The 226,861-nt window shown below is 69.6% G+C and carries 217 protein-coding genes, 1 tRNA gene, 14 pseudogenes and 1 riboswitch (2 of these 233 cut by a window edge); of the genes and pseudogenes, 106 read left to right on the plus strand and 126 right to left on the minus strand.

All coding sequences use genetic code 11. The features are described 5' to 3' along the window. Together GBA65_RS19435 and GBA65_RS19440 are read left to right on the plus strand one after the other, a co-directional pair. Window positions 1-1,101: the 3' end of a universal stress protein gene (locus tag GBA65_RS19435; protein WP_166397957.1), read on the plus strand. It extends 1,224 nt beyond the left edge of the window; 1,101 of the gene's 2,325 nt are visible here — the last part of the coding sequence; its start codon lies off the left edge, out of view; the stop codon is at window positions 1,099-1,101. A gap of 72 nt (window positions 1,102-1,173) precedes the next feature. Continuing rightward, a complete protein-coding gene (locus GBA65_RS19440) occupies window positions 1,174-1,443 on the plus strand; it encodes a 2Fe-2S iron-sulfur cluster-binding protein (RefSeq protein WP_166397958.1) in 270 nt (89 codons plus the stop codon). Window positions 1,444-1,511: 68 nt separating this feature from the next. On the opposite strand, the gene GBA65_RS19445 is transcribed toward GBA65_RS19440, so the two are convergent. The 3 genes from GBA65_RS19445 to GBA65_RS25585 are packed head-to-tail and all read right to left on the minus strand — an operon-like array spanning window position 1,512 to window position 6,486. Continuing rightward, entirely contained in the window at window positions 1,512-3,152 is a 1,641-nt protein-coding gene (locus GBA65_RS19445; protein WP_166397959.1) for a response regulator, read from the minus strand. Window positions 3,153-3,157: 5 nt separating this feature from the next. Beyond that, window positions 3,158-4,327, minus strand: coding sequence for a GAF domain-containing protein (locus GBA65_RS25580; RefSeq protein WP_166397960.1), 1,170 nt, complete (start codon window positions 4,325-4,327; stop codon window positions 3,158-3,160). After that, window positions 4,324-6,486, minus strand: coding sequence for a PAS domain-containing protein (locus GBA65_RS25585; RefSeq protein WP_166397961.1), 2,163 nt, complete (start codon window positions 6,484-6,486; stop codon window positions 4,324-4,326). The genes GBA65_RS25580 and GBA65_RS25585 overlap by 4 nt, the downstream gene beginning before the upstream one ends. Window positions 6,487-6,764: 278 nt before the next feature. Here GBA65_RS25585 and GBA65_RS19460 point away from each other — a divergent pair, with 278 nt between their 5' ends. From GBA65_RS19460 to GBA65_RS19500, 10 genes and pseudogenes are all read left to right on the plus strand, one after another. Beyond that, on the plus strand, window positions 6,765-7,508 hold the full coding sequence (locus GBA65_RS19460) for a hypothetical protein (RefSeq protein WP_166397962.1): 744 nt from the start codon (window positions 6,765-6,767) through the stop codon (window positions 7,506-7,508). Beyond that, window positions 7,493-8,341 carry a CapA family protein gene (locus GBA65_RS19465; protein WP_166397963.1) on the plus strand — a complete coding sequence of 283 codons (849 nt, stop codon included), beginning with the start codon at window positions 7,493-7,495 and terminating at the stop codon, window positions 8,339-8,341. The genes GBA65_RS19460 and GBA65_RS19465 overlap by 16 nt, the downstream gene beginning before the upstream one ends. A 158-nt stretch (window positions 8,342-8,499) precedes the next feature. Then, on the plus strand, window positions 8,500-9,864 hold the full coding sequence (locus GBA65_RS19470; RefSeq protein WP_207955942.1) for a cytochrome P450: 1,365 nt from the start codon (window positions 8,500-8,502) through the stop codon (window positions 9,862-9,864). 296 nt (window positions 9,865-10,160) lie between these two features. Continuing rightward, the gene (locus GBA65_RS19475; RefSeq protein ID WP_166397964.1) at window positions 10,161-10,415 is read left to right on the plus strand and encodes a hypothetical protein; all 255 of its coding nucleotides are present in this window, start codon (window positions 10,161-10,163) and stop codon (window positions 10,413-10,415) included. Between the two features lie 131 nt (window positions 10,416-10,546). Then, on the plus strand, window positions 10,547-11,299 hold the full coding sequence (locus GBA65_RS23675; protein ID WP_207955943.1) for a glutamate-cysteine ligase family protein: 753 nt from the start codon (window positions 10,547-10,549) through the stop codon (window positions 11,297-11,299). Continuing rightward, window positions 11,296-11,847, plus strand: a complete 552-nt coding sequence (locus tag GBA65_RS23680; protein ID WP_207955944.1) for a hypothetical protein — start codon at window positions 11,296-11,298, stop codon at window positions 11,845-11,847. Before GBA65_RS23675 ends, GBA65_RS23680 begins: the two co-directional genes overlap by 4 nt. Continuing rightward, window positions 11,837-12,907 (plus strand): circularly permuted type 2 ATP-grasp protein, encoded by a 1,071-nt coding sequence (locus tag GBA65_RS19485; RefSeq protein WP_166397965.1) that lies wholly within the window; start codon window positions 11,837-11,839, stop codon window positions 12,905-12,907. Before GBA65_RS23680 ends, GBA65_RS19485 begins: the two co-directional genes overlap by 11 nt. A gap of 34 nt (window positions 12,908-12,941) precedes the next feature. Further along, a complete protein-coding gene (locus tag GBA65_RS25590; protein WP_166397966.1) occupies window positions 12,942-13,226 on the plus strand; it encodes a circularly permuted type 2 ATP-grasp protein in 285 nt (94 codons plus the stop codon). A 33-nt stretch (window positions 13,227-13,259) separates the two neighbouring features. Continuing rightward, window positions 13,260-15,041 (plus strand): N-acetylglutaminylglutamine amidotransferase, encoded by a 1,782-nt coding sequence (locus GBA65_RS19495; protein ID WP_166397967.1) that lies wholly within the window; start codon window positions 13,260-13,262, stop codon window positions 15,039-15,041. Between the two features lie 64 nt (window positions 15,042-15,105). Then, window positions 15,106-15,761, plus strand: a pseudogene (locus GBA65_RS19500) (DUF1028 domain-containing protein). 5 nt (window positions 15,762-15,766) lie between these two features. Here the strand turns inward: GBA65_RS19500 and GBA65_RS19505 are convergent. Then, the gene (locus tag GBA65_RS19505; RefSeq protein ID WP_166397968.1) at window positions 15,767-16,639 is read right to left on the minus strand and encodes an NAD(P)-dependent oxidoreductase; all 873 of its coding nucleotides are present in this window, start codon (window positions 16,637-16,639) and stop codon (window positions 15,767-15,769) included. Window positions 16,640-16,866: 227 nt separating this feature from the next. Here GBA65_RS19505 and GBA65_RS19510 point away from each other — a divergent pair, with 227 nt between their 5' ends. Further along, a complete protein-coding gene (locus tag GBA65_RS19510) occupies window positions 16,867-17,352 on the plus strand; it encodes a calcium-binding protein (protein WP_166397969.1) in 486 nt (161 codons plus the stop codon). 64 nt (window positions 17,353-17,416) lie between these two features. Here GBA65_RS19510 and GBA65_RS19515 read toward each other — a convergent pair whose 3' ends face one another. Then, window positions 17,417-17,917: a mismatch-specific DNA-glycosylase gene (locus tag GBA65_RS19515; RefSeq protein WP_166397970.1), complete on the minus strand. Its 501-nt coding sequence runs from the start codon at window positions 17,915-17,917 to the stop codon at window positions 17,417-17,419. A 49-nt stretch (window positions 17,918-17,966) separates the two neighbouring features. Further along, a complete protein-coding gene (locus tag GBA65_RS19520; protein WP_166397971.1) occupies window positions 17,967-18,623 on the minus strand; it encodes an Asp23/Gls24 family envelope stress response protein in 657 nt (218 codons plus the stop codon). 299 nt (window positions 18,624-18,922) lie between these two features. Between GBA65_RS19520 and GBA65_RS19525 the strand changes: the two genes are divergently transcribed. The 6 genes from GBA65_RS19525 (at window position 18,923) to GBA65_RS19550 (ending at window position 23,302) form a co-directional block, all read left to right on the plus strand. Next, window positions 18,923-19,618 (plus strand): hypothetical protein, encoded by a 696-nt coding sequence (locus GBA65_RS19525; RefSeq protein ID WP_166397972.1) that lies wholly within the window; start codon window positions 18,923-18,925, stop codon window positions 19,616-19,618. Between the two features lie 116 nt (window positions 19,619-19,734). Beyond that, window positions 19,735-20,046, plus strand: a complete 312-nt coding sequence (locus GBA65_RS19530) for an MTH1187 family thiamine-binding protein (protein ID WP_166397973.1) — start codon at window positions 19,735-19,737, stop codon at window positions 20,044-20,046. Window positions 20,047-20,448: 402 nt separating this feature from the next. Further along, window positions 20,449-21,150 carry a glycosyltransferase family 9 protein gene (locus tag GBA65_RS26865; protein WP_207955946.1) on the plus strand — a complete coding sequence of 234 codons (702 nt, stop codon included), beginning with the start codon at window positions 20,449-20,451 and terminating at the stop codon, window positions 21,148-21,150. Further along, entirely contained in the window at window positions 21,147-22,220 is a 1,074-nt protein-coding gene (locus tag GBA65_RS19540; RefSeq protein WP_207955947.1) for a glycosyltransferase family 9 protein, read from the plus strand. Before GBA65_RS26865 ends, GBA65_RS19540 begins: the two co-directional genes overlap by 4 nt. 168 nt (window positions 22,221-22,388) lie before the next feature. Further along, entirely contained in the window at window positions 22,389-22,979 is a 591-nt protein-coding gene (locus tag GBA65_RS19545) for a hypothetical protein (protein ID WP_166397974.1), read from the plus strand. Beyond that, window positions 22,976-23,302: a transcriptional regulator gene (locus GBA65_RS19550; RefSeq protein ID WP_166397975.1), complete on the plus strand. Its 327-nt coding sequence runs from the start codon at window positions 22,976-22,978 to the stop codon at window positions 23,300-23,302. Before GBA65_RS19545 ends, GBA65_RS19550 begins: the two co-directional genes overlap by 4 nt. 53 nt (window positions 23,303-23,355) lie before the next feature. On the opposite strand, the gene GBA65_RS19555 is transcribed toward GBA65_RS19550, so the two are convergent. Beyond that, on the minus strand, window positions 23,356-25,251 hold the full coding sequence (locus tag GBA65_RS19555) for a glycosyltransferase (protein ID WP_166397976.1): 1,896 nt from the start codon (window positions 25,249-25,251) through the stop codon (window positions 23,356-23,358). A 254-nt stretch (window positions 25,252-25,505) separates the two neighbouring features. Here GBA65_RS19555 and GBA65_RS23690 point away from each other — a divergent pair, with 254 nt between their 5' ends. The 3 genes from GBA65_RS23690 (at window position 25,506) to GBA65_RS19565 (ending at window position 27,596) form a co-directional block, all read left to right on the plus strand. Then, complete coding sequence (locus GBA65_RS23690; protein WP_207955948.1) at window positions 25,506-26,201, plus strand: glycosyltransferase family protein; 696 nt, start codon at window positions 25,506-25,508, stop codon at window positions 26,199-26,201. Between the two features lie 166 nt (window positions 26,202-26,367). Continuing rightward, window positions 26,368-26,754 carry a glycosyltransferase family protein gene (locus GBA65_RS26870; protein WP_207955949.1) on the plus strand — a complete coding sequence of 129 codons (387 nt, stop codon included), beginning with the start codon at window positions 26,368-26,370 and terminating at the stop codon, window positions 26,752-26,754. Beyond that, window positions 26,754-27,596 carry a glycosyltransferase family 2 protein gene (locus GBA65_RS19565; protein WP_166397977.1) on the plus strand — a complete coding sequence of 281 codons (843 nt, stop codon included), beginning with the start codon at window positions 26,754-26,756 and terminating at the stop codon, window positions 27,594-27,596. The genes GBA65_RS26870 and GBA65_RS19565 overlap by 1 nt, the downstream gene beginning before the upstream one ends. Here GBA65_RS19565 and GBA65_RS19570 read toward each other — a convergent pair. From GBA65_RS19570 to GBA65_RS19580, 3 genes are all read right to left on the minus strand, one after another. Next, entirely contained in the window at window positions 27,589-27,777 is a 189-nt protein-coding gene (locus GBA65_RS19570; protein WP_166397978.1) for a PCP reductase family protein, read from the minus strand. The genes GBA65_RS19565 and GBA65_RS19570 overlap by 8 nt on opposite strands. 102 nt (window positions 27,778-27,879) lie before the next feature. Then, the gene (locus tag GBA65_RS19575; RefSeq protein ID WP_166397979.1) at window positions 27,880-28,299 is read right to left on the minus strand and encodes a type II toxin-antitoxin system VapC family toxin; all 420 of its coding nucleotides are present in this window, start codon (window positions 28,297-28,299) and stop codon (window positions 27,880-27,882) included. Further along, entirely contained in the window at window positions 28,296-28,583 is a 288-nt protein-coding gene (locus tag GBA65_RS19580; RefSeq protein WP_166397980.1) for a type II toxin-antitoxin system prevent-host-death family antitoxin, read from the minus strand. The genes GBA65_RS19575 and GBA65_RS19580 overlap by 4 nt, the downstream gene beginning before the upstream one ends. Window positions 28,584-28,710: 127 nt before the next feature. Between GBA65_RS19580 and GBA65_RS19585 the strand changes: the two genes are divergently transcribed. The 6 genes from GBA65_RS19585 (at window position 28,711) to GBA65_RS19610 (ending at window position 33,955) form a co-directional block, all read left to right on the plus strand. Next, window positions 28,711-29,589 (plus strand): ABC transporter ATP-binding protein, encoded by an 879-nt coding sequence (locus tag GBA65_RS19585; RefSeq protein WP_166397981.1) that lies wholly within the window; start codon window positions 28,711-28,713, stop codon window positions 29,587-29,589. A gap of 38 nt (window positions 29,590-29,627) precedes the next feature. Further along, the gene (locus GBA65_RS19590; RefSeq protein ID WP_166397982.1) at window positions 29,628-30,353 is read left to right on the plus strand and encodes an ABC transporter permease; all 726 of its coding nucleotides are present in this window, start codon (window positions 29,628-29,630) and stop codon (window positions 30,351-30,353) included. Window positions 30,354-30,437: 84 nt separating this feature from the next. Continuing rightward, window positions 30,438-30,647, plus strand: a complete 210-nt coding sequence (locus GBA65_RS19595; RefSeq protein WP_166397983.1) for a hypothetical protein — start codon at window positions 30,438-30,440, stop codon at window positions 30,645-30,647. Window positions 30,648-30,947: 300 nt separating this feature from the next. Beyond that, a complete protein-coding gene (locus tag GBA65_RS19600) occupies window positions 30,948-33,086 on the plus strand; it encodes a carbon starvation CstA family protein (RefSeq protein WP_166397984.1) in 2,139 nt (712 codons plus the stop codon). Continuing rightward, window positions 33,079-33,276, plus strand: a complete 198-nt coding sequence (locus tag GBA65_RS19605) for a YbdD/YjiX family protein (protein WP_166397985.1) — start codon at window positions 33,079-33,081, stop codon at window positions 33,274-33,276. Before GBA65_RS19600 ends, GBA65_RS19605 begins: the two co-directional genes overlap by 8 nt. Window positions 33,277-33,451: 175 nt before the next feature. After that, entirely contained in the window at window positions 33,452-33,955 is a 504-nt protein-coding gene (locus tag GBA65_RS19610; RefSeq protein WP_207955950.1) for a Uma2 family endonuclease, read from the plus strand. Window positions 33,956-33,965: 10 nt separating this feature from the next. Here the strand turns inward: GBA65_RS19610 and GBA65_RS19615 are convergent, their stop codons facing one another. From GBA65_RS19615 to GBA65_RS19625, 4 genes are all read right to left on the minus strand, one after another. Further along, window positions 33,966-34,811, minus strand: coding sequence for an ABC transporter permease (locus tag GBA65_RS19615; protein WP_166397987.1), 846 nt, complete (start codon window positions 34,809-34,811; stop codon window positions 33,966-33,968). 4 nt (window positions 34,812-34,815) lie between these two features. Continuing rightward, window positions 34,816-35,664, minus strand: coding sequence for an ABC transporter ATP-binding protein (locus tag GBA65_RS19620; protein WP_228281490.1), 849 nt, complete (start codon window positions 35,662-35,664; stop codon window positions 34,816-34,818). After that, window positions 35,661-35,927, minus strand: coding sequence for a hypothetical protein (locus tag GBA65_RS24715; RefSeq protein ID WP_228281492.1), 267 nt, complete (start codon window positions 35,925-35,927; stop codon window positions 35,661-35,663). Before GBA65_RS24715 ends, GBA65_RS19620 begins: the two co-directional genes overlap by 4 nt. Before the next feature lie 302 nt (window positions 35,928-36,229). Beyond that, entirely contained in the window at window positions 36,230-36,871 is a 642-nt protein-coding gene (locus GBA65_RS19625) for a DsbA family oxidoreductase (RefSeq protein WP_166397989.1), read from the minus strand. A 908-nt stretch (window positions 36,872-37,779) separates the two neighbouring features. On the opposite strand from GBA65_RS19625, the gene GBA65_RS19630 reads away from it, so the two are divergent. From GBA65_RS19630 to GBA65_RS19640, 3 genes are read left to right on the plus strand one after another with little or no spacing between them, the layout of a single operon-like run. After that, window positions 37,780-38,625 (plus strand): HEAT repeat domain-containing protein, encoded by an 846-nt coding sequence (locus tag GBA65_RS19630; RefSeq protein WP_228282015.1) that lies wholly within the window; start codon window positions 37,780-37,782, stop codon window positions 38,623-38,625. 11 nt (window positions 38,626-38,636) lie between these two features. Beyond that, the gene (locus GBA65_RS19635) at window positions 38,637-38,822 is read left to right on the plus strand and encodes a hypothetical protein (protein WP_166397991.1); all 186 of its coding nucleotides are present in this window, start codon (window positions 38,637-38,639) and stop codon (window positions 38,820-38,822) included. Beyond that, window positions 38,819-40,246: a glycosyltransferase family 2 protein gene (locus GBA65_RS19640; RefSeq protein WP_166397992.1), complete on the plus strand. Its 1,428-nt coding sequence runs from the start codon at window positions 38,819-38,821 to the stop codon at window positions 40,244-40,246. The genes GBA65_RS19635 and GBA65_RS19640 overlap by 4 nt, the downstream gene beginning before the upstream one ends. Window positions 40,247-40,250: 4 nt before the next feature. On the opposite strand, the gene GBA65_RS19645 is transcribed toward GBA65_RS19640, so the two are convergent. From GBA65_RS19645 to GBA65_RS19655, 3 genes are all read right to left on the minus strand, one after another. Then, window positions 40,251-41,240: an aldo/keto reductase gene (locus tag GBA65_RS19645; RefSeq protein ID WP_166397993.1), complete on the minus strand. Its 990-nt coding sequence runs from the start codon at window positions 41,238-41,240 to the stop codon at window positions 40,251-40,253. Window positions 41,241-41,304: 64 nt separating this feature from the next. Then, window positions 41,305-41,658 carry a hypothetical protein gene (locus GBA65_RS19650; RefSeq protein WP_166397994.1) on the minus strand — a complete coding sequence of 118 codons (354 nt, stop codon included), beginning with the start codon at window positions 41,656-41,658 and terminating at the stop codon, window positions 41,305-41,307. A gap of 12 nt (window positions 41,659-41,670) precedes the next feature. Next, window positions 41,671-42,669, minus strand: coding sequence for an aldo/keto reductase (locus GBA65_RS19655; protein ID WP_166397995.1), 999 nt, complete (start codon window positions 42,667-42,669; stop codon window positions 41,671-41,673). A gap of 267 nt (window positions 42,670-42,936) precedes the next feature. Here GBA65_RS19655 and GBA65_RS19660 point away from each other — a divergent pair, with 267 nt between their 5' ends. Together GBA65_RS19660 and GBA65_RS19665 are read left to right on the plus strand one after the other, a co-directional pair. Then, complete coding sequence (locus GBA65_RS19660; protein ID WP_207955951.1) at window positions 42,937-43,884, plus strand: ABC transporter ATP-binding protein; 948 nt, start codon at window positions 42,937-42,939, stop codon at window positions 43,882-43,884. Window positions 43,885-44,033: 149 nt separating this feature from the next. Continuing rightward, entirely contained in the window at window positions 44,034-44,750 is a 717-nt protein-coding gene (locus GBA65_RS19665; RefSeq protein WP_166397996.1) for an ABC transporter permease subunit, read from the plus strand. A 24-nt stretch (window positions 44,751-44,774) separates the two neighbouring features. On the opposite strand, the gene GBA65_RS19670 is transcribed toward GBA65_RS19665, so the two are convergent. From GBA65_RS19670 to GBA65_RS26875, 3 genes and pseudogenes are all read right to left on the minus strand, one after another. Next, on the minus strand, window positions 44,775-45,068 hold the full coding sequence (locus GBA65_RS19670) for a DMT family transporter (RefSeq protein WP_166397997.1): 294 nt from the start codon (window positions 45,066-45,068) through the stop codon (window positions 44,775-44,777). 123 nt (window positions 45,069-45,191) lie between these two features. Then, window positions 45,192-46,915 (minus strand): annotated as a pseudogene (locus tag GBA65_RS27035) (NAD+ synthase). Window positions 46,916-47,693: 778 nt separating this feature from the next. Beyond that, window positions 47,694-48,092 (minus strand): annotated as a pseudogene (locus GBA65_RS26875) (NUDIX hydrolase); the annotation flags it as partial. Window positions 48,093-48,581: 489 nt separating this feature from the next. Between GBA65_RS26875 and GBA65_RS19690 the strand changes: the two are divergent. From GBA65_RS19690 to GBA65_RS19700, 4 genes and pseudogenes are all read left to right on the plus strand, one after another. Beyond that, window positions 48,582-49,045: pseudogene (locus GBA65_RS19690) on the plus strand (NAD(P)-dependent oxidoreductase); the annotation flags it as partial. A gap of 21 nt (window positions 49,046-49,066) precedes the next feature. Then, window positions 49,067-49,195, plus strand: coding sequence for a hypothetical protein (locus GBA65_RS25595; protein WP_266096523.1), 129 nt, complete (start codon window positions 49,067-49,069; stop codon window positions 49,193-49,195). 331 nt (window positions 49,196-49,526) lie between these two features. Continuing rightward, window positions 49,527-50,857 (plus strand): annotated as a pseudogene (locus GBA65_RS19695) (hemolysin family protein). Next, window positions 50,844-51,446: a YqhA family protein gene (locus tag GBA65_RS19700; protein WP_207955955.1), complete on the plus strand. Its 603-nt coding sequence runs from the start codon at window positions 50,844-50,846 to the stop codon at window positions 51,444-51,446. Before GBA65_RS19695 ends, GBA65_RS19700 begins: the two are co-directional and overlap by 14 nt. Window positions 51,447-51,539: 93 nt before the next feature. Here GBA65_RS19700 and GBA65_RS19705 read toward each other — a convergent pair whose 3' ends face one another. After that, on the minus strand, window positions 51,540-53,321 hold the full coding sequence (locus GBA65_RS19705; protein WP_166398000.1) for an ABC transporter ATP-binding protein: 1,782 nt from the start codon (window positions 53,319-53,321) through the stop codon (window positions 51,540-51,542). Window positions 53,322-53,440: 119 nt separating this feature from the next. Between GBA65_RS19705 and GBA65_RS19710 the strand changes: the two genes are divergently transcribed. From GBA65_RS19710 to GBA65_RS19725, 4 genes are all read left to right on the plus strand, one after another. Beyond that, window positions 53,441-53,860 carry a PleD family two-component system response regulator gene (locus GBA65_RS19710; RefSeq protein WP_166398001.1) on the plus strand — a complete coding sequence of 140 codons (420 nt, stop codon included), beginning with the start codon at window positions 53,441-53,443 and terminating at the stop codon, window positions 53,858-53,860. An 88-nt stretch (window positions 53,861-53,948) separates the two neighbouring features. Continuing rightward, window positions 53,949-54,410, plus strand: a complete 462-nt coding sequence (locus GBA65_RS19715; protein WP_166398002.1) for an NUDIX hydrolase — start codon at window positions 53,949-53,951, stop codon at window positions 54,408-54,410. 67 nt (window positions 54,411-54,477) lie between these two features. Then, window positions 54,478-54,729 (plus strand): hypothetical protein, encoded by a 252-nt coding sequence (locus GBA65_RS19720; protein ID WP_166398003.1) that lies wholly within the window; start codon window positions 54,478-54,480, stop codon window positions 54,727-54,729. Window positions 54,730-54,864: 135 nt separating this feature from the next. Beyond that, window positions 54,865-55,020, plus strand: coding sequence for a hypothetical protein (locus GBA65_RS19725; protein ID WP_166398004.1), 156 nt, complete (start codon window positions 54,865-54,867; stop codon window positions 55,018-55,020). On the opposite strand, the gene GBA65_RS19730 is transcribed toward GBA65_RS19725, so the two are convergent. Further along, window positions 55,017-55,970, minus strand: a complete 954-nt coding sequence (locus GBA65_RS19730; RefSeq protein WP_166398005.1) for an alpha/beta fold hydrolase — start codon at window positions 55,968-55,970, stop codon at window positions 55,017-55,019. The two genes, GBA65_RS19725 and GBA65_RS19730, sit on opposite strands and share 4 nt — an antisense overlap. A 109-nt stretch (window positions 55,971-56,079) precedes the next feature. Between GBA65_RS19730 and GBA65_RS19735 the strand changes: the two genes are divergently transcribed. Beyond that, on the plus strand, window positions 56,080-57,540 hold the full coding sequence (locus tag GBA65_RS19735; RefSeq protein ID WP_166398006.1) for a phospholipase D-like domain-containing protein: 1,461 nt from the start codon (window positions 56,080-56,082) through the stop codon (window positions 57,538-57,540). Window positions 57,541-58,051: 511 nt separating this feature from the next. Here GBA65_RS19735 and GBA65_RS19740 read toward each other — a convergent pair. From GBA65_RS19740 to GBA65_RS19750, 3 genes are all read right to left on the minus strand, one after another. Further along, entirely contained in the window at window positions 58,052-58,468 is a 417-nt protein-coding gene (locus tag GBA65_RS19740; protein WP_207955956.1) for an excalibur calcium-binding domain-containing protein, read from the minus strand. Between the two features lie 149 nt (window positions 58,469-58,617). Further along, window positions 58,618-58,872 carry a type II toxin-antitoxin system RelE family toxin gene (locus tag GBA65_RS26880; protein ID WP_166398007.1) on the minus strand — a complete coding sequence of 85 codons (255 nt, stop codon included), beginning with the start codon at window positions 58,870-58,872 and terminating at the stop codon, window positions 58,618-58,620. Next, window positions 58,862-59,257: a hypothetical protein gene (locus GBA65_RS19750; RefSeq protein WP_166398008.1), complete on the minus strand. Its 396-nt coding sequence runs from the start codon at window positions 59,255-59,257 to the stop codon at window positions 58,862-58,864. The genes GBA65_RS26880 and GBA65_RS19750 overlap by 11 nt, the downstream gene beginning before the upstream one ends. Window positions 59,258-59,931: 674 nt before the next feature. Here GBA65_RS19750 and egtD point away from each other — a divergent pair. From egtD to GBA65_RS19765, 3 genes are all read left to right on the plus strand, one after another. Continuing rightward, a complete protein-coding gene (egtD, locus tag GBA65_RS19755) occupies window positions 59,932-60,867 on the plus strand; it encodes an L-histidine N(alpha)-methyltransferase (protein ID WP_166398618.1) in 936 nt (311 codons plus the stop codon). An 87-nt stretch (window positions 60,868-60,954) separates the two neighbouring features. Next, window positions 60,955-61,473, plus strand: a complete 519-nt coding sequence (locus GBA65_RS19760; protein WP_166398009.1) for an OsmC family protein — start codon at window positions 60,955-60,957, stop codon at window positions 61,471-61,473. A gap of 165 nt (window positions 61,474-61,638) precedes the next feature. Beyond that, complete coding sequence (locus GBA65_RS19765) at window positions 61,639-62,247, plus strand: excalibur calcium-binding domain-containing protein (RefSeq protein ID WP_166394819.1); 609 nt, start codon at window positions 61,639-61,641, stop codon at window positions 62,245-62,247. A gap of 288 nt (window positions 62,248-62,535) precedes the next feature. Here GBA65_RS19765 and GBA65_RS19770 read toward each other — a convergent pair whose 3' ends face one another. Genes GBA65_RS19770 through arsM form a run of 4 tightly spaced genes read right to left on the minus strand, consistent with a single transcriptional unit; the run spans window position 62,536 to window position 64,567 of the window. After that, the gene (locus GBA65_RS19770) at window positions 62,536-62,946 is read right to left on the minus strand and encodes an arsenate reductase ArsC (RefSeq protein ID WP_166398010.1); all 411 of its coding nucleotides are present in this window, start codon (window positions 62,944-62,946) and stop codon (window positions 62,536-62,538) included. Further along, window positions 62,943-63,386, minus strand: a complete 444-nt coding sequence (arsN2, locus tag GBA65_RS19775; RefSeq protein ID WP_166398011.1) for an arsenic resistance N-acetyltransferase ArsN2 — start codon at window positions 63,384-63,386, stop codon at window positions 62,943-62,945. Before arsN2 ends, GBA65_RS19770 begins: the two co-directional genes overlap by 4 nt. Next, window positions 63,383-63,802: an ArsR/SmtB family transcription factor gene (locus tag GBA65_RS19780; protein WP_207955958.1), complete on the minus strand. Its 420-nt coding sequence runs from the start codon at window positions 63,800-63,802 to the stop codon at window positions 63,383-63,385. The genes arsN2 and GBA65_RS19780 overlap by 4 nt, the downstream gene beginning before the upstream one ends. Then, window positions 63,803-64,567 carry an arsenite methyltransferase gene (gene arsM / locus GBA65_RS19785; protein WP_207955959.1) on the minus strand — a complete coding sequence of 255 codons (765 nt, stop codon included), beginning with the start codon at window positions 64,565-64,567 and terminating at the stop codon, window positions 63,803-63,805. It lies immediately after the preceding gene. Window positions 64,568-64,730: 163 nt separating this feature from the next. Here arsM and GBA65_RS19790 point away from each other — a divergent pair, with 163 nt between their 5' ends. The 3 genes from GBA65_RS19790 (at window position 64,731) to GBA65_RS25600 (ending at window position 66,094) form a co-directional block, all read left to right on the plus strand. Beyond that, on the plus strand, window positions 64,731-65,207 hold the full coding sequence (locus tag GBA65_RS19790) for a hypothetical protein (RefSeq protein WP_166398012.1): 477 nt from the start codon (window positions 64,731-64,733) through the stop codon (window positions 65,205-65,207). A gap of 137 nt (window positions 65,208-65,344) precedes the next feature. Next, complete coding sequence (locus GBA65_RS19795; RefSeq protein ID WP_207955960.1) at window positions 65,345-65,845, plus strand: DinB family protein; 501 nt, start codon at window positions 65,345-65,347, stop codon at window positions 65,843-65,845. 114 nt (window positions 65,846-65,959) lie between these two features. Beyond that, window positions 65,960-66,094, plus strand: coding sequence for a hypothetical protein (locus GBA65_RS25600; protein ID WP_266096524.1), 135 nt, complete (start codon window positions 65,960-65,962; stop codon window positions 66,092-66,094). 245 nt (window positions 66,095-66,339) lie between these two features. Here GBA65_RS25600 and GBA65_RS23715 read toward each other — a convergent pair whose 3' ends face one another. The 11 genes from GBA65_RS23715 to GBA65_RS19845 all read right to left on the minus strand — a co-directional run bounded on the left by GBA65_RS23715 (window position 66,340) and on the right by GBA65_RS19845 (window position 76,499). Beyond that, on the minus strand, window positions 66,340-66,729 hold the full coding sequence (locus tag GBA65_RS23715) for a PIG-L deacetylase family protein (protein WP_207955961.1): 390 nt from the start codon (window positions 66,727-66,729) through the stop codon (window positions 66,340-66,342). A 38-nt stretch (window positions 66,730-66,767) separates the two neighbouring features. Continuing rightward, window positions 66,768-67,997, minus strand: coding sequence for a glycosyltransferase family 4 protein (locus GBA65_RS19805; RefSeq protein ID WP_166398013.1), 1,230 nt, complete (start codon window positions 67,995-67,997; stop codon window positions 66,768-66,770). Then, window positions 67,994-68,836, minus strand: a complete 843-nt coding sequence (locus GBA65_RS19810; protein WP_166398014.1) for a sugar phosphate isomerase/epimerase family protein — start codon at window positions 68,834-68,836, stop codon at window positions 67,994-67,996. The genes GBA65_RS19805 and GBA65_RS19810 overlap by 4 nt, the downstream gene beginning before the upstream one ends. After that, window positions 68,833-70,272, minus strand: a complete 1,440-nt coding sequence (locus tag GBA65_RS19815; RefSeq protein ID WP_207955962.1) for a YcaO-like family protein — start codon at window positions 70,270-70,272, stop codon at window positions 68,833-68,835. The genes GBA65_RS19810 and GBA65_RS19815 overlap by 4 nt, the downstream gene beginning before the upstream one ends. A 116-nt stretch (window positions 70,273-70,388) precedes the next feature. Next, entirely contained in the window at window positions 70,389-71,270 is an 882-nt protein-coding gene (locus tag GBA65_RS19820) for an MBL fold metallo-hydrolase (protein WP_207955963.1), read from the minus strand. Continuing rightward, window positions 71,267-71,758 (minus strand): Gfo/Idh/MocA family protein, encoded by a 492-nt coding sequence (locus GBA65_RS23720; protein ID WP_207955964.1) that lies wholly within the window; start codon window positions 71,756-71,758, stop codon window positions 71,267-71,269. Before GBA65_RS23720 ends, GBA65_RS19820 begins: the two co-directional genes overlap by 4 nt. Then, the gene (locus tag GBA65_RS25605; RefSeq protein ID WP_207955965.1) at window positions 71,725-72,294 is read right to left on the minus strand and encodes a Gfo/Idh/MocA family protein; all 570 of its coding nucleotides are present in this window, start codon (window positions 72,292-72,294) and stop codon (window positions 71,725-71,727) included. The genes GBA65_RS23720 and GBA65_RS25605 overlap by 34 nt, the downstream gene beginning before the upstream one ends. Next, complete coding sequence (locus GBA65_RS19830) at window positions 72,291-73,454, minus strand: class I SAM-dependent methyltransferase (RefSeq protein ID WP_166398016.1); 1,164 nt, start codon at window positions 73,452-73,454, stop codon at window positions 72,291-72,293. The genes GBA65_RS25605 and GBA65_RS19830 overlap by 4 nt, the downstream gene beginning before the upstream one ends. Window positions 73,455-73,495: 41 nt before the next feature. Next, window positions 73,496-74,422, minus strand: a complete 927-nt coding sequence (locus GBA65_RS19835) for a hypothetical protein (protein WP_166398017.1) — start codon at window positions 74,420-74,422, stop codon at window positions 73,496-73,498. Between the two features lie 17 nt (window positions 74,423-74,439). Next, window positions 74,440-75,681: an inositol-3-phosphate synthase gene (locus tag GBA65_RS19840; protein ID WP_166398018.1), complete on the minus strand. Its 1,242-nt coding sequence runs from the start codon at window positions 75,679-75,681 to the stop codon at window positions 74,440-74,442. 293 nt (window positions 75,682-75,974) lie between these two features. Next, on the minus strand, window positions 75,975-76,499 hold the full coding sequence (locus tag GBA65_RS19845) for a hypothetical protein (RefSeq protein ID WP_166398019.1): 525 nt from the start codon (window positions 76,497-76,499) through the stop codon (window positions 75,975-75,977). Between the two features lie 82 nt (window positions 76,500-76,581). On the opposite strand from GBA65_RS19845, the gene GBA65_RS19850 reads away from it, so the two are divergent. After that, complete coding sequence (locus GBA65_RS19850) at window positions 76,582-78,195, plus strand: type II secretion system F family protein (RefSeq protein WP_166398020.1); 1,614 nt, start codon at window positions 76,582-76,584, stop codon at window positions 78,193-78,195. A 9-nt stretch (window positions 78,196-78,204) separates the two neighbouring features. On the opposite strand, the gene GBA65_RS19855 is transcribed toward GBA65_RS19850, so the two are convergent. The 4 genes from GBA65_RS19855 to GBA65_RS19870 form a co-directional block, all read right to left on the minus strand. Then, window positions 78,205-79,320 (minus strand): spore photoproduct lyase family protein, encoded by a 1,116-nt coding sequence (locus tag GBA65_RS19855; protein WP_166398021.1) that lies wholly within the window; start codon window positions 79,318-79,320, stop codon window positions 78,205-78,207. A gap of 110 nt (window positions 79,321-79,430) precedes the next feature. Beyond that, complete coding sequence (locus tag GBA65_RS19860; protein WP_166398022.1) at window positions 79,431-79,937, minus strand: DUF5946 family protein; 507 nt, start codon at window positions 79,935-79,937, stop codon at window positions 79,431-79,433. Window positions 79,938-80,024: 87 nt separating this feature from the next. Beyond that, entirely contained in the window at window positions 80,025-80,927 is a 903-nt protein-coding gene (locus GBA65_RS19865; RefSeq protein WP_166398023.1) for a DUF2268 domain-containing protein, read from the minus strand. Between the two features lie 375 nt (window positions 80,928-81,302). Continuing rightward, window positions 81,303-82,208 (minus strand): NAD-dependent epimerase/dehydratase family protein, encoded by a 906-nt coding sequence (locus GBA65_RS19870; protein WP_207955966.1) that lies wholly within the window; start codon window positions 82,206-82,208, stop codon window positions 81,303-81,305. Between the two features lie 151 nt (window positions 82,209-82,359). Between GBA65_RS19870 and GBA65_RS19875 the strand changes: the two genes are divergently transcribed. Together GBA65_RS19875 and GBA65_RS19880 are read left to right on the plus strand one after the other, a co-directional pair. Then, window positions 82,360-84,117, plus strand: a complete 1,758-nt coding sequence (locus GBA65_RS19875) for an ABC transporter ATP-binding protein (protein WP_166398024.1) — start codon at window positions 82,360-82,362, stop codon at window positions 84,115-84,117. Next, the gene (locus GBA65_RS19880) at window positions 84,114-85,859 is read left to right on the plus strand and encodes an ABC transporter ATP-binding protein (protein ID WP_166398025.1); all 1,746 of its coding nucleotides are present in this window, start codon (window positions 84,114-84,116) and stop codon (window positions 85,857-85,859) included. Before GBA65_RS19875 ends, GBA65_RS19880 begins: the two co-directional genes overlap by 4 nt. 60 nt (window positions 85,860-85,919) lie before the next feature. On the opposite strand, the gene GBA65_RS19885 is transcribed toward GBA65_RS19880, so the two are convergent. The 5 genes from GBA65_RS19885 to GBA65_RS19905 all read right to left on the minus strand — a co-directional run bounded on the left by GBA65_RS19885 (window position 85,920) and on the right by GBA65_RS19905 (window position 90,491). Next, complete coding sequence (locus tag GBA65_RS19885; protein WP_166398026.1) at window positions 85,920-86,336, minus strand: DUF350 domain-containing protein; 417 nt, start codon at window positions 86,334-86,336, stop codon at window positions 85,920-85,922. Further along, a complete protein-coding gene (locus GBA65_RS19890) occupies window positions 86,333-87,586 on the minus strand; it encodes a glutathionylspermidine synthase family protein (protein ID WP_166398027.1) in 1,254 nt (417 codons plus the stop codon). The genes GBA65_RS19885 and GBA65_RS19890 overlap by 4 nt, the downstream gene beginning before the upstream one ends. 7 nt (window positions 87,587-87,593) lie before the next feature. After that, on the minus strand, window positions 87,594-88,040 hold the full coding sequence (locus GBA65_RS19895; RefSeq protein ID WP_166398028.1) for a hypothetical protein: 447 nt from the start codon (window positions 88,038-88,040) through the stop codon (window positions 87,594-87,596). Window positions 88,041-88,344: 304 nt separating this feature from the next. After that, the gene (locus GBA65_RS19900; protein WP_166398029.1) at window positions 88,345-89,541 is read right to left on the minus strand and encodes a serine hydrolase domain-containing protein; all 1,197 of its coding nucleotides are present in this window, start codon (window positions 89,539-89,541) and stop codon (window positions 88,345-88,347) included. Between the two features lie 110 nt (window positions 89,542-89,651). After that, on the minus strand, window positions 89,652-90,491 hold the full coding sequence (locus GBA65_RS19905; RefSeq protein ID WP_166398030.1) for an LLM class flavin-dependent oxidoreductase: 840 nt from the start codon (window positions 90,489-90,491) through the stop codon (window positions 89,652-89,654). A 115-nt stretch (window positions 90,492-90,606) separates the two neighbouring features. Between GBA65_RS19905 and GBA65_RS19910 the strand changes: the two genes are divergently transcribed. After that, window positions 90,607-91,815 (plus strand): D-alanyl-D-alanine carboxypeptidase family protein, encoded by a 1,209-nt coding sequence (locus tag GBA65_RS19910; RefSeq protein ID WP_166398031.1) that lies wholly within the window; start codon window positions 90,607-90,609, stop codon window positions 91,813-91,815. A gap of 95 nt (window positions 91,816-91,910) precedes the next feature. Here GBA65_RS19910 and GBA65_RS19915 read toward each other — a convergent pair whose 3' ends face one another. The 3 genes from GBA65_RS19915 to GBA65_RS19925 form a co-directional block, all read right to left on the minus strand. Then, entirely contained in the window at window positions 91,911-92,249 is a 339-nt protein-coding gene (locus GBA65_RS19915) for a cupin domain-containing protein (RefSeq protein ID WP_166398032.1), read from the minus strand. Between the two features lie 91 nt (window positions 92,250-92,340). Beyond that, complete coding sequence (locus tag GBA65_RS19920) at window positions 92,341-92,781, minus strand: flavin reductase family protein (protein WP_207956381.1); 441 nt, start codon at window positions 92,779-92,781, stop codon at window positions 92,341-92,343. Window positions 92,782-92,999: 218 nt separating this feature from the next. After that, complete coding sequence (locus GBA65_RS19925; RefSeq protein WP_166398033.1) at window positions 93,000-93,599, minus strand: helix-turn-helix domain-containing protein; 600 nt, start codon at window positions 93,597-93,599, stop codon at window positions 93,000-93,002. A 269-nt stretch (window positions 93,600-93,868) separates the two neighbouring features. Between GBA65_RS19925 and GBA65_RS19930 the strand changes: the two genes are divergently transcribed. Further along, window positions 93,869-94,747 (plus strand): manganese catalase family protein, encoded by an 879-nt coding sequence (locus GBA65_RS19930; protein WP_166398034.1) that lies wholly within the window; start codon window positions 93,869-93,871, stop codon window positions 94,745-94,747. 66 nt (window positions 94,748-94,813) lie between these two features. Here GBA65_RS19930 and GBA65_RS19935 read toward each other — a convergent pair whose 3' ends face one another. Then, complete coding sequence (locus tag GBA65_RS19935; protein ID WP_166398035.1) at window positions 94,814-95,305, minus strand: CBS domain-containing protein; 492 nt, start codon at window positions 95,303-95,305, stop codon at window positions 94,814-94,816. Between the two features lie 55 nt (window positions 95,306-95,360). Between GBA65_RS19935 and GBA65_RS19940 the strand changes: the two genes are divergently transcribed. Continuing rightward, window positions 95,361-96,653, plus strand: coding sequence for an ArsB/NhaD family transporter (locus GBA65_RS19940; RefSeq protein ID WP_228281497.1), 1,293 nt, complete (start codon window positions 95,361-95,363; stop codon window positions 96,651-96,653). A 14-nt stretch (window positions 96,654-96,667) separates the two neighbouring features. On the opposite strand, the gene GBA65_RS19945 is transcribed toward GBA65_RS19940, so the two are convergent. Then, window positions 96,668-97,954 (minus strand): ArsB/NhaD family transporter, encoded by a 1,287-nt coding sequence (locus GBA65_RS19945; RefSeq protein ID WP_166398036.1) that lies wholly within the window; start codon window positions 97,952-97,954, stop codon window positions 96,668-96,670. Window positions 97,955-98,057: 103 nt separating this feature from the next. Then, a pseudogene (gene pckA, locus GBA65_RS26885) lies at window positions 98,058-99,654 on the minus strand (phosphoenolpyruvate carboxykinase (ATP)). Window positions 99,655-99,854: 200 nt separating this feature from the next. On the opposite strand from pckA, the gene GBA65_RS19955 reads away from it, so the two are divergent. Continuing rightward, a complete protein-coding gene (locus tag GBA65_RS19955; RefSeq protein WP_166398037.1) occupies window positions 99,855-100,943 on the plus strand; it encodes a tartrate dehydrogenase in 1,089 nt (362 codons plus the stop codon). Window positions 100,944-101,006: 63 nt separating this feature from the next. Here the strand turns inward: GBA65_RS19955 and GBA65_RS19960 are convergent, their stop codons facing one another. The 4 genes from GBA65_RS19960 to GBA65_RS19975 all read right to left on the minus strand — a co-directional run bounded on the left by GBA65_RS19960 (window position 101,007) and on the right by GBA65_RS19975 (window position 104,906). Beyond that, complete coding sequence (locus GBA65_RS19960) at window positions 101,007-102,266, minus strand: PASTA domain-containing protein (RefSeq protein WP_166398038.1); 1,260 nt, start codon at window positions 102,264-102,266, stop codon at window positions 101,007-101,009. Beyond that, window positions 102,182-102,841 (minus strand): protein kinase domain-containing protein, encoded by a 660-nt coding sequence (locus tag GBA65_RS19965; protein ID WP_166398039.1) that lies wholly within the window; start codon window positions 102,839-102,841, stop codon window positions 102,182-102,184. Before GBA65_RS19965 ends, GBA65_RS19960 begins: the two co-directional genes overlap by 85 nt. Before the next feature lie 96 nt (window positions 102,842-102,937). Beyond that, window positions 102,938-104,506 (minus strand): ABC1 kinase family protein, encoded by a 1,569-nt coding sequence (locus GBA65_RS19970; RefSeq protein ID WP_166398040.1) that lies wholly within the window; start codon window positions 104,504-104,506, stop codon window positions 102,938-102,940. Between the two features lie 46 nt (window positions 104,507-104,552). Next, window positions 104,553-104,906, minus strand: a complete 354-nt coding sequence (locus GBA65_RS19975) for a hypothetical protein (protein ID WP_166398041.1) — start codon at window positions 104,904-104,906, stop codon at window positions 104,553-104,555. 372 nt (window positions 104,907-105,278) lie between these two features. Between GBA65_RS19975 and GBA65_RS19980 the strand changes: the two genes are divergently transcribed. From GBA65_RS19980 to GBA65_RS20015, 9 genes are all read left to right on the plus strand, one after another. Next, a complete protein-coding gene (locus tag GBA65_RS19980) occupies window positions 105,279-106,439 on the plus strand; it encodes an HAD-IIIA family hydrolase (protein ID WP_166398042.1) in 1,161 nt (386 codons plus the stop codon). Next, window positions 106,436-107,872: a PfkB family carbohydrate kinase gene (locus tag GBA65_RS19985; RefSeq protein WP_166398043.1), complete on the plus strand. Its 1,437-nt coding sequence runs from the start codon at window positions 106,436-106,438 to the stop codon at window positions 107,870-107,872. Before GBA65_RS19980 ends, GBA65_RS19985 begins: the two co-directional genes overlap by 4 nt. Window positions 107,873-107,924: 52 nt before the next feature. Beyond that, window positions 107,925-108,068, plus strand: a complete 144-nt coding sequence (locus GBA65_RS23730; RefSeq protein ID WP_207955967.1) for a glycosyltransferase family 9 protein — start codon at window positions 107,925-107,927, stop codon at window positions 108,066-108,068. 83 nt (window positions 108,069-108,151) lie between these two features. Continuing rightward, window positions 108,152-109,003, plus strand: coding sequence for a glycosyltransferase family 9 protein (locus GBA65_RS19990; RefSeq protein WP_207955968.1), 852 nt, complete (start codon window positions 108,152-108,154; stop codon window positions 109,001-109,003). Next, the gene (locus GBA65_RS19995; protein WP_166398044.1) at window positions 108,997-109,986 is read left to right on the plus strand and encodes a glycosyltransferase family 9 protein; all 990 of its coding nucleotides are present in this window, start codon (window positions 108,997-108,999) and stop codon (window positions 109,984-109,986) included. Before GBA65_RS19990 ends, GBA65_RS19995 begins: the two co-directional genes overlap by 7 nt. A 4-nt stretch (window positions 109,987-109,990) precedes the next feature. Then, window positions 109,991-110,965 (plus strand): glycosyltransferase, encoded by a 975-nt coding sequence (locus tag GBA65_RS20000; protein WP_166398045.1) that lies wholly within the window; start codon window positions 109,991-109,993, stop codon window positions 110,963-110,965. Continuing rightward, window positions 110,950-112,188, plus strand: coding sequence for a glycosyltransferase (locus GBA65_RS20005; RefSeq protein WP_207955969.1), 1,239 nt, complete (start codon window positions 110,950-110,952; stop codon window positions 112,186-112,188). The genes GBA65_RS20000 and GBA65_RS20005 overlap by 16 nt, the downstream gene beginning before the upstream one ends. A 49-nt stretch (window positions 112,189-112,237) precedes the next feature. Continuing rightward, complete coding sequence (locus tag GBA65_RS20010; RefSeq protein WP_166398046.1) at window positions 112,238-112,966, plus strand: SDR family oxidoreductase; 729 nt, start codon at window positions 112,238-112,240, stop codon at window positions 112,964-112,966. A 40-nt stretch (window positions 112,967-113,006) separates the two neighbouring features. Then, a complete protein-coding gene (locus tag GBA65_RS20015) occupies window positions 113,007-114,446 on the plus strand; it encodes an aldehyde dehydrogenase family protein (RefSeq protein WP_207955970.1) in 1,440 nt (479 codons plus the stop codon). Between the two features lie 337 nt (window positions 114,447-114,783). On the opposite strand, the gene GBA65_RS20020 is transcribed toward GBA65_RS20015, so the two are convergent. Beyond that, window positions 114,784-115,512, minus strand: a complete 729-nt coding sequence (locus tag GBA65_RS20020) for an endonuclease/exonuclease/phosphatase family protein (RefSeq protein WP_166398047.1) — start codon at window positions 115,510-115,512, stop codon at window positions 114,784-114,786. A 657-nt stretch (window positions 115,513-116,169) separates the two neighbouring features. Continuing rightward, window positions 116,170-116,364 (minus strand): DUF2795 domain-containing protein, encoded by a 195-nt coding sequence (locus GBA65_RS20025; protein WP_166398048.1) that lies wholly within the window; start codon window positions 116,362-116,364, stop codon window positions 116,170-116,172. A 185-nt stretch (window positions 116,365-116,549) separates the two neighbouring features. Between GBA65_RS20025 and GBA65_RS20030 the strand changes: the two genes are divergently transcribed. Beyond that, window positions 116,550-118,046 (plus strand): amino acid permease, encoded by a 1,497-nt coding sequence (locus GBA65_RS20030; RefSeq protein WP_166398049.1) that lies wholly within the window; start codon window positions 116,550-116,552, stop codon window positions 118,044-118,046. After that, window positions 118,046-118,483, plus strand: coding sequence for a universal stress protein (locus tag GBA65_RS20035; RefSeq protein WP_166398050.1), 438 nt, complete (start codon window positions 118,046-118,048; stop codon window positions 118,481-118,483). Before GBA65_RS20030 ends, GBA65_RS20035 begins: the two co-directional genes overlap by 1 nt. Here GBA65_RS20035 and nagA read toward each other — a convergent pair. Continuing rightward, window positions 118,480-119,622, minus strand: a complete 1,143-nt coding sequence (gene nagA, locus GBA65_RS20040) for an N-acetylglucosamine-6-phosphate deacetylase (RefSeq protein ID WP_166398051.1) — start codon at window positions 119,620-119,622, stop codon at window positions 118,480-118,482. The two genes, GBA65_RS20035 and nagA, sit on opposite strands and share 4 nt — an antisense overlap. Before the next feature lie 127 nt (window positions 119,623-119,749). Beyond that, a complete protein-coding gene (locus GBA65_RS20045; protein ID WP_166398052.1) occupies window positions 119,750-120,751 on the minus strand; it encodes an MFS transporter in 1,002 nt (333 codons plus the stop codon). A 676-nt stretch (window positions 120,752-121,427) separates the two neighbouring features. On the opposite strand from GBA65_RS20045, the gene GBA65_RS20050 reads away from it, so the two are divergent. Next, a complete protein-coding gene (locus tag GBA65_RS20050) occupies window positions 121,428-122,402 on the plus strand; it encodes a BKACE family enzyme (RefSeq protein ID WP_166398053.1) in 975 nt (324 codons plus the stop codon). 121 nt (window positions 122,403-122,523) lie between these two features. Here GBA65_RS20050 and GBA65_RS20055 read toward each other — a convergent pair whose 3' ends face one another. The 3 genes and pseudogenes from GBA65_RS20055 to GBA65_RS20065 all read right to left on the minus strand — a co-directional run bounded on the left by GBA65_RS20055 (window position 122,524) and on the right by GBA65_RS20065 (window position 124,469). After that, a complete protein-coding gene (locus GBA65_RS20055; protein ID WP_166398054.1) occupies window positions 122,524-122,727 on the minus strand; it encodes a DUF1059 domain-containing protein in 204 nt (67 codons plus the stop codon). A gap of 120 nt (window positions 122,728-122,847) precedes the next feature. Beyond that, window positions 122,848-123,655 (minus strand): annotated as a pseudogene (locus GBA65_RS20060) (ZIP family metal transporter). Window positions 123,656-123,767: 112 nt separating this feature from the next. Beyond that, window positions 123,768-124,469 (minus strand): metal-dependent transcriptional regulator, encoded by a 702-nt coding sequence (locus tag GBA65_RS20065; RefSeq protein WP_166398055.1) that lies wholly within the window; start codon window positions 124,467-124,469, stop codon window positions 123,768-123,770. A 116-nt stretch (window positions 124,470-124,585) separates the two neighbouring features. On the opposite strand from GBA65_RS20065, the gene GBA65_RS23735 reads away from it, so the two are divergent. From GBA65_RS23735 to GBA65_RS26890, 4 genes are all read left to right on the plus strand, one after another. Next, complete coding sequence (locus GBA65_RS23735) at window positions 124,586-125,272, plus strand: hypothetical protein (protein WP_207955971.1); 687 nt, start codon at window positions 124,586-124,588, stop codon at window positions 125,270-125,272. A 10-nt stretch (window positions 125,273-125,282) separates the two neighbouring features. Then, window positions 125,283-126,068, plus strand: a complete 786-nt coding sequence (locus GBA65_RS23740; protein WP_207955972.1) for a multicopper oxidase domain-containing protein — start codon at window positions 125,283-125,285, stop codon at window positions 126,066-126,068. Between the two features lie 52 nt (window positions 126,069-126,120). Beyond that, window positions 126,121-127,272, plus strand: coding sequence for a ZIP family metal transporter (locus GBA65_RS20075; RefSeq protein ID WP_228281506.1), 1,152 nt, complete (start codon window positions 126,121-126,123; stop codon window positions 127,270-127,272). A gap of 191 nt (window positions 127,273-127,463) precedes the next feature. Then, complete coding sequence (locus GBA65_RS26890) at window positions 127,464-127,589, plus strand: hypothetical protein (protein ID WP_407691025.1); 126 nt, start codon at window positions 127,464-127,466, stop codon at window positions 127,587-127,589. A gap of 43 nt (window positions 127,590-127,632) precedes the next feature. On the opposite strand, the gene GBA65_RS20085 is transcribed toward GBA65_RS26890, so the two are convergent. Further along, window positions 127,633-128,016 carry an NUDIX domain-containing protein gene (locus tag GBA65_RS20085; RefSeq protein ID WP_166398628.1) on the minus strand — a complete coding sequence of 128 codons (384 nt, stop codon included), beginning with the start codon at window positions 128,014-128,016 and terminating at the stop codon, window positions 127,633-127,635. A gap of 145 nt (window positions 128,017-128,161) precedes the next feature. On the opposite strand from GBA65_RS20085, the gene GBA65_RS20090 reads away from it, so the two are divergent. The 7 genes from GBA65_RS20090 (at window position 128,162) to GBA65_RS20125 (ending at window position 134,693) form a co-directional block, all read left to right on the plus strand. Continuing rightward, the gene (locus tag GBA65_RS20090; protein ID WP_166398057.1) at window positions 128,162-128,815 is read left to right on the plus strand and encodes a metallophosphoesterase family protein; all 654 of its coding nucleotides are present in this window, start codon (window positions 128,162-128,164) and stop codon (window positions 128,813-128,815) included. A gap of 7 nt (window positions 128,816-128,822) precedes the next feature. Then, on the plus strand, window positions 128,823-129,722 hold the full coding sequence (locus tag GBA65_RS20095) for a transcriptional regulator (RefSeq protein WP_166398058.1): 900 nt from the start codon (window positions 128,823-128,825) through the stop codon (window positions 129,720-129,722). A 73-nt stretch (window positions 129,723-129,795) separates the two neighbouring features. Next, window positions 129,796-130,464: a YIP1 family protein gene (locus GBA65_RS20100; protein ID WP_166398059.1), complete on the plus strand. Its 669-nt coding sequence runs from the start codon at window positions 129,796-129,798 to the stop codon at window positions 130,462-130,464. A 38-nt stretch (window positions 130,465-130,502) separates the two neighbouring features. After that, window positions 130,503-131,624 (plus strand): signal peptide peptidase SppA, encoded by a 1,122-nt coding sequence (sppA, locus tag GBA65_RS20105; protein ID WP_166398060.1) that lies wholly within the window; start codon window positions 130,503-130,505, stop codon window positions 131,622-131,624. A 239-nt stretch (window positions 131,625-131,863) separates the two neighbouring features. Then, window positions 131,864-133,732, plus strand: coding sequence for a putative bifunctional diguanylate cyclase/phosphodiesterase (locus tag GBA65_RS20110; RefSeq protein ID WP_166398061.1), 1,869 nt, complete (start codon window positions 131,864-131,866; stop codon window positions 133,730-133,732). Between the two features lie 275 nt (window positions 133,733-134,007). Continuing rightward, window positions 134,008-134,241, plus strand: a complete 234-nt coding sequence (locus tag GBA65_RS26895; protein WP_166394820.1) for a hypothetical protein — start codon at window positions 134,008-134,010, stop codon at window positions 134,239-134,241. A gap of 179 nt (window positions 134,242-134,420) precedes the next feature. Then, the gene (locus tag GBA65_RS20125; RefSeq protein WP_166398062.1) at window positions 134,421-134,693 is read left to right on the plus strand and encodes a response regulator transcription factor; all 273 of its coding nucleotides are present in this window, start codon (window positions 134,421-134,423) and stop codon (window positions 134,691-134,693) included. A gap of 319 nt (window positions 134,694-135,012) precedes the next feature. Here the strand turns inward: GBA65_RS20125 and GBA65_RS20130 are convergent, their stop codons facing one another. Beyond that, complete coding sequence (locus GBA65_RS20130) at window positions 135,013-135,981, minus strand: golvesin C-terminal-like domain-containing protein (RefSeq protein WP_166398063.1); 969 nt, start codon at window positions 135,979-135,981, stop codon at window positions 135,013-135,015. A gap of 196 nt (window positions 135,982-136,177) precedes the next feature. On the opposite strand from GBA65_RS20130, the gene GBA65_RS20135 reads away from it, so the two are divergent. Beyond that, window positions 136,178-136,615, plus strand: a complete 438-nt coding sequence (locus GBA65_RS20135; protein WP_166398064.1) for an OsmC family peroxiredoxin — start codon at window positions 136,178-136,180, stop codon at window positions 136,613-136,615. Window positions 136,616-136,635: 20 nt separating this feature from the next. Here GBA65_RS20135 and GBA65_RS20140 read toward each other — a convergent pair whose 3' ends face one another. From GBA65_RS20140 to GBA65_RS20150, 3 genes are all read right to left on the minus strand, one after another. Next, window positions 136,636-136,968: a hypothetical protein gene (locus tag GBA65_RS20140; RefSeq protein ID WP_166398065.1), complete on the minus strand. Its 333-nt coding sequence runs from the start codon at window positions 136,966-136,968 to the stop codon at window positions 136,636-136,638. A 191-nt stretch (window positions 136,969-137,159) separates the two neighbouring features. Further along, the gene (locus GBA65_RS20145) at window positions 137,160-137,861 is read right to left on the minus strand and encodes a response regulator transcription factor (protein ID WP_228281510.1); all 702 of its coding nucleotides are present in this window, start codon (window positions 137,859-137,861) and stop codon (window positions 137,160-137,162) included. Between the two features lie 13 nt (window positions 137,862-137,874). After that, window positions 137,875-139,416, minus strand: a complete 1,542-nt coding sequence (locus GBA65_RS20150; protein ID WP_166398066.1) for a sensor histidine kinase — start codon at window positions 139,414-139,416, stop codon at window positions 137,875-137,877. A 372-nt stretch (window positions 139,417-139,788) separates the two neighbouring features. Continuing rightward, window positions 139,789-139,876: riboswitch (cyclic di-GMP riboswitch) on the minus strand. 240 nt (window positions 139,877-140,116) lie between these two features. Here GBA65_RS20150 and GBA65_RS20155 point away from each other — a divergent pair. After that, window positions 140,117-140,876: pseudogene (locus tag GBA65_RS20155) on the plus strand (SDR family oxidoreductase). Between the two features lie 62 nt (window positions 140,877-140,938). Here the strand turns inward: GBA65_RS20155 and GBA65_RS20160 are convergent. The 3 genes from GBA65_RS20160 to GBA65_RS20170 all read right to left on the minus strand — a co-directional run bounded on the left by GBA65_RS20160 (window position 140,939) and on the right by GBA65_RS20170 (window position 142,081). Continuing rightward, entirely contained in the window at window positions 140,939-141,112 is a 174-nt protein-coding gene (locus GBA65_RS20160; protein WP_166398067.1) for a hypothetical protein, read from the minus strand. Between the two features lie 8 nt (window positions 141,113-141,120). Then, window positions 141,121-141,351, minus strand: a complete 231-nt coding sequence (locus GBA65_RS20165) for a hypothetical protein (protein ID WP_166398068.1) — start codon at window positions 141,349-141,351, stop codon at window positions 141,121-141,123. Window positions 141,352-141,430: 79 nt separating this feature from the next. After that, complete coding sequence (locus tag GBA65_RS20170) at window positions 141,431-142,081, minus strand: potassium channel family protein (protein ID WP_166398069.1); 651 nt, start codon at window positions 142,079-142,081, stop codon at window positions 141,431-141,433. Between the two features lie 202 nt (window positions 142,082-142,283). Here GBA65_RS20170 and GBA65_RS20175 point away from each other — a divergent pair, with 202 nt between their 5' ends. The 3 genes from GBA65_RS20175 (at window position 142,284) to GBA65_RS20185 (ending at window position 146,183) form a co-directional block, all read left to right on the plus strand. Beyond that, window positions 142,284-142,589 (plus strand): DUF2267 domain-containing protein, encoded by a 306-nt coding sequence (locus tag GBA65_RS20175; protein WP_207955973.1) that lies wholly within the window; start codon window positions 142,284-142,286, stop codon window positions 142,587-142,589. Between the two features lie 305 nt (window positions 142,590-142,894). Next, window positions 142,895-144,724: a PAS domain S-box protein gene (locus GBA65_RS20180; protein ID WP_166398070.1), complete on the plus strand. Its 1,830-nt coding sequence runs from the start codon at window positions 142,895-142,897 to the stop codon at window positions 144,722-144,724. A gap of 22 nt (window positions 144,725-144,746) precedes the next feature. Further along, the gene (locus tag GBA65_RS20185) at window positions 144,747-146,183 is read left to right on the plus strand and encodes a putative bifunctional diguanylate cyclase/phosphodiesterase (RefSeq protein WP_166398071.1); all 1,437 of its coding nucleotides are present in this window, start codon (window positions 144,747-144,749) and stop codon (window positions 146,181-146,183) included. 28 nt (window positions 146,184-146,211) lie between these two features. Here the strand turns inward: GBA65_RS20185 and GBA65_RS20190 are convergent, their stop codons facing one another. Together GBA65_RS20190 and GBA65_RS20195 are read right to left on the minus strand one after the other, a co-directional pair. Continuing rightward, on the minus strand, window positions 146,212-148,206 hold the full coding sequence (locus GBA65_RS20190; protein ID WP_228281512.1) for an acetyl/propionyl/methylcrotonyl-CoA carboxylase subunit alpha: 1,995 nt from the start codon (window positions 148,204-148,206) through the stop codon (window positions 146,212-146,214). A gap of 49 nt (window positions 148,207-148,255) precedes the next feature. Further along, window positions 148,256-149,863 carry a carboxyl transferase domain-containing protein gene (locus GBA65_RS20195; RefSeq protein ID WP_166398072.1) on the minus strand — a complete coding sequence of 536 codons (1,608 nt, stop codon included), beginning with the start codon at window positions 149,861-149,863 and terminating at the stop codon, window positions 148,256-148,258. Between the two features lie 129 nt (window positions 149,864-149,992). Here GBA65_RS20195 and GBA65_RS20200 point away from each other — a divergent pair, with 129 nt between their 5' ends. Beyond that, a complete protein-coding gene (locus tag GBA65_RS20200; protein WP_166398073.1) occupies window positions 149,993-150,175 on the plus strand; it encodes a DUF2007 domain-containing protein in 183 nt (60 codons plus the stop codon). A 1-nt stretch (window position 150,176) separates the two neighbouring features. Here the strand turns inward: GBA65_RS20200 and GBA65_RS20205 are convergent, their stop codons facing one another. Together GBA65_RS20205 and GBA65_RS20210 are read right to left on the minus strand one after the other, a co-directional pair. Next, window positions 150,177-150,551, minus strand: a complete 375-nt coding sequence (locus GBA65_RS20205) for a DUF1330 domain-containing protein (protein ID WP_166398074.1) — start codon at window positions 150,549-150,551, stop codon at window positions 150,177-150,179. Window position 150,552: 1 nt separating this feature from the next. Next, complete coding sequence (locus tag GBA65_RS20210; RefSeq protein WP_166398075.1) at window positions 150,553-151,746, minus strand: acyl-CoA dehydrogenase family protein; 1,194 nt, start codon at window positions 151,744-151,746, stop codon at window positions 150,553-150,555. 132 nt (window positions 151,747-151,878) lie between these two features. Here GBA65_RS20210 and GBA65_RS25620 point away from each other — a divergent pair. Then, window positions 151,879-152,137: pseudogene (locus GBA65_RS25620) on the plus strand (GlsB/YeaQ/YmgE family stress response membrane protein). A gap of 48 nt (window positions 152,138-152,185) precedes the next feature. Here the strand turns inward: GBA65_RS25620 and GBA65_RS20220 are convergent. From GBA65_RS20220 to GBA65_RS20230, 3 genes and pseudogenes are all read right to left on the minus strand, one after another. Further along, window positions 152,186-153,804, minus strand: a pseudogene (locus GBA65_RS20220) (AMP-binding protein). A 160-nt stretch (window positions 153,805-153,964) separates the two neighbouring features. Beyond that, entirely contained in the window at window positions 153,965-155,284 is a 1,320-nt protein-coding gene (locus tag GBA65_RS20225; protein WP_166398076.1) for an MFS transporter, read from the minus strand. Between the two features lie 181 nt (window positions 155,285-155,465). Further along, window positions 155,466-156,968, minus strand: a complete 1,503-nt coding sequence (locus GBA65_RS20230) for a CoA-acylating methylmalonate-semialdehyde dehydrogenase (protein WP_166398077.1) — start codon at window positions 156,966-156,968, stop codon at window positions 155,466-155,468. 165 nt (window positions 156,969-157,133) lie between these two features. Here GBA65_RS20230 and GBA65_RS20235 point away from each other — a divergent pair, with 165 nt between their 5' ends. The 3 genes from GBA65_RS20235 to egtC all read left to right on the plus strand — a co-directional run bounded on the left by GBA65_RS20235 (window position 157,134) and on the right by egtC (window position 160,371). Beyond that, window positions 157,134-158,093, plus strand: a complete 960-nt coding sequence (locus tag GBA65_RS20235; protein ID WP_166398078.1) for a zinc-dependent alcohol dehydrogenase family protein — start codon at window positions 157,134-157,136, stop codon at window positions 158,091-158,093. A gap of 105 nt (window positions 158,094-158,198) precedes the next feature. Next, the gene (gene egtB, locus GBA65_RS20240; RefSeq protein WP_166398079.1) at window positions 158,199-159,515 is read left to right on the plus strand and encodes an ergothioneine biosynthesis protein EgtB; all 1,317 of its coding nucleotides are present in this window, start codon (window positions 158,199-158,201) and stop codon (window positions 159,513-159,515) included. Window positions 159,516-159,564: 49 nt separating this feature from the next. Further along, the gene (gene egtC, locus GBA65_RS20245) at window positions 159,565-160,371 is read left to right on the plus strand and encodes an ergothioneine biosynthesis protein EgtC (RefSeq protein WP_166398080.1); all 807 of its coding nucleotides are present in this window, start codon (window positions 159,565-159,567) and stop codon (window positions 160,369-160,371) included. Window positions 160,372-160,458: 87 nt separating this feature from the next. On the opposite strand, the gene GBA65_RS20250 is transcribed toward egtC, so the two are convergent. The 5 genes from GBA65_RS20250 to GBA65_RS20270 all read right to left on the minus strand — a co-directional run bounded on the left by GBA65_RS20250 (window position 160,459) and on the right by GBA65_RS20270 (window position 162,565). Continuing rightward, a complete protein-coding gene (locus GBA65_RS20250) occupies window positions 160,459-160,722 on the minus strand; it encodes a hypothetical protein (RefSeq protein ID WP_166398081.1) in 264 nt (87 codons plus the stop codon). A 383-nt stretch (window positions 160,723-161,105) separates the two neighbouring features. Beyond that, window positions 161,106-161,366, minus strand: coding sequence for a hypothetical protein (locus GBA65_RS20255; protein ID WP_166398082.1), 261 nt, complete (start codon window positions 161,364-161,366; stop codon window positions 161,106-161,108). 111 nt (window positions 161,367-161,477) lie between these two features. Then, a complete protein-coding gene (locus GBA65_RS20260; protein WP_228281524.1) occupies window positions 161,478-161,660 on the minus strand; it encodes a CsbD family protein in 183 nt (60 codons plus the stop codon). 238 nt (window positions 161,661-161,898) lie between these two features. After that, window positions 161,899-162,108: a hypothetical protein gene (locus GBA65_RS20265; RefSeq protein WP_166398083.1), complete on the minus strand. Its 210-nt coding sequence runs from the start codon at window positions 162,106-162,108 to the stop codon at window positions 161,899-161,901. A 386-nt stretch (window positions 162,109-162,494) separates the two neighbouring features. Further along, window positions 162,495-162,565 (minus strand) — tRNA-Gln (locus GBA65_RS20270). Between the two features lie 149 nt (window positions 162,566-162,714). Here GBA65_RS20270 and GBA65_RS20275 point away from each other — a divergent pair. Then, window positions 162,715-163,464 carry a class I SAM-dependent DNA methyltransferase gene (locus GBA65_RS20275; protein WP_166398084.1) on the plus strand — a complete coding sequence of 250 codons (750 nt, stop codon included), beginning with the start codon at window positions 162,715-162,717 and terminating at the stop codon, window positions 163,462-163,464. A 6-nt stretch (window positions 163,465-163,470) separates the two neighbouring features. Here GBA65_RS20275 and coaA read toward each other — a convergent pair whose 3' ends face one another. From coaA to GBA65_RS20300, 5 genes are all read right to left on the minus strand, one after another. Then, on the minus strand, window positions 163,471-164,445 hold the full coding sequence (gene coaA / locus GBA65_RS20280) for a type I pantothenate kinase (RefSeq protein WP_166398085.1): 975 nt from the start codon (window positions 164,443-164,445) through the stop codon (window positions 163,471-163,473). After that, window positions 164,446-165,873 (minus strand): glutamate synthase subunit beta, encoded by a 1,428-nt coding sequence (locus tag GBA65_RS20285; RefSeq protein ID WP_166398086.1) that lies wholly within the window; start codon window positions 165,871-165,873, stop codon window positions 164,446-164,448. Then, complete coding sequence (gene gltB / locus GBA65_RS20290) at window positions 165,873-170,366, minus strand: glutamate synthase large subunit (protein ID WP_166398087.1); 4,494 nt, start codon at window positions 170,364-170,366, stop codon at window positions 165,873-165,875. The genes GBA65_RS20285 and gltB overlap by 1 nt, the downstream gene beginning before the upstream one ends. A gap of 145 nt (window positions 170,367-170,511) precedes the next feature. Then, complete coding sequence (locus GBA65_RS20295; protein ID WP_166398088.1) at window positions 170,512-170,850, minus strand: hypothetical protein; 339 nt, start codon at window positions 170,848-170,850, stop codon at window positions 170,512-170,514. A gap of 34 nt (window positions 170,851-170,884) precedes the next feature. After that, window positions 170,885-171,718, minus strand: coding sequence for a tyrosine-type recombinase/integrase (locus GBA65_RS20300; RefSeq protein ID WP_166398089.1), 834 nt, complete (start codon window positions 171,716-171,718; stop codon window positions 170,885-170,887). Between the two features lie 69 nt (window positions 171,719-171,787). Here GBA65_RS20300 and GBA65_RS20305 point away from each other — a divergent pair, with 69 nt between their 5' ends. Together GBA65_RS20305 and GBA65_RS20310 are read left to right on the plus strand one after the other, a co-directional pair. Continuing rightward, window positions 171,788-172,459: a class E sortase gene (locus tag GBA65_RS20305; RefSeq protein WP_166398090.1), complete on the plus strand. Its 672-nt coding sequence runs from the start codon at window positions 171,788-171,790 to the stop codon at window positions 172,457-172,459. A 64-nt stretch (window positions 172,460-172,523) separates the two neighbouring features. Further along, the gene (locus GBA65_RS20310; protein ID WP_166398091.1) at window positions 172,524-173,150 is read left to right on the plus strand and encodes a sortase; all 627 of its coding nucleotides are present in this window, start codon (window positions 172,524-172,526) and stop codon (window positions 173,148-173,150) included. Window positions 173,151-173,345: 195 nt separating this feature from the next. Here the strand turns inward: GBA65_RS20310 and GBA65_RS20315 are convergent, their stop codons facing one another. The 6 genes from GBA65_RS20315 to GBA65_RS20340 all read right to left on the minus strand — a co-directional run bounded on the left by GBA65_RS20315 (window position 173,346) and on the right by GBA65_RS20340 (window position 177,672). Continuing rightward, window positions 173,346-173,870: a J domain-containing protein gene (locus tag GBA65_RS20315; RefSeq protein ID WP_166398092.1), complete on the minus strand. Its 525-nt coding sequence runs from the start codon at window positions 173,868-173,870 to the stop codon at window positions 173,346-173,348. Next, window positions 173,867-174,541 (minus strand): hypothetical protein, encoded by a 675-nt coding sequence (locus GBA65_RS20320; RefSeq protein ID WP_166398093.1) that lies wholly within the window; start codon window positions 174,539-174,541, stop codon window positions 173,867-173,869. Before GBA65_RS20320 ends, GBA65_RS20315 begins: the two co-directional genes overlap by 4 nt. After that, on the minus strand, window positions 174,538-175,113 hold the full coding sequence (locus tag GBA65_RS20325; RefSeq protein ID WP_166398094.1) for a hypothetical protein: 576 nt from the start codon (window positions 175,111-175,113) through the stop codon (window positions 174,538-174,540). Before GBA65_RS20325 ends, GBA65_RS20320 begins: the two co-directional genes overlap by 4 nt. A 216-nt stretch (window positions 175,114-175,329) precedes the next feature. Beyond that, the gene (locus GBA65_RS20330; protein ID WP_166398095.1) at window positions 175,330-176,070 is read right to left on the minus strand and encodes a PspA/IM30 family protein; all 741 of its coding nucleotides are present in this window, start codon (window positions 176,068-176,070) and stop codon (window positions 175,330-175,332) included. Between the two features lie 137 nt (window positions 176,071-176,207). Next, window positions 176,208-177,200: a hypothetical protein gene (locus tag GBA65_RS20335; RefSeq protein WP_166398096.1), complete on the minus strand. Its 993-nt coding sequence runs from the start codon at window positions 177,198-177,200 to the stop codon at window positions 176,208-176,210. A 103-nt stretch (window positions 177,201-177,303) separates the two neighbouring features. Beyond that, window positions 177,304-177,672: a diguanylate cyclase domain-containing protein gene (locus tag GBA65_RS20340; RefSeq protein ID WP_166398097.1), complete on the minus strand. Its 369-nt coding sequence runs from the start codon at window positions 177,670-177,672 to the stop codon at window positions 177,304-177,306. 79 nt (window positions 177,673-177,751) lie between these two features. Between GBA65_RS20340 and ligA the strand changes: the two genes are divergently transcribed. Continuing rightward, on the plus strand, window positions 177,752-179,755 hold the full coding sequence (ligA, locus tag GBA65_RS20345) for an NAD-dependent DNA ligase LigA (protein WP_166398098.1): 2,004 nt from the start codon (window positions 177,752-177,754) through the stop codon (window positions 179,753-179,755). Here ligA and GBA65_RS20350 read toward each other — a convergent pair. From GBA65_RS20350 to GBA65_RS20375, 6 genes and pseudogenes are all read right to left on the minus strand, one after another. Beyond that, window positions 179,752-179,895, minus strand: a complete 144-nt coding sequence (locus GBA65_RS20350; protein WP_166398099.1) for a hypothetical protein — start codon at window positions 179,893-179,895, stop codon at window positions 179,752-179,754. The two genes, ligA and GBA65_RS20350, sit on opposite strands and share 4 nt — an antisense overlap. A gap of 261 nt (window positions 179,896-180,156) precedes the next feature. Beyond that, the gene (locus GBA65_RS20355; RefSeq protein ID WP_166398100.1) at window positions 180,157-180,354 is read right to left on the minus strand and encodes a hypothetical protein; all 198 of its coding nucleotides are present in this window, start codon (window positions 180,352-180,354) and stop codon (window positions 180,157-180,159) included. 106 nt (window positions 180,355-180,460) lie between these two features. Beyond that, a complete protein-coding gene (locus tag GBA65_RS20360; RefSeq protein WP_207955976.1) occupies window positions 180,461-181,687 on the minus strand; it encodes an MFS transporter in 1,227 nt (408 codons plus the stop codon). A 26-nt stretch (window positions 181,688-181,713) separates the two neighbouring features. Next, window positions 181,714-182,124 carry a hypothetical protein gene (locus tag GBA65_RS20365; RefSeq protein WP_166398101.1) on the minus strand — a complete coding sequence of 137 codons (411 nt, stop codon included), beginning with the start codon at window positions 182,122-182,124 and terminating at the stop codon, window positions 181,714-181,716. A 17-nt stretch (window positions 182,125-182,141) separates the two neighbouring features. Continuing rightward, window positions 182,142-182,605, minus strand: a pseudogene (locus tag GBA65_RS26900) (cupin domain-containing protein). Between the two features lie 42 nt (window positions 182,606-182,647). Next, window positions 182,648-183,277 carry an ATP-dependent Clp protease proteolytic subunit gene (locus GBA65_RS20375; protein ID WP_266096526.1) on the minus strand — a complete coding sequence of 210 codons (630 nt, stop codon included), beginning with the start codon at window positions 183,275-183,277 and terminating at the stop codon, window positions 182,648-182,650. A 103-nt stretch (window positions 183,278-183,380) separates the two neighbouring features. On the opposite strand from GBA65_RS20375, the gene GBA65_RS20380 reads away from it, so the two are divergent. Next, entirely contained in the window at window positions 183,381-183,662 is a 282-nt protein-coding gene (locus GBA65_RS20380) for a helix-turn-helix domain-containing protein (protein ID WP_207955979.1), read from the plus strand. Window positions 183,663-183,692: 30 nt separating this feature from the next. Here the strand turns inward: GBA65_RS20380 and GBA65_RS20385 are convergent, their stop codons facing one another. From GBA65_RS20385 to GBA65_RS20405, 5 genes and pseudogenes are all read right to left on the minus strand, one after another. Then, entirely contained in the window at window positions 183,693-184,616 is a 924-nt protein-coding gene (locus tag GBA65_RS20385) for an ABC transporter permease (RefSeq protein WP_166398102.1), read from the minus strand. 2 nt (window positions 184,617-184,618) lie between these two features. Further along, on the minus strand, window positions 184,619-185,614 hold the full coding sequence (locus GBA65_RS26905) for an ABC transporter permease (RefSeq protein WP_407691121.1): 996 nt from the start codon (window positions 185,612-185,614) through the stop codon (window positions 184,619-184,621). A gap of 80 nt (window positions 185,615-185,694) precedes the next feature. After that, a pseudogene (locus GBA65_RS26910) lies at window positions 185,695-187,252 on the minus strand (ABC transporter ATP-binding protein). 27 nt (window positions 187,253-187,279) lie between these two features. After that, window positions 187,280-188,338 carry a BMP family lipoprotein gene (locus GBA65_RS20400; RefSeq protein WP_166398104.1) on the minus strand — a complete coding sequence of 353 codons (1,059 nt, stop codon included), beginning with the start codon at window positions 188,336-188,338 and terminating at the stop codon, window positions 187,280-187,282. 96 nt (window positions 188,339-188,434) lie between these two features. Continuing rightward, window positions 188,435-188,635: a hypothetical protein gene (locus GBA65_RS20405; RefSeq protein ID WP_166398105.1), complete on the minus strand. Its 201-nt coding sequence runs from the start codon at window positions 188,633-188,635 to the stop codon at window positions 188,435-188,437. Window positions 188,636-188,784: 149 nt separating this feature from the next. Between GBA65_RS20405 and GBA65_RS20410 the strand changes: the two genes are divergently transcribed. After that, window positions 188,785-189,453, plus strand: a complete 669-nt coding sequence (locus GBA65_RS20410) for a DUF2225 domain-containing protein (RefSeq protein ID WP_166398106.1) — start codon at window positions 188,785-188,787, stop codon at window positions 189,451-189,453. 55 nt (window positions 189,454-189,508) lie between these two features. Here GBA65_RS20410 and GBA65_RS20415 read toward each other — a convergent pair whose 3' ends face one another. Next, window positions 189,509-189,697, minus strand: a complete 189-nt coding sequence (locus GBA65_RS20415) for a hypothetical protein (protein ID WP_166398107.1) — start codon at window positions 189,695-189,697, stop codon at window positions 189,509-189,511. Window positions 189,698-189,828: 131 nt separating this feature from the next. Here GBA65_RS20415 and GBA65_RS20420 point away from each other — a divergent pair, with 131 nt between their 5' ends. The 5 genes and pseudogenes from GBA65_RS20420 to GBA65_RS20445 all read left to right on the plus strand — a co-directional run bounded on the left by GBA65_RS20420 (window position 189,829) and on the right by GBA65_RS20445 (window position 195,788). Next, the gene (locus GBA65_RS20420) at window positions 189,829-190,662 is read left to right on the plus strand and encodes a hypothetical protein (RefSeq protein WP_166398108.1); all 834 of its coding nucleotides are present in this window, start codon (window positions 189,829-189,831) and stop codon (window positions 190,660-190,662) included. A 156-nt stretch (window positions 190,663-190,818) separates the two neighbouring features. Next, window positions 190,819-191,914: pseudogene (locus GBA65_RS24770) on the plus strand (glutamate--cysteine ligase). Between the two features lie 84 nt (window positions 191,915-191,998). Next, window positions 191,999-193,573, plus strand: a complete 1,575-nt coding sequence (locus GBA65_RS20435) for an SLC13 family permease (RefSeq protein WP_166398110.1) — start codon at window positions 191,999-192,001, stop codon at window positions 193,571-193,573. 27 nt (window positions 193,574-193,600) lie between these two features. Then, a complete protein-coding gene (locus tag GBA65_RS20440) occupies window positions 193,601-195,274 on the plus strand; it encodes an alkaline phosphatase D family protein (protein ID WP_166398111.1) in 1,674 nt (557 codons plus the stop codon). Between the two features lie 112 nt (window positions 195,275-195,386). Next, complete coding sequence (locus tag GBA65_RS20445) at window positions 195,387-195,788, plus strand: (R)-mandelonitrile lyase (RefSeq protein WP_166398112.1); 402 nt, start codon at window positions 195,387-195,389, stop codon at window positions 195,786-195,788. A gap of 273 nt (window positions 195,789-196,061) precedes the next feature. Here the strand turns inward: GBA65_RS20445 and nrfD are convergent, their stop codons facing one another. The 4 genes from nrfD to fdh are packed head-to-tail and all read right to left on the minus strand — an operon-like array spanning window position 196,062 to window position 201,299. After that, on the minus strand, window positions 196,062-197,114 hold the full coding sequence (gene nrfD, locus GBA65_RS20450) for an NrfD/PsrC family molybdoenzyme membrane anchor subunit (RefSeq protein WP_166398113.1): 1,053 nt from the start codon (window positions 197,112-197,114) through the stop codon (window positions 196,062-196,064). 10 nt (window positions 197,115-197,124) lie between these two features. After that, window positions 197,125-197,964, minus strand: coding sequence for a 4Fe-4S dicluster domain-containing protein (locus GBA65_RS20455; RefSeq protein WP_166398114.1), 840 nt, complete (start codon window positions 197,962-197,964; stop codon window positions 197,125-197,127). Between the two features lie 3 nt (window positions 197,965-197,967). Next, window positions 197,968-198,252 carry a hypothetical protein gene (locus GBA65_RS20460; RefSeq protein WP_166398115.1) on the minus strand — a complete coding sequence of 95 codons (285 nt, stop codon included), beginning with the start codon at window positions 198,250-198,252 and terminating at the stop codon, window positions 197,968-197,970. Next, the gene (gene fdh / locus GBA65_RS20465; RefSeq protein ID WP_407691122.1) at window positions 198,252-201,299 is read right to left on the minus strand and encodes a formate dehydrogenase; all 3,048 of its coding nucleotides are present in this window, start codon (window positions 201,297-201,299) and stop codon (window positions 198,252-198,254) included. The genes GBA65_RS20460 and fdh overlap by 1 nt, the downstream gene beginning before the upstream one ends. Window positions 201,300-201,699: 400 nt before the next feature. Between fdh and fdhA the strand changes: the two genes are divergently transcribed. The 6 genes from fdhA to GBA65_RS20500 all read left to right on the plus strand — a co-directional run bounded on the left by fdhA (window position 201,700) and on the right by GBA65_RS20500 (window position 209,025). After that, window positions 201,700-202,914, plus strand: coding sequence for a formaldehyde dehydrogenase, glutathione-independent (fdhA, locus tag GBA65_RS20475; RefSeq protein ID WP_166398118.1), 1,215 nt, complete (start codon window positions 201,700-201,702; stop codon window positions 202,912-202,914). A 191-nt stretch (window positions 202,915-203,105) separates the two neighbouring features. Then, on the plus strand, window positions 203,106-203,963 hold the full coding sequence (gene fdhD / locus GBA65_RS20480; RefSeq protein WP_166398119.1) for a formate dehydrogenase accessory sulfurtransferase FdhD: 858 nt from the start codon (window positions 203,106-203,108) through the stop codon (window positions 203,961-203,963). 39 nt (window positions 203,964-204,002) lie between these two features. After that, on the plus strand, window positions 204,003-205,268 hold the full coding sequence (locus GBA65_RS20485; RefSeq protein WP_166398120.1) for an L-lactate MFS transporter: 1,266 nt from the start codon (window positions 204,003-204,005) through the stop codon (window positions 205,266-205,268). A gap of 309 nt (window positions 205,269-205,577) precedes the next feature. After that, window positions 205,578-206,843: an L-lactate MFS transporter gene (locus tag GBA65_RS20490; RefSeq protein WP_207955980.1), complete on the plus strand. Its 1,266-nt coding sequence runs from the start codon at window positions 205,578-205,580 to the stop codon at window positions 206,841-206,843. A 258-nt stretch (window positions 206,844-207,101) separates the two neighbouring features. Next, entirely contained in the window at window positions 207,102-207,416 is a 315-nt protein-coding gene (locus tag GBA65_RS20495; protein WP_166398121.1) for a DUF485 domain-containing protein, read from the plus strand. 1 nt (window position 207,417) lies between these two features. After that, window positions 207,418-209,025: a solute symporter family protein gene (locus tag GBA65_RS20500; RefSeq protein WP_166398122.1), complete on the plus strand. Its 1,608-nt coding sequence runs from the start codon at window positions 207,418-207,420 to the stop codon at window positions 209,023-209,025. Window positions 209,026-209,213: 188 nt separating this feature from the next. On the opposite strand, the gene GBA65_RS20505 is transcribed toward GBA65_RS20500, so the two are convergent. The 13 genes and pseudogenes from GBA65_RS20505 to GBA65_RS20565 form a co-directional block, all read right to left on the minus strand. Further along, the gene (locus tag GBA65_RS20505; protein ID WP_228282019.1) at window positions 209,214-211,073 is read right to left on the minus strand and encodes a sensor histidine kinase; all 1,860 of its coding nucleotides are present in this window, start codon (window positions 211,071-211,073) and stop codon (window positions 209,214-209,216) included. Further along, complete coding sequence (locus tag GBA65_RS24775) at window positions 210,965-213,127, minus strand: CHASE domain-containing protein (protein WP_228281529.1); 2,163 nt, start codon at window positions 213,125-213,127, stop codon at window positions 210,965-210,967. Before GBA65_RS24775 ends, GBA65_RS20505 begins: the two co-directional genes overlap by 109 nt. A 6-nt stretch (window positions 213,128-213,133) precedes the next feature. Next, window positions 213,134-213,574 (minus strand): response regulator, encoded by a 441-nt coding sequence (locus GBA65_RS20520; RefSeq protein WP_207955981.1) that lies wholly within the window; start codon window positions 213,572-213,574, stop codon window positions 213,134-213,136. Window positions 213,575-213,783: 209 nt separating this feature from the next. Beyond that, window positions 213,784-214,959 (minus strand): sensor histidine kinase, encoded by a 1,176-nt coding sequence (locus GBA65_RS20525; protein ID WP_228281530.1) that lies wholly within the window; start codon window positions 214,957-214,959, stop codon window positions 213,784-213,786. Between the two features lie 77 nt (window positions 214,960-215,036). Further along, window positions 215,037-215,405, minus strand: a pseudogene (locus GBA65_RS26915) (histidine kinase); the annotation flags it as partial. Window positions 215,406-215,420: 15 nt separating this feature from the next. Continuing rightward, a complete protein-coding gene (locus GBA65_RS20530; RefSeq protein ID WP_407691026.1) occupies window positions 215,421-216,854 on the minus strand; it encodes an SLC13 family permease in 1,434 nt (477 codons plus the stop codon). Window positions 216,855-216,903: 49 nt separating this feature from the next. Then, window positions 216,904-218,121 carry a glycerate kinase family protein gene (locus GBA65_RS20535; RefSeq protein WP_166398125.1) on the minus strand — a complete coding sequence of 406 codons (1,218 nt, stop codon included), beginning with the start codon at window positions 218,119-218,121 and terminating at the stop codon, window positions 216,904-216,906. A 646-nt stretch (window positions 218,122-218,767) separates the two neighbouring features. After that, complete coding sequence (locus GBA65_RS20540) at window positions 218,768-219,313, minus strand: hypothetical protein (protein ID WP_207955983.1); 546 nt, start codon at window positions 219,311-219,313, stop codon at window positions 218,768-218,770. A 425-nt stretch (window positions 219,314-219,738) separates the two neighbouring features. Next, window positions 219,739-220,011 carry a hypothetical protein gene (locus GBA65_RS20545; RefSeq protein ID WP_166398127.1) on the minus strand — a complete coding sequence of 91 codons (273 nt, stop codon included), beginning with the start codon at window positions 220,009-220,011 and terminating at the stop codon, window positions 219,739-219,741. Continuing rightward, on the minus strand, window positions 219,963-221,402 hold the full coding sequence (locus GBA65_RS20550) for a S8 family serine peptidase (RefSeq protein WP_166398128.1): 1,440 nt from the start codon (window positions 221,400-221,402) through the stop codon (window positions 219,963-219,965). The genes GBA65_RS20545 and GBA65_RS20550 overlap by 49 nt, the downstream gene beginning before the upstream one ends. Window positions 221,403-221,712: 310 nt before the next feature. Beyond that, entirely contained in the window at window positions 221,713-224,604 is a 2,892-nt protein-coding gene (locus GBA65_RS20555) for a CHAT domain-containing protein (protein ID WP_166398129.1), read from the minus strand. Window positions 224,605-224,607: 3 nt separating this feature from the next. Continuing rightward, window positions 224,608-225,231, minus strand: a complete 624-nt coding sequence (locus GBA65_RS20560) for a carboxypeptidase-like regulatory domain-containing protein (protein ID WP_166398130.1) — start codon at window positions 225,229-225,231, stop codon at window positions 224,608-224,610. A gap of 122 nt (window positions 225,232-225,353) precedes the next feature. Continuing rightward, window positions 225,354-225,926 carry an RNA polymerase sigma factor gene (locus GBA65_RS20565; protein WP_166398131.1) on the minus strand — a complete coding sequence of 191 codons (573 nt, stop codon included), beginning with the start codon at window positions 225,924-225,926 and terminating at the stop codon, window positions 225,354-225,356. Window positions 225,927-226,313: 387 nt separating this feature from the next. Between GBA65_RS20565 and GBA65_RS20570 the strand changes: the two genes are divergently transcribed. Beyond that, window positions 226,314-226,861, plus strand: partial view of a hypothetical protein gene (locus GBA65_RS20570; RefSeq protein ID WP_166398132.1) — the 5' portion only. The gene runs 58 nt beyond the window's last position; 548 of the gene's 606 nt are visible here — the first part of the coding sequence; the start codon lies at window positions 226,314-226,316; the stop codon falls past the right edge of the window.

Consider the following 226,861-nt stretch of genomic DNA (forward strand, 5'->3'; position numbering starts at 1 on the left):
CGCGCCGCCGAGGCCGCGGGCGAGGAGAAGCCCATCGACTCCCTCTTCAAGGACTTCGACGAGCGGAGCGCCGACAAGGCCAAGGCGAACGGGAACGGCTCCAACGGCCACTCCGAGAAGGACGAGATCCTGCAGGGCGGACGCGGCGGCTTCGGCAAGTCCGAGGACGAGGGCGACGTCGTCGGGGTCTCCGAGGAGGTGCAGGCGGAGATCCGTCGGGCCGCCCAGGGCAAGGACCGCTACGAGTGCGACGTCTGCCGCTACGTGGCGAAGGGGATGCCCGCCCGCTGCCCGGTCTGCGGCTCCGACCCCACCCACTTCCACGCCGTCGACGCCGAGATAGCGACGACGAACGAGGGCGACAACCTGAACCTCGCCGAGGTCTACGACGGCCGCGAGCTCCACTGGACGGACGACGCGAAGGCCCTCCTCGACTCCCTCGACGAGTGGCAGGAGAAGCGCCGCGTCCGGGCCCGCGTCGAGAAGAGCGCCCTCAAGAAGGGCTACTCGACGATCACCCTGGAGTACGTCGAGCAGCAGTACCGTGAGGAGACCGGCCGCGAGGCTCCGAAGGTCGAGAAGGCCGAGGCCCCGAAGGCAGGCGGCTGCCCCGTGAGCCACGCCAAGGCGAAGGTCCAGGAGACGACGGGCGGTACCTGCCCCATCGACCACTCGGCGTTCCAGAAGGCCGGGGCCCTCGTCCCCGAGGGTGGCTCCAGGGACTTCGCGTGGACGCAGGAGGCCATCGACCGGCTCGAGCGCGCGCCGAAGGGTTTCATGAGGAACATCTCGCGCAACATGACCGAGAACCTCGCCCGCGAGCGCGGCGTCAAGGAGATCGACTTCGCCCTCGTCGAGGACTCGCTCTCCGGGGCGCGGACCACGATGGAGGACGTCATCACCGGCAAGGTCTCCATAGCGGAGCTTGCGACGTCCACCGGCGAGAAGATCGAGGCCGAGGACGGCGGCGCCCCGCACCCGCCGATGACCGTCACGATGGTCTGCACGGTCTGCAACGAGACCATGCAGGGCATACAGCCCCCCGACGAGTGCCCCATCTGCGGCGCCCCGCCGGAGGACTTCGAGGCCAAGGATCTGTAGACGCTAGGAGAAGCTTTTCGAGGCCCCGATCCCTAAAGAGGGGTCGGGGCCTCTTTCCCTTGAGGAGAGAAGATGGCGAAGACCCACAAGGTGACCTTTCAGCGCAGGGGCGTGACGATAGAGTGCGCCGAGGACGAGTACATCCTGGAGAAGGCCGAGGAGGCCGGGCTCAACCTCCCCTACGACTGCCGCAGCGGCACCTGCGTCACGTGCAAGTGCCGCCAGATCGACGGCGAGATGGACCAGGACATGGCCTTCGCCCTCGACGACGACGAGCTCGAGCGCGGCTGGCGCCTCATCTGCATCGGCAGCCCCCTCTCCGACTGCACCCTAGACGCCTAACCACACAGGACGCCAGCTATAAACAAGCGGGGGGCGAGACGGACGCCTAGGCTCGCGGTGCTACGCGCTTACCCCGAGCTGTCGGGATGAGGCGCGGCTCTCTCCTCGTCCAGTTCTGCCTTCACTAGCTCGAACTCGGCCGAGAGCAGGTCCATAAGCTCCGGTGCGCGGGAGAGGTCGTCCGCGCGGCCGGCCTCTTGTAGCTCGGCGCAGAGGGCGGCCATGCGCGTGGCCCCCATGTTCTGGGAGCTGCCCTTGAGGGTGTGAGCGTTCCTCTCCAGGGAGTGCGCGTCGCCCTTCGCGGCGGCCTCGCGTATGCCCTCCAACCGGGCGAGGGCGTCGTCGAGGTAGAGATCTATAAGCTCGACGAGGATGTCCGGCTCGCCCTCCTCCTGAAGGTCGCGCAGGCTCCCGAGGACGGAGCGGTCCACGGAGCCTTTCGGAGGGTCCGGTGCCGGTCCGGTCGCGGCGTCCGGCCGATCGTCCGTCGCGGCTTCTCCGGCGATCCAGCGTTGCAGGACCTCGTCGAGCTCGGCGGGCTTCACGGGCTTGGCGACGTAGTCGTCCATCCCGGCCCTCAGGCAGGTCTCGCGGTCGCCCTCCAGGGCGTTGGCGGTCATCGCGATCACGGGCGTCCTCCTCGCCCCGGCCGCCTCCTCGCGCCGGCGGAGCTCGCGGGTGGCTTCCAGGCCGTCCATCTCCGGCATCTGCACGTCCATGAGCACGGCCGGGTACGGGAAGCGAGAGATCGCGTCGAGGGCCTCGCGGCCGTTGTCGGCGAGGTCGACGCGGTAGCCGAGCCTCTCCAGCATCGCCGCCGCCACCCTCTGGTTCACCGGGTTGTCCTCGACGAGGAGGATGCGGCCCTCGGGGACGCTCTTCTCCTCCTTCAAGCTGTAGCGGGTGATGAAGGAGGGCGAGTCGTGGGGCTCGACGGCCCTCCCGAGACCCACCACGGCGGTGAGGCAGTCGCGCAGCTCGGACTGGCGGACGGGCTTGGTGAGGTAGGCGGAGATGCCCACGGCCCTCGCCTTGTCCCCGTCGCCGCGCTGGCCCATGGAGGTGAGCATCACCAGGGGGGTGGCCGAGAGCTCGGGGTCGCCCTTGGCCAGGCGGGCGAGCTCCAGGCCGTCCATCCCCGGCATCTGCATGTCGATGATCGCCAACTTGTAGGGCTCGCCCCCGTCCGCGGCGCGGCGCATCTCCTCCAGGGCTTCCGCACCGCTCTCGACGCTCTTGCCCCGCGCGCCCCAGGAGACGAGCTGTCTCTCCAGCACCCTGCGGTTGGTCTCGTTGTCGTCGACCACGAGGACGCGCAGGCCCCTGAGGTCGGCGCGGGGCGCGGTGGCCGTCCTCGCGGTCTCGCTCTCCGGCTGCCTCTTCAGGGGCACGGTGAAGGAGAAGGTGCTCCCCTCGCCGGGGGCGCTCTCGACCCAGATCTCGCCTCCCATCAGCCCGACGAGCTGCTTGCAGATGGCGAGCCCGAGGCCGGTGCCGCCGTACTTGCGCGTCGTCGAGGTATCCGCCTGGGAGAACGAGCGGAACAGCTTCTCCCGCTGTTCGTCCGTCAGGCCGATGCCGGTGTCGGAGACGTCGAAGCGCACGGTGGCCCGTCCGTCGCCGTTCGCTCCTCCGACGAGGCTGGCTCGCAGGACCACCTCGCCCCTCTCGGTGAACTTGATGGCGTTGCCCAGCAGGTTCGTCAGCACCTGCCTCAGGCGGAACGGGTCGCCGACGAGGTCCGTGGGTACGTCTTGTTCGACGGCGCCGACAAGCTCCAGGCCCTGGCGTGGGCGCGCTCGGCGAGCAGGCCGGTGAGGTCCTCGACGACGGCCGTGAGGTCGAAGCTTATCTCCTCGAGGCGCACCTTCCCGGCCTCTATCTTGGAGAAGTCGAGGATGTCGTTGATGATGTGCAGCAGGTTCTCCCCCGAGGAGCGCACGGTCTCTGCGAACTCGCGCTGCTCGGGGTCCAGAGGGGTGTCCATGAGCAGCTCGGTCATGCCGATGACGCCGTTCATGGGGGTGCGGATCTCGTGGGACATGTTGGCCAAAAAGTCCGACTTCGCCCTGTTCGCCGCCTCCGCCGCCTCGCGGGCCTCCTGCATCGCCCCTTTGGCGCGCTCGCGCTCGACCACGAGCCCGAGCTGCTTTCCGGCCTCGGTCATGACGGCGAGCAGCGCCTCGTCGGGCTCGGCGGCCTCCGTGGAGAAGAACTCCAGGACGGCCACGACCTCGCCGCCGGCGCGTATCGGGAAGGCGAAGGCCGCCTTGAGCCCGTGCTCCCGCGCCATGACGGCCCTCGGGAAGTTCTCGGCCTCGGTCACGTCCGGCAGCCAGACGGCCTCCCCGCCGGCGAGGACCCGGCCCGGAAGCCCGACCCCTGTCGGGAAGCGGATCTCCCGCATCGCCCGCATGAAAGGCGCGAAGCCCTCGGGGTCGTCGGCGTGCCAGATCCCCGTGGAGACCAGGGCCTCTTCGAGGCCGTCCTCGCCCGGGGGGCGCATGTAGCCGAGGCCGAGGGGCCAGCCGGTGTAGGAGCAGACCTCGTCCAGGCAGGTCTGGACCGCCTCCTCGATCGTGGCCGCCTCATTGGAGGAGGTCGCCACGGTGCGGATCAGCTGTATGAGCGCGTTGTTCTTGCGGAGCGTCTCCTCGACGTGCCTGCGGCTCGTTATGTCCTGGATCTGGGAGATAAAGTACAGGGGCTCGCCCGAGGCGCCGTGCACCAGCGAGACGTTCAGCAGGATCCAGACCTCGTGCCCGTCCTTGTGCCGGTAGCGCTTCTCCAGCCCGTACGTCGCGATCTCGCCGTCGACCAGGCGCCGCACGAGGTCGAGGTCGGCCTCCAGGTCCTCGGGGTGGGTGATGTCCTGGAAGGTCATCCCGAGCAGCTCCTCCTCCCGTAGCCCACGATCTCAGAGAGCGCGCGGTTGACCCGCAGCCAGCGCCCGTCGAGGCCGACGAGGGCCATGCCTATGGAGGCGTCCCAGAACGAGCTCCTGAACCGTTGCTCGCTCTCGCGCAGGGCCTCCTCCGTCTTCTTGCGCTCGGTGACGTCCTGCACGGTCCCCTCGAAACCCGCGTGACGCCCGTGATCGTCGTAGACGGCGCGCGCGTTCAAGGAGATCCAGATGAGGCTCCCGTCCTTGCGGCGGACGTGAGCTTCGAAGTTGGAGACGAAGCCGTCCCTACGCACCGCCCGCACGAACTCTTCCCTCTCCCCGGGGTTGGCGTAGAGCTGCTTGCCTATATCCCAGATGTCCTCGACCATCTCCTCTGGGGAGCCGTACCCGAAGATGCGCGCCATCATCGGGTTCGCCGTCGTCAGCGACCCCTCGGCGGTCGTCTGCCAGATGCCCTCGACCGCGTTCTCGAAGATGGAGCGGTACCGGGCCTCCGCCTCCTTGCGCTCGGTGACGTCCTGCACGGTCCCCTCGGAGCCCACCGGCTCCCCACACTCCCCGCGCAGGACGCGCGCGTTCATCGAGATCCAGATGGTCCCCCCGCCCCTGCGGCGGAACCGGGTCTCGAAGTTGGAGACGAAGCCGTCGCGCCTCACGAGCCGGACGAACTCGGACCTGTCTTCGGGGTCCGCGTAGAGCTGACGCCCGAGGTCGGTGATGCTCGACACCATCTCCTCCGGCGAGCCGTAGCCGGTCATGCGCGCGAGCGCGGGGTTGGCCGTCAGCAGGCGGCCGTCGAGGGTGGTCTGGAAGATGCCCTCGGCGGCGTTCTCGTAGATGGAGCGGTACCGGGCCTCGGCCTCCCGGAGCTTCTCCTCGGCCTCCCTGCGTTCGGAGAAGTCTCGGGCGATCGTCGAGATGCCGACCACGCGCCCTGACGGGTCCTTTATCGGGGAGATCGTCAGGGAGACGTCTACGAGGGTTCCGTCCTTTCTCACGCGCACGGTCTCGCGGCGCTCGACGGCCCCGCCGCGCCGCAACCTCTCCAGAATCTCGGAGACGGCGCGGTGCCGGTCGGGCGGGACGGTTACGGCGATGTGCCTCCCCACGATCTCCTCGGCGGCGTAGCCGTAGAGCTTCTCGGCCCCGCCGTTCCAGCTTCTCACGATGCCGTCGAGGTCCAGGCCGATCACGGCGTCGTCGGAGGACTCGACGATGGCCGCGAGCCGCGAGCCCGCGCTCTCCCCGAGCCGGCGCTCCGCGTCGAGCCGCCCGACGAGCCAGGCGCTCCACCAGACCGTGGCGGCGAGGACGGCCATGCTCGACGCCACGAGCAGCAAGGCCCCGAGCTCGGTCCCGTACATCCCCGACCGCTGCCCCTCCAGCCTCAGCCAGCCGAGCACCGACGGGACGAGGACGACGGCGGGCAACAGCCTCCGCGCCATGGCGCCGCCCGCGCCCCCGCTGTTCACCACCTCCATCACCCCGCGATCCGGCGTCGCGCAGAGCACGCCCACCGCGAGCACGGCGAAGGCGAGGGCGGAGTGCAGGGCTATCGAGGTCTGCGAGGCGGCGTACACGGCGCTGGCGCCGAACGCGTAGGCGATCAGGGCCAAGAGCGCGATCCCCATGGCCGCCAGCGCGAGAACCTGCGAGGGCCACGCGCGGCGTATCCGCAGGTCCGGTAGCAGAAGGGCCGCCCCGAGGAGGGCGAAGCAGAACGCCGAGGTCGTCGCCATCCCGCCGGACTCCCCTCCCGCGATCTCGCTCCCGAACAGCGAGAGACCCCCGAAGATCGGACCCCGTATCGCCTCGACGAGCCCGAGCAGCCCGAGGAGGACCACGATCAGGGCGAACGCCCGCGAGGGCGCCCGGCGGCGGCCCTCCACGGACAGGGAGAGCGCCGCGCCGGAGAGCACGAAGGCGACGGCGACCGTCGGGTTCATCGCGACGAAATCGGGGGAGACGCGCTTCAAAACCTCGGCGTCCAGGGCCCACCCCGCGAGCACGAGCACCCCGATCGCGGCCACCACGCCCCCCGCGACGCGCGAGACGCTCCTGGAGACGGCCACGATCTCGGGCAGCGCCCCGCTCCGGGGCCCGGCCTTCGCGCCCTCCCTAAGGACGGGTTCCGCCATCAGACCTCACCCGCTCCCAGCTTCGCGGAGGAAGCTGGTCCTGATGCCCTCCGTACGCGAAACAGCAAAGAAACCTTCACACCGCATGCCTTCCTGAAACCGCCGTTCCAAAGATTATCGTCTGGTGAGCGCCGAAGCTTTAGCCCGAGAAGCGAACATACCCTCCCGTCACGCGGCTCATCTATGGGCCGCTGCCGAGAATACACCGGAACCGCCGATGGGCGGTGGTAGGATCCGGGGTGCGCAGGAGGCAAGGTCCAGATGGGAGGGTATCCCCTATGAAGGCGCTCCGGGTAGCAGCGGCGCTCGTCGCCCTGGTCTCCCTCGCGCTGCTGTCGCTCCTGTACTCGGCCGAGGAGGCCGGGGACCCGCCCCGCGAGCCTCGCCCCCCGGTGGCCCGTACGGAGGAGCCCCGAACCACCGCCGCGCGGCCGCCCCCGGAGGAGCCGGTAGCACCGGAGCCGGAGGGCGCCCTCGTCCCGATCGCGCACATCACCTCGCCCCGCGAGGACGTGAGCATGGAGGAGCTGTCGCGCACGAGGGACCTCGCGGTCCCGCGGGAGCTCCGGGAGGCGGCGAGCGGCCTGCTCGGCCCCTCCGACCTCGAAGGCATGGAGTCCGTCGGGGCGGTGCTGGACCGCGTGAGCCGGGACCCGGCGGCGCTCGGGCTCGTGCCGTGGGAGGAGGTCGGTCCCCGGGTGAAGGCGCTGTCGGTGGACGGCCAGGCCCTGCTGCGGCCGGACGCGGCGGCCGGGGAGGGCTACCCCCTGAGGCCCGCGGGCGCGACCGTCCCGGACGCCGGGGAGTTGCGGCGGGTCGTGGTGGGCGGCGACATCGTGCTGGACCGCGGCCAGAGCTACGCGGTCATCCAGCAGGGCAGGGGGCTCGGCTTCCCCTCGACGGCGGCTACGCGGCCGTCACCGGGCGCACGCCCGAGGAGAGCCCCTACTCGGAGTTCGGCGTCGTCCACCAGTTCACCGCCGAGCGCCGGGGCGAGAGCGGCGCGATGCGGGAGTACCTGAGGGGCGCCGACCTCACGCTCGCCAACCTCGAGAACCCGGTCGTGCGCGGCGCGACCTGGCACCCGGACGCGACGACCTTCACCGGGGACCCACGCCTGCTGCCCATCCTGGAAGCGGCGGGGATCGATGGCGTAACCCTGGGCAACAACCACATCCTCGACGCCGGCGCCCCCGGCCTCTCGGAGACGATAGGGTACCTGCGGGAGGCCGGCATCTCGCACACCGGGGCCGGCACCGACCTCGCCTCCGCCCGCGAGCCCATGATCTTCGACCTCGGCGGGACGAGGATCGGCGTCCTCAACTACCAGGGCGTCCCCTCCTACGAGTGGGCCTGGGCCACGGAGACCGCCCCCGGCACCGCGCCCCTCAGCGAGGACGTCATGGTGGAGGACGTACGCAGGCTCCGGCCCAGGGTCGACCTCCTCGTCGTCATGCCGCACTGGGGCAACGAGTACCTCGCGACCCCCGAGCCGGGCCAGGTCGAGCTCGCGCACGCGGTGATGGACGCCGGCGCGGACCTCCTCGTGGGCGACCACGCCCACTGGCCCAAGGGGATGGAGGTGTACCGGGGCAAGCCCGTCTTCTACGGCACCGGCAACTTCCTCTTCGACCAGTCCTGGTCCGAGGAGACCTCGACCGGCATCTTCGCGGAGATCACGCTGTACAGAGGCCGCGTGGTACAGGCCCGCCCCGTCCCCTTCGTCCTCCTCGACTACGCCCAGCCGAACTTCCTCGTGCCGGAGGCCGGCGGCGACCGGGCCCTGGACACGATCTACAAGACCTCCTTGGGCCCCGAGTTCGAGGCGTACGGGCGGGGCAACCCCGCCCCCTAGCCCGGAGCGAGCCGCCAGGAGGCGCGTCCCTCCAATTCGAACGGTCCACGCCGTCGTGGAGATCGCGGTCACATCCTGCCCGGGGCTTCGCCCCCGAGCCCGGCGAACTTTGCTATGTTCCTGTCATACACGTCCGTGAGCCCCGGGAGAAGAAGATCTTGCAGCAGACCGTCCCCCGTCTCCGAGCCGGCGCCGAAGTCCCCGCCTCGGGGCCTCCCGCTCGTCGGCAACCTGGCGCAGTTTCAGAGGCGCCCGCTCGCCACGCTGCTCCGGGCCGCGCGCGAGGGGGCGACGTCGCCCGCATAGACCTCGCGTCGCAGCGGTGCTACCTCCTGAGCCGTCCCGAGCACGTCCGGCACGTGCTACAGGAGAACCCGAAAAACTACGTGAAGGGCTACGATAAGGTCGCGGTGCTGCTGGGGAACGGGCTCGTGATGAGCGAGGGCTCCTTCTGGCGAAAGCAGCGGCGTCTCATGCAGCCGGCCTTCCATCGGAAGCGCCTGGCGGGGTTCGCGGGGGTGATGGTCGAGGAGACCGCGGCGATGCTCGACGCGTGGGAGGCGCGCGCCTCCGCGGGCGGCGCTCTCGACGTCGCGTCGGAGATGACGCTGCTCACGCAGCGCATCATCGTGAAGACCATGTTCGGCACGGAGGTCGGGGAGGACGGGACGAGGATCTCCCACGCCTTCGACGCGGCGCTCAAGGGGATCGACACTCGGTTCGTGATCCCGCTGTGGATGACGCGCCTGCCCCTGCCGGCGAACCGCCGCTTCGAGCGGGCGCTCTCGATCATAGACGAGGCGGTCCACCGCATCGTCCGCGAGCGCCGCCGGAGGGGAGAGGAGGACGGGGACGACCTCCTCGGCATGCTCATGGGGGCGCGCGACGAGGAGACCGGGGAGGGGATGTCGGACCGGCAGATCCGGGACGAGGTCACCACGATGTACCTCGCCGGGCACGAGACGACGGCGGTGACGCTGGCGTGGGCCTGGTACCTGCTCTCCAAGAACCCGGAGGCCGCCCGCGGGATGCGCGAGGAGGTCGGGCGCGTCCTCGGCGGGAGGCCGCCCGGGGTCGAGGACCTGAAGGAGCTCCTCCGCACGAGGGCGGTGGTGGACGAGACGCTCAGGCTCTACCCCCCAGCCTGGGTCGTCTCCAGAAAGGCCGTCGGGGAGGACGAGATCGGGGGCTACCCCATCCCGGCCGGCCAGATCGTCTTCCTGAGCCCCTACGTAACCCACCGCAGGGAGGACCTGTGGCCGAACCCGGAGGGCTTCGACCCAAACCGCTTCGCCCCCGCCAACGGCGAGGGCCGCCCGAGGTTCGCCTACTTCCCGTTCGGGGGCGGCCCCCGCGTGTGCATCGGGAACAACTTCGCTCTCATGGAGGCGACCCTCGTCCTAGCGATGGTGACGCAGCGCTTCCGGCTCGACCTCGTGCCCGGGCGCACGGTGGAACCGACGCCCAGGGGGACGCTGAGGCCCCGTCCGGGCGTGTGGATGAAGCCCGTAGCCGTCCCCTGACCCGAAGTACGGGACCGCGCGAGAAGATCCAGGGCGCCGCATCGCCACGCGACGGAGCCCCCGCCCGCTTCCCGCGGCCTGCGAGGAGGCGAAGGTAGGGCCGCGGGCGACCAGCGGCCTCCGATCTTCTGGAAGGAACCGTTCCCGTGCGCGTCCGAACGGCCCCGTACGGTTGGCCCAGCGACGCGCCGCTCCCCGCCGCGGTTTCCCTCCATCGGGCCAAAGACGTCCGCGGGGCCGTCCAGCAAGATGGCCGTGTTGAATCGGCGGTTTTGGAGAGCTCAGGAGGCTTCACCTTGGAAGACACGGCGCGCACGCATGAGGGTTGGGTGGGGTACAAGGAGTACGACCTCGTCTCCATCCCCGCGGACATCCCGGCCATCGGGGTGAAGATCGGGGAGACGGGGCTCGTGAGGGACCTCGACCTGCGGCTCGGGGGCGACGTGATCGCCACGCTGCAGCTGATCTCCCCCACCGGGCAAACGAAGGGCTGGGTGGAGATGGAGGTACGGCCCTCGGAGAGGGTGTTGTCGTACTCCGCCGCCGGTTGACGCACGGGCCCGCTCGGCTTGGGTGTGGCGCAGCCCCCGCACCGGAGGAGATCGGCCGCCCGGTCAGCCCGTTCGCCGCGCTTTGTGATTAGATTCCGGTCTGGTTGCCGGCGATGCGGGGTGGGTGCGTTTTGAGCTTCGGGGTGCGTCGCGTAGGGCTTGAGCAGGAGTTTTTCCTCGTGGACGAGGCCGGGGTCCTCTCGGACCGCGCCGACGACCTCCTTGCGCTCTGCCGCGAGAGGGCCGAGGACGCCGGAGGCAAGGGCTCGAACTTCCTCCCGGAGTGTGCCAGGCACATGGTCGAGGTCAACACCTCCCCGGCGCGCTCGCTGGGAGAGCTCTCGGAGGAGTACGTCGGCAACCTCGGCCTGGCGATCGGGGCGGGGCGGGAGCTCGGGCTCCGGCTGTACCCGCTCGCCACCTACCCCCTGCGCGTGGAGCCCTCGATGCGCGACGAGCGCCGCTACGAGATCCAGGCGCGGGCCGTCGGGCGGGAGCGGTTCCTGCACGCCGGGCGCTGCGCGGGCGTCCACCTGCACCTCGAGGTGGAGCCGGAGACGGTGGAGGGTACGGTCGGCGTGGCCTACGGGTCCACGCCGGAGGCGAGGGAGGAGTTGCTGAACGCGTACAACCTCGGCATCTCCCTCGACGCGGCCCTCCTGGCGCTCTCGCGCTCGTGCCCCTTCTACGAGGGGCTCGGCACGGGCCTCGCCAACCGGACCTGCTTCTACCGGGGCGACGGGGTGCTCGCCCCCGCGGGCGTCTACGCGCTCCTGGAGCCCGTCGGCGGCCTCCGTCCCTACGCCGGGAGCACGGAGGAGCTCGTGGCGCAGCAGTTCGACCGGCTCCACGCCTGGCTCGGGGCGCTCGAGGGGGCGGGGTGAGCCGCGAGCTCTTCTTCGAGGAGGGGGGCGGCCTCCTCGCCTCGTCCGCCTGGAACCCCGTGCGCCTCAACGCCCACGGCACCGTCGAGCTGCGCGGCATAGACAGCACCTACCCGCGGACGGTGCTCGCGATCTCGGCGCTCGCGAAGGGCGTCGCCGACCGGGTGCGCCGCGAGGGCCTCGCGGTCGTGCCGGAGGAGGGGCGGCGCGTCTTCGAGGTCGTCGACGGGGCGCTCCTCGTCCCCGATCACGCGTACATGAAGGGCGAGCTCTTCCGCGCGGCGGCGACGGGGGGCGTGGAGAGCCCGGCGGTCGCAGCGTACCTCGACTCCGTGCTCGGCTTCTGCGGAGATCCCGCCGCCGCCGAGGCCCTCAAGGAGGGCGACCGTTACCGGAGCGTGGAGCGGGATCTTTTGAGAAACTTCTCGTCCACGCCCTCCGAGGAGGAGGGGTTGGAGCTCGTGCGCGAGGCCTGCGACCGGCTGGAGAGGGACGTCGCGGCGCTCGGACGGGCGCGGACGGGGGAGGCGGTGACCGATGGAAGCTGAGAAGGTCGGGAAGCGCTACTACAACGAGGCGTTCGGGCAGGACGGCGAGGCCCGGGAGCTCTACCGGCCGCTCCTGGAGGCCCTGGAGGGGCTGGGGCCCGAGGAGGTCGCCGAGAGGCACGGCCGGGCGAACGCGAAGCTGCGCGAGCTCGGCGCCACCTTCAACCTGCCCGACGAGGGGGACGAGCCGGACGGGGACCGCATCCTCCCGGCGGACTGGACGCCGCGGCTGATCCCGAAGGACCACTGGGAGGGGCTCTCGGCCGGTCTCTTGCAGAGGGGGCGGGCCATCAACGCCTGGCTCGCGGACCTCCACGAGGGCCGGGGGGACGCGGTCCCCGACGAGGTGATCGGGAGCAGCGCCTTCTACGCCCAAGGGGGCGGGCCGTCCTTCGGGACCTCGCTGCCCTGTCCCGTCCGCGTCTACGGGCCTGACGTGGTGCACCTCGGCGGCGGGGAGTACGTCGTCCTGGAAGACAACGCGCGGTTGCCGAGCGGGGTCGCCTACTCCGAAGCCGTGCGCAGGGCCGGGCTCGCGGCGTTCCCGGAGCTCTTCGAGCCCTACCGCGTCTATGGCATGTACGAGTACTACCGGGCGCTCCGCTCCGCCCTGGAGGCCGCGGCGGCGCCGGGGATCGAGGAGCCGGGGCTCGCGGTCGTCAGCGGGGGACGCGACGACCCCGCGTTCTTCGAGCACGAGCGGATAGCCGCCACCTGCGGCCTCAAGCTTCTGACGCTCGGGGAGCTCGGCCTCCGCGGCGGCGAGGTGTTCTCCCGGACCGACGGGTCGAGGGTAGACGTGATCTACCGCCGCTTCGACGACGGGCTGCTCCCCAACGACCTGCCGGAGCTCGCCGAGGCGTACATGAGGGGCCGGGTCGACATCGTGAACTCCCCGGGGGTGGGCATCGCCGACGACAAGGGCGTCTTCCCGTACGTGCCGGCGATGATCGAGCACTACCTCGGCGAGGCCCCGATCCTCCCCAACGCCCCACCCTCTCCCTCCTCGACCCCGAACAGCGGGAGGAGGCCCTGGAACGCCTGCCGGAGCTCGTCCTGAAGCCGCGCGAGGGCTTCGGGCGAAGGGCCTCGTCATGGGCCCGGAGGCGGACGCGGAGACCATAAGGCAGGCCAGGCAGGCCGTAGAGGCCGACCCCACCGCCTGGGTGGCCCAGGAGTTTCTGGACTTCTCGACCCACGTCCTCGACGGCTCCTCGGAGGCGCAGGAGGCGTTCGTGGACCTCCGGGCCTTCGTGCTCCCGAGGGGGCTACGTGATGCCCGGCGGCCTGACGAGGGTGGCCAGGCCCGGCACCCGCGTCGTCAACTCCTCGGCGGGCGGCAGCTTCAAGGACACCTGGGTGCTGGAGGACTGAGGTAGGCGTGGCTCTTATCTTCGAAGGGGAGGATCTTAATGTGCGGGATCTGCGGCGAGGTACGCCCGTCGGGTAGGTCGGCGGACCTTGGCGCCGTCGCCCGGATGAGCGAGACGATGTGCGACCGCGGCCCGGACGGCGGCGGGGCGTGGGCGCAAGGGCCCGTGGCGCTCGGGCACCGGCGGCTCAAGATCATCGACCTCTCCGAGTCCGGCTCCCAGCCGATGACCGACCCCGAGCTCGGCCTGACGATCGTCTTCAACGGCATCATCTACAACTATCCCGAGCTGCGCAAGGAGCTCGAAGGCAAGGGCTACCGCTTCTTCTCGACCTCGGACACCGAAGTTCTGCTGAAGGCGTACCACCGCTGGGGGACGGGCTTCGTGGACCGCCTCAAGGGCATGTTCGCCTTCGCCATCGTCGAGCGGGACACCGGGAGGGTGGTGCTGGGGCGCGACCGGCTCGGTATCAAGCCGCTCTACCTCGCGGAGACTCCGGACGGCGCCCTGCGCTTCGCCTCGACCCTGCCGGCGCTCCTCGCGGGGGGCGGCGTCGACGCCTCGATAGACCCGGCGGCGCTCCACCACTACATGATGTTCCACTCCGTCGTGCCCACGCCGCGCACCATCCTCAAGGGCGTGAGGCGCCTGCCGCCGGCGACCCTGCTCGTCCTGGAGCCGGACGGCTCCCGCGGCGAGAAGCGCTACTGGTCCCCCCCGTACGACCGCGACCCCGCCCACGAGGGCATGACCGCCCGCGACTGGGAGGACGCCGTCCTGGAGACCCTGCGCGTCGCCGTCGAGCGGCGCATGGTCTCGGACGTGCCGGTGGGCGTTCTGCTCTCCGGCGGCCTCGACTCCAGCATCATCGTCGGGCTCCTCGCCGAGATGGGCCAGAAGGACCTCCAGACCTTCAGCGTCGGCTTCGAGGCGGTCGGGGGCATCGAGGGGGACGAGTTCGAGTTCTCCGACCTCGTCGCGGAGCACTACGGCACCGACCACCACAAGATGCTGATCTCCGGTGGGGAGATGCTGCCCGCCCTCCACGGCGCCATCCGCGCCATGAGCGAGCCGATGGTCAGCCACGACGTCGTCGGCTTCTACCTCCTCTCCAAGGAGGTCGCGAGGCACGTCAAGGTCGTCCAATCCGGCCAGGGGGCCGACGAGGTCTTCGCCGGCTACGACTGGTACCCGCCGATGGAGGACGCCAGGGGGACGGGCCTCGACACCTACGAGGCCCACTTCTTCGACCGGCCGCGCTCGGAGATGGAGGAGGCCCTCAGCCCGGAGTACCTGGCCGAGGAGGACGTGAGCCGGGCGTTCGCGGCGGAGCACTTCGCCCGCCCCGGCGCGGGCGCCCCGCTCGATCGCGCCCTCCGGCTCGACAGCCAGGTCATGCTCGTCGACGACCCGGTAAAGCGCGTGGACAACATGACGATGGCCTGGGGCTTGGAAGCGCGCGTCCCCTTCCTCGACCACGACCTCGTCGAGCTCGCCGCCGCCTGCCCCCCGGAGCTCAAGCTCGCCCAGGGGGGCAAGGGCGTCCTGAAGGAGGCCTCCCGGCGCGTCATCCCCGGCGAGGTCATAGACCGGGAGAAGGGATACTTCCCGGTCCCAGCACTCAAGCACCTCGAAGGGCCGTTCCTGGAGATGGTCCGGGAGGCGCTCCACGCCCCCGCCGCCCGCGAGAGGGGCATCTTCAAGGAGGACTACGTCGAACGGCTCCTCGCGGCCCCCAACGCCGAGAAGACCCGGCTCGGGAGCAACAAGCTCTGGCAGATAGGGCTGCTCGAGCTGTGGCTTCAGACGCGGGGTATATAAGGCTTTCGAGCGGAAGGGGGATGGGTTGACCTTCTCCATAGCGGCGTGCGACCCGGAGACGGGCATGTTCGGCGCCTGTGTGAGCACGAAGTTCCCGGCGGTAGGCGCGATCACGACCTTCGCCCGCGCGGGGGTGGGCATCGTCGTGACCCAGGCCCGCGCCAACCCCCTCCTCGCGGTGGACGGCCTGGACTTCCTCGAGCGCGGCTACGGCGCGGAGGAGACCCTGCGCCGCATGATCGCCCTCGACCGCGACCCCCGAAAGCGCCAGCTTATCGTCCTCGACTCCGTGTGCGGCGTCGCGGTCCACACCGGCGCCGAGGCAGACGACTACCGGGGCCACTTCTCGGGGACCGTCTCGCGGTGGCGGGCAACCTCCTCGTGGGCGAGGAGACCCTCACCTCGATGCTCGAAGCCTACGAGGGGGCGCGCGGCGAGAAGCTCCCCGAACGGCTCGTGCGCGCCCTCGAGGCCGGGCAGGCGGCGGGCGGGGACAAACGGGGCCGCCAGAGCGCGGCGCTGCGCGTCGTCGGCACCGAGCCCTACCCCTACCTCGACCTGCGCGTCGACGACCACGCCGACCCCGTGGCGGAGCTCAGGCGCGTCTACGAGGTGGCGAAGGTCGAGCTCCTGCCGTTCGTCGAGGCGCTGCCGACCCGCGAGGAACCCGAGGAGGAGATGGGAGAGGAGATCCGGGGCACCCTCATCCCGGAGGGCTAGGTCCCCTAGCGGAGCTTGACGGCCTCGAAGATGGCGGCCATGTCCTCCTCGCCGTGCCCGGCCCCTATCGCCTCGTCGAAACGCCTCGCCACGGCCTCGGCGATGAGGGGGCGCAGCCCGCGCTCCGACGCGGCCTCGAGGACGAGGCCGGTATCCTTGCGGGCGAGCTTCGCCGAGAAGCTCGTCGGGAAGTCCTCCTCGATCATCATCTTGCCCTTGATCTGCGCGTAGGGGACGCCCAACGGGCCGCCCTCGATGACCTCGAGGAAGCGCGCGGGGTCGACGTCGAGGGCCTCGGCGAGGGCGACGGTCTCGGCCAGGACTCCGAGGAGGCCCGTGATCCAGTTGTTCACCACGAGCTTGAGGCGGCTCCCCGCCCCCGCCTCCCCGAGCCAGACGACCCGGCTCGCCATCGGCTCGAAGACGGGCTCGCAGCGCGGGCGCACCTCCTCCGGTCCCGAGGCGAGCACGATAAGCTGCCCGCCCTCGGCCGGCGCCTTCGTCCCGAGCACGGGGGCGTCGACGTAGGTAACGCCCGCCTCCGACGCCAGCGCGGCGAGCTTCTCGCTCCCCCCTTCGCCCACGGTGCTCATCTGCAGCCAGACCGCGTCCTCGGCGAGCCCGGAGAGGGTCCCCCCGCCGAGCACCTCCGCGATGACGTTCGCGTCGGCGAGCATCGTGACGACGAAGCCGGCGCCGTCTACGGCCTCCTCCGGGCTGTCGGCGACGGTGGCGCCGCTCTCGGCGAGCCCTTCGGCCTTCTCGCGCGAGCGATTCCAGGCTCGCACCTCCATACCCGCCCCGAGCAGGTTCCGGGCCATCGCAGCGCCCATGATCCCGGTCCCCAGCACGGCCACCACGTTCTCGCTCCCCGACATCTCCTCCGGCCCTCCCTCGTCGACACTCCAGGCAGCGAGCCTAGCACGGTAACGGGTGGAGCATTTTCATGCAATACGCCAAATCAGATAATTTGATCTGTTATTTAAACGTAGCCGAACCGTACTCCGATCGTTGCGCTTTTGTAGACGTGACGTAACTCACGGTCCTTATTCTTCTCGTCACCAGCAACCGGACGAACCGGAAGCGACGACGAAGGGAGAAGGGCATGACGAAGAAGATGGTTCTGGTTCTGACGGTGGCGGCCCTCACGCTGGCGCTCTCGGGTACGGCGATAGCGGCGACGCTCACGGGCACGGCGGGTAGCGACACGCTCCGGGGCACCTCCGCAGCGGACGTGCTCTACGGCAAGGAGGGCAACGACAACCTCTACGGCTACGGCGGCGACGACAAGCTCTACGGCGACGCCGGCAACGACGGCCTCTACGGGGGTCCGGGGAACGACCAGATCCACGGCGGCTCCGGCGACGACAGGGTCGAGGAGCGCACCGTGCAGGGCGGCTCCGGGCACGACACGATCTGGGGCGACTCCGGCGCGGACGCCCTCTACGGGGGCCCCGGGGACGACACCTTCTACACCGCCGGTGACTACGCGGGCGACGTGGTGGACTGCGGCTCGGGCATCGACACGGTCAAGAAGGGCTCGGACTCCTCCTACGACAGCTTCGTCAACTGCGAGAAGTTCGTCTCCTAGGCATCACCAGCCGAAGAGGGGAGGGGCGAGATCTCGCCCCTCCCCTCTTCGCGTCTTCGCTGGCCTACCCGATGAGTGGGACGATCCGGCGGTAGTGCTCCACAAGCTCGTCGAAGCTCATGCGGTTGAGGCCGGAGGGGGACGGCAGGACGACGTCGGTGACGCCGGGGACGGCCGGCTCGGGCTGCACGCCCCACGAGACCTTCCCCTTCGCGCGGAACCAGCGGTACACGCCGATCCCGGCGTAGGCGACCACGCGGGGCCGGAACTTCTCCAGCTTCCGCTCGAGCTCCAGGGCGCCGGCCCGGATCTCCTCGCGCGAGAGCTCGTCGGCGCGGCGCGTCGGACGCGGACAGAGGTTGGTGAAGCCGATGCCCAGGGAGCCCGGCAGGGCCTCGTCCTCCTCCGGACGGTAGAGGCGGTCGGTGATGCCGGAGGCGTGGAGGACGCGCCAGAAGCGGTTGCCGGGGTGCGCGTAGTGGTGCCCGCTCTTCCCGGAGGTGAGCGAGGGGTTGTAGCCGCAGACCACGAGCCGGAGGCCGGGCCTGAGCAAGTCCCCGGCCACGAACGCCTAACTTCTCGGGGGTCGCTCGGTCGCGACGGGGTCGGGGGGCTTACCTGTCCCGCCGCCCCTCGCCCCCGCGCTCCCCGCGGCCCTCGCCGCGCTCCCCGGAGGAGCGCTTGCGGACGTCCTCGCCCAGCCTGAGCTCGGCGGTCTCGCCCTCGTCGACCGGGGTGCCCTCCACGTGCACGTCCTCGCGGCCGGTGCGCTCGCGGCTGACGGGCTCGCGGGGCCGGACGGGGGCCGTGTCGTCCTCGGAGTCGTCGTCCGAGGAACCTCCGGCGGCGAGCTCGCCCCTTCGCCCGGATTGTCCGCCGCCGCCGTCCGGGAAGAGGATGTCGCTGACGGTCACGTTAAGCTCGGTGATGCGGAGCCCCGTGAGGCTCCGGATGCGCTCCTCGACCTTCTCGCGGACCCTGCCGACGACCTGGAGGATGTTCCTGTCGTAGTCCACGGCCATCGTCAGGTCGACGGCGGTCTCGATCCTGCCGACCTCGACGGAGACGCCGCGCGTCTCGTCGCCCGAGGAGCCGGTCGCCCTGCCCAGCAGCCCACCCGCGCCGCGAGCGGCGTTGCCGCCCATGTGGATGCCCTCGACCTCGTTCGCGGCCCGGCCCGCGATCCTCTTGACGACGGCGTCCTCGATGGTAGTGGTGCCGCGCTCGCTGTCCAGCGGGCTCCCCTGCCGCTGCTCTGCTCGTTCGCTCATCTTCTGTTCCATCCTCCCGTCTCTACGGCCTCGCATATGATGGTTCCCCGGATAGGCGTCGCGCAACCCTTGCGCCCCCGTACGATCTCACACGAACGCACACCGGACGCGGCCTTTGAATACGTCCGAAGACTGAGAGCCGCTTCCGGAGGCAACCCTCGAACCACTCCGCAGAGGCACTCGGTGCGACACGCGGACGCGACGATCGCCGGTGCTGCGGGACCAACTCCGAGCTTCGGATGGGAGCCGGAGGGCGCCGGGGGGTAAGAACCCCACAACTACACAGAGGAGGGCGAAGAGTGGAAGGTCAAGGTCTGGTCGGGCTGGAGGCCCGGGCGCCGGACGGGACGGGGATGGGGCGCATCCAGGAGGTCATCACCGGGGACGCCGGGGACGGGGAGGTCGTGGTGACCCACGTCGTCGTGGAGACGGAGGATGGGCAGTACCAGGAGCTTCCTATCGGCTCGATCTCGGTCGACGCGGAGGCCGACTTCGGCGTCTATCGCCCCGACGGCTCGGACGACGAGCCCGGCGAGCACGCGGGCGAGGAGGTAACGCCGGAGGGGTACTCCCCCTCCAGGCCGCTTTACGGCTACGAGGACAGCGCGCACGACGGCCAGTTCGTCACCTCGCCGAGAGACCCGGACGAGGCCGCACCCCCCGCGGACATAGAGCGCGAGGGCGACGAGGCGGGGGGCTGGCAGGACGAGGGCTCCAACACGGTAGAGTCCGGCTACCCGCGCAACGACGTCTACATCGACCCGGACACCGGCGAAGAGGTCCAGGAGCCGCTCCTCAAGGAGAACGACGGGCTCGCGGACGACATCGCCGACCTGATCTCGGAGACGAGCGTCGAGGTGGTCGGGGAGGTCGAAGGCGTGGTGCAGCTCTCCGGGTCGGTCGCGTCGCAGGAGGACCTGGAGGAGATCGTGACGGAGATCATGGCCCAGACGGACGTGCTGGGCGTGGACACCGGCGACGTCGAGACCGGATGACCCCCGCGCGGCCGGGCGAGGTTGGCCCGCCGCCCCCGGCGGGTAGTAGCATCCGGCCGGAGGCGACCCGAGACGCGGACGCCGGGCTCGAACCGTAGACGAGTGGAGGAGGAACCGTGGTAGTAGCGGAGGTAAGCATCTTTCCCCTTGGGACGGAGACCACGAGCGTCAGCGACTACGTGGCGGCGGCGGTCAGGGCGATCGAGGGCTCGGGGCTGAAGTGCACCCTGGGAGCGATGGGGACGACGATAGAGGCCGAGACCCCGGAGGAGGCCTACGCCGCCGTCGCGAGGGCGCACGCCGCCGTCTTCGAGCTCGGCGCGGGGAGGGCCTACGCGGTGGTGAAGGTGGACGACCGGCGAGACGCCGAGCCGCGCTCCGGCGAGGAGAGGCTGCGCTCGACCCGCGAGAAGCTGAACGCTGGCTAGCCCGGGGGGACAACCGATGGAAGCCGCCCCCTCCTCCCCGGCGGCGCGGCGGCCGAGGTCGTCCGGCGAGACGCTCCCCGGAGGGGTCCGCCGGATACTCTTCGTCGAGCTTCTGGGGGGGCTCGGGGACGTCCTGATCTCGCTGGGCGCCATCCAGGCCCTCTCGCGCTCGTACCCCGAAGCCCGCCTCACCGTCCTCACCTTCCCGCCCGGCGGCGAGCTTCTGGAGGGGAACGACCACGTCGACGAGGTCGTCCACGCCGAGCCCGGCCGCGCCCGCGGGGCGGTGGAGGAGCAGTTGGCGCGCGGGGTCTGGGACCTCGTCGTCTCGGACACCTCCTACGACGGGATAGACGACCTCATCCGCGGCTCCGGCGTCCCACGACGCGCCGCGACGAACCTGTGGCGCTCCCCCCCGCCGGACGAGCGGGTCGGGGAGCGCTTCCTGAACCTTCTGCGGTCGGACGGCCTGATCTCCGACGGCTCCGTCGCCCCGCCCGGCTCCGGCTCACGCCCGAAGAGCGCGCCTCCGCCGCCCCGGTCTCTCGGGGCTCGGCCGGCCGCTCGTCTTCCTCCTCCCGACGCCGGCATGGAGGTCAAGCGCTGGCCGGAGGGGAACTGGGGCGCGCTGGGCGCCTCCCTGCGCGAGCGCCTCGGCGCGGGCATCGTCGTACCCGTGGGCTCGGACGAGGGCCAGGCCGGGCGCGTGGCCGGTCTCGCCGGGGGGAGATCCTGCCCCGCGGCACGCTCCGCGAGCTCGCCGCCGCCCTCTCCCACGCGGACCTCGCCGTCGGCGCGGACACCGGCCCGGCGCGCGTCGCCGCGGCCCTCGGCGTCCCGACCGTCACGCTCTTCGGCCCCTCCTGGCACGGCCGCTACGGCCAGCCCCCGCCCCACGCCAACCTGCAGGGCCACCCCGCCTGCCCCCAGCGCGACGTCTCGGACTTCACCCGGCAGCCGTGCTGGTACGCCGGCGCCTGCACCCTGGAGGAGGAGGCCTGGAGCACCTGCCTGGAGGACCTACCGGTGGAGAGCGTCCTCTCGACGGCCCTCGCGCTCCTGAACGCCGAGCGCCCCGCCGGGCGGGAGGCGGCCGGCCGTTGAACGGCCGGTGGGCGGAGGCGCGCCGTCTCCTGGTGATACGCCTCGACAACATCGGGGACGTGGTGATGACGGGTCCCGCGCTGCGCGCGCTCAAGGAGAACCTGCCGGGGTCACACCTCACGCTCATGGCGAGCCCGGGCGGGAGCCTGGCCGCCCCGCTCCTGCCGTGGGTGGACGACGTGCTCGAGTGGCGCGTCGTCTGGCAGGACCTCGGCCGCCTCCCCCTCGACCCGGCCCGGGAGCTGCAGATGATCGAGGCTCTGGGGGCCGGCGGGTACGACGCCGCGGTCGTGCTGACCTCCTTCAAGCAGACGCCCCACCCGGCGGGCTACGCCTGCTACCTCGCGGGCATCCCCCTGAGGCTCGGCGAGTCCAAGGAGTGGGGCGGCGGCGTCCTGACGGACGAGGTGCCCGCCGCCCCGGACGGTCTTCACCAGGCGGAGAGGAACCTCCGCCTCGTCGAGCACGCGGGCTTCGGGGTCCGGGACCGCTCCCTCGGCCTCCGGGTGCCCGAGGAGGCCCGAGGCGCCGTCGCGTCCCTCCTGGAGGGACGCGGCGTCGGGCCGGGCTCGCCGTACCTCCTGCTCAACCCGTGGACGAGCGCCCGGTCGCGCAACTACCCCACGGACCGCTTCGCCCTCGCCGCCCGCCGCGTCTCGGACGAGATGGGTTGGCCGGTCGTGGTGAGCGGCACGGAAGGGGACCGCGAACGCGGCGGGGCCCTGCTCGGCCCTCTCGGAGACCGCGGAGTAGACCTGATCGGGCAGACCGACCTCGCGGGCCTCGCGGCGCTCGTCGAGGGCGCCGCGCTCCTGCTGACGAGCAACACCTCCACCATGCACATCGCCGACGCCCTCGGGACCCCTCAGGTAGTCCTCTTCGCCGGGACGGAGCTGGAAGGGCAGTGGCGCCCGCGCGACACGCCACACCGCCTGCTCCGCCGCGAGACGTCGTGCAGCCCCTGCTACGCCTTCACCTGCCCGTACACCCAGGAGTGCCTGGACATCCCACCGGGCGAGGTCGCAGACGCCTGCCTCTCGCTGCTCTCCGAGGTCAGGGCACACGCGTAGGGGCTAGGCCCTCCCGGCGCCCACTCGAACGAACCCACATGGGGAGACCGAGCAGGACGGGCGCGGGAGGCAAGAGAACAACGCGCCTTCTACGCTTGACAGAGCTCGCCCTCCGCAATATAGTTTGCACTACAAACCGAATTGCGGTGCTAACGGGGGTACGAGCTGATGGAGGGAAGCGCGCAACGGGCGAGGTTCTTCGCCAGGTACTATGCCGACCTGCAGGGGCTCAAGAAGGTTCCGATCGGGCTTGTCTTCCTGGCGATAGCGACGGGTAATGCGGGGCTGTGGCCCTGGTTTGAGCTCTGGGAGCCGATCTCCGGCGCGTTGGTTCTCGGGGCCGGGTTCGCTCTCTCCTGGGCGATCGGCCGCTACTACTACGGGCGCGCCTTCGGCCGAGTTCGCCGTCGGCCGGGGATCGTGCGCCACGGCGCGGCCGTTACGGTCGCAGGGTTGGCGGTGCTCGTGCTCATGTTCGTGGATGCCGCCCTCCTGCCGCCCGTAAGCACTATGGGGCTCGCGATAGCGGCTTGGCTGTTCGCCTGGTGTCACGAGGGCGGGCGACGCATGGCTCACTACGGCGTGGCCGGCGCGCTGTTCGCGTTGGCGAGCTTTCTGCCGCTCACGGGATGGGTCTCACCGGACGATTTTTTCGCGGTGGTCTTGCCCGCGCTGTTCGGGCTAGTGGTTCTCGCCGGCGGGTTCTACGATCATAGGATGCTCGCGCAGGCGATGCGTCCGACCGTCGACGAGTGGTGAAGGAGAACGCCGAGAACCCCGCAGGCCTAGACCGGCTGGTCCACGAGCCGGCGCGCCTGATCATACTCACCGCGCTCTCGGAGCTTGAGAGCGCAGACTTCCTGTTCTTGCTCCGGCTCGCGGGCCTCACCAAGGGCAACCTCTCCAGTCACCTGGACAAGCTCGAGGCGGCCGGGCTCGTGGAGGTGGAGAAGAGGTTCGTCGGCAAAAAGACCAACACCTTGATCCGCATCACCGGGAGCGGACGGGCGGCCGTCGAGGAGCACTGGAGGCGGCTCGACGACCTGCGTCACAGGAGCCTGCAGGGCAACCCGCGCCCCTGAGGGCGCGAGTATTCTAGACCCCTCCTACGCGCTCGGATCGCAGTCGTCCGGAACTATTCCCGGGCGAGCTCGTCCAGGTCCCCGACGAGCTGGGCCGCGACCCGGTCCCACGTCCAGTCCCTGCGCACCCTGTCGGCGGCGGCGCGGCCCTTCGCCTCGCCTTCCTCCGGGTGCTCGTAGAGGTGCCTCATCAGGGCCCGGAGGTGCTCGCGGTCCGGCTCGGCCCAGAGTCCGTGGTAGCGGACGTTCCCGCTCGGGGCGCCGCCCGCGTCCGCGAGCCCGTAGCGGAGCCCGAAGCCGTCGGCGGGGTCCAGGTACTCGGAGGGGCCGCTCCAGTTCGTGGCGATCAGGGGCAGCCCGGTGGACATCGCCTCGATCCCGCAGAGACCGAAGCCCTCGCCGCGCGAGGGGAGGACGAAGGCGTCCATCTCACGGAGGGTCTCCAGCAGGGCCTCCCCTTCGAGGTACCCCCCGACGGTCTCGACGCGCGGGTCTTCGGCGCCGTAGGCGCTCGCCTTCGCGGTGCTCTTGAGGAGGAGCCGGACGGGCTCGTGCGGGCCGAACTCGTCGAGGAAAGCGCGCACGAGGACGTCTATCCCCTTGCGCGGGGAGAGGTCGCCGAAGGTGCCGAAGGTGTACGGGCGGCCCTCGCGGTCCCGCTCGAGGTACGGGAAGCGGCCGGTGTCGACCCCGTGGTGCAGGACCTTTATGGGGACGCGGACGCCGCACGCGCGGAAGCTCTCGACGTTCTGGCGGCACGGCACGAAGTGGAGGGAGGAGGCGCGGTTGATCTCCTCGACGTGGTCGCGGGGGACGAGGGTGCTCTCCCACATGGAGAGGGTCGCCAGCTTCTCGCAGCGCACGGTGCTCGGGCGCATCTTGTAGCTGTAGTAGAAGCCGATCCTCTCCCGGCGCTCCCCGCCCTCGAACAGGCGCTCCAGCCCGCGCGGCACCGCGTTCCCGTCCGGCGGAACGGCGGAGACCGCCGCCACGTCCACCCCCCGGCGCTCCAGCGCGAGCAGGAGGCTCCGCCCCGCCGTCCCGTAGCCCTCGTCCGCCCTGAGCACCGAGTGCCACGCCAGCTCCCGTCGACCGTCGCCCCAGCTCTCGGGGTCGAACGGCACCCTCTCCCCCGCGTCGGGTGCCGGCGGCACCGGCGTGGGCGGCCCGGCGACGGGCACGCCCACGCTCTCGCGCTCACCCCGCCGGGCTCCACCCCCGCTCGCGGCGAGCGCCAGCCTCCGGCCGTGGGCGGCGGTCACCCACTCGAGGTCCCGCCGGCGGTGCCCGGCCGGAACGTGGCGGGCGCATGCTCGCACCTTTGCCACGGCGACCGGCACGTGACGGAGCAGGCACCGGCGGCTCATGCGGAGCCACAGGTCCCAGTCCTCGTGGGCCTGGAGCCAGGGGTAGAAGCCCCCGAGGGCGTGCGCGGCGTCCGTCCGGAACACCGCGGCGCTCGCGCGGATGTAGTTCTCCTCCGCGAGCCGATCGGGGTCGAAGGGCGCGGACGACACGGCGCCCCCTCGCCGTACTCCCCCGGGGGACGGTGTCGCCGTAGGCGAGGTCCACCCCGGGACACTCGAGCAGGCAGCCGAGGAGGGTCTCGAGGTGATCCGGGCTCCACTCGTCGCCCGAGTCGCACCACGCGACGTTGTCCCGAGGGCGGCGTCGAAGCCCTCCGAGCGGGCGGCGCCCATCCCCCGGTAACGGGTGCGCACCGCACGCACCCTGTCGCGCAGGGAGGCCGGCGCCTCCCCCGGCAGCGCCCCCGCGAGGTCGAGCGGCGGACCGTCCCCGTCGTCCACGACGATCGCCTCGAACGAGGAGGCGCGCCCCCCGTCCAGCAACCAGCCCTGCGAGAGCACGGAACGCAACGACTTCTCGAGGGCGCCTCTCTCCCCCCGCGCGCACACCACCACGCTCAACGTGGGCCCCTGCTTCTCCAACCCGTAGTCCCCCTTCTCGACAGGGCGTGGCCCGCGCATAGTCCTGTTGCTCTTGGGATACGACGCCCCGACCGCCGCTGCGGTCTGCGCCGCTCGGCAGCCAAGGGAGCCATTGAAAACCGCGCCGGGGGTGTCGTTGTGTCCTTCAACACTCGCCCGGGTCCTCCGCTCGCGTTCCCGCCGGATAGTTCGCCGGGAGAACGGGTACCATGCCCGCCGACGACGGAGGCCGCCGAACAGGAGGGAAGAACGGCTTGACGCGCGTGGCGATGGTGGCGGGGACGTACCGGCCGGAGAAGGACGGCGTCGCCCACTACGTGCTGCGCCTGAGAGAGGCCCTCGTGGGACGCGGCGTCTCCTCCGTCGTGCTCACGACGAGGGAGGCGGCCCTCGGGGCGCCGGGCGGCGAGGTCAGGGGCGTCGTGGACGGCTGGGGTCCCTCGGACCTTCCGGCGCTCGTCCGGGGGTCCGGGAGGCGGTGCGCGGGGCGCCGACGTCGTCCACGTCCAGCACGCCGCCGGCACCTACGGCTTCCGGCGCGCCGTCTTCTTCCTGCCCCCCTGCTCCGCGCCGCCGGGGTCCGCGTCCCCATCGTCACCACGGTCCACGAGTACGCGTGGTGGGAGTGGGAGCCGCCGGGCGTGCCGCCCGCGCTCGTCGAGTGGGCCAAGACCTGGGGGCAGCGCCGGGGCCTCTGGGACCGCGAGGACGGTTTCCTACTCACCGGGAGCGATGGTCTGATCACGACCAACGCCCCGGCCGAGAACGCCATAAAGGAGCGGCTGCCCCACCTCGCGGGGAGGCTCCGGCGCATCCCGCTCGTCGCCAACGTGGACGTCGCCCCCGTCAGCGAGGAAGAGGCCCGGCGCGGGCGAGGTCCCGCTTCGGGTGGCCCGCGGACGCCGAGGTGGTCGCCTACTTCGGCTTCCTGCACCCGGTCAAGGGGATAGAGAACCTGCTCAAGGCGCACGCCCGTCTCCTGGAGGCCCGGCCGCGGGCGCGCCTGCTCCTGATCGGGGGGTCGAGAGCCTCGCGCTGCGGGGCGAGGAGGCCTCCTCGTACCGGAACGAACTCGGGACGCTCGTCGAGAGGCTCGGGCTGGACGACGCGGTCGCGATGACGGGCTACGTACCGGAGGACGAGGCCTCGCGCCTGCTCTCCGGCTCGGACGTCGGGGTGCTGCCGTTCAACCAGGGGGTCACCCTCAAGAGCGGCACCCTGCTCGCGCTCCTCGGGCACGGCCTGCCGACCGTCGTCACGCGCTCCGACCCGCCGGAGCCCGACCTCGTCGGCGGGGGGATCTCCCGCGTCGTCGAGCGGCGCGACGTCCCCGGCATCACCGGCGCGGTCTCCGGCCTCCTCGCGGACGCCCCGGAGCGGGAACGTCTCGCGGAGAGGGGCCGCGCCTACGTCCGGAACCTCTCCTGGACCGCCACGGCGGAGCGCCACGCGGAGGTCTACGAGCGGGTGCTGAGGGATCGGAAGAACGGGAGACACGCGTAGTGGCGGCCGTGGACGTGCTCCTGCCGACCTACAACCGGCGGGAGTCGCTCCTGACGACGCTCGCGGGCCTGGCGGGCCAGTCCTTCTCCGACCTCCGGGTCGTCGTCGCCGACCAGAGCACGGAGCCGGCCGAGGACTCACCCGTCGCGCGGGCGATGGAGCGCGTGATCCGGGCCCGCGGCGGCTCCGTCGAGTGGCACCACCGCGAGACCCTGTTGGGCATTGCAGAGCAACGGGACTTTCTGCTGAACAAAGCGACGGCCCCCTACGTCCTCTACCTCGACGACGACATCTTCATGGAGCCGTGGGTGCTGGAGCGTCTCGTCCGTACCCTGGAGGCGGAGGCTTGCGGGTTCGTCGGGGCGTTCCCCGCCGGCCTGACCTTCGCGGGCGACGTACGCCCGGAGCAGCAGGTCGTCGAGCCGTGGGAGGGCCCGGTCCGGCCGGAGGTCGTCGAGCCCGGCACGCCGGAGTGGGAGCGGTGGAACCTGCACCGCGCGGCGAACGTGTACCACGCCGCCGGAGGGCTACGAGACGGGGAGATCGTGCGCTACAAGGTCGCGTGGGTGGCGGCCTGCATCCTCTACGACCGCGAGAAGCTCCTGGAGGTCGGCGGTTTCTCTTTCTGGGAGAGCTTGCCGCGCTACCCGAGGGGGGAGGAGATCCTGGTGCAGAACCTCCTCATGCGCCGCTACGGCGGCTGCGCCATCCTCCCCTCGGGCACCTACAGCAACCAGGTAGAGACCACCGTCGCCGCGCCCGGAGGAACGGTGGACGAGGACGGCGACGCCCTGAAGCTCCTGCCCGAGATGGTGGCGCGCTACGCGCCCCCGGCTACTTGAAGCGGTACTGGCGGTACATCCCGGCGCTCTCGTCCACGTCGGCGTTCGTGACGTGGGTGCGGCCGCGCGACGCGACCCGATCCTCGATGCGCTTGCGGATGAAGCGGCGCATCAGGAAGGGGCTCCGCTTGATCCTGCGGTCCGCCTCCGGGTCCCAGGTGATCTCTTGCTTCTCGGCCAAACCGGGCTCCTCTCTGTGAGTCTGCGCCTCATTGTAATGGGTCCGCGCGAACGATTACCGCGACGCAACACACTCCAGTCCAGGACCTCCCGAAGCGGGCCCTCATCGATCGGCGTCGAAAGGGTCGAGAAGACGCGCGCCGGTCCGGGCGACGTCGCGGGTGTTTCGGGTGACGAACGTCATCCCCTTGACCCTGGCCGTCGCCGCCATGAGGCCGTCACGGGAGGAGATAGGATAGGGCACGCTCATGCGCCCCCACTCCTCGGCGATCTGCTCGTCTATGGGTATGATGCGATCCAGGTACCTGCGGCGCAATCCCGAGAGCCAGGCCTCCAGGTAGTCGGCCTGCATCCGGTCGCGCCCACGCAACCCCTCTATGCCTTGGCGGATCTCCCCGACCACAAGAACGCTCAGGTACAGCTCCTCCGGCTCGACCGCCGAGAACCAGCGCGCAACGCCCACGTTCATCCGCGTCCCCTTGCGCGCCTCGGAGACCACGTTCATGTCCAGAACGAAGCTCAAGCCCCGCCGTCGCGATCCTCGCCGGTAAGGTCGATCTCACGCGGGTAATCGTCGGGCGCACGATCCACGACGATGTGCTCCAACCCCTCCGGCGCGCTCATCAGAAACTCCTTGAAGTCCATCTTCTTGCCTTCTTCGCGCTCTTTCATCCGCCGGTACTCCTCCGCCGGCACCACCACGACCACCTCCTCGCCGTGCCTCGTCACGATCTGCGGCCCCTCACGCTCGGCCCGCCGCACGAGCTCGCTGAACCTCTGCTTCGCCTCCTGCAACTGCCAACTCATCCCGACCGCCCCTGTTCTGTCCAAACTGTCTAGAGTGTACGACGCGCCCATCCGGACGGCTACGCCGCGTCCTTACGTGACGCGCGTAACAACGGGCGCGCGGGGGCGCCGCTAGAATAGGGCCATCTTGATAGAGGTCGAGAACATCTCCCGCCGTTACAAGAGCAGCGGCCGGGGCGTGGAGGACATCAGCTTCGCGGTGAGGCCCGGCGAGGTCTTCGGGCTGATGGGCCCGAACGGCTCCGGGAAGAGCACGCTCTTGCGCGTCCTCTCGACCGCGATGGCGCCGGACTCGGGGACGTTCCGGGTGAACGGCGCGGACGGGCTCCGGGAGAAGCGGAGGGCGCGCGCCGCCATGGGGCTCATGGTCGACCGGCCGACGCACTACGGCGACCTCTCGGGCTGGGCCAACGCCTACCTCTTCGCCCGGGCCTACGGGATGGAGGAGAAGGAGGCGAACGCCGCTCTCGCGGAGCTCTTCGACTACTTCGGGCTCGGGGAGTACAGGGACGATCGGGCGAAGACCTACTCCTACGGGATGGGCAAGAAGCTCGGGCTGATCGAGGCGATGGCGCACGCCCCGAGGTTCCTGATCCTAGACGAGCCCTCCCTCGGCCTGGACTACACCTCGCAGCTCGCCTACGAGCAGAAGATAAGGGAGCTCGCCTCGAACGGCGTCTCCGTGCTCCTCGCCAGCAACGCGGTCGCCGAGGTCGAGGCGCTCTGCGACCGGGTCGCCTTCCTCCACCGGGGCCGTCTCGTCGAGGAGGGCACGCCCGAGGAGCTCATCTCCTCGATAGAGGGCATACGGCGCATCGAGGCCACCCTCAGAAACCCCGTGGACTACGCCCTCTGGGGAGATAAACGGGGTGGAGCGCGTGACGACGGAGGGCAGGAAGCTCGTGCTCCAGTGCGAGGACCGGGCGGGCATCGTCGCGGACGTGGTCGCGGGGTGGTCGGGGCCGGGGGGACATCACGGACCTCGCGGTGCGCCGGCCGTCGCTAGAAGACGTGTACGTGAAGCTAACCGGGAGGCGCTGATCCATGCTGAAGGTTAACCCGCCCGACGCCTACTGGAAGAAGGACGTCGCGCTCTTCTTCGGCAAGAGGTTCGCCCTCGTCATAAAGATGCTCTACCCCATGGCGCTCATAGTGCCCGTCGCCATAAGCGACATCCCCGCCCAGTACGCCGCCGCCGTCATCGGGATCGTGGCGATCATGGCCGGAACCTTCGGGGCGGGCGAGAGCCTCACCGCGGACCTGAACGACGGCATCCTGATGCGCGTCGCCCTCACGCCCCTCTCCCCCCGGCGCATCGTCTTCGAGGTCCTCGCCGTCAACGCGATCCTGGATTTTATCCAGCTTCTGCCGGCGCTCCTGGTGGTCTACGCCTTCAACCCCGCGCCGCTCGTGTGGGTGCTCGCCGCGACCTTCGGCGTCTTCGCGACGCTCCTCACGGCGAACTGCCTCGGGGTTTTTATCGCCAACTTCACCTCCTCGCCCGCCGACGTGCTGCTGTACGCCACGGCCATCCTGGCGCCCCTGATCTACCTCTCCGGCTTCTTCCGCAACCAGAGCCCGACCGGCCTCCTGGCGACCCTGCGGGACTTCGTCCCCTTCGCGTACATGAACGACGCCCTCAAGGCGGTCTTCGGCGCCGCCACGCGGACGGCCCCCGCCGAGGTCTTCGTCTACCCGGCCCTGATCTGCGCCGTCCTCGCCGCCGCGGTCTGCCTCACCGCCCCGCGCCTCCTGACGCCCCGCTTCTAGCCCGGCGGAGCTCCCCGGGGTTACGGCCGCCGTCGACCGGGTATCCCTGTGTGGTCCAGCAATCGAACCGGGGGACTCATCATCGTGGAGAGATCAGAGCGCATACGGGCCCTCGAAGAGGCCGTCAGGCATCTCGAATCCGCCCACACGGACCTCGCCGGCGTCGGCGACCTCGACTTCGAGGACGCCCGCGTGGCCGGCTTCGTCTCGACCGCCCTGAGCGCCGCCCGCGCCGCCCTCTCGGCCGCCACGAAGCGCGACGACCTCGTGGAGGACACGCCGCCCAACCGCTAGCCCTGTGCCCGCCGTCGCGGCCTAGCGCCGCCGTACGGCTCGGGCCCTTCCCTCCGTACGTCCCTATCCGCGGAGCCACCCTGGAGGGCAGCGCCGCTCGAGCGGCCTAGAGCTCGCCGGCTCCGTGCCGGACCTGCGATCGCCGGTACGGAGCGACGCTTCCTTCGCGTTCGAGAACGGCGTAAGCATGGCCCACGGGGCCGTCGGACGGCGCGCATCCCGCGAGTTCTGCGGCTACATCACCTGTGCTAGGATGCACGCGTTTGGGGTAGGCCTTTGGGAAGAGGTTCGGAGGAGAATATGGGCAACGGGTTGGGCCGGTGGGCCATCTGGATCGGCGTCGCCATCTTCGGCGCCATATGTTGGGGAGTTCTGGCGCTCTCCAGGGGCGAGACGGTAAACGCCGCCTGGCTCCTCTTCGCGGCTCTCGCGTCCTACGCCATCGCCTACAGGTTCTACGCGCGCTTCATCCAGACAAAGGTGCTGGAGACCGACGACACCCGGGCCACGCCCGCCGAGCGGCTCAACAACGGCCGCGACTTCGAGCCGATGGACCGGAGGGTGCTCTTCGGGCACCACTTCGCGGCCATAGCCGGGGCGGGGCCGCTCGTCGGTCCGGTCCTGGCGGCGCAGATGGGCTTCTTCCCGGGGACGGTCTGGATCATCTTCGGCGTCATCCTCGCCGGCGCCGTGCAGGACATGACGACGCTCTTCTTCTCCATGCGCCGCAACGGCAAGACGCTCGGGCAGATGGCGCGCGAGGAGATAGGCCCGGTCGGCGGCGTCGCCGCCCTCATCGCGGTCCTCTCCATCATGGTCATCCTGCTCGCGGTGCTCGCGCTCGTCGTGGTCAACGCCCTGGCCGAATCCCCCTGGGGCGCCTTCTCGCTCCTGATGACGCTGCCCATCGCCCTGTTCATGGGCGTCTACCTGCGCTTCCTCCGCCCCGGACGGGTGCTGGAGGTCTCGCTCATCGGGGTGGGGCTCCTGCTGCTCGCGATCGTCGGCGGCGGCTACATCGACGCCTCGCAGTACGCCGAGGCGTGGACGTTCTCGGGCAACCAGATCACCTTCGCCCTCATCGCCTACGGCTTTATCGCGAGCGTCCTGCCGGTGTGGGTGCTCCTCGCCCCGCGCGACTACCTCTCGACGTTCATGAAGATCGGGACGATAGCCCTCCTGGCCGTCGGCATCGCCCTCACCCTCCCGGTGATGCAGATGCCCCGCGCGACGGAGTTCGCTTTCAACGGCCAGGGTCCGGTCTTCGCCGGTTCGCTCTTCCCGTTCGTGTTCATCACCATCGCCTGCGGCGCCCTCTCGGGCTTCCACGCGCTGGTGGCGAGCGGGACGACGCCGAAGCTCATCCAGAAAGAATCCCAGGTCCGGTTTATCGGGTACGGGGCGATGCTCATGGAGTCGTTCGTGGCGGTGATGGCGCTCATCGCGGCGTGCACCCTCGACCCGGGTGTCTACTTCGCGATGAACGCGCCGCCGGCGGCTCTGGGCGACACGGTCCAGTCCGCCTCCCAGGCCGTGCAGGGCTTCGGGTTCTCCGTCTCCCCGGAGACGCTGCAGCAGACCGCCGACAACGTCGGCGAGGACAGCATCATCGGGAGGACGGGCGGGGCGCCTACGCTCGCGGTCGGGATCTCGGCGATCTTCTCGGGGCTTATCGGCGGCGCGGCGCTTCAGGCGTTCTGGTACCACTTCGCGATCATGTTCGAAGCCCTGTTTATCCTGACGACGGTGGACGCCGGTACGCGGGTCGGCCGGTTCATGATCCAGGACATGCTCGGCAACGTCTACCGCCCGCTCGGCCGCACCTCCTGGCTCCCGGGCAACATCCTGGCGAGCGCCCTGATCGTCGGGGCCTGGGGCTACTTCCTGTACGTCGGCGTCAACGATCCTCTGGGCGGCATCAACCAGCTCTTCCCGCTCTTCGGGATCGCCAACCAGCTTCTCGCGGCGGTCGCCCTCACGGTCGGGACGACGATCCTGATCAAGATGGGCAAGCTCAAATACGTCTGGGTGACGCTGCTGCCGCTCGCCTGGGACGCGTCCGTCACGCTGACGGCGAGCTACCTGAAGATCTTCTCGTCCGACCCGAGGATGGGCTTCTTCGCCCAGCGCTCGGCGGCCCAGGAGGCCCTGGCGAACGGGGAGCTCTACGGCACGGCGCAGAGCGCCGAGGACGTGCAGCAGATCATCACCAACTCCACGGTGGACGGCATCCTCTCGGTCCTCTTCGCCCTCCTCATTATCATTATCATTGCCGACGCGATGAGGGTCTGGGCCGGCCTGATACGCGGCCGCAAGCAGCCCGTGATGAGCGAGGCGCCCTGGGAAGAGTCGCACCTCGACGTGGACGGCAACGCGCGCGACCGCGAGCCGGTAGGCGCGGGGAGCGGGTCCCGAGGCGGATACCGGAGCGATGAGTAAGGAGGCCGTACTGGCGCCCCTCCGCTACGCCTGGGGCTACCTCAAGGAGATCTCCGGCGAGAACGCCTACGATCGCTACCTGGCCGTTCACGCCAGGACGCACGGGGACGAAGTTCCCATGGACCGCGGCGAGTTCTACCGCTGGCGACAGGACGAGAAGTTCAACAACCCCGGCAGCCGCTGTCCCTGATAACGCCAGGGTAGGCGGCCCGGTCGGGCCGCGAGGCAGAGAGAAGAGGAGGAGGGGCGAAGGGGACGCCCCTCCTCCTCTTTGCGTTGGTGGCCGGACTCTCCTTCGTTATACTCGCTTCATGTCACAGCCTTCACAACCGCATGGGTTACCGACGGTCGAGGAGTACCTGCGGATGGAAGAGACCGCCACGGTGCGTCACGAGTACGTCGGCGGTATGGTCCACGCCATGGTCGGAGCGACCAAGCGGCACAACAGGATAGTGGGCAACGTCTACGCCCATCTACTTACCGCTTCTCGCGGCGGCCCGTGCCGCGTGTACGTGGAGACCGTAAAGCTGAGAGCAGCCGAGGACACCATCTATTACCCGGATGTGATGGTCGCCTGTGGTCCGGAGGGCGACGACCCCCTCGTCGAGCACGAGCCTTGCCTCGTCGTCGAGGTTGCTTCGTCCTCCACGGAGTCCATCGACCGGCGCGAGAAGATGCTGGCGTACCGCAAGATCCCGACCCTCCGGGCGTACCTGATCGTGGCCCAGGACGAGCGCCGCGTCGAGCGGCACTGGCGCGGTGAGAGCGGCGAGTGGCGTCAGGGGGAGGCCGTGGGCGAGGGAGGCTTCGTCCCCGTCCCCTGCCCGGAGACGAAGCTCCCCCTCGCCGAGATCTACGAGGGCCTGTAGGAGTAGCTTCTTACCCGCTCCTCTTGAGCTTGCCGGTGCGCTTGGCGTAGCGCTCCCCGAGGCCGAAGACGAGCATCCCCAGCGGGACGAAGACGACGCCCATGATGAGGAGGGGCCAGATGCTCCCCCAGAGCTCTGCGGCCCCGGCCCCGTCGAGCAGGGCCGCGCGGGCGCCGGTCAGGGCGTAGGTGACCGGCGAGACGGTGGCGATCGCCTGCATCCAGCCCGGCAGGACGGCCACGTCGTAGTAGACGCCGGAGACGAGGAGCAGGACGGACGAGACGATGTAGCTCACCCCTTGCCCCTTCTCCGGCGAGAGGAGCGGCAGCACGGCCGCCACGATCCCGAACCCCACGAGCGAGACGCTGCACGTCGCGAGCACGAGCAGGGCGCCCCAGTAGTTCGCGTGGGAGAGGTCGAGGTCGAAGAGCATGTAGCAGGCGCCCAGGGTAAGGGCCGTCTGGAAGATGCCGTAGACGACGGCGTAGAGGCCCATGCCGAGCAGATGCGTCACCCGGCTCGACGGGCTCATGAAGGTGTACTCGATCGTCCCTTCCCATCGCTCCCAGCTCACCGTCTCCGAGAGCACGTCGAAGAGCATCGAGAGGTAGTTCCACAGAAGGGCCCCGACCAGGAGGTAGGTCATGAACCGCTCGGTGTCTATCGTGCCCCCGCCGAAGCTCGCGGCGCCGGCGCCTATGTACGTGATCGCCATGGCGTTCACCGTCACGTAGACGAGCCAGACGATCTCCCACATGAGGTAGCGCTTCGTCAGAAAGTAGTTTCTCTGCACGTAGCCCCAGATCGCGATCATCTCCGAGAGCCACAGGGGCCTGGTCGCCCTTCCAGCGTTCATCTTCCTACTCCTCCCCCTCGGCCGAGGCCTCCTCGACGGAGAGCCCGGTCGCGGTCATGAACGTCTCTTCCAATGTGGGGGTTTCGGCCCCGGCGGCGTAGCGGCGCTTGAGCGCCTCGGGCTCGTCGAGGGCGACGATCCTGCCGTCCACCATGATGCCAATGCGGTCGCAGAGCTCCTCGGCCTCGTCCATGTCGTGGGTACACAGCAGGATCGAGGAGTCGTGCTCGCCCTTTATGCGCCGGATGAAGCCCTGGACGTCCTTCTTGCTCCGGGGGCCGAGGCCGGTGGTCGGCTCGTCGAGGAGCATGAGCACCGGGCTGGTGAGGAGCGCGCGGGCGAGCGCTATCTTCTGCTGCATCCCGCGGCTCAGGTGCTCCATCGGCTCGAGCGCCCGCTTGCGCGCGAAGCCCACGTTCTCCAGGATCTCCGCTATCCGCGGCCTGGCTTCCCGGCTCGTGACGCCGTAGAGCTTCGCCCCGTAGAGCAGGTTCTCCATCGCCGAGAGCTTCTTGAAGAAGCTCGCCTCGACGCTGACCCGGTTCATGCACCGCTGCACGACCTTCGGGTGCCTCACGGCGTCCACCCCGAAGACCTCTACCGTCCCCGCGTCCGGGACGACGAGCGTGGAGACGATGCGTACCAGCGTGCTCTTCCCGCTCCCGTTCGGCCCGAGGATGCCGACGACCTCGCCCTTACCGACCGCGAACGAGACCGAGTCGAGCGCCCGCACGGTCTCCCCCCGCCGCTTCTTGAAGCTCTTCTCCACGCCCCTGAGCTCGAGGGCCTCCGTCTCCGAAGCCCTCGAGCCCCACCGATCCTCGACGCTGCCGTAGCCCAACAACCGGTTCACAGCCGTCCCCTCTCCCCGAGCCTCTCCCACACGACGCGCCAGGTCTCCCGCCGCTCCACGGCGACGGCGAGCGCGAACAGCCAGCGCGCGGCACGCGCCCTCGCGCGGACCCGCAGGGGGTCCCGCTCGCGGGTCAGCGTGCGCGCCAGCCGTGCCTCCTCCGCCTCCTCCCGCTGTCGCTCGACGCGGTCCCGTACCACCCCATACCACCCGTCCCCATACATCTCGCCGAAGCTCCCTCTCCTCGTACCTACAAAGCCCATGCCGAACCCGTCTTCGGTCCATGCCCCGGGAGGTCGCGCCTCGGCCCGTCGCGCAAACGAAAAGCCCCCGGGTCCTGATGTCCCGGGGGCCGCTCTGAGAAGTTATTCCTGAGGGGGGCTCAGGTTCTCATGCGAACGAGGACATCAGGGCGCACCGCTCCCTCGAACATGGCTCGTCCCGAAATCAGAACGTGTCGCCTGACGCTCATCCGCACCTCCTCGTCTCTCTCGCGGTTTCGATCACAACGCTAACAACCCTACCCGGCCCCGCAGGGCTTGTCAACGGTGTTCCAAGGGACTCCTTACCGGCCCCTGCCGAGCGCCCGCTCGACGGCGGCCTCGATGCGTCCGCCGTAGGGCTGGGCGCCGGTGATGACCTCGGCCTCCGAGAGCTCGGCTCCGGCGGGCGCGACGAGCATCGTGGGGACGCTGCTCACGCCGAGCTCTCGCGAGAGCTCCTCGTCGGCGAGGACCTTGGCGATGTAGCGGCCCTCCGCGAGGGCGTCCCGGAGATCGTCGAGGTCGAGACCGACGGGGGCCGCGACGTCGACGATGACCTCCACGTCCCCTATGTCCCGGCCGTCCTCGAAGAAGGCCCGGAAGAGGGCGGTGTGCATCTCGTCGTAGGAGCCCTGCTCGCGGGCGAACTCGGCGGCTTCGAGCGCCTTGCGGCTCCGTGGTTGTACGGGCGGGAGGCGGAGCTTCATGCCCAGGGCCTCGGCCATAGGATAGACGGAGGCGTTCCACACGCGGTGGAGGTAGTCGCCGTCCGGGTCGAGGGTGGGGACGGGGTCGGGCCTGAGCTCGTAGGCCCGCCAGTCGACCTCGACCCTGTCGCCGTACTCCCGCTTCACGCGCGCGAGGTCCGGCTCCTCCAGGTAGCAGAACGGGCAGACGTAGTCGCTGAACACCGTGATCCTGGCTCGCTTCTCGCTGTTCTCCATGAGATCTCCTGAACGTCTCTCTGCACGATGACGGACCCCCGACCTCGGTTCGGGGGTCCGCGCTGGGGGCGATTCTACCGCTTCTAGGCGGGGTAAAGTCCAGCTCGCTCGTGATCTCGATGCTCCCTTTGAGGGAACGGGCGACGGGGCAAGAGTCCGCGTAGACGCCGAGCACGCGGTCTATCGTCCCCTTGTCGTCCTCGCTCGCCGTGAGGCGGAAGACCTGGCGGATCCGCTTGATCACCAGCACCTTCCCTCTACCTCCACCTCCCCGACCGCGTCCGCGTCGAGGCTGCCCACTTCGATCTGACGCGCTGCCAGCGCGCCGGCAAAGGTGCCGAGCAGTCAGCCGCCGGCCGCGGCGACGACGTAGTCCAGCGTGGAGGCGTGCGGCTCCTCCGCCCCGGCGCGACGCCGTAGTGCTCCGCGATCTCGCTGTGCACGCCGAACAGAACCGGCTCCTCCTCACCGGGGACGTAGGCCCGCCGGACCTTGCCCCCACCGGCTCGAGCTTGACCGTCGAGACGTACTTTACTGCCACCGCAAACCCCTTTACTCGCCTACGCAAAATAGTATAAATTGAGTTCCTATACGTTTTTACGTAGAGGTCTTTACGTAAATCAGCGTAGGAATTTCGGATTGTTCTGAGTTATCAAAGTTCTTTTGGAAACGATCGACGACCACGTTTGTAGGAGCGATTCTTTGCGAGATACGTTTGAGGGTTCGGGGCTTGAGCTTCACGCTGTTGGAGGCTGGGATCCTGGGGTGGCCGTGTTGAACGCGCTCACCCTGACGGTCACGGTGGCCGCCAAAGGGTCGAGGGGGTCAAGCGCCGTTGGCAGACCTCCAAGCGGGCGAAGCTGGAGGCCGGGTTGGAGGCCTTTTTAAGTGGGAGGGCCGGTGGGTTGATGATCCGGTGGCCCCGGTCCTGGGAGTGGGACATCCTGGCCACGCTGATGAGCGAGCGTCTCGCCCGGGTGGAGCGGATCGGGGCGGAGAGGGAGAGGCTCTCCGAGGCGGCGGTGGAGATCGGGCTGGCGCGGAGGTACGCCGGGATGCTCCATTCGCCGCGGCGCTGGTACAGGGCCCGGGCCGCGGAGAACCTCGGCCACTTCGGGGGGGAAGAGGCGGTCGCGCTGCTCGGCAGGCTGCTCGACGACCGGGACGAGACGGTGCGGGCGGTGGCCGCCCGCGCCCTCGCCCGCATCGGGACCGGGGAGACCGCCCGGCTCCTCGCGCGCACCCTGGAGGACCCCTCCGAGCTCACGCGGCTCAGGGTCGCCGAGAACTTGCAGCGGGTCGGCCCGGCGGCGGAGGAGCCGCTCGCGCAGGTCCTCTCCCGGCAGAACGGGGCCGGGGCGGTCCTCGCGGCTCAGGTGCTGGGGAACCTGGGGGCGGATGTGGCGCGGGCGGAACTGGCGCGGGCCGCGCGCGGCGCGGCGAGCACCGACCTCAGGGCGCAGGCGACGCTGGCGCTCGGCAAGATCTCGAACCCCGGCGACCTCCCCACGCTGCTGGGGGCCGCCGAGGACCCCGCGTGGCCGGTCCGGGCGCAGGCCGCCAACGCCCTGGGCATGGTCGGGGACCCCGAGGCCGTACCCGTGCTACGGGGGCTCGTCTCCGACGGGGAGTGGTGGGTACGGCTCAACGCCGCCCGCGCGCTCGCCGGGCTGGGGACGCCGGGCGAGGGGCCCTGCTGGAGCTGCTCGGCAGCCCCGACCGGTTCGCGCGCGACAGGGCGGCGGCGACGCTAGAGTCCGAGGGGGTGCTGGACCGCTGGGTCGGGGAGATGGCGGCGCCGGGCGAGACGGGCGAGACGGCGCGTAGGGGGGTGCGGGCCATCATCCACGCCGGCGCGGAACGGTACCCGAGAAGCCTCCTGGCGTCCATACCCCAAGGCCCCGAGAAGGACGCGCTGTGCGCGGAGCTCGCGGGGACGGCCGGTAGGTGACGCTCCTAGACCTCCTCCTGGCGTTCAACCAGTTCGTGCTCGGGTACTTTGTGGTGCTCAACACCGTGTACCTCGTGCTGTACGCGGTCTCGTTCGTGGAGGTCGCCGACCACGCCCGGCGCGAGATCTTCAGCGGCCTCCCGGAGCTTTTCGCCTCCGCCTATTCGCCGCCGGTCTCCGTCGTGGTCCCCGCTTACAACGAGGAGGTGACCATCGCCTCCAGCGTCCGCTCGCTCCTGACCATGCGCTACCCGCTGCACGAGGTCGTGGTCGTCAACGACGGCTCGAAGGATCGGACGCTGGAGGTCTTGAAGGAGACGTTCGGCCTCAGGGAGGCGGACCAGCCCGTGCGCATGCAGCTGCGGACCGCCCCCATACGCGGCGTCTACGTCTCCCCGACGGAGCGTCTGATCGTCGTGGACAAGGAGAACGGGGGGCGCTCGGACGCCCTGAACGCCGGCGTCTGCGCGGCCGGCCACCCCTTCGTCTGCTTCACCGACGCCGACGTCGTGATGGAGGAGGACGCGCTGCTGCGCGTCGCGCGCCCGCTCATCGAGTCGGAGAACGTCGTCGCCGTCGGCGGCATCGTGCGGGTGGCGAACGGGTGCGAGATCCGGGACGGACGCGTGGTCGAGGTCAGGGCCCCGAGGAACCCCATCGCGGCCTTTCAGGTCGTCGAATACCTCAGGGCCTTTGTCGCGAGCAGGACGGGGTGGAGCAGGATCAACTCGCTCCTTATCGTCTCCGGCGCGTTCGGGATGTTTCGGCGCCGGGACATCCTGAACTTCGGCGGCCTGGAGGTGGACACGATCGCCGAGGACATGGAGCTCACCCTCCGCTTCCACAAGCTTTATAAGAAGAGCGGTAGCAAGTACCGGGTGGTCTTTATCCCGGACCCGGTGGCCTGGACCGAGGTGCCCAGCACCCTGCGCGTCCTCGGCCGCCAGCGGGATCGCTGGCACCGGGGCCTTATCGAGACGCTGGTCCGCTACCGCCGCATGATCTTCAACCCCTCCTACGGATCGGTGGGCCTCTTGGGCCTGCCCTACTTCCTCTTCTTCGAGTTTCTGGGGCCGCTGGTGGAGCTCGCCGGGTACGTCGCCCTGGTGGTGAGCCTCCTGCTCGGGGTGCTGAACACCGAGTTCGCCCTGCTGTTCTTTCTCGTCTCGGTCGGGTGGGGGTCCTTTCTCTCCCTGGCGGCGGTCTTTCTGGAGGAGCTGCGCCTGAGGCGCTACCCCCGCTGGGGCGACCTGGGGAAGCTCTCGCTGTACGCGGTCGCCGAGAACCTCGGCTACCGGCAGCTGAACACCGTCTGGCGGGTGATCGCCATGGTCTCCTACCTGCGCAACAAGAAGGGCTGGGGCGAGATGGAGCGCCAGGGGTTCGACGACCCCGAGGGCGAGCAGACGCTACGCAGGATGTAGCTTCTTAGCGGTTGACGGCGCGCATCATCTGCTCGCCGTAGCGCTCGCCGGAGGCCGAACCCTTCGGCATCGCCTCCTCGATGCGCCGCAGGTCCTCCTCCGTGAGCCTCACGTCCGCCGCGCCCGCGTTCTCTTCCAGCCGCTCGCGGCGCTTGGTGCCGGGGATGGGGACGATGTCTTCGCCCTGGTGGAGGAGCCAGGCGAGGGCGAGCTGGCCGGGGGTCGCGCCCTTCTCCTTCGCGACATCCCTTATGCGGTCGGCGAGCTCGACGTTCTTCTGGAAGTTCTCCCTGGAGAAGCGCGGGAAACGTCCGCTCCTCGTGTCGCTCTCGGGCAGGTCCTCGATGGTCCTCCAGGCGCCGGTCAGGAAGCCGCGCCCGAGCGGGCTGTACGGGACGAAGCCGATCCCGAGCTCGCGGCAGAGCGGCAGGATCTCGTCCTCCACGTCCCGCGTGAACAGCGAGTACTCCGACTGGAGCGCCGAGACGGGATGCGTCGCGTTCGCCCGGCGTATGCTCTCCGGCCCCGCCTCCGAGAGCCCGATGTAGCGCACCTTCCCGGCCTCGACGAGCTCCTTCATGGCCCCGACCGTCTCCTCGATGGGGGTATCCGGGTCTACCCGGTGCTGGTAGTAGAGGTCGATGTGGTCCACCCCGAGCCGCCGCAAGGACGCGTCGCAGCACTCCCTGACGTAGGCCGCGTCGCCGCGCACGCCTTTGAAGGAGCCGTCCTCCCCGCGCACGTTCCCGAACTTGGTGGCGAGCTGGACCTCGTCCCGCCTGCCCTCCATGGCCTTGCCGACCAGCTTCTCGTTGGTGAACGGCCCGTACATGTCGGCGGTGTCTATAAACGTGACGCCGAGCTCGATGGCGCGGTGGATCGTGGCGATGGACTCGCCCTCGTCGCTCGTGCCGTAGAACTCGCTCATCCCCATGCACCCGAGGCCCAAGGACGAGACCACGAGACCTTCGCTTCCAAGGTTGCGCTGCTGCAAGGCATTCTCCCCGCGTCGCCGGACGGTCCCGACCAGTCTACATAATCTTTCGGAGATCCCCGTCCTAGCGGGCCGTCTGCTCCGGGAGGCGGCCCATCACGGCGCGCAGGCCGAAGTCGCCCGGCAGGTCGGAGACGAACCGGCGGAAGCCCAGGGTCTTTTTGGAGTCGAGGACCACCGGGCGGCCGGCGAGGTGCGGGAAGATGGCGCGGGCGGCGTAGATCGGGGCCTCCCCCTTGAGCCGGACGAGGCCCTTGCGCTTGCGGGCGCCCTCCTCCTTCATCGCGTAGAGGCTCGCCTCCCCCGCCCCCGCGCAGCAGACCGCCATCCGGTGCCAGTCCAGGACGAGGGCCTCGCCGGGGCGCAGAGCGTCGCGCGCGGCCGGGGTCATCCTCACGTCGAACTCGTGCTCCTTCATGCCACCATCGTATCAGACGCGCTGGACGTTCCGGATGATGTTGTACGGGTAAAGGTCGGGCGGCCGGCTCGCCTCCGAGAGGCGGGAGACCCACTCCTCGGGGAGCTCCCATCCCGTGGCGCCGAGGTTGTCCTCGAGCTGGTCGGGGCGGCGAGCGCCCAGGATCGGGGCGGTCACGCCGGGCTGGCGGAGAAGCCAGTTCAGGGCGATCTGGGCGTAGCTCTTGCCGGTCTCCTCGTGGATCTCGCCGATCACGTCGAGCGTCCGCCAGTTGCGCTCGACGGCTCGCTTCTTCCAGGCCTCCTCGAGGTCGTCGGACGCCTCGGCGATCCGGGACCCCTCGGGGGGCTCCTCCCCGCGCCGGTACTTGCCGGAGAGGAAGCCGCCCCCCAGAGGGCCCCACGGGATGACGCCGAGGCCCTCCTCGCGACATGCCGGCAGGACCTCGTACTCGATGTTCCGCTCGACGAGGGAGTACTGGGGCTGGAGGCAGACGAACCGCGCGAGCCCTTTGGCCTCGCTCGTCGCGACGCTCTTCATGATCTGCCACGCCGAGAAGTTCGAGACGCCCACGTAGCGCACCTTCCCCGCCCGCACGAGGTCGCTCAGCGCCTCCAGCGTCTCCTCGATCGGGGTCGCCGCGTCCCAGGCGTGGACCTGGTAGAGGTCGATGTGGTCCATGCCGAGGCGCCGGAGGCTCGCCTCGCAGCCGGAGATGACGTGCTTGCGCGAGAGCCCGACGTCGTTCGGGCCGTCGCCCATCGGGAAGCGGACCTTTGTCGCCAGCACGTAGTCGTCGCGGGGGACGTCCTTCAAGGCCCTGCCGGTGATCTCCTCCGACACGCCCGTCTCGTAGACGTCGGCGGTGTCGATGAAGTTGCCGCCCGCCTCGAGGTACCGGGCGACGATCCCGCGCGAACCCTCCTCGTCGAGCTCCCGCCCGAATGTCATGCACCCCAGGCACAGCTCCGAGACCATAAGCCCCGTCCGTCCCAGCCTTCGGTAATCCAAGAGAACCCCTCCGCGTTCGGCGACAAACCGCGGACCACTCTAGCACCGTGCGTCGCGCGGGGTCCCGGTCCGTGCGAGGTCCGCACGCAGAGCATGGCGAAGCGAGGTTTGCGCGCCGGGGGAGCAACGTTGGGGCGCATCGTTGCGTAATCAGGTTCGTGGGCCGCTGCGGCGACGTTGCGGGATGGGGCTACGAGGCGAGACAATGCGCGAGGGTCGGTGCGGAGGGTCTCGAACTCGGGTGGGGTCGAGAGGAAGGGGAGGGCTTTGACGGCAGGTACTCTGAAGAATGGAGACGCGGGGCGTCCACCCGGCGAGGATCTCCTCGTGGAGACGCGCGGCCTCACCAAGCGCTACGGCAGGCGGATCACCGCCGTGGATAACCTGGATCTCGCGGTGAGGCGCGGCGAGGTCTACGGTTTCCTCGGGCCGAACGGGGCGGGCAAGACGACCACGCTGCGGATGCTGCTCGGCCTGATCCGGCCGTCCTCGGGCAGGGCGCGCGTCCTCGGGGAGAGGCCCGGCGCCCCCGACGGGCTCGCGCGCATCGGCGCCCTGGTCGAGTCGCCGGCCTTCTACCCTTACCTCTCCGGCAAGGACAACCTGCGCGTGATGGCCCGCTACGCGGACGTCCCGTGGTGGCGGGTGGACGAGGCCCTCATGGAGGTGGAGCTCCAGGGCAGGGCGAAGGACAAGTTCAGGAAGTACTCCCTGGGCATGAAGCAGCGCCTCGGCGTCGCGGCGGCCCTCTTGAAGGACCCGGAGCTCCTGATCCTCGACGAGCCCACGAACGGCCTCGACCCCAAGGGGATGGCGGACATGCGCGCCCTGATCCGGGAGCTCGGCAGCGGCGAGAGGACGGTGCTGCTCTCCAGCCACCTCCTCGGCGAGGTCGAGCAGATCTGCGACCGGGTCGGGGTGGTGAGGAAGGGCAGGCTCGTCGCCGAGGGGACGGTCGCGGAGCTTCGGGGTCGCGAGGGCCTGCTCGTGCGGGCCGAGCCCCTGGAGGAGGCCTCGTACATCGCGGCCCGGCTCGAGGGCGTGGAGGAGGCGACGGTGGTCGACGGGACTCTCAGGCTCGTCGCGGACCCCGAACGGTCCGCCGAGATCAACGCCAAGCTCGTGAGCGCAGGAATCCGGGTGAGCGAGCTGAGGCCGGCGGAGCAGTCGCTCGAAGAGGTGTTCCTGGAGCTTACGGGAAGGGAGACGGTCTGAGATGGGGGCAAGCCTCTCGGCGGAGCTGTTGAAGCTCCGCAAGCGCCCGTCGACCTGGATCCTCGCGGCAGTCTTCGTGGCCGTCGTCCTCCTGTTCGGCTACCTCCTCACCTACTCCTTCGTCTCCAACCCTCCCCGCCCCCGAGGACTTGCCGCCCGAGGTCCGGGCCCAGGAGGAGGCGTTCGCCGAGCAGCAGTTGAACGCGCTCCTGCCGGAGAGCTTGCTCTCGAACCTGTTCGGCAGCGGCGTATTCGGCATCGGCGGGGCCATAGCCCTCATCTTCGGCGCCCTCGCCGCCGGGAGCGAGTACGGCTGGGGGACGCTGAAGAGCGTCCTGAGCCAGAGGCCCGGCAGGCTCGGCGTCCTCCTCGGAAAGCTGGCGGCCCTGGGCCTGTTCCTGCTCCTGTTCGTACTGTTGGCCCTCTCGGCGGCGGCGCTGGGCAGCTTCGCCGTCGCCCGGCTGGAGGAGGCGGCCGTGGACTGGCCTTCGGTCGGCGAGCTCTTCCGCGGCTTCGGCGCTGGAGCCCTGATCCTGCTGGTCTGGGGCTCCCTGGGCTTCGCGCTCGCCGTCCTGTTCAGGGGCACTGCGCTCGCCATCGGGCTCGGGCTGGCGTACGCTCTAGCGGTCGAGAACATCCTCGCGACCCTACCGATCGAGGGCGACACCTTCGAGAGGATCCGCAAGGCGACGCTGGGGGAGAACACGCTCGGCCTCTCGAACTCCTTCGGCTCCCCCTTCCCGGAGGGCTTCGGGGTGCCGGAGCCGCTCGTGGAGCCGGAGCGGGCCGTGCTGGTGCTCTCGGCCTACGCCGTCGGGTTCGTCCTCCTCGCCGCGCTCCTCTTGTGGAGGCGGGACGTCACGTAAGAACTCCGCCGCGTCCGGCGGCCCCTAGGAGGCGCCGGGGTTACCGGCGAGGACGTTGAGGACGACCACGCCGGCTAGGATCAGGGCGATCCCCGCGACGTGGGCCGGCCCCAGCGCCTCCCGCCAGACGAGCACCCCGATGAGCACGGAGCCGACGGTGCCGAGCCCGGACCAGATGGCGTAGGCGATGCCCAAGGGGAGCTGCTTCAAGCTCAACGACAGAAAGTAGAACGCCGCGCAGTACCCCAGCACCGCCACCACCGAGGGCCCGAGCCGGACGAAGCCCTCGGAGGCCTTGAGCCCGGCGGTCCCGATCACCTCCCGGCGATGGCGAGCATGAGTAGAAACAACGCGACAGGGTTCATCCGAGAGACCTCCGGGACGAGTGGGGCAAGAAGGCCCTAGTGTACAGGTGTATTGCGGACCGCCCGGAGGGGGCGGCTACTCGTACGGCTTCTCGCGGTAGCGGTTGGTGATCGGCATGCGGCGGTCGCGGCCGAAGGAGCGGGAGGTGACCTTTATGCCGGTCGGGGCCTGGCGGCGCTTGTACTCGGCGGCGTCGACGAGCTTCACGACCCTACGGACGTCCTCCTCGTCGAAGCCGCTCGCGACGATCTCGCCGATCCCCTTGTCCTCCTCGATGTAGGCCTGGAGGATCGGGTCGAGGACCTCGTACGGCGGGAGGGAATCGACGTCGCGCTGGTCTTCGCGGAGCTCGGCGGAGGGCTCCTTCTGGAGGACGGAGTCGGGGATGATCTCGCGCCCCTCGACCTCGTTGATGTGGCGGCACACGCGGTAGACGAGGGTCTTGGGGACGTCCCGGATCACGGCGAAACCCCCGGCCATGTCACCGTAGAGCGTGGAGTAGCCGACGCTCATCTCGCTTTTGTTGCCAGTACTCAAGACGATCCAGCCGAACTTGTTGCTGAGGGCCATGAGGATGTTCCCCCGGATGCGCGACTGGATGTTCTCCTCCGTGACGTCCTCGGGCAGCCCCCGGAAGGCGTCCTGGAGCATCTCCCGGTAGGCGTCGAAGGCCGGCCCGATGGGCACGACCTGCGTGTCCACCCCGAGGTTCTTGGCGAGCGCCGCCGCGTCGGTGTTGCTGAGCTCGGAGGTGTAGCGGCTCGGCATGAGGACGCCGGTGACGTTCTCGGGCCCAGGGCCGACGCTGCGACGTACGCCGCGAGCGAGGAGTCGATGCCGCCCGAGAGCCCGAGCACGGCCCGCGAGAAGCCGTTCTTGCGGAAGTAATCCCCGAGGCCGAGGACGAGCGCCTCGAGCGCCTCCCCTCCTCGCCGAGCGTCGGCTCCACCCGCGGCTCGCCCGCCGGCGGGGAGTCGGCCGCACCCTCCCGCGCGCGGGTACCTGGACGACGCTGGGCGCGCGGTCCGGGTTCTCCTTACGGGGCCTCGGGTCGTGGAGGCGGTGGAAGAGGCCTCCTCGGGTGGATGTCGACGAGGAGCAGATCCTCCTCGAACTGCTTGGCGCGGGCGAGCACGCTGCCGCCCGGGTCGAAGACGGCGGAGCGCCCGTCGAAGACGAGCTCGTCCTGGCCGCCGACGAGGTTGCAGAAGACGACGTAGCAGCCGTAGTCCGAGGCCCGGACGCTGAGCATCCTCTCGCGGGAGGCGCCCTTGAGCCGGTGGTACGGGGAGGCGGAGATGTTCAGGAGGACGGTCGCGCCCCCGAGCGCCTGCTCGCGCGCGGGGCCGCCCGGGTACCAGATGTCCTCGCAGACGTTGACGCCCAGAAGAGACCCGTCCAGCCCGACCACCGGGGCGCCCTCGCCCTCGCGGAAGTAGCGGTTCTCGTCGAAGACGCCGTAGTTCGGGAGGTAGCGCTTGTGGTAGCGGTGCAGGACCTCCCGCCCGAGACGATGGCGCACCCGTTGTACAGGTCCCCGTTCAGGTCCACGAACCCCACCGCCGCCACGACCCCTCGGGGACCCCGCCGGCGAACTGCCCGAGGGCCGCCAGGTTCTCCTCGATAAAACTCGGGCGCAGGAGCAGGTCTTCGGGCGGGTAGCCGGTCATGGTGAGCTCCGGGAAGGCGACGAGGTCCGCGCCGCCCTCGACGGCCCTCTCCAGGGCGCTCGCGGCCCTCTCCACGTTCCCCCACACGTCGCCAACAACGGTGTTGATCTGGGCCAGCGCTATCCTCATGCGTTGAATGATAACCCCGCCGGCCCCACAAGGCACATCGATCGGGACACACGCCGGCCTGGGGTAGAATCCCCCCGTGGTGGCGAGGGAGAGAGAAGGAGCGGCCGAGGGCACGGGCGGGGGCGGAGCGCCCCTGCGGGGAGCCGCGCTCGCGGCCGGCCTGCTGGAGGAGGCCTGGTCCCTCCCGGAGGCCGAAGCCCCCTCCCTGCGCGCCGCCGTGACGCGGGAGCTCGCCCGGGGCCTGCGGGCGGAGCTCGAAGCGCTCGCCGGCGCGGCCGACCCCCATCCCGTGGAGGGGGCGCTGCGGGCGGCGGACGTCGCGAGCCTCGGCGCCGCCTCCCTGGAAGAGCTGCCGGAGGAGAACGCACGAACGGCCCTCGCGGCCACGCACCTCGCCGCCGGGGCCGCGAGGGCCCTCCACGCCCTCGCCGGGGAGGCCGGGCTGGCGGGGGAACGGGCGGAGTACGCACGAAAGGACGCCCGCGGGCCGCGTGGCGGGCCGGGCTGGCCGCCCGCCAGGCCGACGAGTTTCTGGAGGGGACGGGCTAGGGGCCTCCCCCGCCTCTTCGCCGGCCAGGACCTTCCGGGCCGCCCGCGCGACGAGCAGCAGGTAGCCGTCCTCGCCGGGGACGAAGTCTTCGATCCTCACGCTCGTCGCCCGCGCCTCCCCGTCGGCCCACTCCTCCGCGGGCACGGCCTCGCCCCCGCACAGCCCCTCGACATCGTCGAGGCGGAGGCGCGCCACGGAGGCGACCTCCTCCCTTTGCAGGCGGAGATCCGGGGGCGAGAGCCGCCTCACGAGAAGGAAGACGTCCTGGAACTCGCGGTCGGTCCCGGCCGGTATCTCCAGCTCGTTTCTGCGCGTCCCGAGCGCCACGACGTCGCCGCCCCCGACGGTGAGCCCGAGCTCCTCCTCCACCTCCCGCAGCCCGTCGAGCCCGGCCTCCCCCGCCATGAGGTGCCCGGCGGCGGTCACATCGAGCTTCTCCGGCCACGTCTCCTTGCCCGGGGCGCGCCGCTGCACGACGAGGTACGGACCATCCGGGCCGTCGCCCGGGTCCACGATCCAGAGGTGGAAACAGCGGTGCCACAGCCCCGTCCGGTGCGCCTCGCTCTTCCACGCGATTCGCCCCGTCTTCGCCCCGTGTTCGTCGAGGATGTCGATCTTCTCGTCCACGGCGACAGGTTAACAGGGGAGCCGTGCGCGGGCCCGGAAACATGCGCCGCGCGCGAAAAGCTGACAAGCTGACGGGCTGTCGGCGTCGATCGGAGGGAGGCCCCTTGACCACCGTGGTGATAGCGAGCTACCTGGAGGAGGAGCACGTGGGGCGCATCCGCGGCGTCGGGGAGGGGCTGAACGTGCTCTACCGGGAGGACCTCGTCCCTCCCCGCGCTGGCCGGGGACCACGCGGGCCCGCCGGGGTGGCGGCGCACGGAGGAGGGGGAGCGGGACTTTCTCGCCATGCTCGGGGAGGCCGAGGTCCTCTACGACTTTCCGCGCGGGCACGTCGAGGACCTTTTGCGGGTCGCCCCGGGGCTACGGTGGGTGCAGGGGAGCATGGCCGGGGCCGGGGAGGTCGCCGAGAAGGCGGGGCTCCTGGACTCGGACGTCGTCGTGACGACGGCGAGCGGGGTCTACTCGGGGCCGCTCGCCGAGTTCGTGATGATGGCGTTTCTCCAGCACGCCAAGGACCTGGACCGGCTCCGGCGGGACAAGGCCGAGAAGCGGTGGCGCGAGGCGCACACGCAGACGCTCTACGGCAAGACGCTCTGCGTCGTCGGGATGGGGAGCATCGGGCGTGCGATCGCGGAGAGAGCCCGCCCGTTCGGGATGAGGATCGTGGGCGTCAAGCGGACCGTCCGGGACGGGGACGAGGCGTGGCTCTACGCGGACGAGCTCCGCGAGACGGGAGATCTCGGGACCGCGCTCGCCGGGGCGGACTACGTCGCGGTCACGCTGCCGAACACGCCGGAGACGGAGCGTCTCGTCGACCGAGAGGCGATAGGGGCGATGAGAGAGGGGCGTACTTCGCCAACGTCGGACGGGCAGGGTCGTGGACGAGGCGGCGCTCGCGCAGGCGCTCGGGACGGGCGCCTCTCCGGGCGGCGCTCGACGTCTTCGAGGAGGAGCCGCTGCCGGAGGGGAGCCCCTTGTGGGAGCTCTCGAACGTGATCGTCAGCCCCCACTCCACGGACAACGTGCCCGGGTTGACCAACGAGCTGCAAACGGACCTTCTCTGCGAGAACCTCCGCCGCTACCTCGCGGGGAGCCGCTCCTGAACGAGCTGGACAAGGGGCTTCGCTACTGACGGAGTCGTTGCCGGCAGGCCGGTCGTGGAGAGGCGGGCGAAGGCCATGGTATATTCGTGCTCTGCTATCTTGTACCTCGCCAAGACACATCGAGAGCTCGCGCGCGGCCGTCATCATCGTCGGGTCGCGCCGGTTCGGGAGGAAATTCTGAACGGTTGGATCTTCGACGGCCCCCGGCCGTCCATGCCCCGTGGGAAGCTCGCCGCTGCGGGCGTGGCTTCGTGAAGGCGGATCATCGAACGACGCGCCGTGCCGAGTGTACGGCGTGGGGCGTTGGGCGGCGGGCGTCGGGGAGGTCTCTTTGGAAGGCTTGATCTTTTCGGGGCTCGGCATCCTCGGCGCGCTCCTCCTGGTGGCGCTCAACGGGGTCTTCGTGGCCGCGGAGTTCGCGTTCGTGAAGATAAGGAGCGCGCAGGTCGAGAGGATGGTCGACGAGGGGCGCGCGTCGGCCCGGATCGTCCGGGGCGCCACGCAGAAGCTCGACCGCTACCTCGCCGTCTGCCAGCTCGGCATCACCATCTCCTCGCTGGGCCTCGGCGCGCTGGGCGAGCCGGCGATAGCGAGGCTCCTGGAGCCCGTCCTCGGGGCGTTGGGGTTCTCGGAGAGCCTGATCCACGCGGTCGCCTTCGCCATCGGCTTCGGGATCATCACGTTTTTGCACGTCGTCTTCGGGGAGCTCGCGCCGAAGAGCTTCGCGATCCAGAAGCCCGAGGGCACCTCGCTCTTCGTCGCACCGTTCATGAGGTTCTTCTACTACCTCCTCCTGCCCGGCGTCGTCGTCTTCAACGGCACCGCCAACGCCGTCGTCCGCCTCTTCGGGGTCGCCCGGCGACCGAGAGCTCGGAGACGTACTCAGAGCAGGAGATCCGGACGCTCATCGCGCAGTCGACCCGCCAGGGCATCCTGGAGAAGGACGAGGAGTCCAGGCTCACGGGGTGTTCAGCCTGGAGGACACGATGGCGCGCGAGATCATGGTCCCCCGCCCGGACGTGGTCGCGATCCCGGCGAGCCTGGGCTGAAGGATCTCGTGACGGTCACCTCCTCCGGGCACTACACCCGCTACCCCGTCCACGAGGGCGACGGGCACGACCGGGTGGTGGGGCCGTCCACGTCAAGGACATACTCAGGGCCGTGGAGTCGGCGGGGGGCGTGGAGTCGGAGACGAAGGCCCGGGACCTCATGCGCGACGTCCTCGTGGTGCCCGAGAACCGCTCCATAGAGAACATCCTGGAGGACTTCCAGAAGCAGGAGATCCAGATGGCCGTGGTCATCGACGAGTGGGGCTCGTTCGAGGGGCTCGTCACCATCGAGGACATCCTGGAGGAGATCGTCGGCGAGATCCGGGACGAGTTCGACGACGAGGAGCCGGCGGTGCGCAGGCTCCCGGACGGGACCTACTCCGTGGACGGGCGCATCCCGATCCAGGACGTCAATAGCGCCCTCGGCTCGGGGTTCGAGAGCGCGGACTTCGACACCATCGGCGGCCTCGTCCTCGGCACCCTGGGCCGCGCCCCGGAGGTCGGCGACGAGGTCTCGGTGGACGGGTGCGTGATCCGCGTCGACGAGATCGACGGCCCCCGCGTCGCCCACGTCACGGTGCGGGAGAACGGGGAGGGCGATGGCGGCGGGTAGCGAGCGGCCCCCGGAGAGGGGCGGGGAGCGGTCCGTCCCGGAGTCGAGCGTGACGCGCCTCTTCGAGGGGGCGCTGTGGGGCAGCCGCCTGATCGTGCTCGTGGCGGTGGTCTTCGGGCTCCTGCTGGCCCTGGGAGCCTTCTACCTCGCCACCGTCGACGTGTTCTACTTTTTAGGGTACCTCGGCGATTACGCGGACCTGAGCCTGGGGACCGACGAGCGCGAGGACCTGCGGGCGAGCGCGATCACCGCCATCGTCAAGGCGGTGGACGGGTACCTGATCGCCGCCATCCTCATCATCTTCGCCCTCGGGCTCTACGAGCTCTTTATTAGCAAGCTGGACCCCGCCGAGCGGTCGGAGACCATCCCCCGCCTGCTCCTGATCAGGAGCCTCGACGAGTTGAAGGAGCGCATCGCGAGCCTCGTCTTGCTGGTGCTCGTCATCGAGTTCTTCCAGCGGGCCCTGCAACTCGAGTACAGGAGCCCTCTGGACCTCCTGTACTTCGCGACCGGCGTCCTGCTCGTCAGCGGCGCGCTCTACCTCGGCAGCAGAAAGCCCCCTAAGGACCAGGAGCCGAAGGGCTCGTAGCGTCCGGCCTTACGCGAACGAGACGTAGATCGCGACGACCACCGCCGTCAGCACGATGCTCAACACAAGCATCTCCCTCACCGCGTCACCTCCTTATCTCACCGGGTCCCGGCCCTGGGACCCCTCCTGCAGGGCGTGGAGCCGCCCGTAGAGGCCGCCCGATCGCACCAGCTCGTCGTGGGTGCCCTGCTCGGCCACCCTGCCCTCTTCGAGGACCAGGATCCTGTCCACGTCCCTCACGAGCCTGAGCTCGTGGGCGATGACGAAGGTCGTGCGGCCCTCGGTGAGCTCGCGCCAGTGGGCCTCGACGGCCTCGGCGGCCTCGGCGTCGAGGCCGGCCTGGGGCTCGTCGAGGATCAGGATCGGGGTGTCGCGCAGCATGGCGCGGGCGATGGAGATGCGCTGGCGCTGCCCGCCGGAGAGGCTCTCCCCGCGCTCGGAGAGCACGGTCTCGTAGCCCTCGGGCATCTCCCGGATAAACTCGTCGGCCCCGGCGAGGCGGGCGGCCTCCTCGATCTCCCCTATCGAGGCCCCGGGCCTGCCGTACGAGATGTTCTCCGCGACGGTCGCCCTGAACAGCATCGGCTCCTGCGGCACGAACGTGACCTGATCCCTCAGGGACTTCATCGTGTAGCGCCTCACGTCCTCGCCGTCCACGAGGATCCTGCCCGCCTGCGGCTCGTACAGGCGCGCGAGCAGGCTCGTCACGGTGGTCTTGCCGGCCCCGCTGACCCCCACGAGCGCGACGCGCTGCCCGGCCTCGACCTCGAAGTCGACGCCGCGCAGCACGGGCCCCGCCTCGTCCTCGTAGGCGAAGCGGACGTCCTCGAAGACCACCCGGCCCTCGAAAGGCGGGGCGGGGCGGGCGTCGGGCGCGTCCTTGACGATCGGCTCGGCCGAGAGAAGCTCGATGATGCGCTCGCCGGAGACGAGGGACTTGCCGATCTGGTTGACCTGGCGCGAGAGGGCCCACAGGGGCGAGAGGAAGAGGCCGAGGTAGGCGACGAAGACGGTCAGGTCGCCGGGCCTGAGGGCGCCGGAGAGGACCTGGCGGGTGCCGAAGTACACCACGAGGGCGGTGCCCACCCCGCCGACGAGGCCGAGCAGGATGCTGAACTTGGCTTCTATGAGGGAGGAGGCGACGCTCGCCGTGAGGGACTCCCGGCTCTCCCTGCGAAAACGCGCCATCTCGTCGCGCTCGCGGCCGAAGATCTTGACGGCCCGGATGCCCGTTATGGCCTCCTGGATCACGGAGGCGATAGCACCCTCCTTCGTCCTCACCACCCTCATCCTCTCTATGAGCGCCTTGCGGTAGCGCCTGACGGAGAGGAAGAGGAACGGCACGGTGAGGAGGGCGAGGAGGGTGAGCTGCCAATTGAGCCACACCATCACGAACAGCATCCCGATGAGGATCAGGAAAGACGACCCGACCTCCACGACCGAGTCCACGAGGAGGCTCCGGACCTCCTTCACGTCGCTGGTGACGCGCGTGATGGTGTCGCCGGTGCGCCTCTTGCCGTGGTAGTCGAGGCCGAGGGCGTGCACCTTGCTGTACAGGGCGTCGCGCATGTCGAAGACGGTCTCCTGGCCGAGCTTCGAGAGAAGGTAGCGCCGGAAGGCCGCCACGCCGCGGCTCGCCATCGAGATGACCACGAGCAGCACGACGATGCCGACCAAGAGCGTCTCCTTGCCGAAAGCGAGGAACGGCAGCTCGTAGTCCAGGATCACGTAGTTCAGGATCAGGGCCAGAGGCCACGGCTGCGCGAGGCTGGTTACGGTCTCCAGGAGGAGCAGGCCGAGCGCCAGGAGGAGGCCCTTCTTCCGGGGCGCCAGAAACGGCGCGAAGTGCGAGAGCGCCGCCCTCGTACGCCGCAACCCATCAACCGTTTTGGCGTATCTTTCTGCCACAAGGCTAGGATACCGCACGGTCGGGGGGTAGAATGTGCGACCTATACCTTTTGATAGGTTGCGGCGAGAAGCGAGGGGGAGTGTTTGTGGCCCGAAGGGTCGTAGCGGCGGTCGAGGATCTCTTGTTCAAGAGCAAGATTATGGAGACCGCGAACACGATAGGCGTCGAGGCTTCGTTCCCGCGCTCGCCGGGGAAGTTTCTCGCCGTCGCGGCCGAGAGCCCGCCGGACCTGCTCGTCCTCGACCTCAACTCGTCGCGCTTCGAGCCCCTGAAGCTGCTCGGGGAGCTGAAGTCCGGCGAGGCCACGCGCGGCGTCCCGGTCGTCGGGTACCTCTCGCACGTGCAGAAGGACCTCGCCGTCGCCGCCAGGGAGATGGGCTGCGATCGCGTCGTCGCCCGGAGCGCCTTCACGAAGGACCTGCCGAAGATCCTACGGGGCGAAGACGACGGCCGGACCGGCGGGGCCGAGTTCGGGGCCGAGGGGGAGGCCGGCCACGGATCCTAGGGCCTGGAAGCGCCTCGGCTCCGAGAAGCTCGTAGAGACGCCGTACTTCGTCCTCCGCTCGGACTCCTATCGGCTGCCCGACGGGGCCGTGAAGGACCCCTATTACGTCCTGGAGCGCCCCGACGCCGCCATAATCTTCCCCGTGACGGCGAGCGGCGAGGTGATCCTGGTCCGCCAGTACCGACCCGCCGTGGAGCTCGTGGAGCTGGGCCTGCCGGCGGGGCTCGTGGACGAGGGCGAGGACCCGCTCGACGCGGCCCGCCGGGAGCTCCGCGAGGAGACGGGCTACACGGGCGGCGAATGGGAGCCTCTGGGCAGCCTGGCCTCCTCCCCGAGCCTCAAGGACAACTGGGCCTACCTCTATCTCGCGCGCGGCGTCGAGCCGGGCGCCGCGACGGAGCTCGACGAGTTCGAGCGGGTCGAGGTCGAGGCCGTGCCCCTCGCGGAGATCCGCCCGAAGATAGAGGCCGGGGAGATCGTCAGCTCCAGCGGCGTCGCCGCGGTCCTCCTCGCCCTCGACAAATTACGCCCGCAGGGAGGCGCGCCTTGACGCATCGGGCGGAGGGGATCTCGGCGGCGAAGAGCGGGCGGTCCCCGGGCGTGACGGGCCCCGCGCGGTGAGCGGCATCCCCAACCTCCCCCTGGGGGTGACCTCCCGCATCTGCACCGTCTGCGAGGACGAGGTCCCAGAGGAGCACTACGTCGTGGGGCACCTCCTCACCCCCCTGACCCTCGCGGTCTGCTACGAGTGCTTCTCGTGGCGGGACACGTGGGACGACCTCGCGGACGCGTACTTTTTCGACCACGTGAACCGCTGGCAGGGCCTCCGGAAGGGGGAGTTCGGCGACGAGCGTCCCCCGGGCCCATGAGACGTACCCGGTGCCCCTCGTCTGCCGGCTCCAAGAACAGCCCCTACGCACCGCTGCGGGGCCGCATGACCTAGCACATCGGTCGCTTCGAGGAGTCGTGGAAGGGTAGCGAGGGGTATCGGGAGGAGGCACCGTATGGGTGCTGAGCTGTGGCAGTTCGGCGGGATGGCAGCGGTCGGGGTGGGCGTCGTTGCCATGTGGATCCTGTTCGTCTACCGGCCGCGCAAGACCGGGGAGGGGACGCCGCCCGTCGACCCGTCGGTTGAAGAGGAGGGCCCGGAGCAGGATTAAGCCCGCGTCCCGTCTGGGGCGAGGCGCTCCGCCACGATCCGGAGCACCTCCCTTGGGGCCTGAGCCTGCGGGACGTGGGCCACGCCAGGAAGTAGGATCAGCTCAGAGTTGGGGATGGCGGCGTGCATCTCCGCCCCGTGGTCCGGCGGGATGAGCCGGTCCTGTTCCCCCCAGATTATCGTCGTTGGCGCCTCTATGCGGCTCAAGTCTTCGCCGACGTCCGTCGGCTCGTCGCTGTGGATGTAGGCGCGGTGCGCGGGGTTGCGGCCCCAGCGGATCAGGCCGTCCAGGACGAAGCGGGGCGCGGTCACCTCCGGTCCGAAGGTCATGCCGACGAGCTCCCGGGCCTCCTCGCGCGTCTCCGGCTCGAGCTCGGGCGGGGCCTCGGTGAGGAGCCCCGCGCTGTCCAGCAGGAAGAGGCGGCTTACCCGTCCCGGGTTCTCGACGGCGTACCGGATGGCGACCGCGCCGCCGAGGGAGTTGCCGACGAGGACCGCCCTCTCCACCCCGACGGCGTCCAGGAAACCGGCGAGGTAGCGGACGAGCGCCGAGAGGCGCATCCCCTCCCTGGGGACCGGAACGCGACCGAAGCCGGCGAGGTCCGGCGCGAGGACGCGCCGGTCGCGCGCCAGGGCCGGCATGACGCGCGCCCACGTCTCCGCGGAGTCGTTGAGGCCGTGCAGCAGCACTATCGCCTCCCCTCCCGCCGGCGACGACTTCGGCGAGGCCTCGAAGTAGCGCACGGGGAGGCCGTGGACCTCGGCCGTCCGCTCCGAGGCGCCCGAGAGGCGCAACCCGGCGCGCGAGAGCGCCCGGAACGTCGCCATGGGGCGCAGGTAGAACGCGACGCTCCCCGCCAGCCCCAGGAGCACCGGCGCCGAGAGCAGCCCCGTCGAGAGCAGGCCCGCGAGGGCGAAGCGCCGGGGCGTACGGAAAGCTCTGGTCCTCATGGCTCCTCCGGGAGGTTTCGGGGTGTCGAGCAAGGGGGTTATACCTCCCCGCCGGGCGGACGAACCCCGTCCGCTGACCGCTCGGGGCCGTGGGGGTAGACTCTGGAGCATGGTCAACGGCGTCTACAGGGCGATGGGGAGGGTCAGCGACGCGCCCCTCAGGCGGGGGAACGAGCTCGTGCTCCTGCGCAACGGGCCCGCGACCTACGAGGCCTGGCTCTCGGCCATCGGGGGGGCGAAGAGGTGGGTCCACGTCGAGAACTACATCTTCAGGTCGGACGGTATCGGCCGGTGTTTCGCCGACGCGCTCTGCGAGAAGGCGCGCGAGGGCGTTGCCGTGCGCGTCCTCTACGACTGGTTCGGCTCGGCGGACGTGCCGGGCTCGTTCTGGAGGAGGATGCGCGAGGCCGGGGTCGAGGCGAGGGCGGTCAACCCGCCGGCCGTCCGGGAGCCCCTGAACTTTCTCAAGCGCGACCACCGCAAGCTCGTCGCGGTCGACGGCGAGTACGCCTCGGCGGGCGGGGTGTGCATCGGCGACGAGTGGCTCAAGGTCTCCCCCGAGACGAACCTCCCCTACCGCGACACCGCCGTGAGCGTCACCGGGCCGGCGGTCGCCGACCTCGAGGAGGCCTTCGCGGGCGTCTGGGACGAGACGGGCGAGCCCCTGCCGGACGAGGAGCGACCGGACGCAGACGAGGTGCCCGTCGCCGGGGACAAGGCCGTGCGCGTGATCATCCAGGAGCCCGGCAAGGCGCGCATCGCGCGGGTGTTGCAGTTTCTCATGGCCGGGGTCGAGGATCGCATGTGGATCGCCGACGCGTACTTTCTCTCGACCCCCACGCTCACCCAGTCCCTCATGGCCGCCGCCCGCGACGGGGTCGACGTGAGGATACTGCTGCCCGCGACGAACGATCTGCCCTGGATCGGCCTTCTGAGCAGGACGGGCTACCGCCAGCTTCTGGAGGCGGGGGTGCGCGTCTTCGAGTACGGCGGCCTGATGATGCACGCGAAGACGAGCGTCGCCGACGGGCTCTGGGGCCGGGTCGGCTCGACGAACCTGAACGTCTCGGGCCTCCTGACAAACTGGGAGATAGACCTCCTCGCCGAGGACCGCGCCTTCGGGGCCGAGATGGAGGCGATGTTCGAGGAGGACCTCGCGGACGCCCGCGAGATCCTGCTGAGCAAGCCCAGGAGCTTCACCCCCTACAGAGAGCGGCCGCTCCAGGCCCGCCCCGAACGCCGCATCAGCCGCGTGGAGCGGCGGGCCCAGCGCGGGACCCGCGGCCGCGGCAGCGGGGCGCGCGCCGTCGCGACGGTCTCCCGGGTTGGCGGCGTCCTCACCGCGAGCGGCTCCCCCATGAACACCTACGAGCGCGCCATCGGCGCGGCCCTCGCCACGGGCACTCTAGGCTTCTCGGCGCTGGCGGCCCGCCACCCGCGCGCCGTCGCCTGGCCCCTGGCCGCAGTCGGCGGCCTCGCCGGCTCCCTCGGGCTCCTCCAGGTCGCGCAGCGCGAGTGGTCCGAGCGGGCAGCAAACAGGAAGTCGGGTACTGACGCAGGGTCCGAATAAATGCCCTACGTTTTCTAGATCGGGCGAGCTTTCGAGGTAGTCGAGTTCCGAGGACGTTTCCGCTGTCAGCAAGCTCAAACCTGGAAGCCCCATACACATCTTCTCCCACGGTGGCAGGCTCCGGGTACAGCGGCCCGCCCGGTTCCTCTACGGAAACGCGACGGTCTACCTTGCACGCAAGCACGAGAAGGTAGCGTACCTCCTCACGTCGGAGCCCGGCATCTCCGGCGACGAGCTCGTGAGGCCGAGGGTTGAGCGCAGCCTCAGCCAAGGACAGTTCGCGCTGGCTTGCGACGTTGCGCCTTCCGCGATCAGCCGCATAGAAGCCGAAAGCGGGCGCCCAAATCGGCTACGGTCCGGGCGGCACTTAACGTTTTGTGCGTTCAGCATCGCGTGATCGCCCATCTGCTCTGGCACTCTTGTCACCTCCTCCCACAGAAAAGCGGCCCCCGAGGGGGCCGCGCTACTTCGTCGCCCGGGAGTCGCAGGCCTCCCTCGCGTTTTCCTTTCGCTATCGGCGGCGCAGCACCAGCCCTGCGCCTACCAGAAGCGCGCCTGCGAGCAGCGCCAACGAGGGGCCGCCGGTCGCCGGCAGCGCCGTGGCGGCGGTCGTGGTCGTGGCCGGCGTCGTCGGCTCGACGTACTGGTAGCCGCCGCCCCCGGCCGGTACGAGAACCGTCCCGCCGTCGTCGCCGGGCACCGCCGTCGGCAGGCTCTCGCAAGCGATCCCGTCGCCGTCCTCGTCGAGCCCGTTCGTGTCGCCGGGGTCGTTGTTATAGAACTCCTGCGCCTGCCCCTGATCGGTGAAGTCGACGCAGTTGTAGGTCCCGTCCGCCCCGCTCGGTCCGCTCGTCTGCGCGTAGGCAGCGGTCGCCAAAACCGACACGAGCACCGCGCACAGGCCGACTAGAAGCATGAATCGTCTCATCAACTCTCCTTGGTTCGCACTCTCGGAGAGGAGCCTGCATCACCCTCCCCCACGAGGCCAATGGTAGGCATGGAGCCATGCCTCGGTCAACAACGATCCCTCCCACGAGATAGCGGCCCCGAAGGAACCGCTTAACGTGATCTTGCTTCCTACCGGTACACGTTCTTGCGATGGCCCACGCGGGTGACGATTACCCTCATCTCGGTATCGTCTACCGCATACAGTACCCTATAGTCCCCTACCCTGAGTCTGTAACCTTCCCGACCTTGAAGCTTGCGAGAGGCGGGTGGTTTGGGATCGTCTGCAAGGTCGTCTATCGCTTCGTCTATGCGGTCTTGCGCGTCTTGCGGTAGCTTCCCGAGTTCCTTATCAGTTCTGACCTCGATGAAGAGGCTATAGCTCACCGCGCCGCCGGGCTTTAGATCTCTCCCAGAGGATCACCTCGGCCTCTCCGCGCTCGATTCGGTCCATGTCCTCGTCGGCTATTACTTCCGCGAGGACGTCCTCAAAGTCCTCCAGGTATTCCCGAGCCTGCTCCGAGTTGCTCGCTTCCTTTGTCAATCCGTCCATTATTTGCGCAAGCACAGCTTGGTAGGCATCATCCCCAAGCGATCGAGCTAGCCTCAGCGTCTCCTTGAGGAACTCCCTGGCTTCGTCGTAGCGCTTTTCCGCTTGCGCGAGCTGCTCGCGGGCGTTGCGAAGCTTCTCATACTCGTCTTCATCGACGACTACCCCGAGGCGTTCGCCTTCTTTGTTAGTTAGGTATCTGGCTTCCATGCCGCTCTCCACCGCCCATCCTCCCTGGGGTCAGCACGTCCCCGTTGACAAAAGTAGCGATGTTGCTAGCTCCGTCAACAGAGTGGGCGGATTCTACATTGGATGAGCATTCTGCGTGCTTTTCCCTGTGCGACCTGCCTCATTACTCCCAACTCGCCCCCGCTACGGCCCCAAATAGGACCTATACAGCTTCCAACCCGGAGCTAGAAGGGTTCCGTTTCTCTCCTCGTACCTTCTCGTAATCGGATAAAGGCTCGCTCACCTCTTCCTATGCAATCGGGGCTCCAGGTAGGGGTTGCTCCGGCGGCCCGTGAGAGCCTCGGTTAGGGCCCTAGTCGTCCGCCGACGCAGGCGGATCTCGGCGAGATCGACGGGGATCGCCTCGGGCCTGAGCATTGCCTTGACCCGCTCGAAGCGGTGGCGCCGTTCCTTATCGTCCGGCGGCTCGGAGGGATCTCGCGTGCGGCGACCGTGCGCGATCAGGCGGTAACCCTTCGGCTTGACCCTGCGCCGGCTCGTGCCTTCTCCGAAAGCATGTCCAGAGGTTGCGGGCCGGGGTTTGTGTATGATCTTCCACTGTTGGCTTCAGTCGAGGGGAGGAGATCCGCGTGGGGACCGGTGTGATCTGGGAGACCGATAGGGCCAGGATCGAGCGCCTCGGCGAGTCGGGAGCGGACCCCAAGAGGATGGCCGAGGATGTACGGTCGGGCCTGCTCTCGAAGCCGAAGGACCTCTCCGCGTGGCCCAAGTATTTCTACGACGCGCGCGGCTCCGAGCTCTTCGAGGAGATAACGGAGCTCCCCGAGTACTACCAGACGCGGACGGAGGCCTCGATCCTGGAAGCCAAGTCCCGGGAGATCGTGGAGCGCACCCGCTGCCGGGAGCTTGTCGAGCTCGGGAGCGGCTCCGCCTCGAAGACCCGCGTCCTGCTCGACGCGATGGCCGAGGAGGAGGCGGACCCGTTCCGCTACGCCCCGCTCGACGTCAGCGAGAGCGCGCTGGAGGGCAGCGCCGTGAGGCTCCTGGAGGAGTACCCGAGGCTCGAGATCCGGGGCTACGTCGGCGACTTCGAGGGCCCTCTGGAGAGGGTCTTCTCCGGGGACGGCGAAGGCGTTGGGAGGCTCGTGATCTTTCTGGGGGGGACCATCGGCAACTTCACCCCGGAGAAGCGCCGCGAGTTTCTCGGGAAGCTGCGCGCCGGGCTCCGCGAAGGAGACCACCTCCTCGTCGGCATGGACCTGGTCAAGGACCCGGCCGTCCTCGAAGCCGCCTACGACGACGCGAAGGGGATAACCGCCGCCTTCAACAAGAACCTCCTGCGCGTCCTGAACGAGAGGCTCGGCGCGAGCTTCGACCCCGACCTCTTCGAGCATCGTTCGGTCTTCGACCGGGAGGAGTCCCGCGTCGAGATGTGGCTCCACTCGGAGGTCGCGCAGAAGGCCCACGTCGAGGCGCTCGGGATGGAGGTCGCGTTCGAGGCCGGGGAGGGGATGCGGACGGAGATCAGCACCAAGTTCACCCTGGAATCCGCGCGGGCGATGTTCGGCGAGGGCGGCTTCGAGCTCGCGGAGCTCTACACCGACCCCGACGACCTGTTCGGCCTGGCCCTCGGGCGCGCGTAGACCCACGGGGGCATGACCGCGCGTGGCGTCGGCATGGGTCGCATGTATAGTGGGGCGGGAAAGCAAGCCAACCACACGGCGGTGAGCATGAGCACGGATCTTCGGTCGATACAGAAGCCCCTCAAGCAGAGGTACCGCGACGAGCCGGGCTCCTCCCGGATAACGCTGCGGGCGAGCGGGAGCGAGACGGACACCCCGATGTCCTGCTCCGTGGACATCGGGCGCGCGGTCTACGAGGCGGAGGCGCACGCGGGTGTGGGCGGAATGGGCACCGCGGCCTGCTCGGGCGACCTCCTGCTCGGAGCGCTCGCCGCGTGCGCCCAGATCACCTGCCAGATGGTAGCGACGGCGATGAACGTCCCCACGAAGAGCATCGAGGCGGTCGCCGAGGGCACCCTCGACCTCGCCGGCACCCTGGGCATCTCCAAGGACGCGCCCGTCGGCTTCGAGACGGTCCGTCTCGTCCTCAAGATAGACGCCCCCGAGGCGACGGCCGAACAGCTCGAGGGGCTCCACGAGAAGACCGAGCAGTACTGCGTCGTCCTCCAGACCCTCGCCACACCCCCGAAGCTCGAGACGGAGTGGGTCCGGGGGACGGAGGAGTAGCGGCGTCCACGCAGGCGTCGCGCCCGGAGCATCCACCGAAAGTAGAAAAGGAATAGCCGATAGTTTGATCTTTGGCCCGAACGGCGCGTAGGGCGTTGTCCGGAGCCGCGCCGCCTGCATAACATGCCGTCTCCACAGGTCCACGAGGAGCGAGAAGGAGACGACATGAGAAGGCTGCTACTGCTGGTCGCGCTGTGCGCAACGGCCGTGCTGGCGCTCGCGCCGGCGGCGGGGGCGACGTCCTACGTCTACGGTTCCTGCGCCGAATATCCGACCCAGGAGGAGGCCCAGGCGACGCTCGACTCCCCCGCCTACGGCACGAACGAGGGTCCCGGGGCCTCCACCGACCCGCTGAACCTCGACCCCGACGGCGACGGAGTGGCTTGCAACGACGAGGGCAACACCGTCGGAGGGGAGGAGCCGGCGTGCGTGCTCCCCGAGGGCTGCGAAGGGGGCCAGTACGGAGGCCAGTACGAGGGCGGCGCGGATCTGGATTGCGTCGACTTCGCCTCCCGGGAGGAGGCCCAGGCGGTCCTCGACGCCGACCCCGGCGATCCCAACGCCCTGGACGCCGACGGCGACGGCCTGGCCTGCGAGGAGACGTTCTCCGCGCCCCCGACCGAGGCGCTCCCGCAACCGGAGGCCGACGCCCCCGAGGAGAGCTCCGCCGCTCCCGTCCAACCGGCGGAGACGTCCACCTCCTCCCTTACGGAGCTGCCCGCCACCGGGGACCGGACCTGGCGCTCGTCGCCACGGGCGTGGTTCTCCTCCTGATGGGGTCCAGCGTGCTGTGCCTGGTCTCGCGGCAGAGCCAGTCGTAGTTCGAGCTCGGGTACGTGCCTCCGGCGGCCGATCCAGCCCAGGGAGGCACGTACCCCGTAGGGAACTTCGCTTCTCCGGGGATGTTCGCCGGGCATCGGGGCGACGGTCCGTCGCCTTCGGATTGGCTGCCTGATGGGGGACGGGAAGCGCCAACGACCGCGCCGCCCGTCCCCGGTCGGGAAGGGCTCTTGGCGGTCGCTCTCGTCCTCGGGCGAGTGGCGAGCTTCAACCCAGCTCGCTCTACAGCAGCTCCCCTTCGATCCGGGCGCGGATCTCGTCGCGCACCGCGCGGAACACCCCGAGTCGCTCCTCCTCCGTACCGGTCGCCTGCGAAGGGTCCGGGAAGGACCAGTGGAGGCGCTGCTTCGCCCCGTGAAAGACCGGGCAGGCCTCGTTGGCCGAATCGCAGACGGTGACGACGTAGTCGAAGGGCTCCCCGAGGTAGCGCTCCAGCGTCTTCGACTCCTGGCGGGAGATGTCCGCCCCGATCTCGGCCATCGCCCTCGCGGCGAGCGGGCGGACGTGCGTGGCCTCGGTCCCCGCGCTGTGGGCCTCGAAGCGGTCCCCGGCGAGGCGACGCAGGAGCCCCTCGGCCATCTGGGAGCGGGCGGAGTTGTGCGTACACAGAAAGAGAACCCGGCTCTTGCTCATCGTGCTCCTTCCGTGAGGTTCAGGAACATGGCCCGCGCGCTCCCGGGGCAGGCCGAGACGAACTCGACGGAGTCCCGAACCTCCTCGGGCACCTCCGGCCGCGGTACGGGCCGGAACCCGAAGCGCGGGAAGAAGCCGTCCGCGGTCTGCGTCAGGAGGTACGCGCGCCTCGCCCCGCGCTCGCGGGCCAGAGCCAGCGCCTCCCGGGTCAGGCGACCGCCGAGCCCCTCGCCTCGCCGCCCGTCCGCGACGGCGACGGAGCGCAGCAGGGCCGACGACCCGTAGAGCTCCAGTGCCGCGCTGCCCACGACGCGCTCCCCCTCCCTCGCGACCAGCGCCGGATGCCCCTCCAGCCCCTCCCTCGGCAGGCCGCTCCCTTCGAGCAGGGCCAGGATCTCCGTCAAGTCCTCGCCGCGCGCGGGCCCTACTCGCGTGCTCATCGCGGCTCCCCGAGCCGGAGGTGTCCGGCCGCCTCTCCGAGCAGCTCCCGGGCGACGTCTTCGTTCAGGGAGTAGAAGCTCCACCTGCCGCGCTTTCGCTCCCGCACGAGGCCGGCCTCCTTGAGCTTCTTCACGTGGTAGGAGACCCTGGACTGGCCCATGCCGAAGTGGTCCTCGAACTCGCAGACGCAGAGGCCGAGGTCCTCCTCGTCCGCCTCGGCGGGGACGGCGCGATCCAGCGACGGGCGGCAGCAACCCCGGCCCTCGGCCATCATCCCGAGCATCCGCACCCGGATCGGGTCGGAGAGCGCCCGTCCCAGGGCCACGAGCCTCTCGACGCGCTCCTCCCCGACGGCGCCGTAGGGCTCGTCGCGTCGCGCGCCGCCCGGCAGCACCTCGAGCTCCCGCCGCGCCACCTACTTCCCCTCCGGCCTGCGGGCCCGGACGAAGGCGCTCGCTACGGGGACCTCCCGGAGCGCCCGGACGGCCTCGGGTCCCCCGAGCCCCTCGATCGTCTCGGGCTCGTAGGCGTGCGTGACCTCGACGGAGACGCCCTCGAAGCCCGCTGAGAGGAGCATCTTCTCGTACTCCGCCGCCTCCAGCGCGCCGGAGACGCAGCCGGACCAGAGCTCGACCCTCCGGACCACGCCCTCCGGGAGCCTCGCCTTCTCGCCGAGAAAGACCACGTCGGAGACGGCGAAGCGCCCGCCGGGCCTGAGCACCCGGAACGCCTCGCTCGCGACCTTCTCCTTCTCCGTCGAGAGGTTGATGACGCAGTTGCTGATCACGACGTCCACGTGACCGTCCAGAAGGGGGATCTCCTCGATCTCGCCCTTCAAGAACTCGACGTTCTCCCGCCCGGCCTCCCGGGCGTTCTCGCGGGCCAGATCCAGCATCTCGTCCGTCATGTCCAATCCGTAGGCCTTTCCGCCCGGAGAAACACGCCGGGCCGAGAGGAGCACGTCTATGCCCCCGCCGCTCCCGAGATCCAGCACGACCTCCCCGGGAGAGAGCGCCGCGAGCGCCACCGGGTTCCCACAGCCCATCGAAGCTTCGGCCGCGAGACGCGGCAGCTCCCCCTTCTCCTCCCGGAGTAGCTCCCCGCGGTCATGCCTTCCGTCGACGCCCCTCGTCCTGTCCACAGCAGGAAGGACCGCAGCACGAGGAAGACGCCTCGCCACCCTCGCCTACACCCCGAACCGCGAGGGCGGCCTCGGCGTACCTCTCCCCGATCCTTCGCCTCAGCTCCTCGCCCACGAGCGCCTCACCTCTTTACATCAACAATATTTGATACCATGTTAGATCAACAAACGTTGATTCGTCAAGGGTAGATCGGAGACGTCGATGATGCTGGGAGGCGAGGACGCGGGGCAGGAGGCTCACCGGGGGTTTGTCCGCGCTCGTCGCCGGGAGGTGTTGGGGCGGTGGGTGAGGAGGCTCGGTGCCGGCCTCCGGGGTTCTGGGTCGGACGTCGCCGGCCGGCTCGCGTGCTTTGGGGAGGCGAGCGGGTCTTCGGGCGTGCTTGAGGAGTGCTGCCGGGGGTTCGAGATCGTGGAGGTGGCGAGGATCTCCGGGAGCGTCGGCAGGTGCGCGGACTTCGACCGCGGCTTCTTGCCGGCCTGCTCGTGCCTGGGCGACAGGTGGAGGGGCGTGCATCTGGCGCTTCGGAAGGGGAAGTCGCTGCCGCCGGTGGAGCTATATAAGCTCGGCGGGGAGTTTTTCGTGCTCGACGGCAACCATCGCGTCTCCGTCGCGCGCTACCGTGGGATCGTTGCGGTGGACGCCATGGTGACGGGGTTTCTGGCGCCGTGCGGGTGCTGACGATCGACGTCCGCTCGGGATAAGCTACGCGCTCTTTCGGCCGGCATGGCGGGAACGTGCGAACATGCGATCGTTTCGAGTATTCGGGCGCCGGGCTCGTGCTCGTGCCGGTGCCATCGTCAGGAGGGAGGCCGGGGTTGACCGACGGGCTGTTGGGGCACTTCCGGATGCTCGCCGCCTACAACCGCCTCGCCAACCGCCGCCTCTACGAGGCCTGCGCGCGCCTCACGGACTCTGAGCGCAAGGCACGGAGGCCCGCCTTCTTCGGCAGCATCCACGGCACCCTCAACCACCTCCTGGTCGGCGACCGCATCTGGCTCGCGCGTTTCTCGGGCGAGGTGGTCCCCTCCACGGGCCTCGACACCATCCTCTACGAGGGGTTCGAGAAGCTCGGGGAGGCGAGGGAGAGGGAGGACGCCCGCATCGAGGAGTTCGTAGCGGGCATCGACGAGGGGTTTCTAAGGAGCGCCATCCGCTACGAGAACAACGAGGGCAGGACCGTGCAAGACCCCGTGGACGTCCTGCTACCGCACTTCTTCAACCACGAGACCCACCACCGCGGACAGGTCCACGACATGCTCTGCCAGACGGACGTACCTCCCCCGGTTCTCGATCTGCACCGCGTCATACGGCCCTGAACCTGGCGCGGGAGCCCACGCCTCCTGCGTGCCCGAGAGGATGATATCCGCGCCGCCCGCTCGTTCTTCGGCCGGGGCGGGGGCAAACGGGTGGGCTAGCGGAAGGGTAGGCCGGTGCCATGGTACAGCATGGCCTCGGCGGCCGTCGTCTTCGAGCCGAGCCGGCGGGCTTCGGCGTCGGCGAAGGCGGTCAGGGCCTGGCGCATGTTCTCCTCGCCGCCGAACTGGAAGCCGAGCTGGGTCGTGTAGGCGGCGCATGCCGAGAGCTTGGCCGCGAGCGTTCGCGCTACGTCGACGGCCCCCTCGGAGAGCCCGGCGGGCAGCAGGGGCGAGGGGCGGGAGTCGGGGTTGCGGGTGGCGTAGGGGGCGTCGCGGTACCAGGCGACCTCCGCCCCGGGGCGTCCAGCTCGCGCACGGCCCGGACGACCTGTAAGTGGTCCGCGTGCGCCCCGAGGGCCTGCGGGGCGAGGACGACGTCGGGGAGTGGGTCCGGATCAGGCCCTCGAGGAGCCCGGCGACGTCCCGCCACGCGTCGTCCCCTTCGGGAACCCCGGCGAACATCTCGGGGGCGGAGCCGTACCCGCGGTGAGGGGCCTCGGGGAGATCCAGCCAGAGGTGCTCCCCGCGCCGAGGCGCCTCGCGGCCTCGCGGTCCTCCTCGCGCCTGAGCGCCATGTAGTCGACCTCGGGGGGGAGGCCCTTGTCGGTCTGGCAGGCGAGGGCGAAGCCGGTGGGGTCGGGGACGCTCCGCGTGAAGACCGTCGCGAGGACCGTCCTCCAGCCCTCCCGCGCGAGGAGGGCGAGGGCGCCGCCGCAGGAGAAGGCCACGTCGTCGAGGTGGGGCGAGACGAAGAGCGCGGTCGGGCGGTCGGGGCCGTCGGCCATCGCCCCTCAGCCCGTCGAGCCCGCGGGGCGGCGGACGCTCACAGCAGGTGCGGGGTCTCGCGGAAGCGGCAGGGGTCGATCGGGCCGTCGGCTGACCAGTCCGTGTCCGGGTGCGTCCCCAGGAGGTTCTGGTAGACGCCGACGATCTCCGCGGCGACGCTGGGCCAGGAGTAGAGCGTGCGGACCTCGTGCAGCGCCTGCTCCGTGAGGCGGGCGCGCAGCGGCGCCTCGTCGAGCATGCGGCGAAGCTCCGAGGCGAGGCTCCCGGCGCTGCCGGGCTCGGCGAGCAGGGCGTTCTCCCCGTGGCGGAGGCAGTCCACGACGCCGACGGCGCGGGTGGAGACTATGGGGAGGCCCACGGCCATCGCCTCGAGGATGGTGTTCGAGAAGCCCTCGGCGAAGGTCGGGGAGACGAAGACGTCGCCCCCGCGGTACACGGCGGGGACCTCGTCGTAGGAGGCGTAGCCGAGGAGGTCGATGCGGTCTTCGAGGCCGAGCTCGCGGACGCGGCCCGCCACGGCGTCCGAGTCCGGGCCGATGCCGGAGACGGCGAGCCGCACCCTGGGGCGCTCCCGGGCGAGGTCGGCGAAGGCGTCGAGGAGGACGAGGGCGCCCTTGCGGCGGTCGACGCGGCCGTGGTAGAGGAGGGTCGGCCCGTCGCCCACCTCGCCGAGCTTCCTCCCCTCGACCGGCGCGAAGCGCGCCGTGTCGACCGCGTTGGGGATGATGGTGAAGCGTTCGGTGGGGGTGCCGTGTTTCTCTGTGACCTCGTCCGCGAAGGAGCGCGTCGGGATGAGCAGGGCTCCCGCGTGGCCGAGGACGGCGAGCATCGCCCTCTTGTGGGTGGCGCAGCAGCCCCCGACCCAGTGCCCGTCCCCGCCCTGGATGGAGACGAGGTTCGGGACCCCGAGCTTGCGGCCGGCCTCCAGGGCGGCGAGGCCCGTGGGGTAGCCGTACTGCGCGTGGATGACGTCGAACGGGCTCTCGCCGTGCTCGGCGACGATCGTCTCCACCATCGTCGCTACGTCCTCCTCGAAGTCCCCGCCGCACTGCTCGCCGAGGGCCTCGAGCCCGACGACGCGCACGCCGGGGACGGGCGGCGGCGGGCCCCCGCCGTAGATGCGCGTGCCGAGCTCGTCGCCGCGGTACTGGGAGACCATGGTGACGTCGTGGCCCATGCGGACGAGCTCGCGAAGCAGGTTCGCGGCGTAGACGCTCATCCCCGAGATCGCCGGGAAGAACCGCCGGGAGACGAAGCAGATCCTCAAGACGCAACCTCCCTCTCGGTCTCTCTGAGATAGGCGATGGCCTCGGGGATGGCCGCGTGCGCCCGGGGGGACTCGCGACTGAGCTCGACGCAGACCAGGCCGCCGAAGCCGGTCTCCTCCAGCGCCGACACGACGGACTCGACGTCCATCTCCCCCTCGCCGAAGGGCAGGTGCTCGTGTACGCCCCGGCGCATGTCCTCGATCGAGACGGTGCCGATCTCGCCCGCGAACTCGCGGACGGCCCCCGCCGGGTCCCTCTCCCCGGTGACGAGGCAGTGCCCCGTGTCGAGCGCGAGCTTCAGCCCCGGCACCTCCCGCGCCACCGCGGCGTAGTCGTCGAGCGTCTCGACGAGCATCCCGGGCTCGGGCTCGAGCGCGGCGACGACGCCCCGGTCCTCCGCCCTCTCCGCGACCTTCGTGACCCCTTCGAGCAGCCAGCGGCGCGCCTCGTCGAGGTCGACGCCCTCCCTCGGCACCCCGGCCCAGAAAGAGACGGCCTCGGCCTCAAGGATCTCCGCGACCTCGATGCAGCGGTACAAGAAGTCGAGGCGCCTCTCGCGGCCCGTTCGTTCGGGGCTCACGAGGGTCGGCTCGTGCTTGTGGCGCGGGTCGAGAAGGTAGCGAGCACCCGTCTCGATGACGGCGCCGAGCCCCAGCTCCCCTAGCCTGCGCGCGAGCGCTCCGGCGCGGCCTGAGAGGTCCGGGGCGTAGGGGTCGAGGTGGTGGTGGTCGAGGGTGAGGGCGACGCCGTCGTAGCCGGCCTCCGCGATGAGCGCGAGGGCGTCGTCGAGGCGGTGGTTCGCGGCGCCGTTGGTGTTGTAGGCGAAGCGTAGGTTCACCTCGCGCTCGCCCCCCGTTCGAGGGCGAGGGCCGCGACGTGGCGGCCGGGCTCGCGGTAGAGGGGGTAGAGGCGGCCGACGGTGCGCTCGACCGCGGCGTAGTCCAGCCAGGCCGGCCCGCCGAACTCCTGCGCGGCGGCCTCGGTGAGCAGGATGCGCCGGGCCTCGGGGCGGCCCTCGGGCGGCTCCCCGAGGCCGACGAGGTCGCTGCCGCGCTCGAGGAGGCGCCTGAGGTTGCGCGGCCCGATGCGCCCGTAGCTCATCGTCTCGACCTCGAGGCCGGGGACGATGGCGTGGACCACCCGCGTGCTTCCGTCCGGAGGCGAGAGGTCGACGTAGAGGACGTCGAGGCCGGCCTCGCGGAGGTTGCCCGCCACGAACTCGAGGAGCCCCTCCCGGTCGTCCCCGTCGAGCTCGGTGTGCGGCAGGCTCGAGAACGCCCTGCGAGAGCGGACGGAGAGCACGGGCTCGGCGAGCATCTCCATCATCTCCCCGTGGGAGAGGGAGAGCCAGTCGAGCCAGGCGCTCAGGGAGCGATCCTCCTCGCTCGCGAGCGGGCGGTCGCGGAAGTGGTCGAGGTAGCCCGGCGGGACCACCGGCTCTATCGCCTCGAACGGGCCGTGGTGGAAGAGCTTGCGGGAGCGGGCGGCGACAAACTCCAGGGTCGCCTTGCGGAGCGCGCGCTCGCGATCGGGGTGGGCCGCCTCGCCGCAGGCGCTCAGCATGATCGGGTGCGGGGCGTCCTCGGGGTCGCGGTCGTGCCCGACGACGTAGAGGTTCGTCGTGCCGAAGTCCGTGGCGGCGAGCTTGGGGACGACGTTTATCCCGGCCGCGTCGAGGCCCTCGAGCAGGGCCCGGGTCCCCGGGTCGGAGATCTCGTCGAGGTCCAGCGCCACCCCTCGGTCCATGGCACGGTAGCTCACGCTGTTGCCGTCGCGCTGAATAAGCTCCAGCAGGCCGTGCGAGAGGGCGTGGGCGAGGCTCGGCCCGGCGCCGAGGCCGTTGGTTATGGGCGTAAAGAGCGCGCCCCTCCCCCGCTCCTCGGGGGCCAAGTCCCCGAAGTGCGACGCCACGAGCTCGACCGGCACGAGCACGGCCTCGCCCGACGGGTAGCGCCGGGCCTCGACCCAGCTGAGCTCCCGCGAGTGGTCGTAGGGGCTGCCGGCCTCGAGGCAGGCGGCGACGGGGTCGAGGACGCCGGCCTCGCCGCGCTCGGAGACGAGAACCTTATAGGAGCCCCGGACGCGGGGGAGCCGGGCCAGGGACGCGCCGCAGAACGTATCCTCCACGAGCTCGCCGAACGCCCCGATGGCGGCCTCGCCCGTCGTCGTGCCGTAGCCCGCGCCGTTCACGGGCTCCCCCTCCTCCGGCCAGAAGGCCGCCGAGTAGGCGGGGATGCCCAGGCGGTCGAGGCCCTCGTAGGCGAAGTCGACCACCGTCCCCGGGGCAGGCTCTCGCGGTAGGAGGTCACGGCGCGCGGTTCGGTCTCTCTCATAACGGCATCGGCTCCCGCATGGTCTCGGTGGTTGAGGTTTATTCGGCGGCCCCCGGCTCACAGCGGCACCGCGTCCACGAAGGGGCGTCCGCGCAGCTGGGAGTCGAGGAAGGCGAGGACCTCCTCGCGCCCCACGTTGCGGCACTGATCGAAAGGGGTCCAGGCCTGCTCGAAGTCGAGGGCGGCGAAGACCTCCCGGTAGCGCCCGACCTCCCGCGGGGTGAGCGGGATGCGGCGGACGAACGCCTTGTGCGTCGAGACCCCGGTCGCGCGGCGCCCGTCGGTGGGGTCGATCTCGAACTTCAACGCGTCGCCGACGAAGAGTATCTTGCGCTCCGGGAGGTAGAGCATCGTGTGCCCGGCGAAGTGCCCGCCCGTGCGCAGAAGCTCGGCGTCGTCGCCGAGCTTTAGCCCCTCGTCGAACGTCCACGTCGGCGGGAAGGCCGTCGCCCAGGGCAGGTCCTCGGACTGGAGGATCACCTCCGGCTCGAACCTCTCCCGGAGCTGCCACAACGCCCCGTAACAGTGCGGGTGCGAGGCGGAGAGGTAGCTTATGCCGCCGATGGACTCTATGTGCTCCAGCGCCTCCTCGTCGTACCAGCCCGTCCCCTCGAAGCCGATGTTCCCCCCGGGACGCACGACGACGTACCCCAAGGACGCGATCCCGAGGGGCTTCTCCGCCCTGTAGCACCACACCCCGGGCTCGACCTCCTCGACGAGGCACCGCCCACGCTCCCGGGCCCCTTCCAGCCCCAGAAAGCTCCAGCCGTCCGCGGGCAGGACGTGGCGGTAGTCCGTGCAGATCGGGCACGAGGAGGGCGTCTCGAAATACTTCTGCCAGAAGCCGCAGTTCGTGCACACGAACGCGGGCAGCTCGGCCTCGCGCGGCCACTCCTCCGGGATGCGCGAGCCGTGCGGGGTACCCGCGTGGCTCCTCATCGGACCGTCTCCTTCGGAACGGATTCGCCGGAGCTCTGCATGGCGGTCTCCATGAGGCGCATCGTGTGCAGGTCGTGCTCCGGAGAGAACGGGAAGGGCTCCCCGCCGAGCAGGGAGGCGGCGTACGCCTCGACCTGGGCGAGAAACGGCGAGCGATCCTCCCCGGCCGGGATCTCGAGCGTGCTCCTCTTGCCGTCCTTGGGGTTCACGATCTCCAGCTTGCCGCCGGGGGTCTGGCCCATCGTGTTCGTCGCGATCACCATCGCCTCCGTTCCTATGATCTCCAGGGTGCGGCGGGGGTAGGCGTCCGGCGTGTTGTAGGAGACGTGCTGTATCACGAGCACCCCTCCGGCCGTCCGCCCGACGAGCGCGGCCCCGTCCTCGACGGAGTAATCGAAGACGCGCCGCTGCGAGAGGCAAGAGACCTCGACGATGGGCTCCCCCAGCAGGTAGCTCACGAGGTCGAGCCCGTGCGGCGCGAGGTCCACGAACGCCCCGCCCCGGCCCGCGCCGGGTCCACCCGCCAGTTGTCCTCCGCCCAGCCCGGCGGGAGCCAGCAGGCGTAATGTACCCGCGCGGAGCAGACCGTCCCCAGCGCCCCCTCCTCCACCAGCCCCCTCAGCCGCCGGTGCGCCGCGTGGTAGCGCTGATCGAAGGCCGTCGCGTAGCTCACCCCCGCCGCCTCGCACGCCGCCACCATCCGCCGCGCCTCCGCGAGCGTCGGCGCCACCGGCTTCTCGCACATGACGCTCTTTCCGGCCGCGGCGGCGGCCTCGACCAGGGGCGCGTGAAGGTGGTTCGGGGTGGCGACGTAGACGGCGTCCACCTCGGGCGCGGCGAAGAAGGCCTCCGTGTCCCCGTACCGGACGGCGTCGAGGCTCCGGCCCGCCCCCGCGAGCGCGGCGGGGTCGGGGTCGAGCAGGGCGACGACCTCGCAGTTCTCCGCCCCCAGGAGCGCGGGGATCACGTAGTCGCGCGCGACCCACCCGCAGCCCGCGACCCCCCAGCGCACCCTGCCGCTCATCTCGCGCGCCCCGGAAGATCGAGGAGGACCCGGACTCTGGCGAGGCGGTCCACCTCGGGGTCCGCGCCCACGGCTCCGCGGGCGGCGCGGTCCAGGACGGCGCGCGAGACCTCCAGCCCCTCGGGCAGGTAGCCCGAGCGGGGGGCGTACTCGTCCTCGTAGCGCGGCGACGGCCACTCCAGACGCATGGCGACCGGGTCCTCCCCGGAGACCTCGTACAGGGGGTTCGGGAGCAGCGGCGTCCCCGGCGGCGGCAGCGTGAGATCCGGCCCGTCGGCGCTCCCGTGCGCGCCCGAGACCAGGCAGACGGCCTCGCTCCCGCCGAGCTCGCCGGCGGGGCGCGGCACGAGCGGCTCCCCGGAGACGAACGCCTGCGTGAGCTCGGCGTCGTCGTACAGGAGCGGGTCCGGCAGGAGGGCGGCGTAGCCCTCGACCGTCAGCGGCGCCCCCGAGGAGTGGTTCTCGGCGGCGGCGTTGTGGGCGTGGCCGATGGCGACGGTACCGCCCTCCGAGACGCGGAGGAGCTCTTCGGCCACGTGGGCCTTCTCGGGCAGAAAGTAGAAGGCGTCCTGGCAGAGGGCGAGGTCGGCCGAGGCGCTCGCGACCGGGAACGGGTACGCCGCGTCGAAGCAGACGAACCGGGTGGCGGGCGCGACGTAGCGGCGCGCGAGCCAGAGCTTGGCGAAGACCACGTCGCCGCCCGCCGTCGCCACGCCCCGGCGCGAGAGGTCCCGGCTGTAGTGCCCGATGCCGCAGGCCAGCTCGAAGGAGCTTTGGGGGGCGTTCCAGTGAGCCTGGATCAGGGCGAGCCCCGCGAGGTACGTGGGGTCGGAGAGACGGTAGGTGAAGTAGTCGCCGACGGGCCCGAAGCCGAGCCCGTCCATCGCCTCGCGGAGGCCCGGCTCCCCGTCCACCAGGGCCTCGACGGCGGCCCGTCCGGGCGGCGGGTCCGGGGCCCAATCGTCCTGGTCGCGCAGCAGCTCCACGAGGGCCGCCCGCTCGTCCCCCCTCTCGAGCGCCCGGCAGGCGAACCCCACCAGCTCGTCGCGGCCGGCCCTGAGGTAAGGGATCCCCCCGACGACGGGCCAAAGCCTCTCGCCGTCCGTCAGGGTGGCGGGGCCGGCGGGGGTCAGCGGCCGGCCGTTGCCGGGGCTACGCAAGGCGCCGGCGGGCCAGGAGACCGGGGTGGCGGCGCGGGCCTTCAGCGGAGACCGGCCTCCCGCAGGACCTCCTCGTGAAAGCCCTTGAGGGGGCCCTCGTGTACGAGGTCGAGGTCGTCGAGGGCCTGGTCGACCGTAAAGGCCGCGGCCCGGGCGTAGTGGTGCATCTGGAGCACCCGGTCGATGACGTCCGCCGCGTTGAAGGCCCGCGCCCCCGGGCTCCCGGCGTGCCCGACGAGCTCCAGGGCGTGGCGGACCTCGTCCGCCACGCCCTCCGGCAGCTCCGAGATCGCCTCGTCGTTCAACCTCTCGAAGATGGGTTCGAGCTCTTCGCCGAGCAGCTCCTCCCCGGCGAACCCGGCGTCGGGGAGGACGGCGTTGTGGAAGTGGTGCGCGAGCCCCGCGAGGAAGACCTCCGCCGGTTCCGCCCCGAAGTGGCCGGAGAGCAGCACCCCGTAAAAGGCGACGGTCACGCAGTGCTCCGCGTGGCTCTCGGGGGGCTCCAGCATGATCCTCGGCTTCCCTGGGGCCGTCGCCCCCGCCCGAGGCTGACGCGCCAGGGCCCCGACGAACGACGGTAGCCCCGCGGAATCTTCTGCTTCGCTCGATCCCCTCGGGAGACCCAACCCTTCCCGGAGGTCGGCCCCGAGCGGCTCGGGCAGGGCGCCGGCCACGGAGTCGTAGCTCCGGCGGAGGATGCTCACGGCCCGCTCGTCGTCGAGCCCCGAGCGGCGGAGTGTCCGCGCGTCGATGCCGCCGAGCCGCGCGGCGGCCACCGCGGCGGCCGTCTCCCGCAGGGCGACCTCACGGGCGGGCTCGCCCGCGATCATGGCCCCCCAGGCGCGGCGGAAGGCCCGCTCGGCGAGGGAGCCCTCGCCGTCGGCGGCACGGAGGCGTTTCAGGTCCCCCATCTCGGCGAGGAGCGGCACGAGGGGTGCTACCGTCGTGCTCTCCCGCCGGGGTGCCACGCCGTCTCCGGTAGCCCTCACCGGCCCCTGGGGGTCTCGGCGCCGGACGCGTCCCGGCTGCCGTTCTTCGAGGCTCCGTTCGTGCTCTCCCCGCCGGAGAGCCAGCGGAGGAGGGCCTCCTCCTGCTTGTGGAGGGCGTGCTCGGGCACGGTGGCGCGGTCCGCCGTCATCGGGGCCTTGAAGAACAGGCCGAGGTGCTCCTGGACGCCGCCGAACCCGCGGCGCTTCGCGAGGTCGGAGAGGCGGGCCAGCTCTATCGCCAGGGGTGCGGCCAGGATCGAGTCGCCGCACAGGAAGTTGACCTTGAGCTGCATGCGCGCGCCCATGAAGCCGACGAGGTCTATGTTGTCCCAGGCCTCCTTGTTGTCCCCACGCGGCGGGTAGTAGTCGATCCTGACGACGTGGTTCGGGACCTCGTAGCCGAGGATCTGGTCGAGGACCGACCCCTTCGTCTCGACCTTGGAGGCGAGCGAGTCCGGATCGTCGAGCGCCTGCCCGTCGCGGTTGCCGAGGATGTTCGCCGAGTACCAGCCGTCGACGGTAAGCGCCCGCGTCTTGAGAGCGGGGGCCAGCGCCGTCTTGAGCATGGTCTGTCCCGTCTTGCCGTCCTTGCCGGCCACGGGGACGCCCTTCTCTTCGGCGAGCTTCACGAGCGCCGGGACGTCGGCCCCGACGCTCGGGGTGAAGTTCACGTAGGGGACGCCCTCCAGGATCGCGGCGTAGGCGTAGAGCATCGCCGGCCCGACCGCGGGATCGTCGGCCTTTATCCCCTCCTCGAAGGCCTCCGGGGTGGCGAAGACGGGGAGGGTGGGGTCCGTGCGCCGCTCGGTCGAGGCGAGGTTGACGAGGACCACCGAGTCGAGGTCGTTCTCCTCCTCGAAGCGCCGCAGGTCCTTGCGGATCTCCTCCACCGCCTCGGCGTTGCCCGAGACGGCGACGACGTTGTCGCCGGAGACCTTGCGGCAGAACTCCTCGTTGCCGAACGCGGGCCAGGGCCGTATCGCCGCGAGCGCGGGCTTGGCCGCCTCGAGCCGCCCCCCGTCCAGGACGCCGTGACCGGACGCGGCGCTCGCGAGGTCGTCGCCGGAGAGGTCCCAGCCGCCGAAGACGATCCCCTCGTAGGGCGCGAGGTCCCCGACCAGCGCGTCGTCGAGCGCTGCCAGCGGCAGGCCGTCCTTCTCGATCAGGCCGCGCTTCATCAGCTCGACGCCCGCGACGGCCGTGGTCGCCACCGCGCCGCCGAGGCCCACGATCGCCATGCCGATCCTGCGCCCTGCGGGCCGTCCCTCGTGCCCGTTCTCCCGCGACCCATTAGAGCCCGTCCCGTGCCGTTCCATGTATCCCCCTGATTCTGTGCTCTCGAGACCGGCGCGGAGCTCGCTCGCCGGGCCCGCACCCCGAACCGTCGACGTCCCCTCGGGATCCCGCCCGCAAGGGCGCTCCGATGGGTGGACGTCGAGACCTACAACTTCCCGAACAGGATATCGAGCAAACTCCGGGAGAAGGTGTCTTGTCTTACTCGGGCGGCGTTGCGGCGCTCTCCCCTACCGGGCTACGAGAGCTCCTTCCCCATCCACACGGGGAAGCGGGACCAGAAGATCTTCTGCGAGAGCTCCCAGACCGGGACGAAGGGGCGCCGCACGAGGGCGTCCAGCCGCAGGGAGACGCGCGTGCCCCCCGAGGCGACGGGCTCGGCCCAGAACCGCAGCCGCGTCGGGCGGACGAGCCTCGGGCTCAGGGCGTAGGAGCCGTAGAAGTACTTGAGGTCGCGGTAGGCGGGGGCGCCGGGCGACGGGTCCCTAACCTCCCCGATCACGCCGGCCGCGTTCAGGAACGGCCCGTGGTGGACGTTGAGGACCCCCGGCTCGAAGCCGCCCTCGACGAACTCGACCCGGTAGGGCCAGACTTGCCCCTCCGTGAACGTCGCCGGGTCGTTGATCCAGGCCCACACCCGCCCGATCGGGAACGGGACCGCGAACGTCCGCTCGTGGGGGTGCTCGACGAACCCCTCCGGCGCCCCGTACGGGACGGGGAAGCCCTCCGGTCCTCTCTCCGGCAGCACTCTCATGGGTGCCACTGTACACGCATCCACCCCCGTCGCGCTTCTCCTGGTGTACGATCAGGGCGCAAGGGCACCGTGGGTTAGAAGGAGAGTCAAGGTGGGGCCGGAGTATTACCTCGAGAGGCTGAGAGGCTGGCTCAAGGCCAACCTGCTGCCCGCCGCCGTGTTGGTCGGCATCATCCTGGCGGTCGGGTTCTGGTTCGCCGCCCCCGTCTTCCACGGGCTGCTTATAGGCTTCTACGCGAACTTCTCTTTCTGGATCCTCGTCCTGCTCGGGATCATCCTCGTCGTCTTCCTGTTCGGCCGCGGCTACCGCAGGCCCGCGCTGGTGGCGACGGGGGCCTGGATCGCGCTCCTGTTCTTTTTCCTGATCTTCGGTGGCGCGCTCGAGCAGGTGCGCTTCTACGACTCCCTGGAGGCCGAGGCCCTGGAGGAGATCCCCGAGACCGAGGGCGTCCGCTTCCTGCCCCTGGAGGTCGCGGCCCGCGCCGCCCAGAACCGCGCGAACGAGCCCCGCGTGGCCCTCGGAGACTTCGAGCCGCTGGAGAGGGAGCCGGGCGAGCCCCTGGGCTACGTCGCCCCGCGCGTGCCGAACGGCGGCTTCAACGTCTTCACGTACCAGCAGCAGGGCGTCTCGGTGGTGAACGGGCAGGGCGAGGTCGAGACCCTGCGCGAGCCGTTCCGCTACGGCGAGGGCATGTCCCTGACGGACAACGTCAACTGGAAGCTCATACAGGAGCGCTTCTGGGTCACCCTGACCGACCCGTACTACTCCGTGGACGGCGACGAGACCCTCATGCTCGTCCCCTACCTCAAGTACCGCCTCTCGTTCCCGGTGACCATCCCCTACTGGGCCGGGACCTTCGTCGTGCACCCCGACGGCGAGATAGAAGACCTGACGCGCGAGGAGATCATCGCCGACGAGCGCTTCCAGAACGAGCGTCTCTACCCCGGCGAGCTCGCGCGCCGCGCCGCCGAGTCCCTGGCCTACCAGAACGGCATCTGGAACGCCTGGGTGACGCGCCGCGACGTCCCCCAGATCCCGGACGTAGACAACACCGACAACGAGATGCCCTACCTCCTCCCCGGCGGCGAGGGCCCGGTCTGGTTTACGGCGCTGGAGCCCTACGGCCCGTCGAACGCGACCTACACGATGCTCTACACAGACGCGCACACGGGGGAGTACAGCGTCCACAAGCGCCCCCTGGACTCCGCCCTGCTCGGCCCCAACCGCTCCTTCGGGTTCGTCACCAACGCGTACCCGGACTTCCAGTGGATCCGGAGCGGACCGGCCGGCGAGACCGGCAACGTCGTCTCCCTTGAGCCCCGCCCCGTGGTCCGCCCCGAGGGCGACGAGAACGTCCTGTACTGGATGCTCTCCGTGACCACCCGCGACAGCCCCGGCATCAACCTGACCGCCTTCGTCGACTCGCGCGACGGCGCCGTGACCGGCCTGCGCTCCTACGAGGAGGTCCTGGCCTTCGCCCGCGGCGAGGACGTCCCCGGCGCGACCCCGCAGGACGCCTCCGGCGCGGCGCCCGGGGAGCAGCCGCCCGCCCCGCCCGCCCCCGGAGAAGGGGCTCCGGAGGGCGAGATCTCCCCGGACGACCTGAGCGACGAGGAGCTGATCCAGCTTCTGCGCGAGGCCGCCGACCGCCTGGAGACCGAGAACCCGGCGGCCCCGCCCGAGGGCGAGGCGACCGCCCCGTAGGGCCTTCTCCTAGAAGGCGTACCGGACCCGGCAGTAGGGCAGGCGCTCGGCGAGGGTCTCCCGGAACTCGGCCACGAGGGCGCGCTTGGCGTTCCGCTCGTAGCGGAGCACCTTGTCGCCGCTGGCCTGCGACGTCTTGAACTCCTGGAGGTCCGGGCGCCACAGAAGCTCCTCGCCCTTCGGGTGCCACTTCAGGTTCACCTCGTGGAGCTCGCGGGTGTGGGTCAGAAAGATGACCTCGGCCGCGAGCTGCGCCTTCGCCGCGGGCGAGAGCCAGTCGTCCAGCATCGAGAACAGCCCGGCGTAGTCCTCCCGCCAGCCGTCCTTCACGATCACCGGCCCGAAGTTCACGTTGACCTCGTAGCCCGCCTCGACGAAGTCGTTTATCGACCGGATGCGCTCCTCCACCGGCGAGGTCCTGACGTCCACGAGCTTGGAGGTCTCCGGCGGCATGAGGGAGAAGCGGAGCCGGGTCCCCCCTCGCGGGTCGTAGTCGAGCATCTCGCGGTTGACGAACTTCGTCGCGAACGTCGCCTTGGCGTTCGGCAGCTCGCGGAAGAGCCCGACGAGGTCGCGGACGTTGTCGCTCACGGCGGCGTCCACGGAGAGGTCGGAGTTCGTCCCGAGCTCGTAGACCCAGAGGCTCTCGTCCGCCTGCGTCCCCTCGAGCTTCATCCCCTGCTTGGAGGCGTGGCGCTCCACGGCGCCCATGATCCCCCCGATGTTCACGAAGGCGGTGATGGGGTTGGCGTAGCCCTTGCGCCGCGCCACGTAGCAGTACGAGCACGCCATCGCGCAGCCGTTGGCCTGGGAGGGGGCGATAAAGTCGCAGCTTCGGTAGAACGGCCGAACCTGGAGGCCCTTCTTCGCCCCGAGCACTAGGACGGTCTTCTTCGTCCTGTTCCACTCCCCCACGCCGCCCTCGTCCCCGTGAAGCTCGGGGATGTTCCAGTGGGACGGCACCTCGACGCGCTCGGCGTCGGGGAAGCGCGCCAGGATCTCACACCCCCGCTCGTAGGCGGCGACGTCCGGCTCGTGGTAGATCTTCTCGATCCTGAGCAAACCTCCCGCGACCGTGGCACGGTCTCCGGGCACGGGCTGCCGCAACGCTGCTCTCTCTTCCATGCTTGCAGTCTAAGCTACGGGGCCGCGAGCGACCGTGATACGCGACACGGAACCCGGGCGTTTCGCTCGCGTTTATCGGGGATTGCGGCCCCGGCGCCTTCCTGACGAGATCATAACTCCGCCCAGCGGCGCACGGTCTCGTGGTAGGGCGACCATGCTTCCCACACGGCCCTCGCCCACTCGCGCACGCGCTCGGCGTGCTCCTCGGGGCCGTCGGCGCCGAGGACGTAGAGGATCGTCGGTCCGCCGGGGAGGTCCGGGGGGTCCAGCCAGAAGACGCCCATCTCCCCCTCCTTCGCGAGAGAGGACACCCGCTTATGGACGGCGTAGAGCTCCTCGGGGCTCAAGTCACGCTCCATCTGGAGGGAGAGGCCGACGAGGTGTACGGCGACGGAGCGGATCGCCTGCGGCGACGGCTCCCCGGGGTGCTGGGCGCAGTACGCGTCCACCGTCAGCCCGTGAACGCGAGCGTACCGGAAGTCGCCGTACTCCTTCCCCGAGACCTCCCCGAAAGCGGCCCAGCAGCCCGGCGAGGCCCCGATGTAGCGGTGGACCGGCCCCGTCATGTCGGGCACGAGGGCGCCGCACCCCGGGCACGGCCGCAGGTTCCGGTTCAACCTCTCACCTCCATCTAGATGTCCTCCGGACGAGCCGTGGGCACGTCCGTTGCGACGGTATTTGTTTTCCCCGCGCGGGCCATCGCGCTACAGGTATCGTGCCCCGTCGACGATCTCGCGCCACGGCACGTACGTCGCCTCCGCGGCGGTACTCCCGGTCCGGTCGAGGTACTCCCGCACGATCCGGTAGCCCATCGCGTAGCCGGCGAAGTCCGGCAACCCACGCGGTACGTAGCCGAACCGCGACGCCGCCCAGTCCCCGAATACGTAACCGCGGATCTCGTCGAAGCCCGAGACCTCCAGGGCGTCGCGGAACACCGGTCGCGCCTCCTCCAGCTCCCCCTCCGAGAGGGCGTTCGGCCAGGGACCGAGCAGCTCCTCCCCGACGGCCTCCGCCGCAAAGGCCTCGGCGAGGCCCTCGAGCACGACGTACTGGCCGACCGTCGTCCCCTGCGTCCAGGGCTCGAAGGCGAGGCGGACGTTGTGGTGCAGCTCGTGGACGGAGATGGAGGGCAGGCGGGGCAGGTTGTAGCCGTCGGGCCAGACGAGCACCGCGGCGTAGCCCATCATGCCGCCGAAACCCGTGTAGCCGCGGTTGCGCTCCGTAAGGTCCCGCAGGCGCGGGTCCGCGAGCGCCAGCGAGAACGCGACGCTCTCGACGGACACCCCGTGTTCCTCGGGGGCCAGCGCCCTGGCCGCCTCCTCGAGAGCGGCCACGCAGGCGCCCGGGGACCCCGCATCTCGCAGCTTCGCGAGCGCGTCGAGCCCCTCCCCGGCGTCCCCGCCCGGACCGTAGAAACCCAGCAGGGCGGTGCCGGAAGGCGCGTCGTCTCCCCCGGCCGCTCCCCCCGGCATATACCGCATCATGGGCTCCCAGAACCGCCTCAGGGGCTCGTCCACGCGCTGGCGGTAGACCTCCTCGCGGGTCCCTTCCGGCGCCCGCAGCGCGGCCTCCTGGCCCGAGAGCACGTCTATGGCTTCGATCCTCATATCATCCTCCCTCTTCGCTCCGCCGTCCGCCCGGCGCATCCTGGCCGTGGACGACCCTTCGGGGAGATCGTAGAGTCTCCGGTAGCGGGAGAGTCAAGCGGGAGGACGCGATGGACGGAAAAAAGACGGGCCGTACGAGATAGGCAGGGTCTCGCGCCCGAGCGGCGTGCCCGTCAACACCATCCGCCGTTACTCGGACGCGACGGTGAGCTCCGGGCCCGAGCGCTACCGGTAGCTTGCCGGCATCCTCAAGGGTCGGCAGGAGAGGCCGCCGCACGGCGAGGCGTACCGGCGGCTGATGCCGGGCCTGCGGCGGCGGATGGACGGGGGACGCGAAGAGCGGGACGCCCGGGCGGCGGGCCGAAAGCGCGGCGGCTACGGCCCGTACGAACCGTCCCGCAACTCGTCGAAGACCGTGGGGGCCGAGGGCGCCCAACCCAGGGTTCGGCGGGCTCTCTCCGAGGAGAGCCGCTGATCCAGGGCGAGGGCGTCGGCGTAGTCCCCGAGCTCCTCCCGCGCCTCGTCGAGGGGCCAGGGCTCGGCACGGTCGCTCGCGCCCGCGGCCCTGCTCGCTGCGGCGGCGACGTCGCGGGCCGCGTGCGGTCCGTCCCCGGCCGCGACGAGCAGCGTCCCGCCCACGAGCTCCGAGGCGAGCAGCAGCGCGTACAGGTCCCCGAGGTCGTCGCGGTGCACGAGCGTCCAGGAGGGCTCGCCCCCCGGCGGCGCCACGAACCTGCCGGCGCCCCGCTCCCTCGCCCACCCGACGAGCTCGTCGACCACCCCGCCGCCCGCGCCATAGACCAGCGCCGGCCGGACCACGAAGGCGCGCACCCCGCGCGAACGGGCCCCGAGCACCTCCCGCTCGACCGGGGGGCGCCAGGCGAGCATCGGTGTGGGGTCTATGGGGGTCTCCTCGTCGGCGAGCTCCACCCCCTCCGGCGTGTCCCCCATCACCCAGGCCCCGCTCGTGTAGACGAACGTCCGGCCCGTGCCTTCGAGGGCCCTCAGGATCGCCCCGACGGCCGTCCGGTCCGCCGCCTCGGCGTCCGGACCGTGCGTCGTCGCGGCGTGTACCACGGCTTCCGCGTCGCGAGCGGCTCCCTCGATGCTTCCGGCGTCCGTCACGTCCCCCATCACCACGGAGACGCCCCTGTCCGCGAGCTCTCGGGCCGAGCCCTCCGAACGCGCGAGCCCCGAGACGGCGTGGCCCGCCGCGAGGAGGGCGTCGACCACGGCCGAGCCCACGTACCCCGTCGCCCCCGTCACCAGAACCTTCATCATCCTCCTTGCTCGCCGTTCGCGTGGCAAGTTTATCCGCGTTGTCCTATCCGGGATGGAGGATAGAATTACTGTCAGGGGTAGCAATGTCGGGTAGTCTCCGACGGGTTCGCTCCGTGCAACGGATTTCGTATTTCTCGAAAGCGGCGGTTTCTTGAAGACTTTTTACAGGCTGATGTCGTTTACGGGCGGGCGACGGTACCTGCTGGTGCTCGGCTTCGTCTGCGCGTTCGGGGTGACGGTGGCGGGGATCGCCATCCCCTGGTTTGTCGGCGACGCCATAGATCGCGCGTTCCCGCCGAACGGTCCGGATAGGCCGGATCTCCTGTGGCCGCTGGCCCTCGCGATCCTCGGGCTCTCCGTCCTCCGGTTCCTGTTCGGGTTCGGGCGGCGATACTCGACAAACTACCTCGGGCACGTCGTGGAGTATCGCCTTCGCAGGGCGCTCTTCGAGAAGATGCTCTCCCTGCACCACGGCTTCTACGATCGGGCCTCGACCGGGGAGCTGGTCTCTAGGGCGACGAACGATCTGCGCGTGGTGCGCTTCTTTGTCGGCTGGGGGATGTTCCAGCTCTTTATAAGCGTGCTCACGCTCGCCGTGGTCTCGGTGGCGCTGTTGTACGTCAACTGGAGCCTGGCGCTCATCGTCCTCAGCCCGATGCCGCTGCTCGCGTTCGCGGCCTGGCGGTTCGCGGCGAAGGTACACCCGATCTTCCGCTCCGTGCAGCAGAAGCTCGCCGACGTGACGACGTCCGTCCAGGAGAACGTCTCCGGCATCCGCGTCGTCAAGTCCTTCTCCCGAGAGCCCTTCGAGAAGGACCAGTTCGGAGGAAGGGCCGAGGGCGTCCTCAACGAGACGATGGCGGCGAGAGGCTTGCGGGCCTTCTACATCCCGGGGATGAGCTTTATACCCGCGACCTCCATCGCGATCCTGATCCTCTTCGGCGGCCGGGCCGTCGTCGAGGGGTCGCTGACCATCGGCCAGTTCACGCTCTTCCAGCTCTACCTCATGCAGCTCGTCTGGCCGATGCAGGGCTTCGGGATGGTCATCGACCAGGGCCAGAGGGCGCTGGCCTCGTGCGAGCGGGTCTTCAAGATCCTGGACTCCGAGCCCGACGTGCGCTCCCCCGAGGACCCGGCGCCGTTCCCCTCCGAGACCCCCGGTGTGGAGCTCAGGGGCGTCACCTTCTCCTACGCGGACGAGGGCGACCCCGTCCTGAAGGGCCTGGACCTCGCGGTCGAGGGGGGCGAGGCGATCGCCGTCGTCGGGGCGACGGGGAGCGGCAAGTCCACCCTGCTCTCGCTTATAGCGCGCTTCTACGACCCCGAGGAGGGCGTCGTGAGGGTCGGCGGGACGGATGCCCGCAGGCTGGACCTCGGCGAGCTCCGGCGGAACGTCGGCATGGTGCCGCAGGAGACGTTCCTGTTCTCGGAGAGTGTCCGGGACAACATCACCTTCGGCAATCCGGACGCCACGCAGGAGGAGATCGAGCGGGCGGCGAGGATCGCGGGCATCCACGAACAGATCCGGGCCTTCCCTAAGGGCTACGAGACCATGGTCGGCGAGTGGGGCATCACCCTCTCCGGCGGCCAGAAGCAGCGCGTCGCCATCGCCCGCGCCCTCGTCAAGGACCCGAAGGTGCTGCTGCTGGACGACGCGACCTCCTCGGTCGACGCCGAGACGGAGAAGTCCATCCAGGAGGCGCTGCAGGGGACGCTCGAGGAGTCCCGGGGCCGCACGACGTTTATCGTGGCGCACCGGCTCTCGACGATCCTGCTCGCCGACAGGATCGCCGTCCTCGAGGACGGCCGCATCGTAGAGGCCGGCACCCACGAGGAGCTCCTCGAGAGACGGGGCCGCTACCACGCGATGTACGGCGAAGAGGGCCGGATGGAGAGGGTCTCGGCGTGAGGCGCTTCAAGGGCTACCTGCTCGGCTTCCCGCTCCTGAGGCTCTTCACGTTCGCCGCCCCCTACAAGTGGCGGATGCTGGGCCTCGGGCTCGTCACGGTGCTCGCGACGGCGGCGAGCCTCGCGGAGCCCCTGATCATCGGTCGCGCCATCGACGGGGGGCTCGTCCCCGGCGACCTCTCGGTGGTCTACCTCATGGTCGGGCTGTACGTCTTCGTCAACGTGGCGACCTGGGTCTTGTCGTACGTTCAGACCCTCGGGATGGGGTGGGTCGGGCAGCACATGATCCTGGACCTCAGAAACGCCCTCTTCGGGCACCTGCAGTCCCTGAGCCTACAGTACTACTCCGAGCAGAAGGCCGGCTGGATCATCTCCCGCCTCACGAACGACATCGAGAACTTCAACACCCTCCTCAACGACGGCGTCCAGAACCTCGTCAAGAACGGTTTGACGCTCATCGGCGTCTTCGTCGCCATCTTCTTCGTCGACTGGCGCCTGGCGCTCGCGACCACGACCATCCTCCCCGTCATGGTCCTGATCACCGCCGTCTTCCGGGTGCAGAGCTGGAAGGCGTACCGGGCGGCGCGCGAGGCGGTCGCAGAGGTGATCTCGCACCTCCAGGAGAACGTCTCCGGGATGCGCGTCGTCCAGGCCTTCACCCGCGAGCGGACGAGCGGGGCCGGCTTCGACGAGCGGAACCTAAACTACCGCCGCGCGAACGCCCGCGCCTCCCTCCAGAGCGCCCTGTACTTCCCCGGCGTCGAGCTTCTGGGCTCGATAGGCCTCGCGGTCGTCCTCCTCTACGGCGGCTACCGCGTCGTCGCCGGCGAGCTGACGGTCGGCGCCCTCGTCGCCTTTATCGGGCTCCTGAACATGTTCTTCCAGCCCATCCAGCAGCTCTCCCAGCTCTACAGCGACCTCCAGAGCACGCTGGCCTCCCTCGAGAAGGTCTTCGCCGTCCTCGACACGGAGCCCGACCGGGCCGACCGCCCGACGGAGAGGGAGCTGGAGACCCTGCGGGGCGACGTGGAGTTCGACCACGTCGCGTTCGCCTACGGCGAGGACAGGATCATGGAAGACGTCAGCTTCCACATCCGTCCGGGCGAGACCCTCGCCATCGTCGGCGAGACGGGCGCGGGCAAGAGCACGATCGTCAAGCTCCTCAGCCGCTTCTACGACCCGACGGAGGGCAGGATCCTCGTGGACGGCGAGGACCTGAGCGAGGTTCGAGGCTCCTCCCTGCGCAGGCACATGGGCGTCGTCCTCCAGGACACGTTCCTGTTCACCGGCACGATAGAGGAGAACATCCGCTACGGCAGGCCCGGCGCCACCCACGAGGACATCGTCCGCGCGGCCTCGACCGTCGGCGCCGACGACTTTATCCGGCGCTTCCCCGAGGGCTACGAGACGCAGGTAAGGGAGCGCGGCGGCCGTCTCTCCGTCGGCGAGCGCCAGCTTATAGCCTTCGCCCGCGCCCTCCTCGCCGACCCCGAGCTGCTCGTCCTCGACGAGGCCACGAGCAGCGTCGACCTCGCCACCGAGGCCCGGATAGAGAAGGCCCTCGACGGCCTGCTTGAGGGCCGGACGAGCGTCGTGATCGCGCACCGCCTCTCGACCGTCCGCCGCGCCGACCGCATCCTCGTCCTCGGCCGGGGCCACGTCATAGAAGAAGGCACCCACGACGAGCTCCTCGCCCGCCCCTCCGCCTACCGCCGCCTCTACGAGTCGCAGTTCGCCGCCTAGAGGGACGCGCGTCCCGCCGTGATCGTTGCGGGATCACGGCGGGAGCCCCCGCGGGTCCTCCTACACGATGGAGGCCACGACGGCGAGGGAGACCGAGATCTGCGCCGCGGCCGTTACGAGGGAGGCCGGGTGGAACGGCACCTCGCAGACCACGTCGCCGAGCTTGCCGGGGGTGGCGAGGTCGATGAGGACGAAGGAGGCGGCCTGCAGCAAGACGCCGAGGAGGCCGAAGGCCATTGTGTAGAGAAACGCGGCCCCGAACCCCGCCTCGCCGTTCGTCCAGATCGCGGTAAACACGATGATGCCCTGCCCGAGAAACCCCGTCGCGAGGACGATCGCGGCGTTGACGGAGCGCTCCGTCCAGATGTGCCGCGCGAGCCGCCCCGGCGTGAGTACGTCCAGGGCGGCGAAGCCGACGACCAGGAGGACGACGCCCAGGAGGGCGTAAGCGGCGGCGTACACGATGCTTGCGATCATGGCTCTCCTCCGTTCGTGTTGCGGGGCTCTCCCCCGTCCTCCGCCAGCCACCGGGCGACCTGCTCGGGGGTGGATCGGGGCGCGTCCATGTAGTGCGGCACGAACCTCGCGTCCGTGTCGGTGACGAGGCGATCCGACTCGCGGATACCGAGCCCCGCCGCGTGCCCGCCCACGATCCAGGTGCCCACGACGGGGTGGCTGCCGTCGAAGTCGGGCAGGTCGACGAAACGCTGGAAGACGTACTCCTGTGCTGTGGCGTGTCGCTCCGGGCGGGCCTCCACCTCGGCGCCGTCGCGGACGACGCGGATGCCCGACCCCTCCCACCCGAACATCGGCTTGGCCACGTAGCTGTCCATGCGGCCCGGACCGTCGAAGTAGGCGGGCAGGAGGTTCTCGTGGCCGGGGAACATCTCCCACAGGACGGGCAGGAGCGCCTTGGAGCCGAGCAGGACCTTCCAGATCGGCTCGATCCAGGTCGTGAGGGAGCCATCGAGGACGTGGCGCCCGAAGTCCTCCCTCAGCATCCACTCCCAGGGGTACATCTTGAAGCAGGTCCTTATGGGGAGCCCGGCGGTGTCCACAAAGGTCTCCCTCTCGTGGTGCCAGCCGATCTCCTCCATGGTGATGCCGAGGTCGATCAAACCCGCCTCTCGCGCCGTGTCCCTGAGGTAAGCGACCGTCGCCCAGTCCTCGTTCGGCTCCCTGGCGCCCACCGCGAAGTGGACCACGCTACCCGGGATGCGCGGCGCCGCCCTCTTCCAGGCCTGGACGAGCCGCTCGTGCAGCATGTTCCACTGGTCGCGGTCGGGGGCTACGTCCTCCAGCCAGTACCACTGCGTGACGGCCGCCTCCACGAGCCCGGCCGGCGTGTCGGCGTTGTACTCCAGAAGCTTGGCGGGTCCGAGAGACCTCTCGCCGTACGCGAGGTCGAACCTGCCGTAGAGCGTCAAGGGGTCCGGCTCCGACAACCCCGCTCGCACGAGCCCCGCCGCGGCCCGCGGCAGCCCCAGGCGGGCCATGATCTCCTGGTCGTCGAGCATGCGCCGCGCGGCCTCAAGCGACATCGCGTGCAGCTCCTCGGTCACCCCCTCCAGGTACTCGACCTCCTCCTCGGAGAGCTCGTACGCCGCGGCCTCGTGCCAGTACGGCCGCGCGCCGCCGTCCTCGGCCCGATCGACGGCGTACGTCAGCCCCTGCCCCTCCACGATCTCGAGCCAGCCCTCCCGCGGCCGGGCGTCGTGCCTGCGCACGAGGCCCTCAGCCCCCGAAGCTGCCGGACTCGCCGCCGAACCCGCCCCGGCTGACGACGCCTCCGTCGCGCGGCACCCCGCCCCGGAAGGCCTGCTCGCCCGCCGGCGGGGTGAAGGTGCCCCCGCTCACCCGCTGCCCCACGGCGAGCGCCCGGGAGCCTATGGGCAGGTAGTACCAGGCGAAGCCGCTGGTCCCGTCGCAAACGTCGTCGTCGACGCGCTGCTGCGTGTCCTCGTCCACGCACACGGCCCCGTAGCCATCGTCATCCCCGGAGTACTGCCCCTGCGAGTACTGCCCCTCCGAGCTCGAGCACCCGAAGAGGGTCGTGGCGAGGACGGCGGTTATCCCCAGGCTGACCGACGCCGAGCGGCGCCGCGCCTTCCTGGGGGCTGCGCCTGCGACGCCGTAGCCCTCATCGGCATCACCGCTTCGTCCCGTCTGCCGCGTCGTCAATGGTGCCCCCACTCCGGTCGGGCTTCGTCTCGTCTACTGTACAGGTACGGCCCGACAGGGGCTTCCGTTTCGCATCCGGGCCGGTCGAGCATCGCGCCGCACAACTCGACGGGCTACGTGGCACGGTCGGAGACGCGCAGGCGCGAGCTAGCCCGCGGCAGACACTCGACGAGGATCCTGTGGAGCGCCTCTGAAGCGCGTATCCGAGGGGGCTAGTGAACCTCTGCTTCGATGTGGCGAGCCTTTCGGGAGGTGAAGGGCCGGGGCGTCGATCTCCGGCCCTTCGCCCGGGACCGGGGTGCTCTCAAGCTACCTGGTTGCGCACCGCCGCGTCGTAGATCGCCGTCTCGAAGTCCATGTATCCGGTGAACGAGACCGGGTCGGCGAACGGGAAGATCTGCGTCGCCCAGAAGCCCCCGAGGCCGTTCTTGCGGTCGATCCAGTAGTACAGGTTGGCGAGACCGGCCCAGCCAAGTTCTCCCGCCGGGCGGCCCGTGGGGGCGTCCTCGTCGTTGATCATGAACGTGTAGGCCCACGACTTCGGCATCCCCGGGAAGAACTCCGCGTCGTTGGTGAGGTTCGGGATCACGCCGGGGAGGCCCTTGATCTTCATCTCCCCGAGCCCGTTCCGGGCCATGCGCTCGACGGTCTCCGGCTCGAGCACCCGCCCGTGCTCGCCGGCCCCGTCGTTGAGGACCATGCGTATGAACTTCATGTAGTCCCCGACGGTGGCGTAGAGCCCGTGCCCGCCCATGTGCTGCTCGGGCTCCTGCGGCAGCTCGAAACCGGAGAGCGGGACGAGCGCCCCGTCGTCGCCGCGCTGGTGGATCGTCGCGCGGCGCTCGCGCATGGAGGGCGTCATCGTGAACGCGGTGTCGTTCATGCCGAGCGGCTCGAAGACGCGCTCCCGCATCACCTCGCCCAGCCGCTTGCCGCGAGCCCCCTCGACGACCTTGCCGACCCAGTCGATGTTGCTGCCGTACTCCCACCGTTCGCCCGGGTCGAAGAGCAGGACCGAGTTCAGCGACGCCATGGTCGCCGTGACGACGCTCGGGACGCCCCTGGCCTCCCCGTACTTCACGAGGTCGTGGTTGAAGAAGTCGTAGCCGAAGCCGGCGGTGTGCAGCATAAGCTGGCCCACGGTTACGTCGGAGCTCGGCGGGCGGACGCGCGGCTCGCCGGAGCCGTCGAAGCCCTCCAGCACCCCGATCTCGGCGATCTCGGGCGCGTACTCCCTGGCGGGATCGTCGAGGCCGAGCACGCCCTCCTCGACGAGCTGCATCACCGTCACGCCCGTCACGGCCTTCGTACACGAGAAGATGGCGAACACGGTATCCGCGGTCATCGGCCCGCCCCCGCCGACCTCGCGCTCTCCTGCGGCGCCCTCGTAGAAGTTACCCCCGCGGTCGGTCGCCATCGCGACCACGCCGGGCACCCCGTTCTCGCGCTCGGCGACCCCGCGCAGCACGCGGTCCGCGCCTTCCTTCACAGCCTCCGTCATGGCATCCCTTTCCCTGAGTAGCCAGGCTCCTTGGTGAAGGCATGATGATACTGTCGTATCAGATTCCCGGTCAAACCCCGCGAAGGCGGGCGTGCTGCGGGGACGCTGGCCTACGCGACGCGGGGCGGGCCCTGGGCGATGCGGCGGCGGAGGTCGTCGGGCTCGTTCGGGGGCGACCAGGGGGCTTCGATCCACCACGTCGCCCCAGCCTCCGAGAGCGGACGCACGGCGGAGGCCGCCCGGTCCGGGTCGTCCCCCGGCGTCTCCCCCTCGCACACGATCTCGAAGGGGGTATCCTGCGACCGGTTCTCCCCGACGTAGGCCATCATCTCCCGGACGTCCTGCGGCGTCAGGCCCGGCTCCTCCGCGCTCCCGCCCACCTTGGCCGCGAGCAGGCCGTCGTAGCGGAGCGCGCGGTCCATGGACTTCCGGCTCGGCCAGGCGGCGACGGGCCAGATCGGGACGCGCGGCCTCTGCACCGGGGGCGGGCGGAAGATCATCTCCTCTATCCTGTAGTGCTCCCCCTCGAAGGAGAAGGGCTCGCCGCTCCACAACCCGGTCAGTATCCGGAGGCTCTCGTCCAGCCGTCCCGCGCGAACCTTCCGATCGGTCGGTTCCCCGACCTTCGCGAAGCCGCCGTCGTCGAGGGCGCCGAGGCCCACCGGCATGACGAGCCGGCCCCCGGAGAGGTGGTCGAGGGTCGCGGCCTCGCGGGCGAGCTTCCACGGGCGGCGACGGGCGGGGGGCGTCAGGATCGCGCCCAGCCGCACGCGTTCCGTCTCCATCGCCATCGTGGCCATGACGACCCAGGGGTCGTAGATCTCCATCCCCTCCCCGACCGAGATGGCGTCCCAGTAGAAGACCCCGTCCCAGCCGGCCTCCTCCGCCTCCCCGGCGAGCCTCGCGACCGTGCGTGGATCTCCCGACGTTACGATAAACCCGTACCTCATGGCCTCCTCCTGACCCCGGGTGCCGCATTCTCGCCATGCATGACGACTTTTGCCTTTGCCGAGATAACATAACCCCGAGAACCGACTTTTCATCACCCTTCGGGAGGAGAAACGCGTGCGGCAGAGGTGGAACATCGCGAGACCCCTTCGAGCGGCGCCGGCGCCGGTCCTCTTGCTGGCGCTCGTCCTCCTGCTCGCCCCCGGGGGCCGCGGCGCAGGAAGAGGGGCCCCGACGGTGGTGGCGCCCCCCGAAATAGAGGCCGGGGCCTGGGCGCTGGTCGACCGCGAGACGGGGCTCCTACTCGCCGGCGAGAACCCGGACGAGGGACTCCCCGTCGCGTCGATGACGAAGGTCATGTCGGCGCTCGTGGCGCTCAGGGAGGTGGAGGCTGGTGAGGCGAGCCTCGACGACGAGGTCACGGTCTCCGAGGACGCCGAGTCCTACGTGGGGCTCGTCTACAGCAATGTGGGCCTAATCTCCGGCGAGACCGTGACGCTCGGGGACCTCCTGGTAGCGACGCTGGTCCCCTCGGGCACCGACGCCGTCTACGCCCTCGCCGAGCACCTGGGGGACGGGAGCACGGAGGCGTTCGTCGCCCGCATGAACGAGGAGGCCCAGGCGCTCGGGCTGCGGGAGACCCGTTTCGAGAGCCCCGCCGGGCTCGACACCCCCGAGAACTTCGCGAGCGCGAGGGACATGGCCGAGATCTGCCGCGAGGCGCTGGCGTACCCCGAGTTCGCCGAGATCGTGGGCCAGGCCACGGCCACGATCGGCACGAACAACCGCGAGATCGAGATCGTCAACACAAACCAACTCCTCAGCACCTACGAGCCCGCGACGGGCATCAAGACCGGCACCTCCCCGGAGTCCGGCCCCTCCCTCGCCGCCTCGGCCGAGAGCGACGGCGAGTCGTACATCGCGATCGTGCTGGACGCCGCGAGCGAGGACGGCGCCCCCGGCGACCGCTTCGAGGACGCCCAGGCGATCCTGGAGCACGGCTTCGGCCGCTACGACCGCGAGGCGCTCGTCGCCCGCGACGAGCCCTACGAGGAGCTACCCCTCCCCTACCGCAGGGGCGAGTCCGTCGAGCTCGTCGCCACGGAGGACGTCTCGGGCCCGGTAGACGCGGCCACGGAGGTCGAGCGCCGGGTGACGGCGGACGAGCCGCCCCCCTCGGCACGCGCCGGCCAGGAGCTCGGCGAGGTCGAGGTCCTGATCGGGGGGCAGAGCGTGGGCCGCAGCCCCCTCGTCGCCCGGCAGGGCTACGAGGAGGCCTCCATCTGGCAGAGGGTGAGGTACACGGTAGGCGGGCTCTTCCAGTAGCCGAGGACGCCTGACCCGAACATCACCGTTCGCGACGGGCCGCGCCCGGCCGCGCCTCTCAGCCCCCCGAGGCGTACCTCCTCGAGGTTCCCCCCTTACGGCTGGTCGCGCCTGCCGACCTCGGCCGGGGGGCTCGTCGCCTCGACGGCGGTGAAGGGCTCGAGGATGTTGTAGGTGTGGGAGGCGCCTCTGGGCACCGTCCACGAGTCGCCGGGGGCCAGGGGGATCGTCTCGCCTCCCAGCCGCAGCTCGGCCCTCCCCGAGAGGACGTACCCGACCGTCTCGTACTCGCGGGCGGCCTCGGGCTTCGGCTCCCCGGGCTGCTCGTTCTCCCAGAGGCGCATCGAGACCGACTCCCCGGAGGCCAGGTACCGCTGCCCCATCTCGCCCCGGGAAGCCCCCTCGTCGTTCACCTTGTCGACGTTCTCGGACATCACGACTCCTATACGACTTTTGCGTTTCGTCCCCTGACCTACCCGAGCGCCGCGATGCTTACTCACCCGCCATCAGGGGGAAGCCGATCGCTTATCGGAGGTCCTCCAGCGGCAGGTCGAAGATGGTTTCGACCTTCGTGTAGTTTCCGGCGAGGCGGCCTAAGGGGTCGAGGCCGGCGACGTCGATGCGCCCGGTATCCTCGTAGAGATCGTCGCGGATGTGGAAGCGGACCATCCTGCCCAGGACGAGGTTGTCGGTCCCGATGGGGAGCACGCGATCTAACGTGCACTCCATGCTCACGGCGGCCTCGCCGACCCTGGGAACCTCCACGGCCTCGCACGGCGCCGCGGTGAGCCCCGCGGCCTCGAACTCGTCGGTCCTGGGCGGGTGCGCCTTCGAGGACTCGTGCATGGCGTTGGAGAGGGCGAGGGAGACGACGTTGACCACGAACTCTCCCGTCTCCTCGACGTTGCGCAGGGTGTCCTTGGGGAAGGGCTCGCCGCTCGGGCGCTCGCCGACGCTGACGCACAGGGTCGGGGGTTGCGGGAGGCGACGTTGAAGAAGCTGTAGGGGCGAGGTTCGGGATGCCCTCGGGGCTCAGCGTCGAGACCCAGGCGATCGGGCGCGGCACGATCGCGCCTATGAGCAGTTTGTAGACGCTCTGTGGATCCAGCCCCGACGGGTCTACGATCAAAAGCCTACCCCCCCTCCGGTAACGATCCCCGAATTCTACGGGCGGCCGCGGCCCGCTACAGGTAGCTCTTCAGCAGGAGGTAGGGCACGGCGCAGGCCACGAGGATGACCTCCGCGTCCTGGCCGTCGAGCGCCGAGAGCTTGTGCGGGTTGTCCGCGTCGAAGTGGGCCGCGTCGCCGGGACCGAGCACGAGCTCCTCGTCCCCGAGCTCCAGGCAGAGCCTCCCGGAGAGGACGTACAGCCACTGCTCCCCCTCGTGCTGGTACAGCGTGTCCCCCGCCCGCTCGGCCGGGACCACGATCCTCAAGGGCCGCAAGTTGAAGGTCATGCTGCCGTTGGAGAGCTTCGAGTAGAGCAGCCCGTTGCCGCGCTGGAAGCCGTCCTCGTCCGCCCGCACGACGGCGAGGTTCTGCGGGTCCTGCTCGGGCTCGAAGAGGGCCGAGAAGGAGACGCCGTACGCCCTGGATATCCCGAAGAGGGCAGTGAGGGAGGGCTGGCGCTCCCCGCTCTCCAACCTGGAGAGGTACGCCTTCGAGAGCCCGGTCCGCTCGGCGAGGTCCTCCAGCCGCCAGCCGCGCTCCCTGCGCAAACCCCGCAGCCGCGTCCCTATCGTCGCCAGATCCATCCCCAACCCGTCGCTAAACTCGCCGTTCATGACCCGGAGTGTACCGCCGAAGACCACCCTGCGTGATCCCGACCACAAAGTTGCAACCAGGGCAACACTTGTGCCCCAAAGGCAAAAAAAGAGGCCCGAACGGCGTGATTTCGCGTCCGTATTGCCTGTTTGACAAAATAGGGCCGGGGGTACAGGGTGATGGCGTGTCCGAGAGTGGCGCGTTGGAGGTCTCCGTGGCGGAGCGCCCTCCACGAGGTTTCGGGGCCCGGCGAGGGTCCGACAGTTGCAGGGCGGCGAGAAAGGAACGTATGTTTCTACGCATAGACAAGCTGCAGATAGAGCTTCCGAGGCCCACGCAGGCGGATCCGGAGTCGGCCGGTATCGTCCAGGAGCTTCTGGGCGGGAAGTTCGGCGAGATGTCGACGCTCATGAACTACACGTACCAGTCGTTCAACATGCGCGGCAAGAGCAAGGTGCGGCCCTACTACGACCTCGTCGCCAACATCGCGGCCGAGGAGCTCGGGCACATCGAGCTCGTCGCCAACACCATCAACCTGCTGCTCGACCAGACCGAGGCTTCGACCGACGGCGTCACGCCGCCGTTGAACTTCAGCGGGATGACCGGCAACCCCAACCACTTCATGAACTTCGGCCTGGGCGCGATTCCGGCCGGGGCCGACGGCAAGGCGTGGACGGGCGAGAACGTCTTCAACTCCGGCAACCTCAAACTGGACCTCTTGCACAACTTCTTCCTCGAGTCCGGCGCCCGGATGGGCAAGATCCGGACCTACGAGGCCACCCAGAACCCGGTGGCGCGCAAGATGATCGGCTACCTCATCGTGCGTGGCGGCGTGCATCAGGAGGCCTACGCCAAGGCGCTCTCCGACCTCTCCGGCGTGGACGTCACGAAGCTGTTGCCGGTGCCGGAGATCGACAGCAACAACTACCCGGACGCCAGGGAGTTCATGGACAAGGGCTTCCACAAGATCCTGTACCGCTTCAGCCCGGAAGATTACAAGGAGATCGGCCAGATCTGGAACGGCATCTCCGCGATCGACGGCTCCGAGCGCGAGGTCCAGGACGGCCCGCCGGAGGGCGGCGAGGTGCCCGACCTCAACCCGGCCCCGCCGCTGTTCGCCCCCGGCGTCAACGCCGAGGACATCGCCGAGATCGCCAAGCGGCTCTAGCCGAGAAGCATCTTCGCGAGGAGAAGGGGGTCGGTGCCTTCGGGCGCCGGCCCCCTTCTCGTGCGTCTAGCCGTCGTCGAGGCCGAGGATGGCGGCGTAGAGGTCGAGGCGGTTCACGATGCCGACGACCCTGCCCCCTTCGGTGACGACGACGGACGAGACGCCATCGTGGACCATCTTGTGGGCGGCCACGATCTCGCTCTTGCCGACGTCGATCTGGGAGACCTTACGCGTCATGACCTCGCTCACGGGCCTGTCGGCGGACTCGGTGAAGTAGTGGACCCAGGCGTCCGCGCCCTCGCTGATAAAAGAGACGTCGTCCATCGTCGCGAAGTACTTCGGCAGCGCGGAGGCCAGGAGGTGGCCGTCGGTGACGAAGCCGGCGAGGGTCCCGTCGCTCTCGACCACCGGGACACCGGGGACGTTGTTCTCGAGCAGAACCTCCAAAGCCTCCCGCTCGGTCGCGTCGGGGGCGATCGTGACCGCAGGATGCATGATCTCCTTAAGCTTTATGTCCCTTCCGCTGCCCCGGCGGGACGCTCCTTCACCGCTGCTCACGAGAACCTCCTGGTATACGCACGGAGGATTATATAATCGCGCGAACGTCTAGGCCGTGGAGGGAGTTGGTCTTATGGAGGCGGTCTTCGCCGTGGCGCTCTTCGTCGTGGTGCTGGTGCTCGTCGGCACGGAGGTCGTTAACCGCACCGTCGCCGCCCTCCTCGGAGCGGCCGTCGTCATCTCGTTCGGCATCGTCGAGCAGAGCGAGGCGGCGACGGAGTTTATCGACTGGAACACGATAGGGCTCCTGGCCGGGATGATGGTCATCGTCGCCGTCCTCGACAAGACCGGGCTCTTCGAGTACCTCGCCATAAAGAGCGCCCGCTGGGGGAAGGCGAGGCCCGGACGGATACTGATCCTGCTCGCCGTCGTCACGGCGGTGCTCTCGGCGTTCCTGGACAACGTCACGACGGTCATCCTGATGGTGCCGGTGACTTTTCTGATCGCCGACGCCCTGGGCGTCTCGCCGCTACCGTTCATGCTCACGCAGGTCATCGCCTCGAACATCGGTGGGGCCGCGACCCTCATCGGGGACCCGCCGAACATCCTGATCGGGAGCGCCGCCGGGCTCACCTTCGCCGACTTCGTCTTCAACCTCGCGCCGGTCGTCGTGCTCACCCTGCCCTTCGTCCTCCTCTACCTGTACCTGGTCTTCAGGAGGGAGCTCAAGGCGAGCGAGGCGTCGGAGGAGACCGTCATGGGCCTCGACGCCCGCGGCGCCATCCGCGACCCCGTGCTGCTCAGGAAGTGCCTGATCGTGCTCGGGGCCGTGATCCTGGGCTTCTTTCTGCACGGCACGCTGCACCTGGAGGCGGCGACCATCGCCCTCTTCGGGGCCGCCGTCCTCCTGCTCTACGCGCGCAGCAACGTCGAGGAGGTGCTGCGCGAGGTCGAGTGGCCGACCCTGTTCTTCTTTGTCGGGCTCTTCGTCCTCGTCGGGGGCCTCGAGGCGACCGGCGTGGTGGGGGGCATCGCGGAGATGCTCACAGCCTTCGACGCCACGAGCGCGACCGCGGCGGTGGTGATCCTGTGGGGGAGCGGCATCGCCAGCGGGGTCATAGACAACATCCCGTTCACGGCGACCATGATCCCGGTCCTCCAGGAGCTCGGCGAGAGCGAGGGGCTCACCGAGGCCCAGATCCGCCCGCTGTGGTGGTCGCTGGCCCTCGGCGCCGACTTCGGCGGGAACGCGACGCTGATCGCGGCCTCGGCGAACGTCGTGGTGGCGGGCATGAGCGAGCGTGCCGGGCAGCGGATATCGTTCGTCAAGTTCCTCGTCTACGGCATCCCCGTAACCCTGATCTCGCTCGTCATCGCTACCGTTTACGTGCTCGTCAGGTACTACTAGCCGTAGCGCCGGCCCTACACCAGGAACAGGAGGACGTAGGCGGTCGCGATCGCGATCGCGACGACCGTCAGCGGCAGGCCGACGAGCAGGAAGCGGACAAAGGAGATCTTGAGCCCGTGGCGCTCGGCCATCCCGGCGACGACGAGGTTCGCGCTGGCGCCTATGAGCGTCGCGTTCCCGCCGAGGCAGGCGCCCAGGGCGAGCGACCACCACAGCGTCTCCAGGGTCGCGGCGTCGTAGCCGCGCGCCTCGCCTATCCCCTCGACGACCGGGATCATGGTCGCCGTGAACGGGATGTTGTCCACCACGGCCGAGGCGAGGGCGCTCCCCCACAAGATCGTCACGGCCGTAACCCCAAGGGAGTCCGAGGCGGAGCCCAGGTAGTCGGCGACGGCGCCTATGATGCCGACGGCTTCGAGGGCTCCGACCATCACGAAAAGCCCGACGAAGAACAGGATGGTGGGCCACTCGACGTCCCTCAGAGACTCCTCGACGTCGGAGCGGCACACGATCATGGCTAGAGCCGCCCCGGCGAGGGCAACGACGGCGGGGTTGAGCCCGGTCAGGTCCTGCATGAAGAAGCCGAGCACGGTCGCCACCATGACGCCGCCCGCGCGCAGGAGCAGGCCCTTATCTTGGATGGAGGAGGCGGGGTCGAGTGCGAAGATCTCGCGCCGGTTCTCCTCCGAGAAGCGCATCTTCCGCCCCCAGACGAGCCACAGGATGGCGAGCGTCACGGCGAGCACGACCACGACCGGCGGCCCGAGGTTGACGATAAACGAGTTGAAGGAGAGGCCGGTCGCCGTCCCGATGATGATGTTCGGCGGGTCCCCGACGAGCGTCGCCGTCCCGCCGATGTTCGAGGCGATAACCTCCAGGAGCAGGAACGGCACGGGGTCCTCGTCGAGGATGTCGGCGATAAGCAGGGTCATCGGGAACATGAGGAGGACGGTGGTGACGTTGTCCAGAAAGGCCGAGAGCACAGCCGTAACGACCCCAAGGTAGATCAGGATGCGCCCCGGACGGCCGCCTGCGAGTTGGGCGCTCCTTATGGCGAGGTAGCTGAAGAGGCCCGTCCCCCTGAGGATGCCGACCAGGATCATCATCCCGATCAAGAGCCCCAGCGTCTCCCAGTTGACGGCCTCTATCGCCTCTTCCTGCCCGATGGCCCCCGCCACGACGACGAGCACCGCCCCCATGAGGGCGGCGGGCGTCCGGTGGATCTTCTCCGTCGCGAAGAGCACGAGCACCGCCACGAAGACGGCGACGGCGAAGACCGCGAGCAGGGTCCCCTCAGCCACGGACCGTCGGCGGGGCGAACGCCCATCCCGCAAACGAACGCCGCCCGAACACGAAGGGCTCGGGCGGCGGAGTCTGAACGGGGTTCATGCGGGGCGAGTGGGCCTAGGCCGTCGGGCCCGCCTCCTTGACCTCCGGCGAGACCTCGGCCTCGAACTTCTCGAAGTTCGAGGCGAAGAGGCCCGCGAGGTTTTTGGCCTGCTTGTCGTAGGCCTCCTTGTCGGCCCAGGTCTGGCGCGGGTCGAGGACGGAGGCATCGACGCCGGGGACCTCGACCGGGACGTTCAGGCCGAAGTTCGGGTCCTTGCGGGTCTCGCCCTTGTCGAGCTCGCCGCCTATGACCGCCGTCACCATGCGCCGGGTGTCCGAGATGTCGATGCGGCTCCCGACCCCGTAGGGGCCGCCGGACCAGCCGGTGTTGATGAGGTAGCAGCGGGTGCCGTGCTCGCGAAGCTTCTCTGAGAGCATCGTCGAGTAGACCGTTGCGGGCAGCGGGAGGAACGGGGCGCCGAAGCAGGTCGAGAAAGTCGCCTCCACCTCGTTCTCCATGTCCGCCTCGGTGCCTGCCAGCTTCGCCGTGTAGCCCGAGAGGAAGTAGTAGGCGGCCTGCTCGGGGGTGAGGGCGCTGATCGGGGGAGCACCCCGAAGGCGTCGGCGGTGAGGAAGAGGACCGCGTCCGGATGGCCGCCCCGGCCGTCGGGGACGGCGTTCTCTATGTACTCCAGGGGTAGGCCACGCGGGTGTTCTCGGTGATGAGCCTGTTCTCGTAGTCGACCTGGCGGCTCTGGCGCTCCATCCCGACGTTCTCCAGGACGGCGCCGAAGCGGATGGCGCCGTAGATCTGGGGCTCCTTCTCGGGGGAGAGGTCGATCGTCTTGGCGTAGCAGCCGCCCTCGAAGTTGAAGACGCCCTCGTCGGACCAGCCGTGCTCGTCGTCCCCGATGAGCTTGCGCTCGGGGTCGGCCGAGAGGGTGGTCTTGCCGGTGCCTGAGAGGCCGAAGAAGAGCGCGACGTCGTCGTTGTCGCCGACGTTGGCCGAGCAGTGCATCGGGAAGACGCCGTGCTCGGTCGGCAGGACGAAGTTCAGTACGCTGAAGATGCTCTTCTTGATCTCACCGGCGTAGCCCGTGCCCACGATGAGGACGACCTTGCGGGAGAAGTCCACCGCGACGAACGTCTCGGAGGCCGTCCCGTCCTCCTCGGGCTCTGCGAGAAAGCCCGGGACGCTGATGACGGTCCACTCGGGCTCGAAGCCCTCGAGGTCCTCGCGGGAGGGGCGGCGGAAGAGCTGGCGCGCGAAGAGGGCGTGCCAGGCGTACTCGGTGACGACCTGCACGTTTAGGCGGTACCTCGGGTCGGCCCCGGCGAAGGCGTCGACGACGTACAGCTCCTCCAGGTTGCCGAGGTAGGTCGTCGCCTTGTCGAGGATAGCCTCGAAGGCCTCGGGGGAGAACGGCTTGTTGACCGCCCCCCAGTCGACCTTGTCGCGCGTGAGGTCGTCCTCGACGATGAACTTGTCCTTGGGCGAGCGTCCGGTGCGCTTGCCGGTCTTCGCGACGAGCGCCCCATTCTCGGCGAGCATGCCCTCGCGGCGCCTGACGGCGGCCTCCACAAGGCGGGCGGAGGGCAGGTTTTCGTGTACCGCCCCGTAATGCGCCAGGCCCAGGCGCTCCAACGTCAACTTGCGCGCAGCTACGTCCATTCCCTAACGTCCCTTTCGCCCAGCTCAATCCCAGGTGCGGCGTACGATCCCGCGTCGTCTTCAGTCTAGCAACCCGGCTCTACCCGCGCCCGGCTCGCCGCCAAACGGGGCCGGTCCGTACGCCCCGCCGCCCCGGACCCGCGGTACCCCTGTGCTATATTGCGGCCGGTTCGGTAGGCGTGAGCGGACGGAGGGGTGCTTTGGCGCAGTCCAGGGGCTCGAACGGCACGACCCGGGTAGCGGTGATCGCGGGCGACGGCATCGGCCCGGAGGTGATCTCCTCCGGCGTCGCCGTCATGCGGGCGGCGGTGGATCCTTCGGTAGGGCTGGAGTTCGAGGAGTTCCCGTGGGGCTCGGAGTACTACCTCGAGCACGGGCGCATGATGCCCGAGGACGCGATCGAGACCCTCTCGGGGTTCGACGAGATCTACCTGGGGGCCGTCGGCTGGCCGACCGTCCCGGACCACGTCTCCCTCTGGGGCCTCCTGCTCCCCATCCGCCGCCGCTTCGACCAGTACATCAACCTCCGCCCGACCCGCCTCCTGAGGGGCGTCGAGGGCCCCCTGCGCGCGGCCGACGCCGGCGCCCTGGACATCACCGTGGTCAGGGAGAACACCGAGGGCGAGTACTCGGACTCGGGCGGCAGGATCTACAAGGGGACGCCGCACGAGATCGCGGTCCAGGAGAGCATCTTCACCCGCCGCGGCGTCGAGCGGGTGGTGCGCTACGCCTACGAGCTCGCCACCGAGAAGAGCGGGCGTCTCGTTGGGGCGACGAAGTCGAACGGGATCAGCATCACGATGCCGTTCTTCGACGAGATCTTTCGAGAGATCGGCGAGGAGTATCCGCGGGTCGAGGCCACGCTGATGCACGCCGACGCCCTCGCCGCCCGGCTCGTCCTCAACCCCGAGCGCTTCGACGTCGTCGTGGGCTCGAACCTCTTCGGAGACCTGCTCTCCGAGATCACGGCGGCGATCAGCGGGGCCATCGGCATCGCGCCCTCCGCCAACCTCAACCCCGAAGGCACCTACCCCTCGCTCTTCGAGCCGATCCACGGCTCCGCCCCGGACATCGCGGGCCAGGGCATCGCGAACCCGGCAGGCGCGATCTGGGCGGCCTCCCTCCTCCTGGAGCACGCCGGCCACGCCGAGGCCGGCACCCGCGTCCTCGACGCCCTCGAAGGGGCCCTCGCCGACGGCGCCCGGACCCGCGACCTCGGCGGCGAGTCCTCGACCGAGGAGGTCACGCAGGCAGTGCTCGGACGCCTGAAGGACGCGCAAGGGGCCTAGGGACTCCGCTCGAAGCGGCGCCCGGCCGTCGGAGCTCTCGTCGGGAGGACCGCCGGCGGTCGGCTAGTCCTCGCCCCCCTCGAGCTCCTCGCCTTCGAACTCGCCCCCCTCGGACTCTTCACCGTCTTCCGGCGGAGGGGCGGGGCCTACGTACGCCGCCCCGGGCTCCACGTAGACCCCTGCCGGCGCCGGCGTTCCAGCCGGCGGAACGGCGGTCGGCGCCGTCCCCGGGGGCTCGTCGTACTGCTCCGCGGGCGCCGGGCGCTCCGCCGGTTCCTCGTACTGCCGCGTCTCGGGCTCGTACTGGTCGTCCGGAGGCTCCGCCACGGGCTCGATGGTGGGCTCCGGCGCGGGTTCGGCCGGGGGCGCGACGGGTTCGGCGGGCGCCGCCTCGGCGGGCGGGGGCTCGGGGGCCGGCGTCGCGGGGGGTGGAGCTGCGGGCCCCGTGCTGAGGACGAGGTCGACGGGGGTGCCGGGGTCGATCTTCTCGCCTACCGGCGGGTTCTGCTCGATCACGACGCCTTCGGGGACGGTCTCGCTCGGCTCTTCCCTCTTCTCGCCGACCTCCAGCCCGGCCTCGGCGAGCACGTCCTCCGCCCCCGCGAGGTCGAGACCGGCGAGCTCGGGGACCGGGACGGGGGTCGGGCCGTCGCCGACGTCGAGCACGACCTCCGTGCCCTTCTCGGCCTCCCGTCCGCCGGGGATCGACTGGGCGAGCACCGCGCCGGCCTCTTCCTCGGAGCTCTCGCGCATCCGGACGTCGACCTCGAAGCCCTCCCCGATCAGACGCCGCTGGGCCTCGACCCTGTCCAGCCCGACCACGCTGGAGACCTCGTTCTCCCCGGCCACGACCTGCCGGGCCTCCTGGATCACGTCCTCGGGCTGGCGACCCTCGGAGTCGGAGAGCCCCCAGCCGAACACGCCGACGAGACCCGATACGCCGACCAGGGCCGCCGCGGTGCGCAACACGAACGGCCGCCACCGCCTGCGGCGGCTCTGGACGGCGATCGGGGGCCTGGGCAAGACGCCCGTCGGGGCGTCCTGCGCGGCGAGGGCGGGGCTCGCCAGGACGGGCTCTTTGCCGCGTCGGATCCGGCGTAAGTCCTCCGCGACCTCTGCGGCGCTCCGGTAGCGGTCTTCGGGGTTCTTGGCCATGAGCTTCGACCTTACGGCGTTGAGCCCTTCGGGGATGCGGGGGTTCGTCTCCCGGAGGGAGGGCGGGGGCTCGTTGACGTGCTTCATCGAGACGGCCATCGGCGTCTCGGCCTCGAAGGGCACCCCGCCGGTGAGCATCTCGTGGAGCACCACGCCGAGGGAGTACAAATCGCTCTGCGGCCCACCGTCCTGCCCATCGCCTGCTCCGGGGACATGTAGCTCACCGTCCCCAGGATCACGCTGGTCCCCGAGAGGGAGGCCTCCGAGGCGGCCCGGGCGATGCCGAAGTCCGTAACCTTGGCGTCCCCCGAGTGGGTGAGCAGCACGTTCTGGGGCTTCACGTCGCGGTGGATGACGCCCCGATCGTGGGCCGCGCCCAACGCCCCGGCGATCTGCGCCGCCAGCTCCGCCGCCCGATCCGGGTCCAGGGGACCGCCGCGCACAATCCTGTCCTTGAGCGTCCCGCCCGAGACGTACTCCATCACGATGTAGTAGGAGCCGTCCTCGGAGCGACCGCGATCGTACGTCGCCACGATGTTGGGGTGCGAGAGCCTCGCCGCGGCCTGCGCCTCGCGCCTGAAGCGCTCGACGAACTCCTCGTTCTCCGCGTACTGCTCCCTGAGCACCTTCAGGGCCACGTCGCGGCCCAGAACGTCGTCGTGGGCGAGGTAGACCTTCGCCATGCCTCCCGTGCCGAGCAGGCCGGAGATACCGTAGCGACGGTTCAGAAGTTTCTGCTGCATACAAGCGTTATACCCGACGGTTTCGTCTGGACACCTCTGGGGGTCGCGTACCCGCGCAAATGGCCCGAAAGATGTAGCGGACGTCCGTCGGGGAGGCTAGCCCCGGGCGTATCGGGCCACTATGCCCACCGTGTCCAGGTCCTCGTCGAGCCCGCGGGTTATGCCGTCGAGCAGGCCGATGGCGCGGCCCATGAGCAGTAGCTCCACGGGGATGCTCCCGACGCTCGCGCCTAGCTTCAGCCCGAGCTCCCCGACGTCGCCCGGCCCGTCGGTCCGCTCGCCGCCGAGCAGGACGCCGACGAGCCCCAGGAGGGTCTCCAGATCGACCTCCGGACCGAGGCGCAGGCCGGCCCGTTCCAGGCCCGCGGTCAGCGCGTCGAGGTCGCCCTCCTCGAGCGCCAGGATCATGGCTCGCAGGGACTCGGCGAGGCCGTCGGGAACCTCCACGGTGAGGCCGTGGTCCAGCAGCACGAGGACGGGACCGTCCGGGCCGGGGCGGACGAGGAGGTTGCCGGGGTGCGGGTCGGCGTGCAGGACGCCGCGGCCGAAGATCTGCTCGGCGTAGGCGTCCACGAGCTTCTCGGCGACCTCCTTCGGGTCGATGCCGGCGCGGACCAGGGCCTCGCGGTCCGTGATCTTGACCCCCTCCGCGAGCTCCATGACGAGCAGCCGCTGCGTGTTCAACCCCTCGATCACCCCGGGCACCGCGACGTCCCCGCGGTCGCCGAGGGCCCGTCCGAGCTTCCTTATCGCCCCCGCCTCGCGCACGAAATCCAGCTCCAGAGGCAGCGTCCAGCGAAGGTACTCGAGTATGGGGCCGAGGCGCACGCTGGGTTCGAGCCGCGAGATGGCCTCGAAGATCCCTTCCAGCGCCGAGAGGTCCGCCTCTATGAGACGCTCTATATTGGGGTACTGGACCTTCACGGCCACGGGGCGTCCGTCGGCGAGGACGGCGCGGTGCACCTGGGCTATGGAGGCGGCGGCGATCGGCTCCGGCTCGAAGCTCCGGAAGGCGCCGGAGATGGGCCCCCCGATCTCCCGCGAGACCGCCCCCTCTATCACCGGCCACGGCTGCGGCTCGACGCGGTCCTGGAGCCTCGATAGGGTCTGGGTGTAGGCCGTGGGGAGGAGGTCGGGGCGGGTCGAGGCGAACTGGCCGGCCTTGATCAGGGTCCCCCCGAGGGAGCCGGCCGCGTCGAGCAGGCGCACCGCCCCCCGCCGGTGCTGCAGCGTCCAGTCTTCGTCGCGCACGAGCCAGGGGAACCACCGCGCCCGCTCGCGCAGCGCGGCATACCCCGTCCACAGGTCCGCCGCGATCACGCCCAGGACCAGCGCGCGCTGCGACAGCACGCCCCGGACGGCCGGCGAGAACCCCGGCACCGCGCGCCCGAGCCGCTCGCCCGCCGCGAACCCGGCCCCCGTCCACAGAAAGGCCTGCGCCCGGTAGAAATCCGCGAGACGGGCGGGCAGGACCGCGCCGGCCGCGTCCCCGCCCCCGACCATGGCCTCGAAGACGGCCCGCGCCTCCTCGCCGGAGCGCACGGCGGCCCGGGAGAACACCTCCCCCGAGGCGCGAAGCCCCTGCCAGGGGTCTCCCGGGCCCGTGGACGGGGCCGCAGCGGGGTCGCGTTCTCCCTGGCCTGGGCTTGCGTCGTCGGACGTCAACTCGCGCTCCTTCTTCTCGGTGGGCTCTGTACCAGGGCGGCGGGGCTCAGGAGCCCGAGAGGCGGCGTCCCTCGTCCGAGAGGATGCTGGCGAGGGCTTCGAGCCTGCCGGAGACGGGGCCGCCGATCTCGGTCGAGGCGAGGCCCCGGACCTGGTCTCCGAGGTCGGTGAGGATGCCGCCCACCGTCCCGGGGTCCACCCCGTCCGAGGTCAGGTTGTCCTGGAGCCTCGCGAGACCGTCGGCGATCGGTTGAAGCTCCGGAACCCCGGTCGCCTCCAGCCTGAGGCGCCAACCCTCGATCTGGTTGAGCGCGACGTTCATCGCCAGGTTTCTCAAGCCCCCGTCGAGCGTCGAGATGGTCTCGTCGATCCCCTCCGGCGTGACCTGATTGGATTCCATGTTCCCTCCTGTTCTCGTCTACCGACGTTTTTCGTGCCAACGAACGTCCCCCGCGCTCCCCCGAAACAAACGTGGGACACCGGGCGCAGGCACCGGAAATCCCCGTCCTCCGGTGGGCGACCAGGGGCGCTCCGTAAGCCTTCGTACAGAACTAGACCGAGAACGACCGTTGACTTGAGAAGAAGTTTAGCGCCCGTAGAAGAAAGGAAGAGTATCCCATATGAGCATCAGACAGCGCACCGAACGCCCGATACCCCGACCGGCGCCCTGCGCAAGCGCGGCCGGTTACGCCTTCTCCGCCGGGCCGCCGACCCCCGCTGCTCCCCGGTCTCGCAGCGTGGCGCCGTCGGGTGCTCCCCGGGCGGGAGCCGGATGAGCGACCTCTCCCGAAACGGGCACGGGCCGGAGCGGTACGCGGCCCGTGCGAGGGCGATGCTCACGGACTTCCCCCACGAGGCGGCCGAGAAGGCCGCCGCGCTCATTGCTGCCTGCTACGAGGGCGGGGGGAAGGTCCTGGTCTGCGGCAACGGCGGCTCGGCGATGGAGGCCCAGCACCTCGTCGCGGAGCTCGTGGGCAAGTTCGAGCGGGACCGCGCCTCCCTCCCGGCGCTCGCCCTGCACCAGAACCCCGCCTCGCTCACGGCGGTCGCGAACGACTACGGCTACGACGACGCCTTCGCGCACCAGGTCGAGGCGCTCGGTGCGCCGGGCGACGTCCTCGTCGCCATCTCGACCAGCGGGAGCTCGGAGAACGTCGCGCGCGCGGTGCTCGCCGCCCGCGAGAAGGGCCTCGCCACCGTCGGCTACCTCGGCGGCGGGGGCAACAGGCTCGGGCCGCTCATGGACGTGCCCGTAACCATAGGGGCGCCGGACACCGCGACGATCCAGGCCGGGCATCTCGTCCTCACCCACACGATCTGCGGGCTCGTCGAGGAGGCGCTCTTCTCCAACAAGGCGGTCTTCGTGGATCGGGACGGCACGCTCATCGTGAACCGCCACTACGGCTCGGACCCCGATCGGATAGAGCTGCTCGACGGCGTCGCGGACGGGCTCCGGGCGCTGCGCGGGGCGGGATACAAGCTCGTGCTCGTCTCCAACCAGTCCGGGGTGGCGCGCGGCTACTTCGACGAGGCGGCAATCGGGAGGATGCACGACCGCCTCCAGAAGATGCTCGACGCCCACGGGGCCGCGCTCGACGGCCTCGAGTACTGCCCCCACCACCCGGAGGGCGAGATTTTCCCCTACGCCGTGGAGTGCGCCTGCCGCAAGCCCGCCCCGGGCATGCTGCGACGCGCAGCCCGCAAGCACGGGCTGAACCTCTCCGCCTCCTGGATGGTCGGCGACATAGCCGCCGACGTGGAGGCCGGAAAGCGCGCCGGGGCCCGCACCGTCCTCGTCGGACCGGAGCCGTCGCCGCTCCCCCCGGACTTCCGCGCGGCGGGTTTTCGGGAGGTCGTCGGCCACATCCTCGGGGAAGGGGTAGGCGGAGGGCTCGGGGAGAAGGCCGGGAGCGCCGCCGGCGCCCGCCTGTGAGCGACGGGTCCCGCAACCTCGCCGCCCTCGCGCGCGCCTTCCGGGGGCGGCGCTGCCTCGTGGTGGGCGACGCGATGCTCGACGTCTTCGAGAGGGGAAGGGCCGACCGCCTCGCCCCCGACGCCCCCGCCCCGGTCGTCACGGGGGTCGTGCGGACCTCCTCCCCCGGGGGCGCGGCGAACGTCGCGGCGAACCTCGCCGCGCTCGGCGCCCGCGTGACCCTGCTCTCCGCGATAGGAGACGACGACCCGGGCCTCGAGCTCCTCGGGAAGCTCGCCGAGGCCGGGGTGGAGACCGGCGAGATCTTCAGAGAAGCAGGGCGCGCCACGGTGGTGAAGAGACGCCTCGTCGCCGACGGCGTCACCCTGGCGCGCGTCGACTCCGGCGACACGGGACCGCTCCGCCCCGCCGCGGCGGAGAGCGAGTTCGCCGCCAGGGCCCGCGCGCTGGCCGAGAGCTCCGAGTCCGTCGTCGTCTCGGACTACGCCGGGGGCACGGTGACCCAGGGGCTCGCCGATGCCCTGGCCGATTCGGCCCACGGCTGCGTGGTGCTCGATTCCAAGAGCCCCTTGCGCCTCTCCTGGAGGGGCCTCGCCGCCGCGACCCCGAACCACCTGGAGGCGCAGAAGGCGCTGGAGCTCCCCGTGGAGACGGACCCGGGCCGGGTCGACCGCGCCGAGGTCGGACGCGCCCTGCGCCGGTGGCTCGGGGCCCGGGTCGTCGCCGTCACCCTCGCCGAGCAGGGGGTCGCCGTCGCGGGGCCGGGGGGCTCCGTGGAGCACGTCGCGGGCCGCCCCGTGGGGGAGCCGGACGTCAACGGGGCCGGAGACACCTTTCTCGCGGCCTTCGCGCTCGCCCTGAGCGGCGGCGCGGGGGCCGTAGAGGCCGCCCGACTAGGGGTCGAGACCGCGACCCTGGCGGTGCTCAGGCCCGGGACCACGCCCGTGACCTCCGACGAGCTGCTCCGCCACCTCTCCAAAGGGCCGGAGGAAGGCAACGGCGGGGGGCTCGAGGAACACCTGCGGCGGGTGCGGGAGCGGGGGGGTAAGGCCGTCTTCGTGGGGGGCCGCTTCGACCCGCCGGGCCGCGCCCACCTGCGCCTGCTCCGGGAGGTCAGGGGGCTCGAGGACCTGCTCGTCGTCGGCCTGCTCCCCGACGCGGAGGTCGCCGTCCTGCCGATCGAGGACAGGGCGGAGATCCTGGCGGCCCTGCCTTTCGTGGATCACGTCATCCTCCTCGGCGACGAGCGTCCCGAGGAGGCCGCCCGGCGGCTGGGTCTCGACGTCCTCGTCGCGCAGGGCCACGGGGACGCGGACGGGTTCGACGGCGCGGTCGTCCTGCCGGAGGTGGCGTCTTCCCTCCCCGTCGAGCGCACATCCGATGAGGCCGACGACGAGGACGCGGCGGAGAGCCCGGTGGAGGCGCGGCTTTGAGCGGCGCGGCCGGCTCCTTGCGGCTCTTCGGGGGGACGCAAGGGCGGCGGACTTGCGGCGCGTCCTGCTCGTCCGGCTGGACAACATGGGGGACGTGCTGCTGACGACCCCGGCGTTCAGGGCCATCAGGCGGGCCCTGCCGGGCGCGCACCTCGCGCTCATGGCGGGCCGGCGGGGTGCGCGGTCGGACGCCTGAACCCGGACGTCGACGAGACGATCCTCTACCGCGCCCCCAACGAGGACGTCTACTTCGAGCTCCCCCAGGACCCTGGGCGCGAGATGGCGGCGATGGAGGCCTTGCGCGAGGGCGGCTTCGACGCGGCGGTGATCTTCACCTCCTACAAGCAGTCGGCGCTGCCGGCGGCCTACCTCTGCTACCTCGCCGGCATCCCGCTGCGCACCGCCGGGTCGTTCGAGGGCCCGGGCTCGCTCCTGACGCACCGCCACCGGTACGCGGAGACCGTGCCACCCCGGCACGAGTCCCTGCGCGGCCTGGAGCTCACGGGGGCTTTGGGCTTCCCGGCGGTCGAGCCGCAGATGGTGCTGGAGCCGCGCCCCGAGGACGAGGACGAGGCCGCGGAGATCCTCGGGCGCCTCGGGGCGGAGCGCTTCGTGCTGGTGCATCCTGGGTCCAGCGCCTCCTCCAGGACCTACCCCGCCGAACGCTACGCGCTCGTCGTCGAGGAGCTCTCCTCGACGACCGGGCTGCCGGTGATCGTCACGGGGGGACCCGGCGAGGAGGACCTCGCCCGGAGGGTCGCCGGCTCGGCCGGGGCACCGCTCGGCGGGGAGACGGGCCTCGGGGCGTTCGCGGCGCTCGTCGGGCGCGCGGACGCGGTGGTGACGAACAACACGGGGGCGACGCACGTGGCGTCGGCGCTCGGGACGCCGGTCGTCACCGTCTTCGCGGGGACGAACCCGCCGGAGCAGTGGGGGCCGTGGCGCACGCCGAACCGTCTACTCACCCACCCCGTCCCGTGCGCGCCATGCTACAAGCGCGTCTGCCCCATCGGCCACGAGTGCCTCACGGGCATCGCGCCCGCGACCGTGACCGGCGCCGCCCTGGAACTGCTCGCGGAGGGCGCGGCGCGCGGGAACGGGGCTCCCCGGAGGGCGGGGGCGGCGTGGTAGGGAGGATCGCCGTCTTCCGCGGGCTCTACCTCGGCGACCTCGTCGCGTCCACGCCGGCGCTGCGGGCGCTCCGGCGCGGGCACCCGAAGGCCGAGATCTCGCTCGTCGGACTCCCCTGGGCCGTGGCCCTCGCCCCCCACCTCGCGCCGGAGATCGACCGCTTCGTCCCCTACCCCGGCGCCCCCGGCCTCGACGGCGGGGACGACGAGGCCGCGCTGGCGGAGCTCGTCCGCGAGATGCGGGGGCAGGACTTCGACCTCGCCGTGAACCTGCACGGCCGCGGCCCCGAGTCCACCCGCCTCGTCGCCTCCTTCGGCGCCCGCCGCACGGCCGGCTTCGTGGGCGGCGGGGGCGAGTACCCGGCGCTGGACGTCTCCGTCCCCTGGGACGCCGAGGAGCACGAGGCGCGCAAGCTCCTCCTCCTGGTCGAGGCGGCGGGGGGGCTCTCCGACGGCGAGATCCCCCGCCTGCGCGTCCGGGAAGAGGACCGCCGGCGCGCGGGCGAGCTGCTCGGGCGGGGGTTCGGGGAGCCGCTGGCCCTCCTCCATCCCGGCGCCTCCGTGCCGGAGAAGCGGTGGCCCGCCGAGGGTTTCGCTCTGGTGGCGCGCGGCCTGGTCCGGGAGGGTTACGCCGTCGCCGTCACCGGCTCGGAGGGCGAGCGCGAGATCTCGCGACGGGTCTGCGATCTCGCCCCCGGCGCCGTCGACCTCTCCGGGAAGACGGACCTCCCGGCCCTGATCGGGCTCGTCTCGCGGGCGGACCTCCTGGTCTCCAACGACACCGGCCCCGCGCACCTCGCGTACGCCCTGGGGACGCCGAGCGTCACGGTCTTCGGGCCGTCGACGGACGTGGGCCGCTGGGGGCCGCTGGAGAGGGAGCGCCACGCCGTGCTCCTCGAGGACCCCATCTCCGAGGTGCGGGCGGAGGCGGTGCTGGAGGCGGCGGGGCGGCTCGCTCCTCGCGAACAGAGGGTGGGGGTGTGAGGCCGTGAACGTGCTCGTCTGGCAGATCCACGGCTCCTACCTGAACACGCTGGTGCGGAGCTTCGCCGGCGGCCCGCACCGCTTCTACCTCCCGACGAAAAGGGACAAGCCAGAGGGCTACGGCGGCAGGGGCCCGACCTTCCCGTGGTCCGACGAGACGGTGGACGTGCCCGCCGGGGAGGTGCGCGACCTCGATCTCGATCTCATCGTCTACCAGAGCGAGAAGAACCTCCGCGAGGACGCGCGGGAGATCCTCACCGCAGAGCAGCGGGCGCTGCCGGCGATCTTTCTGGAGCACAACACGCCGCAGGGCAGGATCAACGACATGGTCCACCCCGTGGACGATCCCGGCGTCCTCCTCGTCCACGTCACCCACTTCAACGACCTGTTCTGGGACTCACGGAGCACCCCGACCCGCGTCATCGACCACGCCGTCGTCCCCACGGAGGGCGGCTACGCCGGCACCCTGGAGAAGGGCGTCTCCCTCGTGAACGACCTGCCGCGCAGGAGGCGCGTCGTGGGCGGCGACGTGTTCCTGAGGGCGCGGGAGGGGGTGCCGCTCGACCTCTTCGGCTTCAACAGCCTGGAGGTGGGGGGCTTCGGCGACCTCCCCCAGGCCGAGGTCCACGAGAAGATGAAGGCCTACCGCTTCTACTTCAACCCCATCCGCTACACCAGCCTCCCCCTCTCCGTCCTCGAGGCGATGGAGATCGGCCTCCCCGTCGTCGCCCTCGCCACCACCGAGCTCGTCTCGGTCATAAAGGACGGGGAGAACGGCTTTATAGGGACGGACGTCGGCTACCTCATGGGACGCATGCGCGACCTCCTCGACGACCCGGGGGAGGCGCGGCGTCTCGGGGAGGCCGGGCGCAGGACGATCGGGAAGCGCTTCGGGCTGCGGCGCTTCGCGACGGACTGGGAGGCCGCCTTCCGCGAAGCCGTGGCCCTCAGGGAGGAGGTGCCGTGCGCCTCGCGATGATAAGCGAGCACGCGAGCCCCCTCGCCACCCTGGGCGGCGAGGACTCCGGCGGCCAGAACGTCTACGTCGCCGAGCTCGCGCGGCGCCTCGGGGCGATGGGCCACCCCGTCGACGTGTTCACCCGCCGCGACGACGAGGGGCTGCCCGAGGTCGTCCCCTTCTCCGAAGGCGTGAGGGTCGTGAACGTTTCGGCCGGGCCCGCGAGGGCGGTGCCGAAAGACGAGATCTTCGGGTTCATGCCCGAGTTCCGGAACGCGTTCTACCGGTTCGCCGCCGACGAGGACGCGGGCTACGACCTGGTGCACGCGAACTTCTGGATGAGCGGCTGGGTGGCGTGCGAGGCCCGGCGGGACCTCGGGCTTCCTTTCGCGCAGACCTTCCACGCCCTCGGCGAGGTCAAGAAGCGCGAGCAGGGCGACGCCGACACCTCACCGCCCGAGCGGAAGGCGGCGGAGATGAGGATCGTGGAGGAGGCGGACCGGATCCTCGCTACCTGCCCGGCGGAGGTCGAGGAGCTCACCACCCTTTATGGTGCGGATCCCGCACGGCTCTCGCTCGTCCCGTGCGGCGTGGACGGCGAGACCTTCCGGCCCGTCGATCGCCGGGCGGCGCGACAGGCTCTGGGCCTCCCCGACGTTCCCACGGTCGTCTACGTCGGGAGGATCGTCCCGAGGAAGGGGGTGGACGCCCTGATCCGGGCGTTCGCCCTCCTGCCCCCCGACCTCGGCGCCCGCCTCGTGGTCGTCGGCGGCGAGCCGGGCCCCGGCCCCTCCCCCGAGGCCGCGCGGCTCTCGGACCTCGCGGCTGCTCTGGGCGTCCTGGAGAGGGTGACTTTCGTCGGGAGCCGGCCGCAGGGCGAGCTCAGGGGCTACTACGGCGCGGCCGACGTCGCGGTCTCGGTGCCCCACTACGAGCCGTTCGGGATGACCCCGCTCGAGGCGATGGCCTGCGCCACGCCGGTCGTGGGCTCCCGGGTCGGCGGCATAAAGTGGAGCGTCGCCGACGGCGAGACGGGTCTTCTCGTCCCGCCGAAGGACCCGGGGGCGCTCGCCGGGCGCCTCGCGCGCCTCCTCCCCGACGCCCCCCTGCTGGAGCGCATGGGCCGGGCCGCCCGGCGGAGGGTCGAGGAATGTTTCACCTGGGAGCGCGTCGCCGTGGGGGCCGAGGCCGCGTTCTCGGAGGCCGCCGGGGCCACCTCCGGCGCGGCGCAGACGGCGCGCTGACCGGAAAAAGTACCCTCAGAAAGCATCTGGACGAGTAGAAGGAGATCTCATGCAGCAAGGCACGACGGGCGGTAACTTCGCGGGAGGGGTAGCCCTCGTTACGGGGGCGGGGAGCGGGCTTGGGGCGGTGACGGCCCGCATGCTCGCCGAGAACGGCGCGCGGGTGGTCCTCGCCGACCTGAACAAGGAGGCCGCGGGCGAGGTGGCCGAGGCCTGCGGGGGGCGGGCGCTGTACATGGACCTCGCGGACGCGGGCTCCATCGAGGGGGGCGTGGAGGACGTGCTGGCGACGGAGGGCCGGATAGACATCCTCGTCAACTCCGCGGGCCTCGACTTCATCAGGAGCGCGTCCGAGCTCACGCTGGAGGAGTGGGACACCGTCGTCAACGTGAACCTCAGGGCCCCGTGGCTTCTGGCGAAGCACGTCATGCCCGGGATGATGGAGCGCGGCTCCGGCCAGATCCTGAACGTCGCCTCCACTGCCGCCAAAAAGGGGTGGGAGAACGCCGCCGCCTACGCCTCCTCCAAGCACGGCCTCCTCGGCCTCACCCAGGTCTTGCACTCCGAGGGGCGAGGGCACGGCGTCAGGGCGATGGCCGTGGTGCCGGGCGGGATGCGCACCAACTTCTTCGCCGCCCTCGACCCGCCGCCCCCGCCGGAGAACCTCCAGCCCCCCGAGACCGTCGCGAAGAGCATCCTGTTCATGCTCTCCCAGCCCCTCGACTCCGTCATCCACGAGCTTGTAGTCACCCCGATGACGGAGACCTCGTACCCGTAGAGCGGTTGTTGGTGGATCCAGAAGAAGGAGCCGTGAAGACGTGCAGATAAAAGAGACCACCTCGCACCTCATCGGGGGCGAGAAGGTACCCTCGACGGGCGACGAGGGGATACCGGTAACCAACCCGTCGAACGGGGACCAGATCGGCTCCATCCCGGTCGGGACGGAGGAGGACGCCGCCCGCGCCGTCGCCGCCGCCCGCGCGGCGCTGCCGGTCTGGTCGCGCACGCCCGCCGCCGAGAGGGCCGTGCTCGTCAAGGAGGCCGCCCGCAAGATGCGCGGGCACGCCAGGGAGATCGCGGAGCTCGTCACCCTGGAGATGGGCAAGACGGTGGACGACGCCCTCGGCGGGGTCGAGGCCGGCATCGGGACGCTGGAGCAGTACGCCGAGCTGGGCCCCCTGCACCGGGGGCAGAGCCTCAACGGCAACTACGAGGCCGCGGACATGATGGTGCACGAGCCGCACGGGGTCGCGGCGGTCGTCGTCCCGTGGAACGATCCCATCGCCATCGCCTGCGGCTACATAGGGGCCGCGCTCGTCACCGGCAACACCGTCGTCTACAAGCCCTCGGAGAAGACGCCGCTCTCCGCCGTCTGGCTCGCGACGATGTTCGACGGGCTGCCCGCGGGCGTCCTGAACCTGCTGCTGGGCGACGAGAGGGTGGGGCGTCCGCTCGTCGCCCACGAGGACGTGGACCTCGTGCTCTTCACCGGGTCCGTGCCCGTAGGGCGCGAGATCCTGGGGATCGCCGGCCAGGGGCTCAAGAAGGCCGTCGTCGAACTCGGCGGCAAGGACCCGATGATCGTGGACCGCGGGGTGGAGCCCGCGTGGGCCGCCGGCGAGGCCGCAGTGGGCTGCTTCGCGAACGCCGGCCAGATCTGCACGTCGGTAGAGCGCATCTACGTCCACGAGGAGGTCGCCGAAGAATTTCTGAAGAACCTCACCGCCCGCGCCGAAACCCTGCGCGTCGGCGACGGGTTCGACCCCGACTCGGAGATGGGCCCCATCGTCGACGAGGGCCAGCGCGGGTTGATCCACCGCCACGTTACGGAGGCGGTGGAGGCCGGAGCCACGCTCCTCTCCGGCGGCGAGCTCCCGGACGGTCCCGGCTCCTTCTACCCGCCGACGGTTCTCACGGGCGTGCGCGCCGGCATGTCGGTGGTCGACGAGGAGACCTTCGGGCCGGTCGCCGCCGTCGAGGTCGTCCGATCCTTCGACGAGGCGCTGGAGAAGGCGAACGAGACTGTCTACGGCCTCGCCGCGGCGGTGCTCACCCCCGACGGCGCGAACGCGCAGAGGGCCTGGCGGGAGCTCAGGGCAGGGACCGTCAAGATCAACGCGGTCTTCGGCGGCGCCCCCGGCGGCGCGGCCTCGCCCAAGAAGGCGAGCGGCCTCGGCTTCGGCTACGGCCCGGAGCTGCTCGACGAGGTCACGACCACCAAGGTCGTCCACCACACCGCCCCGCCCCGAAACGCGTAGCGGCACCGTCTCGGGGTCTCGTCGGAGCGGGGCCGAGGCTCGCGTACCGCGCCTCGGCCCCGCTCCGGACTTGGCTGAACCGGAGCGCGCCCTGCCGGACCGGACTCCACGTCCGCGCCAGGGTGGAGAAGACGTAGAGTTCGTTCTTAGGCGACGCTCCTTTACCTCACCCGCGGCGCGTCAGGGGGCGAGGCCGCCGACGGCTTCGCCGGGGAGGGACAGGTCGGCGACGACCGGGAGATGGTCGGAGGCCAGGGTCCGGGGCACGTCGGCGCCGTTCACCCCTATCCCGGGGAGACGAAGACGTAGTCGATGCGGCGGGTGGGGTTCCTGACGCCTATCGTGTAGCCCGGTCCCTCGCCGCCGGCGAGCCAGGCGTCCGTGTAGCGCGCGTACATGGGGACATCTCCTCCTCGTCGGGGACGGCGTTGAAGTCGCCCAGGATCACGGCCGGTTCCCCGTCGTCGTCCTGCGTCCTCTCCAGGACGCCGGCGATCTGCGCGGCCCGGGTCGAGCTCTCGTCCTTGCCGCCGCTGTCGTTCTCCAGGTGGGTGTCGTAGACGTGCAGCGGGACCCCGCGCACGTTGATCAGGGCCTCCAGAACCCCCCGCTGCTCCTCGGGGCTCGGCAGGAGGGTGTTCTCGCTGTCGAGGATCGGGTACTGCGAGAGGATCGCCGTCCCGTACTGGCGCCGGGGCCCGTCGGGCCGGGCCGTCTCCAGGTCGAGGTTGGCGCCGTAGGCGAAGTGCATCCCGAGCTCGTCGGCCAGCTCTCTCGCCTGGTCCCGGAAGTCGCTGCGCGAGGACCAGTGCTTGTCGACCTCCTGGAGCCCGACGACCTCGGCGCCGGAGGCCCGGATCACGCCGGCCGTCCGGGACAGGTCGAGCCTGCCGTCCGCGCCCGCGCCGTGATGGATGTTGTAGGTCATGACCCGGAACTCTCTATCCTTTGCCCGCGGCCCGTTCTCCTGGGCCAGGGACTCCCCTCCGGCGAGCGAGATCGCCATCACGGCCACGAGCGAGGCCAGGAACACCACCATCCACGGGAGCTTGAACGCGCTTCTCATTCGTCTTCCTTTCGCGGCATCGTCGCCTTCGGGGCAGCCTCCGAGCCGCCGGAAGAATGAAGAGGAGTAGTCTTCGGACATCGCGCCGGAGTACCACTCCTCGGCGTCGGTACCCCCTCCAGGGCTCCAGGGGAGCAGGCTAGCACCGACGCCTTCGCCGCAGGTTTCCGCCGCGTAAAAGGCGGGTTAACTTTCGGAGCGCACGGTCTCCACGCCGCTCGCCCAATCCGCCGGAGCATCCCCGAGATCGAAGTACGCCCGCAGCCGTGGTCGGGCTCGCAGTCCTCGAACCTTCAAGGGCTTGCGCATGGGCACCGCCTCGTTCGCGAATTCTGGTAGGCCGAAAACCGCCACACAGATCCATCGGAAGTCGCAGGGCGAGTATGCTGGCTTCGGCGGCCCGACGAGCGTCGACGCTTCGGGGTAATAACGTCTTCCGTGTCTTACGCCCTCACGCCATCATCAAGCGCGAGCCAGGGGATGAGTACTCGGTCGAGGAGGGCAGCGCTACGATCCGCGCGAACGGCTCGACCGCGAGCAGGTACCCGGGTAGGGGTTGTCGAGGGCTCGCGGAGGGATCAGGGCGTCGCTGGTAGGAAAGGGGCCAGGCCCACCGACCGGCACCCTTCCTACCTCGATCTCGCGGGCCCGTCTCCCTTACTGCGCCTCGCTGATCTCGTGGGAGACGGCGTTCGGTCCGTCGTACTGGCGGTCCGGGATCTGGCGGAGGACGGAGAGGATGTCGTCGTCGGCGCCCTGCTGTTCGGCGGTCTGGACGATCTCGTCCTTGCTCGCCGGGTAGTTCACGCCGCTCAGGAACTTCTGTGCTTGTATCGGGTTCACCTGGGCCATGGGTCTACGGCTCCTTCCGGTGCTCGCTCGCGCGTGACGGGGCGGTTATGCCCGGGTCGGAGGGGCCCCGATCCGGGCTCTGGCGGGCGTGTGGGGTATCCCATAGAATGCCCCTCACCTGCGGGAGAGGCGGACAACTACACGGCCCGTGACGGCGTGCACGAAGGTCGAGCGATCGGAGTTCTATGGGAATAATGCGCACCAAGTCGATCGAGCAGTCCATCCGCGACACGGAGGAGCCGGAGTTCCAGCTCAGGAAGGCGCTCGGTCCGATAGACCTCATAGTCTTCGGCATCGGGGTCATCATCGGGACGGGCATCTTCGTCCTGACCGGGGTCGCGGCGGCCACGTACACCGGGCCGGCCGTCTCGCTCTCGTTCGTGGTCGCGGGCATCGCCTGCGCCCTCGCGGCCCTGTGCTACGCGGAGTTCGCCTCGACCGTGCCGGTGGCGGGGAGCGCGTACACGTTCTCCTACGCCTCCATCGGCGAGTTTGTCGCCTGGATTATCGGGTGGGACTTGATCCTGGAGTTCACCGTCGGCGCGGCCACCGTCTCCGTCGGCTGGTCGGGGTACTTCTCCCAGATTCTCAGCAGCTTCTTCGGCGTCTCGCTGCCCACCGCGATCACCAGCGCCGAGGAGGGTCTGATGAACCTGCCGGCGGCGATCATCGCGCTGCTCCTCACCGTGATCCTGGTCGTCGGCATCCGTCTGAGCTCGGGCTTCAACCTCGTCGTCACGATCATCAAGCTCTCGGTCGTGGTCTTCTTTATCGGGCTCGGCATCTTCTACGTTCAGGCGGACAACCTGACGCCGTTCATCCCGCCGGCGGCCCCGCCCGAGGGGGGCGGCTCGTTCTTCGAGGCGCCGCTCTTGCAATCCATCCTGGGCATCGAGCAGACGACGTTCGGGTTCTCGGGGATCATCACGGGCGCGGCGGTCGTCTTCTTCGCCTACATCGGCTTCGACGTCGTGGCGACGACCGCCGAGGAGGCGCGCAACCCCAGGCGCGACCTCCCCATCGGCATCCTGGGCTCGCTGGCGATCTGCACCATCCTGTACATCCTCGTCTCCCAGATCATGACCGGCATCGTCCCCTACACCGACCTCAACGACCCGGCGCCGATGGCGCTCGCGTTCTCCTCCATCGGCCTGAACGTCGCGGCCGGGGCGGTCTCGATAGGCGCGATCTGCGGCCTCACCTCGGTGATCATGATCCTCATGCTCGGCCAGAGCCGGGTCGCCTTCGCGATGAGCCGGGACAACCTCCTCCCCCGCTACTTCGCCCGCTCCCACCCGCGCTTTCGGACCCCCTACCGCATAACCATCCTCACGGGGATCGTCGTCGCGATCATGGCCGCCTTCTTCCCGCTGACCTCGCTGGCGAACCTGGTGAGCATCGGGACGCTCTTCGCCTTCGTCCTCGTCGCGGGCGGCGTGATGATCCTGCGCCGCACCCGGCCGGACCTCCCGCGCTCCTTCAAGACGCCGCTCGTCCCGGTCGTCCCGATCCTGGCCATCCTGATCTGCCTCTACCTCATGCTGAGCCTGACGGGGGGTACCTGGATCCGATTTATCGTGTGGATGCTCCTGGGCGTGATCATCTACTTCGCCTACAGCGTCCGGGCGAGCCGCCTGGCCCGCGGCTTGTCGGCCGAAGAGGCCGCGAGGGAGATGCGCTGATGGCCGTCTTCCCGACCAGGATACTGCTCGCCACCGACGGCTCCCCGGACGCGTCCCTCGCCGCCCGCTCGGCGGTCGAGCTCTCGAACAGCACGGGCTCGGAGCTCCACGTGGTCCACGTCGGCGAGTTCCTGCCGACGTACTTCGCCTACACGGAGGAGGAGCCCGCCGAGCTGAGGCAGAGGGCCCGGGAGATCCTCGACGGGGCGCTGAGGGGGATCGAGGAAGGCGGCGGGACCGTGGCGGAGGGCCACCTCAGGCTGGGACGCCCTGCGGAGGAGATCATCAACCTCGCCGAGGAGGTCGGCGCGGGCGTCGTGGTCGTCGGCAGCCGGGGCCTGGGGGCCCTGAGGAGGGCCGTCCTCGGCAGCGTCTCGGAGAGCGTCGTGCGCTACGCCCCGTGCCCGGTCTTCGTCGTGCGCGGAGAGGGCGGCTAGGGGGAGACCCTGGCCCCGCCCTTGTACACGGCCACGACGGCGAGGTTGTCGGGGTCGAGGACGGTGACGTCGGCGTCGTAGCCGGGCGCGAGCCGCCCCTTGCGCGACCCCTCCCCGACGAGCCGCGCGCCCGTCGCGCTCGCCATGCGCGCGGCCTCGGGGATCGTGCAGCCCGTCCAGGCGAGGACGTTCCTGAAGGCCTCGTCCATCGTCAGGATGCTCCCGGCTATGGTGCCGTCGCTGAGGGTGGGTATCCCCTCCGCGGCGTCGAGGTAGGTGCGGCGGGAGGCGAGCGGGTACTCGCCGGGCCCCATCCCCGTGGCGGCTATGGCGTCCGTGACGAGGTAGAGGCGGTCGGGGCCGAGCATGCGGAAGGCGAGGGCGACGGTCTGGGGATGCACGTGCCGCCCGTCGGCGATGAGGCCCGAGATCGCGCGCGGGTGCGCGAACGCGGCGCCGGGGAGCCCCGGCTCCCGGTGGTGCATGGGTCCCATGGCGTTGAACAGGTGCGTGACGCCGGCGACGCGCCGGTCGAACGAGCCGTAGGCGAGGCCGAAGTGCGCGTCCGAGTGCCCCGCCGAGACCACGGCGCCCCGACGCCCCGCCAGCTCGGCGAGCTCCGCCGCCCCCCGGAGCTCCGGGGCGAGGGTCAGCATCCTGACCGGCCCGAGGTCTAGAAGCTCGTTGAGCAGGTCCGGGTCCGGCGGAGAGACGCCCCCCACAGGGTGGGCCCGCCTCTTCTCCGGGTTGATGAACGGGCCCTCGAGGTGGAGGCCCAGGGGCTCAGCGCCGGAGGGGACTTCGCGCATCGCTTCCGCGAGGACGGGGAGCACCTCCCGGTAGAGCTCCCTCGGCGAGGAGATCACGGTCGGAAGGTAGCTCGTCGTCCCGGTGGCGGCGAGCCCCTCGGAGAGCTCCCCCAGCCGATCTGGCCCCGTCACCACGTCCACCCCGAAGGAGCCGTTGACCTGAAGGTCCACGAAGCCCGGCAGGACGAGGCATTCCGGGTACTCGTGGACCTCGTCGGCGTCCGGCTCCGCGCGCTCGACGCCCCTCACGCTGCCCCCCTCGATGAGGACGGTCCCGTCCCAGACCTCGTAGTCCGTGACGACCCGTCCGCGGATCGCGAGGTTCCTCAACGCCGCATCTCCCCGGCCGGGCGGAGCGCCGACCGCGCGGCCGTGGTGTCTTCCCTGTCCGTGGGCTCTCGCATCGGAGGCATTGTAGCGAACGGGCGGTGTCGCGGGCCCGGCGGGCGAGAGGGTCTTACGTCGCGGGCACCTCGACGTTCGGTTGCGAGCGGGCGTCGGGGACGCGCAGGAGGACGAAGAGGCCCAGGGCCATGACGAGGGCGAGGGAGCCTATGGCGATCCGGTAGGCGCCCGTGCCGAAGTCCTCGAAGGCCCAGAGGAGGACGGCCGTGATCGCGGGGCCCATCACCGCCGAGAGCTTGCCGGCCAGGGAGAAGAGCCCGAAGAACTCGCCGAGCTTCTCCGGCGGGGCGAGCGCCACGAGCATGACCCGGCTGACGGTCCACGTCCCGCCCAGGGCTATCCCGACCAGGGGGCCCGCGAGCATGAGCATCCAGGGCGCGAGGGCGATCGACGCGAGCCCTATCGCCACGATCCAGACCACCAGCACCCCGACGAGCGCCTTCTTCGGCCCGACGCGGTCGGAGGCGTACCCCGAGCCCACGCTCCCGACGACCGCGAAGACCGTCGAGAACAGGAGGAGGTTGCGGATCTCGCCCTGCCCCATCCCGAAGACCTCCCGCCCGTAGAGCGCCATGTTGGCGATCGCCGTGTTCGCGGCGTCGGTGTACAGGAACGTCGCGACGATAAACGTCCCGACCCCGCCGTAGGCCCGCATGTTCCTTATCGTCGACGCCACGTCCCGGTACGCCGCGCGAAGCCCCACCGGCCGCGGCTCCCGAACCGCCCGGTCCGGGACGAAGAGGAAGGCGGGCAGGCTGAACAGGAGGTACAGGACTGCCGTCGGCAGGAAGGCGTTGGAGTTGCTCTCGCCGCCCGTGTCGATCCATCCGCCGAAGAACCCCAGGGCCTCCCTGATGGGCACGGCCTCCGTAACGAAGAGCGTCAGGACGACGAGGGCGAGGATCGAGCCGACGTACCCGGCGGCGGTCCCGTAGCCGCTGACCTTCCCGGCCCCTCTTCCTGCGGCGACCCCCGGCAGGAGGGCGTTGTAGAAGACGAGCGCCGACTGGTACGCGACGTCCGCCGCCACGAACAGCGCCACCGCCAGGAGCACGCCCCCGCCAGATCCAGCGCCGCCGTCAACGCGACCGCGACCAGGGTCAGCACGACGAGGTACGGCACGCGGCGCTGCCGGAGATCCGCCATGGCCCGAACACCGGAGCCGTCAGGACCACGAGCAGCGCCGAGACGGCCGTGGCGGCGTTCACGATCCCTGCCCCGCCCCGAGCTCGTCCCGAGCCACAGCGGGAAGAAGAAGCTCAGGATGCTGATCGAGAAGATCGTGTTCGAGAAGTCGTAGAGCGCCCAGGACCAGACCGCGACCCCGGAGGCCCTGCCCCCGCCTTGGTTGTGCTCCCGCTCCTCATGGCGGCGGCAGTATAGACGAGCGCTCCAGGGCCCCGCGTGGGTCTTAAAGAACTAAAAGCCGCCGGCTCTCGGCCCTCGCGGACAGCTTCCCGTTCCGCCGACCGGCATCTGGCGCGTAGATCCTCTCCGAGATGCCGAGCGCGCCGGGAGGTGGCGTCCTCGCTGGCGCGTGAGATCCAGAACACCCAGGCGTTCCGGGTACGGTTCCGTCCTTGCCGAACGACGGTGATACCTGGGTGCTCCTCGATCGCGGAGGCCCGTAAAGGGTTCGGGGAGAACCCGGTCTACGTAGGGCGTTCGCCTTGGCTGCCGGAGGCGGGACAGGTAGAATCGCGGAGGGAACGGGGAGTCGGGAGGACCTCATGAGCAGCAAGCCGTCGGCCGGTACGGGCAAGGTTATCGTCAGTTGCGCCGTTACGGGGGCGATCCACGTCCCGTCGATGACGCCTCATCTGCCGATCGGGCCGGACCAGATCGCCGAGAGCGCGATCGGCGCCGCCGAGGCCGGCGCGGCGATCCTCCACCTGCACGCCCGCGACCCGGAGGACGGCCGGCCGACGCCGGATCCGGAGGTATTCGCTCGGTTCCTGCCCGAGATCCAGGCGTCCACCGACGCGGTCATCAACATCACTACCGGCGGCGGCCACGGGATGACGCTCGAGGAGCGCACGGCGGCCGCCCGGCGCTTCCGGCCCGAGCTGTGTTCGCTGAACATGGGCAGCATGAACTTCGGCCTCTTCCCCGCGCTGGACCGGATGGACGACTTCCGGCACGAGTGGGAGCCCGCCTACCTGCGGATGACGCGCGACTTCATCTTCAAGAACACCTTCGAGGACATCGAGTCCATAGTCTCGGACCTGGGCGCCGATGGGACCCGCTTCGAGTTCGAGTGCTACGACGTCAACCACCTCTATAACCTGGCGCACTTTCTCGACAAGGGGCTGGTGCGGCCGCCGCTGTTCGTGCAATCGGTGCTCGGCATCCTGGGCGGCATCGGGACCGACCCGGAGGACCTCATGCACATGAAGCGGACCGCGGACCGGTTGTTCGGCGACGACTACGTCTGGTCGGTGCTGGCGGCGGGACGCCACCAGACTCGGCTCGTGACCATGGGCGCGATCCTCGGGGGCAACGTGCGCGTGGGCCTGGAGGACAGCATCTACCTCGCCAAGGGGGTGCTCGCCGAGAGCAACGCCCAGCAGGTGGAGAAGATCGTCCGCATCCTGCGCGAGCTCTCGCTGGAGATCGCCACGCCGGCAGAGGTACGCGAGATGCTGGGACTGAAGGGGCGCGACCGGACGGCAATCCCCACTAAGGGCAAACCAGAGCCTGTTTGAGATGCGCTATAGAGCGCGAAGAAGGGTCTTGCTCGGACCCGATCCAGAAGGCACCCCGATCGGCCTGCGCAACGAAGAGGCGTGGTAGCGACAGCCGCTTCCGCGCGGCGGAGAGCGTCCGTCAGGCGCCGCTGATCGGCCGGGCGTTGTAGCCGTCGACGTTCCGTAGCTGGGCAGCGACGTTCTCCCGGACCCGTTCCGGAGGCATCTCTACGCCGTGCTTGTCGTAGAGGTGCTGCATCAGGCCGTCCACCAGCCCGCTTTCGTCGTCGGCCCGTATCGCGCCCTCGCAGGACGGGCACTTGACGGTTGGCTGCTCTGGCATGCTATCTCCCGTTTCGAGGCGTCGTCTATCCTACCCAATAGGCGCGGGTCCGCACGCCTCCCCGCTTCTACGGCCGGGAGCCGCCGTCGGGCGACGTACCGAAGGCCGGCGGTTCTTCCCTCAGCCGAGGCCCACGTCCAGCGTCATCATGACGCCGAAGCCGACCATGAGGGACATGGTGGCGAGGTCGGCGTGGCCGCCCTTCTGCGACTCCGGAATAAGCTCCTCGACGACCACGAAGATCATTGCGCCGGCGGCGAAGGCCAGGGCGTAGGGCAACAAGGGCTGGGCGAGGCTGACGGCGATGACCCCGATCACGCCGGCTATCGGCTCGACGACGGCGGAGAGCTGGCCGTAGAAGAAGCTCTTGCCGAGCGGCATGCCCTCGCGCCTGAGGGGCATCGAGACGGCGGTCCCCTCGGGGAAGTTCTGGATGCCGATGCCGATGGCGAGCGCGACCGCCGCGGCGAGCGAGGCCCCCTCGAAGCCGGCCGCCACCGCCCCGAAGGCGACGCCGACCGCGAGCCCCTCCGGGATGTTGTGCAGCGTTATGGCCGAGACGAGCAGGACGCTGCGCTTCCAGGTAGTCTCCAGCCCCTCGGCCTTCTTCATCGGGTCGCCCGGGTGCAGGTGTGGGAGCAACGAGTCCAGCCCCCTCAGGAAGACGCCGCCCGCGAGAAAGCCCACGAGCGCGGGGACCCAGGCCGTCATCCCCTGCCCTCCGCGAGCTCTATGGCGGGCGCCAGCAGCGAGAAGTAGCTCGCCGCGATCATGACGCCGCCCGCGAACCCGAGCATGGCGTCCAGGACCCACCGCTTGACCTCCTTCGTGAAGAAGACCAGCGCCGCCCGAGCGCCGTCATCCCGTAGGTGAAGCCCGTGGCGAGCAACACCTGCCAGATCGGGTGCAGCCCTCTTATGGTGTCTATCACCTACTCTCCTCCCCAAAAGGCCGTAGTACAAGCCGCAGAAGCGCGGCTATCTACCCACCAGACCACCATCTCGCGCAAGGACCTCCCGCTAGGGCCCTGGGTAGGAGATCTAGCCGAAGCCGTCCCGCCACCCTCCGCCAGGACCTGAACGAGGATCGTACCGGCCAGCACTCCCCCAGCGGGTGCGAGACGCCGTCTTCGTCCTCGACTGTGACGACGCCGTCGAGGGCGCGCACCTCCTTGACCAAGAGAGACCTCCCCGGTACGAGACCGCGCTCCCCGAGATAGGACAGCACGGGGCGCCCTCGTGGTTGACCCGGACGATCCGCACCTTCTCACCGCCGGCGGCCTCCCCGAGCGGGAAGGAGTCCTCGGACGCCATCGCCCCGTCCGCGGTCGGGATGGGGGCGCCGTGAGGGTCACGCCCAGGGTGTCCCAAAAAATCCGCCAGACGCTCCGTGAAGTCGTCGGAGACGACGTGCTCCATCCGTTCGGCCTCCTCGTGCACGTCCTGCCACGAGTAACCGAGGTGCTCGAGCAGGAAAGTCTCGATCAAACGGTGGCGCCGCACCAGCCGCAAGGCCTCGGCGCGCCCCTCCTCCGTGAGCGAGGCCCCGCGGTAACGCTCGTAATCTACGTAACCCTTCTCCCGCAAACGCCCCAGCATGTTCGTCACCGACGCCGGCGCGACCGAGAGCCGACCCGAGATCTCCTTGGTCGAAGCGGTGCCCGTCCCACCGCCAAGCTCCCATATCGCCTTCACGTAGTCGCCCATCGAGGAAGAAGGCGGGGTTGTCGCAAGATCTGACATCTACGCACACAAGTTTAGACACGGCAGGTTCTTTGTCAAGCTATGCCTACTCTTGACCATTAGCGCGTACAAGTTTACAGTTTAGCTAAGACTAAAAATAAGAGATGGGAGCGGTTGTGAGAAATCAAAGTACGACCTTGTACGCGGCGGCGGTGCTATCCCTGGTCGCTGCGCTGGCCCACCTCTGGGCCGTGCCGGATCGCTTCGGGGAGTGGTGGGGGTACGGGCTCTTCTCGCTCTCCGCCGCCGCGGCCCAGGGGATGTACGGCGTGGTGGTGCTGCGCTTCACGACCCCCGGGAGGGCTCTGTTGCTCCTCGGTCTCCTGGGCAACCTCGCGCTCCTCGTCTTGTACGGGGTGACGCGCACGACGGGGATACCGTTCTTCGAGCCGCAAGCCGGAGAAGTAGGAGGGGTGGGGGCGCTGGATCTCTCCGCGGCGTCGGAGGCGGCGCTCGTGGCGGCCCTTGCGGTGCTGCTGAGATCCGGTAGACGGACGCGTGCCGCGGCTCCGGCCCTGGCGGCGGAGCCCATCCATACAGACGAGCCGGCGGCCGGGGTCTCGCGCCGAGACTTCCTGCGGACCGCGGGCATCGCCGGGGCTCTGGGCATCTCCGGGGTGCCCTGGGCCTGCGGGCTGCGGGGTAACGGGACGTTGGGCGCTGTGGGCGTCGCGGCGGGGATGCATGCCGGTACGGCCCACGGGCAGGAGGGTAGCCACTCGGGCGAGCACGGCGGCGACGTGGTGGGCCACGGGGGGCGGGGGACGTGGACCTCTCCCGGTTCGACCCCTCGAAGTTTTTGAGGGATTTCGATTGGGGGAGGAGCGCCAGGAGGGCGGCAGAACCGTCCGCGAGTACGAGCTCGTGGCCCGGGACGCCGAGGTCGAGGTGGCGCCGGGAGTGTTCTACCCGGCCTGGACCTTCGACGGTCAGGTACCGGGACCGACGTTGCGGGCCCGGGAGGGCGACCGGGTGCGCGTCACGTTCAAGAACGAGGGGACGCACCCGCACACGATCCACTTCCACGGCATCCACGCGGCGAACATGGACGGGACGTTCGAGATCGTCGGTCCCGGGCAGGAGTACGTCTACGAGTTCGACGCCGAGCCGTTCGGGATGCACCTCTACCACTGCCACACGACGCCGCTCAGAAAGCACATCGAGAAGGGGCTCTACGGGGTCTTCATCATCGACCCGAAGGAGGGGCGTCCGCCCGCCGACGAGATGGTGATGGTCATGAACGGCTTCGACACCAACTTCGACGCCGAGAACGAGGTCTACACCGTCAACGGGGTCGCCTTCCACTACCAGCGCCACCCCGTGGAGATCAAGAAGGGCGAGCTCGTCCGGGTCTACCTCGCCAACTTCACGGAGTTCGACCTCATAAACAGCATGCACATCCACGCCAACTTCTTCGACTACTACCCCACGGGGACCAGGCTCGAGCCGACGGAGTACACGGACACGAAGATGCTGGCCCAGGGGGAGCGCGGGATCATGGAGTTCGCCTACGGCCGCGCCGGGAGCTTCATGTTCCACGCCCACGTCAACGAGTTCGCCGAGCTGGGCTGGCTCGGCTTCTTCAAGGTGGAGGAGTAAGGGTATGCAGAACGTCGAAAGAGCGGCTCCGGGAAGCCGCGGGCCAGGATGGGTGCTTCTGGGGCTCGTACCGCTCCTGGGGCTAGGGGTGCTTCTGGCCTTTATCGTCCTGAACGGGGCCGGGGTGACGCGGGACGACCTCCCGCCCGTCGAGGACCTCACCGTCGAGCGGGTGGCCCTGCCGACGGAGTACGAGATGGTAGTCTCCGTCACCAACGGCGGCCCGGACCCCGTAACGGTGAGCCAGGTCAACGTGAACGACGCGCTCACGGGGTTTCGGGTGGAGTCGGGGAACACGATCCCGTCGCTCGGCTCGACCGAGATAAAGGTCCCCTACACGTGGGTCGAGGGCGAGGCGTACGCGATCACCCTTATCACGAACACTGGGACCACCTTCGACGCGGAGGTGCCTTTGGCGGCCCTCACACCGGGCTTCTCGGGGGAGACTTTCTGGCGCTACGCGCTCATCGGGTTCTACGTCGGGGTGGTGCCGGTGGCTCTGGGGCTCTTGTGGTTCCCGTTCCTGAGACGCCTCGGCACCTCGGGCATAAACTTCGTTCTGGCCCTGACGGTGGGGCTTCTGGTCTTTCTGGTGGTGGACACGCTGCTGGAGGCCGGGGAGGTGGCCACTCAGCTGCCGGGGGCCTTCTCCGGGATACCGCTGGTGATTCTGGTCTCCCTGCTGACCCTGCTCGGGCTCCTGGGGACCGAGCGGCTGTTCCGGCGCGGGCGCGAGGAGGCGAGCCGGCTCTCGACCTCCTACCGCATAGCTCTCGGGATAGGACTGCACAACCTGGGGGAGGGGCTGGCCATCGGGGCGGCGTTCGCCCTCGGCGAGACGGCCCTGGGAACATTCCTGGTCGTCGGTTTCACCCTGCACAACATCACCGAGGGCGTCGGCATCGCGGCCCCCATCCTCAGAGAGAAGCCTAGGCTCGCGCACTTCGCCTGGCTGGCGCTCCTCGGAGGGGGTCCGGCCATCCTGGGGACCTGGATCGGGGGCTTCGCCCACTCGAACCTCCTCTCCACCCTCTTCCTGGCCGTGGGCGCCGGTGCCATCCTGCAGGTCATCTACGAGGTCACGCGGATCCTCCTCAAGGACTCAGCGCGTACCAAGGCCCCGGCCCTCTCGGGCACGAACCTCGGCGGTCTCACGGCCGGGATAGCGATTATGTACGCAACCGCCCTCCTGGTGAGCGTGTAGAGCGGACGAGCGCCGTTCTACGGGGCACGGGCGAAGAGGTTACGGAGAGGAAATAAGCGATGACAAGTGAAGAAGGGGTCGTGTTATTCGTGCAGAAACCCGGCTGACTGTTCTGCGACAGGACGGAGGAGTTCCTCCGCGGGAAGGGCGTCGAGTACACCGTCAGGAACATAGCCGAGGACGAGGGCGCCATGGTGGAGCTCGAACGCATGGGGACCATGACGACGCCGGTCGCCGTGATCCGGAGCGAGGGTGGCCAAGAGGAGGTGGTGGTCGGCTTCGACCGGGCGAAGCTGGAGCGGGCCCTGGGCCTGTAGCCTTCAGGCCCAGGGCCCGCTCGGCCCAGGTTCTCCGCTCTCTTTATCGCGCTGGCGGTGGAGCGGCGAGGGCGTCCGAGATTATGCTCGCGTGGTCGAAGGCCAGCTCCGTGGACGACGGCTCCAGGAAGGCGGCCTCGTCGGCGTCTGAGGCCGCGGACGGGTCGCCCTCGGCCCGGGCCAGAAAGGCGACGCTCACGTTGTGGCCGCGCGGGTCGCGCCCGGGGTCCGAGTAGACGCCGACGAGGCGGGAGAGCTCGACGTCGAGGCCCGTCTCCTCCTTCGCCTCGCGGACGGCGGCGTCCCCCACCGTCTCTCCGACGTCCACGAAACCGCCCGGCAGGGCCCAGCTCCCCTCGTAGGGCTCGCTGCCGCGCCTTATGAGGAGCACGCGCCCCTCCCCGTCGGGTACGACGACGTCCACCATCAGCTTCGGGGTCTCGGGTCCGGCCACGGGCACCGTCCTTTCGGTAATCGTCGGGCGACCTTCGTGCGTCCTACCCCGTGGGGACGGGGGCAATCGGGGCCGGGGATGGCCGAGGCGGTATGCTCTACGGGACGATGGGACGGGCGTGAAGATACTCGCGATGGGCGACACCGTGGAGCAGATCCTCCACGGGGCGAACCTCGCCCGCTACGCCTCCGGGGTGGAGGCCGTCGTCTCGTGCGGGGACCTGCCGTTCGAGTACCTGGAGTACGTCGTCACCTTCTCGGGGGCGCCGCTCTACTACGTCCGGGGCAACCACGACCCCGAGGAGCCGAAGGCCCCAGAGGGCTGCGTCCCCCTCGACGGGCGCGTCGTGGACATAGGGGGCGTGGTCCTCGCGGGCCTCTCGGGGTCGCGCTGGTACTCCGGCGGTCCGAACCAGTACACCGAGCGCGCCATGCGCCGCCGGGGGCGCGCCCTCTCGGCGAGGGTGGCCCTGGGCAGGCTGCGGGGCAAAAAGGCCCCCGACGTCTTCGTCACCCACTCGCCGCCCCTCGGGCTCGGCGACCGCGAGGACGTCGCCCACACCGGCTTCGAGACGTTTCTGGGCCTCATAGACCGGCACGATCCCCCGCTCTGGCTGCACGGCCACGTCCACCTGTACGGGCCCGAGGCGTGGGAGGCCCGGGAGACGCGCCGGGGCAGCACTCGGGTGGTCAACGTGTACGGTCACAGGATACTCGAGGTACCGGGAGGGGTTGGGGTAGACTCGGGCCCACCACGGAGGAAGGACGAGTAGCGGTCGCGTGGACCAGAACGAGCAGGCCGACAAGGACTTTACGCGGGCGAGGCGCATGGCCTTCCTGCGGCGCATCGGGGCGTACCTCAGGAACGATTCGGCCTCCAACCAGCTGCTCTCGTTCGAGGAGGTCAGGAGCGTGATCGGGGCGGTGCAGCAGCACTACGCCGGGATGCGCGTGGTGCCCGTCTCCAAGATCGTGGGCAGCGTCGGCCGCCACCGCGACTTCGACCGGTCGTTCCTGCCGGCGCGGGCGAGCGTGGCGGGGCGGTGGAAGAAGATAGACCAGGCGATGATGCGCGCCGAGGAGCTGCCGCCGGTCAGTTTGTACAAGATCGGGGACGCCTACTTTGTCCGCGACGGCAACCACCGCGTCTCCGTCGCGAGGAGGCAGGGCATCGAGATGATCGACGCCGAGGTCACCGAGCTCAAGAGCCGGGTGCCCGTCGACGAGAACCTGACCGTCCGCGACCTCCTCCACAAGCTGGAGCAGAGGCGATTCCTGGAGAGGCTGCCCATGGATCGCGTCCTCCCGGAGATAGAGCTCAGGTTCTCGGACGCCGCGGACTACGGGACGCTCGCGACGTACATCGAGGCGCACGGCTTCAGGCTCTCCCAGCTCTGGCGGCGCTACGTCTCCCACGAGGAGGTCTTGCGGGACTGGTACGAGTACTCGTACCGGCCGATCTCGGCCATGATCCGGGAGGAGCGCGTCCTCGACGCCTTCCCGGGCCGCACCGAGCTCGACCTCTACGCCTGGATCATCCGCCACCGAGAGAGGCTGGTCCTGGAGTGGCGCAGAGAGTCCGTCACCCCCGAGAACGCTATGGACGACATCCTCCAGCGCGAGGGCGAGCGCCGCCGGAACCCCCTCGACCCGGAGCGCCTGAACATCTACGAGGGCTAGCCCACGGCGCCTCCTCGGGGCCCTGTTGTAAGATGCCCCGGTCGTAAGCCCCGGCTCTTGGTGGGAGGCCTCTTTGGGAGCTTTGTCGGTGATCTGGTCGCCCGTCGCGGCGCTCTCGCGCGTGGCGGAGGAGCGGCGCGTCCTCTCGGGCTTCGCGGTGACGGCCCTCTACGCGGCCCTGAGCCTCGTCGCGACCGCCGTCGCGTTCTTCGGCGGCCTCGCGGAGGCGCAGCTCGGGGCCGGGGGCGCGCCCGTGCCGCCGGAGGTGCAGGATCTCCTGGTCCCCTTCTCCATCGTCGCGCTGCTCTTCGCCGCGGTCTGGCCGTTCGTCTTCTGGCTCCTGGTCTCCGGCCTGATGCACCTCGTCACGCGGTTCTTCGGGGGGACGGGACCGTTCTCCGCGACGCTCGCCGCCGTCGGGGTCGCCGGGGTGCCGTTCGTGGTCTACGCCGCCCTCGGGCTCCCTTTGTCCGGGCTGCAGGTCGTGCTCGGTCCCGAGAGCGCGGCGGGGGCGATCCTGGGCCTCCTCTCGTCTCTGCTGGGGCTCGCGGCCCTGTTGTGGTTCGCGGCGCTGGTGGTCGTGGGCGTCGCCCTCGCCCGGCGGGTGGGCTACGGGGAGTCCGCGGGCTCCTGCGCCATCTCTTGCGCGGGCTGCGCGGGCCTTATACTCCTGGTGGGCGTGGTCCTCGCCGTCCTCGTCGCCCTCGTCGCGGGCGCGGCGGGTTCGGCCGGTGGCCCCTGAAGCATTCCGCGTAAACGAAGCAAGGAGAAGGCGCTGCTGTGGAACCGGGTCACGGGCAGGGAAGAGGAGAGGACAACACCCCGAACGGGGCGCCCGGCGCGCGGCCGAGCGAGGGAAGCAACGCGCCGGGCGGGAGCGCCTCACCCGAGGCTCCGCCCCGCCGGAGGCGACGCCGGGGGCTCCTGATCGGGGGCGCCATCGCGGCGGCGCTCCTCTTTCTAACCGTCGGGACCGTGCTGCTCGTCGTGCTGCTCGGGCCCGGCGGCCCGGGCGGCGGGGGCAGCGGCAGCGCCAGCGCCCCGGAGACCTTTCAGGAGGAGTACATTTCGGGCGACGGTCCGGAGAAGGTGGCGGTCCTGCCCGTGCGGGGACAGATCGGCTCCGAGGAGACGGGCGCTCTGGCGACGCCCGCGGCCACCCCGGAGGCGCTGAGGGACGGACTCAGGCAGGCCGCCGAGGACGGGAGGGTGAGCGCGGTCGTGCTCGAGGTCGACTCGCCCGGCGGCGGCGTCACCGCCAGCGCCCAGATGCACGACGAGATCCGGGAGTTCAAGGAGTCGTCCGGCAAGCCCGTCATCGTCTCCATGGACGCGACGGCCGCCTCCGGCGGCTACTACATCGCGACCGCCGCCGACAGCATCGTCGCCAACGAGTCCACGATCACGGGCTCCCTGGGCGTGATCATCTCGTTTCTCAACTACAGGGAGGCGGAGGAGAAGCTCGGCCTCGAGGAGGTCGTCTTCAAGAGCGGCGAGTTGAAGGACATCGGCTCCCCGTCGCGCGAGATCACCCCCGAGGAGAGGGAGGTGATCCAGAACCTGGTCGACGAGCAGTACGACGAGTTTGTCGACGTGATCGTCGAGGGCCGCGACCTCCCCGAGGAGCGGGTGCGCGAGTTGGCGGACGGCCGCATCTACTCCGGGTTGCAGGCGCGGGACCTGGGCCTCGTCGACGAGCTCGGCGACCTGGAGACGGCCGCGGGGGTCGCGGAGGAGGCCGCGGGCGTGGACGAGGCGACGGTGGTCCGCTACACGCAGGAGCCCGGCCTCGCCGAGCTTCTGCAGGCCCGCCTCGCCCCGCAGAAGCCAGAAGCCCTAAGAGTCCTGGAGGAGGCCGGCCTAAGCCCCTCCCCGGAGCTCCAGTACCTGTACCGTCCGTAGGGAGGACCGGACGGTCGCGAATGCCCGGGGCCGTTCGGAAAAGCGCGCCAGGGGCGTGTACTTCGGCGAGCCTTTGTCATAATATGCAACCAGGGTGGTCCTGAGGGGGACCGCGAGGAGACCGTGACTAGACGCTTGGCGACAACGCAATACGCGCCTGGGGGCCGCCGCGCCGACAACGCCCCGCTTCGAGGCCCCCGATAATCTGGCAGCCGACGACATACGCCCTGATCTCGGCCTTGGCATCGGCGATCCCGGCCGTGGTCGGCGCCTACGCATGGAGGCGCCGGGGCAAGCCCGGGGCCACGACGCTGGCCCTGCTGCTCTGGCTCCTGGCGCTCTGGGGGCTCCTGTACGCCCTGGAGCTCGGCGCGCGCGACGCCTCCCTCGTGAACACGCTCCACGGGCTCCAGTCCTCCGTCCTGGTGCTGGCCCCGCCCCTCTGGTTCGTCTTCGTGCTCCGGTACACGGGGAGGGTGGGCTGGCTCACGCGGGGCTTTCTGGCGCTGATCTTCGCCGTACCGGCGACGACCCTGGCGCTCGTCGCCACGAACCGGCTTCACGGGCTCGTCTGGACGGCCGGGGGCGTACGCGAGACCCCCCGGGCGCTGATCGCGGGCTTCGAGTACGGGCCCTGGTTCTGGCTGGACTTCGCCTACGGCGCGTTCCTCGTGCTCGCGGGCGCGGCGCTGCTCGTGCTCATGCTCCGCAACACGCAGTGGCTCTACGCCAAGCAGAGCGCGTGCCTCCTTCTGGGCTTCGTCGGGCCCTGGGCCGCCCACTCGTCTTTCGCGACCGGGCTGGACCCGGGGCTCCGCTCCCTGCCGAACCTCGACCCCACGGTCCTCACCTTCGTCCCCGCGGGCCTCGTGCTCGCGTGGGGGCTGTACCGCCACAAGCTCCTCGACCTCTCCCCCGTCGCGCACGACGCCGTCGTCGAGGGGATGAGCGACGGCACCCTGGTCCTAAACGCTCAGGGCAGGATCGTCGACCTCAACCCCTCGGCCAGGCGCATCCTCGGTTGCAGCGCGGGCGAGGTCGTCGGCGGGAGCTTCAAGGAGGTGATGAGCCGTCAGGGCAAGGCCGCGCCCCTGGCCGGCAACCGCGGCACCGCCCTCCTCGATCGCTACGAGAGGGAGGGGCAGGCGAACGAGGAGATAAGGCTAGGCGAGGGCGACGAGGCCCGCCACTACGACCTCGCCCTCTCGGCGCTCTACGACGGGCGCGGCAAGCGCACCGGCACCCTCGTGGTCCTGCACGAGGTCACCCAGCGCAAGCTCGCCGTCGAGCGGCTCGACAAGCTCGCCCACTACGACGCCCTCACCGGCCTGCCCAACCGCGCCCTCTTCTACGAGCGCCTCAGCCAGGAGATCGCGCGCTCCCGCAGGGCTCAAGGGGTGGGCGGCGGGCTCCTCGCGGTCATGTTCCTCGACCTCGACCGCTTCAAGATGATCAACGACACGTTGGGCCACGACTTCGGCGACCTGCTCCTTCAAGAGACGGCGAGTAGGCTCAGGGAGAGCGTCCGGGAGTACGACGTCGTGGCACGGCTCGCCGGCGACGAGTTCACCGTGATCCTGCCGGAGGTCGAGAGCCCCCGGGCCGCGACCGAGGTCGCCGAGCGCGTCGTCCAGTCCATCGCCGCCCCCTACCGCCTCGAAGGCAAAGACCTCCTCATCACGACGAGCGTCGGCATCTCCTTCTACCCGACCGACGCGCACGACCCTTCGGTCCTGGTCAAGAACGCCGACTCGGCGATGTACCGCGCCAAGGCGGGCGGCAAGAACCGCTACGAGGTCTACGCCGAGGACGTCCTCCAGAACCCCACAAAGAACTTCGAGCTGGAGAACGAGCTGAACCGGGCGATCGAGGAGAACCAGTTCGTGCTCCACTACCAGCCCGAGATCCGGATCTCCAACAGCCGCATGGTCGGCGCGGAGGCGCTCCTACGCTGGAGGCACCCCGAGCGCGGGCTCCTCCACCCCAGGGACTTCGTCCCCGTGGCCGAGGAGTCCGGCCTGATCTTCTCCATCGAGCGCTGGCTGCTGCGCGAGGCCTGCCGCCAGATGCGGTCCTGGCAGGAGCGCTACCCGACCGCCACCCCCTGACGATGAGCGTCAACATCTCCAGCCGCCACTTCATGCACCCGAACCTCGTGGGCGTCGTCGGCGGGTCCTCGAAGAGACCGGCCTCCCGCCAGAGAGCCTCGTGCTGGAGGTCAGGGAGGGCGTCCTGCACGAGGACGGCCCTCCGCCGCCGTCACCCTAGAGGCCCTCAAGAAGCTCGGCGTCAGGCTCGCCGTCGACGACTTCGGCGCCGGCTCCTCCTCCATCGCCGAGCTCAAGCGCTTCCCCTGGACATCCTGAAGATAGACTCCTCGTTCGTGAAGAGCTTCCACGAGCGCGAGGAGGACTGCAGGATCGTCTCGGCCGTCATCGGCCTCGCCCACGCCCTCGAGCTCACCGCCGTCGCCCAGGGCGTCGACACCCCCGCCAGCTTGTGCAGCTCCGGGAGATGGGCTGCGACGTGGCGCAGGGCACCTACTTCTCAGAACCCCTCTCCAGCACCGCTACCGCCGCCTTCCTCGTCGCGGACCTTTACTATTAGTCGTGGCTGACACCCAGCCTTCGAGCCATCTCTTATCTAGCGGACTTCGCCTCGCTCGGTTGCATGGGCATCCCGCAAAAGTTTATCTACTAGGTTCCGCCAGCCTCGTCCCGAGATTAGTCGTCAAGCACAACCTTCGGCGCCGAACAAGAACCATTCTGCGCCTTCAGCGTGTCGCGGGCAGAGGGCATGCCCTACGTCTCCCACGAGGTCGCCTCTCGACTAGCAATTCTCCGACAAGCCTCCATGGCCGGGACCATCCTGACAGACCGGGAGGCGTGGGTGCTGCAGTTGGTCGCCGAGGGCAAGACCACGAAGGATATTGCCCGAACCGTGTTCGTCTCTGAGAGAACAGTGAGAGGCGACCTGCAGTTAGCTTGCGCGAAGCTGGACGCCAAGAACCGGACCCACGCTGCGGTGCTGGCCGTGCAGCGCGGAATAATACGTGTCACGAAGACGTAGAATACCTCCCCCAGGTTCCGCGGGCGAAGGGACCAGCAGAGACGGCACCTTCGGCAAACTTGTGCGAACAAGGTGATGGCTGCGAGATAGCGCAGGGCACCTACCTTTCTAAGCCCCTCTCCGCCACCGCCGCCTTCCTGGCCGCGGCGGACATGTACCACTTGTGCGATCGGCCCCTACCCGAATGCTCTGGGGCCTCAGATCGTACGCATCGTGCTCGGCAGAGACACTCTTCGATGCCTAGTAGAGAGTCCCCGCGTTACGACGGTTTGGCGTAACGCGGGGACTCCTTGTTATCAAGGATCGAGCAGAGGGGATGCTAGACGAGCCGTCTTGCCCCCGCGTACCCGCGGATGTACCTCATCTCGCTCGTGACCGTGGTTCCCCAATAGCTGTTCATGTGTGAAATCATCTGTTGTCCGGTGGACGAGTTGCGCCCCACGTAGACGCCGACGTGGGTTATAGGACCGCTGAGTCCGTTCTCCTTGAAGTACACCAAGTCACCGGCGCGTAGGGCCGACTTGGAGATCGGCCTACCGTACCGAGACTGCCCCAGCTCGTCCATGGGAAGCGTGATCCCGAAATTAGCGTAAACCTTCTTCGTGAAGCAGGTGCAGCTCATCAACGTACTGGTGCACGTGCCCCACCTGTACTTTACGCCGCTCTTCTTGAAGGCCGCGGCCATGCTTATCGCTTTCCTGGCTACGTCCGCGCCGGTCGCGCTCGTCGTCCGCGTGCCTTCTGATGGCGCGGCGCTCCCGGTGCTGTTGATGGCGGCCGGTTGCTCGTAGGAGGAAACCTTCTCGACCTTGACGGCGTCGGCGGCGACGTTGCCCTTGCCCTTGGTGTCGTGCGAGATCCTTATCGGGAACTTCTCGTCCTTGCGCATCTCGAACTCGCCTATGCGCACCCACTTGCCGCCGTCCTTGCGCTGGTCGACCTCGGTCCACTTGGTACCGTAAGGCGTCTCGACACCCACGGGGGCACGGTCGTTGAGGCCGCGCACCTCGGGCCACCGGACGTAGACCGCATACAGGCCATTGTTCGGTATGGCGACCTCGAACAGGGCGTGGGCTCCCTTCTTGGCCGGCGCCGCGAAGAGGTAATCGTCGCCGTTGATGCCCTTCCCCGAGTCGCTCTTCTTCCAGCTTTTGGACGCCGCGAAGCGCCCCTTGTCGGAGTTGTCCACGACCTGCGAATACGTCTCGGAGACCGCGTCCTGGCGGACGGTCGCGAATACCGCAAAGGCCGCAAGAACCGCCATACACACCACCGCAATGCGCCGCAACTCGTCCCCCCTCCGGAACTTGTTAATCTCGTGCTCGCATATTATCGGCGTGCGGAGAAAATTGCTTTAGTTTTTGGCACTTTTTTGAAAATTTTGTGTCATTTCGGTGACGGGGCGGCCCCTCCGGGCCGGGTGAGGGTCGGTTTTGCTATATTGGCGCGGCGCGGGGGCGGACGAGAGCAGGAGGGCAGGAAGCATGGCGCAGGCGGAGCGTAAGGCGCGCGTGGAGTGGGAGGGCAACCTGCCGAGCGGGCGCGGGACGTTCAGCGTGGGGAGCGGGGCGATAGAGGATTTCCCGGTGACGTGGGCGTCCAGGGTGGAGCGCCCGGACGGCAAGACGAGCCCCGAGGAGCTCCTGGCCGCCGCGCACGCCTCCTGCTACGCGATGGCGCTCTCGCACACGCTCGCCGGCAGGGGGGCCCAGATCGACGAGGTCACCGTCGAGGCCGTCGCTGCGCTCGACGACGAGCTGCTCAAGATCACCTCGGTTGACCTCGACATCCACGGGAGTATCGAGGGGATCTCGGAGGAGGAGTTCAGGCTCGTGGCCGAGGAGGCCGAGAGGGCCTGCCCGATCTCCAACGCCATAAGGAACAACGTGGCGATCACCCTGCGGACCTCCCTGGAGGTCTAGGCCCCGGGGCTACCGGGACCCTAGGCCGGTAGTACGAAGGAGAGCCGGGCGCGGTCCACCGTCGAGAGGAGCTTCTCGAAGCGCATCTCGGGGAGCACCTCGCGCTCGCCGCGAAGGTCCACCACCGCGCCCGGGGCTTGGTCGGGGTACAGCTCGATCCAGACCGGCGCGCGGGACTCGACCACGGGGGTAACGCGGCTGCACAGGACGAAGTGGGGCGAGAGGCGCAGCACCTCCGCGTCGAGCTCGCCGGGCTCCGCCGTCAGGATCTCGAGTTCCGGGCGGAGCGCCTCCAGGGTGCCGGAGATGACGTCGCGGTACGCGCGCGGCTCGTTGGCGAGCAGTACACGCATGGCATCCCTGGCCCTCGGGCTGCTCCTCGGAGCCGCGGCCCTCTCCCCTCTCGTGCTCTCGCCCGTCGCGCGACGGACCCCGTCGGAGGCGCCCATTAAAGAAGTCTAATGTGAAGGGAGGCGCCGGACCTCCTTAAATTTACGTATGTTTCGGGCTCTCGTGGCGCGATCGCCGGGGCGAGCGGTCCGTCTCAATCCACGCGCACGATGCCGTGGCGCAGGGCGAAGACGAGGGCTTGGAGGCGCGATTGGACCTCCAGCTTGCTCAAGATGTTGGCCATGTGGGTGCGGGTCGTGCCGAGGCTGACGGAGAGGCGTTCGGAGATCTCCTTGTCGCCGAGGCCGTCGGCGAGGGCCTGGAGGACCTCCTTCTCGCGAGGGGTGATCTCATCGATGATCCTCCTCGCCTCGACGCTCTCCCGGCGCTCGCGGCTGACGAGCCGTATCGCCTCCATCACCTCCTGGGGGGAGACGAGCTGCTCGCCGGCGCGCAGCCTGCGGACCGCGTCCGTGATGTCGCCGATGCGGCTCGACTTGTGCAGGATGCCGGCGGCCCCCGCTTCGATCGCGCGGGCGAGGCAGCCCTGCTCGGAGTGCGCGCTCAGGACCAGGACCAGCGCGCGCCGGTTGGCCCTCACAAGCTCCGAGATAAACTCCGTCCCGGAGCCGTCCGGCAGGTCGAGGTCCACGACCGCGACGTCGAGGCCCTCCCCCCGCTCGTACAGCCCGATGAGGGCCTCGCGGGCATCGGCGAGGGAGCCCGCCTCGGCCACCACCGCGAGGTCGGGCTCCCGTTCGAGCATGAAAGCCAGGGGCTGGCGGAACGAGTCGTGGTCGTCCAGGAGCATGACCCGTGTCTGCTCGCCGCCCTCTGCCGTTCTCCCCTGCGTCACAGCGCCCCTTCCCTCACCGCGCCAGCTTCAGCTCGAAGCCGAACACCGAGCCCTCGCCGGGCTTCGAGTCCACGGCCAGATCGCTGCCGTGCGCCCGCAAGATGCGGCGAGAGAGGTACAGGCCGAGCCCAACCCCGGGGACCTTCTTGCCCCCCGCGTCGCGGCCGCGCCCGAACTTCTCGAAGATCCTGACCACGTCGTCGGGGTGGATGCCGGAGCCGTGGTCCACGACCTCTATGCGCACCCGTCCTGTCCCGTCCCCCAGGCGCGTCGCCCGCAGCTCCACGGGCGCCCCCTCCGGCGAGTGCTTGACGGCGTTGCAGAGGAGGTTGCGCAGGACCTGCCCCACGCGCTCCGGGTCCGCCACGACCCTCTCGCGGGGCTCGAGGTCCTCGCCGAAGGAGAGGCTCACGGGATGCTCCGCGGGCAGCGCCCTGGCGAAGGTCTCGGCATCCCTCAGGAGGGCGCCGACCGGCACCGGGCGCGGCTCGACCATAAAATCCTCCCGCTCGATCGCCGCCGAGGAGCGCACGTCCTCGACGAGGGCGTCCAGGGCGTCGGTCTCGGTCTCTATCGCGGCGACGGCGTAGCGGCGCGCCGAGGGGTCGTCCTCGCCGGTGCCGAGCATCTCGGTCAGCCGACGGATCGCCGCGAGGGGACCGCCGAGCTCGTGCGCGACCATCGCCGTGAAGTCGGCCCTTAGCGTCGCGAGCTCGGAGAGCTGGCGGTTGATGTCCCGCTCCGCCGCGAGCAACGCCGCCCGCTCCGCGGCGACGCGCCTGAGCTCCAGGACGCCGCCCACGGCCACCACCAGCGCGAAGGCGAAGCGCAGGGCGTCCGCCTGGCTTAGGATCATGCCGCCGTAGCCCGTGGGCCAGAGGTAATCGTGCAGCTGCGAACCGGCGTAGAGCACCGCCGCGATGAGGATCCAACCGCGCAGGTTCTCCCGACCCGCCTGGAGCACCGCCCCGGCGGCGGCCGCGACCGCGAGGGCGAGCGGCAACGCGCCGAGCGTCCAGTGCCACGGGGTGAGCCACTCGAGCGGGGAGACGCCGCGCTCCGACGCCTCCACGGGGTCGACGCCCCGGGCCATCGGCGGCGCCATCCCCCGCTCCTCCAGGGCCTCGAGCCCGAGCGCGAGGCCCAGGATCCCGGCCGCCACGACGAGGACCATGCGCCGGGAGAAGAGCGGGGGGTCCCTGGGCACGAGGCCCACGACGAAGAGCCCGCCCGCCAGGACGTGCACGAGCAGGGACTCGTACAGCCCCTCGTGGAGCGGCGGCGGGCCACCCTTGACGAGCGGCTCCAGGTAACCGAAAGCCAGGTGCCCGAGGCCCAGCACGGCGAAGCCGGCCGCGACCCAGTGCAGCCGGCGTCCGACGCCGCTGGCGACGAACAGGGCCAGGACCAGCGCGCCGAAGAGCCGCAACAGCGCCGCCGACGCCTCCTCGCCGCCGCTAACCCCCGCGGAGACGGGCATGGCGAACGAGCCGCGCTCGACGGAGAGGTCGTAGAGCGCCCACGCGACGATCGACGCGGCCAGCACCGCCGCCACGAACAGCGCCGCCCGCCCCGCTGCCGGCCCCCCGCTCGAACGCCCACGCTCGAACCTACGCTCTTGGCCTCATCCACCCGTAGGGCTCCCGAAGGCGCACGAGGGACGCATCGTCATGCATGCTAACCAGGCGTGCAATGACCTCGATACGGCTCTGCGTACGTTCGCGTTTCGGCGGATCATGAACCACGCCATCCTACTCCCATGGTACACGAGGATCAATGCGGTACGCCTCCCCGACCGCGCCCCCGCCACGGGGCTCCCGGCCGCATCCGGAGACGGGACCTCCGGACGATCTGCGATTCTCGAGTTCCATCCTCGCCCTCCACCTCCCCCGCAGAACGGGGACCGTACGCCGGTTCGTAGAGAAGCTTCGGGGACCCGGCTGCCTCGACGACGCGCGTCGTCGAGGCCCGTGGCTTTGCGTCCCCGCCTCGCGACGGGTTTGCCTTTGTCGGCCGCTCGGCCTCTTATCGGTCCGAACGGAGCAAAGCCTTTAATGTCTCGTGGAGCATGCGGTAATGCGTGTGGTGCCGACCCCGGCGAGGAGACCGGGCACCCGCACGCATGTTCCGCCTCGCGGGCGGGTGCCGGCGGCGTTTGCGCGGTAGCGGTCGGGGTAAAGGCGTCCGGTCGGTCCCAGATCAGGAGGTATCAGGGTGAGGCTCGCGGCGACGGACGGCTCTCTCGGGGGGCGGCGATGAGCCCCGTGGCGATCGTGACGGCCTCGGATTCGGGATAGGACAGGAGACGGCCAAGGCGCTCGCCGAGGCCGGGTACGACCTCGGGATCACCTACTACAAGGACGAGGCGGGGCCCGGGAGACGCTGGAGGCGGTCGAGGGCGCGGGGCGCCGGGGGGGGATCCGTCGCCTCGACCTGACCGACCTGCCCGACTCGGTCGGAGCGATAGACGAGCTTGCGGACGCCCTCGGCGGCCTGGACGTCCTGGTGAACAACGCGGGCACGGGCGACCCCACGGGGGACTTTCTCGAGCTCGCCTACGACGAGTGGCGCAAGGTCCTGTCGACGGACCTCGACGGCGCCTTTCTCTGCTCGCAGAGGGCGGCGAGGAGGATGGTGGAGGCCGGGACCGCCGGCCGCATCGTGAACATCACCAGCGTCCACGAGCACGTTCCGCGCGCCGGGGCGTCGGCGTACTGCGCCTCCAAGGGCGGCCTCGGCCTCCTCACGAAGGTGATGGCGGTGGAGCTCGCCGGGCACGGCATCCGGGTCAACGCGGTCGCGCCCGGCGAGATCTCCACCCCCATGACCGGCGCCGAAGATACCGACCCCACCACCATCGAGAAGCCGAACCTGCCCCTCGGGCGCCCCGGTCACGCCCGGGAGATAGCGGACTTCGTGGTCTTTCTAGCCTCCGACAAAGCCTCATACGCCACCGGCCAGTCCTTTGTCGTCGACGGCGGCCTTATGCTGATGGCGGCTCAGCTCTCGAGCTGAGCCCCGGCCCGCGACGAGGGCTCGACCCGTCGCTCGCACGACGCCCGGCGGGAGGCCGAGGGCTAGAAGAGCCTCTGGCCCGGCTCGTCGAACAGCTCGTCGAGCTCGTAGCCGAGGTCCTTGGCGGAGGCCTCGAAGAAGGCCCTGTTGCGGTGGGCGAAGGGGAGCCATTCGTTGTAGCGGGCGTAGGCCTCCTTCGGGTCCGGGGGGCCTTCGAGGTGGACGAGCTCTCCCATGTAGCGGCTCATCTCCAGGAAGCGGAGGAGCCACGGGTCCTCCGTCTCCCGCTCGCCGTCGAGGACCTCCTCGAAGGCGACGAACGGGACGGGATCGGGGCTTTCTCCAGGGGCTCGGAGATGAAGCGCTCGCTGAAGTAGGCCGTAAACGTCTCCAGGCCGGTTATGAGGGTCGGGAGCCACGGGGTCTGGCTGCCGGGGTGGTCCTTGGGGAGGCCCCAGCGCAGGGCGCCGACCATCCCCCGATCATTCGGAACGTGTAGGGCAGGGAGCGGTAGGCCCGGCGGCTGTGGTAGTAGTAGACGACGGGGTAGCGCCTTACCCCCTCGTAGATCTCGACCAGCCCCGGTGCAGGGACATCAGGTGCGTCTCGAGGCCCCGGTGCTCGCCGTTCGGGAAGTGGGGCTTCAGGATGGTCAGGGGATCGCTCGAATCCTGGGCCTGGTGGTAGAGCCCCGCGGAGAGGACGCCGAGCTGCTGGAGCACCCCGTACACCCCTATCACGTAGGTGATGGCGAGGGTGAGGAGGCCGAAGCCTATAAGGGCCTCGGAGATGGTGATGAGCTGGTAGACGGTGCTCTGGGGGGTCACGTCGCCGAAGCCCACGGTCGAGATGGCGGTCCCGCTCAGGTAGAGCGCCTCGAGAAAGGTCGGCTCGAGGCCCGGGCTCGAGAAGTAGAACGTCTTCGTGTCGATGCTGTCGTAGTAGACGAGGGCGTAGCCGAAGGAGACGACCAGGATCCAGGCCGTGATCGTCACCGGCACCATGAGCGGGGCCGCGAGGGAGAGCCCGAGGGCCCTGTATTTCCGGGGCAGGGGCCGGGTCAGGAACCGGAACGTGTTGAAGAGCCTGTTGTACAGGCGGCTGCTCAGGAAGCCGAAGCCGTCGTAGTGGAGCACGGTAAAGAAGACGTCGAGGAGCCCGATAAAGATCAGGGCCAGGCCGGCTACCGTGGAGATCCATCCCATAACCTCGGGTGTATACCAGAAAAACGCCCCTCGATGCGTCGCCGGGCCGGGAGAGCCCGCCGTTTGGCCGTTCTCGCGCCCGGGTACCCGGACCGTCGCAGGTAAGCTCGGAAGGGAGCCGGCGCATGCAGCGCGACGTGTTCGTAAAGAGGGTCGTCGAGATCGGTGAGCTGGCGGGGGACGCGAGGAGGCCGAGGCGGCGGTGAGGGCCACCCTCGCGACCCTCAGGGAGCGGCTCGCGGGCAACGAGCCGAACAACCTCGCCTCGCAGATCCCCGGCGACCTCGCCGATCCCCTGCAGGGCGAGGGCGGGAGGGAGGACTTCGCGCTCGCCGAGTTCTACCGCAGGGTCGCCGAGAAGGAGGGCGTCGACGAGAGCCGGGCCATCCGCCACGCCCGCGCCGTCGCCCTCGTCCTGCAGGAAGCGGTCACGACGGGCGAGATGGACGACGTCCGCGGCCAGCTCAAACCCGAGTACGAGGAGCTCTTCGGCCGCCCGGGCGAGTAGCCCCCCTCCGAATACCCCCTCCCCGGAGCCCCGGACGCTCCGCCGTCCGTGCGGGGCGGCGCCCCCGCCGCGGCACCCCGCTCGCGCGAGGCCGGCTTAAGCAAAGCTCCGGACGTGTCGATAACGGTTTGTGGCTACGCATGGACCCAACACCAGCGGGGAGTCGGGAGCCCGGAGTCGAGGGGTGGCCCTCCCTTGACGTGGTCTTCCCCACATATTGTGGTCGTGGTAGCATGTAACCCTTCGCGTGGCAGCCGGCACCGCCCGAACGGGCCGGGCGCCGGTCTTTGGGGGGGCACCAGAGTTTGCTGAACGGGATGACCATAGGGCGCAAGCTCGGGCTCGGCTTCGCCCTGCTCTTGCTGCTGTTCCTGGTCTCGGGCGTGATCATCGACCGGGTGGTCCGGGACGTCTCCGACAGGCTGGCGCACCTGCGCGCCGTCGAGGAGCCCACGAGCGAGGCCGCCTACGAGATGGAGATCAACAGCATCGGGAGCGGCCTCTCGGTGCTCAAGTACCTCGAGACCCAGGACCCGGTCTTCCGCGGCGAGGCGCGCGAGGATCAGGGCGACTTCGAGCGCAACAAGGCGCTCTACGACGACAGGGCGGAGTCCCGGGAGGCGCGGGAAGCGGGACGGAGGCTTGGCGAGCTCTTCGACGACCACCGCGAGCTGGGCGACGAGCTCATGGACCTCAAGGACGAGCAAGAAGAGCTCTTCGTCCGGATCAACGGCGACTTCAGGCGCATGGACGGCATCTTCGACGAGAAGATCCAGGCGGACCTCGACCGGGACGGGGCGGCCGGCGCCGCCAAGGCCGAGTTGGTGTCGGAGATGGAGACGGACGCCGCCGAGACGGGGACCGCGTTCGGCGCGTACCTCCGCGAGCCCGTGGACACGAACCGCGACCGGATCTTCGACGAGACCGACGACTTCCGCAACACCGTCCAGGGGCTACGGGAGCTCGACCTCGAGGAGCGGGAGCAGTACTGGATCGGCCAGCTGACCACCCAGTTCGAGGAGACCGCAGGCCGCATCGACGAGGCGGTCTCCATCGACGACAAGCTGCGGGAGGACGCGGAGCGCTTCACCCTCCTCAGGGAAGAGATGGACGAGGTGCTCGACGGGGAGCTCCAGGTCGCGGCCCGGCGCGACCTGGAGGGGGTGGAGGCGGCGGCCGTGGAGACCGTCGGCGACGTGCGGGCCGCGCTCCTCGGGCTCCTGCTCGTCGGCCTCCTCATCGGGAGCGGGGCGGCGGCGATCAGCCGGAACATCGGCGCCTCCGTGCGCCGGCTCGTCGAGGGGGCGCAGCAGATCGGGGCCGGAGCCCTGGACCACAGGATAGCCGCGGAGAGCCGCGACGAGCTCGGGGAGCTCGCCCTCGCCCTCAACGAGATGGCCGAGAAGCGCCAGAGGGCCGAGGAGGAGGTCCGCCGCCTGAACGCGGAGCTCGAGGCGAGGGTCGAGGAGAGGACGGACGAGCTCACCCGGGTCATCGCGAACCTCGGGAAGAGCGAGGAGCGCTACCGGGCGGTGGTGGAGCAGACGGCGGAGTGCCTCTTCCTCTTCGACGCCTCCACCAAGCGCATCCTCGAGACCAACGCCGCCTTCAGGATGCTCTTCGGCTACGCCGCCGAAGAGCTCGGGGAGATGACGATCTACGACATCGTCGAGGACGACCCGACGAGCATCGACGCCCACGTCCGGCGTAGCGAGCGGGGACGCCACGACCTCGGCGAGAGGCGCTACCGGCGCAAGGACGGTTCCATGGTCGACGTCGAGGTCTCGGGGAGCGTCATCTCCTACGAGGATCACGACAACGTCGTGCTCGGCATCGCCCGCGACATCACCGAGCGCAAGGAGGCAGAGGCGGAGCTGCGGGCGGCCGAGGCCCGCTACCGGACGCTCGTGGAGCAGGTGCCGGCCGCGCTCTACACGGCGGACTTCGGCGATCCCCCCGCCCTCACCTACGCCAGCCCCCGCTACGAGGAGCTCTCGGGTTACGGCCTGGAGGACCACCTCGCCGAACCGGCGCTGTGGTCGAGGACGATCCACCCCGAGGACCGCGAGTGGGTGCTGGACGAGATCCGTCAGGTCAACCTCTCCGGCGACCCTTCGAGGTCGAGTACCGCCTGATCGGGCGCGACGGCCGCACGGTGTGGGTGCAGGACGCCTCCTACGTCCTCAGGGACCCCGGGGCCTGCCGCTGCACCGCCAGGGCTTCATGCTCGACGTCACGGAGCGCAAGGGCCTGGAGGAGCAGCTCGAGCACGAAGCTTTCCACGACACCCTCACCGGCCTCCCCAACCGCGCCCTGTTCATGGACCGCCTCGCGCACGCCCTGACGGGGACGGAGCGCGGCGGGGAGTCGCTGGCGGTCCTGTTTCTGGACCTGGACAACTTCAAGGTCGTCAACGACTCTTTAGGCCACGAGGAGGGCGACGAGCTCTTGGTGGAGATCGCGAGGAGGCTGCGCGGCAGCTTGAGGCCGGGGGACACCGCCGCCCGGCTCGGCGGCGACGAGTTCTGCGTCCTCCTGGAGGACATCGCCGGCGAGGAGGAGGCCGTCCGGGTGGTCGGGCGCCTCGAGGAGGCCTTCTCAGCGCCGATCCGCATGGCCGGGCAGGAGGTCCACGTCAGCGCCAGCGTCGGGATAGCCATAGGCTCCGGGGCGACATACCGGCAGGGGAAGGACGCCGAGGCGCTTCTCAGGGACGCGGACCTTGCGATGTACGAGGCGAAGGCTAGGGGCAGGAACAAGCACGTGGTCTACGACCCCTCGATGAACGCCCGCGCCCGCGCCCGGCTCAGAAGGGAGAACGACCTGCGCCGCGCCATCGAGCGCGAGGAGCTCGCGGTCTACTACCAGCCCAAGGTCGACCTTCGCACCGGCAGCATCTCGGGGTTCGAGGCCCTGGTGCGCTGGGAGAGCCCCGAACGGGGCATCGTCCCGCCCGACGAGTTCATCGCGCTCGCGGAGGAGACGGCGCTCATCTTCCCGGTCGGCAGGTGGGTCCTGGAGGAGGCCTGCCGGCAGGCGAAGGAGTGGCGGGAGGAGTACGGCGCGGTCGGCGACGACCTCAGCGTCGCCGTCAACGTCTCGGCCCGCCAGCTCCAGCAAGAGCAGGGCGGGATCGTCGAGGAGGTCGAGAGGGTCCTCGCGCTGACCGGCCTCGAAGCCGGCTGCCTGCACCTCGAGATCACCGAGAGCGTCCTCATGGAGGACGTCCCCCAGAACATCTCCACGCTCGCCAGGCTCAAGGCCCTCGGGGTGCACGTCGAGATCGACGACTTCGGCACCGGCTACTCCTCGCTCGCCTACCTCAAGCGCTTCCCCGTGGACGGCCTGAAGATGGACAAGTCGTTCGTCGAGAAGCTCGACTCGGACGAGGAGAGCGCCGCGATCGTGGAGGCCATGATCATGCTCGCCCGAGCCCTGGACCTCGAGGTGATAGCCGAGGGCGTCGAGACCCCGGCCCAGCTCGCCCGCCTGCGCTCCCTGGGGTGCGACGTGGCCCAGGGTTACCACTTCGGCCGGCCCGTGGAGGCGATGGCCGCGACCGGGATCCTGGACACCGTCCTCTCCCGCCGGTAGCCCCGCCGGGGAGGCAAAGAGTCCTGCCTTACCCCTCCCCCCGCTCGCCGACCTCCGCGAGCACGGCCCCGCCGGGGACCATCTCGCCCTCGCCGTAGGGGAGCGCCTCCACGACGCCCGCGTGGGGCGCCGACACCGTCTGCTCCATCTTCATCGCCTCCAGGACCAGCAGGGGCTGCCCCTCCTCGACCTCGTCGCCCTCCCCCACCATCACCTTCACCACCGTCCCCGGCATCGGCGCGACGAGGCTCGCCCCGCCCGCCTCGCCCGCGGCATCCCCCTCCGCCGACGGCGGCTCCAGCCCCCCGAAGCGGTAGGAGACCCCGCCGAGCGAGACCCAGGCGGACCCTTCGCCCCGCGCGAAGCCACCCTCCACGGGCCTGCCGTCGACGGAGATCCGCAGCGACCCAACGGAGGCAGGGGAGAGCACCTCCACCACGGAAGTCTCGCCGTCCACGACCATCTCCCAGAGGGAGGACGAGGTGCCCGTTCTGGAGACGAGGACCTCGCGCTCCCCGTACGCGAGGCGCGTCGCCCCGCCGAGGCGCCACGGGCCCGCGCCGAACGGGTCCCCGTCCCCGGCCCCCGAGAGCTCCCCGGCCGCGGCGAGCAGGACGGCCTCGCGCGGGGGCGTGGGCTCCTCCTCCGGCTCCGTGAGCCCGTGCCCTTCGAGGAAGCCCGTCGTGGTCTCGCCCGCGGCGAACGCGGGGTTATCGGCGATGCGCCGGAGGAGCGGCAGGTTCGTCGTCACGCCGAGCACCCGGAGGTCCCCTAAAGCCCGGCGGAGCCTGGCGACCGCGGCACCCCGGTCGGGGCCGTGGACGATGAGCTTGGAGATCATCGGATCGTAGCTCAGGGAGACCTCGTCGCCGGCCTCCACCCCCGCGTCGTTCCTGATGCCGGGCCCCTGGGGGGACGCGAAGTCCAGGAGCCTGCCGCCCGAGGGGAGCCCGGTGTACGGGTCCTCGGCGTAGAGGCGGACCTCGATCGCGACGCCGCGCGGGGAGACGTCCTCCTGCCGGAGCGGCAGGGGCTCGCCGGAAGCCACCAGAAGCTGGAGGTGGACGAGGTCGACGCCCGTCACGAGCTCGGTGACGGGGTGCTCGACCTGGAGGCGGGCGTTCATCTCCAGAAAGTAGAACTCTTCGCCGCTCAGCAGGAACTCGACGGTCCCGGCGTTCTCGTAGCCGGCCGCCCGCGCGAGGCTGACGGCGGCCTCGCCCATCCCCTCCCTCAGCCCCTCGTCCAGGGCGGGCGAGGGGGCCTCCTCCAGGATCTTCTGGTGCCTGCGCTGTATGGAGCACTCCCGCTCGCACAGGTGGACCACGCCCCCGTGCCGGTCGGCAATAACCTGCACCTCGACGTGGCGCGGGTCCTCGACGAGCTTCTCCAGAAACACCGAGCCCTCCCGAAGGCGGCCTCGGCCTCCCGCTTCGCGCTGCGAACGGCCTCCACGAAGTCCTTCTTCTCGTGCACCGGGCGCATCCCGCGCCCCCGCCCCCGCGCTCGCCTTCACGAGGACGGGGAAGCCGATCCTCTCGGCCTCCTCGAGCAGTTTGTCCTCGGACTCGTCCTCCCCCGCGTAGCCGGGTACGGTCGGCACGCCGGCCTCGCGGGCGAGCTCCTTCGCCCGCACCTTGTCCCCGACCCCCTCCATCGCCCCCGGAGGCGGCCCGACCCAGGCGATGCCGGCCTCGCCGACGGCCCTGGCGAAGGCGGCGCTCTCTGAGAGGAAGCCGTAGCCCGGGTGGACGGCCTCGGCCCCGGTCCTCTTCGCCACCTCCACGAGCTTGCCGACGTTCAGGTAGCTCTCCGCCGCGGGGGCGGGGCCTATGGGGTGGGCCTCGTCGGCGAGGCGGACGTGCATCGCGCCCCTGTCGGCGTCCGAGTAGACGGCGACGGACGAGATGCCGAGCTCGCGGCAGGCCCGGATCACGCGCACCGCGATCTCGCCGCGGTTCGCCACGAGCAGCCGCCCGAAGGGCGCGTTCGGGCGGCTCACGTCCTCTCCGCCGCCCGGCATTTGCCATCCCCGTTCATCGTCGCCACCCCTCCCCGAAGCCCCGTGCTCATCACATCCGGAACACGCCGAACTTCGTCTCTTCGAGGGGGGCGTTGGCGGCGGCCGAGAGGCCTAGGGCCAGGGCCATCCTCGTGTCGGCGGGCTCGATCACGCCGTCGTCCCAGAGCCTGGCCGTCGAGTGGTAGGGGTTCCCCTCATCTTCGTACTTCTCGAGGATCGGCTTCTTGAACTCCTCGCGCTCCCCTTCCGTCATCTCCTTCCCCTCCCGCTGCATGGCCTCCTCGCGCACGGTGAGCAGGACGTTCGCCGCCTGCGGCCCGCCCATCACGCTGATGCGGGCGTTCGGCCAGGCGAAGAGGAGCCGGGGGGCGTACGCCCGGCCGCACATCCCGTAGTTTCCGGCACCGAAGGAGCCCCCGATGATGACGGTGAACTTGGGGACTTCTGCGTTGGCGACGGCCATCACGAGCTTCGCCCCGTCCTTCGCGATGCCGCCACTCTCGTACTCCTTGCCCACCATGAAGCCGGTGATGTTCTGCAAAAAGACCAGCGGGATGCCGCGCGAGCAGCACAGCTCTATAAAGTGGGCGCCCTTCTGGGCGCTCTCGGAGAAGAGGATGCCGTTGTTGGCGAGGATGCCGACCGGGTGGCCGAAGATGCGCGAGAAGCCGCAGACGAGGGTCTCGCCGTAGCGCGGCTTGAACTCGTGCATCCGGGAGCCGTCGACGACCCGCGAGATCACCTCCCGCACGTCGTAGCCACGGCGCGCATCCAGCGGGACGACCCCGACGAGCTCCGCCGGGTCGTAGAGGGGCTCCTCCGGCTCCTCGACCGTCCACGGGACCTCTTTAGGGCGGTTGAGGTTCGCGACGATCTGGCGCACGATCCCGAGGGCGTGCTCGTCGTCCTCCGCGAGGTGGTCGGCCACGCCCGAGAGGCGAGTATGCACGTCCGCGCCCCCGAGCTCCTCGGCGCTCACCTCCTCGCCCGTCGCCGCCTTCACGAGGGGCGGGCCGCCGAGGAAGATGGTGCCCTCCCCCTTCACGATCACCACCTCGTCGCTCATCGCCGGGACGTACGCCCCGCCCGCCGTGCAGGAGCCCATGACGCACGCGATCTGGGGGATCCCCTTCGCGCTCATCCTGGCCTGGTTGTAGAAGATGCGCCCGAAGTGATCCCGATCCGGGAAGACCTCGTCTTGAAGCGGCAGGAACGCGCCGCCGGAATCCACGAGGTACACGCACGGCAGCGCGTTCTGCTCGGCGACCTCCTGCGCCCTGAGGTGCTTCTTGACGGTCATCGGGTAATACGTGCCGCCCTTGACGGTCGCGTCGTTGGCGACGAGGACGACCTCCCGGCCCGAGACGCGCCCGATCCCCGTGACGATGCCCGCCGACGGGACCCCGCCGTCGTACATCCCGTAGGCCGCGAGCGGCGAGAGCTCCAGAAAGGCCGTGCCGGGGTCGAGGAGGCGGTCCACCCTGTCGCGGACGGGCATCTTGCCGCGCCCTTCGTGGCGCTTGCGCGCCTTCTCGCCGCCCCCGGCCCGAGCCTCGGCCTGGCGCTCGCGCAGCTCCTTCAGGAGGCCCTCGTACGCCGCGGCGTTACCCTCGAACTCCTCGCCCCCCCTGTCCACCAGGGTCTTGAGCCTTGTCATGGAGCCATGTTAGACAGCGCCCGGGACCCGCGCCACCAACGGGACGTGGGTGAACGGGGTGGGGCGCGCTACACTGGATGGCGTGGACGACTGGGTAAAGGTAGGCTCGGCCCGAACGAGACCTCGGCGATGATGATGACGGGCATCCTGGCAGACTCGGACATCCCGGCGCTCATCCGCCGCGGGGCGGGCTTCGACATCCCGGACTTCCTCTCCGCCGGCCCCAGGGACGTGCTCGTCCCCTACGACTTCTTCGAGGAGGCCCGCCAGATCCTGGAGGACACCACGGGCTTCGGCTCGTGGGCGCCCTGAGCTAAGGGTTTTTCTCCTGCCCCCGGCCCCCGAGGAGCGGGCGGAGGTCCTCTAGGCTCTCGTAGAGCCACCACAGGTAGTTTTTCGTGCCGCCCTCGCGTAGAGGGTGCAGGTCGGCGTGCTCGGGGTCATCGAGGAAGTCCTGGAACGCCTCCTGCGAGGGCCATTCGACGAGGACCATGGCCGTGCGCGGCTCGGCGTCCCCCTCGACCGCGCCGGCGAGCTTGCCCAGGGCCACCACCTTGCCGCCGTGCTTGCCGACCGCCGAGACCGAGCGGCGCGAGTACTGGCGGTACAGGTCGTTCTCTTCGAGGTCGAAGAGGTTGAGCGCGTAGATCGGCGTGGCCGCATCTCCCCCGCTCGCGGAGCGTTCCATGCTACTGGGCCACCATCTTCCCTTTAGCCTCCGTAGCCGTCTCGTCCGTCAGGAGGGAGCGGGCGATAATCTGGCGGTTGATCTCGCTGGTCCCCTCCCCGATCTCGTTTATCTTCACCTGCCGCCAGTAGCGGGCGACCGCGCTCCCCTCCATGAACCCCTCGCCGCCCCAGATCTGCACGGCCCCGTCCGCCGCACGCTTCGCCGCCTCGCTAGCGAAGACCTTCGCCATGCTGGCCTCGCGCCCGAACGGCCGCCCCTCGTCCTTGAGCCACGCCGCCTTCAGGACCATGTTCCTCGCGAGCTCCACCTCCATCGCCATGTCCGCGAGCTTGAACTGGATGGCCTGGAACTCAGAGATGCTCCTGCCGAACTGGCGGCGCTCCCTCGCCCTGACGAGCGCCTCGTCGAGGCACGCCTGCGCGAGGCCCACCGAGAGCGCGCCGACCGCGACCCTCCCGGCGTCGAGGGTCGAGAGGAACTGGCGGAAGCCCTTGCCCCGCTCGCCCAGGGTGTTCCCCTCCGGCACCGTTACGTCCTCGAAGTAGAGCTGGCGCTGGTCCGAGGCGCGCCAGCCGAGCTTCTCGTAGCCGGGGCCGCGGGTGAAGCCGGGGGTATCCTGGGGGACGATGATCGCGGTAAGCTCCGGCTTGCCGTTCTCCCGCGTCCCGGTCTTCGCGATGGCCGTCACGCCGCCGGTGATCTCCGTCCCGCCGTTGGTGATCCACTTTTTGGAGCCGTTCACGACCCACTGCCCGTCGACGAGCTCGGCGGTGGTCTCGGTGCCGCCGGCGTCGGTGCCGGCGTTCTCCTCGGTGAGGCCGAACGCCCAGAGCTTCCTGCCGCCCCGGATCTCCTCTCCGAGGTAGCGCCGCTTCTGTTCTTCGGTTCCGAAGGCGACGAGGGGGGCGCACCCCAGGGAGACGTGCGCCTCCATCGTTATTCCGACGGAGGTGTCGGCGCGGCAGATCTCCTCCAGCGCCAGGTTGTAGCCCACGAAGTCCCCGCCCGAGCCGCCGTACTGCTCGGGGACGGTGAGGCCCATCAGGCCGAGGTCGGTCATCCGCTCGACGATGTCGTAGGGGAACTTCTGCTCGCGGTCGAGCTCGGCGGCGCGGGGCCGGATCTCGCCCTCGGCGAACTCGCGGGCCAGGTCCCGCCAGCGCCGCTGCTCGTCGGTAGGATCGAAGTGCATCTCTCTCGGACCTCCTGTTCCCTCTCCGGTGGACGGATCATAACAGCCGCCGTCCAGAACCCGCGTTTCGCGAGCCGCACGAAGGGGCACAATCCATTTTGTGAAAGCAGCTACGAGAGAAGGAGCGTAACCTTGGGCATATTGTCATGGATCATAGTTGGTCTCATCGCCGGGCGTTGGGCAAGCTGATCATGCCGGGCGACGATCCCGGTGGGATCATCGTGACCATCATCCTCGGCATCGTAGGGGCGATCGTCGGCGGCTTCCTGGCCGATGCGATCGGGCTAGGGGCGGCGGCCTGATCTGGACGATCATCGTAGCCACCATAGGCGCTATCATCGTGCTCGCGATCTACCGGGCCATCGTCGGCGGGCGAACCGCGCGGCGATAGGCCGAACTCCAACCGTTTCGAGGGCCGGGGCGAATACCCCGGCCTTTTTCATGCCGTTTCGACGAGCTCGTGGCGCTCGACCGCGGCCTCGCGGAGCTTGTACTTCTGGATCTTGCCGCTCGCCGTCATCGGGTACTCCTCGACGAAGTCCACGTACCGGGGGACCTTGTAGTGGGCGATGTTCTCGCGGCAGAACTCGCGGACGTCCTCCTCGGCAAGCTCGCTCCCCGGGCGCTTCTTCACGGCGGCGGCGACCTCCTCGCCGTACCTCTCGTCCGGGACGCCGTAGACCTGCACGTCGGAGATCTCGGGATGGGTGTACAGGAACTCCTCGATCTCGCGCGGGTAGACGTTCTCGCCGCCGCGGATGATCATGTCCTTCGACCTGCCCGTTATCTTGACGTAGCCCTCCTCGTCGATCGTCGCGAGGTCGCCGGTGTGCAGCCAGCCCTCGTCGTCGATCACCTCGCCCGTCTTGTCGGGCATCTTGTAGTAGCCCTTCATGACGTGGTAGCCGCGCGTCCAGAGCTCGCCCTGCTCCCCGGGCTCCGCGTCCTCCCCCGTCTCCAGGCTCACGATCCGCAGCTCGACCTCCGGGTGGACGCGCCCCACGGTCGCGACGCGCCGCTCTATGGGGTCGTCCGTCCTGGTCTGGGTGATGACGGGGCTGGACTCGGTCTGGCCGTAGGCGATAGTGATCTCGTCCGCCCCCATCACGTTCACGACCTTCTTCATCACCTCTATGGGGCAGGGGCTGCCGGCCATGATCCCGGTCCTCAAGGAGCTCGTGTCGTACTTCTCGAAGTCGGGGTGATCGAGCTCCGCTATAAACATCGTCGGCACCCCGAGCAGCGCCGTGCATCGCTCCTCGTGGACGGCCCGGAGCACCATCTCCGGATCGAAGGCCTCCACCGGCACCATCGTCCCCTCGTGCGTCACGACGTTGAGCGTGCCGAGGACGCAGCCGAAGCAGTGGAAGAACGGCACGGGGATGCACACCCTATCCTCCGGCCCGAGCTCCATGCACTCCCCGATGTAGAACGCGTTCTTGACGATGTTCGCGTGCGTGAGCTGCACGCCCTTGGGGAACCCGGTGGTCCCCGAGGTGTACTGCATGTTGATGACCTCGTCCGCCGAGAGAGACGCCTGCCGCTCCCGAAGATCCTCTTCGGAGACCCCGTCGGCCCCTTCCTCGAACCCGGCCCAGCCCGTAAGGTACGGCGCCTTCTCCAGGGCCCCCGCACCCCCGGACATGAGCACGGTGTGCCTCAGGTACGGCAGCCCCTCCTCGCCCCCGGAGCCGCCGGCGAAGCTCGGGGCGGCGTCCGCGAGGATCTCCGGGAAGTCCGCGCCCTTCACGCCCTCCGTCAGAAAGAGCGCCGCGGCGTCCGATTGCTCCAGCACGTAGCGCAGCTCCCGCGCGCGGTAGGCCGGGTTCACCGTAACCAGGACCGCCCCGACCTTCCCGGTCGCGAACTGTAGCGTCACCCACTCGGGGACGTTCTGCCCCAGACCGCCACGTGGTCGCCCTTCTGGATGCCGAGGGCCATCAGCGCCCGGGCGCAGCGCTCGACCACCTCGTTGAACTCGCGGTAAGAGTAGCGCAAGCCCCGGTCCACGTAGACCAGGGCGTCGGTCTCCGGGCGGCGCTCCGTCACGAGATCCAGGAGCCCCCGACGGTCAGGCCCTCGACGTCCTCCGGCCGCATAAGCATCCTCCCCGTTCTTGCTGTGATTGACAGGATTGTAGCAGCACCCCGGTCCCGCGCCCGTCCGCAGAACGGAGCCCCGGACCACGACGGCCCGGGGGCTCCGGTGGAGACGTCCCCTAGCGGCTCTCGGCGATAAGCTGGCGCTCCTGGGCCTGGTCCTCGGCGATGTCGTCCCTGAACGTCTCGGCGGCCAGGATCACCGAGACGGTGGTGAGCAGGGCCATCGCGGCCATGTAGGCGGCCACCGCCCCGTAGCCGTACGCCGCCAGGAGGGCGACGGCGATCAGGGGCGCGAACCCGCCCGCGAGCACCGAGGCGAGCTGGTAGCCGAGGGAGGCGCCCGAGTAGCGCACCCGCGTCCCGAAGAGCTCCGAGAAGTACGCCGCCTGCGGGCCGTACATCGCGTCGTGCCCGACGTTGAAGCCGAGGATGATGGCGAGCCAGATCAGGGGCGTGGCCTCGGTGTTCAGCAGCCAGAAGAACGGCAGGGCGAAGAGGATCGAGAACACCGCCCCGAAGAGGTAGACGGGGCGCCTGCCGATCCGGTCGGAGAGGGCACCGAAGAGCGGGATCGTGACGAGCCCGATGGCCGAGGCGATGATCACGCCCGTCAGCCCGACGTCCTGTTCGAGGCCGAGGGCCGTGGTTATGTACGTGAGCACGAAGACGGTGGTTATGTAGAAGGTCCCGTTCTCCGCGAAGCGCATCCCCATCGCCAGGAGCACGTTCTTAGGGTAGGTGCGCAGCACGTCTATGATCGGCATGTTCGCCTCGGTCCCGGTCTCCTGCACCTTCCTGAAGGCCGGGCTCTCCAGCAGCTTGAGCCGGATAAACAGGCCGACGCCCACGAGCAGGATGCTGAAGAGGAACGGCACCCGCCAGCCCCAGGCCTCCGGGAGGGTCGCGGCGGTGGCGATAAAGACCAGGTTCGCGACGAGGAGGCCGGCCGGCACCCCCATCTGCGGCCAGCTCCCGTAGAAGCCGCGCTTCCCCTGCGGCGCGTGCTCGACGGCCATGAGTACCGCCCCGCCCCACTCCCCGCCGACCCCGATGCCCTGCATGAAGCGGAGCGTCACGAGCAGGATCGGGGCGAGGATGCCGACCTGGGTGAAGGTCGGCAGGATGCCTATGAGGGCCGTCGCGACCCCCATGATGAGGAGCGAGAGGACGAGCATCGACTTGCGCCCGATCCTGTCCCCGAAGTGACCGAAGACGATGCCGCCCAGGGGCCGCGCCGCGAAGCCGACGGCGTAGGTCGAGAACGCCAGGAGCGTCCCCGCCGTCTCGCTGTACTCCGGGAAGAAGAGCGCGGGGAAGACGAGCGCCGCCGCCGTCCCGTAGAGAAAGAAGTCGTACCACTCGATCGCCGTCCCGATAAAGCTGGCGAAGGCTACCTTTCTTACCTCGCCCTGCGACGGCGCCGCCGCGCTAGCCATGCCATCCGCCCATCAAAAGATCGGTCGCGTACCCCAAGATCTCCCCTTTCCGCTCTCCCCTGGAACAACTTACCCTGAAAGAAGACTAGGGGATGCCAAAACCCCGGTCAACGCAGGGAGAAGAGCGGCCGGCCCCGAGTACGGGGCCGGCCGCTCCGGGAGGTACGCCGCCGCTGCTGCTCTAGGCGCCGGTCTCGGTGGGGCGCTGGACGTCGGGGGTGGGGCCGGGCTCCGAGAGCCAGCGCGTCACCTCGACCTTGTTCTCGGTGAAGAACCGCACCCCGTCCTTGCCCGTCGCGTGCAGGTCGCCGTAGAACGAATCCTTTATGCCGTTGAACGGGAAGAACGCCATCGGGGCGGCGACGCCCACGTTCACCCCGAGCATCCCCGCCTCGACGCGCTCGCGCCAGTGGCGCACGGCGGCCCCGTTCTCCGTGTAGATGGAGCAGGCGTTCCCGAACGGCGAGGCGTTCGTGAACTCGATGGCCTCGTCGAGGGAGGCCACGCGCACCACGCTCAGGACGGGGCCGAAGATCTCCTCTCGCGCCACCCGCATCTCGCCCTTCACGTTGTCCAGGATCGTCGGTCCTACAAAGAAGCCCTCCTCCCTCGGCGGCTGCCTGCCGTCGAGGACGACCGTCGCCCCCTCCTCCTCGCCGAGGTCTATGTAGCCGCGGACCTTCTCGCGGTGGGAGTCGCGGATGACCGGGGTGAGCTCGGAGCCCTCCTCGTAGCCGGGGCCGACCTTCATCGCCGAAGCCGCCTCCCCGATCTTCTCGACGACCTCGTCGGCCACGCCCCCGACCGCCACGAGGACGCTCCCGGCGAGGCAGCGCTCCCCGGCGTTGCCGTAGGCCGAGGAGACGATGTTCGGCACCGCCTGCTCCAGCACCGCGTCGGGCATGACGATCATCGAGTTCTTCGCCCCGGCGAGCGCCTGCACCCTCTTGCCGTGCGCGCTCCCGAGCTCGTAGACGTGCTTCGCCACCGGCTGCGAGCCGACAAAGGAGACCGCCTTTATCCCCGGGTGCTCGCAGATGGCGTCGACGGCCTCCCGGCCCCCGTTGACGATCGAGAAGACCCCCTCGGGGAGCCCGGCCTCCAGCAGAAGCTCGCCGAGGCGCACCGCCGACAGGGGCGTCCTCTCGGAGGGCTTGAGGATGTAGGCGTTGCCGGCCGCTATCGCCACGGGCAGGGTCCACAGCGGGACCATGCACGGGAAGTTGAACGGCGTGATCGCCGCGACCACCCCGAGCGGGTAGCGGTACGAGACGTTGTCGATCCCGCGCGCCACGTCGCGCTGGGACTCGCCCATCATGAGGCTCGGCATCCCGCAGGCGAACTCGACCACCTCGATGCCGCGCCGGACCTCGCCCCCCGCGTCTTTCGCGTCCTTGCCGTTCTCCAGCGTAACGAGGTCGCGGAGCTCCCCGAAATTCTCCTCGAGCAGCATCTTGAAGCGGAACAGGATGCGCGCCCTCTCCGTGACCGGCGTCGCCGCCCAGGGCCCGAAGGCCGCCCCGGCCGCCTTCACCGCCCGGTCGAGGTCCTCCCGCGTCGAGAGGGGCGTCTCGGCGATGACCTCGCCGGTGGCCGGGTCGTAGACGGCCTCGGTCGCGTGGCCGTTCGCCCCCTCCCAGCGCCCCGCTATAAGGTTCCTTACCTCCTGCTTCGTCCCCTGCATAAGGCCTCCTCCGTGAAGCTCGCAGGACCCGCGCGGGTCCCTGTCCCTCTCGCTCGCCAGCATAGCACCGGGCCGGGGGAGAGGCAGTACGGTCCGTTTGGCGCCGGCGGGCGCGTGGCATACAGTGGGGGGCATCGAGCATAAGAATTAGAGAAAGGAGCCGATATGAAGGTCATGTTGACGCCGCAGTTCGGGGGTCCGGAGCTCTTCGAGGAGAGGGACGTGGAGAGGCCGGAGGCCGGACCGGGGCAGGTGCTGGTGCGCGTGGTCGCCGCCGGTACGAACCCGGTCGACGCCAAGCTCAGGGCCAACGGCACCGCGATGGGGCACGAGGCCCCCATAGTGCTGGGCGCCGACGTCTCCGGCGTCGTCGAGGAGGTGGGCCCGGGGGTCACGGACCTCTCGCCCGGCGACGAGGTGTACTACACCCCGGAGCTTTTCGGCCCGGGCTCCAACGGCGCCTACGCGGAGTACAACGTCGCCCCGGCCGCCATCGTCGCCAAGAAGCCGACCTCGATCTCCCACGAGGAGGCGGCGGCCGTCCCGCTCGCCGGGGGCACCGCCTACGAGGCCCTCGTGCGTAGGATGCAGGTCAAGGTCGGCGAGACGGTCCTGATCCACGGCGGCGGCGGGGGCGTGGGCTCGTTCGCGATCCAGATCGCCAAAGCCGCCGGGGCCCGCGTCTTCGCCACCGCGGGGACGCAGAACCAGGAGACGCTGAAGGCTCTGGGCGCCGACGTCGCCCTCGACTACACGCAGGGCGACCCGACCGAGGCGGTCCTGGGCGACTCCGGCGGGCTCGGGGTACACGCCGTCTTCGACACCGCCGGCGGCGACACCATCATCAACAGCATCCCGTACACCAGGCCGTTCGGCCGCCTCGCCACGATCCTGGGCACCCAGGGGGACCTCACGCCGCTCTACCTCAAAAACCAGACCCTCCACGGCGTCTTCCTCACCCGCGAGCGCGCGAGGCTCGAGGAGCTTGCGCTCCTCATAGACCGCGGCCAGGTGAAGCCGCTCGTCGACGAGGTGCTCCCGCTGAACGAGGTTGGCAAGGCCCACGAGAGGCTCGACTCCGGGCACGGTCGCGGCAAGATCGTGCTGCGGGTCGCCGAGGGCTAGGCTCCCCCGACAAGGTTCCGGGATCTCTCCCGGCGGTCCTCGCCGCACGCCCCTAGAGCGATCCCCGCCTTTGAATAGCCGCACGTGCCGTGTAGCATTCCGGGTATGGAAACTCGTGGCGCGGTATCCAAGGAAGTCCTTGTAGGCCTGCTCGAGGAAGCGCGAGAGAGGACGCGCTTCCTGCTGAAGGGCATCTCCAGAGAAGACCTGCTCGCCCAGCACGACCCGATCATGAGCCCCCCGATCTGGGACTACGGGCACATCGGAAACTATGAGGAGCTGTGGCTCCTCAAGGAGGCCCACGGCCGGGAGCTCTCCGACCGCGAGCTCTACGACATGTACGACGCCTCGCTCCACCCCAGGGAGGAGCGCCCGTCCCTCAACCTGCTGATGCGCGACGACGCCGACGTCTACCTCGACGCCGTGCGCCGCACGGTCCTCGAGACCCTGGAGAAGGCGGATCTGGACTCCGACGACCCGCTGCTCCGGAGTGGCTTCGTCTACAACATGATCCTGCAGCACGAAGCCCAGCACAACGAGACGCTGCTCCAGACCTTCGGGCTCATGAGGGGCAGGGGCTACCGTCCCGAGAGCCTCGTCGAGCTCCCGAAAGGCTCCACCCCGTACGGCGAGATGGTCCACGTCCCGGGCGGCGAGTTCGTCATGGGCACCGACGACCGCGCGTGGGCCCTGGACAACGAGCGGAACGCGCACGCCGTGGACGTCCCCGGCTTCCTCCTGGACAAGACCCCCGTGACGAACGCGGCCTACGCGGCCTTTATCGAGGACGGCGGCTACACGAACCGCGAGCTGTGGGACGGGGCGGGCTGGGAGTACATAAAGGAGGAGAACATAGCCGCGCCCAAGCACTGGTACCAGCCCGAGCCGCACTCCTGGTGGACGGTGAGGTTCGGCTTCGACGAGCCCGTCGACCCCAACGGGCCGGTCGTCCACGTCTCCTGGTTCGAGGCCGACGCCTACGCCCGTTGGGCCGGAAAGCGCCTCCCGACGGAGGCGGAGTGGGAGAAAGCGGCCTCCTGGGACCCGACGACGGGTACCAAGAGGCTTTATCCTTGGGGCGACGAGGCGCCCAGAGGAGGCGACGGCCGGGCGAACCTGGACGCGCTCGCGTTCCGCCCCGCGCCCGTCGGGGCGTACCCGGACGGAGCGAGCGCCTACGGCGCTTTGGGCATGGTCGGTGACGTCTGGGAGTGGACCGCCAGCGACTTCCGCGCCTACCCCGGCTTCGAGGCCTTCCCCTACCGCGAGTACTCCGAGGTCTTCTTTGGCCCGGACTTCAAGATGCTCCGCGGCGGCTCCTGGGCCACGCGGCCCTGGGCCGTCCGCAACACCTTCCGCAACTGGGACTATCCCATCCGCCGCCAGCTCTTCGTCGGCTTCCGCTGCGCGAAGGATGCTTGATCCCCATCGCTAGCGAACATATGCACCTCCGTACCCCGGGGAGGCCGTCGTGTGCCGGATAGCCGCCTACCTCGGGCGCCGCGAGACGCCGCTCTCGTCCGTGGTCCTGGAGCCGGAGCACTCGCTCCTCGTCCAGAGCTACGCGCCGAAGGAGATGATGAGCGGGGTGGTGAACGCAGACGGGTTCGGCTGCGGCTGGTACGCCCCCGAGGTGGACTGCGAGCCCGCCGTCTACCGCTCCAACGCCCCGATGTGGGCCGACAGGAGCTTCGCCAGCATCGCCCCGAAGATCCGCTCCCGGACGGTCCTCGCCGCCGTCCGGAGCGCGACCCCGGGCCTCCCCGCCGAGGAGAGCGGCGTCCCTCCCTTCGCCTCCGGCCCCTACCTCTTCGCGCACAACGGCGCCATAAAGGGCTTCCGCCGGACCGCCATGCGCCCCCTCCGCGACCTGCTGAGCGACGAGTCCTACGCGGGCCTCCTCGGCGTCACCGACTCCGAGACGATCTTCGCCCTCCTCCTCGACCGCATCCGGGCCGCCGGGGCGACGATCGGGGATGCCGGCGCCCTCGCCGAAGCCACCGCCGCGACGCTGGGCAAGGTCTCCGCGGCCTGCGAGGGGCTGGGCACCCCAGCCACCCTCAACGTGGGCGTGTCGGACGGCGAGACGACGGTCTTCGGCCGGTTCTCCACCGAGGGTCCCGGCAACTCCCTCTACTGGCTCGAAGACGGCCGGGCGTTCCCCGACGTGGTAGTGGTGGCCTCGGAGCGTTTCGACGACGACCCGGCCTGGCGGCAGGTCCCGGATCGCCACCTGCTCGTCGCCGGACCGGCCGGCGTCACGCTGCGGCCCCTGTAGAGAAGGGCTACGGCGCGACAGACGGAGAGGCGGTGGTCGCTACGACGAGACGGCCACCGCCGCGGTCTTGCCGGAGGGCAGGTTTCCCTAGCGCCTGCGGCCGGTGACCAGCCTGAAGAGCGCCAGGGCGCCGAGAAGGAGGATGGCGACGCCTCCGAACAGGAAGATCAGCAACAGCGCGCCGAAGGCCCCGAAGAGGCCCCCGCTCCTCCTCCTTCTGCGCCGGCTACGGAACCCACTCCTTCGCCTCTGCAAGAGCGCGAGCGCCTCCGGCGCCACGCCCGCAAGCAGCGTGAAGGCATACAGGACCAGTTCGAAGTGTTGCACCGCGATTGCGTGAAAAAGGCTCATGGAGACCTCATACCCCCTCTGCCCGTTTTCCTACCAAACCCACGGAGGCGAGCGAAGCACCAAGGCGGCCGGAAGCACCGCGTGAGTGCCCCGGCGCGAAGCTCCCGGCGGACCAACCGCGTGATACGAACCCCGGCGGAGGATAGGGGAGGTGTGGAAGAAGGAGAAGCCGCCGGGGGCGAGGGTGTGACCCCGCGCCGCGTACTCTGGTACCGACCAGCGGCCCTCTTCTTTGGCCGGAAGTACAGAAGCCGCCCTCCGGTGGGTACTCGCGTCTAGACGCCCGCGGCCGGAGCACCGGCCGTTGGGCAGCTCGGCGCCGGAGAGACGCCCCGCTCCGAACCCGGGGCCTCTTACCCCTCCCGCGCGGCTCCGTAGGGCGGTTATGCGGTGGAGGGTGCGTCTTCGAGCTCGGCCGCCGACCAACCGGCCGGGTCGTCCGTACCGACGAGCTCGCCCCTCCAGGCGTCGCCCTTGAGGGCCACGAAGACCCTGCGCGCCTCCTCGGGGTCCATACCGAAGCGCTCCCCGAGCCCCTCGACGCGCTCCCTACCGACGCTGCTCCCGCCCTCGCGCCTGATCTTCGCCACCACGTCCCTCACCGTCCGGGCGAACTCGTTGCGGTTGCGCGCCCCCTCGGTCATGCGAGATCTCCTCCTCCTGAATTACCTGTCGCCGTCGTCTTCCGCGGGCGAGGCGGTACGCCCACGGAAAAGCCGGAGCCCAAGAGGGCTCCGGCCCGACGCTACGCCGGCTTACTTGAGTAGGTCTTTCAGGGCGCCTTTCTTCTCCTTGCCGGTACCCCTTCTCTGGTCCGAGCGCCCCTCGGCCTTTCTGTTCTCGTCTCCGGTGAGCGAGCCGACGGCCTCCTTTACGCGGCCCTTGGCCTTATCCATCGCCCCTTCGTTCTTGTCCTGCCTACTGGTCTTTCTCGGCACGTCCCTTCCCCTTCCTACGCCGGTCGGTCCCCCCTCACCACACTCAAAGAAGCTGCAGTATCAGCAAGACCAGCAGGACCACCACCAAAACCGTCACCACCAGACTCAGAGTTCCGCCGCGCATGTGCCTTCACCTCCTTGCCTCGCTCTTCCTCCTACCTGTTACGACCTCGTGAAAGACACATTAGTTACACCCGATCGAAGGGTTTCTCGTCGGACCTCGCCGGCCCCGTCGACGCTAGCGTAGCGGCGGGAACGCCCTCAGCAGCCTGAACTGGGCGTCCCGGACCGAGTTGTCGCCGACATGATTGTCGCTCAACCAGCGCTTAGCCTCTTCCAGGGCGCCCTGCACCTGCTTACCGTCTCCGCTCTCCCTGGCGTCGGACATCCGCTTCAACAACCGGTCGCGGTCGATACTCCGGTTGTTCTCGCCGTGCTGTGTAGACATGCACCTGCCTTGCTCCTCGTGGGATCCTCACCGGCACCGGGGTACGGCTCGGAACCATCCCCTCGCGAGCCTCGCGAGGGGCGCCCTTACGCCCCCGGTACCAGCCATCTCCCTGACCATCAGGACGGGGACTCCCGTCCCCAAAGAAGCAGCTTCGACCGCTCGGGCAGATGGCCGCATTCTTATGTAGCTATAGTAACAAAAAGTTAGCGAACGTCAAACGGAAGGGCTGCACCAGCGCGGCACTACGGATGGCGGCGCTGCTTTAGGGGAGACACCACGGCCGGATCACCCAGGCAGACCGGAAGGTCGCGCAGTCACGCACCTCGCCGTGGGGCCGTTCCTCGGGGCAAAGAGAAAGCCCCGGGAGAGGGGCTCAGGAGAAGCTGCCGAACCTGGATTCGAACCAGGACTAAGTGATTCAGAGTCACTCGTGCTGCCGTTACACCATTCGGCACCGTTACGGTGGAATATTTTAACCCCTGCCGACGCAAACGTCGAGCGCTTTTCCCCGATTTGTGCCACCCTCCCCTCGGCCGGGTTCCCAGTCGTGGCCTGTATAGTGTCCCGCGGAGCACCGAACGGAAAAAGGAGCAGAGAGCCCACTTGGCGGCCGAGTACGATCCCCTCTCGGATCTCTACGACATAGAGTACGACCACGACTACGACCTCCCCTTCTGGCTGGCGCTGGCGGAGCGGGAGAACGGTGCGGTGGTCGAATGGGGCGCGGGGACCGGTCGCCTGGCGATCCCGCTGTCGGACGCGGGCCACGACGTAACGGCGGTCGAGGCCTCGGAGGGGATGGTCGCGGCGGGGCGGGAGAAGGGTGGCGCCGTTCGGTGGGTGCGGGGAGACATGCGAGACGCCTCGTTGGGAAGAAGCTACGGCCTCACGATCTGCGCCTTCAACTCCTTTCTGTGCCTGCTCTCCATCAACGACGCCCTATCGTTCTTGCGCAACGCCCGAGAGCACCTCGCGCCCGCGGGGCTTCTCGGCGTCGAGGTCTCGGCCTTCTCCCCCGACGAGTTGAGCGACGGTCCGGGCGGTCCAGCGCTGCGCCACGACTTTACCCGCGAGCGGCCGGATGGGGGGAGGCTGGAGCGCTTCAGCGTCTCCCGCTACGACCCCGCCTCGCAGCTTCTGTACATGCGACTCTTCTACGAGCTCTACGGGAGTTTGGGGGCCCTGGAGAGCAAGCGGGGCCACGAACTCACGATCCGAATCGTCGGGCGGGGGGAGCTTGCGCTTGCGCTCGGTCTCGCGGGCTTCGAGGTCGAGGCGGTGTACGGCGGGTTCGAGGGGGAGCCCTTCGACGCCGACAGCAACCATCTCATCGTGCTGGCGCGCCCGGCCTGACGGTTCCTACAGCTTGCGGAGGACGACGCTCCTCACGGAGTGGTCCTCGCCCTTCTCCAGCACGAGGCGCGCTCGCTCGCGGGTGGTCGCGATGTTCTCCCTGAGGTTCGGGCCGTTGATCCTGGCCCAGATATCCGCGGCGACCCGGCGGGCCTCCTCGTCGGAGAGCTCCGCGTAGCGCTTGAAGTAGGAGCCCTTCTGGTCGAAGACCGTCCTCCTGAGCATCATGAAACGCTCCACGTACCACCGCTCGATGTCCTCCTCGTAGGCGTCCACGTAGATCGAGAAGTCGAAGAGGTCCGAGACGAACGTCTGGGGCCCCTTTCCGCCGCGCCCGTCGGAGGTCTGGAGCACGTTCAGGCCCTCGAGGATCAGGACGTCCGGCGAGCTCACGACCTGCGCCTCGCCCGGGATCACGTCGTACGAGAGGTGCGAGTAGACGGGGGCCGCGACCACGGGCACCCCGGCCTTGACGTCCGAGACGAAGCGGACGAGGCGCTTCAGGTCGTAGCTCTCCGGGAAGCCCTTGCGGTCCATGAGCCCGCGCTCCTCCAGCACCCGGTTGGGGTAGAGGAAGCCGTCGGTCGTCACGAGGTCGACCTTCGGGTGGTCCGGCCAGTACGAGAGCAGGGCCTGCAAGATGCGGGCCGTGGTGCTCTTGCCGACGGCGACGCTCCCGGCGATGCCGATAACGTACGGCGCCGAAGGCCCCGGCCTCCCCAGAAACGCGGCGGTCGTCCCGTGCAGCTTCTGGGTGGCCCCGACGTGAAGGTTCAGGAGCCTGCTGAGGGGCAGGTAGACCTCCTCGACCTCCCCCAGCGAGACGTTCTCGTTGATCCCCTGCAGGACCGCGAGGTCCTCCTCGCCGAGCACGAGCGGGGTCGAGGCCCGAAGCTCGGCCCACTCCTTGCGGCCGAAGCGGGCGTAGCGGGAGCCGTTGCCGTCGGGCCCGACCCTCGGGCCGGTCGTCTCCGAGAGCACCTAGCCGGGGAGCAAGCTGCGGCCCATGAGGTACTCGTCGGCCTCCCTGGCCGCCTTGCGCCCCTCGGCGATCGCCCAGACGATAAGGGAGGCGCCCCTCTTCGCGTCGCCGGCGACGAAGAGGCCGGTCTGCTCCGTCGCGAAGCCGCCGTTCGCCGTCGGGATGGCGCCGCGCTCGTTATAGCCGAGGGCGAGGTCATCCAGAAACGTGTCGCGGACCGGTCCGGTGAAGCCGATGGCGAGGAGGACGAGGTCGCACTCTATCTCGTGCTCCGAGCCCTCGATGTACTCCGTCTTGCCGTCCTTGCGCTCCGTCTGGATCGCGTGCATCCTCTCGACCTTGCCGTCCGAGCCCGAGAAGCCGGTGACGGCGACGCTCCAGCCGCGCTCGCCGCCCTCCTCGTGGGCGGGGTAGGTGTGAAGGATCAGGGGCCAGTCCGGCCACGTCAGGTGATCCGGGTTCTCGGGGGGCTTCGGGCCGTGGGTGAGGACCTTTACGGAGGCCGCGCCCTCGCGGTGGGAGTTGCCGAGGCAGTCGGCGCTCGTGTCGCCGCCGCCCAGGATCACCACGTTCTTGCCCGCGGCCGAGATCTCCTCCTCCTCGATCGGGAGCCCCATGACCCTGCGGTTCTGCTGGGTGAGGTAGTCCATCGCGAGGTGGACCCCCTTGAGCTCGCGTCCCGGCACGTCGAGGTCGCGTCCCTGAAGCGCGCCGACGGCGAGCACGACGGCGTCGAAGTCGGCCTTCAACCCTTCCGTCGTCGGATCGACGCCGACGTGGGCGTTCGTCCGGAACTCGATCCCCTCTTCCTCCATGATGGCGACGCGGCGGTCGACCACCCACTTCTCTATCTTGTAGTCCGGGATGCCGTAGCGCAGCAGGCCGCCGATCCTGTCGTCCTTCTCGAAGACGGTGACGGAGTGCCCGGCCCGGTTGAGCTGCTGGGCCGCAGCCAACCCCGCGGGACCCGAGCCCACGATCGCGACCTTCTTGCCGGTGCGCGCCTCGGGCGGCGGCGGGGTGGCCTTGACCCAGCCCTCGTCGAAAGCCCGGTTGATGATGGAGAGCTCTATCTCCTTGATCGTCACGGGCTTGTCGTTGATCGCGAGCACGCACGCCGACTCGCACGGCGCCGGGCACAGCATCCCCGTGAACTCCGGGAAGTTGTTCGTGAGGTGCAGCCGGTCGATCGCGCGCCGCCAGGAGTCCCGGTACACGAGGTCGTTCCAGTCCGGGATGAGGTTCCCCAAGGGGCAACCCGTGTTGCAGAACGGGACGCCGCAGTCCATGCAGCGGGAGGCCTGCTCGCGGAGTTCTTCCTCCGGCATCCGGTCGTAGACGTAGCGGTAATCCTGTATCCGCTCGACGACGTTCCGCTTCGGGGTGGGCTTGCGCCCTATCTTCAAGAAACCCTTCGGGTCCCCCACTACTTCACCACCTCCAACTCGGACTCCTGGCGTTCCTGGAGGACCCGCTTGAGATCGTTCGGCATGACCTTCGTGAACTTCTGCAAGGAGCCCTGCCAATCTTCCAGCAGCCCCTTCGCCACCGTGCTCCCCGTCGTCTCGAGGTGCTTCTCGACGAGCCCCTTGAGGAGCGCCGCGTCGTCCTCGGACTCCACGGCTTCGAGGCTCACCATCTCGGGGTTGTAGAGCTCGCGGAACCGATCCTCCGCGTCGAGGACGTACGCGACGCCGCCGCTCATCCCGGCCGCGAAGTTGCGCCCGGTCTCGCCGAGCACCACCACGATGCCGCCGGTCATGTACTCGCACCCGTGGTCCCCGACCCCCTCGACGACCGCCGTCGCCCCGGAGTTCCGGACCGCGAACCGCTCGCCCGCGATGCCGCGGAAGTACGCCTCGCCCTCCGTCGCCCCGTACAGGGCGACGTTGCCGACCACGATGGACTCCTCGGGCGCGTAGCCCACGTCTCTTGGCGGCGCGACGACGAGCCTGCCGCCCGAGAGCCCCTTGCCGACGTAGTCGTTCGTCGTCCCGGTCAGGTTGAAGGTGACGCCCCTGGAGAGCCAGGCCCCGAAGGACTGCCCGGCCACGCCCTCGAAGTTGATGCGGATGGTGTCGTCGGGCAGCCCCGCGTGGCCGTAGCGGCGCGCGACCTCGCCCGAGAGCATCCCGCCGACCGTCCTGTTGACGTTCCGGATCGGGGAGTCGATCTCGACCGCCTCGCCCCGCTCCAGCGCCGGCCTCGAGCCCTCGATCAGCTCGTTGTCGAGGGCGTTCTCCAGGCCGTGCTCCTGCTTCTCGCCGGAGCGGATCAGGACCCCCTCCTCGACCTCGACGCGGTGGAGGAGGTGCGAGAGGTCCACGCCCTTCGCCTTCCAGCGGTCGATCGCCTCCCACGTCTTGAGCTTGTCCGCGCGGCCGACCATCTCGTCGAACTTCCTGAAGCCGAGCTCGGCCATGAGCTGGCGGATCTCCTCGGCGATAAAGAAGAAGAAGTTGATGACGTGCTCCGGCGTCCCCGCGAACCTCTTCCTGAGCTCCGGGTCTTGCGTGGCGATCCCGACGGGACACGTGTTCAGGTGGCAGACGCGCATCATGATGCAGCCCGTCGCGACCAAAGGCGCCGTCGAGAACGCGAACGCCTCGGCCCCGAGGAGGGCGCCGACCACGACGTCCCGGCCCGTCTTGAGCTGGCCGTCGGTCTGGAGCTTGATCCTCCCGCGCAGGCCGTTCTGAACGAGGATCTGCTGCGTCTCGGCGAGCCCGAGCTCCCACGGCAGCCCCGCGTGCTTTATGGAAGAGAGCGGCGAAGCCCCCGTCCCGCCATCATGTCCGGCGATGGTTATATGCTCGGACTTGGCCTTCGCGACCCCGGCCGCCACCGTCCCCACCCCGACCTCGGCGACGAGCTTCACGCTGATCATCGCCTCGGGGTTCACGTTCTTCAGGTCGTGGATAAGCTGCGCCAGGTCCTCGATGGAGTAGATGTCGTGGTGCGGCGGCGGGCTGATGAGCCCGACCCCCTCGGTCGAGTGGCGCACACGGGCTATGTCCTCGGAGACCTTGTGGCCCGGGAGCTGGCCGCCCTCGCCGGGCTTCGAGCCCTGGGCCATCTTGATCTGCAACACGTCCGAGTTGACGAGGTACTCCGCCGTCACCCCGAAGCGCCCGGAGGCGACCTGCTTCGTCGCGCTGCGCCTGAGGTCCCCGTTCGGGTCGGGGGTGAACCGCTCGGGGTCCTCTCCGCCCTCGCCGGTGTTGCTCTGCGCCCCGATCCGGTTCATCGCGATCGCGAGCGTCTCGTGCGCCTCTTTCGAGATGGAGCCGAACGACATCGCCCCCGTCGAGAAGCGCCACACGATGTCCTTGGCCGATTCGACCTCCTCCAGCGGCACGGGCTCCGCCGCGCGGTTGAAGTCGAAGAGCCCGCGCAGCGTGCTCATGCGCGCGGCCTCGCTGTTGAAGTGGTCGGTGTACTCCTTGAACGTCTCGAAGGAGCCCGTCTTCACCGCCCGCTGCAGCGGCACGATGCTGTCCGCGTTCCACTGGTGATACTCGCCCTGCGCCCTGAGCTGGTACTCGCCGCCCGCCGGAAGCTCCGGCACCCCGTCCTCTATGGGGGCGAAGGCCCGCGTGTGGCGCTCCAAGACCTCGCGCTCTATCCCGCTCAGGCCGATGCCGCCGATGCGCGAGGCCGTCCCGGTGAAGTGCCTCTCTATAAGATCCGCGTCCAGCCCGACCGCCTCGAAGATCTGGGCGCCGCAGTACGAGAAGAGCGTCGAGATCCCCATCTTGGAGATGATCTTCAAGAGCCCCTTGCCGACGGCCTTGACGTAGTTTTTCTCGGCCTCCTCGCGGCTCACGCCGCCGAACCACTCCTCGCCGACCATGCTCTCGATGGTCTCGAACGCGAGGTACGGGTGCACCGCCGTCGCCCCGTACCCGACGAGGACGGCGAAGTGGTGGACCTCGCGCGCCTCACCGGTCTCCACGACGAGGCTCGTGCTCGTCCGTATCCCCGCGCGCACGAGGTGGTGGTGCACGGCCGCCGTCGCGAGCAGGCTCGGGATCGGGGCCTGGTGCGGCCCGACGCCCCGGTCGCTGAGGACGAGGACGGTCGAGCCGCCCTGCACCGCGCTCTCCGCCGCCTGGCACAGGGCGGTCAGGGCCTCTTCGAGCCCGCCCTCGCCGTCCGAGGAGAAGAGCGTCGAGAGGGTGGTCGAGGCGAACGGCGCCTGGGCGAGGTGCCTGAGCTTCTCGAGCTCGGAGCCCGTGAGCACGGGGCCGTCGAGGAGCAGCCTGCGGCAGTGCTCCGGCGTCTCGTCGAAGAGGTTCCCCTCGGGGCCGAGCGACATCTTGAGCGACATCACGAGTTCCTCGCGCAGCGGGTCGATCGGCGGGTTGGTGACCTGGGCGAAGAGCTGCTTGAAGTACGAGAAGAGAAGCTGCGGCCTCTCGGAGAGGATGGCGAGCGGGGTGTCCGTCCCCATCGAGCCGTCGGGCTCCTTGCCGTTCTGGGCCATCGGGGAGAGGATGAGCCGCTCGTCCTCCAGGGTGTAGCCGAACGCCCGCTGGCGATCGTAGAGGCCGGCCTGCTCCGGGCGGCCGTCGGGCTCGGCCTCGGGGAGCTCGTTCAGGTGGATCTCACCCTCCTCGACCCACTCGCCGTAGGGCTGCCGCGCGAAGAGCGCGCCCTTGACGTTCGCGTCGTGCAAAAGCTCGTTGTTCTCCGTGTCCACGACGAGCATCCGGCCGGGACGCAAACGCCACCGCTCCACGATCTCCGAGGGCTCGACGCGCAGAGCGCCGTCCTCGGAGGCCATCACGACCCTGCCGTCGCGCGTCACGATGTAGCGGGCGGGCCTCAGACCGTTCCGGTCCAGGGTCGCTCCGATGGAGCGGCCGTCCGTGAAGGCGACCGCCGCCGGGCCGTCCCAGGGCTCCATGAGGGCGCTGTGGTACTGGTAGAAGGCGCGGCGCTCGGGCTCCATGAGCCCGTCGTTCTCCCAGGCCTCCGGGATCATCATCGCGACCGCGTGCGGCAGCGAGCGGCCCCCGAGGTAGAGAAGCTCCAGCGCGTTGTCGAACATGGCCGAGTCGCTCTGGCCGGGCGCGATGACCGGCGAGAGCTTCTTTATGTCGTCCCCGAAGAGGGGGGTCTCCATGCGGCTCTCGCGGGCGCGCATCCAGTTGGCGTTGCCGCGGAGCGTGTTGATCTCGCCGTTGTGCGCCACGTAGCGGTACGGGTGGGCGAGCTCCCACGAGCCCAAAGTGTTCGTCGAGAACCGCTCGTGGACGAGGGCGATCGCGCTCGTCACCGACGGGTCGCGAAGATCCGCGTAGAACCGCGCGAGCTGCTGCCCCTTGAGGAGCCCCTTGTAGACGATCGTCCTGGAGGAGAGGCTGACGACGTAGCAGTTGTGCGTCTCCTCGACGGCCTTGTGGAGCTTCCGCCGGATCACGTACAGCTTCCGCTCGAAGGCGTCCTGATCCTCGACCTCCCCGGCCTTTATAAAGAAGTGCCGGATGCGCGGCATCACGCTGCGCGCGTTCTCGCCGGCCTTCGACGGGTCCACCGGGACGTCGCGGAAGCCCAGGATCTTCTGCCCCTCCTCGGCGGCGATCTGCTCCAACTTCTCCTCGCAGACCGAGCCCTCGCTCTCGCTCGACTCGAAGAGCACCCCGACCCCGTACGAGCCCTCGGACGGCAGCTCGATACCTGAAGACTCGCACTCCTTCCGGAAGAAGGCGTCCGGGATCTGGATCATGATCCCGGCCCCGTCCCCGGTCTCGGGATCGCTGCCGCTCGCCCCCCGGTGCTCGAGGTTGACCAGGATCTCCAGCCCCTCCTCGACCGTCTCCCTGGTCTTACGGCCGTCTATACGCGCTACGAAGCCAAGTCCACAGGCGTCGTGCTCGTATGCAGGGTCGTAAAGGCCGGTCTTGGGGGTGGTCAACGCGCCTCCTCAGGGGAACAGGGTACAGAAGTCGACCCGTTTTACACGAAACAACGGGTTTACACAAGAGGTTGCGGGCCTCTTGCATGGGCTTATATGTGAACTTTTCTGCTTGCTCCTCGGCCGCCCCCGGAGAGGACGAGCCCTACAGCGCGTCGAGGTCGCTTCGGAGCCTGCCCTCTTCCTCCAAAAGCTCCGCGAGGCGCAGCCTGAGCTCGGCCGATTCGGCCTCGACCTCGGCGAGCCTCAGGCTGAGGTCGCGCTCGCGCGCGGCGGTCTCGGGGTCGCGCCTTCGGGTGCGGTAGCGGTTGCGGATGTTCCGAATTCGCTCGCTCGCGGCCTGTTGGATGCGCTCGCGCTCGGTCTTGAACTCGTCGCCGCCGAGGTACCTGAGCCCCCGCTTTACCCGCGGGTCGGAGAGCAGCTCCGCGATAATCTCCGCCGAACTGTTCTTGACGTCCTTGTCCTTGTTGCCTTCGGCCATCCTCGGGCCTCCCGTGTCTTCGTAGCGCTCGTGCCTACACGAACTTCTTGTATACCCCGATGTTGGTCGTGTCGCGCACGCCCAGGGCGTCCTTCAACTCGTTCAGGGTCGCGCCGCGCCTCAAGAGCCTCACGGCGAAGGTGTGGCGGAGGACCATCGGGGAGACGCGCCACATCCCGACCGCGTCGCAGCGCTTCCAGATCGCGTTCTGCAGCGACTTCGACGTCGTCACCGGCCGGGCGGCCCTCCCTATGACTAGCTCCGGGGTCTCGTCGCGGCGCGCGTCGAGGTAGCGCCTTATGGCCCCGACGGTCTCCGGCGAGAGGCGGCGCGCCCTCGGCGCGAGGTGCGAGCCCGGCCCGCCGAGGGCGACCTGCGCCGCTTCGAGGTCGACGTCGCTCTTGAGGAGGCCCCGTATCTCCCCGACCGTCACCCCGGTGTCGAGCATCAGACGGATCACCACCGCGTCCCGCAGCCCATCGAGGCTGCCCTGCGGGAACGAGAGGAGCTGCTCGGCCTCCGCGTCCTCGAGGTACGTGATCTGCTGGTCCAGCGGCTGGTGCATCGGCTCTATGGGGTCGAAGTCCAGCGACGAGTCCGTGTTGTTGCGCACCCAGTCGAGGAAGCGGCGCACGGCCGCGTCCTTGCGGTACACGGTGAAGCGCTTCCGCTTCCCTTCGAGCAGGTAGTTTCGGAACTCCATCACGAGCCCCACGCCCACCTCCTCGATCTCGCCCACCCCCTTCTCCTCCAGGAAACGGGCGAACTCCTTGAGATCGGCCTCGTAGAACTCGGCGGTGCGAGGGGAAGTGTTCGGATCCTCCGCGAGATATGCGCTGAATTGCTCTACCAGGGGCAGTACTTCCATGGATATATTCTAACCGTAAATACCCGCGCGCCCGGCGGTGCCCCGGCGCGTCGTGCATGAGGAGGACCGATGTCCACGAGCCCCAAACTGTATGTGCGGTCGGCCGCCGCCCTCCTGGCGCTCGCCGCCCTCTTCGCCTACGGCCCCTCGCCGGCGGCTCAGGCCGAACCGGCCTCCTCGAGGGACGAGGCCCGCGCCGTGGCCGGGGTCGAGGCCAACGGCGAGAACGCGGAGACCCCGGCGCTTCCCGGTCCGGAGGACGAAGGCTCGTCCGAGAACGACGCCGAAGAGGACAAGCCCGGGGAGAGGCCCGCGCCGCCGAGCAAGAAGCTCATGCTCACGATCCCGCGCCTCGGGCTGGAGAACGTCAAGGTCGGGGACTCGCCGGATCAGTCCTACCTGGACCGCGAGGGGATCATGCACCTCTCCGGCACCGGCTTCCCGTACCAGAAGGACTCGAACACGTACATCGCCGCCCACGCCATCGGCTACGCCGGGAGTCGCGTCACCTACGCCTTCCGCGACCTCGAAGACATGAAGAAGGGCGACCGCGTGACCGTCCGCGACGCCTCCGGCAAGACCTACCAGTACCGCGTCTACGAGAAGATGATCGTCGACCCCGACGACTTCTGGGTCACGAAGCCCGTCGAGGGCAAGAAGATAATCTCCCTCCAGACCTGCTGGCCCGAGCCCTCCTTCGAGAAGCGCCTCATCGTCCGCGCCGAGATCGTGAGGAAGTAGCCGGACGACGCTGCGAGTGCGCCCTCCCTATGGTTTTGCGGGGATAGCTATATAATCCCGGGCGATGTTCAAGAGCTTCAAGATCTCGCTGCTGCTCGTCTCGCTCGCCCTCCTGGGCCTCGCCGCTCTGCCCGCCTACCCGAGGACCGAGACCGCGTCCCTGGACCTGCGCCCCACGGAGGTCGAGAACGCCCGCACGCTTCTGGGCGAGAACCCGGAAGGCGAGCGGGCGAACCCCCAGAGGCGCGCGAGCGCCCAGGACGGCGCGGGCTCGGGCGGCCAGATCACGCTGAGCATCCCGAAGCTCGGCCTTGAAGACATCGAGGTTCCGACCGCCGACAGCCAGGTCGAACTGGACCAGAAGGGCATCATCCACCTCAAGGACACCGGGGCGCCCTGGGAGGAGGGCTCCAACACGGTCATCGTCGGCCACGCCCTGGGCTTTATGCGCACCGAGATCCCCTACGTCTTCTACGAGCTCGACAAGATGGAGCCGGGCGACGAGATCATCGTCAAGAACCTGGCCGGCAAGGAGTTCACCTTCAAGGTCTTCGACCTCCTCACCGTCCGCCCGGAGGACTACTGGATCACCTACCCGGTCCCCGACAAGACCGTGGTCTCGCTCCAGACCTGCACCCCCATCCCGACCTTCGAGAAACGCCTCATAGTCCGCGGCGAACTGGTGAGTTAGTCCCGAGGGGTATCCGCGTGCCGTTGCTGGTCCTGAGCTGGCCGACGGCCTGAACGACCGGGATTTCTCCATCGCGGGGGAGATCGAAGCCCTCGACGTGGCGCGCTGCGAGGACGACAGGGTAACGACGACAGAGCAGATCCCTCTGCGCTGACGGCGTACCCGGTTTCGACCAGCAGGCTGACAGGCCGTGTTCTACGCCCCGAGCAGGTAGCGCTCCAGGACGTCGTGGGCGGCGTTGATCTCCGCCGTGAGCCGCTCGGCGCGGGCCCTCTTGTCCCCGTCTACGAACCTGTCGGGGTGGTGGCGCTTGACGAGCTCGCGCCTCTTCCTGTTGGCGGCGTCGAGCCCGTCCCCAGGGTTGAGGCCCAGCTTGTGGTACGCGACGAGCACCTCCGGCGGGTACCTTCTCGGGACGTAACCGGGCGCGACGTCCCGCCAGGCGCCGGAGGGCCGCCACGTGGCGCGCGCGGAGCTCCGCTGCCCGTCGTCGGACCGCTCACCGGCGATCTGCTCGTCCCTGGCCTCTTCCTCGGCGCGCCGGCGTTGCTCCGCGGCGCGCCACTCCTCGGCGGCGGCGCGCCGCGCGGCCCCGAGGGCGTCTTTGAGGGTCTCGCCGCGCTCGCGGCCGAAGCGGACCGCATCCCTGAAACGTTCCTCGCCGATGTTCCTGGAGACGAAGCCCCGGGTCAGGCGTCCGAGGCGGCGGCCCAGGCTCACCGTTGTCCGGCGTCGGTATCCGCGTCGGAGAGGGAGCTCGGACGCCGGAGGACCCGCGTCTGGTCGACATCGTCGGCGTCGTCGTCGAAGGGCTCGAAGACCTGCGTGTCGTCGCTCGCGGGGCGGATGACCTCGCCCTGCGTCGTCTCCTCCGCGTCCTCCTGCACCGGGAAGTCGAAGAAGCGGCGGACCCGCTTGATGTCCTCGAGGCCCGTGTTGGCGCGCGAGATCCTGCCCTCCTCCTCCTTGATGCCGTTGTCGCGGGCCTGCTCGGCCTTGCGGATCTCGTCCTGGAGGGAGCGGATGACCTCGTCGGCCCTCTCCTTGAGCTCCTCCTGCCTGCCGCGCGCCAATCCGATCTCCGAGCGGAGCTTGGTCTCCCTGGCGCGGGTGGAGCGCTCGAGGTCCTCGACCTTGATGCCCGCGGCCGTCAGCGTGCCGCGCACGATGCGGACCGCGCTCTCGGGGGAGACGTCCGGCGGCAGATCGTCGATAATCTCCGCCGCCCGCTCGACGGTGAACCCGTAGGGGTGCTGCTCGATCTCGCGCGGGGGCGGTTCGTCGCGCCGCTCCTCCGTCCCTAGCTCCTCGGCGGAGTACATCCGGGTCTCCCCCTCGTCCTCGCCGCCTCCCCCGAACAGCCTGGCGAAGAAACCCTTGCGCTCGCTCACCGTACCGGTGCCTCCTCCGGCAGCCCCGCCTCGAGGCTCCGCGTCGCTTCGTCCAGGCCGCGCCGGAAGTACGAGACCCTGTCCTTTATCGCCACGAGCCCCGACTCCAGCGCGTAGGGCGAGAGGCCCGGGTCGAGGGCGAGAAGCTCGCCGCGCAGGTTGCCGAGCAGACCCTCGATCCCCTCGAGCTGGGCGTTGATCGTGCCTATCGCCGCCGGGACCGCGTCTGTGGCCGCGAGCTCGCCGCGACGCCCCTCGAGCGCCGCCTCGAAGGACGCCCGCAGGGCGGAGCCCTCCTCCAGCGCCGCTACCTCCTCCTGAAGCTCGCGGATACGCCCCTGAACGACCCGCCTATCAACGCTCCCAAGGTGAGCCCTAAGCGCCGCCCTGCGACGCGCGAGCACGGCCGACATCTCGACCTCGTCCAAAACGGTGCTCAGATCATCGGAGAGGAGCAGCCCGTACTCCTCCGGCACGAGCGCGAAGCTCTCCAGCACGCCCTCCTGAAGAGCGATGAGCCGCTTCATCTGCGGGGCCGCGACCTTGTCCATGCGCGACACCTGCCTCAGCATGGCAACGTTCTCCCGCGCCCGGCGAGAGAGCTCCCGACGCTCGTTCCCCTTGCGGTCGAGGAGTCGCTTGCCCGTAAAAAACGACCCGGCGCCCAGAACGACCGCGAGAGGCCATGCCTCGACATAAACCGCCGTGGCCCCCAGGCTAGCGAACGTTCCAAACGGCGCGAGCCTGTACGCGAGCCTCGACAACCCACCGTTACGCCTTCGGGTCACCTACGTACCGTCCCCCGTGCCATGCTCCGCCTTCCGGCCCGAGCCCTCCGCTCCATCTCCGAGGGAGCCCGCGGGCTTTATGCCCATCTGGATCTCCATCATCTCGAGCTCGCGCTCGGCGTCGAGGCGCTTGAGGTCGACCTCGGCCGCGGCGATCTGGCGCTCCGTCTCGCTGGTGCCGAGCTCGCCGACGGCCTGGGCCTCGAAGGAGGCCTGCCTTATGGCCTGGCGGGCCCGGTCGAGGTCGCGGCTGGAGTCGGCGAGCGAGACCGACGAGCGCGCCTCGTTCGCGGCGCGCAGGGCCTTGGCGCGCTGGTGCTCCTCCATGAGCGCCGCCCGCTCGCGCACGATCTCGTTGTACCGGCGCTCCTGCTCGCGGAAGGCCTGCTCCATCTCCTCGGAGTTGCGCCGGGCCTCGACGAGACGGCCCTCGAGCTCGTTGAGCCGGGTCTCGGCCTCCTGCTTCTGCTGGACGACCTCTATGGCGGCCTCCCGCTGCCCCCGGGCGGTGAGCTCGCGGGCCTGGCGCTCCTTCACGACCGCGACCTTGCTCTTCTCGGCCGCGTCGCTCGCGAGCATCTTCTCGTACGCCATCGTCCTGGCCGTCGCGACCTGGAGCCTCTTCAAGTTGTTCAACTCGTCCTGGACGGCGTTCTCCAGGAGAATCTCCGGGTTGCGTCCCTCCACACCCGAGAGGAACCTGCCGAAGAAACCGCGAACCGCCCTCGTGAACCTTCCCATACCCTCCGTCTACCCCCAAAGGGTCGAAGAACAAGCCCGAATCCTGGGAGAGATTATAGCATCGCCCTCTCCCAACCCCGGTACGAGCGACCCCTCCAGGAGGTTTCGCCGCGAAGGGCTTGCGGGGGAGTCGCCCCCTATCGCGCGGCCCCGTAGGTGCCGGTGCCCTCGGTCCTCGCGACGTTTCTGCCCGCCAGGACGATCGCGCTCGGGCTCTCGATCTCGAACGCCGTCTCCAGGGCCTGGCCGGCGGCGACGAGCAGGTCCCCCGCCGTCCTCGCGTCGCGCGGGTAGATCGCCGCCCCCGCCCGCGTCTCTTCGGCCCCGAGGGAGCTCGCCGCGGCGAGGGCCCGCCTCGCCGCGCTCTCGACCGCCCCCTCGTTCGCCCCGCCGAGCACGACCCCGAAGACCGAGCCCTCCCCGAGGAGGAAGGGCTCCCCGATCCTGCCGCGCACCCGGTCCATCAGCAGGTCCACGTCCTCGACCCCGTGCCCGGGGTCCACCAGGAGCACCCCGACCGGGGCCCCGCGGCGCGCCTCTATCTCCGACGTCACCGTCCCCAGCAGCATAGACCCGTCCTCGTCGAGGGCGTAGCCGTCGTCGGGCTCGGACGCCCCCCGCCCCCCGGCCGCGGCAAGCGCGAAGACCCCGGTCAGGGCGAAGGCGGCGAGCCTGAAGAAGACGAGCGCCGGCGCGCCGGAGCCCTCCACGGCGTCCAGGACGTCGGGGAGCATCGCCAGGGCGTAGCTCACGAGCACGGCCACCAGGACCGGCAGGCCCATCCTCCAGGTCCCGTGCAGCGCCGGTGCGAAGAGCAGCGGGAAGAAGAGCACGTAGAGCTCGCTGGAGGCGCCCCCCGTAAAGAACGTCGCCGCGGCGAGAATGACGGCGTAGAGGGCGTAGGAGAAGACGCAGAAGCCCTCGCCGAACTGTCCCTTCGGGAGCAGCAGGAGGGCGACCGCCGCCGTCACGAGGACGGAGACGATCAGGTACAGGGGCACGAAAGAGACGGCGGGATTGTAGGAGTCGCCGTGGACGAGGAGGAGCGAGAGACCGATCCCGAAGAGGTAGAGCAGCGAGAGGCCCTTGAGGACCCGGGCGCTCCTCCCCCCTCTCGCTCTGCCGGTCACGATCGGGGCATGATACGCATCGAGAACGTCCCGCGCCACCCGGCGCCCGCAACCCGTGGTGTGACGCTCAACATGCCGGCACCATCCGTAGCGTCAAGGAGTATCAGGCGTTCTTCGGTAGACGGGCGCGTTCGATCAGGCTCTCCGCGGTATCGCCCCGGGCGAAGGGGGCGACCCCCACGGCGGCCTCGGGCACGGCCGCGCGGAGCCGCTCCTCCACCACGCGGGCGTCCTCCGTCTCCGTGTTGGGGAGGGCGATGAGGATCTCGTCGGGCTCCGGCCGGCAGACGAGGTCGGCGGTGCGCAGGGCGTCGAGCGCCCGGCGCGCGGCCTCGTCGCTCCAGCCGCCCCCGACGCGCAGGGTCAGCACGGAGATCGGCAGCACGAACTCGGAGGAGACCGAGATCTCCTCCCGCAGCGCCCCCTCGAAGACCTCGGGCTCCTGAAGCTCTTTTCTGACCTTCTTGCTCATCTGGGCGGAGTATACATTTACCTCTCCGGGGCGTTGACCGGCCGTTTGGAGACCGCGCCGGTACGCGTATAATCGCCCCGTGACCGAGGGGACAGATATCCGGGGCAGGATCGAGGAGCTCAGGGAGCGCATCCGCTACCACAACCGCCGCTACTACGTCGAGGACGCGCCGGAGGTCTCCGACGCCGAGTACGACGCCCTCTACGGCGAGCTCGAGGCCCTCGAAGGCGAGCACCCCGAGCTCGTCACCGCGGACTCCCCGACGCAGAGGGTGGGGGGCGAGCCCCTCGAGGGCTTCGAGCAGGTCCGACACGCCGTCCCGATGCTCTCCCTCGCCAACGCCCGCAAGCTCGACGACCTCCACGAGTGGGACGCGCGCGTCCGGCGCCTGCTGGGGGAGGACGAGGAGATAGAGAAGCTCCGCTACGTGACGGAGCTCAAGATAGACGGGCTCGCGGTCTCGTTGCGCTACGAGGACGGCCGCTACGTCCGGGGCGCCACGCGGGGCAACGGAACGGTGGGCGAGGACGTGACGGCAAACCTGAGGACCATCCGCGCCGTCCCCGAGGGGCTCTCCGACGACCCGCCCGGGGTGCTGGAGCCGCGCGGCGAGGTCTACATCCCGCTCGACAAGTTCGACGAGTTCAACGGGAGGCAGGAGGCCGGGGGGAAGAGGCCGTTCGCCAACCCGCGCAACCTCGCGGCGGGCTCCATCCGCCAGCTCGACCCGAAGATCACCGCCGAGAGGCCGCTGACGATGTTCTGCTACGGCATCGGCGAGGGGGGCGAGCCCTACGAGAGCCACTCTTCCGCCCTCGACGCCCTGAAGGGCTACGGGCTGCGCGTCAACCCCTACAAGGTCCACGACTCCATCGAGGGGGTGGCGAAGGAGTGCGCCTACTGGGCCGAGCACCGCGAGTCGGTCGGGTACCAGATCGACGGGGTGGTGGTAAAGGTCGACTCCCGCGAGCAGCAGCGGGCCCTCGGCTCGGTCGCCAAGGCCCCGCGCTGGGCCATCGCGTTCAAGTTCGAGCCGCTCGCCGCCCGGACGCGCCTCAACGAGATCATCATCAACGTCGGGCGCACCGGCGCCCTGACGCCGCAGGCCATGCTCGAGCCGGTCAACGTCGGCGGCGTGACGATCTCGCGCGCCACGCTGCACAACGAGGACTACGTCAGGGAGAAGGGCATCCTCGTCGGCGACCTCGTCGTGGTCGAGCGGGCGGGGGACGTGATCCCGCAGGTGGTCCGCGCCCTCGTCGAGGAGCGCACGGGCGACGAGCGTCCCTTCGAGATGCCGAAGGTCTGCCCCGTCTGCGGGGAGCCGGTCAGCCGGCCCGAGGGCGAGGCGGTCACCCGCTGCGTGAACGCCCGCTGCCCCGCGCAGGCCTTAGAGCACGTCATCCACTGGGCCACGAAGGCGGCGATGGACATCGAGGGCCTCGGCGAGAAGGTCGCCACGAAGCTCTTCGACCTCGGGCTCATACGCGACGTCGCCGACCTGTACGGCCTGAAGGCGGAGGAGATCGAGCCGCTCGAAGGCTTCGCCGAGAAGAGCGCCCAGAACCTCGTCCGCTCCATCGAGAAGAGCAAGGAGCAGCCCTTCTCGCGCGTCCTCTACGCCCTCGGCATCCGCCACGTCGGGAGCGTGACCGCGAGCCTTATAGCCGAACGCTTCGACGGCGACGACCTGCTCGCCGGCGTGACCGTCGAGGCCCTGACGGAGATCAACGGCGTCGGCGCGGTCGTCGCCCGCGCCGTCGTCGACTACTTCGCCCTCGAAGACAACCGGGACCTCGTCCGCCGCCTCAAGGACGCGGGCCTGAACCTCGAGAAGGAATCCGCGGGCCCTCAGGATGGCCCTCTTGCGGGCAAGCGCGTCGTCATAACCGGTACCTTGAGCCGCCCCAGGGGCTACTTTGTGGAGAAGCTTGAGGAGGCAGGCGGCACGTTCACCTCCTCCGTCAGCAAGAACACCGACTACGTGCTCGCCGGAGAAGAGGCGGGCTCCAAGCTGGAGAAGGCCAACTCCCTTGGCGTCCCCGTACTCGACGAGGCGGGCTTCGAGGAGCTCCTCACCTAGCCGCGCGGCACGAGCGCGAGGGGGCTGCCGGTCAGCCGTAGCGGGGCGACGACGGACAGCGCCCTGGCAGGGGTATCCGTGGCGAGCCCGGGCGTGAGGCTGTTCGTGAAACCCGGACTCGTGCAGCTGCAGACGCCCACCCGCTCCGAGGCGCGTATACCCGTCGGCCATCGCGCCCCCTCGTGCCGGGAGGAGTAGAACCCAACCCCCGCCGCGCACGGGGTCCGCGACGGCGAAGTTGCCGCTCCCCAGGAGCCCGAAGAACGTCTCGACCCCGCGGGTGAGCAGGGCCCGTCCGATCGCCTCGGAGGCCTTATCGGCCATCCCCACAAAGCGGACCGCCCGCTAGATTCGACCCGGCCACCCGTCTCCCGTACTTCGGTTCTTCCAGGGTCTGCGCCCTACCCCTGCTCTTGCGCCCTGGCCCGCTCTATGTAGGCCTCGGCCTGCTCCGCGGACTTGTAGCTCAGGGAGCCTCCGGTAAGCGGGTTGCTGATCTCGTAGTGCCCGCCGGCCTCCTTGTCCACGATGACGGGAAAGTAGCGCTCCCCGACCTGCTTGATGCCGTACTCGGTACGTCTCTCTCCGGCCTCGCTCAAGATCTCACCTCCGGTATGGGGCCTCGTCACCATCATACGGGCTCGGCGGAGCGATCCGGGATCGCCCCCCCACCCTGGGTTCCGGGAGCACCAGGGTCGAGGCCCTTTATTGCGCGGCGTCTCTGGCCTTCGCCACCGTCCTGTTGTTGACGAACGGCAGGGAGGCGAGTGAGACGACGAGCATCACCCCCGCCGCGAACCAGAAGGGGGCCGAGAGCCCGAAGCTCCGGGCGAGGAGGCCCCCGATCAGGGCTCCGAAGGCTCCGCTACCGACGCCTATCAGCCGGTAGACGCTCGTCACCCGTCCGAGCAGGCGGTCGGGGATGAGGGTCTGGCGGAGGGCGAAGGTTAGGACGTTCCAGGAGAAGGCGGCGAAGCCGTCGACGGCGATCATGGCCCCCACGACGAAGGGGTTGCCGCTGAGGGCGACGCCGGCGAACGCCGGACCCTGCACGAACATGACCGCGAAGAGAGCCCGGCCCGTGCCCAGGAGAGCGCCGATCCTCCCGGCGAGCAGGGAGCCCAGAAAACCCCCCACGCCCCCCGCGGTGAGCAAGAGCCCGTAGCCGACGCCGCCGAGGCCGAGCACGTCCTGCGCGTATAGCACCAGGACGGAGAACGTCGCCGAGAAGACGAGGTTCCCCGCGCCGAGCATGAGCGCCAGGGCGAGCAGGAGCCGGTGGCGCGTCAGCCATCCCACGCCCTCCGCTATCTCCGACCACAAGCTCGTCCCCCGGGCGCCCCCGTCCTCCGAGACGCGGAAGCGTCCCCGAAGCGCGAGGACCAGGGCGGCGGAGGCGGCGAAGGTCCCGGCGTCGAGCAGAAACGGCAGCGCGGCGGCGACGGCGAAGAGCGCGCCCCCTATGGGGCCGCCCGCGAACTGGTTCGTGACGAGCTCCGCGGCGAAGAGCCGCCCGTTCGCCTTCTCCAGCTGATCCTTCGCGACGACGGACGGCATGATCGCCAACGAGGCGTTGGCGAAGAGGGTCTCGGAGGTCCCCAGGAGGAAGAAGACGGCGTACAGCAGGGGCAGCGTGGCCCAGTCGGCCATCACGGCGAGCCCCAGGATGCCCAGGATCACGCACCGGAACAGGTCCACGGCCCCCATTGTCAGCCGGCGGTCGAGCCGGTCCACGAGGGCGCCGCTCGGGAGCGAGAAGAGCAGCCAGGGGAGCTGCTGGGCGAAGAGTAGGCCCGCGACGAGGACGGGGTCCCGGGTCAGCGTCGCCGCGAGCAGGGGTCCGGCGACGAGCGTGATCCCGTCCCCCAGGTTGGAGATCGTGCTGGCCGCCCACAGCTTCCGGTACTCCGGGCCGAGCGCGCCCCGGGCCACCCCCTACTCTCCCGCTACCCCGGGCCCTATGAGCGCAGGTCTCCTTCGCCCGTCAGCGAAGCCACCTCGCGGGGCGTCAGCTCCTCGCGGCTCGGGGCGCCTAGGGTGACGCGGCGGACGAAACCCGCCCCTTCGAGGCGGGGCTTGTAGGTGGGGAAGGTGAGCAGGTGGTAGCGGCCGGGGCCGCGTCCCCTGCGGGAGGGGCGGTGCTCGATCCACAAGAGCGGGCGCGGCAGGTCCGGGAGCCCGTCGAAGCGGTCCCGCACCACCTCCGCCGCGAGCCGCTCGACCATCTCCTCCCCCCGGCCCTCGGGCAGGTCCGTGCAGAGGACGACGGGGGCGTCGCCGGGCGCGCCGCCGTAGATCCGGATGCGGCACCAGCCGACCCCGTAGCGGTAGCACCTGCCCTGGTGGATGTAGTCGTACAACGGCTGCACCGCGCCCGTCCCCTCCTTCAGGGTGCATCCTCGAGCGGCCCGAAGTCCCTGGCGTCGGAGGAGTCGTAGATCTCGACGCTCTCCCCGCGCCGCACCATGCGCTTGCCCAGCCGCGGAAAGTCCGCGTCGAGAGCCTCGCCGCCCATGGGGTAGACGAGCTCCTCCTCGTACGGGTTGCGCATGTGGTGGGCCACCTGCGGGGCCGGGAAGCCCATGAAGTCGCCCGCGCCCACCTCGAACTCCTCGCCGTCGATCTCCGCGACGCCGCGCCCGGGGATCACGCCTACCACTCCTCCCGGTAGTGGGAGTGGTAGGCGAACGACTCCTTTCCGGCCGGAACGCGCGCCAGGCTCACCCCGACGCGCGACATTCCGACGGGAGAGCCAAGCCGAACGCCGGCGATCTCCGAGTTCGGGTTCCACGGATGGGAGAAGCGGAACGCCTGCTCGGCCGCCCTTACGAGAAACTTCCCCGGATCCACCCCGTCACCTCCCCTGGAGCCGCCCCGAGGCGGCCCCGTCTCTCAGCCGTTGTCGGAGCCGGAGCTCTCTCCCGGACGGTCGACGACCCGATCGATGACGCCGTACTCGACGGCCTCCTTGGCGCCGAGCATGTAGTCGCGATCGGTGTCGCGCTCGACCTTCTCGTACGGCTGCCCGGTCATGTTCGCCAGAAGCTCGTTGAGGCGCTGCTTGGTGCGCATGAGCTCGCGGGCGTGTATCTCCACGTCCGAAACCTGCCCCCCGAGCCCCCCGCCGATGCTCGGCTGGTGCAGCAGCACCCGCGTGTTCGGCAGCGCGCTCCTCTTGCCCTTCGTCCCGGCCGCGAGCAGGAAGGCGCCCATCGAGGCGGCCATCCCCAGCGCCGTCGTCGCCACGTCGCACGAGACGAACTGCATGGTGTCGTAGATCGCCATCCCCGCGTACACGCTGCCGCCCGGGGAGTTGATGTAGATGTTGATGTCCTGGTCCGGGTCTTCCGAATCGAGGTGCAAGAGCTGCGCCATGACGACGTTCGCGACCTGGTCGTCCACCGGGGTGCCGAGGAAGATGATCCTGTCCTTCAAGAGCCTGGAGTAGATGTCCATCGTCTGCTCGCCGCGCGGGCTCTGCTCCGTCACGTAAGGGATGACCATACGGGGATCCTGCTGCATCTACGAGCCTCCTTCTCTGCCGACCCTGACCACGCTATACTACAACAGCGTAGCATTGTTAAAGTATTTGTGCAAGTTTTTTGCAGTGTTTTAGGAGGAGAGCTTGGATCTTCCGTACTTGAGGGACCTGAGGCGGCGCGCGATCATGAGCCAGGAGCAGCTGGCGGAGCGGAGCGGGGTGGCGCGCGACACGATCTCGAAGCTGGAGACGGGCCGGCGCAAGGCCTACCCCACCACTATCCGCAAGCTCGCCGCCGGCTTGAACACCGAGCCCCGCATGCTCGTCGGCGGCGTCGAGTACCTGGAACCTGCGGGGAAGCCCGACGAAGGTCCAGAAGAGGAGAAGGGGAAGGAGCCGAGGGAGGGCAGAAAGGTCGGCTTCTAAAGTAGGCATCGCGGCGCTTGGGGGGCGCAGCTACTCCTTGCGGTACGGCTTGCCGAGGGCGGAGGGGGCGATGGCCCGGCCGCCGAAGCCCGCGAGGACGATGATGGTGAAGACGAAGGGGAGCATCTGGACGAACTCCAGGGGGATTACGTCCTGTGCGACGCGGAGCGTGATCGCCTGGGCGAGGCCGAAGAGCAGGGCCGCCACCGTCGCTCCTATGGGGTTCCAGCGGCCGGCGATCAGGGCGGCGAGGGCGATAAACCCGCGCCCGGTCGTCATGTTCTCCGTGAAGGCGGAGAGGAGGCTCATCGAGAGGTAGACCCCGCCGAGGGCCGCGAGCAAGCCGGAGAGCAGGACACCGAAGTAGCGCATGCGCGCCACGCTGACCCCCGCCGTCTCCACCGCCTCGGGTACCTCGCCGGAGGCTCTGAGGCGCAGGCCGAACGGCGTCCGGAAGACCACGAAGAAGGTCAGGGGGACGAGGAGGTACATCAGGTAGACGAGCAGGCTCTGTTCGAAGAGCGCGGGGCCGATTACCGGGATGTCCGCGAGGCCCGGGATCCTCACGGGCTCGAAGCTCGAGACGCGCGGCGTGGTGCCGCCGGAGCCGAAGAACACGACCATCAGAAAGCCCGTGCCGCCCAGGGCGAGCAGGTTAATGGCGGTGCCCGAGATGATCTGGTCGGCCTCGAAGGTCACGCACATGACGGCGTGAATAAGGGCGAAGAGCAGCCCCGCCCCGAGCGCCGTCGCCAGGCCCACGAGCGCGCTGCCGGAGAAGTAGGCCCCCACGGCGCCCGCGAAGGCGGAGATGAGCATGAGGCCTTCGAGGCCTATGTTCACCACCCCGCTCCGCTCGCTGAACATGCCGCCCAGGGCCGCGAAGATGAGGGGCGTGGCGTTCCGGAGCGTGGCGGCGAGGATCGCGCCGAGCGTCGCGAGAAACTCCTCCAACCCTACCCAAGCCCCCTCTCCAGCCGGGTCCCGGAGGCCAGGGTCCGGGCGCGCTTGCCGAGGATAAACTCCACGAGCTTCGTGGCCGTTACGAAGAGCAGGATCACGGCGAGCAGCACCTCGCTGAGGTCGAGCGGCACGTCCGTCTGGAACTGCATCTCCTGCGCCCCCGAGAAGAGCGCCCCGAAGACGAGCGCCCCGAAGACGACCCCGAACGGGTGCGTCCTCCCCAACAGCGCCACCCCGATCCCGTTGAAGCCCACGTTGGCGACGAACGGGACGGCCATCTTGCCGTACACCCCCATCACCTCCACCCCGCCCCCGAGGCCCGCAAACGCCGCGCCGATGGCGATCGCGAGCACCACGTTCCTGCCGATGGGGATGCCCGCGTAATTTGCCGCCCCCGGCGAGAGCCCGACGGTCCGGAGCTGGAAGCCCTTCTTCGTCCGCCACAAGAGGAGGTACGCCACGACCACCGCCACGAGCGCCAGAACGATGCCGAGGTTCGCCCGCCCGAGGCCGAAGCCGAGGACGGGGACGCGAGCCGCCGCGGCGACGTTCCCCGTGCCGGGGACGAGCCCGCCGCCGCTCAACGGGTTCAGCGCCAGGTAGACCGTCAGGTAGATGGCCACGTAGTTCAGCATGATCGTCGTGATCACCTCGTGCGCCCCGAAGTAGGCCTTCAAGACCCCCGGGATGACCCCCCAGAGAAAGCCAGTGACGACGCACGCGGCGAGGACTACAGGGAGCGCGACGGGTCCGAGAAAGCCCAAGGAGACCCCGAGCCAGGCCGCCGTGACGGCCCCGATGTAGAACTGCCCCTCCCCGCCGATGTTGAACAGCCCCGCCCGGAACGCCACCGCCACCGCGAGGCCCGTGAAGATCAGGGGCGTGGTGTTCACGAGCGTCCGTCCGATGGCGGCCGGGCTCCCGAAGGCGCCCGAGATGAGGGCCGAGTAGGCCGCGATGGGGTTGTTGCCGGTGGCGAGGATGATCACGGCCCCGATGGCGAAGGAGATCAGGATCGCGAGCGCCGGGAAGAGCAGCGCCCCGCCGGCCCCCGTCAGCAGGCGCCTGGTCAACGCCCCCCTACCCCGCTCCCCCGCCCCGCCATGAGGAGGCCGAGCTCCTCGTCCGTGGCGTCTGGCCCGACCTCGCCGACGATCCGGCCGTCGTACATCACCACGATCCTGTCCGAGAGGGAGCGGACCTCCTCGAGCTCCAGCGAGATGAGCAGGATCGCCTTCCCTCCCCGCGCTGCTCGAGAAGCTGGCGGTGGATGAACTCGATGGCGCCGACGTCCACCCCCGGGTGGGCTGGGCGGCGATGATCGCCCCGGGGTCGCCGGAGAGCTCGCGGGCGAGGATCGCCTTCTGCTGGTTCCCCCCGGAGAGCGACCCCGCCCGCGCGTCCGGGTCGCTCGGGCGCACGTCGTAGGCTTTGAGGTTCTCGGCGGCGCGCCGGCGCATGATCTTCGGGAAGATGCGGCCCAGCCTGCCGGAGAACGGCGGCTCGTCGTAGGTCTTCAGCGCGTTGTTCTCCCACAGGGAGAAGTCCTGGACGAGCCCCTTCCGGGAGCGGTCCTCGGGGACGTAGGCGAGCCCCCGCTCCTGGCGCGCGTCGGCCCCCAGAGACGTCACGTCCTCGCCGTCGAGGTAGACCCGGCCCTCCTGGGCGGGGCGCGTGCCGGCCAGGGCCTCGGCCAGCTCGACCTGGCCGTTCCCGTCGACGCCCGCCACGCCCAGGATCTCGCCCGCCCGGATCGTCAGGTCCACCCCGTGTACCGCCGTCGCCCCGGTGCTCGACGCCACGACGAGCCCCTCCGCCGCGAGACGCGGCTCCCCGGCCGCGCTCTCCCCCTTCTCGACGCGCAGCAGGACCTCGCGCCCGACCATCAGGCGGGCGAGGGCTCCCTCGCTCGTCTCCGAGGTCTTCACAGTGTCGACGACGCGGCCGTCGCGGATGATGGTGATGTTGTCGGAGACGCCCAGGAGCTCGCCGAGCTTGTGCGTGATGAGGATGATGGAGAGCCCGTCCCGGACGAGCTCCCCGAGCGTCCGGAAGAGGTCCTCGGTCTCCTGCGGCGTGAGGACCGCCGTCGGCTCGTCCAGGATCAGGATGCGGGCGTCGCGGTAGAGGGCCTTGAGGATCTCGACCCTCTGCTGCACCCCCACGGAGAGGTCCGCGACGCGCGCCCGCGGGTCGACCCTCAGGCCGTAGCGTTCCGAGAGGGCCTCCGTCTCCCTGACGGCCCGATCGAGGTCGAGGGCCCCGCCCTTTCTGGGCTCCGCGCCGAGCACGATGTTCTCGGCGACGGTGAGCGGCGGGATCAGGGTGAAGTGCTGGTGCACCATCCCGATGCCGCGCCGCACCGCGTCCTTCGGGTCGCGAATCTGGGCCTCTTCGCCGTCCACGAAGATCGTCCCCCAGTCCGGCCTGTACAGGCCGTACAGAATCTTCATCAGGGTGGACTTCCCCGCCCCGTTCTCGCCGAGGAGGCCCAGGATCTCGCCGCGGTGCAGCGCCAGCGAGACGTCGTCGTTGGCCGTGACGGTCCCGAAGGTCTTCGTGACACCCCTCATCTCGAGGACCTTCGGGGCGCCCGGGCCGTTACCCCTCGTGCGCGTCTCGGCCATCCCGAGGAACCGCTCCCTACTCGTCCCCTACTGCGGGGCGTCGGGGATGGTGATCTCGCCGTCTATGATCCCTTGGCGGGCCTCGTCGATCTGGTCCTTGACGGGCTGGGGCACCTGATCGTCGAACCGCCTGAACGGCGCGAGCCCGAGGCCGTCCTCCGCGAGGCCGAACTCGACGACCTGGCCGCCGGGGAACTCGCCGTTCTGGGCCTGCTCGATGGTCTGGAAGACCGCGTTGTCCACCCGCTTGAGGGCGCTCGTGAGGATCGGGGCGTCGGGGACGATCTGGGCCTGGTCGGAGTCGACCCCGATGGCGAAGATCCCCTCGTCGGTGGCCGCCTCGAAGAGGCCCGCGCCCGAGGCGCCGGCGCCGTGGAAGATGATGTCCGCGCCCCCGTCGATCTGCTGCAGGGAGATCTCACGCCCGCGCGCCGGGTCGTTGAAGGCCTCCGGCGTGCTGCCGACGTACTGCGCGATGACCTCGCAGTCCGGGCAGACCGCCTCGACCCCGGCCTCGTAGCCCGCCTGGAACTTCTGGACCGGCGGCGCGCCCTCCTGCCCGCCGAGGAAGCCGACGACGTTCTCCTCGGAGGTGGTGTAGTCGGTGTCCTCCTGCGTCATGAGGCCCGCGACGACGCCCGCGAGGTAGCCGCCCTCGCCCTCCCGGAAGGTCAGGCTCGCCACGTTGTCCGCCTCGACCACGGAGTCGATGATCGCGAAGTTCGTGTCCGGGAACTGCGGGGCGATGGAGGTCACGGAGTCGGTCATCAGGAACCCGACGGCGAAGACGGGCGAGAAGCCGTTCTCGGCGAGCTGCGTGAGGTTGCTGTCGTAGTCCGTCGGCGAGCCGGACTCGAGAACGTCCGTCTCGGCGCCTAGCTCCTCGCCGGCCCGCTCCAGCCCCGCGTTCGCCGAGTCGTTGAAGCTCTGGTCGCCGAGGCCCCCGACGTCCGTGACGATGGCCGCGCGCACGGCCTCCTCGCCGCCTCCCCCGCCGCCACCCTCGCCGCCGCCACCCCCGCCGCCGCAACCTGCCGCGGCGAGCGCCGCGATCAACATCAGCCCGAGCAGCTTGGGGTTGCGCATACGACGATCTCCCTTCCGAAAGTATCCTGACCGGCCACATTATAGAGGAACGCTTCCGGGCAGAGATACGACGGGGACCCGGCCGCTAACGGCCGCTCATTGGAGGAGCTTCTTGAGGTTCTCTTCGAGGTAGTCGGCCGTTACGGGGCCCTCCGGGGCGTAGGCGACGGCCTCTTTGCAGAGGTGGTAGAGGGCGAGGGTCCGGGTCGGCGAGAGGCGCCGGTTGCCGGCCTGCTCCAGGACGACGCGCATAAGCTCCAACGCTACCTCCGCCTCGCTCTTGGTGCGCCTCTCCAAAGCCTCGTCCCCCTAGAGATACCCCACAACGCGCTCCCCGCGGAGTATACAGGCGTCGGGCGGGGGCTCGCGGGGCTTATGGTAAACTCGAAAGACTTTGGGGGTCGAATCCAGAAGCTTGCGCCTTCCATCTCTCGGAGCTTGCGCCCGTGGCTAGGGTCGAGCAGATCTACACCCAGTGCCCGGTGTGCCGGTACGTGTTCAGGGCGTCGCGCATAACGACGTACGCGACGGTCGGGCGCGAGGCGGACCTCTGCCCCAAGTTCCCCGGCCGCCTCTCCGACGGCTCGCGCATCATCCAGAGCGAGGTCACGATGTGCCCGGCCTGCTCGTTCGCGGCCCGCGGAGACTTCGACGAGATAGACCCCTCGGGCCCCGAGCTCTACGGCCTGGAGGAGCGCCTGAAGGAGGACGGCCTCCTGCGCGTCTTCCGCGCGAGCCCGCCCCCCTGGCTCGCCTTCCACGCCGCCGAGATCTGCGGCCAGGAGCGCGCCCTCCCGACCCGCGAGCTCGGCGACCTCTGCCTGCGCGCCTCCTGGGTCTGCCGCAAGGAGGGGGAGAGCCCCTTCGAGAGCACCTTCCAGCTGCGGGCCGTCCGGTACTTTATCCGGGCGCTCAAGGAAGAGGCGCTCGCCGGGCGCGAGCTGGCGATCACCACCTACCTCGTCGGCGAGCTCAACCGCCGCCTCGGCAACCACCGCGAGGCCCTCAACTGGTACGTCAACGCCGGCCGCGTCGTGGAAGAAGACCCGGCCCTCGCGTGGCTGGATCGCCTGATACGAGATCAGACGAAGCTCGCCAGGGAACAGGCGGCCTGACCGGGCCCGTCGCGGCGAAGGCCGGACGGGAGATCAGCGTGCTTGCGGGGTCTCCCTAGAACACCACGAAGAGCAGGTTGCCGATCACCGTCAGCGTCACGCTGAGGATGACGCTGATCAGGATCCAGAAAAGGCAGCCCGGCCCCGACCTCCCGCCCCCGCCGAATATGATGATCCCCGACTCCCCGGAACGCTCCGGGGCTTCCGTCTTCCTGGGGGCTCCGAACTTGCCCTGCTCTTCCATGCGGCCTTTCTCGTGGTTGACGTCCCGCAAGCGGCCTACCCGGGCTCGTGTGGGGCGAAACGCGCGCGGCTCCCGGCGCCCCGTGATCTCTAACTCAACCGGCGGCGGGGGTTGCGTCTATACTCCTGCTCGTGGAGAGGACGAGGACAGCTTCTTTCGGAACGGCCGAGGAGAGGATTGCGTGGGAGGGCCTCGCCTCCTCGTGCGTCCCGCCGCTCAGGCGGCTCGGGGCGTTCATGATCTTCGGCTTCACCGTCTTCGTCGCCACGACGACCGCCGTGGTCCTCTTCTACAACATCTTCGGGGCGCGCCTGGTCGAGGGACAGGGCGTCGCGCCGCCGCCGGAGGCGTTCTACGCCTCGATGGCGGTCGGGCTGGTCCTCGGGCTCGGGGGCTACGCCGTCTGGCTCTTGAAGAGCCTGAGCTCGCACAAGGCCTTCTCCAGGGTCCTCCGCCGCGGCGGCCTCGACCCCGAACGTCCGACGGCCCAGGGCCTCAAGGCGTACTCGGACGAGCAGCTCCTCGCCCTCCGCTCCCGCTACGAGAACCTCGGGGAAGGCCGCTTGAAGACCCTCATGGAGAAGACCTTCGGCTTCGACGCCGACGACTCCTTCTCCCTCGGGCCGCTGAGCGTGCTGCCGAGGACGTTCGAGATGGACGCCCTGCGCGTGGAGTGGGAGGCGAACCTGATACTCGCCTCGGGCGCGGAGGCGCGACCCGAGATCTCCTGGTGGACCGAGAGCCGCCACAACCTGTTGCCGCGCCGCGCGGACGAGATGCGCCGGCTCCTCTTCGCCCTGCAATACACGAAGGACTCCGTCCGTACCCTCAAGCGGCGCTACGGATACAGGTCGGACCACTGGCACAACACGGTGCCGGAGGGCAAGCTCTGGGACGCCGTACGCGACCTCGAAGAGGCCCGGCGCATCCAGGCGGTGCTCAACCGCAGGCCCGGCGTCCGCTGACGGACGCCGGGCACCCGTGATCCCGGCCAACCCCTCCTCCGCGGCCCCCTGATCCTCCTCCAACGCCTTGGTCTCCCCGTGGTCGAGCGGGGAACCGGGGGGCTACGGCCGTAAAGGGTAGGCAAACGGGCGTCGCCGTGCTGCTACAGTGGGCGGATGGAGACGAGCTTTGGCGCTTCCGCGCCGTACACCGTCGGCATCGAGGAGGAGTTTCAGCTCCTGGACCCCGGGACGCTGGGCCTGGCCCCGCTCATCCAGGGGGTGCTCGCGGCCAGGGGGCCGAACGACGAGGGCCTGGCCACCTCGGAGCTTTCGAGTTCCTGCTTCGAGATGCGCTCGCCGGTCTACCGGACGGTCTCCGAGCTGGCGGCCGGGCTGCCGGGGCTCAGGCGCCGCATGAGGGCGCTCGCCGAGGGGGGCGGGGCGCGGCTTGCGGCGGCGGGGGCGCACCCGTTCAGCGACCCGTCCGACGGGCCGGTCGCCGAGGGGAGCACTACCGGAGGGTCGAGGAGGAGATGGGCTGGGTGGCGAGGACGCAGGCCATCTTCGGGCTGCACGTCCACGTCGCGGTCCCGGACGAGGAGGCGGCGATACGCGCGGTCGGCGCCCTCGCGAGGAGGGTGCCGCTCCTTTTAGCCCTCTCGGCCAACTCCCCTTCTGGCGTGGACAAGATACTCGCCTCGCCTCCACGCGCATCAAGATCTTCGACCTCTTCCCGCGCTCGGGGCTCCCCCCGGCCTTCCGCACCTGGGGGGAGTTCGAGGGGCACGTCGAGGCGCTGGTCGCCGCCGGGAGCATCCCGGACTACACCTGGTGCTGGTGGGACGTCCGGCCCCACCCCAGGTTCGGCACCGTGGAGGTGCGGGCCCTCGACGCCCAGACAAACCCCGCCAATACCGGCGCCCTCGCCGCCCTCATCCAGTGCCTCGTCGCCCACTCGGCAGAAGAAGCGTTCGTCCCCGAAGACCCGCTCCTCACGAACGAGAACAAGTGGCGCGCCACGCGCTACGGCCTCGACGCCACCTTCCACGACTTCGCCACCGGACGCGCCGCGGGGGCGAGGGAGGAGGCACGCGACCTCGTCCGGAGGCTGCGCCCGATCTCCGGGGAGCTGGGGTGCGAGGAGGAGTTGGAGGGGGTGCTGGGGATCGTGGACGGCGGCTCGGGCGCGGAGCGGCAGCGCGCCGTCTTCGCCAAGCGGGGCTCCCTAAAGGCGGTGGCGGAGCACACGCTCGGCGTGGTCCCGGGCTGATCCAAGGGCGCAGCGCGCCCTTAAGCAAGGTGGTATGCTTCCGCTCCGAAGAAGGGTAAGGGAGACAACTCGGAGGAGGAATACGTGGCCGATACAGTGAGGCCGGGCGGTACGTACCGGACCCTGGACGAGCAGAGGGAGGTCCTGAGCCCGGCCGAGGAGCGGTTCGAGCGGGCACGCCAGACGCTGGGGCTATTCATAGGACCGCTGGTGTTTCTCACCATGTACTTCGCTCCCCTGCCCCTGGAGCCCGCGCAGCAGACCCTCGCCGCCATCCTGGCCTTCACCATCGTCTACTGGCTCTCCGAGGCCGTGCCCATCCCGGTGACCGCCATCCTCGCCCTGGCGATGTGCGTCGTCTTCGGGGTCGCCTCCAGCGACGACGTCTACGGGTCGTTCTCTTCGGATACGATCTTTCTGTTTATCGGGGCGTTCATCATCGCCCAGGCCATGATGACCCACGGGCTAGATAGGCGGTTCGCCTTCCGCGTGCTCTCGCTGCCGGGCGTGGCGAAGTCTACCTACGGCGTGATCATCGCCTTCGGCGCGATCGCGGCGCTGATCAGCGCGTTCATCTCGAACACCGCGACGGCCGCCATGCTCCTGCCGATAGGCCTGGGGATGATGGGCGCTTTGGGCGGCCTCGTCAGCGAGCAGGCCGAGGGCTCCGAGGGGGCCGACCCGAGCCGCCTGCGCTTCGGCACGGCGCTGATGCTCATGATCTCCTACGGCGCGGGGGTCGGCGGCCTCCTGACGCCCATCGGCACCCCGCCGAACCTCATCGGCATCGAGTTTATCGAGCAGGAGACCGACGCCACCATCACGTTCTTCGGCTGGGTCGCGACCGCCGCCCCGATCTGCCTGATCATGTTCGCGGCGCTGTGCGTCATCCTGATCCTGCTGAACCGCCCCGAGGTCCGCCGCATCTCCGGCGCGGAGAGCTACATCAACGAGCAGCGCGGCGAGCTCGGCGGGCTCTCGCGCGGGGAGCGCAACACCCTCATCGTCTTCGGCGTGGCCGTCTCGCTCTGGGTCCTCCCCGGCGTCCTCGCGCTCGTGCTCGGCCAGGATTCGGCCGTCTACGGCGCCGTCACCGACCGCCTCGACGAGGGGACGGTGGCGATCATCGCCGCCGCCCTCCTCTTCATCCTCCCCGTAAGCTGGCGCGACCGACGCTTCACCATGAACTGGAACCAGGCGGTGCGCATAGACTGGGGCACGGTGATCCTCTTCGGCTGCGGCATCGCGCTCGGCACGCTGCTCTCCTCGACCGGGCTCGCCGACGTGATCGGCAACGGCATCGCCAACACCCTGGGCGTTACGAGCCTGCTCGCGGTCGCCGGGGTCTCCGCGCTCATCGCCATCCTGATCTCCGAGACCACCTCCAACACGGCGTCGGCGACGATCGTCGTGCCGATCGTCATCCCCATCGCCGCCGCCGCGGGGCTCGACCCGGTCATCCCGGCGCTCGCCGCGGTCTTCGGCGCCTCCTTCGGCTTCATGATGCCCGTCTCCACGCCGCAGAACGCCGTCGTCTACGGCTCCGGCATGATCCCGATCACCAAGATGGTCCGCTCCGGGATCGTCTTCGATATCATAGGGATCTTGCTTATCGTTGCGCTTATCCCGATCATGGCCCGCGTCACCGGCCTCGCGTAAGACGGGCACGACGGTAGAGCCGCCGCCGTGAGCCCCGGCCTGGTACTCGGCCCGCTCCTCCGCTACGCGGGGACGAGCGAGGCGACGGTCTGGGTCGAGACGGAGGGCGCCTGCGAGGTCGAGGTGCGGGTCGGCGACGGCGCCTCGCACCGCGCCCGCACCTTCCACGTCGAGGGCCACTACTACGCCCTCGTCCACGTCACCGGCCTCTCGCCCGGCGAGGTCTACCCCTACGAGGTCCTCCTCGACGGCGAACACCGCTGGCCCGAGCCCGGCTCGGCCTTTCCGCCCAGCACCATCCGCGCCCACGACCCCGAGACGCCCTTCGGGATCGTTTTCGGCTCCTGCCGCATCTCGCTGCCCAACGAGGCCCCGTACACCCTGACCAAGAAGCGGGACAAGCGTGGCCGTGGTGCGGACGCCCTGCACGCCCTGGCGCAAGAGATGCTCGACAAGCCGCAGGAGCGCTGGCCCGACGCCCTGCTCATGCTGGGGGACCAGATCTACGCCGACGAGGTCTCGCCGGGGACGCGCGGGTTTATCCGCTCCCGGCGCGGCACGAGCGGCGAGCCCGGCTACACCGTCGCGGACTTCCAGGAGTACACGCACCTCTACTGGGACGCGTGGAGCGAGCCGGTCCTCCGCTGGCTCCTCTCCACCGTCCCGGTCGCCACGATCTTCGACGACCACGACGTGCACGACGACTGGAACACCTCCTTGGCTTGGCTCGAGAAGATGCGCCGGAAGCCTTGGTGGCACGAGCGCATTACCGGCGGGTTCATGTCCTACTGGATCTACCAGCACATCGGCAACCTCTCGCCGGACGAGCTGCGGGGCGACGAGCTCTTCGCGAGGGTACGCACATCCGAGGACGCCGGTCCGATCCTGCGCGAGTTCGCCCGCAAGACGGACCGGGAGCCCGAGGGGAGCCGCTGGAGCTACCACAGGGACTTCGGCAACACCCGCCTCCTCGTCGTGGACACCCGGGCGGGGAGGATGCTCGAAGAGGGCCGCAGATCGATACTGGACCCCGAGGAGTGGGCCTGGCTGGAAGAGAAGGCCACGGGCTCCTTCGACCACCTCCTCATCGGCACCTCCCTGCCGGTCCTCCTCCCCCCCGGCCTCCACCACGCCGAGTCCTGGAACGAGGCGGTTTGCGCCGGCGCCTGGGGCCGGGCCGCCGCACCGGTCGGCGAGGTGCTCCGACAAGCCATCGACCTCGAGCACTGGAGCGCCTTCCGCTCCTCCTTCGACGCCCTCGTGGGCCTGCTGAGGGAGGTCGGCTCCGGGGAGCGCGGGCGCCCGCCGGCCTCCATCGTCCTGCTCTCCGGCGACGTCCACCACGGCTACCTCGCCGAGGCCGAGCTCGAGGACGCTCCGAACCTCGCGAGCGCCGTTTACCAGGCGGTCTGCTCGCCCCTGCGCAACACTTTAGGCACCCCGGAGCGCCTCGCCATGCTCTTCGGCTGGTCGCGCGCCGGGGAGGCCATCTTCGAGGCCCTCGCCCGCGCCGCAGGGGTGGGCCGGTCGGGCATCCGGTGGCGCCTCACCCACGGGAGGCCCTGCTTCGACAACCACGTCGGCGCCATCGAGATGCGGGGGCGCGAGGCGCGGCTCGAGATCCGCAAGACCGTCCCCGCGGGGACGGAGGATCCCCGAGAGGTGCACCTCAGCAGGGTACTCGACCGCCGCCTCGCGTAGAGTACGCCGCACCTGGACGTAGCGACGCGGTTTCGCGCACCGGCGACACCGCGAGCAAGGCAAACGAGCCGGCCCCGGAAGCGGGGCCGCCCATAAGAGAAGGAGACCGACCGTGAGGGTAATACCGGCGATAGGCGCACAGTCGCAGCGTGGACCGGGCGAGTGGTTCACCGGCACCGTCTGGCGGGACGCCTCGCCACCGGAAGGGTCCCCGGACGTCGCCGTCTCCCGCGTCCTCTTCGAGCCCGGCGCGCGCACCCGCTGGCACACGCACCCGGAGGGGCAGATCCTCCACGTCATCACCGGCACCGGACGCGCCCAGAAGGAGGGTGGCGAGATCGTCGAGATAGGGCCCGGCGACGTCGTCTACTTCGCCCCCGGCGAGCGGCACTGGCACGGAGCCGCCCCCGACAACCCCATGCTGCACCTGGCGATCAACCCCGCCGCAACCTCGGACGGCGGCACCGGCTGGCAGGAACCGGTCACCGACGAGGAGTACGGGGCAGAGGGGTAGCCGAACGGACGCACGAACCGAGCGCAGGCAAGGACCGGACGTAAGGTAGACGGAGCAGCGACGGCCCCGCTCGCCCCGTCCGTTCCCGGTGCCACACCGAACGTCGGTCGAGGTGAGCGTCTCGGATGCGCGTTTCGAGCCGGGGCAGCTTCTTGCCGACCGAAGGATCTCGGTGCTCCGGCTCAGGCCGCGGGCGTACGCCTCGGTGAGGGGCTCGCGGCAAAGGGAGGGGGGCCGGGCTCCTGCCCGACCCCGGACTACTACCTAAGAATCCTAGATCTTGTCCCCGGGTTGTGGGGCGTTCTCGCCGCGGGTGAAGCTGAAGTACGCCTGCGGGTCGTCGGCGCTCTTGCGGCCGGCGAGGACGACGGCGAAGCGGAACGCGAGGCCGCCGAGCAGGACGAGGACCGAGGTCAGCATGCTCTTGTTGCGGGTCTCCTTGCCCGAGAGCAGCGCCAGCGGGGCCGCGATGCCGCCGATAAGGGTGCCGCCGACGAAGAGCGCCCCGATCTTCCCGGTGACGAGCGGCTTGCCCCAGCGGCTCATGCGCGCCAGGGAGGCCGCGATGAGCCCCGACTCCACGAGCAGCATTACCTTCTCCGCCCGCTGGAGCGTGTGGTGCGTGTCCTTGCGGCCGGTGCGGAGCAGGTTCAGGACGAGCGAGATAAACGAGAGCCCGGTCGAGACGCCGGAGGCGAGAAACGTCGGCCCCATGAGCATCCAGTTGCGCGCCCAGATCGGGACGGAGGTCGCGCTGAGGAGCGTCCCCGTGTTCGACCCTATAAAGAGCGCGAGCGGGAGCGCCAGCACCTGGAGCACGCGATGGGGAACGAGCCTGGCGACGAGCCTCGCGATCCCCCCGCGGCCCAGGAGCCCGTCCTCGGCGGCCTGCTTCAGCATGAGGATGCCGCTGACGTTGCCGTAGGCGACGAGCGACCAGCTCTGGTTGGACATCGGCGAGCGCAGCTTCCAGATGCGCATCATGTTCAGGAAGCGCTCCGGGCGGCCGAGGTCCCAGATCAGGAGTACCGGGCTCAGGATCATGGAGACGACCGCGAAGTAGCGGCCGAGCCTCGTCACCGCCGGGTCCTCCTTGCCGACGAGCTTGCTCACGGCCGTGAAGAGCGCGACGCCGGCCGTGATGCCGCCGAGCCAGAAGTACACCGGGATCTGCCACGTCCAGTGGGCCCGCTTGATCGGCGGTATCCCGTAGTAGCCCTTCTTCTCGTCCTGCTTGGGGTCGGTCTTGGGGTGGTGGGAGGTCTGGACCTTCCCGTTCTGTTCCCCCCTCCCCGCCGCCAGGGCCTCGCTGGAGATGTCGCTCATATGCCCCCCTCTAGTCCCTGAACGCCAGCGCGACGACGGCGGTGAGGGCGGCGGCGGCGATGGAGCTCGCCACGAACGCGCCCTTTACCTTTACCTGCGGCATGAACGGGTGGCGCGGCAGGTTGTAGGTCTCCGGGTCGTCCATGAGGATGAACTTGGAGTGGTTGCCGCCGATGCCGCCGGTGCCGCCGACCTCGGGCGTGCCGTAGACGAAGGCGTTGTCGTAGCCCTTGGCGTGCAGGGTAGCGACGCGCTCGGCCGCGATCACCTTCAGGTCCTCGACGTCCCCGAACATGATCGAGTTCGTCGGACACGCCTTGGCGCAGGCGGGCTCCAGGCCGTCGCGCTGGCGGTCGTAGCAGAGCGTGCATTTGAAGGCGCGCCCGTCGTTCGGCACCTGGGTGATGACGCCGTAGGGGCAGGCCGGGACGCAGTAGCCGCAGCCGTTGCAGACGTCCGGCTGGATGTACACGTTATCGAACTCGTTGCGGATGATCGCGCCGGTCGGGCACGCCTGCTGGCAGGGGGCCTCGACGCAGTGCTTGCAGACGTCGCTCATGAAGTTCCAGCGCCCGAGCCCGTCGAGCTCGGCGTTGCCGGGGAGCGTCTCGGTGACGTCCTCGGCGAGCGCTATGAGGTCGACGTCGCCGGAGAGGCGGCGCTGCTTTTTGGGGTTCTCGATGAACGCCACGTGCCGCCAGGTGGTGCCGGAGAGGTGGCCCGTGTTGTCGTAGGAGGCTCCGGTGAGGTTGTAGCCGTCGGCCGGGAGCTGGTTCCACTGCTTGCAGGCAACCTCGCAGGCCTTACAGCCTATGCAGACCGTGGTGTCGGTCAGGAATCCTGTCGCCACTCGTTACTTCCCTTCTAGGACTTTGCGCCGGATCTCCTCGACCGGGGCCGCGGGATCGTGGCTTATGCGGTACATCCTGTGGCCGAGGGCGACGTGCTGCGGGCTGTACAGCCGCTCGATCATGCGGACCCCGGAGTTCCAATAAACCCCGGGTTCCAGCATGACGGCGGTCCGTATCGGCTTGAGGTTCTTCCTGACCGCCTTCGGGTGCTCGGAGAGCCAGACCGCGAGCTTCATCAGCTCGTGGTTCATGGCCTCGCGGCTGCGCCTCTCCTCGATCGTCGCCACTACAGGTGCCCCTTCTCCATGTTGCAGGTGAAGGCCTTGGCCTCGTGGATGGAGACGTTCGCCTCCAGGCTGACCGGCATCAGGTCGTTGACGAACCCGCCCGTGACCAGCCCGTTCGGGCCGAAGTGGTACGGGAGGCCGATCGTGTGCAGCTTCTGCCCGTCGAAGTCGTAGACCGGGATGCGGTCGGTGACGAGCGCCCTGGTGTGCAGCTTGCCGCGGCTCGTGATGACCGTGATGTCGTCGAGGTTCTCGATGCCCTTCTCGGCGGCGAGCTCCGTGGAGATCTCCGCGAACGACTCGGGCTGGAGCTCGCCGAGCCACGGGATCCAGCGGCTCATCGCCCCGGTGGTGTGGTGCTCGGTGAGCCTGTACGTCGTGATCGAGTACGGGTACCTCGGGTCCATGGGCTTGTTGTACGGGTTGTCCGGCCGGTCGTACTTTTTGACGCCGGGGTCGTACTGCTGCTTGTACATGAGGTTCTGCACCGGCGACTCGAGCGGCTCGTAGTGGACCGGGAGCGGGCCGTCCTTGAGGCCGCCGGGCGCGAAGAGCCAGCCCTTGCCGTCGGCGTTGACGATGAACGGCGAGTTTCCGGAGATCGCGGCCTGCCCGACCGCGCTGGGGTCGGCGCGGTAATCCGGGTTCTTTGCGGGCTCGAAGTCGGGGACGTCGATCCCGTTCCACTTCTCTTCTTCCTCGTTCCACCACACGAGCTTCTTGCGCTCGCTCCAGGGCTTCCCGCTCGGGTCGGCCGAAGCGCGGTTGTAGAGGATGCGCCGGTTGAGCGGCCACGCCCAGCCCCAGTTGGCGTGCGGGGCCTCACCGAACTCGCGGTTCTTCGCCTGGTTCTCGCCGTCCTTGTAGATGCCGCAGTAGATCCAGGCCCCGCAGGCGGTCGTCCCGTCTTCCTTGAGCTGGACGAAGGAGTTGATCGGCTTCTTGTCGGCGACGGTGTAGCCGTTGATCTCCCGGAGGACGTTGTCGATGATCGGCTCCTGCCGGTCGCCCTCGTGCCCGTAATCCCACGTCATCGCCTGGATAAGCTCGTCGCGCGGGTCGGTGGAGTCCTTGTAGAGCTCCTTGATCCTGCGCCCCAGGTGGTACACGAACCACGCGTCGCTACGCGCGTCGTCCGGCGGATCGACGGACTTGTCGTGCCACTGGACCATGCGCTGGGTCTGGGTAAAGGTCCCGTCCTTCTCGGCGACGAGCGCCGCCGGCATAAAGAAGACCTCGACCCCGACGGTCTTTGGATCCACGCCGTCGAGCTTCCACACCCCGCTCGTCTCGATGTCGAACGCGTCGAGGACGACGAGGTAGTCGAGGTTCCGCAGTCCGTCGCGCGCCAGGCGCGCGTGCGGGCCGCCGACGGCGAAGTTCTGCCCGAAGACGAACGCGCCCTCGACGCCCTGCCCCTCCTCCTTGTCCTTCATCGCCATGATGGTCGGGTAGTAGGAGTGGTCGCCGTTGATGCGCACGAACTTGTCGAAGAGGAAGTCGTTCTCCGGGGTCGCCGCGTCCCCGTACCACGCCTTCATGATGCTCGTGGCGTACTTGGGGAAGTTGCTCCACCAGCCCGTGTGGGCGGTCTCGGTCTCCAGGTACTCCTTCCAGGTGTTGTGCGTCTTGTTCGCGTCGGGGATGGCGACGTAGCCCGGGAGGATGTTGTAGAGCGTCGCGATGTCCGTCGAGCCCTGGATGGTCGCGTGGCCGCGCAGCGCCATGATCCCGCCGCCCGGACGCCCCATGTTCCCCAGCAGAAGCTGGAGGATCGCCGAGGTCCGGATAAGCTGGGCGCCCTTGGAGTGCTGGGTCCAGCCGACGGAGTAGCAGATCGAGGTGGTCCGGTCGGGGTTGGAGTTCTCGCAGATCGTCTTGGCGACCTCGAGGAACGACTCCTTCGGCGTGCCGCAGACCTTCTCGACCATCTCCGGGGTGTAGCGGGAGAAGTGGCGCTTGAGGACCTGGAAGACCGAGCGCGGGTGCTGCAACGTCGGGTCGGTCGGGAACTCGCCGGCCCCGTCGTACTGGCCGACCCGGTTGGAGTACGCCTCGCCGGTGATCGCACCCTGCGAGCCGCCGACGGCCGGGGAGATCGGCATCCCCTCGTAGCGCCACTTGTTGAAGTCGTAGGTGCGCTTCTGCTCGTCCCAGCCGACGAAGATGCCCGTGTCGTCCATGTCCTCGTAGTCCTCGGAGAGGAGCGTCGGGGCGTTGGTGTAGTTGACGACGTACTCCTTGAAGTACGCCTCGTTCTGGATGACGTAGTTGACGAGCCCGCCGAGGAACGCGATGTCCGTCCCCGGACGGATCGGCGCGTAGATGTCGCAGAGCGCCGAAGTACGCGTGAAGCGCGGGTCGACGTGGATGAGCTTCGCGCCCTTGCGCTTGGCGATCATCGGGTGACGGAAGCCCACGGGGTGGGCCTCCGCCATGTTGGAGCCTTCTATGAGGATGCAGTCGGAGTTCTGCAGGTCCATGAGGGAGGAGGTTGCGCCGCCCCTACCGTACGTGATGCCCAGACCGGACACCGTGGAGGAGTGTCATATGCGCGCCTGGTTCGTGACCCTCACCATGCCCATCGTGTGGAAGAGCTTGGTGATGAGGTAGTTCTCCTCGTTGTCGATGGCCGCACCGCCGATGGAGGCGACGGCCTTGCAGTGGTTGAGGGGATTACCGTCTTCCTGCTTCTCCTGCCAGTTGTTGTCGCGGGAGTTCTTGAGACGCTCGGCGATCATGTCCATCGCCGTCTCGAGGTCGAGATCCTCCCACTCCTCGGAGTAGGGCCTGCGATATTTTACGGTCGTCCAGCGGTGCGGCGAGACGTGCATCCCGTACGTCGCCGAGCCCTTCGGGCAGAGCGTGCCCGCGTTGATCGGGCTCTCCGGGTTCCCTTCGATGTCGAGGATACGTCCGTCCCGGTGGTACACCAGGGTCGAGCAGCCCACCGCGCAGTACGGACAGACGCTCGTAGTCTTTTGGACACCCGGGTCGTGGATGCGTGCCCGGAGGTTCCGGGTCGATTCGCTGACCGGATGCTTCACCTTCACGCCGACGTGGTTTTTCAGCTTCGACCACAAGCCGTCCGTGTCCGTCAACCTAAGGAACACGCCTCGCTCCTCTCTTCCTTCGTATATTGGGTGCTGCTTCTCCCCAGGGGCCATTGTAACCACTACTTACCCCGCACGAAACCATTGCGCGTTCACAAAGCCGTGCGCTATCTCTTTAAGAATCTTGAAGGCGGCACCGGCGCTGTTGTGCCGGGTTCGAGGCTTTGCTACGGTGCGAGCGGAGGAGCTGTGGTGAGCATAGGGAAGGGAGGTCCGCAGGGAACAGTCGTCGGCTGCGTCGCGCACCGCCGTTTTCTGGCGGGGGTCTCGAGGCGCCGGCGTCGCGAACGGACGATTCAGCAAGCCGATATCCAAGCAATCTCAGGAGGAATGCATGGCTGACCAGAACAAGGTAGTGGTCTACAAGGGCCCGGGCGAGGTGGCCGTAGAGCCCATAGATTACCCGAAGCTCGAGGTGCCCCAGGACGTCGCCGAGGCGATGAACTACAGGAGCGCCGCGGCGCCGCACGCGGTCATCTTGAGGGTCGTCTCGACCAACATCTGCGGCTCGGACCAGCACATGGTGCGCGGCCGGACGACGGCGCCGGTGGGCCAGACGCTGGGGCACGAGATCACGGGCGAGGTCGTCGAGGCCGGCGACGACGTCCAGTTCATCAAAGAGGGCGACATCTGCTCGGTGCCGTTCAACATCGCCTGCGGTCGCTGCCGCAACTGCAAGGAGCGCAAGACCGGCGTCTGCTTGAACGTGAACCCGGCCCGCGCGGGCTCGGCCTACGGCTACGTCGACATGGGCGGCTGGCAGGGCGGCCAGGCCAACTACGTGATGGTGCCGTTCGCGGACTTCAACCTCCTGAAGTTCCCGGATAGGGACCAGGCGCTCGAGAAGATCCTGGACCTCACGATGCTCAGCGACATCTTCCCCACCGGCTACCACGGCGCGTACACGGCGCAGGTGACGACCGGCTCGACGGTCTACGTGGCGGGCGCGGGCCCGGTCGGCCTGGCGGCGGCCCACTCGGCGCAGCTTCTCGGTGCTTCCGTGGTCATCGTCGGCGACCTCAACGACGACAGGCTGGCGCAGGCTAGGTCCTTCGGCTGCGAGACGATCAACGTCGGCGAGGGCGGGGAGATCACGGAGCAGATCGCCGCGATCACCGGCATCCCCGAGGTGGACTGCGCGGTCGACGCCGTCGGCTTCGAGGCGTCGGCGAAGGCCGGTGAGGAGGCCCCGGCGGTCGTCCTCAACCAGGTCCAGACCATCACCCGCGCGGGCGGCTCCTTGGGCATCCCGGGCCTGTACGTGACCGGCGACCCGGGGGCGGCCGACCCGGAGGCGCAGGAGGGGACGCTCAAGATCCGCTTCGGCCTCGGCTGGGCGAAGAGCCACGCGTTCTTCACCGGCCAGTGCCCGGTGATGCAGTACAACCGCGAGCTCATGATGAGCATCCTGTACGACAAGGCCCAGATCGCCAAGGCCGTGAACGCCACGGTGATCCCGCTCGAAGAGGCCCCGCAGGGCTACCAGGACTTCGACAAGGGTGCTGCCAAGAAGTACGTCCTCAACCCGAACGGCTACATCAACGCTTAACCGACAGCGTCCGTAGGGCCGCGAGGTTCGGAGGGGCCGGGAAACTCCCGGCCCCTCCTCTCGTCCCGGTTGCGGGGGCCGGGCCCGCGGCGCACGGCCGAGGGCAAAGCATCCTCCCGACGCCTCGTTCCGCAAAACGGCACGCTGATACACTCCTGCATGGATAGGCGAGAAGGACGAGTGGAGAGCGAATGCTGGAGAAAGCGGGGGCCAAGGCCCGTCGCGGGAGCAAGACCAAGACGAGGGTGCGCGTGGTCGAGGACGGGCGCGCCCGGGTGCGACCGGACGTCCTCGCCACCGAGGAGCCGATGGAGATACGCCTGATCTCCGGCGAACGGAAGCAGACGGTCGCGGTGACGATGCGCACGCCCGGCTCGGACTTCGAGCTCGCGGCGGGCTTTCTGTACGGGGAGGGGATCGTCTCCTCCCGCGACGACATCAAGAAGATCAGCTACTGCGTCGACGTGGACGCGGACCAGCAGTACAACATCGTCAACGTCGAGCTCTGGCCGGGGCGCGAGTACGACCTGCGCCCCCTCGAGCGTCACTTCTACACGTCGAGCGCCTGCGGGGTCTGCGGCAAGGAGAGCCTGGATCAGCTCGAACTGCGCGGCTGCTCGGTGATACCGCCGGGCCCGGGGGTGGACGCCGACGTCGTGACCTCGCTGCCGGAGAAGCTGCGGGAAGGGCAGGGGCTCTTCGACTCCACGGGGGGGCTTCACGCGGCGGCCCTGTTCGACGCCGGGGGGAACCTCCTGGCGCTCCGCGAGGACGTGGGGAGGCACAACGCCACCGACAAGCTCGTGGGCTGGGCGCTTCTGGAGGGGAAACTTCCGCTCTCCGAGCATCTGGTGCAGGTCAGCGGGAGGAGCTCCTTCGAGATCCTGCAGAAGTGTCTGACCGCCGGGGTGCCCATCGTCTGCGCCATCTCCGCGCCGAGCAGCCTCGCCGTGGACGTCGCGCGCCAGTTCGGCATGACCCTGGTGGGCTTCATGCGCGGTGGCCGCTTCAACGTGTATGCGGGATTTGATAGGATTATTACGCAATGAGAGTGATGCCGTTGTAGGGATCGGGAGAAGGGGAAGCCAATGGCAAGCCAGGCAGCCGGTTCGGGCGGAGGCAACCGGGTACTCATAGCCATAGCTGGCGTGGTCATGCAGGTTGCGTTGGGCGCGGTTTATGCATGGAGTAGCTTCAGAACGCCCCTCACGGAGAACTACGGTACCTCGGTCTCTGCGGTCAACCTGACGTTCAGCATAGCCATATTCTCCCTCGGCTTCGCGGCCTTCGCCGGCGGCCTGTGGATGGCCCGCGTGGGACCGCGGACCGTCGCGATCACGTCGGGCGTGCTCTACGGGCTCGGCATCTTCCTCGCCAGCTTCGCGACCGAGAACCTCACGATCCTGTACCTGACGTACGGTCTGCTGGCCGGGGTCGGGATCGGCCTCGGTTACATCGTGCCCATCGCGACCCTCGTCAAGTGGTTCCCGGACAAGCGCGGCTTTATCACCGGCGTCGCCGTGGCGGGCTTCGGCGCGGGGGCGCTGGTGACGGCGCCGGTGGCGAAGCTTCTCATCGATAGCTTCGGGCTCTTCCCGACGTTCGCGATCCTCGGCGTCATCTACCTCGTCCTGGTCGTCGGCGCGGCGCTCTTCATGAGGAACCCGCCCGAGGGGTACAGGCCCCCCGGGTTCGAGCCGGAGACGGACGAGAGCAGCGAGCGCTCGGGCGTGGATTACGAGCTGGGCGGCGCCCTGAAGACCTGGCAGTGGTACGCGCTGTGGGCGCTACTCTTCCTCAACGTCACCGCCGGCATCGCCATCATCTCCGAGGCCGCGCCGATGGCGGCGGAGATCACGGGCGTCAGCACGCTGGTCGCCGCCGGCCTCGTGAGCATCATCTCCATCGCCAACGGCGCGGGCCGGTTCCTGTGGGCGTGGCTCTCGGATGCCATCGGCCGCAAGTGGGTCTTTCTGACCATGTACCTGCTGCAGGCGCTCTGCTTCTTCCTCATTCCGCTCATCGGCACCACGTTCTTCATGCTCGCCATCCTCGCCTTTATCATCGTCTCCTGCTACGGGGGAGGCTTCGGCACGATGCCTGCGTTCAACGCCGACTACTTCGGCTCCGCGAACGTCGGCAAGATCTACGGTCTCATGCTGACCGCCTGGAGCTTCGGCGGTGTCCTGGGACCGTTGCTGATCTCTTACATCGTCGACTCTACCGGCAGCTACCAGAACGCCTTCTACATCCTCGCGGCGCTCATGCTGGTCAGCTCCATCGTCCCGTTCGTGGTCCGTCCCCCGAAGGCCCCTCAGGCCGCCGGCGCCCAGACGGGAGAGGCGAGAGCGTAGCGCCACCGCTCGCGTAGAAGCCCAGAACCCCGGCCGCTCGTTCCGCCGGGGTTCTCCCTTCGCTCCGGTCCACACGCAGCCTGCGACCTGGTAGGGCTCAGAGGTAGCCCGAAAGGTTCGTGTCAGTCCAACTCATGCGGCGGATTTGATGGGTTCACGCCAAAGGGGTACAGTCTCCCCTCGAAGGGTAGAGTCCCCTCAAGCCAAGAGACGACGCAGCCCGACCAGGAGGTAGCAAGACGACAGGTATGTGGCGCAAGAAACCGGCGGTTCGTATACGGCTAATTTATTTGTGGACGGAGGAGTAACTTGGCAAGTCAGGCATCTGGCGCGGCCGGAGGCAACAGGGTACTAATCGCCGTAGCAGGCGTGGTCATGCAACTAGCGCTCGGCGCGGTCTACGGCTGGAGCGTCTTCCGGAAGCCCCTCTCGGAGGCGTACGGGGTCGAGGTCTCTCCGGTGAACCTCGCGTTTACCATAACGATCTTCACGCTGGGCTTCGCGGCCTTCGCCGGCGGCATCTGGATGGGCAGGGTGGGACCGCGGACCGTCGCGATCACGTCGGGCGTGCTCTACGGGCTCGGCATCTTCCTCACCAGCTTTGCCGACAACAGCTTGACGCTGCTGTACCTGACCTACGGCGTCATCGCGGGCGCGGGGATCGGGCTGGGATACATCGTGCCCATCGCGACCCTCGTCAAGTGGTTCCCGGACAAGCGCGGCGTCATCACGGGTATCGCCGTGGCCGGGTTCGGCGGCGGGGCCATCCTCGCGGCCCAGATCGCGCCGCGGCTCATCGAGTCCGTGGGGCTCTTCTCGACCTTCGCCGTTCTGGGCATCGCCTACCTCGTCGTCGTCGTGGGCGCGGGCCTGTTCATGAAGAACCCGCCCGCCGGCTACAAGCCCCCCGGGTTCGAGCCCGACACGAGCGGCTCCAGCGAGCGCTCGGCCGTAGACTACGAGTTCGGCGCGGCGGTCAGGACCTGGCAGTGGTACGCGCTGTGGGCCCTGCTCTTCCTCAACGTCACCGCCGGGATCTCGATCATCGCCGAGGCCGCGCCCATGACCGAGGAGATCACCGGGGCCGGCACGGCCGCCGCCGCCGCCCTCGTCTCCATCATCGCCATCTTCAACGGCGTCGGACGATTCTTGTGGGCCGCCCTCTCCGACGCCATAGGCCGCAAGTGGGTCTTCTTCACGATGTTCGTGATCCAGGCGGCGCTGTTCGTGCTGATGCCGATCATCGGCACCTCCTACGTGGTGTTCACCGCGCTCGCCTGCATCATCCTCCTCTGCTACGGCGGCGGCTTCGGCACGATGCCTGCTTTCGCGGCGGACTACTTCGGCTCGGCCAACGTCGGCAGGATCTACGGCCTGCTGCTGACCGCCTGGAGCTTCGCGGCCGTCGTGGGTCCGCTCCTGATCTCCTACGTCCACGACTCCACGGGCTCCTACGCCCCGGCCTTCTACATTATCGCCGGGATCATGGCCGTCAGCGCCATCGTCGCGCTCATCATGCGGCCCCCGAAAGCCCCGGAGGCCGCCGGCGCCCGGACGGGCGAGGCCAGGGCGTAAAGGTCAGGGGCTCGCGCCCCGGATCGGAAGTGGCACCAGCGCAAGCGGCGAACCCCCGGAGGCAGGACGGCTCCGGGGGTTCGCCGCTTTATCGTGAGAAGAATGGGGGGCTTCGGAACGACCCCACGGGGCCTCCGGCGCGGTACTTCGTATCTCGTTGACCGTGTGTTGTGTTTGCAATATAGTGCCGCACCAAGTGGAAGGAGTAGGAGTCGACGGCCGCGCTCACGGGCGCGGTAAACAGGGGAAAGGGGTTTTGTGGATAGGCACGAAGAGTGGGTTCGCGTAGAGCGAACATCGGCGTTTCAAGATCTAAGACGAAAAAGGAAAGCATTCATCGTCCCGGCGACCATCTTCTTTTTGGTCTTCTTTTTCGGGCTGCCGGTTCTTGCGGCGTTCACCACCGTGCTAAATACGAGGGCCGCGGGGCCGCTCACGTGGGCCTACGTCTACGGTTTCGCGCAGTTCGCGATGGTGTGGATCCTGATGCACGTCTACGTCAACCGGGCGAACAAGTGGGACAACCTCGTGGACCAAGCGCGCGAAGAGGCGGCCGAAGGAGGGGTGAAGTAGCGTGAACGATCGAGTCATAGCGATCATCTTCTTCTGTCTGATCATCGCGCTCACGCTCGGGATCACCGCCTGGGCGGCGCGCAAGAACAAGTCCACCAGCGACCACTACGTCGCGGGCGGCAAGATCAGCGGCTGGCAGAACGGCCTCGCCATCTCCGGCGACTACCTCTCGGCGGCCTCGTTCCTCGGGATCGCGGGGACGATCTCCCTGTCGGGCTTCTCGGGCTTCTACCTCTCGATCGGCTTCCTCGTGGCCTACCTCGTGGTGCTGCTCCTGGTGGCCGAGCCCTTGAGGAACCTCGGCAAGTACACGCTGGCCGACATGCTCGCCAGCCGGTTCAACAAGAGCAGCGTGCGCTCGACGGCGGCGCTCTCGACCATCGCGATCAGCATGTTCTACATGATCGCCCAGCTTGTCGGCGCGGGCGCGCTCGTCCAGCTTCTGCTCGGCATCAACTACGCCATCTCGGTGATCATCATCGGCATCCTGATGACGGTCTACATCGTGCTCGGCGGCATGATCGCGACGACCTGGATTCAGATCGTCAAGGCCGTCCTCCTGGTCGTGGGGACCCTGGCGCTCTCGATCCTGGTGCTCGCGCAGTTCAGCTTCAACCCGCTCGCGCTCTTCTCCGCCGTCGAGCAGGAGGTCGGTTTCGAGGCGCTCCACCCGCCCGCGCCGAGCGACCTCACCACGAGCCTCAGCGTGATCTCCTTGAACATCGCCCTCGTCCTCGGCACGGCCGGGCTCCCGCACATCCTGATCCGGTTCCTCACCGTGCCGGACGCGAAGACGGCCCGCTCCTCCATCGTGACGGCGACCTGGATCATCGGCCTCTTCTACCTTTTGACCCCGATCCTGGGCTACGGCGCCACGATCTTTGTGGGTCGCGACGCGATCACCGCCCAGAACCCGGCCGGCAACACGGCGGCCCCGCAGCTCGCGGACGCCCTGGGCGGCCCGATCTTCCTGGCCTTCGTCTCGGCGGTCGCGTTCGCCACCATCGTGGCCGTGGTCGCGGGCCTCGTGCTCGCGGCCTCCAGCGCCTTCGCCCACGACTTCTACACCAACGTCATCAAGGGCGGCGACGCGTCGGAGCGCGAGCAACTCCGGATGGCCCGCATCACGGCCGTCGCCATCTCGGTCGCGGCGATCGTCCTGGCGCTCTTCGCCCAGGGCCTCAACGTGGCGTTCCTCGTGGCGCTGGCCTTCGCGGTCGCGGCGAGCGCGAACGTTCCGGTGATCCTGCTGACGATCTTCTGGAAGAAGTTCAACACGACCGGGGCCGTGACCGGCATGCTCACGGGTCTGTTGAGCGCGGTCTTGCTCGTGGCCATCAGCCCGAACGTCCTGGGCGAGACGGGGATCGTCACCGGGGCCTCGGCGATCTTCCCGCTGACGAACCCCGCCCTGGTCTCGGTGCCCCTGGGCTTCCTGGGCTGCTACCTGGGCACCGTCCTCGGCGGTCGCGGCGCGGAGAGGGAGCGCGAGGCGGGCCTCCAGACGGACTACGACGAGATCTACGTCCGCTCCATGACCGGGATCAGCAACATAGAGAAGGAGCTTCATCAGGCGACCCCGACCCAGGAGCAGCCGCGCGCCACGTAGCGTAAAACTTCGAGGATAGCGCCGCGGGGCCCCCGTCTCAGGACGGGGGCCCCGCTCTTTGCGTTCTGCGGGCGGCCACCAGGGCGCGCGGAGACGGCACCACGCGACGTCTTGCCCGGCGGCGATGAGCGGTAGGGTGCGGGCTCTCTCGGGACCGCTTGGCCCGAACGCTCGAGGGGGGCCGGGCGTTAGCCCGCGTGCGCGTCCAGCGGGTCGCTGTTGGCGGGGCGCGAGAGGATGTCCGCGACGGTCTTGCCCGTGGGGTCGCCGAGCAGCGGGATCTCGGCGAGCACGAGGGTGCCGACGCCGGGGCGGCTCGCCACCCGGAAGACGCCGCCGAGCAGGGTGATCCTCTCGCGCATCCCGGCCATGCCGACCCTCTCGCCGGGACCGGCCCCGGCGCCGTCGACCGGCACGAAACCTTTGCCGTAGTCGCGGACGCGCAACTGGATGCCGCCCCTCTCCCCTGGTCCGAGGGGTCGCTGCGGGCGGCGGACGAGGGCGACGTCCACGCGCGTGGTGCCCGCGTGCTTGCCGACGTTGTTCAGCGCCTCCTGAACGACGCGGAAGATCGCGGTCTCGGTCGAGGCCGGGAGGCGCCCGTCGCCCAGAGCGTCCTCGTAGCCGATGCGCCACCCCTTCGCCCTGAGGGCGTCGAGGTGGAGGCGGATGGCGCTGCGCAGCCCGAACTCGTCGAGGGCCGTCGGCCGGAGGTCGGCGATGACCCTCCGCGCCTCGCCGACGGTCTGGCGCACGAGGGTCGAGACCATGTCCAGGTCCTCCCGGCCCTCCGCGGTCGGCGGCGGGTGGAAGTGGGCGAAGGCCTGGAGGTGCTGGTGGGCGGCGGCGGCGACCTGGGCGAGGCCGTCGTGGACCTCGTAGGCGACCCGGCGCCGCTCCTCCTCCTGGGCGACGAGGATCTTGCCGACAAGCTCCTGCAGCTTCTTCTCCCGCTCCATGAGCTCCCCGTAGAGCCTGGCGTTCTCGAAGGCGCTCGCCGCCTGCCCGGCGAGGCTCTCGAAGATGCTCACGGTGCCCCCGTCGGCGAGCTCCCCCGGCCCGTACACCTCCAGCACCCCGACGGCCCGCTCCCGCACCATGAGGGGGAGGCAGATGCCCGTCGCGAACCCGCTCTCCGGACCGGCGAGGGCGAAGACCTGAGCGGCCTCGTCGCGCAGCGCGGTCTCGATGGCCTCCCGAACCCTGGGGCCTTCGCGGACCCCCCGCCCCGCTCCGTCGAGGCCGATGGAGCGCCAGACCGAGACGGGTTCGGCGTCCTCGCCGCGGATGGAGATGGCCGCCGCGTTCAGGCCGGAGATGCTACGCATGATCTCCAGGAGGCGCGTGCCGATCTCCTCTGGCTCCAGGGTGGAGCCGAGGATGATCCCGGCCTCGTGGATGGCCATGAGCCGGTCGAGGCTGCGCCGGAGCTCGGCCTCGGCCTCCTTGCGCTCGGTGATGTCCTCCAGGGTGCCCTCGTAGCCGACCACCTCGCCGGAGGAGCCGCGGACGGCGCGGGCGTTCATGGAGATCCAGATCGCGCTCCCGTCCTTGCGCAGGAACCGCGCCTCGAACTCGAACACCCTGCCCTCCCGGCTCATGCGCCGGGCGAACTCCTCGCGCCGGGAGGGCTCGGCGTAGAGCTGCCTCCCTATGTCCCAGAGGGTCTCCACCATCTCCTCGGCGGAGTCGTACCCGCAGATGCGGGCCATCATCGGGTTCGCCGTGAGCAGGCGGCCGTCGAGCGTGGTCTGGAAGATGCCCTCGACGGCGTTCTCGAAGATCCCGCGGTACTTCTCCTCGGCGGTCTTGAGGGCCTCCTGGGCCTGGCGGCGCTGGCGGCGCTCCTCGGCGTCCTCGAGCTCCCGCTCGACGGCGGGGGCGAGGCGGGCGAGGTTGTCCTTGGGGACGTAGTCCTGGGCCCCGGCCTTCATGACCTTCACGGCCGCGTCCTCCCCGATGTGCCCGGAGACGATGATGAACGGCAGGTCGGGCCAGTCCCCGGACCGGAGCAGCTCGAGCGCCGCCGGGGCGCTGAAGCGCGGCATGGCGTGGTCCGAGATGACGAGGTCCCACTCGCCCCCCTTGAGGGCGGCGAGCATGCCCCCGCGGTCTCGACCCGCTCGTGGGAGACCCGGTATCCGCCGCGCCTGAGCTCGCGCAGGACGAAGAGGGCGTCGTCGGGCGAGTCCTCGACGAGCAGGACGCGCAAGGGCCGCCCCTCGCCCTCCCTTCCTACGGAGCGCGCCTCCCCCGTCGCCGTCACCGCGACCCGGCCCCTCTCGGGCCCCTCGCGCCCGGAGAGGTGCGACGGGTCGATCTGGAGCCCCGGGCGGAGGGTGAAGAAGAAGGAGGCGCCGCGGCCGACCTCGCCCTCGGCCCACGCCCTCCCCCCGTGGCGGTGCACGATCCTCTGCACCGTCGCCAACCCTATCCCCGTCCCCTCGAACTCCCCAGAGCCGTGCAGCCTCTGGAACGCCCCGAACAGCTTGTCCGCGTACTCCATGTCGAACCCCGCCCCGTTGTCCCTCACGTAGTAGACCGGGACGCGGCCCCGGGACGAGAGCTCGAGGTCCTCCCCGAAGGCTATCCTGGCCCGCTCCTCCTTCTCGGTGAACTTGAAGGCGTTGCCGATCAGGTTCGTCAGGGCCACCCTCACGAGGCGCGGGTCGCAGTGGACCTCGATGCCGTCCTGGATCTCGAACTCGACGTCCCTGTCGGGCCGGGACTCGCGGAGCCCGTCGGCGACCTCGCGGGCGACGGTGCTCAGGTTCACCCGCTCCCGGCGCAGGGCCCCGCGGGTGACGCGCGAGAGGCCGAGGAGGTCGTCTATGAGGCGGCCCATCCGCTGGCTCGCGGTCCGGACCCTGCCCAGGTAGTCCTTCCCCTCCTCGTCGAGGTCGTCCGCGTAGTCCTCGAGCAGAATCTGGGAGAACCCGTCGATGCTCCTCAGGGGGGCCCTCAGGTCGTGCGAGACGGAGTACGAGAACGCCTCGAGCTCGCGGTTCGTCACCTCGAGCTCGCGGTTGGCCTCCTCCATCCCGGCGCTGGCCTCCTCGGCCCCGAGCCGGGCGCGCACGAGCATGTACGTTATGCCGAAGAGCAGGAGGCTCACCCCCAGGCCGCTGAGGAGCACGAAGAGCGGCAGCCTGATGTTCTCGCCCCGGTCGAACTCTGGCAGGGTCTCGAAATACAAGCTCCACTCCCTCCCCGCCACGTCGACCGGCACGGAGTCGTCGCGCGCGGAACGATCGGCGGCGCTCCCGCCGACGGGCAGATCGGTGACCTCGGCGAAGGCGCCGCCGGAGCTTCCGGAGGCCGTCTGGCCCTCGCTCGCGCGCTGGACGCCGTCGCTGTCGTAGAGGAGGTTCCTGGGGGTGAGCCCCGCGCCGTCGTAGACCTCGACGTCCACCGAAGGGTCGTACGACTCGTCCACGATGCCCGCGAGCACCCGGTCCGTGGGCAGGTAGGAGACGACGAACCCCTCCAGGGCGCGCCGGCGCTCGGCGACGGTCCTCACGGGCTCGCCCCTGCGGTAGATCGGCAGGTACGCCACGACCCCCGTCTCGAGCACGAGGTCCCCGAGCGCGCTCCGGGGGGCCTCGGAGAGCACGAAGGTCTTGCCCGTCATCTCCACCTCGCCCCCGTCCCGGGCCCGGTCCATGGCGGCGCGGTCCGCCGCCATCGCGTAGGCGTCGTAGCCGACGAGGCCGCCGTTGGCGTCGTTCAGGGGCGCGGCGTAGGTGATGGGGAAGGAGTCCGGTCCGTCGGCCCTCGCGTAGCCGAGCATCTGTATGCCCTCGAACCGGTTCTCGAGGTCCAGGCTGGCCACGAAGCCGCGCCAGTCCTCCTCGGTCACCTCGGTCGAGGCCGAGAAGAGCCCGCGGGCCCCGAACATGACGTTGACGTAGCGCTCCAGGCGGCGGACGATCGCCTCCTGCGAGGTCAGCACGGTGTCGTCGAAGCGCACGCGGGCCGAGGCCTCGACGTTCTGGCGCACGTAGTAGAAGGCCAGAAGGGTAAGGATGATGGCGACGAGCAGGACAGCGTAGGCGAGGGCCGCGTGACGCAGGTGCGCCGCCAGGCCTCTGAGGAGGCTCACGGGCCCCTAGCCTCCCCGCCTCGGGGTCTCGTTCAAGACCAGCCAGTAGAGCCCGAGCTGGCGCACCGCCTCTATAAACTGGGCGAAGTCGACCGGCTTGCGGATGTAGCTGTTCGCCCCGTAGCCGTAGCCGTCCACGAGGTCCTGCTGCTCCTTGGAGGAGGTCAGGATCACGACCGGCAGGAGCCTGGTCCGCTCGTCCCCCCTGAGGCGCTTCAAGACCTCGAGGCCATCGATCTTCGGGAGCTTGAGGTCCAGCAGTATCACCTGCGGCATTACGCTCAGGTCCCGGCCATCGTGGACCCCGGTGCCGAACAGGTAGTCCAGCGCCTCGGCCCCGTCGCGGGCGACCACCACCTCGTTGCCGATGTTGTTTTTCTTGAGGGCGCGACGGGTCAGGAGCTCGTCGTCCGGGTTATCCTCGACCAGGAGAATTATCTTGCCCACCTTACCCCTCTGAGATCCGACGACGGATACTCCCGACGCCCCTCGAACAGAGGGGGCCCCGGGCGTCCTCTAGGCGAGCATCGTATGCATGTAGCCTCACTCCTCGCCCCTTCTCTCCCACGTCCGCGGGGAGCGCTCACCACAATAGCTATATTTATAGCGTCTAGCGCACCCGCGGCGCAACCGGGGAGATCTGCGCCGCGGGTGCGCTAGTCGCGCAGGGGCAGGCCGATCCTCGCGTACGTCCCCCCGCCGGGGACGCTCTCGACCGTGAGGTCGCCGCCGTGCTGCTCGACGATAGCCCTGGTGAGGGCGAGGCCGACGCGGAGGCGGCCGTCCGAACGGTCCGAGCCCGGGTCGAAGGCCTCGTCGATAAGCGACTGGTCGGCCCCCTCGCCGTCGTCGGCGACCTCGATCAGGAGCTCGGTGCCGTCTTCGGAGACGCGGGAGCGGAGCCCGAGCCGGCCGCCGGCCTCGGGCAGGGCAGAGAGCGCGTTCTGCAGGAGCTCGCCCACGGCCTCGCGCAGCTTGAGGCGGTCCACCGTCGCGTGGTCGACCTCGGGTGCGATGTCCAGCTCGATGCTGACGGCCCGCTCGGAGAACTCGTCCTGAAAGCGCATGAACACCCTGTACAGCAGGGCCCGCATGTCCGTGCGCGAGAGGTTCAGGTCGAGCGGGAAGCCGAACTCGGTTATGCGGGCGATAGCCTGCGAGAGCCCCTCGAGCCCTTCGACGAGATCGTCCTGCTTCGCGGCGTGGCCGTTGCTCCCGGCGGCGTCGAGCTGGGCTATCCTCGAGCGCAGCCTGGAGACGAGGCGGTGCAGCGTGACCCTGGAGGGGGCGCTCTGCCAGGCCGGGCCGTCGCTGCTCTCGTCCGCCGCCGTCAGGGCCAACCCGGTCATCCCCTCGCGGCGGGAGATCGCCTCCATCGCCCGGTTGAACGCCCGGCTCACCTCGCCGAGCTCGTCGGCCCGCTCCTCGTCGACGCGCCGGTCCAGGTTCCCCTTCTCGACGTCTTCGAGCGCCTGCCTGAGCTCGCGCAGCGGGCGGAAGAGGTCGGAGGCGAGGTACGCCGCGAGCAGCAGGAGCAGCGACAGGGTGCCGAAGGCCGCGATGATGAGGACGAGCTGCGCGGTCCTCCGGGTGCTCTGCGTCTGCGCCAGGACGTCCTCGCGCGCCCTCTGGTCGGAGGCGATGGCCCTGTCGGTCGCGGACTCGAAGGCCTGGAAGCTGTTCTCGCCCGGACGCTCCTGCACGAGGCCGACGAGCTCGAACCGGATCCCTCCTCCGCCCCCCTCGAGCTCCTCGTCGTCCCGCAGGTCGTCGGGTTCCGGGGCTTCGTCCTCGTCGGGTTGCTCCGGGGGCGCGGGCGGTCCCTGAGGCACCCCGGGTCCTGCTGGACCTCGAGCCGCCTCTCGGCCAGGGCCTGCGCCTCCTCCGTGCGCCCGGCCTCCACCAGGTCGAAGACCTCGTTCGCGTCGCGCACCACCCTCTCGTAGGAGGTGCGGACCTGCTCGACCTGCCGCCGTTCCTCCTCGGTGTCGGCCAGGCTGGCCCACGTGTCGAGGTCCTGATCCACGGCCCCTATCGCCCCTTCGAACTCCTGGCGGGCGTTGGTATCCCCCTGCGCGAGGACGTCCGACACCTCCTTGAGGGCCCGGAAGGTCGCCCCCTGCACCTTCTGGGCTTCCAGGCTGCGCGTGTAGTGCCGCTGGAGCTCCTCGCCGGTGGCCCTCCACTGGATCGTCGCCCAGATGGAGATGCCGGAGACCAGGAGGCCCAGAAACACCAGGGTTCCGAAGGTTACGAAGAGTTTGCGTCGAAGGTTCATGCGCTCCTCAAGATCCTAGAGGGCCAGTCCGGTCCACTGCCAGTAGCCGTAGTAGAAGACCACGATAAGGACCAGGTGGATTATCAGCAGCACCGAGCTCAGGCGGAGCAGGTCCGCCGGCCCGTAGGTCTCGCTGCCGGCCTCCTGGAACATCAGGAGCGCCTTGGAGGAGACCGGGAAGGTGAGGCAGTAGTCCATCCCGACCGTCCCGATAAACAGGACGGCGACGGGGTTCAGGTCCAGGCTGCCCGCGAGGTACAGAAGCGGCGGTACGAGCGCGGCGGCGCGCGCCGCGTGCGAGGTCATGTAGATGTGCGAGGTCAGCGAGACGAAGGCGACGATGAGCAGGATCAACGTCCCCGAGCGGGCCCCGGCGATGCCGCTGACCGCGAACAGGTTGTCGATGATCCACTGCGCCGCGCCCGATTCTATGAGCGCCTCACCGAGGGCGAGCGCCGCGCCGACGAAGACGATCAGGTTCCAGGAGACGGACTTGAGCCCGTCCTTCCAGCTCATCACCCCGAGCCCCGGCAGGGTCAGAAAGAGCGCCCCCGCGACCGCCACGGTGGCGATCTCCAGGCCGTGGAAGGCCTCCGTGAGCCAGAGCCCGACCATCAGCGTCAGGACCACGAGCGTTATCCTCTCGGCCCTGGAGAAGGCGCTCCGTGCCTCGCGCGGGATCTCCAGCCGACGGTCGAGGCGGTCCTTGTCGAGAAAGAGCCGCATGATCACCCACGCGGAGGCGTAGCTGGCGACGACGCCGAACGGCGTCCCCCAAAGCGCCCACTGGGCGAAGGAGATCCTCCTACCGGCGATCTGGGCGAGGAGGTCGTTGGCGATGAGGTGCGAGCCGGCCCCGATGATCGTGGTGATGGTCGCGACCAGGATGACGGTCGGCATCAGGAGCGCGAGCGCGCGCACGATCTTCTTGTCCCCGGCCGCGTCGGCGATGCTCCGGAAGACCGGCATGACCACCGCCGCCCGGCCGCTCGTCGAGGGGATGACGAACGAGAGCGGGATGAGCACCGTGGTGAGCAGCCACAGGATGCCGCGCACGGAGGAGGCCCGCGCGACGACGAAGCCGGTGAGCCGTGCTGCGAGGCCGGTGGCGCGCATGGCCCCCCCGAGCACGAACGCCCCTATCATGAGCCAGACCACGTCCGAGGCCAGGGCGTCGAAGAGGCTCTCCTGGGGGCTGCCGCCGGTGATGACGGCGACGGTCAGCGCCGCGAGCGCCACGTACGCCGCGTTGATCTTGGTGGTCGACCACAGGATGGCCGCGAGCGCGAAGATGAAGAGCGCCACGCGCGCCTCGTACGGGAGCGACGCCGGCAGGAGCACGGCGATCCCGGCCACGATCGAGAGCGCGAGCGGCAGCATCGCGTCCACCACCCAGCGGAACCGCCGGGGCGGCGCGGGCGCCGAAGGCGCCTCCGACGCGCGGCGCATCTCGACGCGCCGCGCGTCTACGCGCTCCCAGAGGCTGGTTCTCGTCGCGCTAGACAGCGGGGGCTCCCTCTGGACGGAGCTCCTCGCCGAAGCCCGAAGGCGACGCGGGCGCCAGCTCCCGACCGAGCATCACGAGCCGCATTACGTCCTCGGCGCACACCGTCACGAGGTCGCAAGCCTGCTCTATGGCCTGATCCAGGGTGACGGGCGCCTGCAGGATGCTGACGTAGGCGTCTATGCCGTGGTCGTGGTTGATCTGGGCGTCCTTGCCGACGGTCCCGACGATGGCGACCACCGGCAGCCCGTAGCGCTTCGCCCGCCGGGCTATCTCGACGGGGATCTTGCCGCGCGGCGTCTGGAAGTCTATGCCCCCCTCGGCCGTGAAGACGAGGTCGGCCTTCTCGAGCAGCGACTCGATCTCCAGGTACCGCGAGACGATCTCGTAGCGCGGGTGCAGGGTGGCCCCGACGAGCGCCTGCAGGCCCGTCCCCAGCCCGCCGGAGGCCCCGCCGCCCGGCATCTGGCGAGCGTCCACGCCGACCTGCTCCCGGATCACGGCGGCGTAGTTCTCGAGCGCCGCGTCGAGCTTCTCGACGGCCTCGGGCGTAGCGCCCTTCTGGGGCCCGAAGACCCTCGCGACCCCCCTGGGCCCGCACAGGACGTTGTGCCAGTTGCACGCGACCTCTATCGGCACGGAGTCGAGGCGCGGGTCGCGGCCAGAGAGGTCCACGCTGTCCAACCGGGCGAGCTCCGCCCCGCCCCGGTCGAGCTCGTTGCCGGCCCGGTCGAGGAGGCGTACCCCGAGGGCCTGGGCCATCCCGGCGCCGCCGTCGGTGGTCCCCGAGTCCCCGCAGCCGACGAGGATACAATCGGCCCCGGCGTCGAGCGCCGCGCGGATAAGCTCCCCCACCCCGTACGTGGTCGTCCCGGACGGGTCCCTGAGGTCCCGCGGCACGAGCCTCAGCCCCGCGGCGGCGGCCATCTCCAGAACGGCGACACGCGGCGTGCCCTCGGCACCGCCCAGGATCCCGAAGTACGACTCCACGGGCTCCCCGACCGGGCCCGTCACCGTGACCTCGTGCAGGGTGCCGCCGGTGGCGTTCACGAGCGTCTTCGTGAAGCCCTCGCCGCCGTCCACCATCGGCGCCTTCGAGATCTCGGCGTCCGGCACGACCCGCAGCACGCCCTCCTCGATGCACTCGGCGACCTGCTCGGCCTCGAGGCTCTCCTTGAAACCGGACGGTGCCACAAGAACGCGTAAAGCCATCGTGCTCTCCTCTCGGTCGGTGGTCGATGGGAGGGCTCGGGGTTCCCGATCCGGGATCTCCCGACCCGGAAGGATCGGCCACGAAGCCTCTCCTCGACCGTGCCTCCGTTGTTGCCTCAAGAGTCTGTTACAGCACGGTTAAACACGCCTAACATCGGGGTTAGAACTCTCTTACGATGCGTAGCGACCCGCTCGCCGGCCTCGTCGGCCTGAGGCGCGCGGGGTCATCGGGCCCGTCGACGTGCCCTCGGCCGGCGGCCCCCGACGACACGGAGAAGGGCTCCTGTTCGCCCGCCGCCTGCGTGCGCCAGCGGTAGGAACGCGTCGCCCCCGCCTCGTCGAACCGCGCGAACACCGAGGGACCGGCGCAGGGTCCGCGGCTCCCCCCCGGCCGGCGCGCCCCGCCCCCCGGCTCTCCCGCCGCGAAGATGCTGATTCGAGTACGTTCCCGATGTCCCACCTTGCCTCCTGGTTCTGGATCGCCTTTGTTTCACGGTCGTTAAACGACGAATGCGCGAACCCCCACCGAAAAATACGCGGGCTCGCGCGGGACGAAGAGAGGCCGCCCCTCAGGAGTGGGGACGGCCTCTCTTCCGGCCGGCGGCTCCTCCGGTCGGGGGAGCCGCGGGATCCGCGCCGGGCTAGATCAGAGCGCGGCGCACTGGTCTTCCTTGTCGCCCGCCACGTTGCCGCCGCCGGTCGGGGGCGGGTTGTTCTCCTTGCACTGGAGGTTCTGGGAGATGGTGTTGTTCGTCAGCACCACCCCGCCCGTGTTCTGCACGGCCTGCAGGTTCGCGAGGATCGTGCTGTTGCTCGCCTCCACCCGGGCACGGTTCGCCTCGAACTGCAAGTCGCCGTTGATGCGCGTAGAAGACACGCTCGCGAGGCCGCCGCTCAGCCCGTTCTTGAGCTGCACGCTGCCCACGACGACGGAGCCGTTGGCGAGGCGGACGCCCTGGAAGCCCTCGCTCTGCACGTTGCCCTTGACCCGGACGCCGTTGGCGACGAGCGTCGCGCCGTTCTCGACCTTGATGGTCCCCTCGACCCTGGTGCCGTTCAGCGTACACGCCGCCCCGGACGAGACCCTAACGTTGTCCACGGTGACCGCGCCTATCGTCCCCCTGCACACCCTCTCCTCGGCCAGCGCGGCCGGCGCCGCGATCGCCAGGGCCAAGACGCTCGCGAGCGCCATAGCCAGAAATCTCCTCAACATATGCTCTCCTCTCCTTTGTGCCCCCGGAACCGGCCGGTCCACGTCCCTTTGGGGCTCTCGCCTTGCACCCCACAAGTGCGAGGCGGGAGATTAAAAAATAGTTAAATATTCGTGTCTTCTACAACAAGCGAAACTGCCTCATGAAACGCGGCGCGTCAGACGGCGTCCGCCGGCGGCGGGGCGAAGCCAGGCCCCCGATTCCTGGCCGCAAGGGGCAAGCGCGCAACCGTCTGCACGAAGAAGCCAGCCGGTCGACACGAACCCCGACGGGAGGGCGCCGCTGCCACGCCGGACGAAGGCGAGCCGTGCCCGAGGGGCTGACGAGCCGGCGGCGTTCGGCCGGGCCTTGGCGACTTCCTCGGGAGGCCGGGGCGCTCGTTACCGGGGATGCGGTTCGGGGCGTTCTAGCGCCGGGCAACCCTGAAGGCCCAGGTCTTGCTCGTGGCGGCCCCCCGTGCGTCGGTGGCGACCATCCTCACCCTGTGCGTGGCGTAGGAGAGCCGGCCGCTCGTATAGCTCAGACGGTCCGTCGCGCGGTCGTACGAGAAGGTCTTTACCGCGCGCCCGTCCACGAACAACCTGATGTTGCCCTTCGCCAGGTTCGTCTGGGCGTCCCTGACCGTCGCCCTTACGACGGGCGTCCTGTCGAAGGTGCGCGAGCCCGGGGTCGGGCGCACGGCGGAGATCGAGGGGGCCGTGTTCGGAGGGGGGCGCTCGGGGGGTCGTGTTCGGGGCGGGGGTTGAGCGGGGAGGCGCATGCGCTGCCGCCGCTCTGCTTCTGCATGCTCGCGCCGACGTCCGCGTGGCCGGCGCCCAGCTTGCCGGCGTAGGCCGGGTTCTTGGCGTCCAGCGGGCGGGCGGTCTCGCGGATCAGGGCCTCCACCGCCGCGGGGGTGCTCGAGCCCTCGCGGCTCCGTATCAGGGCCGCCTGCCCGGCGACGAACGGGGCGGCCATCGAGGTGCCGTCCCAGGAGGCGTAACGGTCGGTCGGGAAGGCGCTGTAGACGTCGTCGCCGGGTGCGGCGACGTCGATCCAGGAGGAGCCGAAGTTCGAGAAATCGGACTTCGTCTCGTCCTCCCCGACCGAGGCGACCGCCAGCACCCCCGCCTCGGCCGCCGGGTAGACGAGGCTCTCGGCGCTCTCGTTGCCCGCCGAGGCCACCGCGACGACGCCCTCGGCCGGGACGCCCCGCAGGGCATCCACGTCGTCGTCGTCCGAGAGGTCGTCCGTCACGTCCGCTAGAAGCTCCGACTGCGTCGAGGAGCCGAGGCTCAGGTTGATCACGTCGGCGCCGTCGTCCGTGGCGGGGTTGCCGTCGGGGTCGACGGCCCGCTGCACGGCCTCGGCGATCACGAAGACGTTGCCCCGGCCCTCCGCGTCGAGCACCCGCAGCGGCATGATCTTCGCGTCCGGCGCGGCGAGGTGCACTATCCCGGCCACGTGCGTGCCGTGGCCCGTCATCGTACCCTCGGGCTCTTCCTCCGGATTCGGCTCATCGTCCACGAAGTCGTATCCCGGGACCAGGCTGTCCCTCAGATCCGGATGGCCCTGCTGCACCCCGGTGTCGAGGATCGCGACCACGGCACCCGCCCCGCGGCTGATGCCGTTGGCGCACGGCAGGTTCAGCGCGCCGACCGCGTACTGCTCGCCGTAGGGCGCCCGGTCGGACGAAGGCGCGGGGGCGCTGTCGGCGCGGGCCCTGAAACTGGGTTTGCCCTCGGGGACGTCGGTGACGAAGTTCGGCTCGGCGTAGCTGAAGCGTAGCCCGTCTTCCTCCATCCGCTCCGCCTTGGCCTCCGTACCTTCGCCGTCCGCCACCCCGAGCAGGTAGATGCGCGCGCTACCCAGGAACGTGTCTTTCGTCTGCGTGCCGTAGTCCCGGTTTACGGCGGCTACGTCCGTGCCAGGGGTCAGCTTCACGACGATCTCGCCGTCGACGAACTCGCCGCCGTCGCTCTCCTGGGCGCGCGCCGGGTCGGGCTGGAGAGCGAGAACGCCGAACAGCACCAACAGCAACAGCGCGGTGATCGGCGTCGCACTAGCTCGTCGTATAGCCTGGCTTCTCACGATCCTACCCCCGTGTCGGATGAGCTCTCGTACCCTGCTCCAAGAGCTATGCGCTGTCGAGAAGTGTTTGATACATGGATGGTATTACGCACGCCGTTAAAACTTGGTTAGAAGAGAATTAGGAAGCTCTTATACGGTTGCCCTTTGCCTCTCCTACGGGTACGCGGCGTGCGCAAGATCGACGGCGGCAAGGTCGTCGACGGCTCGACGGCATTGCTCGCGGTATTCGTTGTATTGCGTTGGCCAGTGACGAGTCGTGCGCTGGGACGGAGGATCTGGCGGAGCGGAACCCTGAGTGGTACCTCGCGGGCTAGCGCTTCCCCGTGAGGACGAAGGGCGCCCAGTAGTAGGGGTGCGGGTATCCCTTCTTGATCTCCAGTTGCGCGGCGCGCAGGGCGGCGGCCCTTCCCTCTCCTTCTCGCAGCCGCCGGTACCAGTCGCGCATCAACGAGGCCGTCGTCTCGTCCTGCACCAGCCACAAGCTGACCACGAGCGTGGCCGCCCCTGCGCCGAGGAACGCCCGGGTGAGGCCGATCACCTCGTCGCCCCCGATCACCTCGTTCCGCCCCGATTCGCAGGCGCTCAGGACGACCAGGGCGCCGGGTAGGTCGAGGTCCATCGCGTCGGCGGCGGTCAGCCAACCGTCGTGCAGCTTGAGGGAGGAGAACATCGGGTTGTCGGAGCGTAACAGGCCGTGACACGCCAGGTGCAGGGCGTCGCAGCCGGCCGGCTCGCTCCGCAGGGAGACCAGAGTGGCCCGACTCCCGTCGCGTATCTCGGCCCCCGGGAGTTGCTCCGCGACGGCGCGGGCTTCGAGCATCGCGGCCGGTATCAGGGGGTCTTCTACGCCGAGGACCAGGGCCCTGCCCGAGTCGGCGGGCACCCTCTCCTGGCAGAGCGCGTACACTGTCGCGCTCGGAGCGTAGGAGACCTCGAAACGCTCGATCAGGTACCGCTCGCCGTCGAACAGGGCGTGGAAGGGCACCTGGTGGAGCAGGCCGTGGGGCACGACGGCGAGCTCCGGCGCGGAAACGCCGCCTTTGCAGGCGAGGCTCTCTGCCTCCTCGAGAAATGGTTCGAGCGGCGCCGCCACTTCGGCATAGAGCGCGGCCAGTACCTGCCGCGCCGACCTTTCGAGCAGCGCCATGTGCCGGCCGGCCAACCCCGCGCCCAGGCGGATGCGGTCCCACTGCACCATCAGGCGTCGCAAGAGGCGCTGTACCGCAGACGCCGAGCCGAGGTGCCGGGCGACGCGAACGCGGCCCCGAGCGTTGACGAACGCCATGATCTCGTCTCCGACGACGTGGTAGGCGACCAGGGTTACGTCGGGGGACAGAGCGCCCAGCGTGTCCTCCAGCGGCTCGGAGGCCACAAACGGATCTGGGGCGGTGGCCGGCACTTGTAGCCGCAGCAGGCTGATCTCCCGCTCCAGCTCGGCGGCCCGAGCGTGCAGATCCGTCGGAGACGCCTGGTGCTCGCCGTCGGCGGGGATGCCGAGCAACTCGTTGTAGGTAGCGTTGAGGTCGGCCTGCAGGGCCCGGAGCCGTCCCTCCGACTCGGGGTCCGCGAACACCCCCCTCTCCTTCTCGGCGACGCCGACGAGCAGGTCCACCAGCCCGCGGGACTTTGCCCGCTCGGCCACGGCGAACGCCCGCCGGACGTCCGCCTCGCCCCGATCGAGGTTGACCTGCAACAGGCCCTCGTAAGCGGCGGTCTTGTCCCTCAAGAACGATGCGCGCATGGCGTCCTGAGCGACGGTGCCGCGCAGGCGTTCGATCTCTTCCACCGCCGCCTCCAGCAGGGCCCGTGCCTCCTCGTCGCGACCCTGCAACCGACGCAGGCGGCCCAGCCGTTCGTTCGACCGGTAGCGCAGTTGCGGCAGCGCCAACCGATCCGCGAGCCGCCGGGCCTCTTGAAGGGAAGCCTCGGCCTCGGCCGCGTCCGTCAGCAGATCCGCGAGACGCAGGTGGGAGTAGAAGAGTTGTACCGGCAGGTCTTCCCCCGAGATGAGATCCAGCGCTCGGCGCACCAGCGCCAGGGCGGCTTCGCGATCCCCTGAGCTTCTAGCAGGGAGGCCCGTTCCAGCACTACACCGGAGAGCAGCGGGACGTTGCCGGCGGCGGCGAACAGGGTGGCGGCCTCGGCGAGCACCCCCTCGGCCTCTTCGAACTCCCACCGGGCGGTCAAGGCCGAGCCCATGCCCACAACGCCTGCGCCCGCTCGTGCGCCATCCCGCGGTCTTCAGCAAGCCCTCGGATTCCCGGTAGGCCGCCAGCGCCTCGGAGTACAGGTTGAGCGCAAGGTACGCGTCAGCCAGGTGGCGCAGGAGAAGGTGCTTGTCCGCCAACGCTTCGAGGGAGTCGAGCGGGCGACGTGCCTGCGTGAGGGCGTTGAGGCTGCGAGTGTAGTTGCCGAGACGCAGGTGGGCCGCCCCGATGTTGACGAGGGTCTTGGCATAAGACAGGGTAAGACCGGCCTCCCCGAAGATGCGGGCGGCGGCTTCGTGGGCCTCCAGGGCCTCGCTGCCTCGGCCGAGGTGCCAGAGGACGTTGCCCCTGTTGCCCAGGATCTCGCCGAGGTGCTCGGTCATGCCGAGGGCCTGGTACCGCTCTTCGGCGGACGCGTAGGCGCCGAGAGCTTCTTCGTAGCGGCCCATGTACTCGTGGCACACGCCGAGGTTCTGGTTCACGAGCGCGGCCAGTAGGTCCCGCTGCTCCCCCGTCGGAGAGAGCGCGAGCTCGCCCTTGCCGTCCAGGGCGTCCAGAACGGCTCGCCCGGCGTCGAGAGCCTCCTGGTACCGTCCCAGCAGGAGAAGCGCGTCCATCTTCCCCACGTTGGTGCGCACCGCCTCCAGGTTCATCCCGAGGGCGACGTATCCGTCGTGAGCGGCTCTGGTGAGGAGAAGATCCTTCTCGAACTCGCCGTTCGCGTTGTGCGATCCGGCGCGTATGTAGTTCGCTCTTGGCACGGCGGAGGGCGCGCGAGCCCTCTCGGCCAGCTCGACGCAGAGCTCGGCGATCCGGCGGGCCCTGGCCGGATCGCTCCCCAACGAGTCGTCGGCGACGTCGAGCAGCCGACTCAGCCCTTCCGCGTTCAGCAGCCCGGCGCCGCGCAGAAACGCCGCCTGTCCCTCGGGCGTGGGCAGGGCCAGCAGCTCCTCGACGACGGCGGGCGCTACCCCGTTGCCGGAGGGCTCGGCCATCGCTTACAGGCGGAGCTCTACGGCCGGGATCTGGATCTCGACCCGCTCGCCGCTCACGAGGATCTCGTACTCGCCGGGGACGACGGACTCGAAGACGAACTCGCCGAGCTCGTCGGTCGTGGTTATGCCGGCCTCGCGCTCGCCGCTCAGGAGCTGAACGCTGAAGGTGGCGGGCTCCGCCTCACCGGCGGGGAAGACCTGGCCGTCGAGGTCCAGGCGGCCGTCGCGCGGGCGCCGGAGGACGTTCAAGACGACGTCGGCGGCGTCGGTGGTGTAGGTGAACTGGCCCTGGGTCTCCTGCGCTCCGGCGGACCGCACGCCGAAAGCCGGCTGCACGCCGCCCTCGAAAGAGAGCTTCGCGACCAGGCGCCGGAAGAGGTTGGGTCTCCGACCCTCCGCGAACGCTTCGAACCGGCGCTCGAGCTTCTCGCGCACCTCCGGGGGCGGCGAGTCGAAGACGGTCCCCTCGCTGACCCGGGCGAACGCCCGCAGCCACTCGACCTCGGCGAGGGTCTCCTCGTCGGCGTCCCTCATCTGCTCCTCGACGACCCTCGCCTCCTCCTCGGGGAGACGACCCTCGACCCAGTCGGCGAGGCGGTCGAAGGCGATCTTTCTGGGCTGCGTCATCCTCTTCTCCCCGAGATACTCTAAGGACCCTCGTCCCCCATGAATGCTAGCAGAGCTGCCGAAAGATACGCGCGTTCGACGTATCTTCGGGAAGTTCCTTTCCGCCGCCCGGCCGGCGCGGCTTACGGGGCGTTCAGGGCCTGCTTGAGGCTCTTGAGGCAGCGGGCGCGGGTGGGGCCGATGCTGCCGACGGGCATGTTCAAGCGTTCGGCCACCTCGGCGTAGGAGGGCTGGGTCTCGTCGAAGTAGAGCGCGGTCAGGAGCCTCCGGCAGGGCTCGTTGAGCAGGGAGAGGCCCTGGTTCAGCCACTCGGTCGTCTCCCAGTGCTCGACCGACTCGGTGCCCCCCTTGCCGACCAGCACCGCGCTGTCGGCGAGGTCCTCGCCCCTGTTGGGGCCCTCGCGGAGCCCGCGCTGCATGAGGCGCCAGGTGTGGCGGCGGGCCACGGTGGCGAGCCAGGGGCCGAGCCTGCTGTCCTCGCGCAGCGAGTCGAGGCTCTGGAGGAGGATGGTGAAGGTGATCTGGGAGACGTCCGCGGCGTCGTGGCGGGAGAGCCCGTAGCCGAGCGGTATGGAGAAGACCAGGCGCTCGTAGCGGTCCAGCACGGCGCTCCAGGCGCCGGCATCGCCCTCGCGGCAGGCTTCGATCAGGTCCCGATCCGAGCCGTACCCGGACGACCTCCTAGCGCGCGGCACCGGGCTCCCGGCTCCGACGAACGCGGTGCTCGGCGCGACGCCGTTCCGCGCTCGTCGCCTTTGTAGCCGCAACAGGATGCATGGGGCCGACTTTACACCAAACCCCGCGGCTCCGAATCGGCGAGAAAGAGCGCGAAAACCCCGGGCTGGAGCCGCGAAAACGCCCTACAAAACGCCGAGGAGAGGCGCGTCGGCCAGGAATTTCATGGGCTGAGGTCCGGCCGAGGAAGCCCTGAATAAGACGATTCTAACGCACCTCTAACGCCACTCTCGCTTCCGGCGCTCGGCGAGTCGGTAAGATCCGAGAGACCAGCCGCAGGCCTGCCATCGAAAGGATGCCCCAACGAACCTCCGGCGAGTAGCGGCCCCTCCCCTCCCGAAGGTCCCGTGAAGAACGCGGCGCTCATCGTCGCGGTGTTCGCGTTGCCCCTGATCCTCGCCGCCTTCGCCGTGGGATGGGCCCTCTCCGGCTCGGGGCCGGGCAGACCGGGGGCGACGGCACCGCCCCCCCAGGCGCCCGTGGCTTCTACGACGCCGGCGGAGGAGCCCGTCCCCTCCGCCGTCCCGGAAGCGGACGTCCCCGGCAGCGACCCCGACGGTCTCCCCCGCTACCCGGGCTCGACGCGCGTCGCGTACCGGCACGAGAAGCTCGACGGCCTCGCGAGGACGAGCGCGGAGTACGCCTCCGACGCCGATCCGGACGAGATCCGGGCGTTCTACCGCGGGGTCTTCCACTCCAGGGGCTGGACGGTCGCGGACCTCGATTTCTCGCCCGAGGAGTGGTACTTCTTCGTCGTGAGGGACGAGCGGGAGGCCTTAGTCCAGATTCAAGCGCTCCGTAGCCCCGTCGTCGTGGAGATCGAGCTGACCGGCCCCGACGGCGAGGCCGCGCCCCCGCAACCCGCGCGCCCTGCCCCGGCGACCCAACAGCACGT

It is taken from the genome of Rubrobacter marinus, from assembly GCF_011492965.1.
Taxonomy (GTDB): Bacteria; Actinomycetota; Rubrobacteria; order Rubrobacterales; family Rubrobacteraceae; genus Rubrobacter_F; species Rubrobacter_F marinus.

Bases quoted from the DNA above. Each gene is read 5' to 3' on its own strand.
- GBA65_RS19840 (WP_166398018.1), bottom strand. From the start codon at position 75,681: ATGGCGATCGTGGGCCTCGGCGGCGCGGTGGCGACCACGGCCGTCGCG.
- GBA65_RS20125 (WP_166398062.1), top strand. From the start codon at position 134,421: ATGCCCTACGTCTCCCACGAGGTCGCCTCTCGACTAGCAATTCTCCGA.
- GBA65_RS19465 (WP_166397963.1), top strand. From the start codon at position 7,493: ATGCGGGAGTACCTGAGGGGCGCCGACCTCACGCTCGCCAACCTCGAG.
- GBA65_RS20065 (WP_166398055.1), bottom strand. From the start codon at position 124,469: ATGTCAGATCTTGCGACAACCCCGCCTTCTTCCTCGATGGGCGACTAC.
- GBA65_RS19650 (WP_166397994.1), bottom strand. From the start codon at position 41,658: ATGAAGGAGCACGAGTTCGACGTGAGGATGACCCCGGCCGCGCGCGAC.
- GBA65_RS19700 (WP_207955955.1), top strand. From the start codon at position 50,844: ATGGCGGCGGGTAGCGAGCGGCCCCCGGAGAGGGGCGGGGAGCGGTCC.
- GBA65_RS19975 (WP_166398041.1), bottom strand. From the start codon at position 104,906: ATGGAATCCAATCAGGTCACGCCGGAGGGGATCGACGAGACCATCTCG.
- GBA65_RS20300 (WP_166398089.1), bottom strand. From the start codon at position 171,718: ATGGAAGTACTGCCCCTGGTAGAGCAATTCAGCGCATATCTCGCGGAG.
- GBA65_RS20135 (WP_166398064.1), top strand. From the start codon at position 136,178: ATGGCGCAGGCGGAGCGTAAGGCGCGCGTGGAGTGGGAGGGCAACCTG.
- GBA65_RS23715 (WP_207955961.1), bottom strand. From the start codon at position 66,729: ATGGCCGACGGCCCCGACCGCCCGACCGCGCTCTTCGTCTCGCCCCAC.
- GBA65_RS19615 (WP_166397987.1), bottom strand. From the start codon at position 34,811: ATGAACGCTGGAAGGGCGACCAGGCCCCTGTGGCTCTCGGAGATGATC.
- GBA65_RS20310 (WP_166398091.1), top strand. From the start codon at position 172,524: ATGTTCAAGAGCTTCAAGATCTCGCTGCTGCTCGTCTCGCTCGCCCTC.
- GBA65_RS20140 (WP_166398065.1), bottom strand. From the start codon at position 136,968: ATGCGTGTACTGCTCGCCAACGAGCCGCGCGCGTACCGCGACGTCATC.
- egtB (WP_166398079.1), top strand. From the start codon at position 158,199: ATGGAAACTCGTGGCGCGGTATCCAAGGAAGTCCTTGTAGGCCTGCTC.
- GBA65_RS26890 (WP_407691025.1), top strand. From the start codon at position 127,464: ATGGTGGAGCTCGAACGCATGGGGACCATGACGACGCCGGTCGCCGTG.
- GBA65_RS20255 (WP_166398082.1), bottom strand. From the start codon at position 161,366: ATGACCGAGGGGGCGCGCAACCGCAACGAGTTCGCCCGGACGGTGAGG.
- GBA65_RS19915 (WP_166398032.1), bottom strand. From the start codon at position 92,249: ATGTCCGAGAACGTCGACAAGGTGAACGACGAGGGGGCTTCCCGGGGC.
- GBA65_RS19855 (WP_166398021.1), bottom strand. From the start codon at position 79,320: ATGGAAGAGAGAGCAGCGTTGCGGCAGCCCGTGCCCGGAGACCGTGCC.
- GBA65_RS20025 (WP_166398048.1), bottom strand. From the start codon at position 116,364: ATGGCCCAGGTGAACCCGATACAAGCACAGAAGTTCCTGAGCGGCGTG.
- GBA65_RS19440 (WP_166397958.1), top strand. From the start codon at position 1,174: ATGGCGAAGACCCACAAGGTGACCTTTCAGCGCAGGGGCGTGACGATA.
- GBA65_RS20225 (WP_166398076.1), bottom strand. From the start codon at position 155,284: ATGGCTAGCGCGGCGGCGCCGTCGCAGGGCGAGGTAAGAAAGGTAGCC.
- GBA65_RS19905 (WP_166398030.1), bottom strand. From the start codon at position 90,491: ATGAGGTACGGGTTTATCGTAACGTCGGGAGATCCACGCACGGTCGCG.
- GBA65_RS20555 (WP_166398129.1), bottom strand. From the start codon at position 224,604: ATGGCCGAGCCCTCCGGCAACGGGGTAGCGCCCGCCGTCGTCGAGGAG.
- GBA65_RS19790 (WP_166398012.1), top strand. From the start codon at position 64,731: ATGATGCTGGGAGGCGAGGACGCGGGGCAGGAGGCTCACCGGGGGTTT.
- GBA65_RS20305 (WP_166398090.1), top strand. From the start codon at position 171,788: ATGTCCACGAGCCCCAAACTGTATGTGCGGTCGGCCGCCGCCCTCCTG.
- GBA65_RS20035 (WP_166398050.1), top strand. From the start codon at position 118,046: ATGGCCGTCTTCCCGACCAGGATACTGCTCGCCACCGACGGCTCCCCG.
- GBA65_RS19520 (WP_166397971.1), bottom strand. From the start codon at position 18,623: ATGAGCGAACGAGCAGAGCAGCGGCAGGGGAGCCCGCTGGACAGCGAG.
- GBA65_RS20165 (WP_166398068.1), bottom strand. From the start codon at position 141,351: ATGGTCGGCGCCCTGCGCTGGGGCCTCCCCAAGGACCACCCCGGCAGC.
- GBA65_RS19990 (WP_207955968.1), top strand. From the start codon at position 108,152: ATGGCGGCGATGGAGGCCTTGCGCGAGGGCGGCTTCGACGCGGCGGTG.
- GBA65_RS20530 (WP_407691026.1), bottom strand. From the start codon at position 216,854: ATGCGCCGCGCGTCGGAGGCGCCTTCGGCGCCCGCGCCGCCCCGGCGG.
- GBA65_RS19925 (WP_166398033.1), bottom strand. From the start codon at position 93,599: ATGAACGGCGAGTTTAGCGACGGGTTGGGGATGGATCTGGCGACGATA.
- GBA65_RS19725 (WP_166398004.1), top strand. From the start codon at position 54,865: ATGGGTGCTGAGCTGTGGCAGTTCGGCGGGATGGCAGCGGTCGGGGTG.
- GBA65_RS20195 (WP_166398072.1), bottom strand. From the start codon at position 149,863: ATGACAAGGCTCAAGACCCTGGTGGACAGGGGGGGCGAGGAGTTCGAG.
- GBA65_RS20010 (WP_166398046.1), top strand. From the start codon at position 112,238: ATGCAGCAAGGCACGACGGGCGGTAACTTCGCGGGAGGGGTAGCCCTC.
- GBA65_RS20030 (WP_166398049.1), top strand. From the start codon at position 116,550: ATGGGAATAATGCGCACCAAGTCGATCGAGCAGTCCATCCGCGACACG.
- GBA65_RS20230 (WP_166398077.1), bottom strand. From the start codon at position 156,968: ATGCAGGGGACGAAGCAGGAGGTAAGGAACCTTATAGCGGGGCGCTGG.
- GBA65_RS20415 (WP_166398107.1), bottom strand. From the start codon at position 189,697: ATGGAAGAGCAGGGCAAGTTCGGAGCCCCCAGGAAGACGGAAGCCCCG.
- GBA65_RS20560 (WP_166398130.1), bottom strand. From the start codon at position 225,231: ATGACGCAGCCCAGAAAGATCGCCTTCGACCGCCTCGCCGACTGGGTC.
- GBA65_RS20055 (WP_166398054.1), bottom strand. From the start codon at position 122,727: ATGCCAGAGCAGCCAACCGTCAAGTGCCCGTCCTGCGAGGGCGCGATA.
- GBA65_RS25585 (WP_166397961.1), bottom strand. From the start codon at position 6,486: ATGGCGGAACCCGTCCTTAGGGAGGGCGCGAAGGCCGGGCCCCGGAGC.
- GBA65_RS20535 (WP_166398125.1), bottom strand. From the start codon at position 218,121: ATGGCTTTACGCGTTCTTGTGGCACCGTCCGGTTTCAAGGAGAGCCTC.
- GBA65_RS25580 (WP_166397960.1), bottom strand. From the start codon at position 4,327: ATGACCTTCCAGGACATCACCCACCCCGAGGACCTGGAGGCCGACCTC.
- GBA65_RS19820 (WP_207955963.1), bottom strand. From the start codon at position 71,270: ATGAGGAGCCACGCGGGTACCCCGCACGGCTCGCGCATCCCGGAGGAG.
- GBA65_RS19980 (WP_166398042.1), top strand. From the start codon at position 105,279: ATGAGCGACCTCTCCCGAAACGGGCACGGGCCGGAGCGGTACGCGGCC.
- GBA65_RS20295 (WP_166398088.1), bottom strand. From the start codon at position 170,850: ATGGCCGAAGGCAACAAGGACAAGGACGTCAAGAACAGTTCGGCGGAG.
- GBA65_RS19740 (WP_207955956.1), bottom strand. From the start codon at position 58,468: ATGAGACGATTCATGCTTCTAGTCGGCCTGTGCGCGGTGCTCGTGTCG.
- GBA65_RS20540 (WP_207955983.1), bottom strand. From the start codon at position 219,313: ATGGCGCTCGCGAGCGTCTTGGCCCTGGCGATCGCGGCGCCGGCCGCG.
- arsN2 (WP_166398011.1), bottom strand. From the start codon at position 63,386: ATGAGCACGCGAGTAGGGCCCGCGCGCGGCGAGGACTTGACGGAGATC.
- GBA65_RS19495 (WP_166397967.1), top strand. From the start codon at position 13,260: ATGTGCGGGATCTGCGGCGAGGTACGCCCGTCGGGTAGGTCGGCGGAC.
- GBA65_RS20210 (WP_166398075.1), bottom strand. From the start codon at position 151,746: ATGCACTTCGATCCTACCGACGAGCAGCGGCGCTGGCGGGACCTGGCC.
- GBA65_RS26870 (WP_207955949.1), top strand. From the start codon at position 26,368: ATGACGGGCTACGTACCGGAGGACGAGGCCTCGCGCCTGCTCTCCGGC.
- GBA65_RS19870 (WP_207955966.1), bottom strand. From the start codon at position 82,208: ATGATGAAGGTTCTGGTGACGGGGGCGACGGGGTACGTGGGCTCGGCC.
- GBA65_RS19625 (WP_166397989.1), bottom strand. From the start codon at position 36,871: ATGGAGAACAGCGAGAAGCGAGCCAGGATCACGGTGTTCAGCGACTAC.
- GBA65_RS19590 (WP_166397982.1), top strand. From the start codon at position 29,628: ATGCTGAAGGTTAACCCGCCCGACGCCTACTGGAAGAAGGACGTCGCG.
- GBA65_RS20050 (WP_166398053.1), top strand. From the start codon at position 121,428: ATGAGCAGCAAGCCGTCGGCCGGTACGGGCAAGGTTATCGTCAGTTGC.
- GBA65_RS20400 (WP_166398104.1), bottom strand. From the start codon at position 188,338: ATGCGCAACCCCAAGCTGCTCGGGCTGATGTTGATCGCGGCGCTCGCC.
- GBA65_RS20170 (WP_166398069.1), bottom strand. From the start codon at position 142,081: ATGGGATGGATCTCCACGGTAGCCGGCCTGGCCCTGATCTTTATCGGG.
- GBA65_RS19770 (WP_166398010.1), bottom strand. From the start codon at position 62,946: ATGAGCAAGAGCCGGGTTCTCTTTCTGTGTACGCACAACTCCGCCCGC.
- GBA65_RS19765 (WP_166394819.1), top strand. From the start codon at position 61,639: ATGAGAAGGCTGCTACTGCTGGTCGCGCTGTGCGCAACGGCCGTGCTG.
- GBA65_RS19930 (WP_166398034.1), top strand. From the start codon at position 93,869: ATGTTTCTACGCATAGACAAGCTGCAGATAGAGCTTCCGAGGCCCACG.
- egtD (WP_166398618.1), top strand. From the start codon at position 59,932: ATGGCCGAGGATGTACGGTCGGGCCTGCTCTCGAAGCCGAAGGACCTC.
- GBA65_RS19760 (WP_166398009.1), top strand. From the start codon at position 60,955: ATGAGCACGGATCTTCGGTCGATACAGAAGCCCCTCAAGCAGAGGTAC.
- GBA65_RS19730 (WP_166398005.1), bottom strand. From the start codon at position 55,970: ATGAGGACCAGAGCTTTCCGTACGCCCCGGCGCTTCGCCCTCGCGGGC.
- GBA65_RS19460 (WP_166397962.1), top strand. From the start codon at position 6,765: ATGAAGGCGCTCCGGGTAGCAGCGGCGCTCGTCGCCCTGGTCTCCCTC.
- GBA65_RS20200 (WP_166398073.1), top strand. From the start codon at position 149,993: ATGATGATGACGGGCATCCTGGCAGACTCGGACATCCCGGCGCTCATC.
- GBA65_RS19485 (WP_166397965.1), top strand. From the start codon at position 11,837: ATGGAAGCTGAGAAGGTCGGGAAGCGCTACTACAACGAGGCGTTCGGG.
- GBA65_RS20485 (WP_166398120.1), top strand. From the start codon at position 204,003: ATGGCAAGCCAGGCAGCCGGTTCGGGCGGAGGCAACCGGGTACTCATA.
- GBA65_RS19630 (WP_228282015.1), top strand. From the start codon at position 37,780: ATGATCCGGTGGCCCCGGTCCTGGGAGTGGGACATCCTGGCCACGCTG.
- GBA65_RS20265 (WP_166398083.1), bottom strand. From the start codon at position 162,108: ATGTCTACACAGCACGGCGAGAACAACCGGAGTATCGACCGCGACCGG.
- GBA65_RS20375 (WP_266096526.1), bottom strand. From the start codon at position 183,277: ATGCAGCAGGATCCCCGTATGGTCATCCCTTACGTGACGGAGCAGAGC.
- GBA65_RS25605 (WP_207955965.1), bottom strand. From the start codon at position 72,294: ATGAGCGGCAGGGTGCGCTGGGGGGTCGCGGGCTGCGGGTGGGTCGCG.
- GBA65_RS19735 (WP_166398006.1), top strand. From the start codon at position 56,080: ATGGTCAACGGCGTCTACAGGGCGATGGGGAGGGTCAGCGACGCGCCC.
- GBA65_RS19600 (WP_166397984.1), top strand. From the start codon at position 30,948: ATGGGCAACGGGTTGGGCCGGTGGGCCATCTGGATCGGCGTCGCCATC.
- fdhD (WP_166398119.1), top strand. From the start codon at position 203,106: ATGCTGGAGAAAGCGGGGGCCAAGGCCCGTCGCGGGAGCAAGACCAAG.
- GBA65_RS24715 (WP_228281492.1), bottom strand. From the start codon at position 35,927: ATGGGCTTTGTAGGTACGAGGAGAGGGAGCTTCGGCGAGATGTATGGG.
- GBA65_RS20085 (WP_166398628.1), bottom strand. From the start codon at position 128,016: ATGGTGGACGTCGTCGTACCCGACGGGGAGGGGCGCGTGCTCCTCATA.
- GBA65_RS19900 (WP_166398029.1), bottom strand. From the start codon at position 89,541: ATGACGGAGGCTGTGAAGGAAGGCGCGGACCGCGTGCTGCGCGGGGTC.
- GBA65_RS20330 (WP_166398095.1), bottom strand. From the start codon at position 176,070: ATGGGAAGGTTCACGAGGGCGGTTCGCGGTTTCTTCGGCAGGTTCCTC.
- GBA65_RS19605 (WP_166397985.1), top strand. From the start codon at position 33,079: ATGAGTAAGGAGGCCGTACTGGCGCCCCTCCGCTACGCCTGGGGCTAC.
- nrfD (WP_166398113.1), bottom strand. From the start codon at position 197,114: ATGAGCGACATCTCCAGCGAGGCCCTGGCGGCGGGGAGGGGGGAACAG.
- GBA65_RS19505 (WP_166397968.1), bottom strand. From the start codon at position 16,639: ATGTCGGGGAGCGAGAACGTGGTGGCCGTGCTGGGGACCGGGATCATG.
- fdhA (WP_166398118.1), top strand. From the start codon at position 201,700: ATGGCTGACCAGAACAAGGTAGTGGTCTACAAGGGCCCGGGCGAGGTG.
- GBA65_RS19965 (WP_166398039.1), bottom strand. From the start codon at position 102,841: ATGCAGCAGAAACTTCTGAACCGTCGCTACGGTATCTCCGGCCTGCTC.
- GBA65_RS20340 (WP_166398097.1), bottom strand. From the start codon at position 177,672: ATGAGCAAGAAGGTCAGAAAAGAGCTTCAGGAGCCCGAGGTCTTCGAG.
- GBA65_RS19865 (WP_166398023.1), bottom strand. From the start codon at position 80,927: ATGAGGATCGAAGCCATAGACGTGCTCTCGGGCCAGGAGGCCGCGCTG.
- GBA65_RS19510 (WP_166397969.1), top strand. From the start codon at position 16,867: ATGACGAAGAAGATGGTTCTGGTTCTGACGGTGGCGGCCCTCACGCTG.
- GBA65_RS20020 (WP_166398047.1), bottom strand. From the start codon at position 115,512: ATGAGAAGCGCGTTCAAGCTCCCGTGGATGGTGGTGTTCCTGGCCTCG.
- GBA65_RS25590 (WP_166397966.1), top strand. From the start codon at position 12,942: ATGGGCCCGGAGGCGGACGCGGAGACCATAAGGCAGGCCAGGCAGGCC.
- GBA65_RS20325 (WP_166398094.1), bottom strand. From the start codon at position 175,113: ATGCTGAGGCAGGTGTCGCGCATGGACAAGGTCGCGGCCCCGCAGATG.
- GBA65_RS20205 (WP_166398074.1), bottom strand. From the start codon at position 150,551: ATGGAACGCTCCGCGAGCGGGGGAGATGCGGCCACGCCGATCTACGCG.
- GBA65_RS20235 (WP_166398078.1), top strand. From the start codon at position 157,134: ATGAAGGTCATGTTGACGCCGCAGTTCGGGGGTCCGGAGCTCTTCGAG.
- GBA65_RS20190 (WP_228281512.1), bottom strand. From the start codon at position 148,206: ATGCCGGGCGGCGGAGAGGACGTGAGCCGCCCGAACGCGCCCTTCGGG.
- GBA65_RS20160 (WP_166398067.1), bottom strand. From the start codon at position 141,112: ATGGGAGAGCTCGTCCACCTCGAAGGCCCCCCGGACCCGAAGGAGGCC.
- GBA65_RS19885 (WP_166398026.1), bottom strand. From the start codon at position 86,336: ATGATCGCAAGCATCGTGTACGCCGCCGCTTACGCCCTCCTGGGCGTC.
- GBA65_RS19610 (WP_207955950.1), top strand. From the start codon at position 33,452: ATGGAAGAGACCGCCACGGTGCGTCACGAGTACGTCGGCGGTATGGTC.
- GBA65_RS20250 (WP_166398081.1), bottom strand. From the start codon at position 160,722: ATGAGCCTTTTTCACGCAATCGCGGTGCAACACTTCGAACTGGTCCTG.
- GBA65_RS20505 (WP_228282019.1), bottom strand. From the start codon at position 211,073: ATGCCGCGCTTCAGCGCCCCGGCGGCGCTCGAGCTGCTCCGGTCCGGG.
- GBA65_RS19545 (WP_166397974.1), top strand. From the start codon at position 22,389: ATGGAGGGAAGCGCGCAACGGGCGAGGTTCTTCGCCAGGTACTATGCC.
- GBA65_RS19580 (WP_166397980.1), bottom strand. From the start codon at position 28,583: ATGAGTTGGCAGTTGCAGGAGGCGAAGCAGAGGTTCAGCGAGCTCGTG.